This is a genomic window from Pantoea rwandensis (assembly GCF_000759475.1).
GTDB classification, from domain to species: Bacteria; Pseudomonadota; Gammaproteobacteria; order Enterobacterales; family Enterobacteriaceae; genus Pantoea; species Pantoea rwandensis_B.
In genome coordinates, this window is sequence record NZ_CP009454.1 from 2,640,776 (window position 1) to 2,871,461 (window position 230,686).

General features: G+C 53.9%; 209 protein-coding genes (2 of these 209 cut by a window edge). 98 read left to right on the forward strand and 111 right to left on the reverse strand.

Annotation, left to right across the window (positions count from 1 at the left end; translation table 11 throughout):
- A protein-coding gene (gene hglS, locus LH22_RS12085) for a 2-oxoadipate dioxygenase/decarboxylase HglS (protein WP_038646850.1) crosses the window boundary here: on the forward strand, positions 1–19 show its 3' end. 1,319 nt of this gene lie to the left of the window's left edge; only the last 19 of its 1,338 coding nucleotides appear in the window; the start codon falls outside the window, past its left edge; the stop codon is at positions 17–19.
- Between the two features lie 69 nt (positions 20–88).
- Here the strand turns inward: hglS and LH22_RS12090 are convergent, their stop codons facing one another.
- The gene (locus LH22_RS12090; protein ID WP_038646852.1) at positions 89–523 is read right to left on the reverse strand and encodes a DoxX family protein; all 435 of its coding nucleotides are present in this window, start codon (positions 521–523) and stop codon (positions 89–91) included.
- A gap of 192 nt (positions 524–715) precedes the next feature.
- Here LH22_RS12090 and LH22_RS12095 point away from each other — a divergent pair, with 192 nt between their 5' ends.
- Positions 716–2,233 (forward strand): carboxylesterase/lipase family protein, encoded by a 1,518-nt coding sequence (locus LH22_RS12095; protein WP_038650099.1) that lies wholly within the window; start codon positions 716–718, stop codon positions 2,231–2,233.
- 213 nt (positions 2,234–2,446) lie between these two features.
- On the forward strand, positions 2,447–4,123 hold the full coding sequence (locus LH22_RS12100) for a methyl-accepting chemotaxis protein (RefSeq protein WP_038646854.1): 1,677 nt from the start codon (positions 2,447–2,449) through the stop codon (positions 4,121–4,123).
- Here the strand turns inward: LH22_RS12100 and LH22_RS12105 are convergent.
- The gene (locus tag LH22_RS12105) at positions 4,081–4,962 is read right to left on the reverse strand and encodes a LysR substrate-binding domain-containing protein (protein WP_038646856.1); all 882 of its coding nucleotides are present in this window, start codon (positions 4,960–4,962) and stop codon (positions 4,081–4,083) included. The two genes, LH22_RS12100 and LH22_RS12105, sit on opposite strands and share 43 nt — an antisense overlap.
- Before the next feature lie 126 nt (positions 4,963–5,088).
- Between LH22_RS12105 and LH22_RS12110 the strand changes: the two genes are divergently transcribed.
- Positions 5,089–6,255, forward strand: a complete 1,167-nt coding sequence (locus LH22_RS12110) for a methionine aminotransferase (RefSeq protein ID WP_034830903.1) — start codon at positions 5,089–5,091, stop codon at positions 6,253–6,255.
- A gap of 14 nt (positions 6,256–6,269) precedes the next feature.
- Complete coding sequence (locus tag LH22_RS12115) at positions 6,270–7,049, forward strand: transporter substrate-binding domain-containing protein (protein WP_038646858.1); 780 nt, start codon at positions 6,270–6,272, stop codon at positions 7,047–7,049.
- Between the two features lie 165 nt (positions 7,050–7,214).
- Here LH22_RS12115 and pepT read toward each other — a convergent pair whose 3' ends face one another.
- Positions 7,215–8,441 (reverse strand): peptidase T, encoded by a 1,227-nt coding sequence (pepT, locus tag LH22_RS12120; RefSeq protein WP_038646861.1) that lies wholly within the window; start codon positions 8,439–8,441, stop codon positions 7,215–7,217.
- A gap of 113 nt (positions 8,442–8,554) precedes the next feature.
- On the opposite strand from pepT, the gene LH22_RS12125 reads away from it, so the two are divergent.
- Positions 8,555–10,150: an ABC transporter substrate-binding protein gene (locus tag LH22_RS12125; protein ID WP_038646863.1), complete on the forward strand. Its 1,596-nt coding sequence runs from the start codon at positions 8,555–8,557 to the stop codon at positions 10,148–10,150.
- A gap of 54 nt (positions 10,151–10,204) precedes the next feature.
- Here the strand turns inward: LH22_RS12125 and LH22_RS12130 are convergent, their stop codons facing one another.
- Complete coding sequence (locus LH22_RS12130) at positions 10,205–11,131, reverse strand: LysR family transcriptional regulator (protein WP_038646865.1); 927 nt, start codon at positions 11,129–11,131, stop codon at positions 10,205–10,207.
- Positions 11,132–11,142: 11 nt separating this feature from the next.
- Between LH22_RS12130 and LH22_RS20605 the strand changes: the two genes are divergently transcribed.
- The 3 genes from LH22_RS20605 to LH22_RS12140 are packed head-to-tail and all read left to right on the forward strand — an operon-like array spanning position 11,143 to position 13,972.
- Positions 11,143–11,283, forward strand: coding sequence for a hypothetical protein (locus LH22_RS20605; protein ID WP_156102796.1), 141 nt, complete (start codon positions 11,143–11,145; stop codon positions 11,281–11,283).
- Positions 11,280–12,701, forward strand: coding sequence for a M20 family metallopeptidase (locus LH22_RS12135; protein ID WP_038646867.1), 1,422 nt, complete (start codon positions 11,280–11,282; stop codon positions 12,699–12,701). The genes LH22_RS20605 and LH22_RS12135 overlap by 4 nt, the downstream gene beginning before the upstream one ends.
- Entirely contained in the window at positions 12,698–13,972 is a 1,275-nt protein-coding gene (locus LH22_RS12140) for an MFS transporter (protein WP_038646869.1), read from the forward strand. The genes LH22_RS12135 and LH22_RS12140 overlap by 4 nt, the downstream gene beginning before the upstream one ends.
- A 159-nt stretch (positions 13,973–14,131) precedes the next feature.
- Here the strand turns inward: LH22_RS12140 and aldA are convergent, their stop codons facing one another.
- The 3 genes from aldA to LH22_RS12150 all read right to left on the reverse strand — a co-directional run bounded on the left by aldA (position 14,132) and on the right by LH22_RS12150 (position 16,203).
- Positions 14,132–15,568: an aldehyde dehydrogenase gene (gene aldA / locus LH22_RS12145; RefSeq protein ID WP_038646871.1), complete on the reverse strand. Its 1,437-nt coding sequence runs from the start codon at positions 15,566–15,568 to the stop codon at positions 14,132–14,134.
- Between the two features lie 198 nt (positions 15,569–15,766).
- The gene (locus LH22_RS20610) at positions 15,767–15,865 is read right to left on the reverse strand and encodes a YoaK family small membrane protein (protein WP_141399000.1); all 99 of its coding nucleotides are present in this window, start codon (positions 15,863–15,865) and stop codon (positions 15,767–15,769) included.
- A gap of 14 nt (positions 15,866–15,879) precedes the next feature.
- Positions 15,880–16,203, reverse strand: coding sequence for a hypothetical protein (locus LH22_RS12150; RefSeq protein ID WP_038646873.1), 324 nt, complete (start codon positions 16,201–16,203; stop codon positions 15,880–15,882).
- Between the two features lie 366 nt (positions 16,204–16,569).
- On the opposite strand from LH22_RS12150, the gene rhaT reads away from it, so the two are divergent.
- Positions 16,570–17,607, forward strand: a complete 1,038-nt coding sequence (gene rhaT, locus LH22_RS12155; protein WP_038646875.1) for an L-rhamnose/proton symporter RhaT — start codon at positions 16,570–16,572, stop codon at positions 17,605–17,607.
- Positions 17,608–17,650: 43 nt separating this feature from the next.
- On the opposite strand, the gene rhaR is transcribed toward rhaT, so the two are convergent.
- Together rhaR and rhaS are read right to left on the reverse strand one after the other, a co-directional pair.
- Positions 17,651–18,517 carry an HTH-type transcriptional activator RhaR gene (rhaR, locus tag LH22_RS12160; protein WP_038646877.1) on the reverse strand — a complete coding sequence of 289 codons (867 nt, stop codon included), beginning with the start codon at positions 18,515–18,517 and terminating at the stop codon, positions 17,651–17,653.
- A 14-nt stretch (positions 18,518–18,531) separates the two neighbouring features.
- Positions 18,532–19,353 (reverse strand): HTH-type transcriptional activator RhaS, encoded by an 822-nt coding sequence (gene rhaS / locus LH22_RS12165; RefSeq protein WP_038646879.1) that lies wholly within the window; start codon positions 19,351–19,353, stop codon positions 18,532–18,534.
- A 289-nt stretch (positions 19,354–19,642) separates the two neighbouring features.
- Between rhaS and rhaB the strand changes: the two genes are divergently transcribed.
- From rhaB to rhaM, 4 genes are read left to right on the forward strand one after another with little or no spacing between them, the layout of a single operon-like run.
- On the forward strand, positions 19,643–21,124 hold the full coding sequence (gene rhaB / locus LH22_RS12170) for a rhamnulokinase (RefSeq protein ID WP_038646881.1): 1,482 nt from the start codon (positions 19,643–19,645) through the stop codon (positions 21,122–21,124).
- Positions 21,108–22,364, forward strand: a complete 1,257-nt coding sequence (locus LH22_RS12175; RefSeq protein ID WP_038646883.1) for an L-rhamnose isomerase — start codon at positions 21,108–21,110, stop codon at positions 22,362–22,364. Before rhaB ends, LH22_RS12175 begins: the two co-directional genes overlap by 17 nt.
- A gap of 10 nt (positions 22,365–22,374) precedes the next feature.
- Positions 22,375–23,217, forward strand: coding sequence for a rhamnulose-1-phosphate aldolase (gene rhaD, locus LH22_RS12180; RefSeq protein WP_038646885.1), 843 nt, complete (start codon positions 22,375–22,377; stop codon positions 23,215–23,217).
- Positions 23,207–23,521 carry an L-rhamnose mutarotase gene (gene rhaM / locus LH22_RS12185; RefSeq protein ID WP_038646887.1) on the forward strand — a complete coding sequence of 105 codons (315 nt, stop codon included), beginning with the start codon at positions 23,207–23,209 and terminating at the stop codon, positions 23,519–23,521. The genes rhaD and rhaM overlap by 11 nt, the downstream gene beginning before the upstream one ends.
- A gap of 90 nt (positions 23,522–23,611) precedes the next feature.
- On the opposite strand, the gene LH22_RS12190 is transcribed toward rhaM, so the two are convergent.
- Entirely contained in the window at positions 23,612–24,265 is a 654-nt protein-coding gene (locus tag LH22_RS12190; RefSeq protein ID WP_038646889.1) for a TetR/AcrR family transcriptional regulator, read from the reverse strand.
- A gap of 294 nt (positions 24,266–24,559) precedes the next feature.
- On the opposite strand from LH22_RS12190, the gene bhsA reads away from it, so the two are divergent.
- Positions 24,560–24,817 carry a multiple stress resistance protein BhsA gene (gene bhsA / locus LH22_RS12195; RefSeq protein ID WP_038646891.1) on the forward strand — a complete coding sequence of 86 codons (258 nt, stop codon included), beginning with the start codon at positions 24,560–24,562 and terminating at the stop codon, positions 24,815–24,817.
- 64 nt (positions 24,818–24,881) lie between these two features.
- Here the strand turns inward: bhsA and LH22_RS12200 are convergent, their stop codons facing one another.
- The 3 genes from LH22_RS12200 to LH22_RS12210 form a co-directional block, all read right to left on the reverse strand.
- On the reverse strand, positions 24,882–26,066 hold the full coding sequence (locus LH22_RS12200) for a sugar transporter (RefSeq protein WP_034831177.1): 1,185 nt from the start codon (positions 26,064–26,066) through the stop codon (positions 24,882–24,884).
- A 341-nt stretch (positions 26,067–26,407) separates the two neighbouring features.
- On the reverse strand, positions 26,408–26,665 hold the full coding sequence (locus LH22_RS12205) for a hypothetical protein (protein ID WP_038646892.1): 258 nt from the start codon (positions 26,663–26,665) through the stop codon (positions 26,408–26,410).
- A 167-nt stretch (positions 26,666–26,832) separates the two neighbouring features.
- Positions 26,833–28,089: an MFS transporter gene (locus LH22_RS12210; protein WP_038646894.1), complete on the reverse strand. Its 1,257-nt coding sequence runs from the start codon at positions 28,087–28,089 to the stop codon at positions 26,833–26,835.
- Between the two features lie 94 nt (positions 28,090–28,183).
- On the opposite strand from LH22_RS12210, the gene LH22_RS12215 reads away from it, so the two are divergent.
- The 4 genes from LH22_RS12215 (at position 28,184) to LH22_RS12230 (ending at position 32,790) form a co-directional block, all read left to right on the forward strand.
- Positions 28,184–29,080: a LysR family transcriptional regulator gene (locus tag LH22_RS12215; RefSeq protein WP_038646896.1), complete on the forward strand. Its 897-nt coding sequence runs from the start codon at positions 28,184–28,186 to the stop codon at positions 29,078–29,080.
- 135 nt (positions 29,081–29,215) lie between these two features.
- Positions 29,216–30,433, forward strand: coding sequence for a sugar metabolism global transcriptional regulator Mlc (mlc, locus tag LH22_RS12220; RefSeq protein ID WP_038646898.1), 1,218 nt, complete (start codon positions 29,216–29,218; stop codon positions 30,431–30,433).
- A gap of 105 nt (positions 30,434–30,538) precedes the next feature.
- Positions 30,539–31,243, forward strand: a complete 705-nt coding sequence (bioD, locus tag LH22_RS12225) for a dethiobiotin synthase (RefSeq protein ID WP_038646900.1) — start codon at positions 30,539–30,541, stop codon at positions 31,241–31,243.
- A 176-nt stretch (positions 31,244–31,419) separates the two neighbouring features.
- Positions 31,420–32,790, forward strand: a complete 1,371-nt coding sequence (locus LH22_RS12230) for a nucleobase:cation symporter-2 family protein (protein WP_038646901.1) — start codon at positions 31,420–31,422, stop codon at positions 32,788–32,790.
- 446 nt (positions 32,791–33,236) lie between these two features.
- Here LH22_RS12230 and osmV read toward each other — a convergent pair whose 3' ends face one another.
- The 4 genes from osmV to LH22_RS12250 are packed head-to-tail and all read right to left on the reverse strand — an operon-like array spanning position 33,237 to position 36,689.
- Positions 33,237–34,373: an osmoprotectant ABC transporter ATP-binding protein OsmV gene (gene osmV / locus LH22_RS12235; protein ID WP_038646903.1), complete on the reverse strand. Its 1,137-nt coding sequence runs from the start codon at positions 34,371–34,373 to the stop codon at positions 33,237–33,239.
- Positions 34,373–35,020 carry an osmoprotectant ABC transporter permease OsmW gene (gene osmW, locus LH22_RS12240; protein WP_034823432.1) on the reverse strand — a complete coding sequence of 216 codons (648 nt, stop codon included), beginning with the start codon at positions 35,018–35,020 and terminating at the stop codon, positions 34,373–34,375. Before osmW ends, osmV begins: the two co-directional genes overlap by 1 nt.
- 9 nt (positions 35,021–35,029) lie before the next feature.
- On the reverse strand, positions 35,030–35,956 hold the full coding sequence (locus tag LH22_RS12245) for a glycine betaine ABC transporter substrate-binding protein (protein ID WP_038646905.1): 927 nt from the start codon (positions 35,954–35,956) through the stop codon (positions 35,030–35,032).
- 16 nt (positions 35,957–35,972) lie between these two features.
- Positions 35,973–36,689: an ABC transporter permease gene (locus tag LH22_RS12250; RefSeq protein ID WP_038646907.1), complete on the reverse strand. Its 717-nt coding sequence runs from the start codon at positions 36,687–36,689 to the stop codon at positions 35,973–35,975.
- Between the two features lie 384 nt (positions 36,690–37,073).
- Here LH22_RS12250 and LH22_RS12255 point away from each other — a divergent pair, with 384 nt between their 5' ends.
- On the forward strand, positions 37,074–38,534 hold the full coding sequence (locus tag LH22_RS12255) for an MDR family MFS transporter (RefSeq protein WP_038646909.1): 1,461 nt from the start codon (positions 37,074–37,076) through the stop codon (positions 38,532–38,534).
- 33 nt (positions 38,535–38,567) lie between these two features.
- Here the strand turns inward: LH22_RS12255 and LH22_RS12260 are convergent, their stop codons facing one another.
- From LH22_RS12260 to LH22_RS12270, 3 genes are all read right to left on the reverse strand, one after another.
- Positions 38,568–39,884, reverse strand: a complete 1,317-nt coding sequence (locus tag LH22_RS12260) for an IS4 family transposase (RefSeq protein WP_038644473.1) — start codon at positions 39,882–39,884, stop codon at positions 38,568–38,570.
- A gap of 115 nt (positions 39,885–39,999) precedes the next feature.
- Positions 40,000–40,296 carry a DUF1161 domain-containing protein gene (locus LH22_RS12265; RefSeq protein WP_038646911.1) on the reverse strand — a complete coding sequence of 99 codons (297 nt, stop codon included), beginning with the start codon at positions 40,294–40,296 and terminating at the stop codon, positions 40,000–40,002.
- A 52-nt stretch (positions 40,297–40,348) separates the two neighbouring features.
- The gene (locus LH22_RS12270) at positions 40,349–40,684 is read right to left on the reverse strand and encodes a DUF1283 family protein (protein WP_038646913.1); all 336 of its coding nucleotides are present in this window, start codon (positions 40,682–40,684) and stop codon (positions 40,349–40,351) included.
- Between the two features lie 130 nt (positions 40,685–40,814).
- On the opposite strand from LH22_RS12270, the gene LH22_RS12275 reads away from it, so the two are divergent.
- On the forward strand, positions 40,815–41,144 hold the full coding sequence (locus LH22_RS12275; protein WP_081946728.1) for a YnfA family protein: 330 nt from the start codon (positions 40,815–40,817) through the stop codon (positions 41,142–41,144).
- Positions 41,145–41,178: 34 nt separating this feature from the next.
- On the opposite strand, the gene ydfG is transcribed toward LH22_RS12275, so the two are convergent.
- Positions 41,179–41,925: a bifunctional NADP-dependent 3-hydroxy acid dehydrogenase/3-hydroxypropionate dehydrogenase YdfG gene (gene ydfG / locus LH22_RS12280; protein ID WP_038646916.1), complete on the reverse strand. Its 747-nt coding sequence runs from the start codon at positions 41,923–41,925 to the stop codon at positions 41,179–41,181.
- 97 nt (positions 41,926–42,022) lie between these two features.
- Positions 42,023–43,261 carry a tyrosine-type recombinase/integrase gene (locus tag LH22_RS12285; protein WP_038650104.1) on the reverse strand — a complete coding sequence of 413 codons (1,239 nt, stop codon included), beginning with the start codon at positions 43,259–43,261 and terminating at the stop codon, positions 42,023–42,025.
- Between the two features lie 161 nt (positions 43,262–43,422).
- Between LH22_RS12285 and LH22_RS12290 the strand changes: the two genes are divergently transcribed.
- On the forward strand, positions 43,423–44,652 hold the full coding sequence (locus LH22_RS12290) for a GIY-YIG nuclease family protein (RefSeq protein WP_038646918.1): 1,230 nt from the start codon (positions 43,423–43,425) through the stop codon (positions 44,650–44,652).
- 57 nt (positions 44,653–44,709) lie between these two features.
- Positions 44,710–44,901 (forward strand): hypothetical protein, encoded by a 192-nt coding sequence (locus tag LH22_RS12295; protein ID WP_038646919.1) that lies wholly within the window; start codon positions 44,710–44,712, stop codon positions 44,899–44,901.
- A 282-nt stretch (positions 44,902–45,183) separates the two neighbouring features.
- Here LH22_RS12295 and LH22_RS12300 read toward each other — a convergent pair whose 3' ends face one another.
- Positions 45,184–47,109, reverse strand: coding sequence for a methyl-accepting chemotaxis protein (locus LH22_RS12300; protein WP_071845614.1), 1,926 nt, complete (start codon positions 47,107–47,109; stop codon positions 45,184–45,186).
- Positions 47,110–47,601: 492 nt separating this feature from the next.
- Here LH22_RS12300 and guaD point away from each other — a divergent pair, with 492 nt between their 5' ends.
- The 5 genes from guaD to dcp all read left to right on the forward strand — a co-directional run bounded on the left by guaD (position 47,602) and on the right by dcp (position 55,619).
- Entirely contained in the window at positions 47,602–48,930 is a 1,329-nt protein-coding gene (guaD, locus tag LH22_RS12305; RefSeq protein ID WP_038646921.1) for a guanine deaminase, read from the forward strand.
- Positions 48,927–50,369, forward strand: a complete 1,443-nt coding sequence (xdhA, locus tag LH22_RS12310; RefSeq protein ID WP_038646923.1) for a xanthine dehydrogenase small subunit — start codon at positions 48,927–48,929, stop codon at positions 50,367–50,369. The genes guaD and xdhA overlap by 4 nt, the downstream gene beginning before the upstream one ends.
- Complete coding sequence (xdhB, locus tag LH22_RS12315) at positions 50,359–52,725, forward strand: xanthine dehydrogenase molybdopterin binding subunit (protein ID WP_038646926.1); 2,367 nt, start codon at positions 50,359–50,361, stop codon at positions 52,723–52,725. Before xdhA ends, xdhB begins: the two co-directional genes overlap by 11 nt.
- Positions 52,712–53,494, forward strand: a complete 783-nt coding sequence (gene xdhC, locus LH22_RS12320) for a xanthine dehydrogenase accessory protein XdhC (protein ID WP_038646928.1) — start codon at positions 52,712–52,714, stop codon at positions 53,492–53,494. Before xdhB ends, xdhC begins: the two co-directional genes overlap by 14 nt.
- A 73-nt stretch (positions 53,495–53,567) precedes the next feature.
- A complete protein-coding gene (dcp, locus tag LH22_RS12325; RefSeq protein WP_038646930.1) occupies positions 53,568–55,619 on the forward strand; it encodes a peptidyl-dipeptidase Dcp in 2,052 nt (683 codons plus the stop codon).
- Positions 55,620–55,707: 88 nt separating this feature from the next.
- On the opposite strand, the gene hpxO is transcribed toward dcp, so the two are convergent.
- Entirely contained in the window at positions 55,708–56,865 is a 1,158-nt protein-coding gene (hpxO, locus tag LH22_RS12330) for an FAD-dependent urate hydroxylase HpxO (RefSeq protein ID WP_038646931.1), read from the reverse strand.
- 251 nt (positions 56,866–57,116) lie between these two features.
- On the opposite strand from hpxO, the gene LH22_RS12335 reads away from it, so the two are divergent.
- Together LH22_RS12335 and LH22_RS12340 are read left to right on the forward strand one after the other, a co-directional pair.
- Positions 57,117–57,356 (forward strand): hypothetical protein, encoded by a 240-nt coding sequence (locus LH22_RS12335; protein ID WP_038646933.1) that lies wholly within the window; start codon positions 57,117–57,119, stop codon positions 57,354–57,356.
- Between the two features lie 75 nt (positions 57,357–57,431).
- Positions 57,432–58,682, forward strand: coding sequence for an acid phosphatase (locus tag LH22_RS12340; RefSeq protein WP_038646935.1), 1,251 nt, complete (start codon positions 57,432–57,434; stop codon positions 58,680–58,682).
- 209 nt (positions 58,683–58,891) lie between these two features.
- Here the strand turns inward: LH22_RS12340 and LH22_RS12345 are convergent, their stop codons facing one another.
- The 4 genes from LH22_RS12345 to LH22_RS12360 form a co-directional block, all read right to left on the reverse strand.
- Positions 58,892–59,221, reverse strand: coding sequence for a DHCW motif cupin fold protein (locus tag LH22_RS12345; protein WP_038646937.1), 330 nt, complete (start codon positions 59,219–59,221; stop codon positions 58,892–58,894).
- Positions 59,222–59,288: 67 nt separating this feature from the next.
- Positions 59,289–60,776: an FGGY-family carbohydrate kinase gene (locus LH22_RS12350; RefSeq protein ID WP_038646938.1), complete on the reverse strand. Its 1,488-nt coding sequence runs from the start codon at positions 60,774–60,776 to the stop codon at positions 59,289–59,291.
- A 60-nt stretch (positions 60,777–60,836) separates the two neighbouring features.
- Positions 60,837–61,676, reverse strand: a complete 840-nt coding sequence (locus LH22_RS12355) for a class I fructose-bisphosphate aldolase (RefSeq protein ID WP_038646940.1) — start codon at positions 61,674–61,676, stop codon at positions 60,837–60,839.
- Entirely contained in the window at positions 61,660–63,414 is a 1,755-nt protein-coding gene (locus LH22_RS12360) for a glycerol-3-phosphate dehydrogenase/oxidase (protein WP_038646942.1), read from the reverse strand. Before LH22_RS12360 ends, LH22_RS12355 begins: the two co-directional genes overlap by 17 nt.
- A gap of 282 nt (positions 63,415–63,696) precedes the next feature.
- On the opposite strand from LH22_RS12360, the gene ampC reads away from it, so the two are divergent.
- On the forward strand, positions 63,697–64,824 hold the full coding sequence (ampC, locus tag LH22_RS12365; protein ID WP_369801861.1) for a class C beta-lactamase: 1,128 nt from the start codon (positions 63,697–63,699) through the stop codon (positions 64,822–64,824).
- Positions 64,825–64,867: 43 nt separating this feature from the next.
- Here ampC and LH22_RS12370 read toward each other — a convergent pair whose 3' ends face one another.
- Complete coding sequence (locus LH22_RS12370; RefSeq protein WP_038646946.1) at positions 64,868–65,500, reverse strand: LysE family translocator; 633 nt, start codon at positions 65,498–65,500, stop codon at positions 64,868–64,870.
- Between the two features lie 133 nt (positions 65,501–65,633).
- Between LH22_RS12370 and LH22_RS12375 the strand changes: the two genes are divergently transcribed.
- Together LH22_RS12375 and LH22_RS12380 are read left to right on the forward strand one after the other, a co-directional pair.
- A complete protein-coding gene (locus LH22_RS12375; protein ID WP_038646947.1) occupies positions 65,634–65,933 on the forward strand; it encodes a putative quinol monooxygenase in 300 nt (99 codons plus the stop codon).
- Positions 65,934–66,014: 81 nt separating this feature from the next.
- On the forward strand, positions 66,015–66,410 hold the full coding sequence (locus LH22_RS12380; protein ID WP_038646949.1) for a VOC family protein: 396 nt from the start codon (positions 66,015–66,017) through the stop codon (positions 66,408–66,410).
- A gap of 19 nt (positions 66,411–66,429) precedes the next feature.
- On the opposite strand, the gene LH22_RS12385 is transcribed toward LH22_RS12380, so the two are convergent.
- Positions 66,430–66,909: a hypothetical protein gene (locus LH22_RS12385; RefSeq protein ID WP_038646951.1), complete on the reverse strand. Its 480-nt coding sequence runs from the start codon at positions 66,907–66,909 to the stop codon at positions 66,430–66,432.
- Positions 66,906–67,673 (reverse strand): winged helix-turn-helix domain-containing protein, encoded by a 768-nt coding sequence (locus LH22_RS12390; RefSeq protein ID WP_167540448.1) that lies wholly within the window; start codon positions 67,671–67,673, stop codon positions 66,906–66,908. Before LH22_RS12390 ends, LH22_RS12385 begins: the two co-directional genes overlap by 4 nt.
- 314 nt (positions 67,674–67,987) lie before the next feature.
- On the opposite strand from LH22_RS12390, the gene LH22_RS19950 reads away from it, so the two are divergent.
- The 4 genes from LH22_RS19950 (at position 67,988) to LH22_RS12410 (ending at position 71,534) form a co-directional block, all read left to right on the forward strand.
- A complete protein-coding gene (locus LH22_RS19950; RefSeq protein ID WP_052059412.1) occupies positions 67,988–68,665 on the forward strand; it encodes a LuxR C-terminal-related transcriptional regulator in 678 nt (225 codons plus the stop codon).
- Between the two features lie 235 nt (positions 68,666–68,900).
- Positions 68,901–70,163 carry a DUF1479 domain-containing protein gene (locus LH22_RS12400; RefSeq protein ID WP_038646955.1) on the forward strand — a complete coding sequence of 421 codons (1,263 nt, stop codon included), beginning with the start codon at positions 68,901–68,903 and terminating at the stop codon, positions 70,161–70,163.
- Between the two features lie 42 nt (positions 70,164–70,205).
- A complete protein-coding gene (locus LH22_RS12405) occupies positions 70,206–70,946 on the forward strand; it encodes a DNA-binding transcriptional regulator YciT (protein WP_038646957.1) in 741 nt (246 codons plus the stop codon).
- Between the two features lie 48 nt (positions 70,947–70,994).
- Complete coding sequence (locus LH22_RS12410) at positions 70,995–71,534, forward strand: GNAT family N-acetyltransferase (protein ID WP_038646959.1); 540 nt, start codon at positions 70,995–70,997, stop codon at positions 71,532–71,534.
- Here LH22_RS12410 and LH22_RS12415 read toward each other — a convergent pair.
- From LH22_RS12415 to LH22_RS12430, 4 genes are read right to left on the reverse strand one after another with little or no spacing between them, the layout of a single operon-like run.
- The gene (locus tag LH22_RS12415) at positions 71,531–72,487 is read right to left on the reverse strand and encodes a sugar-binding transcriptional regulator (protein WP_038646961.1); all 957 of its coding nucleotides are present in this window, start codon (positions 72,485–72,487) and stop codon (positions 71,531–71,533) included. The genes LH22_RS12410 and LH22_RS12415 overlap by 4 nt on opposite strands.
- A 23-nt stretch (positions 72,488–72,510) precedes the next feature.
- Entirely contained in the window at positions 72,511–73,449 is a 939-nt protein-coding gene (locus LH22_RS12420) for a sugar phosphate isomerase/epimerase family protein (RefSeq protein ID WP_038646963.1), read from the reverse strand.
- A 2-nt stretch (positions 73,450–73,451) separates the two neighbouring features.
- On the reverse strand, positions 73,452–74,978 hold the full coding sequence (locus tag LH22_RS12425; RefSeq protein WP_038646965.1) for a glycerol-3-phosphate dehydrogenase: 1,527 nt from the start codon (positions 74,976–74,978) through the stop codon (positions 73,452–73,454).
- A 10-nt stretch (positions 74,979–74,988) separates the two neighbouring features.
- The gene (locus tag LH22_RS12430) at positions 74,989–76,572 is read right to left on the reverse strand and encodes an FGGY-family carbohydrate kinase (protein ID WP_240474705.1); all 1,584 of its coding nucleotides are present in this window, start codon (positions 76,570–76,572) and stop codon (positions 74,989–74,991) included.
- Between the two features lie 379 nt (positions 76,573–76,951).
- Here LH22_RS12430 and LH22_RS12435 point away from each other — a divergent pair, with 379 nt between their 5' ends.
- From LH22_RS12435 to LH22_RS12470, 8 genes are all read left to right on the forward strand, one after another.
- Positions 76,952–77,605: a DUF2291 domain-containing protein gene (locus LH22_RS12435; protein WP_038646967.1), complete on the forward strand. Its 654-nt coding sequence runs from the start codon at positions 76,952–76,954 to the stop codon at positions 77,603–77,605.
- Positions 77,602–79,140, forward strand: coding sequence for a sugar ABC transporter ATP-binding protein (locus tag LH22_RS12440; protein ID WP_052059414.1), 1,539 nt, complete (start codon positions 77,602–77,604; stop codon positions 79,138–79,140). The genes LH22_RS12435 and LH22_RS12440 overlap by 4 nt, the downstream gene beginning before the upstream one ends.
- 22 nt (positions 79,141–79,162) lie before the next feature.
- Positions 79,163–80,218 carry an ABC transporter permease gene (locus tag LH22_RS12445; protein WP_038650116.1) on the forward strand — a complete coding sequence of 352 codons (1,056 nt, stop codon included), beginning with the start codon at positions 79,163–79,165 and terminating at the stop codon, positions 80,216–80,218.
- Between the two features lie 69 nt (positions 80,219–80,287).
- A complete protein-coding gene (locus LH22_RS12450; protein WP_038646969.1) occupies positions 80,288–81,235 on the forward strand; it encodes a D-ribose ABC transporter substrate-binding protein in 948 nt (315 codons plus the stop codon).
- A gap of 165 nt (positions 81,236–81,400) precedes the next feature.
- Complete coding sequence (locus tag LH22_RS12455) at positions 81,401–82,267, forward strand: DeoR/GlpR family DNA-binding transcription regulator (RefSeq protein ID WP_038646971.1); 867 nt, start codon at positions 81,401–81,403, stop codon at positions 82,265–82,267.
- Between the two features lie 227 nt (positions 82,268–82,494).
- Positions 82,495–83,538 carry a catalase family peroxidase gene (locus tag LH22_RS12460; RefSeq protein WP_038646973.1) on the forward strand — a complete coding sequence of 348 codons (1,044 nt, stop codon included), beginning with the start codon at positions 82,495–82,497 and terminating at the stop codon, positions 83,536–83,538.
- Positions 83,538–84,089: a cytochrome b gene (locus LH22_RS12465; protein ID WP_038646975.1), complete on the forward strand. Its 552-nt coding sequence runs from the start codon at positions 83,538–83,540 to the stop codon at positions 84,087–84,089. The genes LH22_RS12460 and LH22_RS12465 overlap by 1 nt, the downstream gene beginning before the upstream one ends.
- Before the next feature lie 78 nt (positions 84,090–84,167).
- Positions 84,168–84,758 (forward strand): TetR/AcrR family transcriptional regulator, encoded by a 591-nt coding sequence (locus LH22_RS12470; protein WP_038646977.1) that lies wholly within the window; start codon positions 84,168–84,170, stop codon positions 84,756–84,758.
- Between the two features lie 15 nt (positions 84,759–84,773).
- Here LH22_RS12470 and LH22_RS12475 read toward each other — a convergent pair whose 3' ends face one another.
- Together LH22_RS12475 and LH22_RS20730 are read right to left on the reverse strand one after the other, a co-directional pair.
- Positions 84,774–84,974 carry a hypothetical protein gene (locus LH22_RS12475; RefSeq protein ID WP_038646979.1) on the reverse strand — a complete coding sequence of 67 codons (201 nt, stop codon included), beginning with the start codon at positions 84,972–84,974 and terminating at the stop codon, positions 84,774–84,776.
- Between the two features lie 114 nt (positions 84,975–85,088).
- Positions 85,089–85,364 (reverse strand): hypothetical protein, encoded by a 276-nt coding sequence (locus LH22_RS20730; protein WP_167540440.1) that lies wholly within the window; start codon positions 85,362–85,364, stop codon positions 85,089–85,091.
- Between LH22_RS20730 and LH22_RS12480 the strand changes: the two genes are divergently transcribed.
- The gene (locus LH22_RS12480; protein ID WP_038646981.1) at positions 85,294–85,503 is read left to right on the forward strand and encodes a glycine zipper 2TM domain-containing protein; all 210 of its coding nucleotides are present in this window, start codon (positions 85,294–85,296) and stop codon (positions 85,501–85,503) included. The two genes, LH22_RS20730 and LH22_RS12480, sit on opposite strands and share 71 nt — an antisense overlap.
- 80 nt (positions 85,504–85,583) lie before the next feature.
- On the opposite strand, the gene LH22_RS12485 is transcribed toward LH22_RS12480, so the two are convergent.
- The 4 genes from LH22_RS12485 to LH22_RS12500 form a co-directional block, all read right to left on the reverse strand.
- The gene (locus tag LH22_RS12485; protein WP_038646983.1) at positions 85,584–86,954 is read right to left on the reverse strand and encodes an amidohydrolase; all 1,371 of its coding nucleotides are present in this window, start codon (positions 86,952–86,954) and stop codon (positions 85,584–85,586) included.
- Positions 86,955–87,090: 136 nt separating this feature from the next.
- Entirely contained in the window at positions 87,091–88,071 is a 981-nt protein-coding gene (locus tag LH22_RS12490) for a VOC family protein (protein ID WP_038646985.1), read from the reverse strand.
- Between the two features lie 10 nt (positions 88,072–88,081).
- Positions 88,082–89,458 carry an MFS transporter gene (locus LH22_RS12495; protein ID WP_038646986.1) on the reverse strand — a complete coding sequence of 459 codons (1,377 nt, stop codon included), beginning with the start codon at positions 89,456–89,458 and terminating at the stop codon, positions 88,082–88,084.
- A 237-nt stretch (positions 89,459–89,695) separates the two neighbouring features.
- A complete protein-coding gene (locus LH22_RS12500; protein ID WP_038646988.1) occupies positions 89,696–90,925 on the reverse strand; it encodes a LysR substrate-binding domain-containing protein in 1,230 nt (409 codons plus the stop codon).
- A gap of 129 nt (positions 90,926–91,054) precedes the next feature.
- Between LH22_RS12500 and LH22_RS12505 the strand changes: the two genes are divergently transcribed.
- From LH22_RS12505 to LH22_RS20255, 8 genes are all read left to right on the forward strand, one after another.
- The gene (locus tag LH22_RS12505; RefSeq protein WP_038646990.1) at positions 91,055–91,792 is read left to right on the forward strand and encodes a PIG-L deacetylase family protein; all 738 of its coding nucleotides are present in this window, start codon (positions 91,055–91,057) and stop codon (positions 91,790–91,792) included.
- Positions 91,789–92,511: a 4-carboxy-4-hydroxy-2-oxoadipate aldolase/oxaloacetate decarboxylase gene (locus tag LH22_RS12510; RefSeq protein ID WP_038646992.1), complete on the forward strand. Its 723-nt coding sequence runs from the start codon at positions 91,789–91,791 to the stop codon at positions 92,509–92,511. The genes LH22_RS12505 and LH22_RS12510 overlap by 4 nt, the downstream gene beginning before the upstream one ends.
- Entirely contained in the window at positions 92,508–93,578 is a 1,071-nt protein-coding gene (locus LH22_RS12515) for a 4-oxalomesaconate tautomerase (RefSeq protein ID WP_038646994.1), read from the forward strand. The genes LH22_RS12510 and LH22_RS12515 overlap by 4 nt, the downstream gene beginning before the upstream one ends.
- 971 nt (positions 93,579–94,549) lie before the next feature.
- Positions 94,550–95,992 carry a cytochrome ubiquinol oxidase subunit I gene (locus tag LH22_RS12520; RefSeq protein ID WP_038646996.1) on the forward strand — a complete coding sequence of 481 codons (1,443 nt, stop codon included), beginning with the start codon at positions 94,550–94,552 and terminating at the stop codon, positions 95,990–95,992.
- Between the two features lie 15 nt (positions 95,993–96,007).
- On the forward strand, positions 96,008–97,057 hold the full coding sequence (locus tag LH22_RS12525; RefSeq protein WP_034823522.1) for a cytochrome d ubiquinol oxidase subunit II: 1,050 nt from the start codon (positions 96,008–96,010) through the stop codon (positions 97,055–97,057).
- A 6-nt stretch (positions 97,058–97,063) separates the two neighbouring features.
- The gene (cydD, locus tag LH22_RS12530) at positions 97,064–98,824 is read left to right on the forward strand and encodes a thiol reductant ABC exporter subunit CydD (protein WP_052059418.1); all 1,761 of its coding nucleotides are present in this window, start codon (positions 97,064–97,066) and stop codon (positions 98,822–98,824) included.
- The gene (gene cydC / locus LH22_RS12535; protein WP_038646999.1) at positions 98,821–100,467 is read left to right on the forward strand and encodes a thiol reductant ABC exporter subunit CydC; all 1,647 of its coding nucleotides are present in this window, start codon (positions 98,821–98,823) and stop codon (positions 100,465–100,467) included. The genes cydD and cydC overlap by 4 nt, the downstream gene beginning before the upstream one ends.
- A gap of 110 nt (positions 100,468–100,577) precedes the next feature.
- Positions 100,578–100,748 carry a YlcI/YnfO family protein gene (locus LH22_RS20255; RefSeq protein WP_071845615.1) on the forward strand — a complete coding sequence of 57 codons (171 nt, stop codon included), beginning with the start codon at positions 100,578–100,580 and terminating at the stop codon, positions 100,746–100,748.
- A gap of 430 nt (positions 100,749–101,178) precedes the next feature.
- Here LH22_RS20255 and LH22_RS12540 read toward each other — a convergent pair whose 3' ends face one another.
- Positions 101,179–101,628, reverse strand: a complete 450-nt coding sequence (locus tag LH22_RS12540; RefSeq protein ID WP_081946731.1) for a nucleotidyl transferase AbiEii/AbiGii toxin family protein — start codon at positions 101,626–101,628, stop codon at positions 101,179–101,181.
- A gap of 316 nt (positions 101,629–101,944) precedes the next feature.
- On the opposite strand from LH22_RS12540, the gene LH22_RS12545 reads away from it, so the two are divergent.
- Positions 101,945–102,604: a DUF1345 domain-containing protein gene (locus LH22_RS12545; RefSeq protein ID WP_038647001.1), complete on the forward strand. Its 660-nt coding sequence runs from the start codon at positions 101,945–101,947 to the stop codon at positions 102,602–102,604.
- 3 nt (positions 102,605–102,607) lie between these two features.
- Here the strand turns inward: LH22_RS12545 and LH22_RS12550 are convergent, their stop codons facing one another.
- Entirely contained in the window at positions 102,608–102,916 is a 309-nt protein-coding gene (locus tag LH22_RS12550; protein ID WP_038647003.1) for a hypothetical protein, read from the reverse strand.
- A 109-nt stretch (positions 102,917–103,025) separates the two neighbouring features.
- On the opposite strand from LH22_RS12550, the gene LH22_RS12555 reads away from it, so the two are divergent.
- Together LH22_RS12555 and LH22_RS12560 are read left to right on the forward strand one after the other, a co-directional pair.
- Positions 103,026–103,304: a VF530 family DNA-binding protein gene (locus LH22_RS12555; RefSeq protein ID WP_038647005.1), complete on the forward strand. Its 279-nt coding sequence runs from the start codon at positions 103,026–103,028 to the stop codon at positions 103,302–103,304.
- Positions 103,305–103,508: 204 nt separating this feature from the next.
- Positions 103,509–104,939, forward strand: coding sequence for a purine-cytosine permease family protein (locus LH22_RS12560; RefSeq protein WP_038647007.1), 1,431 nt, complete (start codon positions 103,509–103,511; stop codon positions 104,937–104,939).
- Positions 104,940–104,975: 36 nt separating this feature from the next.
- Here the strand turns inward: LH22_RS12560 and LH22_RS12565 are convergent, their stop codons facing one another.
- Positions 104,976–105,527, reverse strand: coding sequence for a YbhB/YbcL family Raf kinase inhibitor-like protein (locus tag LH22_RS12565; protein WP_038647008.1), 552 nt, complete (start codon positions 105,525–105,527; stop codon positions 104,976–104,978).
- A gap of 678 nt (positions 105,528–106,205) precedes the next feature.
- Between LH22_RS12565 and LH22_RS12570 the strand changes: the two genes are divergently transcribed.
- Entirely contained in the window at positions 106,206–107,081 is an 876-nt protein-coding gene (locus tag LH22_RS12570; RefSeq protein WP_038647010.1) for a hypothetical protein, read from the forward strand.
- Positions 107,082–107,369: 288 nt separating this feature from the next.
- On the opposite strand, the gene LH22_RS12575 is transcribed toward LH22_RS12570, so the two are convergent.
- The 4 genes from LH22_RS12575 to LH22_RS12590 all read right to left on the reverse strand — a co-directional run bounded on the left by LH22_RS12575 (position 107,370) and on the right by LH22_RS12590 (position 113,620).
- Positions 107,370–109,469: an FUSC family protein gene (locus LH22_RS12575; RefSeq protein ID WP_038650120.1), complete on the reverse strand. Its 2,100-nt coding sequence runs from the start codon at positions 109,467–109,469 to the stop codon at positions 107,370–107,372.
- 349 nt (positions 109,470–109,818) lie between these two features.
- Complete coding sequence (locus LH22_RS12580) at positions 109,819–110,934, reverse strand: lactonase family protein (protein ID WP_038647012.1); 1,116 nt, start codon at positions 110,932–110,934, stop codon at positions 109,819–109,821.
- 9 nt (positions 110,935–110,943) lie between these two features.
- Positions 110,944–112,287 carry an enolase C-terminal domain-like protein gene (locus tag LH22_RS12585; RefSeq protein ID WP_038647014.1) on the reverse strand — a complete coding sequence of 448 codons (1,344 nt, stop codon included), beginning with the start codon at positions 112,285–112,287 and terminating at the stop codon, positions 110,944–110,946.
- Positions 112,280–113,620, reverse strand: a complete 1,341-nt coding sequence (locus tag LH22_RS12590) for an MFS transporter (protein ID WP_038647016.1) — start codon at positions 113,618–113,620, stop codon at positions 112,280–112,282. Before LH22_RS12590 ends, LH22_RS12585 begins: the two co-directional genes overlap by 8 nt.
- Before the next feature lie 224 nt (positions 113,621–113,844).
- Here LH22_RS12590 and LH22_RS12595 point away from each other — a divergent pair, with 224 nt between their 5' ends.
- Complete coding sequence (locus LH22_RS12595) at positions 113,845–114,882, forward strand: NADP-dependent oxidoreductase (protein WP_038647018.1); 1,038 nt, start codon at positions 113,845–113,847, stop codon at positions 114,880–114,882.
- A 47-nt stretch (positions 114,883–114,929) separates the two neighbouring features.
- On the opposite strand, the gene LH22_RS20615 is transcribed toward LH22_RS12595, so the two are convergent.
- Together LH22_RS20615 and rluF are read right to left on the reverse strand one after the other, a co-directional pair.
- Positions 114,930–115,079, reverse strand: coding sequence for a hypothetical protein (locus LH22_RS20615; RefSeq protein ID WP_156102798.1), 150 nt, complete (start codon positions 115,077–115,079; stop codon positions 114,930–114,932).
- 108 nt (positions 115,080–115,187) lie between these two features.
- Positions 115,188–116,069, reverse strand: a complete 882-nt coding sequence (gene rluF, locus LH22_RS12600; protein ID WP_038647020.1) for a 23S rRNA pseudouridine(2604) synthase RluF — start codon at positions 116,067–116,069, stop codon at positions 115,188–115,190.
- A gap of 190 nt (positions 116,070–116,259) precedes the next feature.
- On the opposite strand from rluF, the gene LH22_RS12605 reads away from it, so the two are divergent.
- The gene (locus LH22_RS12605; RefSeq protein WP_038647022.1) at positions 116,260–117,006 is read left to right on the forward strand and encodes an HPP family protein; all 747 of its coding nucleotides are present in this window, start codon (positions 116,260–116,262) and stop codon (positions 117,004–117,006) included.
- A gap of 35 nt (positions 117,007–117,041) precedes the next feature.
- Here the strand turns inward: LH22_RS12605 and LH22_RS12610 are convergent, their stop codons facing one another.
- From LH22_RS12610 to LH22_RS12660, 11 genes are all read right to left on the reverse strand, one after another.
- Complete coding sequence (locus LH22_RS12610) at positions 117,042–117,953, reverse strand: metallophosphoesterase (RefSeq protein ID WP_156102799.1); 912 nt, start codon at positions 117,951–117,953, stop codon at positions 117,042–117,044.
- A 12-nt stretch (positions 117,954–117,965) separates the two neighbouring features.
- Positions 117,966–118,784, reverse strand: coding sequence for a carbohydrate ABC transporter permease (locus tag LH22_RS12615; RefSeq protein ID WP_038647026.1), 819 nt, complete (start codon positions 118,782–118,784; stop codon positions 117,966–117,968).
- Positions 118,781–119,692: a carbohydrate ABC transporter permease gene (locus LH22_RS12620; RefSeq protein ID WP_038647028.1), complete on the reverse strand. Its 912-nt coding sequence runs from the start codon at positions 119,690–119,692 to the stop codon at positions 118,781–118,783. Before LH22_RS12620 ends, LH22_RS12615 begins: the two co-directional genes overlap by 4 nt.
- Positions 119,693–119,702: 10 nt before the next feature.
- Entirely contained in the window at positions 119,703–120,980 is a 1,278-nt protein-coding gene (locus LH22_RS12625; RefSeq protein WP_038647030.1) for an ABC transporter substrate-binding protein, read from the reverse strand.
- A 27-nt stretch (positions 120,981–121,007) separates the two neighbouring features.
- The gene (locus tag LH22_RS12630; RefSeq protein WP_038647031.1) at positions 121,008–122,111 is read right to left on the reverse strand and encodes an ABC transporter ATP-binding protein; all 1,104 of its coding nucleotides are present in this window, start codon (positions 122,109–122,111) and stop codon (positions 121,008–121,010) included.
- A gap of 214 nt (positions 122,112–122,325) precedes the next feature.
- Positions 122,326–123,291 carry a sugar-binding transcriptional regulator gene (locus tag LH22_RS12635; RefSeq protein ID WP_038647033.1) on the reverse strand — a complete coding sequence of 322 codons (966 nt, stop codon included), beginning with the start codon at positions 123,289–123,291 and terminating at the stop codon, positions 122,326–122,328.
- A 107-nt stretch (positions 123,292–123,398) separates the two neighbouring features.
- Positions 123,399–124,256: a phosphogluconate dehydrogenase C-terminal domain-containing protein gene (locus LH22_RS12640; protein ID WP_034823572.1), complete on the reverse strand. Its 858-nt coding sequence runs from the start codon at positions 124,254–124,256 to the stop codon at positions 123,399–123,401.
- Complete coding sequence (locus LH22_RS12645) at positions 124,253–125,071, reverse strand: sugar phosphate isomerase/epimerase family protein (RefSeq protein WP_038647035.1); 819 nt, start codon at positions 125,069–125,071, stop codon at positions 124,253–124,255. Before LH22_RS12645 ends, LH22_RS12640 begins: the two co-directional genes overlap by 4 nt.
- Complete coding sequence (locus LH22_RS12650) at positions 125,071–125,844, reverse strand: triose-phosphate isomerase family protein (RefSeq protein ID WP_038647037.1); 774 nt, start codon at positions 125,842–125,844, stop codon at positions 125,071–125,073. The genes LH22_RS12645 and LH22_RS12650 overlap by 1 nt, the downstream gene beginning before the upstream one ends.
- Positions 125,845–125,846: 2 nt before the next feature.
- Complete coding sequence (locus LH22_RS12655) at positions 125,847–127,592, reverse strand: dihydroxyacetone kinase family protein (protein ID WP_038647039.1); 1,746 nt, start codon at positions 127,590–127,592, stop codon at positions 125,847–125,849.
- Position 127,593: 1 nt separating this feature from the next.
- Complete coding sequence (locus LH22_RS12660) at positions 127,594–128,928, reverse strand: MFS transporter (RefSeq protein WP_038647041.1); 1,335 nt, start codon at positions 128,926–128,928, stop codon at positions 127,594–127,596.
- A 443-nt stretch (positions 128,929–129,371) separates the two neighbouring features.
- On the opposite strand from LH22_RS12660, the gene LH22_RS12665 reads away from it, so the two are divergent.
- From LH22_RS12665 to LH22_RS12675, 3 genes are all read left to right on the forward strand, one after another.
- Positions 129,372–129,830 carry an RpiB/LacA/LacB family sugar-phosphate isomerase gene (locus tag LH22_RS12665; protein ID WP_038647043.1) on the forward strand — a complete coding sequence of 153 codons (459 nt, stop codon included), beginning with the start codon at positions 129,372–129,374 and terminating at the stop codon, positions 129,828–129,830.
- A gap of 29 nt (positions 129,831–129,859) precedes the next feature.
- Positions 129,860–131,851: a transketolase gene (tkt, locus tag LH22_RS12670; protein WP_038647044.1), complete on the forward strand. Its 1,992-nt coding sequence runs from the start codon at positions 129,860–129,862 to the stop codon at positions 131,849–131,851.
- Positions 131,852–132,098: 247 nt separating this feature from the next.
- Positions 132,099–133,115, forward strand: coding sequence for a lipoate--protein ligase A (locus tag LH22_RS12675; RefSeq protein ID WP_038647045.1), 1,017 nt, complete (start codon positions 132,099–132,101; stop codon positions 133,113–133,115).
- Here the strand turns inward: LH22_RS12675 and LH22_RS12680 are convergent.
- The 3 genes from LH22_RS12680 to LH22_RS12690 form a co-directional block, all read right to left on the reverse strand.
- Positions 133,108–133,686, reverse strand: coding sequence for a TetR/AcrR family transcriptional regulator (locus LH22_RS12680; RefSeq protein ID WP_038647046.1), 579 nt, complete (start codon positions 133,684–133,686; stop codon positions 133,108–133,110). The two genes, LH22_RS12675 and LH22_RS12680, sit on opposite strands and share 8 nt — an antisense overlap.
- Positions 133,683–134,279: an NAD(P)H-dependent oxidoreductase gene (locus LH22_RS12685; protein WP_038650123.1), complete on the reverse strand. Its 597-nt coding sequence runs from the start codon at positions 134,277–134,279 to the stop codon at positions 133,683–133,685. The genes LH22_RS12680 and LH22_RS12685 overlap by 4 nt, the downstream gene beginning before the upstream one ends.
- A gap of 458 nt (positions 134,280–134,737) precedes the next feature.
- On the reverse strand, positions 134,738–135,418 hold the full coding sequence (locus LH22_RS12690; protein WP_038647048.1) for a pirin family protein: 681 nt from the start codon (positions 135,416–135,418) through the stop codon (positions 134,738–134,740).
- A 222-nt stretch (positions 135,419–135,640) separates the two neighbouring features.
- Here LH22_RS12690 and LH22_RS12695 point away from each other — a divergent pair, with 222 nt between their 5' ends.
- A complete protein-coding gene (locus tag LH22_RS12695; RefSeq protein ID WP_038647050.1) occupies positions 135,641–136,204 on the forward strand; it encodes a TetR/AcrR family transcriptional regulator in 564 nt (187 codons plus the stop codon).
- Positions 136,205–136,206: 2 nt separating this feature from the next.
- On the opposite strand, the gene LH22_RS12700 is transcribed toward LH22_RS12695, so the two are convergent.
- The 5 genes from LH22_RS12700 to LH22_RS12725 all read right to left on the reverse strand — a co-directional run bounded on the left by LH22_RS12700 (position 136,207) and on the right by LH22_RS12725 (position 143,845).
- Positions 136,207–136,788: a TetR/AcrR family transcriptional regulator gene (locus LH22_RS12700; RefSeq protein ID WP_038647052.1), complete on the reverse strand. Its 582-nt coding sequence runs from the start codon at positions 136,786–136,788 to the stop codon at positions 136,207–136,209.
- A gap of 134 nt (positions 136,789–136,922) precedes the next feature.
- Positions 136,923–138,347 carry an efflux transporter outer membrane subunit gene (locus tag LH22_RS12705; protein ID WP_038647054.1) on the reverse strand — a complete coding sequence of 475 codons (1,425 nt, stop codon included), beginning with the start codon at positions 138,345–138,347 and terminating at the stop codon, positions 136,923–136,925.
- Between the two features lies 1 nt (position 138,348).
- Positions 138,349–141,510, reverse strand: coding sequence for an efflux RND transporter permease subunit (locus LH22_RS12710; protein ID WP_038647056.1), 3,162 nt, complete (start codon positions 141,508–141,510; stop codon positions 138,349–138,351).
- A 1-nt stretch (position 141,511) separates the two neighbouring features.
- Entirely contained in the window at positions 141,512–142,660 is a 1,149-nt protein-coding gene (locus LH22_RS12715) for an efflux RND transporter periplasmic adaptor subunit (RefSeq protein ID WP_038647058.1), read from the reverse strand.
- Between the two features lie 543 nt (positions 142,661–143,203).
- Entirely contained in the window at positions 143,204–143,845 is a 642-nt protein-coding gene (locus tag LH22_RS12725; protein ID WP_038647060.1) for a hypothetical protein, read from the reverse strand.
- A gap of 137 nt (positions 143,846–143,982) precedes the next feature.
- Between LH22_RS12725 and LH22_RS12730 the strand changes: the two genes are divergently transcribed.
- From LH22_RS12730 to katE, 3 genes are all read left to right on the forward strand, one after another.
- A complete protein-coding gene (locus tag LH22_RS12730; RefSeq protein ID WP_346420895.1) occupies positions 143,983–144,600 on the forward strand; it encodes a LysE family translocator in 618 nt (205 codons plus the stop codon).
- Between the two features lie 282 nt (positions 144,601–144,882).
- A complete protein-coding gene (locus LH22_RS12735) occupies positions 144,883–145,893 on the forward strand; it encodes a TIGR04086 family membrane protein (RefSeq protein WP_038647064.1) in 1,011 nt (336 codons plus the stop codon).
- A 266-nt stretch (positions 145,894–146,159) separates the two neighbouring features.
- Positions 146,160–148,424 (forward strand): catalase HPII, encoded by a 2,265-nt coding sequence (gene katE, locus LH22_RS12740; RefSeq protein WP_038647066.1) that lies wholly within the window; start codon positions 146,160–146,162, stop codon positions 148,422–148,424.
- Positions 148,425–148,507: 83 nt separating this feature from the next.
- Here the strand turns inward: katE and LH22_RS12745 are convergent, their stop codons facing one another.
- Positions 148,508–150,868, reverse strand: a complete 2,361-nt coding sequence (locus LH22_RS12745) for a membrane-bound PQQ-dependent dehydrogenase, glucose/quinate/shikimate family (RefSeq protein WP_038647068.1) — start codon at positions 150,866–150,868, stop codon at positions 148,508–148,510.
- A 369-nt stretch (positions 150,869–151,237) separates the two neighbouring features.
- On the opposite strand from LH22_RS12745, the gene LH22_RS12750 reads away from it, so the two are divergent.
- Together LH22_RS12750 and LH22_RS12755 are read left to right on the forward strand one after the other, a co-directional pair.
- Positions 151,238–152,167, forward strand: a complete 930-nt coding sequence (locus LH22_RS12750) for an aliphatic sulfonate ABC transporter substrate-binding protein (RefSeq protein WP_038647070.1) — start codon at positions 151,238–151,240, stop codon at positions 152,165–152,167.
- On the forward strand, positions 152,164–153,483 hold the full coding sequence (locus LH22_RS12755) for an NtaA/DmoA family FMN-dependent monooxygenase (RefSeq protein ID WP_081946732.1): 1,320 nt from the start codon (positions 152,164–152,166) through the stop codon (positions 153,481–153,483). Before LH22_RS12750 ends, LH22_RS12755 begins: the two co-directional genes overlap by 4 nt.
- Before the next feature lie 63 nt (positions 153,484–153,546).
- Here LH22_RS12755 and LH22_RS12760 read toward each other — a convergent pair whose 3' ends face one another.
- A complete protein-coding gene (locus tag LH22_RS12760) occupies positions 153,547–154,839 on the reverse strand; it encodes a Fic family protein (RefSeq protein ID WP_038647071.1) in 1,293 nt (430 codons plus the stop codon).
- A 283-nt stretch (positions 154,840–155,122) separates the two neighbouring features.
- On the opposite strand from LH22_RS12760, the gene LH22_RS12765 reads away from it, so the two are divergent.
- Positions 155,123–156,442, forward strand: a complete 1,320-nt coding sequence (locus LH22_RS12765; RefSeq protein ID WP_038647073.1) for an MFS transporter — start codon at positions 155,123–155,125, stop codon at positions 156,440–156,442.
- Positions 156,443–156,444: 2 nt separating this feature from the next.
- Here LH22_RS12765 and LH22_RS12770 read toward each other — a convergent pair whose 3' ends face one another.
- The gene (locus LH22_RS12770; RefSeq protein ID WP_038647075.1) at positions 156,445–157,077 is read right to left on the reverse strand and encodes a DapH/DapD/GlmU-related protein; all 633 of its coding nucleotides are present in this window, start codon (positions 157,075–157,077) and stop codon (positions 156,445–156,447) included.
- A gap of 132 nt (positions 157,078–157,209) precedes the next feature.
- Here LH22_RS12770 and LH22_RS12775 point away from each other — a divergent pair, with 132 nt between their 5' ends.
- Positions 157,210–158,112 carry a ParB/Srx family N-terminal domain-containing protein gene (locus LH22_RS12775; RefSeq protein ID WP_038647077.1) on the forward strand — a complete coding sequence of 301 codons (903 nt, stop codon included), beginning with the start codon at positions 157,210–157,212 and terminating at the stop codon, positions 158,110–158,112.
- A gap of 62 nt (positions 158,113–158,174) precedes the next feature.
- Here LH22_RS12775 and LH22_RS12780 read toward each other — a convergent pair whose 3' ends face one another.
- The gene (locus LH22_RS12780) at positions 158,175–159,269 is read right to left on the reverse strand and encodes a tRNA-dihydrouridine synthase (RefSeq protein WP_038647079.1); all 1,095 of its coding nucleotides are present in this window, start codon (positions 159,267–159,269) and stop codon (positions 158,175–158,177) included.
- Positions 159,270–159,372: 103 nt separating this feature from the next.
- Between LH22_RS12780 and LH22_RS12785 the strand changes: the two genes are divergently transcribed.
- Together LH22_RS12785 and LH22_RS12790 are read left to right on the forward strand one after the other, a co-directional pair.
- Positions 159,373–160,254, forward strand: coding sequence for a LysR family transcriptional regulator (locus tag LH22_RS12785; RefSeq protein WP_038647081.1), 882 nt, complete (start codon positions 159,373–159,375; stop codon positions 160,252–160,254).
- A gap of 71 nt (positions 160,255–160,325) precedes the next feature.
- Positions 160,326–160,871 (forward strand): NUDIX domain-containing protein, encoded by a 546-nt coding sequence (locus tag LH22_RS12790; RefSeq protein WP_038647083.1) that lies wholly within the window; start codon positions 160,326–160,328, stop codon positions 160,869–160,871.
- A 142-nt stretch (positions 160,872–161,013) separates the two neighbouring features.
- Here the strand turns inward: LH22_RS12790 and LH22_RS12795 are convergent, their stop codons facing one another.
- Positions 161,014–163,407, reverse strand: a complete 2,394-nt coding sequence (locus tag LH22_RS12795) for a glycoside hydrolase family 31 protein (protein ID WP_038647085.1) — start codon at positions 163,405–163,407, stop codon at positions 161,014–161,016.
- 15 nt (positions 163,408–163,422) lie between these two features.
- A complete protein-coding gene (locus LH22_RS12800) occupies positions 163,423–164,724 on the reverse strand; it encodes an MFS transporter (protein WP_038647087.1) in 1,302 nt (433 codons plus the stop codon).
- 373 nt (positions 164,725–165,097) lie between these two features.
- Between LH22_RS12800 and uxuA the strand changes: the two genes are divergently transcribed.
- From uxuA to uxuR, 4 genes are all read left to right on the forward strand, one after another.
- Positions 165,098–166,276 carry a mannonate dehydratase gene (uxuA, locus tag LH22_RS12805; RefSeq protein ID WP_038647089.1) on the forward strand — a complete coding sequence of 393 codons (1,179 nt, stop codon included), beginning with the start codon at positions 165,098–165,100 and terminating at the stop codon, positions 166,274–166,276.
- 169 nt (positions 166,277–166,445) lie between these two features.
- Positions 166,446–167,927 (forward strand): fructuronate reductase, encoded by a 1,482-nt coding sequence (locus LH22_RS12810; RefSeq protein WP_038647091.1) that lies wholly within the window; start codon positions 166,446–166,448, stop codon positions 167,925–167,927.
- A complete protein-coding gene (gene uxaC / locus LH22_RS12815; RefSeq protein ID WP_038647093.1) occupies positions 167,924–169,342 on the forward strand; it encodes a glucuronate isomerase in 1,419 nt (472 codons plus the stop codon). The genes LH22_RS12810 and uxaC overlap by 4 nt, the downstream gene beginning before the upstream one ends.
- Positions 169,343–169,426: 84 nt before the next feature.
- On the forward strand, positions 169,427–170,194 hold the full coding sequence (gene uxuR / locus LH22_RS12820; protein WP_038647095.1) for a Uxu operon transcriptional regulator: 768 nt from the start codon (positions 169,427–169,429) through the stop codon (positions 170,192–170,194).
- Positions 170,195–170,227: 33 nt separating this feature from the next.
- Here the strand turns inward: uxuR and LH22_RS12825 are convergent, their stop codons facing one another.
- From LH22_RS12825 to LH22_RS12840, 4 genes are all read right to left on the reverse strand, one after another.
- Complete coding sequence (locus tag LH22_RS12825) at positions 170,228–171,415, reverse strand: PLP-dependent aminotransferase family protein (protein WP_038647096.1); 1,188 nt, start codon at positions 171,413–171,415, stop codon at positions 170,228–170,230.
- 667 nt (positions 171,416–172,082) lie between these two features.
- Complete coding sequence (locus LH22_RS12830) at positions 172,083–173,375, reverse strand: PQQ-dependent sugar dehydrogenase (protein WP_038647098.1); 1,293 nt, start codon at positions 173,373–173,375, stop codon at positions 172,083–172,085.
- Positions 173,372–173,794: a DUF2231 domain-containing protein gene (locus tag LH22_RS12835; RefSeq protein WP_038647100.1), complete on the reverse strand. Its 423-nt coding sequence runs from the start codon at positions 173,792–173,794 to the stop codon at positions 173,372–173,374. The genes LH22_RS12830 and LH22_RS12835 overlap by 4 nt, the downstream gene beginning before the upstream one ends.
- Before the next feature lie 131 nt (positions 173,795–173,925).
- Positions 173,926–175,041: an ABC transporter substrate-binding protein gene (locus LH22_RS12840; protein ID WP_038647102.1), complete on the reverse strand. Its 1,116-nt coding sequence runs from the start codon at positions 175,039–175,041 to the stop codon at positions 173,926–173,928.
- A 325-nt stretch (positions 175,042–175,366) separates the two neighbouring features.
- On the opposite strand from LH22_RS12840, the gene LH22_RS12845 reads away from it, so the two are divergent.
- Genes LH22_RS12845 through LH22_RS12870 form a run of 6 tightly spaced genes read left to right on the forward strand, consistent with a single transcriptional unit; the run spans position 175,367 to position 181,731 of the window.
- On the forward strand, positions 175,367–176,521 hold the full coding sequence (locus LH22_RS12845; RefSeq protein WP_038647104.1) for a mandelate racemase family protein: 1,155 nt from the start codon (positions 175,367–175,369) through the stop codon (positions 176,519–176,521).
- A gap of 60 nt (positions 176,522–176,581) precedes the next feature.
- On the forward strand, positions 176,582–178,213 hold the full coding sequence (locus LH22_RS12850) for an ABC transporter substrate-binding protein (protein WP_038647106.1): 1,632 nt from the start codon (positions 176,582–176,584) through the stop codon (positions 178,211–178,213).
- Entirely contained in the window at positions 178,210–179,235 is a 1,026-nt protein-coding gene (locus tag LH22_RS12855; protein ID WP_038647108.1) for an ABC transporter permease, read from the forward strand. The genes LH22_RS12850 and LH22_RS12855 overlap by 4 nt, the downstream gene beginning before the upstream one ends.
- Positions 179,232–180,137: an ABC transporter permease gene (locus tag LH22_RS12860; RefSeq protein WP_038647110.1), complete on the forward strand. Its 906-nt coding sequence runs from the start codon at positions 179,232–179,234 to the stop codon at positions 180,135–180,137. Before LH22_RS12855 ends, LH22_RS12860 begins: the two co-directional genes overlap by 4 nt.
- Positions 180,109–180,975: an ABC transporter ATP-binding protein gene (locus LH22_RS12865; protein WP_038650130.1), complete on the forward strand. Its 867-nt coding sequence runs from the start codon at positions 180,109–180,111 to the stop codon at positions 180,973–180,975. The genes LH22_RS12860 and LH22_RS12865 overlap by 29 nt, the downstream gene beginning before the upstream one ends.
- 18 nt (positions 180,976–180,993) lie before the next feature.
- Entirely contained in the window at positions 180,994–181,731 is a 738-nt protein-coding gene (locus LH22_RS12870; protein ID WP_038650133.1) for an ABC transporter ATP-binding protein, read from the forward strand.
- Between the two features lie 264 nt (positions 181,732–181,995).
- On the opposite strand, the gene LH22_RS12875 is transcribed toward LH22_RS12870, so the two are convergent.
- The gene (locus tag LH22_RS12875; RefSeq protein WP_038647112.1) at positions 181,996–182,631 is read right to left on the reverse strand and encodes an RpiB/LacA/LacB family sugar-phosphate isomerase; all 636 of its coding nucleotides are present in this window, start codon (positions 182,629–182,631) and stop codon (positions 181,996–181,998) included.
- 128 nt (positions 182,632–182,759) lie between these two features.
- On the opposite strand from LH22_RS12875, the gene LH22_RS12880 reads away from it, so the two are divergent.
- Positions 182,760–183,089 carry a cupin domain-containing protein gene (locus LH22_RS12880; RefSeq protein WP_038647114.1) on the forward strand — a complete coding sequence of 110 codons (330 nt, stop codon included), beginning with the start codon at positions 182,760–182,762 and terminating at the stop codon, positions 183,087–183,089.
- A 285-nt stretch (positions 183,090–183,374) separates the two neighbouring features.
- Here the strand turns inward: LH22_RS12880 and LH22_RS12885 are convergent, their stop codons facing one another.
- From LH22_RS12885 to LH22_RS12905, 5 genes are all read right to left on the reverse strand, one after another.
- The gene (locus tag LH22_RS12885; protein ID WP_038647116.1) at positions 183,375–183,878 is read right to left on the reverse strand and encodes a protein disulfide oxidoreductase; all 504 of its coding nucleotides are present in this window, start codon (positions 183,876–183,878) and stop codon (positions 183,375–183,377) included.
- Positions 183,875–184,597 carry a DsbA family protein gene (locus LH22_RS12890; RefSeq protein ID WP_038650136.1) on the reverse strand — a complete coding sequence of 241 codons (723 nt, stop codon included), beginning with the start codon at positions 184,595–184,597 and terminating at the stop codon, positions 183,875–183,877. The genes LH22_RS12885 and LH22_RS12890 overlap by 4 nt, the downstream gene beginning before the upstream one ends.
- Entirely contained in the window at positions 184,597–186,597 is a 2,001-nt protein-coding gene (locus LH22_RS12895; RefSeq protein WP_038647118.1) for a protein-disulfide reductase DsbD family protein, read from the reverse strand. The genes LH22_RS12890 and LH22_RS12895 overlap by 1 nt, the downstream gene beginning before the upstream one ends.
- A gap of 49 nt (positions 186,598–186,646) precedes the next feature.
- A complete protein-coding gene (locus tag LH22_RS12900) occupies positions 186,647–186,997 on the reverse strand; it encodes a hypothetical protein (RefSeq protein WP_038647120.1) in 351 nt (116 codons plus the stop codon).
- A gap of 198 nt (positions 186,998–187,195) precedes the next feature.
- On the reverse strand, positions 187,196–187,990 hold the full coding sequence (locus LH22_RS12905) for an SDR family NAD(P)-dependent oxidoreductase (RefSeq protein ID WP_038647122.1): 795 nt from the start codon (positions 187,988–187,990) through the stop codon (positions 187,196–187,198).
- 292 nt (positions 187,991–188,282) lie between these two features.
- Here LH22_RS12905 and LH22_RS12910 point away from each other — a divergent pair, with 292 nt between their 5' ends.
- Positions 188,283–189,140: an NAD(P)-dependent oxidoreductase gene (locus LH22_RS12910; RefSeq protein WP_038647124.1), complete on the forward strand. Its 858-nt coding sequence runs from the start codon at positions 188,283–188,285 to the stop codon at positions 189,138–189,140.
- Here the strand turns inward: LH22_RS12910 and LH22_RS12915 are convergent.
- From LH22_RS12915 to LH22_RS12945, 7 genes are all read right to left on the reverse strand, one after another.
- Positions 189,113–189,697, reverse strand: a complete 585-nt coding sequence (locus tag LH22_RS12915; protein ID WP_038647126.1) for an AAA family ATPase — start codon at positions 189,695–189,697, stop codon at positions 189,113–189,115. The genes LH22_RS12910 and LH22_RS12915 overlap by 28 nt on opposite strands.
- Complete coding sequence (locus LH22_RS12920; RefSeq protein WP_038647128.1) at positions 189,694–190,131, reverse strand: PTS sugar transporter subunit IIA; 438 nt, start codon at positions 190,129–190,131, stop codon at positions 189,694–189,696. Before LH22_RS12920 ends, LH22_RS12915 begins: the two co-directional genes overlap by 4 nt.
- A gap of 9 nt (positions 190,132–190,140) precedes the next feature.
- Positions 190,141–190,410 (reverse strand): hypothetical protein, encoded by a 270-nt coding sequence (locus LH22_RS12925; protein WP_038647130.1) that lies wholly within the window; start codon positions 190,408–190,410, stop codon positions 190,141–190,143.
- Between the two features lie 64 nt (positions 190,411–190,474).
- On the reverse strand, positions 190,475–191,317 hold the full coding sequence (locus LH22_RS12930; protein ID WP_038647132.1) for a class II fructose-bisphosphate aldolase: 843 nt from the start codon (positions 191,315–191,317) through the stop codon (positions 190,475–190,477).
- Positions 191,304–192,671: a PTS sugar transporter subunit IIC gene (locus LH22_RS12935; protein WP_038647134.1), complete on the reverse strand. Its 1,368-nt coding sequence runs from the start codon at positions 192,669–192,671 to the stop codon at positions 191,304–191,306. The genes LH22_RS12930 and LH22_RS12935 overlap by 14 nt, the downstream gene beginning before the upstream one ends.
- Positions 192,664–192,978, reverse strand: a complete 315-nt coding sequence (locus LH22_RS12940; RefSeq protein ID WP_038647136.1) for a PTS sugar transporter subunit IIB — start codon at positions 192,976–192,978, stop codon at positions 192,664–192,666. The genes LH22_RS12935 and LH22_RS12940 overlap by 8 nt, the downstream gene beginning before the upstream one ends.
- Before the next feature lie 10 nt (positions 192,979–192,988).
- Positions 192,989–193,969, reverse strand: coding sequence for a 6-phosphofructokinase (locus LH22_RS12945; protein WP_038647138.1), 981 nt, complete (start codon positions 193,967–193,969; stop codon positions 192,989–192,991).
- A gap of 435 nt (positions 193,970–194,404) precedes the next feature.
- Here LH22_RS12945 and dld point away from each other — a divergent pair, with 435 nt between their 5' ends.
- Positions 194,405–196,099 carry a D-lactate dehydrogenase gene (dld, locus tag LH22_RS12950; protein WP_038647140.1) on the forward strand — a complete coding sequence of 565 codons (1,695 nt, stop codon included), beginning with the start codon at positions 194,405–194,407 and terminating at the stop codon, positions 196,097–196,099.
- A 507-nt stretch (positions 196,100–196,606) separates the two neighbouring features.
- Here the strand turns inward: dld and pqqF are convergent.
- The 8 genes from pqqF to LH22_RS12990 form a co-directional block, all read right to left on the reverse strand.
- Positions 196,607–198,925, reverse strand: a complete 2,319-nt coding sequence (pqqF, locus tag LH22_RS12960) for a pyrroloquinoline quinone biosynthesis protein PqqF (RefSeq protein ID WP_038647144.1) — start codon at positions 198,923–198,925, stop codon at positions 196,607–196,609.
- Positions 198,925–200,064 carry a pyrroloquinoline quinone biosynthesis protein PqqE gene (gene pqqE / locus LH22_RS12965; RefSeq protein WP_038647146.1) on the reverse strand — a complete coding sequence of 380 codons (1,140 nt, stop codon included), beginning with the start codon at positions 200,062–200,064 and terminating at the stop codon, positions 198,925–198,927. Before pqqE ends, pqqF begins: the two co-directional genes overlap by 1 nt.
- The gene (gene pqqD, locus LH22_RS12970) at positions 200,051–200,329 is read right to left on the reverse strand and encodes a pyrroloquinoline quinone biosynthesis peptide chaperone PqqD (protein WP_038650139.1); all 279 of its coding nucleotides are present in this window, start codon (positions 200,327–200,329) and stop codon (positions 200,051–200,053) included. Before pqqD ends, pqqE begins: the two co-directional genes overlap by 14 nt.
- A gap of 4 nt (positions 200,330–200,333) precedes the next feature.
- Positions 200,334–201,089 (reverse strand): pyrroloquinoline-quinone synthase PqqC, encoded by a 756-nt coding sequence (gene pqqC, locus LH22_RS12975; RefSeq protein ID WP_038647148.1) that lies wholly within the window; start codon positions 201,087–201,089, stop codon positions 200,334–200,336.
- Positions 201,086–202,012, reverse strand: coding sequence for a pyrroloquinoline quinone biosynthesis protein PqqB (gene pqqB, locus LH22_RS12980; protein ID WP_038647150.1), 927 nt, complete (start codon positions 202,010–202,012; stop codon positions 201,086–201,088). Before pqqB ends, pqqC begins: the two co-directional genes overlap by 4 nt.
- Positions 202,013–202,067: 55 nt before the next feature.
- Positions 202,068–202,139, reverse strand: a complete 72-nt coding sequence (pqqA, locus tag LH22_RS20265; RefSeq protein WP_010617686.1) for a pyrroloquinoline quinone precursor peptide PqqA — start codon at positions 202,137–202,139, stop codon at positions 202,068–202,070.
- A 150-nt stretch (positions 202,140–202,289) separates the two neighbouring features.
- Complete coding sequence (locus LH22_RS12985; RefSeq protein WP_038647152.1) at positions 202,290–203,315, reverse strand: dipeptidase; 1,026 nt, start codon at positions 203,313–203,315, stop codon at positions 202,290–202,292.
- Positions 203,316–203,394: 79 nt separating this feature from the next.
- Positions 203,395–204,327, reverse strand: coding sequence for an ABC transporter substrate-binding protein (locus LH22_RS12990; RefSeq protein ID WP_038647153.1), 933 nt, complete (start codon positions 204,325–204,327; stop codon positions 203,395–203,397).
- A gap of 302 nt (positions 204,328–204,629) precedes the next feature.
- On the opposite strand from LH22_RS12990, the gene leuA reads away from it, so the two are divergent.
- The gene (gene leuA / locus LH22_RS12995; protein ID WP_038647155.1) at positions 204,630–206,315 is read left to right on the forward strand and encodes a 2-isopropylmalate synthase; all 1,686 of its coding nucleotides are present in this window, start codon (positions 204,630–204,632) and stop codon (positions 206,313–206,315) included.
- On the opposite strand, the gene LH22_RS13000 is transcribed toward leuA, so the two are convergent.
- Together LH22_RS13000 and LH22_RS13005 are read right to left on the reverse strand one after the other, a co-directional pair.
- A complete protein-coding gene (locus LH22_RS13000) occupies positions 206,266–207,048 on the reverse strand; it encodes an AraC family transcriptional regulator (RefSeq protein WP_038647157.1) in 783 nt (260 codons plus the stop codon). The genes leuA and LH22_RS13000 overlap by 50 nt on opposite strands.
- Positions 207,049–207,912: an NAD(P)-dependent oxidoreductase gene (locus LH22_RS13005; protein ID WP_038647159.1), complete on the reverse strand. Its 864-nt coding sequence runs from the start codon at positions 207,910–207,912 to the stop codon at positions 207,049–207,051.
- A 300-nt stretch (positions 207,913–208,212) separates the two neighbouring features.
- Between LH22_RS13005 and LH22_RS13010 the strand changes: the two genes are divergently transcribed.
- The 4 genes from LH22_RS13010 to pqqU all read left to right on the forward strand — a co-directional run bounded on the left by LH22_RS13010 (position 208,213) and on the right by pqqU (position 212,118).
- Positions 208,213–208,830, forward strand: coding sequence for a TetR/AcrR family transcriptional regulator (locus LH22_RS13010; protein ID WP_038647161.1), 618 nt, complete (start codon positions 208,213–208,215; stop codon positions 208,828–208,830).
- Between the two features lie 90 nt (positions 208,831–208,920).
- Entirely contained in the window at positions 208,921–209,160 is a 240-nt protein-coding gene (locus LH22_RS13015) for a biofilm development regulator YmgB/AriR family protein (protein ID WP_038647163.1), read from the forward strand.
- A 291-nt stretch (positions 209,161–209,451) separates the two neighbouring features.
- Positions 209,452–209,658 (forward strand): DUF3606 domain-containing protein, encoded by a 207-nt coding sequence (locus LH22_RS20270; RefSeq protein WP_071845617.1) that lies wholly within the window; start codon positions 209,452–209,454, stop codon positions 209,656–209,658.
- A 336-nt stretch (positions 209,659–209,994) separates the two neighbouring features.
- Entirely contained in the window at positions 209,995–212,118 is a 2,124-nt protein-coding gene (pqqU, locus tag LH22_RS13020; RefSeq protein ID WP_205624977.1) for a TonB-dependent receptor PqqU, read from the forward strand.
- 112 nt (positions 212,119–212,230) lie between these two features.
- Here pqqU and LH22_RS13025 read toward each other — a convergent pair whose 3' ends face one another.
- The 3 genes from LH22_RS13025 to LH22_RS13035 all read right to left on the reverse strand — a co-directional run bounded on the left by LH22_RS13025 (position 212,231) and on the right by LH22_RS13035 (position 213,862).
- Positions 212,231–212,785 (reverse strand): isochorismatase family protein, encoded by a 555-nt coding sequence (locus tag LH22_RS13025; RefSeq protein ID WP_038647165.1) that lies wholly within the window; start codon positions 212,783–212,785, stop codon positions 212,231–212,233.
- A gap of 17 nt (positions 212,786–212,802) precedes the next feature.
- A complete protein-coding gene (locus LH22_RS13030; protein WP_038647167.1) occupies positions 212,803–213,228 on the reverse strand; it encodes a MarR family winged helix-turn-helix transcriptional regulator in 426 nt (141 codons plus the stop codon).
- An 88-nt stretch (positions 213,229–213,316) separates the two neighbouring features.
- A complete protein-coding gene (locus LH22_RS13035; RefSeq protein ID WP_038647169.1) occupies positions 213,317–213,862 on the reverse strand; it encodes a helix-turn-helix domain-containing protein in 546 nt (181 codons plus the stop codon).
- Between the two features lie 97 nt (positions 213,863–213,959).
- On the opposite strand from LH22_RS13035, the gene LH22_RS13040 reads away from it, so the two are divergent.
- From LH22_RS13040 to LH22_RS13055, 4 genes are all read left to right on the forward strand, one after another.
- On the forward strand, positions 213,960–215,138 hold the full coding sequence (locus LH22_RS13040) for a benzoate/H(+) symporter BenE family transporter (RefSeq protein WP_081946733.1): 1,179 nt from the start codon (positions 213,960–213,962) through the stop codon (positions 215,136–215,138).
- A 152-nt stretch (positions 215,139–215,290) separates the two neighbouring features.
- On the forward strand, positions 215,291–216,640 hold the full coding sequence (locus LH22_RS13045; protein WP_038647171.1) for an SrfA family protein: 1,350 nt from the start codon (positions 215,291–215,293) through the stop codon (positions 216,638–216,640).
- A 2-nt stretch (positions 216,641–216,642) separates the two neighbouring features.
- Positions 216,643–219,615 carry a virulence factor SrfB gene (locus LH22_RS13050; protein ID WP_038647174.1) on the forward strand — a complete coding sequence of 991 codons (2,973 nt, stop codon included), beginning with the start codon at positions 216,643–216,645 and terminating at the stop codon, positions 219,613–219,615.
- Positions 219,612–221,984: a virulence factor SrfC family protein gene (locus LH22_RS13055; RefSeq protein WP_038647175.1), complete on the forward strand. Its 2,373-nt coding sequence runs from the start codon at positions 219,612–219,614 to the stop codon at positions 221,982–221,984. Before LH22_RS13050 ends, LH22_RS13055 begins: the two co-directional genes overlap by 4 nt.
- Here LH22_RS13055 and LH22_RS13060 read toward each other — a convergent pair whose 3' ends face one another.
- From LH22_RS13060 to LH22_RS13070, 3 genes are all read right to left on the reverse strand, one after another.
- Positions 221,985–222,251, reverse strand: a complete 267-nt coding sequence (locus tag LH22_RS13060; RefSeq protein ID WP_038647177.1) for a barstar family protein — start codon at positions 222,249–222,251, stop codon at positions 221,985–221,987.
- A gap of 2 nt (positions 222,252–222,253) precedes the next feature.
- Positions 222,254–222,688 carry a ribonuclease domain-containing protein gene (locus LH22_RS13065; RefSeq protein ID WP_038647179.1) on the reverse strand — a complete coding sequence of 145 codons (435 nt, stop codon included), beginning with the start codon at positions 222,686–222,688 and terminating at the stop codon, positions 222,254–222,256.
- 88 nt (positions 222,689–222,776) lie between these two features.
- Positions 222,777–223,124: a helix-turn-helix domain-containing protein gene (locus LH22_RS13070; RefSeq protein ID WP_038647181.1), complete on the reverse strand. Its 348-nt coding sequence runs from the start codon at positions 223,122–223,124 to the stop codon at positions 222,777–222,779.
- Positions 223,125–223,419: 295 nt separating this feature from the next.
- Here LH22_RS13070 and LH22_RS13075 point away from each other — a divergent pair, with 295 nt between their 5' ends.
- Complete coding sequence (locus LH22_RS13075; protein WP_038647183.1) at positions 223,420–224,574, forward strand: efflux RND transporter periplasmic adaptor subunit; 1,155 nt, start codon at positions 223,420–223,422, stop codon at positions 224,572–224,574.
- 18 nt (positions 224,575–224,592) lie between these two features.
- Entirely contained in the window at positions 224,593–227,745 is a 3,153-nt protein-coding gene (gene oqxB / locus LH22_RS13080) for a multidrug efflux RND transporter permease subunit OqxB (RefSeq protein ID WP_038647184.1), read from the forward strand.
- 48 nt (positions 227,746–227,793) lie between these two features.
- On the opposite strand, the gene LH22_RS21015 is transcribed toward oqxB, so the two are convergent.
- The 3 genes from LH22_RS21015 to LH22_RS13090 all read right to left on the reverse strand — a co-directional run bounded on the left by LH22_RS21015 (position 227,794) and on the right by LH22_RS13090 (position 229,913).
- Positions 227,794–227,958, reverse strand: a complete 165-nt coding sequence (locus tag LH22_RS21015; protein WP_430904154.1) for an ATP-binding protein — start codon at positions 227,956–227,958, stop codon at positions 227,794–227,796.
- 110 nt (positions 227,959–228,068) lie between these two features.
- On the reverse strand, positions 228,069–228,554 hold the full coding sequence (locus LH22_RS13085) for an RrF2 family transcriptional regulator (protein WP_038647187.1): 486 nt from the start codon (positions 228,552–228,554) through the stop codon (positions 228,069–228,071).
- Between the two features lie 177 nt (positions 228,555–228,731).
- Complete coding sequence (locus LH22_RS13090) at positions 228,732–229,913, reverse strand: MFS transporter (RefSeq protein ID WP_038647189.1); 1,182 nt, start codon at positions 229,911–229,913, stop codon at positions 228,732–228,734.
- Between the two features lie 156 nt (positions 229,914–230,069).
- Between LH22_RS13090 and tus the strand changes: the two genes are divergently transcribed.
- Positions 230,070–230,686 carry the 5' portion of a DNA replication terminus site-binding protein gene (tus, locus tag LH22_RS13095; protein ID WP_038647191.1) on the forward strand. 310 nt of this gene lie beyond the right edge of the window, so 617 of the gene's 927 nt are visible here — the first part of the coding sequence; it begins with the start codon at positions 230,070–230,072; the stop codon falls past the right edge of the window.

A 230,686-nucleotide genomic window follows, 5' to 3' on the forward strand; every position in this document is an offset into this window, starting at 1 on the left:
ACGTTGCGGTATCCGTTAGCTGCATAAGAAAACCGGTCTGTGAAGTGGCATCACCACTTCAGCAGACCGGCTTCATTTCTTTTGATTTTTATTGCAAGCGCGAATCACGCACCAGCGTGTAATTCCCGGCACCCAAAAACATGATGGCGAGTGCGCCCAGCAGATAAAGAGCCTCTGTTTCCAGAGACCAGGCGCCAACATCTGTGCGATGCCAGACTGCGCCCATTTTTACCAGCAAGGTCGCAACAACCATGTTCACCGCGATAATGAAGGCCGCAGGGCGCGTCATTAAACCGATGATCACCATAACAGGTGCCACTATTTCCCCGATGTAAGCACCGTAAGCGATGAAACCTGGCATGCCTTTAACGGCCAGCAGATGGGCGATCCAGTCGACGCCATGCATCACTTTGAATTCGCCATGAAACAGCAGCAGGCCGCCAAACGTCAGACGTAACAGCAGTTTACCGAAGTCCGGGTGATCGCTCATCCGATTGAACATCTGGTTGATACCACCAAACATCGCGCTTCTCCGTCTCGCCAGGTTAACTTGTAACCTTAAAGCAATTCGCCATGCCAGGGTTAGCCAAAAAATTTGATGGAGATGTTCAATGGATCGAAAGCATATTCGGCTTAATCTGCAAATGCTTTCAGAACATGGACATTCGCTCAAGGCCTGCAAATAATGGAACCAAGCTTGATCTGGGAACCCGAGATGAAAAACGAACGACGTCTGAGGATCATGACCGCAGAGGGTGAGCTCAGAGGCCTGATTGACGATGATCTTTTTGTCTTCAAGGGAATACCTTACGCCGCACCGCCCGTGGGCGCACTGCGCTGGCGTCCGCCACAGCCGGTTGCGCCCTGGCAAGAAGTACGTGAAGCCACGCAATGGGGGGATGCCAGTTGGCAAAACCGGGATTATTGCATGGCAGTGGGTGGCGGCGATCCGGGTCGGTTCAATGAGGATTGTCTGTACCTGAATATCTGGACGCCAGACGTTGAGCCCTCCCGTCCCTTGCCGGTGATGGTGTGGCTGCACGGCGGGGGTTTTACCATCGGCGCAGGTAGTCTTGATCCCTATCGTGGCAAAGCCTTAGCCGCGCAGGGCGTCGTCGTGGTCACGCTCAATTATCGTCTTGGCCACTTTGGCTTTTTCGCCCATCCGGCGCTGGATGCTGAATACCCGCAAGAAGCGGTGGTGAATAACTTTGCCTTGCTGGATCAAATCGCTGCGCTGCAATGGGTTCAACGCAATATTCCTGCCTTTGGCGGCGATCGCCACAATATCACGCTGTTTGGTGAATCATCGGGTGCGCGCAGCGTGTTGTCTTTGTGCTGTTCTCCGCTGGCTGAAGGGCTGTTCCACAAAGGCATTGTCCAGAGTGCATACAGCTTGCCGGATGTGCCGCGCAGGAGGGCGCAACAAATCGGTAAACAGGTTGCCGCGCATTTTGGCCTGCCGGCTCACGCCTCTGCTGAACAGCTTCGTCAGTTACCTGCCGATCAATTCTGGCCGCTGCAACGTCCACTGGGATTAGGTCCGGTGGCAATCAGCGGTGATGCGGTGCTCCCCAGGCCGATGCTCGAAACCTTTATAGCCGGTAAACAGCATCGGGTGCCGTTGATGGTGGGAAGTAACAGCGATGAAGCCAGCGTACTGGATTATTTTGGTGTGGATCCTGCAACGGTGTTACAGCAAATTCGTCGCAAAAATCGCCTCAGCTATGGCCTGATGAAATGGCTATACGATATTCACGACGATACCTTACTGGGCCGGTCAGTGGCGCGAGACATGGCGTTTACCGTGATCCCGTTACTGGTGGTGCAGTCTCAACACAGTATTGGCATGCCTGCCTGGCGATACTGGTTCGACTATGTGTCAGAGAATGCCCGCGACCTCTATCCACATGGCACCTGGCACGGCAACGAAATCCCCTATATATTCAACACGCTGACCTCGCTTAAACCGCTGCCTGAGCGGGATTACACTGCCGCAGATAAGCGCTTTGCCGATATGGTCAGTACCTATTGGGTGACTTTCGCCCGGGATGCCAGTGAGTTTAGCTATCAGTTGCAGGGCCAAATCGACTGGCCGGTGTGGCGTCCCCGTGAAGATCTGACACTCGCCCTCGGTGATCAGGGTAAACCGCAAGCGGTGTTGAAGGCGCGTTTTATGCGTGGGCGTCTGCGTTTGTTCCGTCTCATGATGCGCAGCCACGTTAAGCTTTGATGAGCAGGCTAATAGTGAAATTGCGCAAATGAATCCTTAAGGCAAATGACGCGTTAACTGATTGATTAATCATAACAATGGCAGCCATTCCTCTTAAGCAGACAGCAATTAATTAGCTTATTAAACCGTTACATTTTCCCAATCCACTGCCGATAAACGCAATATGCCCGATTTTATCGGGCCTCCTACGCGTTTCACACCAAGGGATTATGTATGGGAATCTTAAAAAACTTCACTATTCGCGCCGTCATGCTGACTATTCTCGGGCTGTTTTGCCTGCTGTGGTGCGGTGTCGGATTATTTAGCGTGCATTCGCTCAATGCCCTCGGCGAAGGGAATGAGATAGACCGTGAGCTGGTTAATCAGATGACGGTACTCAGTAAAGGCAACGATCAATATTTTCGTGTGGTGACGCGTCTATCCCGCGTGATGGAAGGGCGTGCATCGGGCGCGGCAGTGAGCGCGGAGGCATTCGCACCGGTGCAACAGGCGCTGGAGAGTATGAAAGCGCAGCTGGTGCAATTCAAAGCGATGGCACCCGGCCCGATGGACAGTGAAACGGTTAACAGCGTTATCGCCAGCTGGCAGAAATTGCTGGATGAGGGGATTGCGCCGCAGGTGTCGCTGGCACAGCAGAGCACCGTTGAAGCTTACCGCACACAGGCCAATAACGTGACGCCCGCCCTGAGCCGCGCCTTTGGCACCAGCGCGGAAGCGTTCAACAAAGCCGCAGGCATTAAGCTGGATGAAACCCGTGTCACCGTCGATAAACTCACCAATATTACCAAGGTGATTATTCTGGTTGCCGTGGTGTTCGGCCTTGTCATTCTGTTGTTCACCGACCGTTATCTGGTGGCGATGCTGGTGAAACCGCTGGAGCGCGTGCGCAACCACTTCGCGGTGATTGCGCAGGGCGATCTCAGCCAGCCAGTAGAGGATTTTGGGCGCAACTGCGTCGGCAAACTGGTGCCGCTGTTGCGTGCGATGCAGGACAGCCTGCGTGAAGCAGTGAGCGCCATTCGCAGTGGAACAGAGAATATCTATCGCGGGGCGGCAGAAATTTCATCCGGTAATAACGATCTCTCCTCACGCACCGAAGAGCAAGCGGCCGCGCTGGAGCAAACGGCAGCCAGCATGGAGCAGCTCACGGCAACGGTGAAATTCAACGCCGACAACGCCCGTCAGGCCAGCTCGCTGGCAGAAACGGCCACCGGCACCGCACAGCAGGGCGGCCGTCTGGTGGGGGAAGTGGTCACCACCATGCAGGGCATTTCCGGCAGTTCGAAGAAAATCGCTGAGATCACCAACGTGATCAACAGCATTGCTTTCCAGACCAATATCCTGGCCCTTAACGCCGCCGTTGAAGCTGCGCGTGCGGGCGAACAAGGTCGTGGTTTTGCGGTAGTGGCCAGTGAAGTACGTAATCTGGCACAGCGCAGTGCGGGTGCGGCGAAAGAGATCGCCACGCTGATTGAAGATTCCGTTCAGCGTGTTGATAAAGGCTCAGCGTTGGTCAGCAGCGCGGGCAGCACCATGAACGATATTCTGAAGTCGGTACAGGATGTGAATGAGATCATGAAGCATATCGCGGCCGCTTCCGAAGAGCAGAGCAAGGGCATTTCGCAGGTCGGCACCGCCGTCACGGAAATGGACAGCGTGACCCAGCAAAACGCCTCGCTGGTGGAGCAGGTTTCTGCGGCGGCCAGTGCGCTGGAGCGTCAAACGGAAGAGTTGCAGGCTTCTGTCGCGAAATTCCGTCTGTCGGACAGTGCGCCGTTAGCCAAAGCTCAGGCCGCGCCAGCCAGCACCGTTCTGCGCCGTCCGCTGCTGACCAGTACGCCAGTCGCTCAATCGAAGTCGGCCAGCGCCGATGAGTGGGTTTCATTCTGAGGCTGACACAACCACGCCACCAGATCCGGCAGGAACGGTGGCGCATCCTGTTCTGCACACTGTAAAAGGCTGTACGCTGCCCCGGTGGCCACGCTGTTGGCAAACGGGGCAATCAAGCGACCATTCGCCAAATCATTTTGCACCAGTGTCACATCCGCCACCGTGGCACCAAAACCCTGAATCGCCGCGCTGATAGCAAGATCCATGGTGGCAAAGTGCTGATTGCGTGCCATCGGCACCTTCGCCGCTTGATCCGCCAGCCACATTTGCCAGTCGCGAGCATCATTGGTGGGATGCAAAAAAGTAAACTTCGCCAAATCGCTGATGCTCACGGGCGGCGTGACGTTACTGCCCAAAACCGGCGTCAATCGCTCATCAAATAAACGAATGGAACCAGCAGGGGGCGTGCCAAACACAATTGCCGCATCAAAATTTTCCAACTGTGAAGCGTGATCCAGCGTGGTGGTGAGCGCCACATGGATTTCCGGCCGCTGTTGCTCCAGTGCCACCAAACGCGGCACCAGCCAGCGCATGGCACAGGTCGGTGCTTTCAAACGAATCGAGGCATTGCTGCGGCTGGCTTTCTCTGTCGCGTTCACCAGCATGGCGTAACCTTGCTGCAGTTCGGGCAACAATGCCGCCCCTTGTTCGGTGAGATGCAGACCGCGCGCATGACGGGCAAACAACGGAAATCCCAGCCAGCTTTCCAGCGTAGCGATTTTACGGCTCACCGCCCCCTGCGTAATGCACAACTCACTGGCCGCGCGCGTCAGATTGAGATGACGTGCAGTGACCAGAAATGCATGGATGGCATTTAGCGGTAGTGCAGAGCGGGACATAATGACCTCAAGCTATGATTTTTAATCATGGCTATTATGACAACAATTCGCTTGTCGACTCAAGCGTCACGCCGTTGAATAGAAATCTACTTTCCTTACGTGGTTATGCAACCTTGTGGAGCAACGATGACCTTGAATAGCAGTGTTAACATCTCTTCCAAACAGCCCGATGTCGGCACGACGATTTTCAGCGTCATCGGCCAGCTATCGGCACAACATAAAGCCATCAACCTGTCGCAGGGCGCGCCGAATTTTCCATGCGATCCCCATCTGGTTGAGCTGGTCAGTAAAGCCATGCGCGAAGGCCATAACCAATATGCCTCTTTGACCGGTTTACCCGCGCTGCGTGAAGCGCTGGCCGAAAAAGTCGAGACGCTTTATGGCCAGCGCTACGATGCGGGTAGCGAAGTGTTGATCACCGGCAGCGCTAGCCAGGGAATTTACATGGCAATTTCTGCGCTGGTGCACCCTGGCGACGAAGTGATCTTCTTCGAGCCGGCGTTCGACAGCTATGCGCCAGTGGTGCGTTTGCAAGGCGCAACCCCGATTGGCCTGAAATTGCAGGTGCCGGATTTTGCGATTAACTGGGATGAGCTGCGTGCCACCATCACGCCGCGCACCCGCATGATCATTATCAACACCCCGCACAATCCGAGTGCACAGGTGCTGACGCCAGCCGACCTGGAACAGCTGGCAGCCTTGACCCGCAACACGGATATCGTGGTGCTGTCCGACGAAGTCTACGAACACATTCTGTTTGATGGTCGTGCCCACTGCGGCATGGCTACCCATCCGGAACTGGCGCAGCGCAGCGTGATCGTTTCCTCCTTTGGCAAAACGTTCCACGTCACCGGCTGGCGTGTGGGTTACGCGCTGGCACCGGCCGCGCTGATGGAAGAGATTGTAAAGGTGCATCAGTTCATGATGTACGCCGCCGATACACCGATGCAGGTGGGTTTTGCGCACTATCTGCAGAATCCGCAAAACTACCTGCAGCTGTCACCGTTCTATCAGGAAAAACGCGATCGCCTGCTGTCTTTGATGCAAGATTCGCCGTTTAAGCTGCTGCCGAGCGCGGGATCCTTCTTTATGTTGGCCAGTTACGGACATTTCAGTGACGAAAGCGACAGTGAAATGGTAAAACGTCTCATCGTCGATCACGGTGTGGCCACCATTCCGTTGTCGGCGTTTTATATGGACGGCACTGACAATAAATTAATTCGCCTGTCATTCGCGAAAGACGACGCAACACTGCAGGCTGGCGCGGAAGCGCTGTGCCGGGTTAAAGGGTAATTAGGGGAAGAATAATGAAAAAATTAAACGCACTGTTTGTGGCGCTGGGCATGCTGACCTCAGCACACGCACTGGCACAAGAAACCTTACGCTACGGTCTGGAGTCACAATATCCGCCGTTTGAAAGCCGCAACGCACAGGGCGAGCTGGAAGGTTTTGATATCGAACTGGGTAAAGCAATTTGCCAGGTCGGGAACTTTGACTGTAAGTGGGTGGAAAGCAGCTTTGATGCGCTGATCCCGGCACTGCAGGCGAAAAAATTTGATGCGATCAACTCGGCGATGAACATCACCGAAGCGCGTGCCAAAAACATCGACTTCACCAAACCTATCTACCGCATTCCCACCATGCTGATCGTCAAAGCGGGTGAGAAGTTGCTGCCAACCGCCGAGTCGCTGAAAGGCAAAAACATCGGTGTGTTGCAGGGTTCTATCCAGGAAACTTACGCTAAGAAGCACTGGGAGCCGCAGGGTGTGACCGTGACCTCTTATCAGGACCAGAACCAGGTTTATAACGACATGGTTGCGGGCCGCCTTGATGGCACGCTGGTGATGTCTGCCGCAGGTCAGTCTGGTTTCCTTGATAAGCCACAGGGCAAAGGTTTCGCCTTTGTCGGCAAGCCGGTTGAAGATGACACCATCCTCGGTTCAGGTATCGGTTTTGGTCTGCGTAAAGGTGATGCAAAGCTGAAGGGTGAACTGGATGCGGCTATCACGAAAGTGCAGGCTGACGGCACCATCACCAAGCTGGCGGCGAAATTCTTCCCTGGCATTGATGTGACCGCAGCGAAATAACATCAAGCGCCATACTGGCGCGCTGCTCCGTTAAAACCGGATTGAATTAAGGCTGCCATTGTTCACCCATGGCAGCCTTTTTCGTTTACGTCGGAGTCGGTGACATCGCCTCTCAGCGGTTGCCGAGCCGCGGACAGCGTTAAGATCTGCCGGTAAAGATCGGGCTTATTTCGCCGCCAGATAACACAGCGCTTCGGCTACCTGATACGATTTCACAAACGAGGGCACCGGTAAAAACTCGAAGCGTGAATGGAAATTGTGTGCGCCGGTAAAGAAGTTCGGTGTCAGCAATCCTTTTGCCGATAAAGCCGCACCGTCTGTGCCGCCGCGCATCGGGATGACTTTCGGCTCCACACCCACTTGTTCGAGCGCCGCAAATATCAAGTCAATTGCACGACGATCTTCCCCGATGGCATTACTAATGTTGCTGTAGGTGTCGTTAATGGTGAGTGAAACATGCCCGGTGGGATAAAGCGCGGCGATCTCATCTGCGACTTCCACCAACTGCTGTTTTTTCTGGTCGAAACCCTGTAAATCAAAGTCGCGAATCGATGCCTTCAGCACCGCACGGCTGGCATTGGCATTGATATCGTTAAACCAGATATAGCCTTCACGACCTTCGGTATGCTCTGGCGTGGCCAGGCGATCGAAACGTGAAATGAAGTCGTGCGCCATCAGCAGTGGGTTAACCAGCACGCCTTTGCCGGACATCGGATGCGCCGGCACGCCGGTAAACACCAGTTCCGCCGCCGCCGCATTAAAGTTCTCATACACCACTTCGCCCAGCTCACAGCAATCGATAGTCCAGGCAAAATCGACGTTAAAGCGAGTGTCCAAATCCAGCGCTTTGGCACCGCGCAGCCCAATTTCCTCATCCGGTACAAATGCCACCACGATGTCGCCATGATCGCCTTTCAGATTCTCCATCAACGTCATTACCACCGTCACCGCCGCTTTATTGTCGGCGCCGAGCACGCTAGTGCCATCGCTAAAGATGATCTCCTGACCGTGATAGGGCGCAATCTCCGGGTGTTCCGCTACGCGCAGCCAAATATCCTGCTGCGTGTTCAGACACAAATCATCTCCGTTAAACGTCAGGGTTTGCGGGTGTATATCCGCTGACAAACCCACGTCCACCGTGTCGATATGGGTAATAAAGCCGATGCGTGGTGCATCTGGTCGATTGCCCGGTTTCACCGCCGTCACCGTCGCATGCTGATCGATGACGATATTCTGCAGCCCAAACTCACGCAGTTCCTGCGCCAGCAGCTCCGCCATCGCATGTTGTGAAGGGGTGCTGGGCAGCGTGGTGGATTTGGCATCGCTCTGGCTGGAAACCGCCAGATAACGGTAAAAACGTTGGGTCAGTTGGCGAGCGAGTTGGTCTGTCATCACATTTCCTTATTAGCTTTGCGCGATGTGCATTACACACCTCGGATAAATCGTGTTATTTATCAATAAATACCGATGCGGGCTCATGGAAGTCAACAAAAACGAGGATCACAATGAAAAAGATGATGGCAAAGTTCACACTCAGTGCGTTGTGTTTAGCGGTGGCAGGCGGGGTATCGGCAAAAACGCTGGTTTACTGTTCTGAAGGTTCGCCTGAGAATTTCAATCCGCAACTTTACACTTCAGGTACCAGCGTTGATGCCAGCGCAGTGCCTATTTTCAACCGTTTGGTGGACTTCAAGCCCGGCACTACGGAACTGGTGCCAAGCCTGGCTGAAAGCTGGGATATCAGCCCGGACGGCACGGTTTACACGTTTCACTTACGCAAAGGGGTTAAATTCCAGAGCAACAAACTGTTTAAACCCTCGCGCAACCTGAATGCCGATGACGTGATCTTCTCGTTTATGCGTCAGATGGATGCCAAAAATCCCTACCACAACGTCTCCGGTGGCAACTACAGCAATTTCGATAGCCTGGAACTGGCGAAGCTGATCAAGAATATAGAGAAGGTGGATGACAATACGGTGCGCATCACGCTGGCGCATGCGGAAGCGCCGTTCCTCGCAGATTTGGCCTGGTACTTCGCCTCCATTCACTCTGCGGAATATGCCGATCAGATGCTAAAAGCGGGCACACCAGAGAAAGTCGACATGGAGCCGATCGGCACCGGTCCCTTTGAGCTGGTGCAATATCAAAAAGACTCACGCATCCTCTACAAAGCCTTCCCGGATTACTGGCAGGGCAAAGCGAAACTGGATCGCATTGTCTTCTCCATCACCCCGGACGCCTCGGTGCGCTATGCCAAGCTGGAGAAAAACGAGTGTCAGGTGATGCCGTTCCCGAATCCTGCCGATCTGGAAAAAATGCGCAGCAACCCGGATCTGACGCTGGAGCAGAAGTCGGGGCTCAACACCGGTTTCCTGTCGTTCAATACCACCAAAGCGCCGTTGGATAACGTGAAAGTCCGCCAGGCACTGGCGATGGCCATTAACAAGCAGGCGATTATTGACGCGATATTCAAAGGCACTGGCACGGTGGCGAAAAATATTCTGCCGCCGGGTGTCTGGAGTGCAGATAAGGATCTGAAGGATTATGATTATGATCCGCAGAAAGCCAAAGCACTGCTACAGGAAGCAGGTATCAAACCTGGCACTGAAATCGCGCTGTGGGCGATGCCGGTGCAGCGCCCTTATAATCCAAACGCGCGACGAATGGCAGAGATGATTCAGGCCGATTGGGCGCAGGTGGGCATTAAAGCCAATATCGTCAGTTATGAGTGGGGTGAATACCTGAAGCGCGTGAAGGGCGGCGAGCATCAGGCGGCACTGATGGGCTGGACCACGGCGACGGGCGATCCGGATAACTTCTTTGGCCCGCTCTACAGCTGCACCTCGGCCAATGGCGGCTCCAACTCCTCCAAATGGTGCTATCAGCCGTTCGAGAAGATCATCACTGAAGCGCGTGCGGAGCAAAATCACGACAAGCGCGTCACGCTGTATCGTGAAGCACAGCAGATCATGCACGATCAAATGCCTGCGGTGATGATCGCTCATTCAACGATTTTCGAGCCGGTGCGCAAAACGGTGAGCGGATATACCGTCGATCCGTTTGGTAAACACATTTTCTATCCGGTCGATATTAAGAATTGATGACGGGCAAGTGCCGCTCAAAGGCGGCACGTTGTGTTGAGCGCGCGTGGCGTGTCAAGGCTTCCAGCGTTGACGCAATGGTTCCTCCAGCGCGTTCATTTGCTGCAGTAAAAACGTCATAAACACATTCAGGGCGGCACTGCGAGGTCGCCCTGATTGCGCCTGTAACTGCAAGTTGCGCTGACTCAATTGATCGATCCCCACCGAGCGCAATATCAAGCCGTGCGTTTCCGCTTCTTGTAATACGGTAAAGGCACTGCAAATCGTCAGAGCCAGCGGAGTGCGCAGCAGAAAGTGGAACAACGTTGAGAAGGTATCGCAGGTGATCACCGGTTCAATCAAATTACCGCTCATGTGGCTCGCCAGCTCAAACAATTGGCGCACGGTGGTGTTCTGCTGCGGCAAAGCCAGCGGATAGTGGCTGACATCGTTCAGGGTCACGTGTGCGGCGCTGGCCAGCGGATGGCTCTGATGCATCACCAGCAGCACCGGGGCGGGCCAGGAACCGATGACTTCCACGCCGCGTTCAGCGTGCAGGCTGAATTGCAGTGCCAGATCGCACTCGCCGCTGCGCAGCAGTTCAGCGACACCTTGCGTACTTGCCACTTTGATATCAAACAGCACGCCGGGATTATCCTCACGGAAGGCGGCAATCATGCGCGGCAGCAGCGTAAAGGCTAATCCATCGGTACAGGCCACGCGAATCAGGGTGCGTCGCACGGCCTTCAGCCCCTTAATTTCTGCCAGCGCGTACTCCATCTCCAGCATCGTTTTGCGTACGTGATGTGCGTAAATTTCGCCGGCTTCATTCAGCACCATCCCGCGCGCATGCCGGTCAAACAGGGGCACGCCCACCTGGTTTTCCAGTCGCTGAATTTGTCTGCTGATGGCAGACACCGCCACAAACAGCTGTTCACTGGCCGCGCTGAGCGAACCGGTATTGGCAACGGCCAGGAAATAGCGGATTTCATTGCTTATCATGCGGATGCCTCATGCTGGTGCATGCCTCTAAATCGGGCAGCGGAGCTTTGCCAAAAAAGCAAATCATACTCGATAAATTGATAATTGTGGCAAAGCAAGGTTTCCGCAAAGATGACAAAACCAAAATACCAATAAAAGACATGCAAACATGACAGCACAACAAGCGGTACAACAAGCCACCGCCTGGTTCGACAGCGGGGAATTTCAGGAAACATTGGCCCGACGTGTGGCGCAACGCACCGAAAGCCAGCGCCAGGATCGCGACAACGAATTACAGCGTTACCTGCAGGATGAGATTGGCCCACAGCTCATCGCGCTGGGCTTCACCTTACATTTTATCGACAACCCTGAAGCCGCCCATCGCCCGTTCCTGGTGGCGGTACGCATCGAAGATCCGGCACTGCCGACCTTGTTGAGTTACGGACATGGCGATGTGGTGTTCGGTGACGACGAAAACTGGCGTGAGGGGTTATCGCCATGGCAGTTAGTGGAAGAGGGCGACCGTTGGTACGCCCGTGGCAGCGCGGATAATAAAGGCCAGCACTGCGTGAACCTCGCGGCACTCGAACAGGTGTTCAAGGCACGCGGTGGACGACTTGGTTTCAACTGCAAAATGCTGTTTGAGATGGGTGAGGAGATCAGCTCGCCGGGCCTGGCTCAACTGTGCCAGCATCATGCTGAACTGCTGAAAGCCGATCTGTTTATCGCGTCTGACGGCCCGCGTCTCAATGCGGTGCGCCCAACCCTGTTCCTTGGCTCCCGGGGTGCGGTGAACTTCCGTCTCACCGTTACCGCGCGTGACAACGCCTATCACTCCGGTAACTGGGGCGGCTTATTGACTAATCCAGGCACACAGTTAGCCAACGCTATTGCTTGCCTCGTGAACGAAAAGGGCGTGCTGCAGGTTGAGGCGCTGAAACCTGACTCTCTCACTCAACAAGTGCGCGACATCCTCAGCGACATCGAAGTGGGCGGGATGCCAGGGGATCCCGAGATTGATACCACCTGGGGCGAGCCGACGCTCTCTCCGACAGAAAGACTCTACGGCTGGAATACGCTGGAAGTCCTCGCATTCCTGACGGGCAATCCGGCACGTCCGATGAATGCGATTCCCGGTGAAGCCACGGCGGTGTGCCAACTGCGCTTTGTGGTCGGCACCGATTGGGAAAACCTGGCTCAGCATGTGAGCGAGCATCTGGCGCAGCACGGTTTTGACTACGTGAAAGTGGAGTTTATGCGCGGGTCACCGGCCACGCGACTCGATCCTACCGATCCGCTGGTGGATTGGGTGCTGGCGAGCATGGCAGAGACCAGCGGCAAAAAACCGGCGTTGCTGCCGAATCTCGGCGGCTCACTGCCGAACGAAGTATTCTCTGACATTCTCGGACTGCCGACATTGTGGGTGCCGCACTCTTACCCGGCCTGCGGTCAGCATGGCGTCAACGAACATATGCTGAAGTCGATTGCGCGTGAAGGTCTGCAAATTATGACACGCCTGCTGTGGGATCTTGGCGAGCAAGGTAGCGAGCTGGTGGCTAAACACCGTCAGCACGCAGGAGGTGCTGCATGAATACGCTTAACACAGCTGCCCCATTGAGCAGCACCAAACCGAATCTGCATAAAACGCTGTTTGCCACCTGTATCGGCAATGCGCTGGAGTGGTTTGATATTGCGGTGTATGGCTTCTTTGCCAGCTACATTGCCCATGCTTTCTTCCCTACCAGCGATCCCTCCGTCTCCTTGCTGCTGACCTTTGGCAGCTTCGGCGTCTCGTTCCTGATCCGTCCACTGGGCGCGATTGTGCTCGGCAACTATGCCGATCGCCACGGGCGTAAAAAGGCGCTGCTGCTGTCGATCAACCTGATGATGTTGGGCGGTGCGGTCATCACCTTTATGCCGAGCTATGGCAGTATTGGCCTGATAGCGCCGCTGCTGATTTTACTGGCGCGTCTGGTGCAGGGCTTCTCGGCGGGGGGTGAATTCGGTAGCTCGACAGCGTTTCTGGTCGAGCATTTCCCGGAGCGCAGGGCGTTTATCGCCAGCTGGCAGTTTGCCACCCAGGGCGCAAGTACCTTGCTGGCCTCGGCGTTTGGTCTGGGACTGACGCAGATCCTCACGGAAAGTCAGATTCAGGATTGGGGATGGCGTATCCCGTTTGCCTTCGGTCTGCTGATTGGCCCATTGGGCATCTATATCCGCCGTCATGTGCATGAGCCTGCCAGTTTTGAAGCGCAAGCGCCTGAGGCCGCTCCGCTCAAGCGCCTGTTTGGTCGTCAAAAAGAGCTGATGCTGCTGGCGATTGGCCTGATGGTGATCTCCACCGCCGTGAACTACATGCTCAACTACGTGCCAACTTACGCTACCAAAAACCTGCATCTGCCGGGTTCTGCCGCGTTCACCGCGACGTTGCTGGCAGGGGTGATCCTGACGGTGGTGACGCCGCTGATGGGGCTGTTGGCGGAGCGCGTGGGCCGCGTGCCGTTGATGTGGGGTTCGCTGATCATGCTAATCGTCACCATTTATCCGGCGTTTAAGCTGGTGGTGAATCACACCACGCCGACCACCTTGATCATTCTGGTGTGCTGGATGGCGTTGCTGAAATCGATCTATTTCTCGACGGTCCCGTCAGTGATGGCCGACCTGTTCCCCATTGGCACTCGCGCCAGCGGCATGGCGATCAGCTATAACGTCGCGGTGACGGTGTTTGGTGGTTTTGCACCGCTGATTTGTACGCTGTTGATCAGTGCCACCGGCACCAGCCTCGCGCCAGGCTATTACCTGATGGCGATGTCGGTACTGAGTGGCTTAGCCTTGCTGCGCAGCCAGAAGCGCATCGCGTAATGACGGTTGAGTGAAACAGCTTTGCGCCGTACCTGAAGGCGAACAGCTTAGAAGTGTGGCTGCGCGTGCCATTGCGCAGCCTTCAAAAGGCGCCATTCCTGGTGCAGTTTCACCTCATGGCAATGCCTGGCTGGCAGCTTATCCAGCCAGGTACTTTACTCAGGAAAACTGCAAATAGGCCACGTGGGTTTGCAGATACTCTTCCAATCCATGACGTCCATCTGCACCACCGATACCCGATTTGCGCCAACCCGCATGGAAACCTTGCATCGCCTCGAAGTTCTCGCGGTTGATGTAGGTCTCACCAAACTTCAGCTGACGCAGCGCAATCATCGCCGTGTTCAGATTTTGCGTGTAGACCGAAGAGGTCAGGCCATATTCACAATCGTTAGCCAGCGCGACGGCTTCATCCAGAGTTTTAAAGGTCATCACCGGTAATACCGGCCCAAAGATCTCTTCGCGCATGATCTCCATCTCCTGACGCACACCGGTAATGATCGTCGGTTCGAAGTAGAACCCTTTGTCGCCCACGCGCTTGCCACCCAGAACCACTTTTCCGCCCTCAGACACCGCTTTGGCCACTTTCTGCTCCACGCGTTCCAGTGCGGCGGCGGTGATCAGCGGACCCATGTCGATATCGGTTTGCTCGGCTGGGTTGCCAAACTTCACCTGTTTCATTGCTGCAGTCAGTGCGCTGATGAAGCGATCATAAATGCCTTCCTGGACGTACACGCGTTCCGCACAGTTGCACACTTGCCCGGTATTGATTACGCGAGAGCTGACAATGGCCTTCACAGCGAGATCCAGGTCCGCATCATCCATCACAATGGCTGGCGCTTTACCGCCGAGTTCCAGCGACACCTTGGTGACGTTTTTCGCGGCGGCTTGCATCGTAGCAATGCCCGCACCCACGCTGCCGGTCAGGCTCACTAAACCGACCTTCGGGTTGGCGGCCATCTCCTGACCGACTTCGGGGCCATAGCCAAACACGAAATTGATCACGCCTTTCGGCAGGCCGATCTCATGAATGATCTGCGCAAAAATCGCTGCATTGTTAGGGGTGAGTTCACTGGGTTTGATGGCGATAGTGTTGCCGGTAATCAGCGCCGGAGCGGCTTTACGCGCAATCAGGAAGAAGGGGAAATTCCAGGGCAGGATACCTGTGGTGACACCGATGGCTTTCTTGAACACGAAGATATTTTCATTTGGGCGATCGCTATTGACGATTTCACCTTCATAACGCCGCGCCCATTCGGCCATGTAGTCGAGGTAATCTGCGGTGAACAGCACTTCAGTCTGCGCCAGCCCCTGAGTTTTACCGCCTTCCGCCACGATGGTGGCCGTCAATTCGGGTTCACGCTGGCGGATACCAGCAGCAATTTTACGCAACCAGTTACCGCGCTCAATGGCGGGCAATGCTTCCCAGGCGGGTTGTGCTGTTTCTGCCGCTGCAATCGCCTGCGCTGCATCTTGCTGTGTGCCTTGTGGCACCCGCGACAGCAGCGCTTCAGTCGCTGGATTGATGACCTCAATCCACTTATCGTTCTGATCGTTTACAAACGCGCCATTAATGTAATGTTGATGGTGTGTTGTCATCTGTAGGGTCTCCGCGATCGGTTTCGTTAGCATGGTGTGAATCGAGAGTGAAACAGATCAAGGTGTAGCACCTTTTTGTCAGTGCCAGAGCGGATGACGGGATGGCAGAGAAGGGAAGAACGATACGACAGACGCAGCATTCCTGATGAAATGCCGCGTATTCAGCGTGTTAGTAAGAAAAAATTTTATGCAGAAAGATCAGGAACCCGGCACCGCCGCGCCGCTGGCGATAAACCAGGCGAGGAAACTGACGCCAGCAATGATGATGGCAATAGGGAAGAGCAATCCGATTTTCATAGATATCCTGATCGTTAAGCGAGTTGAACAATGGCGCGATGGGTTTTCATCATACTGAACAGCTGAAATTGGCTGGCGTCATCCACCTCGCGCAGATGTTCGCCTTTCTGATAACGAATGCGGTGAATATGACCGAGTTGACGCCACACCACGATGGCCGAAGCCAGCAGGGCGCAGTTCTCTTCGCTCTGGATGCAGTCAAGTGTGGCGTAACGCTCTTCATCCAATCCATTAATGAAAACGTTCAACGCCTGAGGCGGCACAATGGCGCGGATATCATCCAGCATCACGCGGCTCACCGGCTGCGACAACAGCAGCGTCAACCTTTTGCTATTCATCTCATTCCTTCGTTGCGATGATTTTTCCAACGTTATACGGAATTCGCCACGTCGGGGAAAGCTCATCGGGCGGCTTTGCGTGACTGCCATGTTAAACAGCAGGCTGGCAGTCAGTCAAAAACTGTGTCGATCAACACAACAAAAATAAAAAATATCCTCAATAATAAGTAACTTATAAAAACCAGCCCGATTGATGCCTGCAAATGCAATTTTGTGATCCTCATGTTGAAGACCCGCCGAATTTTGCCAGCACCGCGCGCTTTCCGGCAGCCATCCAAAGGCTGATGAAAAGCTGCGCACCGTAGACTGCTGCTAATCGGGAAACTGTCAGTTTCCTGTGGGCCTCAACCTTACGAAGGAATAACAATGAACAGTGCCATTCTTGCCGGTATTTTATGGCATCTGGTGGGTGCCGCCAGTGCCGCATGTTTTTATGCTCCGTTTAAGCAGGTAAAAAAGTGGTCATGGGAAACAATGTGGTCAGTCGGCGGCGTGATGTCATGGCTGATACTGCCCTGGGCGGTCAGCGCGGTGCTGCTGCCCAACTTCTGGGCGTATTACGGTAGTTTTAGCTTCTCGCAGCTGCTGCCGGTGTTTCTGTTTGGTGCCATGTGGGGCGTCGGGAATATTAACTATGGCCTGACCATGCGTTATCTCGGCATGTCGATGGGCATTGGTATCGCCATCGGTATCACGCTCGTGGTGGGCACCCTGATGACGCCGCTGTTGCAGGGACGCTTTGTTGAGCTGTTCAGCTCGCCGGGCGGACGAATGACGTTGCTAGGCGTACTGGTGGCGTTGGTGGGTGTGGCGATCGTTTCACGTGCCGGTTTGTTGAAAGAGCGAGCACTCGGCATCAATGCAGAAGAGTTTAATCTGAAGAAAGGGCTGGTGCTGGCGGTACTGTGCGGCATCTTCTCAGCCGGAATGTCTTTCGCGATGGATGCGGCGAAACCGATGCATGAAGCGGCAGCCAATCTGGGTATCAATCCATTGTACGTAGCCTTACCCAGCTATGTGGTGATCATGGGCGGCGGCGCGTTAGTGAATCTGGCCTACTGCTTTATCCGCCTGGCGATCAAACCGGAACTGTCGGTACGCCGCGATTTTTCAGTGGCAAAACCGATGCTAATGGCCAACGTGGCATTCGCCGTGCTCGGTGGCACCATGTGGTATCTGCAGTTCTTCTTCTACGCCTGGGGCCACGCGAAAATCCCTGCGCAATATGACTTTGTCAGCTGGATGCTGCACATGAGCCTGTATGTGCTGTGTGGCGGTTTAGTCGGCCTGGTGCTGAAAGAGTGGAAAGCAGTAGGGCAGCGCCCGGTTCGCGTGCTGTCGTTGGGTTGTGTGGTGATCATCATCGCGGCCAACATCGTTGGATTAGGCATGGCCAACGGTTAATTAACTCGCCTTGCTATAAAAGCCTGACGCACGGCAAGGTGCATCAGGCTTTTATTTTATCGTTAAGGGAGGCTTGCTGAGGAAGAAAGCGCTGGCGCCAGGCACTCGGCGTCAAACCGGTATCCCGCGTAAATACGACCGAGAAGTAATTGCTGTCATCAAAGCCGCAGCGTGCGGCCACTTCACTGATTAAACAATCCTGCGTGCGCAGCAAATATTTTGCCTGGCACAGCTGTAGCTGCCGCAAATAGTGTCCCACCGTCATGCCGGTTTGCTGGCGAAACAGCTGCTTCAGTGCACGCTCATTTAATTCATTTTGTTGGCAAAAATCGGCTAAGTCGAACGGACGATGCAGTGCACCCTGTAAGGCAGACATCAGCAAATCAAGCTGTTCACCTTCCGGCAGCGCCCATGGACGGTCGGCGGCATAACCATGGCGACGCAAGATCAACGCCAGCTGCAGGAACAGGGCTTCAGAGAGCTGAATCGACAACGAATCGCTTTTACGGCTTTCCCGTTCCAGCTGGCTGATTACCCCTCGTGCCAGCGCCATGCCGCGCGTGGTTAAGCGCCAGCAACCTGGTGCATCATCGTCCTGCGGGGGCAGCAACTGGCTCCAGTCCAGACTCAGGCGAAAGCGATCGCGGCAATAGAGGATGTTATCCAGCGCCAGATTGTTGACGCTGTCATAGCTGTGGCAATCATTGTCACGGATATAGAACACATCGCCGCAGGTGATCAACCACGGGCGGTCATTGAGCACGTGCAAGCCGTTACCGCGCCAGACGATCACAATTTCACTGAATTCATGACGATGCGGTGGGAAGGAGGGCTGAGGCATGCGTTCGGCCACCGCAATCGGCAGATTGGTGGCCGGGAAATAGTCTTCGCGCGTCAAAATCAGCGACATGGTAACCACTCCAATTACAACATCTGCTGGCGCTCCGCTCGGGGCGCGCAGCCAAATTCCCGCCGAAACAGCGTGGAGAAGTGGTTGCTGTCACCGAATCCACACTGATAGGCGATGTCCGTTATGCGCATATCGCTATGACGCAATAAATGCCGGGCCTGCAATAAACGCAGCCGATTCAGGTAGCGCTGCGGGGTATTGCCGGTTTGCTGCTTCATCTGGCGATGCAGGGTGCGCAGCGAAAGCGAGAAGCGGTCGGCCAGCGCATCCCATTCAATATCTTCACTGTAGTGCTCATTGAGCCAGTCAAGCAACCGATGCAGGCGTGCTTCCTGATCCTGCGCCTGATCGTTGTGACCGGCTTCGCGCAACAGCACCAGCAGTTGCAAGAACAACTGTTCCTGATGCGCCTGACGCTCCAGCGACCAGACATCCTGCTGTTTCATCTGCGTCACAATCTGCAGCGCCTGCGCCATCACCTTGTGATTGATACGCCAGTGCGACAGATAGCTGCCGTTTTCATCTCCGGGCAGCAATGATTGTAAACCGGAGAGAAAACGAAACGCTGCCGGGCTGCGATACAGCACATTGGTCAGGCACAGATTCTCTGTTTGTTCATACAGATGGCGATCGTGATCGCGTACAAAGCACACGCAACCGGCGCACAGGGTCTGCGGTTGGCCGTTAAACACGTGAATACCGGAACCTTGCTCAACCAGTACGATTTCATGGAAATCATGATGATGCTCAGGAAAGGCCTGCTGCGGTACGCGCGGCTCAATGGCAATCGCGTAGTTTCCTTCCGGAAAGAAATCAGCACTGTGCAGAACGGTCATGATGCGCCTCTCGATTAACAATTTTGTAACCGAGTCTACGCAGGCGCTGTGCACCTTACCTTGAAATTTAAACCGCACAGCGCAGGAAAATGGCGAATTATTCAAGATCGGCCAGGTGATTGATGGAATTGCGGTAAAGCTCACAACTCTGTTGTTCCACGGTTCTGTGAGCTTTCTCACGATCATCTTTGCCAGCCTGCCAGCGACTATCACGCGCTGGCAGTAAGGGGAAGGTGGCGAGGCGCCTGTATTTATACGCTATAGCCATCTCATCACAGGAAGAAACGCCATGAGTATGCGTAACATTGTTGCCATTGATTTAGGCGCATCCAGCGGGCGCGTGATGCTCGCACAATGGACCTCTGCTAACCAGCGCATCACCCTGCGTGAAGTGTGCCGTTTTGCCAATCAGCGTATTCGTCGCGCCGGTTATGACTGCTGGGATCTCGACAGCCTGGAGCAGGCGATTCGCGCAGGATTGGCGCAATTAGATGATGAGGGCATCGTGCCGGATAGCATCGGCATTGATACCTGGGGCGTGGATCTGGTGCTACTGGATGCCAACGGAGAACGCATTGGCGAAACGGTCAGTTATCGTGACTCGCGCACCGATGGATTGATGGCGCAAGCGATCAATGAGCTGGGCAAAGCCGCCATTTACCAGCGCACAGGTATCCAGTTTCTGCCCTTCAATACCCTGTATCAGATGCGTGCGCTGCACCAGCAACAGCCGGACTGGCAGGCACAGGTTAAACATGCACTGATGATCCCGGATTATCTGCATTATCGTCTGACCGGCAACATGAACTGGGAGTACACCAACGCCACCACTACGCAGATGCTGAACATTGAAACTGGCGAGTGGGATAGCGAGTTGCTGTCGTGGGCAGGGATCGAAGCCGACTGGTTTGGCAAACCGACTGCACCGGGCAATACCGTAGGCAACTGGAACAATGCCAGCGGTAAAAAAATTCCGGTCGTGGCCGTTGCCACGCACGATACCGCCAGCGCAGTGCTGGCCACGCCGCTCATGCAAGACGACGCCGCTTATCTCAGCTCTGGCACCTGGTCCTTAATGGGCATAGAAAGTCTGCAACCCTGCGTAAGCCGCACTGCGCTCGATGCCAACATCACCAATGAAGGAGGCGCGGAGGGCTATCGGGTGTTGAAGAACATCATGGGCCTGTGGTTGTTACAGCGCGTTTGCGGTGAATTGCACATTTCAGATCTCTGCACATTGATTGACGCAGCGGAAAATGAACCTGCCTGTCGTGCCCTGATCAATCCCAATCATCCGCGTTTTATCAATCCTGCCAGCATGGTGCAGGAGATTCAGGACGCCTGCGCCGAGCAGCACATGCCGATTCCACAAAGCCCTGCAGCGCTGGCGCGCACCATTTTCGACAGCCTGGCGCTGCTGTATCGCCAGGTGATAGGCGAACTGGGCAACCTGCGCGGAGCACCGATTCGCCAGTTACATGTGGTTGGCGGTGGCAGTCAGAACCCATTACTGAACCAGTTATGCGCCGATGCCTGCGAAATGCCGGTGCTGGCCGGTCCGATTGAAGCCTCAACGCTCGGTAATGTCGGCTGTCAGCTGATGGCGTTAGGTGAACTGCGCGATGTGGCCGAACTGCGCCGCTGCATCGACAAGAATTTCCCGTTAGAAACGTTTGTACCTCAGAACGCCAGCATCTTCGCTGCCCACCAGGCACGCTTTGCGGCACTGAGCCAACCTGCTAAGGAACTTGCATATGACAAAGCTGATTGAACAAGCCTTTGAACTGGCGAAACAACGCTACGCGGCGTTGGGTATTGATGTGGACCAGATCATGACGAAACTGGATGGCATCTCGGTGTCCATGCACTGCTGGCAGGGGGATGATGTTCGTGGCTTTGAAAACCCGAATGGCGAACTGACGGGCGGCATTCAGGCCACCGGTAACTATCCGGGGCGCGCTCGCAATGCAGATGAACTGCGCGCTGACATCGAGAAAGCAATGTCACTGATCCCCGGCGCCAAACGCCTTAATCTGCACGCCATTTATCTGGAAAGCGACACCCCAGTTGAGCGTGATGCCATTGAGCCGAAGCACTTCAGCGGCTGGGTAGAGTGGGCAAAAGCCAACAAATTAGGACTGGATTTTAACCCCAGCTGCTTTTCGCACCCGCTGAGCGCCGACGGCTTTACGCTGTCCCATGCGGATAAAAGGATTCGCCAGTTCTGGATCGACCACTGCAAAGCCAGCCGCCGTATTTCAGCGCACTTTGGTGAACAGCTCGGGACGCCATCGGTGATGAACATCTGGGTGCCGGATGGCATGAAAGATCTCACCATCGATCGTCTGGCACCGCGCGAGCGTCTGGCCAGCGCGCTGGATGAGGTGATCAGTGAGAAGCTCGACCCCCGTCATCATATTGATGCGGTGGAGAGCAAACTGTTCGGTATCGGCGCGGAGAGTTACACCGTGGGCTCCAACGAGTTTTGCCTCGGCTACGCCGCCAGCCGTCAAACGGCGCTGACGTTGGACGCCGGACATTTCCATCCAACCGAAGTGATTTCCGACAAGATATCCACTGCCATGCTGTATGTGCCGCGTTTGCTGCTGCACGTCAGCCGCCCGGTACGTTGGGATAGCGATCATGTGGTACTGCTTGATGATGAAACCCAGGCCATCGCCACGGAGATCGCCCGCCATCAACTGTTCGACAAAGTGCATATCGGCCTGGATTTCTTTGACGCCTCGATAAACCGCATCGCAGCCTGGGTGATTGGCACCCGCAACGCCAAAAAAGCGCTGCTGCGCGCACTGCTGGAACCCAGCGATCAGCTGCGGAAATGTGAGCAGGAAGGGGATTACACCGCGCGTCTGGCGCTGCTGGAAGAGCAGAAATCGTTACCCTGGCAGGCGGTCTGGGAAGCCTGGTGTCTGCGCCATGATGTGCCTGCCGATGCCAGCTGGCTGAGCGAAGTGCGTCACTATGAACAACAAACATTGCGTCTACGTTAAGGGATCGACCATGCAAAATATTCTCTCTTCTTCATTCGTTCAGGACATGGTGAAGGCGACCAGTGATATGTGGCTGAAAGGCTGGGATGAGCGCAATGGCGGCAATGTCAGCCTGCGTTTGCTGCCGGAGGAAGCGCAGGCCTGGTCAGCTGATTTTTATGCCGAACCGCGCTGTATTGAGTTAACCCAACCGGCGCCGGCCCTGGCCAACGATTGGTTCCTGGTCACCGGTTCTGGCAAGTTCTTCCGTAACGTCCAGCTTGATCCTGCCGACTGTCTGGCGCTGTTACAGGTGGACGACAAAGGGCTGTCATACAAAATCCACTGGGGGCTCAGCAACGGCGGGTTACCGACCTCGGAACTGGCGGCGCATTTCCAGTCGCACAGCGTGCGTAAGCAGGTATCCAACGGGGCTGACCGCGTGATTATGCACTGCCATGCCACCAATTTTATGGCGTTGAGTTACGTGGTGAATCTGGATTCCGCTCGTTTCACGCGTTTGCTATGGGAAGGCAGCACCGAATGTCTGGTGGTGTTCCCGGATGGCGTCGGTATCCTGCCGTGGATGGTGCCGGGAACCGATCAGATTGGTCAAGCCACCGCCGATGCCATGGCCTCACACAGCCTGGTGATGTGGCCATTCCACGGCATTTTCGGTGCCGGTCCGAATCTGGATGAAACTTTTGGCCTGATCGACACGGCCGAGAAGTCTTCTGAAGTGGTGGTCAAAGCCTTGTCGATGGGCGGGATTCGCCAGAGCATCACCACCGAACAGCTGGTGGCACTCGGTGAACGCTTCAGTGTTCAACCGTGGCAAGCTGCATTGGATGCGGAGCGCAGCGATGTTGCGTAAAGCCTTTGTGATGCAGGTGCATGCGCACTGTCATGATGAATATCTGCGTCGCCATTCACCGATCTGGCCTGAGCTGGAGCAGACGTTGAAAGCCCACGGCGCGCACAATTATGCGATCTGGCTCGATGCGGAGCGTAATTTGTTGTTTGCCAGCGTGGAGATTGAATCAGAAGCGCGTTGGGAGGCGGTCGCAAACACCGAAGTGTGCCAGCGTTGGTGGGCATCCATGAAAGATCTGATGCCATCGAATGTGAACAATAGCCCGATCAGCCAGGCGTTGAAACCGATGTTTTTTATGCCGTAAGGCTTTCAAACATGGCACTTTGGTGCAAGTCAGGGGCGGCCTGGAGGTCGCACCTGACTTCAGGATGAGAAAACATCACGGGTCAGTATGCTATGACGCATTTAACGCGCAGTAGCCTGCCAGAGCGGGCCAGATGGCCATCTGCGTATCGACTATTCCATCGAGATCGTCACGACTTGCGCCTTCACGGGCGCGCACCGACATGCCTTGCAACACGCAGGCCAGATAGCTGGCCAACGTACCGCTGTTGGCACACTGCGGCAATTCACCGCGCTGCTGCCGGCCATCCAGAAATTGCTGCAAAGCCCGTTCCTGCGCATGATGCTGCTTAGCCAGCATCTGTGCAATCTCGTCTGAGCCTGAAGAGAGCGCACTGGACGTGCAGATAAAGAAACAGCCAGCGGGCTTATCGCACTCGGTAAAACAGGCTGCAGTGGCACGGAAATAGGCTTCAATCGCGGCTTTGACATCGAGTGTTTCATCGTTAAGCACCTGTTGACGCTGCGCGCTGAAAGTGTCGATATAGCGCTGCATTGCTGCGCGGAACAAGCCTTCCTTATTCTCAAACTCCGCGTAAAGCGTCGGCGCTTTCGCCCCCGTCGCGTTCACCAAATCTGACAACGAGGTGCCTTCATAACCGTGCGCCCAAAACAACATTAATGCTTTATCCAGCGCATCGTTGCGATCAAATACTTTGGGGCGACCACGCGTTTTGCGATTAAGCGTGTCGGTCATTTGCGTCATAGGGACACCTCACTGTATGAAGAACATGTGATTAAATTACCGATCGCTAACTAAATATGCAAGCGCAGCCGACATTCTCCCTCATTCACTTTGCCCGTTTGTGCTTTACCTGCGGCACAACACTCGTATCGATAAGTGAAAAAGGGCGCTAAAGCCCATAATCACGCCACTTCCAAATAAAATAATGACCGTTAATAAAATGATTGACGAGATACCCGCTTCGGCGCTAGCATTTAATTAACGGTTGTTAACTTAATTCAGCCGACCCCTTTCATCTGCATAAGAGAGACGATCATGAAAAGCATCAAAATGGTATTAGCCGCAGTCGCACTGTCATCCATCGCGTTTGGTAGCATGGCTGCCGAATTAGTGAATCAGGCACCATTGAACCAGCAGCAAATTGGTGTGGTCAGTGCATCAGGTAGCACTAACCTGACTTCACTGGAGCATCAGCTATCGGAGAAAGCGAGTGCTGCCGGAGCAAAGTCGTTCCGCATCACTTCGACCTCTGGCAACAACAAGCTAAATGGCACAGCGGTAATTTATAATTAATCACCAAAGCGCAAAGAATGGCGCAGGGGCGCACCGATATGTGTGCCCCTGGTCGTAAAGCGAATTATCCGTTAGAGCGGAGTTGCGGATACCGACGGAAGATGGTGATACACCAGAACAACGCAACCAGTCCAATTAACCCACCTACGTTACCCACATCCGACATTTTCATATGCAGGCTGACCTGGTTACCCAACAGGGCACCCGCACCAATCCCGATGTTATAAATGCCTGAGAACAATGACATCGCCACATCAGTGGCATCCGGTGCCAGTGACAGCACACGAACCTGCATCGCCAGGCCTATCATCATCATTGCCATGCCCCAGAAAATGCACAGCAGCGAAATGGCTGCCGGGCGCACGGCGGCAAACAGCAAAAGCCCCATACTCAGCGTGATGATGCCAATTGCGGCGAGTAACATCGCTGAGGGGAATTTGTTGCCCAGCGTACTGAACAGCACGCTGCCGATAATCCCGGCGGAACCGAACAGCAACAATAGTAAGGTCGTGAAGTTCTCATCCGCATTCGCGACCACCTGCATAAAGGGTTCGATGTAGCTGTAAGCGGTGTAGTGCGCGGTAACCACCAGCGTCACCAGAATATACATTGCCACCAGCGCCGGACGGCGGAACAGCATCGGTACGCTACTCAGTGAGCCAGTGTGCTCGCTCGGCAGACGTGGCAGTATCCGCACCAGCAAAATCAACAGTACCAACGCTGACAAGCCGATCATGCCGAAAGTGGTGCGCCAGCCGAGATATTGCCCAACGATACGGCCAATGGGCACGCCCAACACCATCGCCAATGCGGTACCGGTTGCCAGCATACTCAACGCCTGGGTTTTCTTGCCAGCCGGTGCAACTCGAATCGCGAGTGACGCGGTAATCGACCAGAACACCGCGTGCGCCAGTGCGATGCCGATGCGCGAAATCACCAGCGAGGTGAAATCCCATGCTACGGACGAAAGCACATGGCTGGCGATAAACAGAATGAACAACACCGACAGCAGCAGGCGGCGTTCAATATTACGCGTCAGCAGCATTAACGGCAGGGATAACAGCGCAACGACCCATGCATAAATGGTCAGCATAATACCGACATCGGCGGTCTTCATGGCGTAGCTCGCCGCGATATCCGACAACAGGCCAACAGGGACAAATTCAGTGGTATTAAAAACAAAGGCGGCAATCGCCAGCAGCACAACGCGTAGCCAGGCTGTTTTACGTGAGACGGTAGTTGGTTGCATGGGGTTCAAATCGATCTGACAGCGAGTGAGGGGGCGAAACGAGCCCGGTTAAGTGACCTGCATCACAAATTGGGGCTATTGTGGAGCATTAATGAGCGGATGAAAACCATATAGACCGTTTTTATTCCTGAATATTTTTTATCGCTGGAGGCCAGGTTAATAGCCTGAGGTTATTATCAATTCTTGCTTTTTGGCTAAAGGGTGAAAGCAGGCAAGAACCATCAAGGCGTAGCGCTTTACGATCCCGTGATGAGGAAGTCGGCTGTTTCTTTATGAGAACGATGTGACAGCCGTACTTAACATCACGCCTTAAGCGCTACGCGATTGTCAGACCAGCATTATCAGAGTTGCACCATGTGTTTTAGCGCCACGCTATGCTGAGTGGTCAGGCTTTTTTTTACCGCCACCGGACAACAATGCTCGCATCCCATCGCACTGGAATAAAATTTACGGGCTTGTTGAATGGCGGCAGTGGCCGTGTAGAAAGTCCCGAGAAAGCGCCGTGCACCATCAGAAGGGAGGAACGGGCAGCCTGTTGCATGTACCACATGGTTGTCGTTATAGCCTGCATGCTTATCGACGTAATAATAGAGTTGCATCTAACGTCCTCATTGCTGTGAAAAAAGAAAATCTAACTATTGTTGGAATAAAATGGATTATAGCGACGAATTGTCGTTTTGTTTTAAGTGGGACTATTTGAAAGCGCGATTCTGACGGCTTAAACGAGAAGCGGGGCGCAGCGGCCCCGTTGTTTAGATGAAAGGTATTACAGTTTTCGGCACTGCAAACGCCAGCCGACGAACAAGGCCAGCAACAGCAACACAGTGATGAACAGTGTCACGCCCGTCCAGCCATAGCTGTGCCAGAACACACCGCCTAGCGTGCCCGCCACGCTGGAACCCACGTAATAGCTGAACAAATAGAGTGACGAGGCCTGGCCCTTGGCGCGGCGCGCGCGCGGACCAATCCAGCCGCTGGCAACAGAGTGCGCGGCAAAAAAGCCCGCCGTAAACAGCATCATACCGGGCAGTATCAGCCAGAGAGAATGAAAGGCGGTGAGCAACAGTCCGGCCAGCATAATAGCCGTGGCGCTAATCATCACCGGACCACGACCAAAGCGACTGGTCATCGCGCCCGCTTTGGGAGAACTCCAAGAACCGGTCAGATAAACTACCGACAGCAGGCCCACCACCGCCTGGCTCAACGACCAGGGGGCGCTCAACAAACGGTAGCCGATGTAATTAAACAGCGTCACAAACGCGCCCATCAGCAGGAAACCTTCTGCGAACAGGAAGGGTAACCCTTTGTCGCGCCAGTGCAGCCGGAAGTTAATCAACAAGCTGCGCGGACGTAACGAGGCGGGACGGAAATGACGTGACGCCGGCAAAATCTTCCAGAACATCAGTGCGCCCGCCAGCGAAAAGCAACCGATCACCCCAATCGCCACACGCCATGAGAAGAAATCGGTTAGCACGCCGGTCAGCAAGCGACCGCTCATGCCGCCAATGGAGTTACCGCTGATATACAGACCCATGGAGAAGGCAATGACGCGGGGATGTATCTCTTCACTCAAATAGGTCATACCGACCGCTGCAACGCCACTAAGAGACAAACCAATCAGCGCACGCATCATCAGAATGCCTTGCCAGCTGGTCATGGTGGCCGAAATCAGGGTGCAAATGGCAGCGAGCATCAAGGCAGTGACCATCACCGATTTACGCCCGATGGCATCGGATAGCGGGCCGGTCACCAGCAAGCCCAGCGCCATCAATCCCGTGGAGAGTGACAGTGAAATACTGCTCTCAGCGGGAGAGACGCCAAACTGCTGCGACAGCACGGGCAGAATCGGCTGAACACAATACAGCAGTGCGAAGGTGGCCAACCCTGCGGAGAATAATGCGAGAGTGACACGCATAAACTGCGGTGAACCACGCTCAATCCATTCTGAGGGGGCGACGGTTGAAGCAGGCTGAACGGACAACTCGTCTTCATGAATTGTCACTGCCTGGGAAGAGCGACTCACGGAATATCCTTAGATGAGAAACGGTCTGATTACTGTAGGAAAATGGGAATAGGTTGTACAATATATTAATAATCTCAAATGAGACGTTTAAAGTATGAATGTTGAGTTGCGCCATCTGCGTTATTTCATCGCCGTTGCGGAGGAGCTGCACTTTGGCCGCGCGGCACAGCGGCTAAATATCTCCCAACCGCCGCTCAGCCAACAGATCCAGCAGCTGGAGCAGGAGATTGGCGCACAGCTGTTTACCCGAACCAATCGCAGCGTGCAGATCACACCTGCCGGTCAGTTGTTTTTACAGGATGCGCGCGTCATTCTGCTGCAGGTTGAACAAGCCGCCAGTCGGGCTGCGCGTGTGCACAGTGGACAGGAAGGCGAGCTGCGCATTGGTTTCACCTCTTCCGCACCCTTCACCGGTCTGGTTTCCGATGCGCTTTATCAATTTCGTCAGCGTTGGCCGGAAGTGCACATTTCGATGCAGGAAAATAACACGCGTCAGCAGTTAGCACCGCTGCACGAAGGTCGGCTGGATTTAGGTGTGATGCGCAACACACCGCTGCCAGGCGATTTACAGCATAGGGTACTGCTACGCGAGCCGTTGTGCGCGCTGGTGCACTGGGCACATCCGCTGGCGGATGCCGAATCGATCTCCATTCAGGCACTGGCCAACGAGCCCTTCGTGTTTTTTGATCCACAGGGGGGGACCGCGCTGTACGGGGAAACACTGGCGCTGCTGCACCGTTATCAAATCAAACCCTTTATTACTCAGGAGGTGGGCGAGGCGATGACGATTCTCGGTCTGGTCGCAACCGGATTGGGTGTTTCCATATTGCCGGCCTCATTTCGGCGTGCGCGACTGGCTGATGTGGTGTGGATTCCCCTGCAAGAGCACGATGCCATTTCTGAAGTCTGGCTGGTCTGGTCAGCCACGCGGCAACCCACTGCGCAAATGCAGAATATGATGCAATTGATGATGCAGAATGCCGAAATTTAAATCGTCTGATGATCAATGGCCCGATCTTTATGTGCGATAAATCACATTTCTAATCAAATATTTGACGCTGCCTGCCAATCTGCATCACCATAGCTGCTGTTTATTTAGAAGCGCGAAAATATCCGGGAGCAGGGCGTGAATCTGGACAGTCAGCCTGGCCACATTGACCAAATAAAACAGACCAACGCAGGCGTGGTTTACCGACTGATTGACCATTACGGCCCGATATCGCGTATTGAGCTTTCTAAACGTGCCCAGCTGGCGCCCGCCAGCATCACCAAAATCGTGCGGGAAATGCTCGATGCGCATCTGGTGCAGGAAACTGAATTCCAGGAGCCGGGCAGCCGAGGGCGCCCGGCCATTGGTTTGATTCTGGATACGCTCGCCTGGCACTATCTTGCCATACGAATTCAACCGGGACAGATCACGCTGACGCTGCGCGATCTTAGCAGCCGTGCGTTGCAGGAAGATCGTTTACCCCTGCCTGCCAGCGCTGACCAGCCGCTGCTGCAAACACTGCAGAATAGGGTCAATGAGTTCTTCGTCCGCCATCAAAACAAACTTGAGCGTCTTACCGCGATTGCCATCACCTTACCCGGTTTAATTAACGCGGCATCGGGTGTGGTGCATCGCATGCCGGGCTATGATGTGCAGGAAATGCCGTTAGGTGAAACACTTTCCTCGCTCACGGGTTTACCCGTATTTGTGCAACATGACATCTCCGCCTGGACGCTGGCCGAAGCGCTGTTCGGTGCTTCGCGCGGTGCGCAGGATGTGATTCAGATAGTGATTGATGAAACGGTAGGCGCGGGCGTGATCAGCGGAGGCCAACTTTTGCACAAACGTGGTCGTGCGCTGGTAGAAATTGGACATACGCAGATCGATCCTTACGGCCAGCAGTGTTACTGCGGCAATCATGGCTGTCTGGAAACCGTAGCCAGCACCGGCAGTTTATTGCAATTGGCTGCACAGCGTTTGTCTTCGCAACCCGACAGTTTGCTGCATTGTGAACCCCTGACCATCGCCAGTTTATGTGCCGCTGCACAGCAAGGCGATCGGCTGGCGCGTGACGTCATTGCCGGGGTGGGCCACCACATTGGTCGCATGCTGGCAATGATGGTGAATATCTTCAACCCACAACAAATCCTGATTGGTTCTCCGCTTAATCAAGCCGCTGATGTGCTGTTTCCTGCAGTCAGCAGCACTATTCGTCAGCAGGCGTTACCCGCGTACAGTCATGAGATCCAACTTGCCCCTACCAGCTTTAGCGATCCGGGTACTTTTGGTGCCGCCGCGCTGATCAAAGACTCACTTTATAGCGGTCATTTGCTGGTAAAACTGTTGCAGGGCTAATCACTGCTCGCCTTAAGTTTGCGCTAACGCAATCTGCCATCCGAGACATTTCCTTAAACTGCCTTCTTCGCAGGTTACACATCGCTTCAACGAAGGAGGAGTAAGGTGAAAACAATCTTTGTCACCGGTACCGACACTGCGGTGGGTAAAACCGTCGTGTCACGCGCACTGCTGCAGTGTTTTGCCAAAGCGGGTCTCTGTGCCGCAGGCTACAAACCTGTTGCCAGGAGTGCACAGCACACGCCTGACGGGTTGCGTAATAAGGATGCTTTGCTGTTGCAGCAGGCGTCGGGTCTTGAACTGCCGTACCCTGCGGTGAATCCCATTACGCTGGAAGAAGATGAAATCAGTACCAGCGCATCGGTGCGAATGGATTATCCGTTGCTGAGCCGCTGCCTTGAGCAGTTAAAAAGTCAGGCTGCGCGGGTAGTGGTGGAAGGCACCGGTGGATGGCGCAGTTTGATGAATGATCTGCAACCGTTGTCCAGTTGGGTTCAACAGGAACAACTGCCGGTCGTCCTGGTGGTGGGCATTAAGGAAGGTTGCATTAGCCATGCTTTACTGACCGCCGATGCCATTGCACGCGATGGTCTGCCTTTAGCGGGTTGGGTCGCCAATCGTATTAATCCGGGGTTAGCGCATTACGCTGAAATTATTGATGTTCTGCGTGAAAAGCTAGGTGCACCACTGCTGGGGGAGTTGCCTTATTTGCCCCGTGCTGAGCAGCGCGAGCTGAGCGGTTATCTGGATATTTCTCTGCTGGACGATGCCTTAATGCACGATGACAGTGCGCAGCTTGCGGCAGGATGAAACGAAGTGATGCAAATGATCGGTGGCTGAATCTAAGGTTTCGGATTCAGCATCCGAGAACATCCTACTTAAATCCTATTATTTTCATTCTGTTATAAAATTTTTCCTCATTATGAGTGCCACTGGCGTGAATTATGCATCAGCCCTGCTGATGAATATTCTGCCGGAGCACACTTATGTCACACTCCCCAAAAGGTTTATTGTATGGGCTTGATGCCCGTATTGGTCCTGTTCCCGCCTTTTTCGCTGCGTTGCAGCACGTCCTTGCCAGCGTGGTGGGGATCATTACGCCGCCACTGATTATTGGTTCAATCCTCGGATTGCAGACTTACATTCCGTATCTGATCAGCATGTCTTTGCTGGTTTCCGGTTTAGGGACGTTTCTGCAGGCGCGTCGCTTTATGGGGATTGGGGCGGGCATGATTTGCCTGCAAGGCACCAGCTTTGCCTTTCTGGGTGTCATTTTGTCCGGTGGTTTGATGGTGAAAGCGCAGGGCGGTTCACCGGAAGCTGTGATGGCGATGATCATGGGCTGCAACTTCGTGGCAGCGTTTATTCCGATGTTGATCAGCCGTTGCGTAGCGCCGTTGAAGAAAGTGCTGACGCCGGTGGTGACCGGCACGGTGATCACCTTGATCGGCATCAGCCTGATTAAAGTTAGCATCACAGATTGGGCAGGCGGGCATAACGCCGCTGACTTTGGCGCTCCGGGGAATCTGGCGCTGGGCGCGCTGACGCTGCTGGTGATCATTGTGCTCAACCGTTCCCAAAATCGCTGGATGCGTCTGGTTGCGGTGGTGGCAGGCATCACCGTGGGTTGTCTGGCGGCGGCACTGACCGGCCATCTGCCCATCAAACCGATGGCCTCCGGCTCCTGGTTGGTTTTGCCTTCATTTTTCCGCTTTGGCTTTGATTTTAGCTGGAGCATTTTCGTGCCGATTGCGCTGGTGTCGGTGATTTGCGTGATTGAGGCGGTAGGAGATTTGACAGCGAATTGCCTGATCTCACAACAACCGATTGAGGGTGAAGGTTTTCAACGTCGTTTGCAGGGCGGCATTCTGGCAGATGGTATGAGCTGCCTGTTTGCCGCGATGTTTTCGGCATTCCCTAACACCACTTTTGCGCAGAATAACGGCGTGATTCAGATGACCGGTGTGGCCAGCCGTTATGTTGGCATGGTGATTGGCCTGATGTTATTGCTGTTGGGCGTGTTTCCGGTGATCGGCAATGTGCTGCAGCAAATCCCTGCGCCGGTCCTTGGTGGCGCGACCCTGGTGATGTTTGGCAGTGTAGTGGCGGCAGGTATTCGTGTGATGACGCAATCACCGTTGGGCCGCCGTGAGATGTTAATCGTCGCGGTGTCATTTGGCATTGGTTTAGGTGTGGAAGCGGTACCCGAGGTGTTGAAACAGTTGCCATCATTGGTGAGTAATTTGTTTGGTCATGCGGTGACCACGGGGGGCATTCTGGCGATGCTGTTGAATATTGTGCTGCCATCGGAGCGGGGGGATGATCGGGTTATCGGGGCGGTAGAGGAAAATCACTGATTTTGAGTCTGTGCGTACGTCGGAAGAAGTGGGGATTTAAACCCCTGGCTGTGAGTCGGTGCGTAAGTCGGAATAGGTGGGGATTTAGACCGCTGACTGTGAGTTGGTACGTACGTCAGAAGAGGTGAGGATCTAATCTACTGGCTGTGGTCGGTGCGTAAGTCGGAAGAGGTGGAGATCTAAACCACTGACTGTGAGTCAGTGCGTACGTCGGAAGAGGCGGCAGATCGTAAAGACGCCGTAAACCATCCCTGGGGCTCGGCCCGCGCCATCCCTGGCGCAGGACGCTTTACTCCTCTGCCGCCTCTTCCAACGTTTCAGCTGTCGTGCGGTTTGTCTGCGTTCGGGCTTTCATGCGATTTGCTCCAGGATCAAGCCTTCGCGAAACATGTCTGCATCCGGGCTGTTGTAAAATTTGCCTCGAGATTCAGCCATCGCGCGATTGGTTATGGATTCAACCTACGGCGCGTACGTCCTGAGCTGAGGTAATCCGCGATATAGTCCTGCGAAATCTCACCGCTGTAGCGACCTTCCTCATCCACGATCGGCATCCAGACGGTGTTGTGCTCATACAGCTTGGATAGCACCACGCGCAGGTTCTCTTCCGCTTTGCCCGTCACCTTGAAGGTATGCAGCATCTCCTCGCAGCTTCCGGCGGCATTACGCGCTTCGCGACGCTTCACAAACCCCAGCGGCTTGCCATCATCGTCCACCACGGTGACCGATCGCATATCGTTGTCATCCATGGTAGCGAATGCCTCCTGCAACGGGGTGCTGCGCTGCACGGTGATGGTCGGCTGTTGATCCGTGACGTCGCCTGCCTGCACCAACAGCAGGCGTTTTAGCGTGCGGTCCTGGCCCACAAAGGAACCGACGAAATCATTGGCCGGTTTCGCCAGCAGTTCGTCGGGACTGGCGCATTGCACGATTTTGCCCTGACCAAACACCGCGATGCGGTCACCGAGTTTGAGTGCTTCATCGATATCATGGCTCACCAGCATCACGGTTTTTTTCAGCTGACGCTGCATCTCGAGAAATTCATTCTGAATCACTTCACGGTTGATCGGGTCGACGGCACCGAAAGGTTCATCCATCAGCAACACCGGTGGATCAGCCGCCAGCGCGCGGATCACGCCGATACGCTGCTGCTGACCGCCTGACATCTCTCGTGGATAGCGATGCAGGAATTTGCTGGGGTCGAGCGCCACCATGCTCATCAGTTCAGTCGCCCGTTCGCGACAGCGCTTTTTATCCCAGCCCAGCATACGCGGCACCACGGTAATGTTCTCTTCGATAGTCATATTGGGAAACAGACCAATCTGCTGAATCACATAGCCAATATTACGACGCAGCGTGACGGTATCCTGCCCACTGGTGTCTTCGCCGTTGATCAATATCTTACCGCTGCTGGCAGGAATCAGACGGTTGATCATCTTCAGCGTGGTGGTTTTGCCGCAACCGGAAGGGCCGAGCAGCACACACATCTCTCCGGCAGGCACTTCCAGGCTGACGTTATCCACGGCGTTAAACGCGGTGCCGTTCTTTTGCGTAAAGGTTTTCGTCAGGTTTTCCAGTTTTATCATTATCGAATCCCCTTAGGTGTCAGCGCCGACTGCAAACGGTGCAGTAGCCAATCAAGCACAATCGCTAATAAACAAATCATCAGTGCGCCCGCAATCAGCATGCGCACGTCACTGCCGCTGATGCCATCCAGCAGCTGTAAGCCCAATCCACCTGCGCCTATCACAGCAGCAATCGCCATGACGCCGACGTTCATTACCACGGCAGTACGAATACCGCCAAAGATCACCGGCAGCGCCATGGGAATCTCCACCCAGCGCAGGCGCTGCCAGAATGTCATGCCAATACCGCGGCCGGCTTCACGCAAGCCCGGTGACAAATTCTCCAGTGCGGTATGGGTGTTACGCACAATCGGCAGCAGGGAATAGAGAAACACCGCGCAGATAGCGGGCAAAGCACCAATACCCTGACCGATCATGGAAAACAGCGGAATCATCAGACCAAACAGCGCAATGGTCGGAATGGTCAGCACAATGGTGGCGATACCGAGCACTGGCGTTGCCAGCCATTTGAAACGCACAATCAAAATACCTAACGGCACGCCAACGATGATGGCGAATCCCACCGCCACCAGCACCAGCCAGGTATGCTGCCAGGTTAACGCCATCAGGGTGTGCCAGTTACTCATGATGTAATGCAAAGTCTCCATGACGCCTCCTTACAGCATGTTTTTCGATTGAAGGAAATCACGCGCCACCTGCTGCGGTGACTGGTGATCGATATCAACACGTTTATTCATCTCGGTGATCGCTTCGTCGGTGATCAGCGGTGAGAGTTGATTGAGGGCCGCATCCAATCCCGGATGGCTTTCCAGCACATCCTGGCGCACGACAGGCGTGACGTTGTAACTCGGGAAGAAGTGTTTATCATCGTCCAGTACCTTGAGATCAAAGCCTTTGACTCGTCCGTCAGTGGTGTAAATCAAGCCCGCATCGACAAAGCCATCGCGTACCGCGTTGTACACCAATCCCGGGTCCATCTGGCGAATCTGCGGGCGATCCAGCGGCATGTTATAGGCTTTCTGTAATGGCTTGAGACCATCGGAACGGCCAGAAAACTCTAAATCGAGACCGAGTTTCCAGTTGTGGTCTGGGTCAGTTTTGCGCACCTGCTCCAGCTTCGCCACGAGCTGTGACATGGTACTGATGCCTTCTTTATTTGCACGGTCACGCTGCATAGCAAATGCATAGGTATTATTCATTGGCGCGGGGTCAAGCCAGATCAGCCCCAGTTTGGCATCGAGCTGTTTGACGGTTTTATAGGCCTCTTCTGAGGACATCGGTTTGTTGATGTGATTGAAGATGATCAGCGAAGTACCGGTGTATTCCCAGGTCATGTCAATTTGCTTGTTGATCATCGCATTGCGGCCGATGGTCGTGGCGATATTGGTCTTGGGAACCACCTGGAAACCTTTCTTTTGCAGCCAGAGCACGGTCATGGCAGACAGGATGTGCTGTTCGGTAAAGCTCTTCGTTGCCATCACAATTGGTGTGGCCGCAGCGGCGGATTGGCTGATGGCCAGTGTGGCGGCCAGTGCCAGCGCGGAGTGCTTCATCCAGCGCGTTAAGTTGTACGTGATACCCATCACTTAGCTCCTTGTGTTAAGCCGCAGAGTGCGGGCTGAGGAAACGTCCGAGGGCTGCCAGCAGCAAATCGAGGATCAGTGCAAACAGGGCGGTGGCCACGGCACCAAGGATCAACGTTGGGAAGTCATTGAGGTAAATGCCGGGGAAAATCAGTTCACCATAGCTGCTGGCACCGATCAGGAAGGCCAGCGGCGCTGTTCCCACGTTAATGGCAGTCGCGATGCGCACGCCCGCCAGAATCACCGGCAGGGCATTGGGAATTTCCACCTGAAGTAGACGCTGGAATTTGGTCATGCCGATACCGTTGGCGGCTTCAATCAGTGACGGCGGCACCGCGCTCAAACCGGCAAAGGTATTACGCACAATCGGCAGCAATGAGGCGAGAAACAGGGCGATTAACGCAGGTCGATCACCAATCCCGACGATGACCATGGCTAATGCCAATACCGCCAGCGGCGGCAACGTATTTCCGACGTTAAAGATCTGCATCACATACTCAGCCCAGCGGCGGGCGAACGGGCGGCTCAGTAATACCCCGCTCGGAATACCAATCAGCAGAGCAAAAAACATTGACCAAAACACTAAAAACAGATGCTGTTGGCCGAGATAGATTAAGTCTTCTTGCCGGTCGCGCAGCGTATTCAGCCCGATTCCCCAAACCAGCAGGGCAATCACCGCGACGATGGCCAGCAGTGCTAGCCCGGCTCTACTAATGAGCGATGCATTGTGCATGCGAGAGTCTCCCTGATTCGACAAATTGTTCGATCTCGTTATGTCATTTCACGGTTTAGGGTGTAGTGAAGAAAGGGTCACATACGAAAATCCCGCACCGCATTAAATTGCAGATAAAATGACTATTAGATGCTGCTTTTACAGTGAATAACTGGAAAGTGTCGTTAAAAGCTATAGCAATGCTTAGCGTAATGCGCCAGTTTTTACGGCAAAATCAGACAGATAGAAGGGGGGATAAAACCTGCTTAACCCGCATGAAATAAGGCATCATCTGACAATAAAAAAAATTCATCGAATTGAGTGACATTGTCACTTCGCAGGCGCACACAGAGGAAACTCATCTGATGGAAAATCAGCTAGCCTTGAGAGAAAAAAGGGAGACGTATGACTGAAACTGCAGAATTGAACACGGAACATCGCCACTGGATCCTTATCGCCTGCATGCTAGCCATGTTTATGGCTGCGATTGAAGTCACCATTGTGGCGACCGCGATGCCAACCATCATTGCTGAACTCGGTGGGTTTTCGCAGTTTGGCTGGGTTTTCTCGATCTATTTGCTGACGCAGGCGGTGAGCGTACCACTGTATGGACGGCTCGCTGATATGTGGGGCCGCAAACGGCTCTTCTTCATTGGCGTCTCGCTGTTCCTGATGGGTTCGATATTGTGCGGGTTTGCGCACACCATGACGTGGTTAATACTGTTCCGCGCCTTTCAGGGGCTGGGGGCAGGCGCGATTATGCCGCTCACCAGCACCATTGTGGCTGACATCTATTCTCCGCGTGAACGAGCCAATGTGCAGGGCTGGCTCTCCAGCGTTTGGGGTGTCGCGGCTATCATTGGGCCACTGAGCGGAGCCTGGCTGGTACAGCACTTTAACTGGTCGGTGATTTTCTGGGTGAACGTGCCGATTGGCCTGTTTTCCATGCTGCTGTTAGCGCGTTTTTTACCGGCGCGTGAACATCACAAAGGGGCAACCCTGAATCTTACCGGCAGCTGCTGGCTGATGATCTGCGTCACCGCGTTATTGGTTGCGCTATTGCAGGCGGATGCCCTTGGCTATTGGCTGCTGGCTTTCTTATTATTAGCGCTTCTGGCGGGCTGGCAATTAAAGCAGCACGAGCAACGTGCTGAGGCGCCGCTGTTTCCTCTCGCCATCTGGCGTAGCCGTCTCATTCTGGCAGGCAATGCCGGTAATTTGATCATTGGCGCCACCATGATGGGCATCAGCGCTTTTCTGCCAACGTGGATTCAGGGTATTACTGGCGGTACACCGCTGCAGGCGGGGAGTGCGCTGGCGATGATGTCGATTGGCTGGCCGTTAGCCAGTACTCTAAGTGGTCGATTGATGTTAGTCACGTCCTATCGCTTTACCGCGCAGCTGGGAGCCTTGTTATTGATTGCGGGCAGCGCGCTGCTACTGCTGTTGCGTGCCGACAGTTCGATTATGCAAGCCGGGCTGACTGCCTTTGTCATTGGCACGGGTATGGGCATGACCAGCACCACCTTCCTGGTGTCGGTGCAAAACCATGCCCATTACGACATTCGTGGCATTTGCACTGCGTCAATTATGTTTAGTCGAATGCTGGGTTCGGCGATTGGTACTGCGTTAATGGGAGCGGTGCTGAACTTCAATCTTGCTCAGCGTCTGCCGCAGGCTCACGATCCGATGCAGCAAATCATGTCACATGAAAGCCGTCAGTCACTGCCCGAAGCGACGTTGCATCAGTGGACAGATCAGATCGCCGCTTCGCTGCACTGGGTATTTGTGGTGGCGTTAGCCATTGCGATGTTGACGTTGTGGATTGCGTGGTTAATGCCGCGCCAGCGGCCTGAAGCGGAATGAAAAAGGGCGGCCATCAGCCGTAATGCTTGTCAGTTAAGATCTTAATGGAGGCCGCAACGGATAACGTTGCGGCTTCTTTTTTACCGCCCTTGGGTAATGCCGCACTCTTCTTTCCGGCAGCACCAGCCCTGGCGCCATCGCCATTATCTCTTCCATTATCCGCGGTATTTTTCCCGGTGAGATGCCCGGTAGCAGGCTCAGATGACTTCTCAGATACAGTGCGGACTGCTTAAAACTCATCTGATAAGGTTCCACGCCTTTCAGGCTGTACGCCATCTGCGCCATCATGAACCTCAGAAGGTTATAGGCCAGGACCACGCCCCACAGCTCCTGACGCACAAGTTCTGGCTTTTTGCTTCTCAGCGTCAGCTCATTATTCAGCAGGTGTTGTTTCATCTCGCGGAACCCATGCTCTATTTCCCAGCGATGGCCGTATAAATCCACGACATCTGCTTTGGGATACCTCAGGGGGTCGCACATGGATGTCAGGATTTGAACCGTTTTTCCGTTGAGTTCTTTGCTGATAAGCCTTGCCGTCAGCGTGTCCGCAGCACCCTGCCATTTTTTCTTCGCCTGCGGCGACAGCTGTAATTCCACCAACGCCTGCCCGGCCCCTAAGCTACGGATTACACGGTACTGTGCTCCTTTGCGCAGCGGCAGCATCCAGTGTCTTTCCGTTCCCGCTGACTGCCAGGCGTGCAGCAGACCCAGCGCATAAAAACCTTTATCAAAGAGGGTCAGAGAGTGGTCGGGGGTCTGTGGGATAAGCTGAGCGGCAAGATCGGCTTCGCCGACAGCTGAGACGCTGTCGAACGCTGCTGCTGACAGCAGGTGACTGGTGACTTCCATCTGACAGACCATTCGCACCTGCGGCCACTCAGAGCACTTATTAATATTGGCCGTTCGCCCGAAGGCGGCATCATTCTCTGGTGTGTCAGGGGTACGCCATACGGTGCCATCCACCGCCATCAGAGTCAGTCCGTTCCAGTGCGACAACGGTGTCTTTTCAAACCACAGGCGCTGCGTTTTCTCAAACATTAACCGGATAACATCTTCTCCAAATCGCTGCCGGGCCTGCACAACCGCGCTGGGCGCAACAAAGGGCCTTTTTCCCGGCAGAAGAATATCCAGGTGAGAGACGAGCTGAGTCATCGAATGGGAGCGAAAAAGTGCCATGCCGGTCACTGCCCAGACCATCATTTCCATCGATAACCGGCGCTTTCGTAACGTTACTGTCCCGGTATCCGCGAGACACTCGTCAATAAGTTCAGGAGAAAGGAGATCAGAAAGCGTCGAGAACTCCTGAGGAGTAAAGTTATGAACAATATCGAGAGCCTGACTGAGAAGCATAAAAAAATCCGTAATCCCTGAGAGATTACGGATTCTTGCAGAACTGTTGGATCGTTCAACCGATCATTTTTGTCTTAACTGATCGGCATTACGGCCATCAGCCGCCCATTCAGTGTTACTGCGCAGGGGCATCCTGTGAACTGCCTGCGCTGGCCGGGACATCACTTTCGCTGTCGCGGCCGTTTTTCTTATACACAATTTTCTGGCTGTCATTTTCGCAGTGACCCACCACCTGACCGCCCGCTTGATCGGCCTGATCGTTAGGCACAATATCCAGCGTGAAGTCCGATTCGGCCACGCCATTACTGACGATTTTCTTGCTGATATCTGCTTTAACGCTTTCACAGGAAGCCTGTGCCAGCACCGGCAACACCAGCATTGCCATCAACATCACTGCATTACGCTTTTTCATCACACTCTCCTTGGTTCTGAATTCCCTTGAAAACTATAGCAGCAACAGCGAATTAAGGTGCGACCGTACGGCCGGTACGACGATCAAGGCAGCGCAAGGTGTTCGGTTCCCAATACGCATTCACGTTATAGCTCTTCTCGCAACTATCACGGTTGTCAAAAGCCTTATCGGTTTTATCGAACTCTTTCTCCACGCGCGTGTTCACTTTATTGCGCAGATTTTTGGTGTCGTTCCACTGCTCTTTGCTTTGACGCGCGGCTTCGTTGCTGGAAGCACTGTTGCCATTCTCAATGATCAGGCGGTCAGTTTGGGCCGATGCCAGCGGTGCAGTCAGCAGCGCGCCGCAGGTTAACGTCACAGTCAGCAGGAGAGAAAACAGGTTTTTCATTGTGATTTCCTTTAGTTAACACCAGCACAGCCAGAAACCCGGCTGTTACAACCATGAGGGCTAGTATATCATCGCTGCAACTTTGCTCACCAGCGGTGAGCCTTTTGTTTAGGCGAGAGAGAGATTTTCTATGCTGGTGAAAACCACTTTGCTGTTTTTTTTGACTGCAATTGCCGAAATTGTCGGCTGTTTCCTGCCGTGGCTGTGGCTGAAGAAGGGAATGAGCGCGTGGCTATTACTTCCTGCAGCGATAAGTCTGGCGCTGTTTGTCTGGCTACTGACCCTCCATCCGGCGGCAAGTGGCCGGGTATACGCGGCTTACGGTGGTGTTTATGTTGTGACGGCGCTGATTTGGCTGCGCGTGGTGGATGGCGTCAAACTGAGTACGTGGGATTGGGTTGGCGCGTTGGTGGCGTTTAGCGGTATGTTGATTATTGTTGCCGGTTGGGGCCGGGCGTAAGTGAAGGGCGCAACCTGTGCGCCCATGGCAACAATCAGCCTTTATGCACTTTCAGACCTGCAAGCGTCTGGGAGACCGGCATGATTTCCAGCGTATTGATATTGACGTGTTTAGGCAGTGTCGTGACCCAATATACCGCCTCAGTGACATCTTCCGCTGTCAGCGCGGTGGTGCCTTCGTAAACGGCATCTGCACGCCCATCGTCGCCTTTGAAGCGCACATTAGAAAACTCGGTGCCGCCCACTAAGCCCGGCTCGATATCGGTGACGCGCAGCGCGGTGCCGTGTAAATCGGTACGCAGATTAAGGCTGAACTGGCGCACAAACGCTTTGGTCGCGCCATAAACATTGCCGCCCTGATAAGGCCAGCTGCCAGCGATGGAGCCGATGTTAACGATGTGACCGACATTGCGCTCCACCATGGCGGGCAGCACGGCACGCGTCATGTACACCAAACCTTTGTTGTTGGTGTCGATCATGTTTTCCCAATCTTCAATATTGGCTTTATGCGCGGGCTCGATCCCTAATGCCAGACCGGCGTTATTCACCAGCACGTCGATATCACGCCACTCTGCGGGCAGCGCAGCGATAGCTTCATCGATAGCGGCGCGATTACGCACATCCAACTGAACGGTGTAAAGGTTGGCACCCAACTCATCTTTCAGCTCTTTCAGACGCTCAGCGCGGCGTCCGCTGGCAATCACTTTATGACCATTAGCGATGAAGCGACGGGTGATGCTTTCACCAAAACCGGCGGTGGCGCCAGTGACAAAAATAATCATCTCACTGTTCCTTAAACAATTGTACGTCAATGTTAACCAATTGATTTTAAATCTAAAAACCAACTCCAAAATACGAAAGAGGCATATAGGGGGCAAACTAAATTGCCAGCACAGTGTTGAGCATGTCAACCTGGCTACCGCTTAACTCTCCAATCCAGGAGCCATAAACATCATAAACCATCTGTGCATTCTCATGGCCCATTTGCGTTGCAATGAACGTTGGATTGGCTCCCGCGGATGACATCCAGCAAGCGTAAGTATGCCTTGTCTGGTAAGGATTTCTCCTTTTTATTCCCGCCCGCTTAGTTGCTGCGTTCCAGCGGGCGCTAATGCCGGCAGTGGAAAACCATGGTTTATCTTGCGGATCTAAACGCCTTGGCACAAACACAAACCTGAGCTCCTGCTCTTCAGTTTTACCGTATTCTCTTGGGTGAAACGTTATGGTTACGGCTGGCTTATGGCCGGTCAGCTCTCGCTGTGCGATCAATGCGTCAACTACGGGCTTCAGCAGATGGATTGTGCGAATACCAGCATGCGTCTTCGGCGGTCCGAATTGCTTAACACTGGTAAGGTTGCGGCGAACATGTATTACGCCATTCTCAAGATCCACATCTTCCCAGGCCAGCGCAGCAAGTTCACCATGGCGTAATCCGGAGTAAACCGCGAAGGGCCAAAGATTTTTAGCCTGTCCGCGAGAGGCTATGATTAGTTGCTTTAATTCGTGTTTCAGCAGCGGATCAGGCTTACCTTTGACTCTTCTCAGGGGCTTAATTCCTTCGTGGGGCTTTTCATTTATGAAGCCGCAAAGGCATGCAAAATCCATTAACCGGCTCATCATCTGCATATAGGACTGCACAGTGCGAACCGCGCGCCCTTTGCGGTTCTGGTTCGAACCGTCGGCATACAATGTCATGTCATTTAAGAATTCGCTGCGATAAAAAAGAATATCGTTATGCCTGATATTTTTAATGAGGGTACTGTCACCGACAATATGGCGAACAACTCTGGTGGTTGAAACGTACCCCTTATGCGTGTTTGCCGATACTTCCGGTTTCTTGCTGGCAATCCACATATCCGCCAAATCGCCAAAAGTTTCTATTTTTTGAGTAGTGTCAAACTGAGAAACGCGGGAAGAGTTAGGGAAGCGACTCCGGTATTCAAACTCCCCCAGATTGATTTCGCTGAGAATAACTGCGCGGAGGTTCCCAGCCTTTTTGAGATTGGCTGGGGTGTTAGTCCAGCCTTTCAGGATCTCCCGGCACCTTTTACCACGGTACATAAACCAGATGCAGATGTTTTTCCCTCTGATTTCTACGCCTGTAGGTAACGCTGCCATCATTACGAATCCTAAATAAATATTTTAATCTGTGGGTAGTTGCCGCGCTTGGTGCCAAGTTTGCCCTTAGGCGATACATGCTTCGTTAACATTCCGTAGCGACCTCAGAGAAGACCATGTTATATTCTTGAGCGAATAAACAACAATTTCTGGGGCATTAAATGGACGGAATCTACCTGATACTTATCATATTTGGCGCTGGAGCCTTGTGCGCTACCTTTGCCACATACAAAGTATTAAGCAATAAGAACGCTGAGAAATTAAGAAAACTTGAGCTTGAAGCTAAAAAGTTAATTAACGAAACCATTGATGAGAAAGATGAAGCTATTGAGCGGTACAAAAATCGCGATGTGCTAAGAGAGGCTGAGCACGAAAAGCTTTTGGCCGAACTCAATAAAACGATTGAGTTTCACAGGGGCCGAAGTAAATCAATCCTCAACAAGGCTGTAGATTTTGCTTTTGATTTCGAACAGATATTTAAAGATCAACACCAAAATGCTCAAGTCGAAATTCAGCGAGTTCTTGATGATAGCTATCGTTTCAAAAAGAAAGTTTTGCTTAGCTCAATATCATTAAAGAATTTTGAAAGGAAGCTTGAAGACATTAAAAAAGAGAGTTTCATATATCAATCATTAATTGCTAGGTATGATTATTTTGAGCTCGTCGATAATTCAGACTGGGATACGGTAGAAAAAGAATTTCGCGATAAGGTTTTAGAGTTACAGGCGGCTCAGGATGAACGCGAAGCTCAAAATGAGATAAAGCGTCAGATGCGAGAAGAGCGTCAAAGGGCTGAAGAGCTTGAGCGACAGCAGCAGGAGGCTGAAGAAAAAGAAATGGAGTTAGAAGCGCGACGCAAGGCAGTTGAAGAAGCGCTGTTGGCCGCTGATGAAGATCATCGGCTTGAATTAGAGGAAACTCGCCTCAAGCTTGAGCAGGAAATCGAAGAAGTTCATAAACAGTATGAGCGAGCTAAATCTATGGCCCAAATGACCAAGCAAGGTCACGTTTATGTTATTTCTAACATTGGCTCTTTTGGAGAGAACGTATTTAAAATTGGAATGACTCGCCGCTTAGAACCTCACGACCGTGTCAGTGAGTTAAGTGGTGCAAGTGTCCCATTTGAGTTTGATGTGCATGCAATGATTAGTTGTGATGACGCCCCGGCATTGGAGGCGAAATTGCATAATTTACTTAGCAGTGACCGCATTAATAAAGTCAATCTGCGTAAGGAATTCTTCAGAACTGATATTAATAAAATCATTAAGTGCGTTGAGGAAAATCATGGAACAGTCGAGTATGTGGCTGATCCAGCGGCGCTCCAATATTACCGTTCGTTGGAAATAAACGACGATGTGTATTCTGAAGGCGAACGGTCATTCGCTTCTTGAAGTCCTAATTTAAGAAAAAAACCCTCTACTGAGGGTTTTTTTATGACTGGAGAAAACATGTCAGTACACCCACAATCGCTCGCCGGTGGCGAACAGCAGTCTATCAAAGTGCTGGCCGACTCCATCTTCTCAATGCTGCGCGTTTCTCTGCCTGGCATTATCGAGTCCTACGACCCGATCGCTAATACATGCACCGTTCAGCAAGCGTTAAAAGGCCACACCGCCGACGAAGGACGGAAGACCGTATGATTGAGGGGGAGTTACTGCAATAAGTTATTAAGGTGAAACGGTGAAGGTGGAAGTCATCATAAACCCTCCATGCATGCACATTTATCACTGTTGCGATAAATGTGGGATTAGCCTGTGCAGAAAATAGTTAGCATACGTAAGAATGCGGTTTTATGCGGGGAAGAGAAGATACAACGCAATGCGGATCGGCGGCTGCCTGCTGTTATCTTGGGTTAGGTCTTTCAGCAAGCCTGGCATCGAAGTTTATCACCCCGACACCAGGTGCCTGTTTAGCTCAGTGAATCAGAAGGAACGCCAGTTATCCTCCGAGGAGGTGCCCGCTGTTGCCAGCGCTGCGCGCGATTTTAGCGGGGAGAGAACCGGCTTTTTGACGAAACTTTCAGATCTCGGTGTCATGGCATCAGTGCTATCCATCAATTTAAACGTGCTGACCAGTTCTGCCATCACTGCAGCCTGCTCTGACATGGACAAGGCGGCACTGGCTGACTCTTCAACCAACGCTGCATTCTGTTGCGTGGTGGTGTCAATTTGTCCCATTGCGATGTTGATTTGACCGATACCCTCACTCTGTTCGCGGCTGGCATGGGCGATTTCTTCAATCAACTGCGTCATGTTGTGGATATCAGACACAATGCTGGTCATACCCTGATCGGCTTTGACGACCAGTTCTCTGCCTGAAGTCACGCGTGAAACCGTGTCATCAATCAGTGTCTTGATCTCGCGCGCAGCACCTGCGCTTCGCTGAGCCAGACTGCGGACTTCGCTGGCGACCACCGCGAAGCCTCGGCCTGATTCTCCGGCGCGCGCAGCCTCAACAGCGGCATTCAGTGCCAGAATGTTGGTCTGGAATGCAATGCCATCAATCACCTTGATGATTTCGGACATCTTCTGCGAATCGTTCGAAATCTCCTGTATCCGTGAGGATACAGCGTTCATCACGGTGCCGTTATCTCTGACCGCCGTGGCTACGCCGCTGACAAACTGGCGTGCCTGCTCGGTATTATTGGCGGTATTGCTCAGCGTTGAAGTCAGCTCTTCTAACGTAGCTGCCGTTTCTTCCAGGCTCGATGCTTGCTCCTCGGTGCGTGAGGCCAGGTCATTATTACCGCCACTGATTTCACTGGAGGCAAGCGCGATGTTGTTTGCACCTTCACGCACGCGAAGCAGCACGCCCGAGAGTTTTTCAACAAAACGGTTGAACGCCGCTGATATCTGCGCCAGCTCATCTCCGCCACGCACATCCAGGCGACGCGTCAGGTCACCTTCCCCTGAAGCCACGTCTTCCAGGGCGTCACGTAAAATGGCGAGGCGACGCAACTGCTGGTTGAATACCAGCCCGGCAATCAGCGCGGTAATAATCAGACTCACCAGAGTAATGAGGATGCTTTCACGCTGTAATGTCGTCAGTGATGCCGTCACTTCATTACGATCAACGGCGATCACCAGTGACCATGGCGTCCCTTTAACGGGAGACGCGTAAACAAACTGCTGTTCGCCACCGATGGTCAATTCGGCATGACCGCCATTGCTGGCCAGATTATGGATAGTGTTGATATCGAGTGAAGGTGATAACTCGGTCACTGGCTTGAGAATCAGATCTGCTTGCGGCGCGGCAATCAGTTTACCGCTGCTGTCGACCAGGAAGGCAAAACTCTTCTCAAGTGGATGGATGGCACTCACCGTATTGGAGACGGTATCGAGGTGCAAATCACTGCCTATTACACCCAATGTTTTACCGTTATCCACAATCGGCTGAGCAAAGGTAATGGTCAGCTTGCCCGTTGAGGCATCGACATACGGATCCAGTAACACCGGATGGCCGGCTTTGACGGTTTCCAGATACCACGGACGTTGGCTGCCATCATAGGTTGCTGGCATAGGGTGCACGAACACATGGGAATGCGGCTCAGGATAGACGATGTAGGCATCATCAAACTCGCCTGCTTCGATCGCAGCACGGAGAAAAGGAACAGCATCGTCGTGACGGCCAAACGCTGTTTTGATCGATCCGGTGATACGTTGTTTTTCTGCTGCCCAGCCAGCCAGTTCGGCGGCATGAATCCGCGAAAGCTGGCCAATCCGCTCATCAATGCTCTCAAGTGTCTTGCCACGCACCGTGGTGTAAGTAAAAGTGGCAAGTGCGATAAGGGATACTGCCGTAATAACCACGCTGATAGCGATTAAACGCGAGCGTAATGTTTTTAACATGATTGACCTTCCACCCAACTGGATCACATTTGAGGTTTATTTTTCCAGAATGCGTCCTGCGTCACTGAAAATTCCGAATACGTATCTGTTAACGGTAACCCAGCATAAAACTGTAGTGAGAAGGATGAGATGACACGGAATGGCAGCAGCCAATTTCAGGGTAATTTTAAAGCTATTCAATATTTGCCCCGCGAGGAAATCTTCTGCACGGAAAGCGTGCAACACCGCACCGCAATGGCGCATAAAAACCAATGCTATGGCTGTATCTCATCAAATATTTCTGTTCGATAGGGAACAAAATCACTCCGCAATCGGTTGCTAATGTGAGCAAACGGTTGCGCATTCGATTGCGATTAAGAAACGGTTTCGGCGCTACAAAAAAATGAACAACACATTGAAAATTAACAATATTATTTAATTTTCGCGTTGGCATAGCGTTTGCACTACACCTTTAAGGCAACTCATTGCAATTTTACTTATCAAGGAACCGTTATGCCTTACGCCTCTGAAACGCTACTGCGCGCCAGCTTCTTTGATTTCACCGCACTGGCTTCTCAGCCCGATGATATCGCTGCGCATGCGCGCTACCTCGAAGACGGCTTGCTGACATTGCGCGAGGGTAAGGTGGTGTCGCTTGAAAGTTGGGAGATCGCAGAAGGGCGCGTTGATGCCGCCACGGTCATCGATCTGCGTGGCAAGCTGATCGTGCCGGGCTTTGTTGATACCCATATTCACTATCCGCAAACCGAGATGATTGGCGCATTCGGCGAACAGCTGCTGGAGTGGCTGAACCAATATACTTTTCCGGTCGAGAGTCAGTATCACTGTCCGGATCACGCAGCACAAATGTCGGCTTTCTTCCTGCAACAATTGCTGTCTAACGGCACCACCACGGCGTTGGTGTTTGGCACGGTGCACAAACAATCGGTCGATGCGCTGTTTCATGCCGCGCAACTGCTGGATATGCGTCTGATTGCCGGAAAGGTGATGATGGACCGCAACGCACCAGAGTATCTGACAGAAACGCCGGAAGAGAGCTATCAGGATTCACGTGAACTGATTGAACGCTGGCACCAGCGTGGTCGTCTGAGCTATGCCTTGACGCCACGTTTCGCGCCGACCTCCTCGCCAGAACTGCTGGAAAAAGTCCGTCAGCTGCGCGAAGAGTTCCCGGATACCTGGTTGCATACGCATCTGAGTGAAAATCAGCAGGAAATCGCCTGGGTCAAATCGCTGTTCCCGGCGCGGGATGGTTACCTCGACGTTTATCATCATCATCAGCTCACCGGCAAACGCAGCGTTTTTGCTCACTGTCTGCATCTGGAAGAGAACGAGTGGCAATGCCTGCACGACACGGATTCCTCTATCGCCTTCTGTCCGACGTCGAACATGTTCCTCGGCAGTGGCCTGTTTAATATTAAACGCTGCTGGCAGCAGGGCGTGCGCATGGGCATCGGAACGGATGTGGGCGCCGGCACCACCTTCAATATGCTGCAAACGCTAGGGGAAGCCTACAAAGTTGGGCAGCTACAGCAGTACAAGCTCAGCGCTTGCGAAGCCTTTTACCACGCAACGCTGGGTGGCGCGCATGCGCTGGATATCGACGACAAAATTGGCAATTTCAATCCCGGTAAAGAAGCGGATTTCGTGGTGATCGATCCCGCGGTTTCACCGCTGCAAAAACTGCGTAGCGCCAACAGCAAAGATATCTGGGAACGCTTGTTTGTGATGATGACGCTGGGAGACGATCGCAACATTGCGCAAACCTGGGTCAGCGGTAAACCGGTGTGGCAGCGCGATCGTGAGGAGGTCACTGCATGATCCAGTTCCTGCTGAATAATCGGCTGGTCACCGAAACGGCCTTAGACCCGAATCTGACCGTGCTTAACTACCTGCGCAGCCATCAACAGCGGCGGGGAACCAAAGAGGGCTGCGCATCAGGTGACTGCGGCGCCTGTACAGTAACGCTGGGAAAAGTGGTGGCGGGGCGAATGCAGTATCAAGCCATCAACAGTTGCCTGACGTTGGTGAGTAGCTTACAAGGCAAACAGCTGATCACCGTTGAAGATCTGAAGCAGGGCCGTGAACTGCATAGCGTGCAGCAGGCAATGGTGGATTGTCACGGCTCACAGTGTGGCTACTGTACGCCTGGCTTTGTCATGTCGCTGTTCACTTTGCAGAAAAATACTCAGGGCTGGAACCAGCCACAGGCCGAACAAGCGCTGGCTGGCAATTTATGCCGCTGTACGGGGTATCGGCCGATTATGGCCGCCGCACAGCAAGCCTGCGAGCAACACGCTGCAGACAACTTTACGGCCGATGAAACCGCACTGGTGAAGCGCTTACAGGCGCTGAATCATCGGGAAGTACAAATTCTCGAAGCCAACGGCAGCCGTTGTTTCGTCCCTAAAACCCTGGCGCAGCTTGCAGCACTGTATCAGCAGTATCCTGAAGCGCGACTGTTGGCAGGCGGTACTGATCTCACCTTGCAAATTACCCAGCAGTATCGACGTCTACCGCTGTTAATTGCGCTGGAGCAGGTTGAGGAATTAAGCGTCTGTTCTGAAGATGATCGAGAGATTCATCTGGGTGCCGCTACGCCGCTTCATCATTGTTATCACTTCCTGGCGGCGAAAATTCCTGCCTTCAGTGACATGCTGGAACGCTTTGCGTCATTGCAGATCCGTAATCAGGGTACGCTCGGCGGCAATATCGGCAATGCCTCACCCATCGGAGATTGTGCGCCCATGCTGCTGGCACTCAATGCGCGCCTGGTGTTGCAGCAGGGGGAGAGTCTACGTGAAGTGCCGCTGGACCAGTTCTTCATTGGCTACAGGCAAACCGTGATGCAGCCGGGAGAGTTTATTCGTTCGATAGTGATACCAAAAGTGACGGCGTCACCTGATTTCGTGGCGTGGAAAGTGGCTAAGCGTCTGGATGATGACATTTCGGCGGTGTTTATCGCCATCAACATTCAGCTCAAGGATGGCGTGGTAGAGCAGGCGCGGCTGGCGTTTGGCGGGATGGCAGCAACGCCGAAACGGGCAATCGCAGCCGAGGCCGCCCTGATCGGTCAGCCACTGACCCCCGCTACCATCGAGCAAGCCTGCGCGGCGCTCAGCCAGGATTTCCAGCCGCTCAGCGATTTCCGCGCCAGCGCCGACTACCGCTTACAGGTTGCACGCAATTTGCTACGTCGTTATTACGCACATACCTGTGGCGAACTGACCATTACCGAGGTGGCGCGCTATGTCTCATAACCGACCTGCATTAAGCGAAACGTTGTTAAAAAGCCAGTTTGCCAGCGACATGAAAACCGGCGTGGGCCGCAGTCAGAAGCATGAAAGCGCCGATAAACACGTTACGGGCGAGGCAATCTACATTGATGACAGGCCGGATCTGCCTGGCCTGCTGCATCTCTGCCCACGTCTTAGTGATCATGCACATGCGCGTATCACGCATATCGATGTGCAGCCTTGCTATGCCGTCCCCGGCGTGGTGAGCGTACTGACCTGGCGCGATGTACCGGGCCTGAATGATGTCGGCCCGCTGGAGCCGGGCGATCCCTTACTGGCTCAGGATAGCGTGGAGTATCTCGGGCAAATTGTGATTGCGGTGGCCGCGGATTCACCCGAAGCCGCGCGCGCCGGTGCCGCCGCCGCCATCATTGAATACCAACCTTTACCGGCGATTCTGGATGTGCGCGAGGCGCTGGAACAGCGTCACTTTGTGCAGCAACCGCACGTTCATCAACGGGGTGATGCTGATGCAGCGCTGGCGCGTGCGCCACATCGCATTCAGGGGGAATTCCATATTGGCGGCCAGGAGCATTTCTATCTGGAAACCCAGACCGCGTTAGTGATCCCAGGCGAAGACGACAGCCTGCAGGTTTTCTCTTCGACGCAAAACCCGACGGAAGTGCAGAAGCTGGTGGCCGAGGTGATGGACATCACCATGAACAAAGTCACCATTGATATGCGCCGGATGGGCGGCGGGTTTGGCGGTAAAGAAACGCAGGCTGCGGGTGTGGCCTGCCTGTGTGCGATAGCCGCACGCCAGACTCGGCGTCCGGTAAAAATGCGTCTGGCGCGACGCGATGATATGCGTATCACCGGTAAGCGCCATCCCTTCTTTGTGCGTTACGATGTGGGCGTTGATGATGAAGGTCGATTCTGTGGTGTCAAAATCGATTTGGCGGGAAACTGCGGCTACTCCCTTGATCTGAGCGGATCGATCGTCGATCGTGCGATGTTTCACGCAGACAATGCCTACTATCTGGGTGATGCACTGATCACCGGCTATCGCTGCCGTACGCACACGGCGTCTAATACTGCCTATCGCGGTTTCGGCGGGCCTCAGGGCATGGTGGCGATTGAGCAGATCATGGACCATATCGCCCGCGAGCGCGGATTGGACCCGCTCGAACTGCGTAAGCGCAACTATTACGGCAAGCAGGATCGCAACATCACCCATTACCATCAGCAGGTGGAAGATAATCTGCTGATGGAGATAACGGAACAGCTTGAAGCCAGCAGCGATTACGCGACACGCCGCGCGGACATCACAGCGTTTAACGCCAGTCATCGTTTTATGAAACGCGGGTTGGCCTTAACGCCGGTGAAATTTGGTATCTCATTCACCTCCAGCTTCCTTAATCAGGCCGGTGCCTTAATTTTGATCTACACCGATGGCACGGTGCAGCTCAATCACGGCGGCACCGAAATGGGCCAGGGATTGAATACCAAGGTGGCGCAGATTGTGGCGGAAGTGCTGCAAATCGACATCAGCCAGATTCAGGTCACGGCAACCGATACCGGTAAAGTCCCTAATACTTCACCGACGGCGGCCTCCAGCGGCGCCGATCTCAACGGCAAAGCCGCGCAAAACGCCGCGCAGATATTGCGCGATCGCATGACAGAGATGCTCTGTCAGCAGCACCAATGCCTGGCCGACGCCGTCTCCTTCAGCAATGGGATTGTGCGCGTGGGCGAGCAGCACTTTACCTTTGCCCAGGTGGCGCAACAGGCGTGGCTGAATCAGGTGCCCTTATCCGCCACCGGATTTTACAAAGTGCCCGGCATCCATTACGACCGCAACGCCGGGCGTGGCAAACCCTTCTATTACTTCGCTTATGGCGCAGCGTGCTGTGAAGTGCTGATGGATACCTTAACCGGCGAATACCGTTTGCTACGTGCGGATATCCTGCATGACGTCGGTGCTTCGCTCAATCCGGCGCTGGATATTGGGCAAGTGGAGGGCGGTTTCGTGCAGGGCATGGGCTGGTTAACCTGCGAAGAGCTGGTGTGGAACGATCAGGGCAAGTTGCTTACCGACGGCCCGGCGAGTTACAAAATTCCCGCCATCAGCGATGTCCCCCACGATTTGCGCGTCACACTGGTTGAAAATCGCAAAAATCCTCAGGACACGGTGTTCCACTCGAAAGCCGTGGGTGAACCGCCATTTATGTTGGGCATTGCGGTCTGGTGTGCATTACAGGACGCGGTTGCCAGCGTGGATAACTATCGCCGCCATCCGCAGCTGGATGCCCCCGCCACGCCCGAGCGCGTTTTCTGGGGCGTGCAGCGCCTCTCAGGAGCGGATGATGATTTATCATGACTGGATCGCTGTATTGCACAGTTTGCGAGAGAAACGTGAGAGCTGCGTTTTAGTCACCGTGCTGACCCAACGCGGCTCTGTACCGCGCGATCGCGGCAGTAAAATGGTGGTCAGCGCCAGCGAAACTTATCTCACCATCGGCGGCGGCCATCTGGAATATCAGTGCATTGCGCTGGCGCGCGACATGCTGGAGCAGCGTTGTCAGCAGCCGCGCAGTGAAGAGTTTGCCCTGGCCGCGCGGCTCGGCCAGTGCTGCGGCGGGCATGCCACGCTGCTGTTTGAACCGCTGATGCAGCAGCAGCCTGAAATCCAGCTGTATGGCGCGGGCCATGTCGGGCAGGCGCTGGTTAACTTGCTGGCAACGTTACCCTGTCACATAACCTGGATTGATAGCCGCGCCGCCCAGTTTCGCCATGTGCCACCGGGCGTCACCGTGCGTCAGGTGGAAGACCCGATCGATTGCGTCAAAGAGGCCGCACCGGACAGCTATTTCATTGTGATGACCCACGACCATCCGCTCGATTTGGCGCTCAGTGAAGCCATTTTGCGACGCGGTGATTTTCGCTATGCCGGCGTTATTGGTTCTGCGACCAAAGCGCAGCGCTTTCGCTATCGGCTGGAAGGCAAAGGGATCGCGGCGGATGCACTGGCGCGGCTGCGCTGCCCGCTCGGCTTGCCGGATGTCAAAGGCAAACTGCCAGCCGAAATTGCCGTGGCAGTGGCGGGCGAAATCATCTCTGTGTATCAGCACCAGCAGAGCGGTTGTTGAGTGACGTTGAAACTGCCAGGATAGAAGCATCCCGCCGCACTGGTTGCGGCGTTGCTGATTATCAGGAGCGATAATGACTTCACGAGCCAATCCGTTTTTCACCGTCAGTGCATTGCCCTACCAAACTCCGCCTTTTGACCTGATTGAGGATGCCGATTTTCTCCCGGCTCTCGAAGCGGGTATCGAAGAAAAACGTCAGGAAATTGCCGCCATCGCCAATAATCCTGAACCGGCCACTTTTGCCAACACCTATGAAGCCCTGGAGCGCAGCGGGCAATTGCTAAACCGCGTTAATCTGGTGTTTGGGGCCATGACGTCGGCGAATACCAGTGATTTGTTGCAGGAAGTGGATGAACTGATCACCCCTAAACTCACCGCGCTGAGTGATGAAATCCATCTGAACAGCCAGCTGTTTGCCCGTCTCGACAGCGTGTACCAGCATCGCGGTTCTGCCTGCCCGGATGCAGAGTCGATGCGTCTGGTGGAAGTCACCTGGCAGCACTTCCAGCTGGCCGGTGCCAGTCTGAGCGATGCGGATAAAGCTCAGCTGCGTGCCTGTAATCAGGAACTCGCCACGCTGAGTACCCGTTTTGGCAACAAGCTACTGGCGGCGACCAAAGCGGGCGCGTATACGGTGAGCAGTGTGGCGGCGCTGGCAGGATTGAGTGAAGAAGAGTTAGCCCATGCTAAAGCCGCAGCGGAAGCGCGTGGATTACACGGCGAATGGCTGCTGCCGTTACAAAACACCACGCAACAGCCCGCCTTGCAATCGCTGGAAGTGCGTGCCACGCGTGAAGCCTTATTCAATCAGGCACTGACGCGCAGCGAACAGGGCGATGAAAACGATACGCGTGCGATTGTGTTACGCATGGCGCAGCTGCGCGCAGAACAGGCGAAACTGCTGGGTTTCAATACTTACGCGGAGTGGAGTATGCAGGATCAGATGGCGAAAACGCCGGATGCTGCTTTTGCGTTTATGCGTAATATCGTCCCGGCGGCGCGGGCCCGCGCCGAGCGAGAAGCCGCGGACATCCAGCAGATCATTGAGCAGCAGCACCACAATTTCCCGCTGCGCGCCTGGGACTGGAATTTCTATGCTGAACAAGTGAGAAAAGCCAAATACGCCCTGGATGAGAGCCAAATCCGTCCGTACTTTGAACTGAATAACGTACTGGAAAAGGGCGTTTTCTGGTCCGCCAGCCAGCTGTTTGGTATTCGCTTCGCGCAGCGTCACGATCTGCCGGTGTATCATCCGGACGTCAACGTTTATGAAATCTTCGATGCTGACGATACGCCACTGGCGTTGTTCTATACCGACTTCTACAAGCGTGATAACAAAAGCGGCGGCGCCTGGATGAGCAACTTCGTTGATCAGACAACGCTGCTTGGCACCAAACCGGTGATTTACAACGTCTGCAATTACACCAAACCGCAGGCTGGGCAACCGGCGTTGCTCAGCTGGGATGAGGTGATCACACTGTTCCACGAATTCGGCCATGCGCTGCACGGACTGTTTGCGACTCAACGTTATCCAAGCCTGTCTGGCACCGCTACGCCACGCGATTTCGTCGAGTTCCCTTCGCAGATTAACGAGCACTGGGCCAGCGATGAAAAAGTGTTCGCCAACTATGCCCGTCATTATCAGAGTGGCGATGCGATGCCCGTAGAACTGCGCGAGAAGATGGTGCGCGCAGCTAAGTTCAACAAGGGCTACGACATGACCGAACTGCTGGCGGCGGCGTTACTGGATCTGCAATGGCATTCGCTGACCACGCAGGACAATCCGCAGGATGTCAGTCACTTTGAACTACAGGCGCTGGCAGCAGAGCAGATCGCGTTAGCGACCGTACCACCGCGTTATCGCTCCACTTATTTCCGCCATATCTGGGGCGGAGGGTATGCGGCCGGTTATTACGCGTATATCTGGACGCAGATGTTAGCCGATGATGGCTATCAGGCCTTTGTTGAACGTGGCGGGTTGAGTCGCGAGAATGGCCAGCAGTTCCGCGATCATATTCTTTCACGCGGTAACAGCAGCGATCTGCAACATCTGTGGCTGGCATGGCGTGGAAAAGCACCGGAGATTGGTCCGATGCTGAAGAATCGCGGTCTAGAAGAGGCGTGATAAGCAGGGCGCACGGCGTGAAGTGAACCCCGAAAGTTGGACACCGTTCCAACGAGTATGGGGTTATTCCAGGCGGTGCGCCCAAGCTTTAACCCAACGGGCCACCTTCAATGGTGTCACACATCCCGGCCAGCACCCGCTCGCCGGTTTCGTTTTTCAAATCGGCATACCACGCAGCGGTCACTTCCGCATCTTTCGCATGTGTTACATCGCAGCGTTTGCGTGCTTTCAGCACCAAATCTTTGGTGCGTTCCACGCGGCGCGCCTCGTAGCGCTGCAATCCATCTTCGATACCCAGTGAATGCGAGGCCAGCGTCTGCGCCAGCACCACCGCATCTTCCATCGCGGCACAGCCGCCCTGGCCGATATCTGGCGTGGTGCTGTGGGCGGCATCGCCGAGCAAGGCCACACGACCTTTGACGAAACGGCTAAAGGGTTCAATGTCGTGAATTTCAACCCGATTGGTGGTGTCGGGATTGATAGTGTCGATCAGGCGCTGCACCGGATCGGCCCAGCCGCTGAAATAATTCTTCAGATCCTGCCGCAGAGTGGAACGATCTTCGGCTAAGCCCTTGGGCAAAGGCACGTCGAAGAAGAAGTAAAAGCGATTGCCGCTCACCGGCATCAAGGAGACGCGTTTACCCTCGCCAACAAAGGTTGTCCACTGATCGGCTGGGGCGATACTTTCATCGACGGTGACCAAACCGTTCCAGTTAACGTAGCCGGCGTAGCGTCGTTCGACATGTTCTCCCAACACATAGTGGCGTATCACGGAATGCGTACCGTCAGCAGCGACAAGGAAATCGCCTTCAGCCAGGCTGCCATCATCAAACCATGCAGTCACGCCCGTGGCGCTTTGCTCGACCTGTGTCACGCGTTTACCAAACTGAATACGCGAGCGACCATAGGTATCAATCAACATCGCCTGCAACTCGGCGCGCGCCACTGGATAAGGGTATTCTCCCACCTGCTGCACCAGGGGTGACAGGCTAAAGCGGGTCAGGGTGCTGCCAGTGTGCGCGTCGTTATAGGCCATAAACGCCATATTGCCGCCCAGAGCCTGCAGTTGCTGTTTCATGCCGAGCGCGTTCAGGCATTTTACGCCGTTGGGCCAGATAGAGATGGCCGCGCCGACCGGCTTCATCTCTTTAACCGCTTCGAATACGGCGGTCTCGAATCCCGCTTTCTCCAGCGCAATCGCCGCGCTCATGCCACCAATACCCGCTCCAATCACAATCGCTTTCATCACTGTCTCCTTTGTCTACCTGATGTCTCCTGCAACTTTCGTGCCATTAAGTCTTCTTCGTATACTTATTGTTTATTTCATTGATTTAAATGAGTTATATTTGATTCCGCAAAGTGTGTGCTGCACCGTTATCGCGCAACAATTTGCACGACAATAGGGCGCCTAAAGCCGAAGGTGAATCGAATGTTGCAATATGGCGTTTGGCAGAGGAGACGCCATACTATGTAGAACCTTTTCGCGAGGAGCGTCATATGAAGTGGATAATGGTGTTGGTCATGCTGTTCAGTGCCGGTGCGATAGCGCAAACCCAATGGCAACCGGATAAGAAAGTGCCGGTGGCGCAGTTGACGCCGGTTGCCGCCAAATGCGACCTCTCGTCTTGTCAGCAGAATTGCTACATCCAGCAGTCGCAATGCAAAAATGACAACGGCGGTGGCTGTGGATCGCTCGCACAAATTTGCGTACAAAACTGTTCGAACGAGTGCCGATAAATGAAATAAATCTGTCATAACAGGGTGCTAGCGTGTTTCCCCGGCAAGGTAATATTCTGATAACAGGGGAAAATAATGAAAACCCGCTATACACTGATTGCAACGGTTTTACTGCTCGCTCAACAAGCTCATGCGGCAACGCTGCCGCAGGCAGCGGCACTGGCCGCGCAAACGTCAACCGGTTCAACCCCAGGCTATACGCAGCTGGAACAGCAGTCGCTACAGGCTCAGCGCGCCTGGCTGCAAGGTGACAGTGCGACACTGAAACATGAGCAACTGGAAAAAGCCAAACAGACCAGCACGCAGGCAGACAAAGCGTGGCTCAAAAGCAGCGGTTACGATTTTAACGTCAAGCAAAATCAGCAGGCTGGCATCGCGCTGTTATCAGGTTTCAGCACATTGCCGGACAGCGTATTGACGGCTAACCGCGCCACCGTGACCGATATCAACCTGAATGCCGCGCAGAACGTGCGCCATCAGGCGTTACAGGATGCGGAGGCGATCAGCTCGCTCTATTTCCTGTCTGATGCGATGGGGCCGCGTCTCGGCAAAGCTTTCATCGCGGCTTATGACAAAGGTGAAATCAATAAAGCTGCTGCGCTGATTAAAGCCAGCGAGGTCAGCACCAGCGCCGCTAAAAAACATTTCAACTACCCGCGCCCGTTCCTGCATGAAGGCAACACCATACATCTGGTACCGGATGATGTGGTAGTGAAAGACAATGTGCGATATACCGCGGACGGTGGATCGTTCCCCAGCGGGCACACCAATACCGGTTATACCGATGCGCTGCTGATGGCCGAAATGGTGCCAGAACGCTTTGAAGCGCTGGTGACACGCGGCGCGCGTTATGGTTATTCGCGTCTGGTGCTGGGCGTGCACTATCCGCTGGACGTGATGGGTTCACGCATGGTGGCAGAGCGCAACGTGGCGACCTACCTTAACGATGCTCGCTATCAGGTGTTGTTCAAAGAGGCGCGCGATCAATTGCGTACCGCGTTAGAGAAAGAGTGCGGCACCTCACTGGCTGAATGCGCACGTTCGACCGGCAAGGACGATCCTTACCGCGCGCCGGATATGAAGCAGTTCTATCGTTTCACGATGAGCTACAATCTGCCGAAAGCCAATGTGAAAAATACGCCGGTTCAGATACCGCAGGGCGCAGAGATACTGCTGAAAACGGCGCTGCCGCACCTGTCTGACGCGCAGATTCGTCGCCTGATGGTGAAAACAGCCTTGCCAAACGGTTATCCGCTGTCGGGTAATGCTGAGCAATCCTTCTGGCAGCGCGTCGATCTCACCGCCGCGTACGCCATGGCGAAGTGATCCAGACGCGGGCACTGACGTCGTCAATACGTCGGTGCCCGCAACTGACGGATTTGGGTTCTTGTTACGGTGATCAAACGCGAAGAGCGTAGAAAGGGTTAACGCGATGTCTGCAGCAACAGCGGAATAGTCAGAACAAACCGCGCATTATCTTCTTAGACTACCGTATTCGGTATGAAGATCCGCAGTGCATAGCCGCGGCCCGGGAGCTAATCGACGATAAATAGCTTCGCACCGTGTGTCGTGGAGGAACGATGTGCTTCGGCATTATCGGCAACCTGATAACTCACGCCCGGCGTCAAAGTAAAAGTGCGGCCATCTTCCAGTTCGGTGATCATTTCGCCTTCCAGACACAGCAATATATGACCTTTGCTGCACCAGTGATCGGCGAGATAACCCGGCGAATACTCCACCATACGCACACGAATATCGCCAAAACGCTGAGTGCGCCACAGCGCAAACCCGCTGTCGCCCGGATGTTTTTCGGTTTCGAGGGTGCTCCAGTTGGTAATGCCAAACGGTAGTTGATTGATCTGCACGACGCTATCCTTATTGAATTCGACGAGAACACAACATTACCGCCTGGCATAAAAATAACCAGCTAATTCAACCAACTTCATGCCACATTTCGCTCATCGCCAGCTCCAGCCTTTTGAACACCCGATAACGTGCATCATGAAACGCAAAGCGTTCCGGGCGTGGCTGTAACTCGCCGGGATTAAGGAGTACTGCGTGCTGCGCCGCCGTGGCCAGATCGGGCCAGACACCCACGCCGACGCCCGCACAAAGCGCAGCACCCAGCGCGCCAGTCTCTTTGCACTCCGCCACGCGAATCGGAATCCCTAACACATCAGCAAACATTTGCGGCCAGATACAGCTGCGCGCCGCGCCACCAGAGAGGATGGCGTGGGTGAACGGGATCCCTGCTGCGCGCAAGCGATCGATGTGCGCGCGATGGGCAAATATCACGCCTTCAAACAGCGCAAACAGCATATCCGCGCGCGTATGCCAGCCGCTCAATCCGTAAAACCCCGCTTTTGCGGGTTTAGATTTACGACCGGAATAGAGGTAAGGATGATAGAGCGGCAACTGCGGGTTGGGCTCAACATGGGCCACAGTATCACTGCTGTGCGCCGCGCCGCTGCCGGCGCGGCCATCATCGAACTCACGCAGGAACCAGTCGAGATTGGCGGCCGAGGTGGCGCTGGCTTCAATCGCCATAAAACGATCATTTTCAATAATTGAATTCATAAACACGGGCCGCTGGTAATCCGGTTTATCGACCACCACCTGATTGATGCTCCAGGTGCCTGCGACGATAGAAGCCTCACCGGTTTTCACCACGCCAGAACCAATGGCGCTGGCCACCACATCGAAAATGCCGGCCACCACCGGTATGCCTGACGGTAATCCGGTGAGTTGCGCGGCGCGTGCGGTCACGTGTCCGACCACCGCACAAGACTCGCGCAGAGGCGGCAGCAGGTTGAGCGCCTCTTCAATGCCATACAGCGCCATCAACTCGCGGCTGTAATTGCGCTGTCGATAATCGATTAATCCGGCCCCGGCGGCATCGGAAACCTCAGCGCTGATGGCCCCGCAGAGGAAATGGGCGATGACATCTTTAGCACACAACAAATGGCCGATCTGCGCCCAGCGATCGGGCTGATGTTGTTTGATCCAGCTTATCAGCACGGGCGTGGCGGCGGGCCAGGGCTTCTGCAGCGAAAGTTGATAGATGGCTTTATCGGCGCCGCTGGCTTCCAGGTCCTGCACGGTTTCCATGGCGCGATGGTCGATAGATTGAATGCCGAACAAGGGCTGTTGCTGCTTATCAAGTGCATACAGACCGTTACCGTGACCCGCCGCGCCCACGGCAATCACCTCATTCGCCGCGCTGCCCGCCTGTTGCAGGCAGCGCGTGACAGCCACGCTGACCCCGTGCCAGATATCTTCTACCGGACGCTCCGCATAACCTTCCTGCGGCTGGTGGGTTTCTCCCGCACATTCGGCAACCGACAGCACGCGGCCACTGAGATCAAACAGTACCGCTTTGATCATGGTGTTTCCGGCATCTATGCCGAGAAGTTGACTCATATCCGACTCCGATTCACAGACGAAGACGGCGCACCGCTTAAGCGCCGGTGCAGGTAAAACTCAACCCTGCTGATAAATGTCCAGGGCTTCCGCGCCGCTGGCGCCCTGGTGGATGATCGCCATCAGCGCTTTCACCACGCGAGACGGATTATCGTGTTGATACACGTTCCGGCCGTACACCATACCGCTGGCACCTTGTGCCATTAACGCAGCGCTTTTCGCCAGTACCGGTGCCAGTTCACCTTTACCGCCTCCTCGCACCAGCGTAGGGCAGCGCGCTGCTTCCACGACGCGGTGAAAATCTTCAACATTTTCCGTTGGATCGGCTTTAATGATGTCAGCGCCAAGCTCTCGCGCCAACCGCACCAGCGGCACGATTTTCTCGACATCACCGAGTGAACCATAAGCCGCACCTTGTCCGGCGGGGGCCATCACCAGAGGCTCAATCATCAACGGCATGGCGTAACGATCGCACGCCTGACGCAGACGGCCGATATTCTCCACGCACATGCGGAAAATGCCGGGTTCATCAGGAATCAGATAGAGATTCACCACCACTGCAGCCGCATCCATCTGCAATGCAGCGAGGATGGGCTCATCAGGGTTGTGCAACACCGCCCACATCTCACGATGGCGTGCCACGTTGTAAGCGTTACCGACATCCGTGCGCATCACCAATGCTGGCTTACGGCCTGCGACCTGTTGCAACAGATCCGCCTGGCCGTAATTCACCTGAATCGCGTCCGGCTGTGCGGCAATCAGGTTTTTCATGACCCCCTCAATATTTTCCAGTCCAATCAGAAAATCAGGCTCGTTAGCAATGCCGTGGTCGATGGCCACATCAAGGCATTTGCCGTGTTGAAACAGACGATTCATGCGGACTTTATTGCTGACTAACATGGCGTGTTTCCTCCTGGAAAAGAGTGGGGTTAAGACCGGTCAGACCGTGCTGACGCGCCAGGCTGGCGCAGCTGCTTTGTAAATGGTGTTGTCGTTGAGTGGCGTTCCAGCCGCGCAAGTCGGCCATCAGTTCAGCAATTTCTGCTACCAGTGCGGGGGTTAATTCGCCGCAAATTGCCAGCGAGGTGCGGCGCACCAGCAGGTCCTCAAGCTGTTGAACCTGCTCCTGCTCAATGAGGTAACGGAGTTCCAGCGCGCTATAACCTGCATGATGCCGCAGCGGTTGTTCACCCTGTTGCTGGATCTCGTGCAGGATCGGCAGAGCACGACTGCCATAACGGCGGACTAACTGCGACACGCGGGGCAGTGGCAGGGAATACTGCTGTGCGAGCTGGGTAAGCCACGCGGTTTGCCCGGAAGGTGCTGGAAAATCGCGGCCGCCGCCAATCGGCAGATCGCCGCTCGATACCCGGCGTTTTTCTCCGATCAGACGCAAGACCCGGTCCGCTGCCTCTTCACCAAACTGACGGAAGGTAGTCCATTTACCACCGACCAGACAAAGCAGGCTGTAAGTATGTGCGGCAGCGGGAGGCAGCAGCACCAGCGAGTGATTGCGGGAGATTTGCCCGTTAACTTTGGCGTCGCTGGCCGGAAGTGGACGCACACCGCAGAAGGTGTACAGAATGGACGATTCCGGCACCACGACGTCAGGGAAAACAAAGCGCAGCGACTCAAGAATGTAGGCTTTTTCCTCTTCCTCACACACCACGCTATCCGGGTCGTCAACGCGAATATCCGTTGAACCCAGCAGCACCTTGCCAAACCAGGGAAACATGATGCAGACGCGACCTTCCTGGTTTTCGAAATAGACCATTTCCCCATCGAGCATCTGTAACAGTTCGGGGTGATCGATGATCAGATGCGAACCCTTGGTCCCGCCAATCAGTTTGGTGAAATGCCCAGAGGGCGCCAGGCGATGATTAAGCTGATCTATCCACGCGCCGCCGGCATTAACCAGTACATGCGGCTGCAGAGTAAAGTGCTCACCGCTGAGTGCATCCTGTAAGGTAACGGATTCGCCATCGGCACTCACCAGTTGCAGATAATTCAGTGCCAGTGCGTCCGGACAAGCACGCTCAGCATCCTCTATCAATTCATAACCCAGTCGTTCCGGTGCACTGATCCAGGCATCGTAGTAGCTGGCGCTGTATTTCACCCAGGGGGCGAACCCAGGCCAGCGGTCGCGCGTAGCCGCCTCGGCGCGTACCTGATGTTTCGGCATGGAGCCGTACTGTTTGGTGTAAACATCGTAAAGACTGAGGCCGGTTTTGATCAGCAGTGCACCACGCCGCGTGGGTTTATCGCTCAGACGCAGAAAGCGCCGCGTGGCATTGATGAGTCCACCTCCCAGATTATCGATCGGGACGGTGGTGCGCAGCGGAAAAACATAGTGCGCGGCATTTTTCAGCAGCCGGTCGCGCTCAATCACCGACTCTTTGACCAGCGCAAACTCGCCGGTTTCCAGATAGCGCAGTCCGCCGTGGATCATGCGCGATAAGGCACCGCTGGCCGCCTGACACCAGTCGCCTTTTTCCACCAGAATCGCTGGAATACCTTGTAATGCCAGCTCGCGAAAGGTACTGATGCCGTTAATGCCGCCACCAATAATGAGCACCGGTGTCGACGTGCGTTGTCGTAAAGCGCTGAGTCGCTGCTCGCGTGTTGCATTATTCTCCATGGATTGCTCCCCGGCTCGCGGCCATTTCGAGTACACCTGCTGTGGTAGATGTGGCTGATCACGCTTGAATAAGAAAGAGTGTCACCTTTCCCATACCCGTAGCGGTAAAGCGTATTGTGAGATTTAAATCGTTGACGTAAAAAGGAGTTATCGTTAATGGGATTTTCAAGAGTTGTGATTGCTCTCACAAAGACGGTGTAAGTGTGAGGACGCAGTCGTACCTGAATTAGAGCTGAAATTAGTTTCGTGTCAAAATAATGACTTAACTAAAATTAAGGGATTATCATGAATTTCTCGAAGATCGTCGGTGCGATTGGCTTGCTGACCAGCAGTAGCGTTTTCGCACAAACCCCTTCACCTGACGCCATTATTAAACCGTTGATGGAGCAGTATCAGATTCCGGGCATGGCGGTGGCTATTTTGCACGATGGCAAAACCGAGTTTTACAATTACGGCGTGGCATCCAAAGAGACACGTCAGCCGATTACCGCGCAGACCTTGTTTGAAATCGGGTCACTCAGCAAAACCTTTACCGCCACCCTGGCGAGCTATGCTGCTCAGCAGAAAAAACTGCAATTTAGTGATAAAGCCAGCACCTGGTTGCCGGAACTGAAGGGCAGTGCGTTTGATCAGGTGTCACTGCTTAACCTCGCGACCCACACATCGGGTACGCCGCTGTTTGTTCCCGACGATGTCACCAATCAGCAGCAGTTGATGAACTGGTACAAAAACTGGCAGCCACCGGCTCAGCCGGGCACCCAGCGTGTCTACTCCAATCTTGGAATTGGTATGCTCGGCATGATCGCCGCCAAAAGTTTACATCAGCCATTTATCCGCGCGATGGAACAGCAACTGTTGCCTGCAATGGGCATGCATCACACTTATATTCAGGTGCCCGCATCGGCGATGGGCCAATATGCGCAAGGTTATAACAAGCAGGACAAGCCAGTGCGTGTGACGCCAGGCCCATTGGATGCTGAATCCTATGGACTGAAATCGACATCAGCGGATTTGATTCGCTGGCTGGCGATCCAACTCGATGAACAGAAGGTGGCGACGGAGTGGCAGCAGGCGATTGACGCCACGCATCAGGGCTACTACAAAACCGCCGCGTTTACCCAGGCGATGATGTGGGAATACTATCCGCTGCCCGTTTCAGCCCAGCAGTTGGTGGACGGCAACAGCGGCCAGCGCATCATGAAAGGGATGTCGGCCACGTTGATCACGCCACCGCAGGCTGCGCCACAACAGGCGTGGTATAACAAAACCGGTTCGACTAATGGCTTCTCGACCTACGCGGTGTTTATTCCATCACAGAAAATTGCGGTGATTATGCTGGCGAATAAATGGTTCCCAAATGACGATCGCGTTATGGCAGCGGACAACATCATTCAGGCGTTGAGTCATTAACGAACGAATGGGCGCGCCCCGGCGCGCCACGTTAAACGGCACGCTACTTTCGTGCATCCAGAGCGAGTTTGACGGCCATTCCCGCCAACACCGTCCCCATCAACCAACGCTGCAAACGCTGCCAGCTGGGGCGTGCCAGTAAAAATGTCGACACCTGGCCAGCAGTAGTAATGAAAATCGCATTGACCGTCAGGCTAATCACAATTTGGGTGACGCCCAATACCAGCGACTGCGTTAGCACGCTACCGTGATGCGGGCTAATAAACTGCGGTAACAGTGACAGAAACATCATGGCGATTTTTGGGTTGGCGAGGTTAGTGAGGAAACCCATGGTGAACAATTTACGCGGATTGTCGGCAGGGAGATCGCGCACGGCGAATGGCGAGCGGCCGCCGGGCTTGAGTGCCTGCCACGCCAGATACAGTAAATAGAGTGCGCCACCGAAACGCAACGCGTCATAGGCCCAGGGTACCGCCAATAGCCAGGCGGTGATGCCAAACGCCGCGCACAGCATGTAAAACACAAAACCTAACGCCACGCCGCCGAGGGAAATATAACCCGCCCGTTTGCCCTGACACAGCGAACGTGAAACCAGGTAGATCATATTGGGGCCCGGTGTTAGCACCAATCCCAATGCCACCAATGAAAACGCTAACCAACTTGACAGTTCTGGCATGCAACACTCCTTGCGTTATTTTCGCAATTATGGCGTGAACCTGGCATATCAGGCAACGCACGTTTTCAGACTGACAACAGGAATAAGCTGCGTTAGTTTGGCTTGGCTTATTTTATTTAAAAGGGAGATGAAAATGACCGTTCCTGTAGTGGCACTGCTAACGGCAAAACCGGGTTGCGAAGATAAAGCTGAGCAATTATTTCGTGGGGTTATTGAAGAGACGCTGCGCGAAGAAGGGTGTATTACCTATCAGCTCAACATCGATAGCAAAAATCCGCGCCGCTTTGTCTGGACTGAAGAGTGGGCGAGCCAGGAATTACTGGATAAGCACCTGAATGCCCCACACATCGTTAAACTGTTCGCGGATCTTGAACCGCTGTTAGAACACGCCGAAGTGGTGGCATTACGCAAAGTCGCGGGTGGCAATGCGTGAAGGGAATAAGCAGACTTCGGTCTGCTTTTTATTTGTAGATTTTGATATGAAATTCCGCCTCAGAATATAAAGGAGACCAGAATGAGAACACAAAAGCGTTGCATGGGTTACGTCGCTATTGTGGTCGATGATTATGACCGCGCGATTGAATACTATACGCAAAAACTGGGGTTCCATTTAATCGAAGATACCCCGCAGCCAGGCAAGCGCTGGGTGGTGGTCAATCCTAATCCGCAGAGCGATTGTAACTTGCTGCTGGCGCAGGCATCGAATGAGCGCCAGCAAGGGTTTATTGGTAATCAATGCGGCGGCCGCGTGTTCCTGTTTTTACAAACGGACGACTTCTGGCGTGATTACCAGCAAATGAAAGCCAATGGTGTCACTTTCTGTGAAGAACCCCGCGAAGAGGAGTATGGCACGGTTGTGGTTTTCGAGGATTTGTACGGCAACCGTTGGGACCTTTACCAGAACAAATGATCGACCGGTCTTACTCGCCTCAAAACCCAGGTTTCAAACACCGGTTAAGCGGCCGATAATGGAAGCCAGAAATGACCTGGTTCCCCACTTTAAACAGGTAGATGCGGGCGGTGAAATTCTCGTCCGCCAGCGGATCAATATATTTCCCGACAGCGGGATCTTGCGTATCGGGACCCGCAATGCGAAAAGATTTGCGGGTGGATACCGTAACGGAATCGGAGTGGTAGTCATAATCCAGGTTCACAGTGCGATCTACACTCATTCTGCTTTCCAACCCCTGCGGTGACATAAACGCCAGATAAGCATTAAGATGGCCTTCACGACTGCCGCTTAATATATCCCAATAGCCATGGCTTACCACGGTCCGGTCTGGTTCATCATAGATAATAAACGTCTCGGTCCGGCAATCGCCAGAAAATGGCCGTACAAAATAGGGCAGCGAAAACCAACCCAGCAACAATGCCAACAGGCAACATGCCGCAGAAAAAGCCATTCTCATGGATGGTTTCTCCCGATAACCGCAAATGTCTGGCAAAAGGTTGTCGCCAGTTCAATTTCGCCATTGCACACAAAGAAATTAATCGCGTTGCCACGATCGGCATTAATGTAGATTTTGCTTTGCGGCGTAATGGAAACCTGCATTTTGTTAAGCCAGTAATTCACGCGCGTTGCCGACTCATGTTTGTCATTTTCCACGTATTGAGAAAACAGAATGGTGTGCCCATTTAGCTGGAGTGATTCGCCATATCGCAATGGGTGGATAAGTTGTTGGCCACGAATCAGAAGGCCCGCGATAAAAAACAGGCAGCAGAGCAGCAGCGTAAGTACTCTTAATTTTATGTTCGCCGGTTTTTTCTTAACAGCTGATTTCGATGTATCAGAAACAGAGATCGCTGATGTCTCTTGATTTTGATTCACACTATCGTGGCGTTCCGGTAACGAATAATTTTGTGAGTCTGATACCAGGGTGATACAACCGGGTTTTAAGCGATATCCCATGTATCCCAGTGTCTCAAGAATTTCACCTTCCACATCGAGTGAAGCGAGTGATTTCCGGATGCGAAAAAGGGTTTGTCGCACAGTATTATCGGAGACCACAGCACCATGTTTTTTCCAACAGGCATCATGTAAGGATTCTTTGGAAACGATATTACCTTCATGCTCACACATGTACGTCAGGCATAGTTTACTTTGCCTGCTAAGAATAATCTCTTTATCTTCCAGCCTGATCAGACCGGTATCGGTAAAAAAAAGAATGGTCACTTCTGCCAGGTCCCCATGGTGCATCTTCAACGCACACTTTTCATTCGGCTGATTATAACACGGTCTGACAAAAGGGCATGCTGATGATACCATTCAGGTAGGTAACAGCCTTGTCACAGATTTATATCTATGATTAATATAGAAATAATATTCATACTGGTGACTTTTAAGTGACATTTACGCCAGCGTGTTGAAAGCCATCAATCTAGCGAATAATATCCGCATCGGATTAATCGCATGGCATCGACTAATATCGATCAGATGAATCTGTAATGATTGCATATTGGCGTGATTACAATTGAGGAATATCAAAAATGCATAGCGTCATTAAAATAACAACAAGCAAACTCAAAAATAAAAATATCGCTATTATGACACCCAGCGCAATCACCTACTATGGTATTCGCGCCATGTTGACAACATTGAATGCTGTGACGGTGACTCACCATCCCATCCAAACCCATGATGAACAGATCAACATCATTGATAGAGATTTGGATCTGATTATTATCGACACTGAGGTTGGTAATGCAGATGTTATTTCTATGCTGATAAAATCTTACTTGCCCACTGCATCTGTCATCATTTTAACCCGCGCATCGGATATCAGACTATTACAAAAATATAAAAAATCAGGTGTGCAAGCGATATTAAACAGGAAAAGTAATCAACGCGAGGTTGAAGATGCGGTGACGGCAGTACTTGAACATCGAGTTTGGGGATTTGAAGTCAAACCCACTGCACCGCAGAAGGGTTCATCTCTTCGACAGGTATTCTCATCGAGAATGTATGAAGAAGCGATGCTTTCACTCAGTACCACGGAAAGAACGATCATCCGCTCCATCTATCGCGGCCGTACCGTAACGGATATTGCTGTTGCCAAAGACAAAAGTATTAAAACCATTAGCAGCCAAAAACAGTCTGCAATGCGCAAACTCAATGTAAAAAATCTGGCTGAACTCCATCAGCGTTATCACGCCTGGCTGAAATAGCACCTGGCCGGCCATTTCGTTCGCACACACCACCGTCTTCTTCCTCTTTATTTCCCGTCATTTCTCTTCATTTCCCGGCACCGGAGAGCCACTCCGGTGTACTTTCGGTTGGACGTTTTTCTCAGTTTTTTGTGATGTATTTCATGAAATCGTGCGCTGAGGTTAGGTGAAATTTCGGTAGGTTGTTATGAATGAAGCTTATGTAAGTTTCATTCGAAACAATTGGAGCGACAAAATGAATACATCTTTTACCTCTTTACAACAACCTGAAGATGCAAAGCACCATATCCGCTTGATGAAACAAGTGCTCAGAGCACAAATCGGCGATGTTGAGGGCCTGTTTGAGCAGGTCAGAAGCAAAATCCTCAGCGAAATTGCTGCAGCACGCGTGGAGGAAGCGCGAAACGGCACGGCATGGCCACAGGTACGTTGGGATGACATCGCCGCTGGGCGCATTTCCGATGAAGTAAAGGATCACATTCGTCGTCGCGGGTGTGTGGTGGTCAGGCAAACCTTTACGCGCGAGCAGGCGCTGGGCTGGGATGCGTCAATGCTGGAATACCTTGATAAAAATGATTTCGATGAAGTCTATAAGGGGCCGGGTGATAACTTCTTTGGCAGCCTCGATGCATCACGTCCTGAAATTTACCCGATCTACTGGAGCGAAGCACAGATGTCTGCGCGCCAGAGCGACGCCATGGCACAAACCCAATCCTTCCTGAATCGCCTGTGGATCTTCGAATCCAACGGAACGCGCTGGTTTGACCCTGATGTCAGCATTATCTACCCCGATCGCATTCGCCGTCGTTTACCTGGCACGACATCAAAAGGGCTGGGCGCGCATACTGATTCCGGTGCGCTGGAACGCTGGTTACTGCCGGCTTACCAACAGGTGTTCAGCAAAATCTTCAATAATCAATTCGATCAATACGATCCCTGGGATGCGGCACATCGCACCGAAGTGAACGAATATCAGGCCGGTACGACCACCAAATGTTCAGTTTTCCGCACTTTCCAGGGATGGACAGCCCTGTCAGATATGCAATTGCATCAGGGATTACTCCATGTGGTGCCCGTACCGGAAGCGATGGCTTATCTGTTGCTGCGTCCACTGCTAAAAGATGTGCCGGAGGATGAGCTTTGCGGTGTTGCACCGGGCAAAGTGCTGCCCATCTCACAGCAGTGGCATCCGGAACTGATTGAGGGATTGTGCTCGATTCCGGCCATGGAGGCGGGTGATTCTGTGTGGTGGCATTGTGATGTGATTCACTCGGTTGCTCCGGTTGAGGATCAACAGGGTTGGGGCAATGTGATGTACATCCCTGCTGCGCCCCTGTGCGAGAAGAATGCTGCCTATGCCACTCAGGTTGCTCAGGCATTGGCCACCGGTGCTTCACCGGGTGATTTCCCGAAAGAGGACTATGAAACCCACTGGCGTGACCGGTTTACCCTGGACGCGTTAAATAGCAACGGTCGTCGCAGTCTCGGCTTAGAGTAAGTTTCTGGTAAGCTGAGTAAAATTTAAAATGAAGCAGGCATTATGAACGCACGTCATCAGCACATTATCCAACTGGTCAGCGAACGCGGCAGCGTCAGCGTTAATGAACTGGCGCAAACCACCGGCGTTTCTGAAGTGACGGTGCGTCAGGATCTGAATGTTCTGGAGAAAGGCGGCTTTCTGCGCCGCGTGCACGGTTCTGCCGTGGCGCCAGAAAGCGATGATGTTGGTGCACGTATGCAGACCCGCTTTGCCGTCAAAAAACGCCTCGCGGAGTACGCCGCTTCGCTGGTTAACGCGGGTGAAACGGTGTTTATCGAGGGCGGCAGTACTAACGCTTTGCTGGCGCGCGAACTGAGTGAACGCGGTGATATCACGATTATTACCGTCAGCCATTACATCGCTGGATTGTTGAGAGAAAAGGGCGGTGATGTGATCATTCTCGGCGGGCTGTTCCAAAAAAGCAGTGAGTCCGTGGTTGGGCCGCTGACGCGCTTGTGCATTCAGCACCTCAATTTTCATAAAGCGTTTATCGGTATCGACGGCTGGGATGCCGTTACCGGATTTACCGGCCGCGATATGCTGCGCTGCGATGTGGTCAACGCGATCATGGAAAAGCAGACGCACACTGTCGCGCTCACCGACTCCTCTAAATTTGGTCAGATCCATCCTTTCGCCCTGGCGCCGACATTGCCCTTTAAGCAGGTGATCACCGATAACCAACTGTCCCCGGCGTTTCAGGAGATATTGCGCCAGCAGCCAATGGAATTAACGCTGATTTAGCGGCACCGCCAGTGAGGATCCATCATCATTGTCATAAAGAAGGATTCCATGTTCCCTAACATCACCTCTAAAAAACTGCACTATCGCCAGTTAGTTGCCGATGACTGGCGATTCTTTCTCTCGCTGCAGCAGGATGAGCGCGTGATGCGTTATGTGGCCGATCCGCAGCCTGAAGACGAGATTCGACGTGACAGGTTCGAGATAAGATTGCCACGCTGGCAAAAAGGCAGTGCACATTGGCTCTGTCTGGTCATCATAGAAAAGGGGCACTCTGCGCCGTTAGGCCTCACCGGATTGATTGATCGCGGTGCAGGTATAGCGGAAGTCGGTTTTTTACTGGCAGCAGAGGCTCAAGGCAAAGGATTGGGTTCGGAATCACTTCACGATATCGCGCGTTATGCGCTGAATGAACTGGGCTTTCGCAAGCTGATTGCCACTGTGACGGCAGGAAATGAAGCCTCACGCAGGACACTATTAAAAGTGGGATTCCAGCAGGAGGGCACCTTGCGGAAAAGCTATCATCTCGCCGGTAAATGGCGGGACGATTGGGTCTTTGGATTATTCGCGGACGAATGGAAGCCACTCTAGCCTGCGATTAACGCCTGTGCCGTTAACTCATCGGTAATTAATCCCGTCACCAAACCGCTGGCCAATACCGCGCGGATCGCGTCGACTTTGCTCAATCCCCCCACCAGCGCCACAATCTCAGCGCGGTGGGCAAGCTCTAAATCCACCGACAGCGTGCGCGCCGTCAGGCTGTTGTGAATCATCTGCCCGCTGGCGTCAAAGAAATGACCGAGCAGCTCACCAACAGCGCCAGAAGCTGAGATATCGTTGATCTCGGCTTCATCAATCATGCCGGCTTCAACCAATTGCGCGGCCGGTTCCACGGTCCCGATCCCCACCAGTTTCACCTCGCTCTGTGCGGCCATGGCAAACACTTCGCTGACGCCGCGCTGTTTAAGCAGCACGTCGCGGTCTTCCTGAGTATTGGCAAAGAACGGCACCGGCATCATATACGCCTGCGCACCGGTCTTTTCGGCAATGCGATGCATGACATCGTGCGGATTGAGCGCATAGTTGCGCGTCAAACAGCCCAGCAGCGAAACGAAGCGCATATGCGGGGCGTCAATGCGCGGGAGCTGATGAATGGCGGCGGAAAGGGTGCGGCCGTGTCCCAGCCCCAGGGTGATCGCAGGCTGCGACGTGAGGAGATTGCGCAGGTAATCCGCGCCCGCCATACCCAGCGTTCGCACCGGCAAGCCTTCTTCACCAAGGTCAGGCGCAACGTGGCAAAAACGCAGTCCGTGCTTTTCGCGCAGCTGATCTTCCAGCGCCACGCACGCCATGATATCGCCATCAATCGACACCTTCACCGCACCCTCCGCGACCATTTTGGCAATCATGCGATGGGTTTTGACAGACGGTAATCCCAGACGTTTGGCGACTTCAGCCTGGGTCAGGCCGCCCACGTAGTGCAGCCAGGCGGCACGCAGGGCTAAAGAGTCATCGCGTTCAGCGGGTGTTGGAGCCGGTTTCATGTTTCTTTTCCTGATGATTAGGCCTAGGAAGCCAGATGCAAATCCTGCACGCCCGTATCAATGTGCGATGCCCAAAACGCGACGCTTTCCGCGATATCCGCCACCACCTGGCGGTCAGTGGGTTCACGCTCTTTAAAACTCAGTTCGAGGCAGATTTCGTTATCGTGCGCGCCGCCGCGCGCCAGCGCGTCCAGCAGCGGCTGGGGCTGAATACGGCCGCCCGCATTGTACTGCAATGTGAAGGGTCTGTGGCCGCCTTTGTCCATCATGCTTTGTTTTATATGAATAATCGGCGAGTAGCGCGGCACTGCTTCTGCCCACGCGTAAGGGTCGTAATCACGCGGGTCGGCTGAAGTCACATCGCCGTGATCGATATCCGCCATCATCCACATCGGCAGGGCAAAGGACTCACTGCTCAAACGCTGCTGCAGTGCGAGGCAAGCCGGAATGGTCTCACCAAACTCGCGTCCGATGCTCATCGGTTCCCAAAACAGGTACTTCAAGCCGGCGGATTGGGCATGTTCCGCCACCTCGGCCCAGCAGTCTATCGCGATCTCGATCAACGCCTCCCGCCGCGTCCTGTCGTTGAAATCCTGCTGGGTGAAAATGGCGAACTGCGATCCGACCGCCTCGCCGCCCAGTTCCGCAGTGATATCCGCGAAGGTTTTGAACCAGTCAACGTAGTAGCGCCGCACTTCAACGTCCGGATGACCAAAATGATTGAGGCGGCCATAGGGGCCGGTCATACCCGATGTCACGCGCACCCCGGTTTCTCGCAGCGCCTTCTGCATCTGGCGCGACATGCGGTTGATGGTGGCGGCTGGCCAGCCGGGATTAATAAATTCATGAGTTAACTGCAGATCGCGAATACGGATCTGTTGTGCCACGGTGTGAATCAGATCCTGCGGATCGGCAAAACGATTCACCAGTGGGTTGGTATTGAGCGAAAGCGTTAAGGGCATGATTACGCCTCCTTACGCAGCGGCACGGCCGCAGCATAGGTCGCGTCAAACCATTGGCTAAAGGCCTGCTGCTGCACTGCCGTCAGATGCAGCTGATGTTTGGTGCGACGCCACAGCACATCCTCCGCCTGCTGCGCCCACTCATTTTCCACCAGGTAGCGCACTTCGGCTTCATATAACTGCGCGCCGAAATGGCGGCCCAGATCGTTGAGCTCACGAGCGTGACCCAGCACTTTCTCAATGCGCGTGCCATACAGGCGCGCATAGTGTTTGCGTAGCGACGCCGGTAACCATGGCCAGCGCGTTTTCACTTGCTCAAGGAAACTCTCGAAATCGCCATTTGCCATATCACCGCCCGGCAAAGTGGCCTCGCGTGTCCAGTCTTCTCCCATATTGGGGAAGAAGGGCGCGAGCTTCTGGATAGCGTGTTCTGCCAGCTTACGGAAAGTGGTAATTTTGCCACCAAACACATGCAGCAGCGGGGCGTCTTGCTGATCGTCGAGATCGAACACGTAGTCACGCGTGACGGCAGAAGGGTTACCTTTGCCATCGTCAAACAGTGGACGCACGCCCGAGAATCGGGTAATCACATCGCTGGCGCGCAGTTTCACTTTGAAGTAGCGATTGACCACATCGATAAGGTACTGCTGCTCGCTGTCATCGGCGGTCACCGCTTCCGCTTTGCCCTGCCACGGAATATCGGTGGTGCCGATCAGGGCTTTATCGCCTTCATAAGGGTTGATGAAAATGACGCGTTTATCGGTGTTTTGCACCAGATACGCCTGCTGACCTTCCCAGAATTTCGGCACGATGATGTGTGAACCTTTGACCAGCCGCACGCTGCGATTGCTTTTGGTCTGCGTGACCTGATTGACGATATCCAGTACCCACGGCCCGGCTGCATTCACCAGCACTTTGGCGAACACCGTGCGCTGCGCGCCGCTGGCCGCATCCTGAAGGGTCACTTCCCACTTGCCGCTGATGCGTTTGGCGGAGATACAGCGGGTGCGCGGCAAAATCGTTGCGCCGCGCTCCGCGGCATCCACCGCATTGAGTGCGACCAGGCGGGCATCATCGACCCAGCAATCGGAGTACTCGAAGCCTTTGCTGTAGCTATCGAGAATGGGCGCGCCTTCAGGATCGCGCATCAGATCGAGCGAACGCGTGCCGGGCAGCTTTTTGCGCCCACCTAAGTTGTCATAAAGGAACAGCCCCAGACGCACCAGCCACGCCGGACGATCGGACGGGCTGTGCGGTAACACAAAGCGCATCGGCCAGATAATGTGCGGCGCGGCATTCAGCAACACTTCACGCTCGATCAGCGCCTCACGCACCAGGCGGAACTCATAATATTCAAGATAGCGAAGCCCGCCGTGTACCAGTTTGCCCGAGCGCGAGGAGGTACCCTGTGCAAGGTCGTCTTTTTCACACATCATCACGGACAAGCCGCGCCCGGCTGCGTCACGTGCGATGCCCGCGCCATTAATGCCACCGCCAATGACAAACAGATCCAGCGTATTTTCACTCATGGTGTACTCCTTAAAACTTATTCAGTGCATGCCAGGCGGCAGGGAGATCGCTGCGGATCTGCTGATAATGGGGAAACAGTTGGTTATAACGCTGCGACAGTTCAGCGGAAGGCGGTTCAGGCGCATCCAGCAGCGGGCGCACCCAGGTTTCCACGCACTGCGCCATGGAGGGATAGGCGCCAATCGCCACCGCTGCCATCATCGCGGCGCCCGCTGCACCGGCTTCATCACGCTGGTTGATACGCACCGGCGCGCCAATGCAGGAAGAGAGGATCTGGCGTAGCGGCTGGGAACGCACCGCACCGCCCGTGAGACGAATCTCACCCGGCAGGGTGCTGCCCATCGCCTGATAACAATCACGTGCAGCCATACCGATGCCTTCAATCACACCACGCACCAGGTCGGCAAAATTGTGCTGATAGTTAAGTCCGGTGAAGCTGGCGCGCGCGTCGGCGTTGACGAACGGCCCGCGTTCACCGGCAATCGAGATGTAGGGATGGAACAGCAGGGTGCCGGGTTCGGCTTTGTTGAGCCACTGGTCGATATGTGCCACCAGCCGCGCATGATCGATTTCACAGCCGAATCCGCTCAGCAATTCACTGGCCACATTCAACAGCCAGTCGAGATTAAGGGTTGACGCCATATTAGTTTGCACCTGCGTCACATAGCCCGGCCAGGGCAGCGGAATCACATAGCCAGTTTGCGCTGGATTCAGCCACACCTCATCAATGGTCACGCTGCGCAGATGCACGCCGGTAGAGCCGACAATTGAGCAGGCGGTATGGGCTTCGCCGGTGTGCACGCCTGCGCCCAGCGCGGTCATCGCCATATCCACATAACCCAGCGATATCGGTGTGCCCGCGCGCAGGCCGGTTAGGGCAGCGGCCTCAGCGGTCAATGGATGGGTGATTTGCGTGCCATCAATGATTTCGGGCAGCAGATGGCGGCGATGTTCCAGTCCCAGCGCCGCGATAACGGTGTCGTCATAACGCTGGGTGCGAAAGTTACCAAAGGTGAAGCTGGCCTCAGAAGGATCGGTGGCACGTACGCCCGTCAGATTGAGGTAAAGCCAGTCTTTGCAATGCAGCGCGACTTCGCTGTTCGCCAGCAGATCCGGAAAGTGTTGGTCCATATACGCCATCTGCGAACCCTGCTGGCAGGTATTCAGCCCGGTACCGGTGGCCTTAAACCGCTCGGCTGCAAGGGCATGCTGGTTTAGGGCATCGACGGTGTGTGCCGCACGCGCATCCAGCCAAATCCAGGCATCCTCCACCGGCTGGTTGTTGGCACCGACCAGCCAGGTGCCATCCCCTTGTGCGGTGACAGCCACGGCCACCACGCGGGAAGAGAGGTTTTCCACACGCTCGCCCAGTTTCCTTATCGCGTCCACGGCATCTTGCCAGGTCTGCGTCATGGATTGCTGCGCGGCACCGCCTTCGCTGCGGTAATAGCGGTTACGCACGGAGGCGCACGCCAGCTGTGTGCCTTCCAGATCAAACGCCACCGCTTTCACCACGGAGGTGCCGGAATCCAGACCCAGAATGATATCGCTGTTACCCACGTACACCTCCGAAGGGAAGAAAAGTTGACCCATCACGTCGTGTTAATTCCCTGTGATGAATTTGCTAAATAATGTCTTACACCACTTCCCATGGAGATAACATATCTCGTGTATTATTTTTCGATAAAACGAATAAATTTCACTTCAGTTAGCGAGTTTGATCACGAAAATGGCGGTGGTACAGGACAGGGTGAAATGAGATATTCCAAGAAGAAGGCTTGTATGGCGGGCCTTTATTAGCTGGAAAGGCGCTAAGGTGTGAATTTAGCGATCCAGATCGCGCTCCTGAAATATTCGTGAACCCTCTGTTGACAATTTAGTCACATCAGCACAATCCTCATCACAAGAGTTATCACATTTATAACATTTAATGCGGCGATTATCGCAGCAGATAACAGTGAGAGGTCACGTTATGTCCGATGTCTCAATGCTGGCACAGCAGCTCTCCCGAAAGCGCATTCGCCGCTACAGCATCATCGGTGTTGTGGTAGTTGCGGTGATTGCCGCCATGGCCATTGACACAAAAGTGGTGAAAATCGGTTCCGGGCAAGATGTGCAAGAGCAAGGTTTCTCGCCGGATAGCTACGGGGAGAAAACCTTCCCCGGTATCCAGCAGGATGTGGAAGCGCGGGCGGTGGATGCCAAAACCCTCGCCGATGCGCTGAAAGCCAATCAACAAGCCGCGGTACAGCAATACGGTGTGGGTTCGCCGCTTCCGGTCATCCCCGTCAAGCTGGAGGGTGTGGTTCAGTCAGGGCAGATGGGCATCTTCCCGCTGAAAGTGGCCGGCTTACCGGAAGGAAATGTGATTCGCCTGCAAACGGGCCCGGCTATCACCGGCACCGACTTGCGTGATGCCAGCGGAAAAATCCAGTTCGGTGATTTTACCAACCAGATTGAGTATCAAAACGCCGGTTCGGCGATCAATCGCGCCATGAAAGCCAAAGTGCTGGATAAGTTGGATCGCGATGCGCTGCCCGGTAAAACCGTGCAGGTGGTGGGGGTGTTCCGTTTGCTCGCGCCGAATAACTGGATGGTGACGCCAGTCATTCTGGAGGTGAAATGAAACCGTTCAACGTTAACCCGGCGCTACTGAAAGGCGAAGTGATCCTTGAAGCGCGCAACATCAGCAAGATCTATGGATCGACCCATGCACTCAAGGGCGTGAATTTTGAGATCCGTCGCGGTGAAGTCACCACGTTGTTTGGTGAAAACGGCGCAGGCAAATCCACGTTAATGAAAATTTTGTCAGGCGTGATTACGCCAACATCCGGGGAAATTCTCTACAACGGCGAAGAGAAAGTGTTTCGCTCCGCCACTGAAGCACGCGATTGCGGCATCTCGATTATCCATCAGGAGCTGAATCTGGCGCCCAACATGAACGTGCGCGACAACATCTTTATGGGGCGCGAAATCATGAAGTCGGGTGGGGTGGATTATGCGGAAGAAGCGCGCATTACCGCCCATCTGATAGCGGCGCTGGAGGAGGAGATTGATCCGCTGACGCCGGTGGAAAATCTGCGTCTGGGCCAACAACAGATCGTCGAAATCGCCCGCGCGTTGTCGGTGAATTCACAGATTCTGATCATGGATGAACCGACATCGGCGCTCAGTGCCGCGGAAGTGGCGGTGCTGTTCCAGGTGATCCGCGATCTCACCAGTCAGGGCGTGGCCATTGTTTACATCTCACATCATCTCGAAGAGGCACTGGAGATCACCGATCGCGCCGTGGTACTGCGTGATGGCGTGATGACCGCGTACGCGAAACGCGATGAGATCGATCTCGAATGGATCGTGCGCAATATGGTGGGCGATCACTTTGACCTGGGTTCGCCCCCGCAAGGGTATGACTTTGGCGACCAGGCGTTGACTGTGCAAGACCTGACGGTGAAAAGCAAAACCGGGATTCGGCTGGTGGATAACCTCTCGCTGGCTGTGAAAGCCGGTGAAATTGTCTGCATCTATGGCCTGATGGGCGCGGGGCGCACCGAACTGCTGGAGTGTATCGCCGGGCGTATTCATCAAAGCCAGGGACACATTTTGCTGCAAGACACCGATGTCAGCGGCTTAACCATTCAACAGCGCATTCAAATCGGCCTTGCGTTGGTGCCGGAAGATCGGCAACGCGACGGTCTGGTGCAAACCATGTCAGTGGGCGAAAACCTGTCGCTCGCCAGTATCAGCGAATTTGTGCGCGGTCTGGTGCTGTCACCGCGGCGTGAAAAGCAGCTGGTGGCAGACAGTATTCGCAACGTCACGGTGAAAACCGCTGGCGGTGAGGCGGCCATCGGTTCGCTTTCCGGCGGTAATCAGCAAAAAGTGGTGATCGGCAAAATGCTGGCCACCCGTCCAAAAGTGATCCTGCTGGATGAACCCAGCCGCGGCATTGATATCGGTGCCAAAGCGGAAGTGTTTCGTCTGCTGGCGGAAAACGCCAAAAAGGGGCTGGCGGTGGTGTACACCACCTCGGAAGTGGGGGAATGCCTGAGTATTGCGCATCGCATTGTGGTGATGAGCAAAGGGCGCATTAACGCCATCTTCGATTCCAGCGTGAGCAAAGAACGCATTATGGCCGCTTCAGGCGAGTCTCTGGTGGCATGACATGAAAAACGGAGCAAACGGTATGACAGACAGAACACACACGCTGGATTCGCCGCCCGTCGCGAGTAAAAAGAAGGCCGATAAAAGTCTCAATCTGGCGCGATTACTGCTGGAAGGGCGTGCGTTTATTGCGCTGCTGGTGATTATTGCCACCTTTTCCCTGCTCTCGCCTAACTACTTTACCGGCGCCAACTTCCTGACCATGGCTTCGCACGTGGCGATTTTTGGCTTACCGGCGATTGGCATGCTGCTGGTGATCCTCAATGGCGGTATTGACTTATCCGTCGGTTCAACGCTGGGTCTGGCTGGCGTGATGGCCGGCTTTATGATGCAGGGGATTAACCTCGACGCGCTGGGTGTTGTGCTGTATCTGCCCGTGTGGGCGGTGGCGATATTAACGCTGGTGATCGGGGCGCTGGTGGGATTGGTGAATGGCGTGCTGATTGCCTGGTTCCGCGTTCCGGCGTTTGTTGCCACGCTCGGCACCATGTATGTGGCACGCGGTATCGCATTGCTGATCACCAATGGTCTGACCTACAACAAACTCTCTGGAAGTGATGCGCTGGGCAACACCGGCTTTGACTGGCTCGGCTTCAATCGCATCTTCAATATCCCCGTCGGTGTGTTGGTGCTGGGTGTGGTAGCACTGGCCTGTGGTTTCCTGCTGAGTCGTTCGGCGTTTGGCCGCTGGCTCTATGCCTCGGGGGGTAATGAGCGCGCCGCCGATCTTTCCGGCGTGCCGGTGAAACGCATCAAGATCAGCGTTTACGTATTGTCGGGTATCTGTGCCGCTATGGCAGGACTGGTGCTCTCTTCACAGCTCACCTCTGCCGGCCCAACGGCGGGTACCACCTATGAACTGACCGCGATTGCTGCGGTAGTGATTGGCGGAGCGGCCCTGACCGGTGGTCGCGGTAATGTGCGCGGCACGCTGCTGGGCGCTTTTGTAATCGGTTTTCTCTCTGATGGCTTAGTGATTATCGGCGTTTCTGCCTACTGGCAGACGGTGTTCACTGGCGCCGTGATTGTGCTGGCGGTATTGCTCAACACCCTGCAATACGGCAAACGCAGTCGCTAACTCACGCGCGCTGTCTGGCAGCGCGCGGTTATCCGTAAAACCTGTACCCTAAATAATAACGGAGCACCTATGTTCACAAAACGTCTGTTTATTGCTGCCGCAGCGATGGCTATCACCACCTTCGCTGCAACGACCTGGGCGGATAACGGGTTGATGACCATCATCGTCAACGATCCTTCCAACCCTTACTGGCTGACAGAAGGCCAGGTCGCGCAAAAAGCGGCTGAAAAACTTGGCTACAGCGCAAAAGTCAGCGCGCACAAAGGTGATACCAACACTGAAAGCCAGCTGATTGATACGGCGATCACCAACAAATCCAAGGCCATCATTCTTGATCCGGCTAACGCCGACGGTTCTGTCGGTTCAGTGAAAAAAGCCATCGCGGCGAACATCCCGGTGTTTATCATTAACGCCGAGCTGAATCAGAGCGGATTGGCCAAAGCGCAGTTGGTTTCTAACAATGCGCAGGGCGCGGCGGTGGGCGCGATGGAGTGGGTGAAGGAGGTGGGCGATACCGCCAACTATGTTGAATTAGTGGGCCCGCCATCCGATAACAACGCGGCAACGCGTGCCAATGGTTTTGATACTGTGCTGTCACAGTACCCGACGCTGAAGAAAGTGGGTCAGGAAGTCGCCAACTGGGACCGTACCCAGGGCTTTAACAAGATGCAGTCACTGCTGCAGGCTAACCCGAATATCAAAGGCGTGATCAGCGGCAACGATGAAATGGCGCTGGGGGCGATTGCCGCGTTGAAAGAAGCCGGTAAGCTGAACCAGATCAAAGTGGGTGGTTTTGATGGCTCGCCAGATGCCGTTGATGCCGTAAAAGCCGGTACGCTGGCGTATACCGTGATGCAGCCCGTGGCGCAGTTCGCGCAGAAAGCGGTAGAGCAGGCTGACAGCTTCCTGAAAACCGGTAAAACCGGCGCAGCATCGGAAAAACAGCTGTTTGACTGCATTTTGATCACCAAAGAGAACGCGGGCAATTTCGTATCACCGTTTGTATTGAAGCAGTAATGCATAACGTGCGGCTTTCGGGCCGCACACTGCTCAGCGGACGCACTCCGGTGCGTCGCTGCAACCCTTCTTGTGAGTCCAAACACCACATCATTTGCAAAAGGCGCGTTTCCGCGTTGTAATCACCTGGAACCCGCATTTCTGCATCACTTTCCTGGACGAAATATGGCGCACAACCCGCAGGACTCTTCTCTCAACGTCTTCATGGCTGAACCCTTACCCAGCGACAGTCGTCAGGCGCGGCAGTTGGCGCGACGCCAGTTGATCGCGGAAGCCGTGATGGCAGAAGGCGCAATTCGCATTGAAGATATCACCGACCGTTTCGGCATCAGTCTGATGACCGCGCACCGTGATATTGATGAGATGGTCGAACGCGGATTGCTGCATAAGTCGCGTGGGGTGGTCTCTGCTACGCCAACCAGCCTGGTCGAGTCCAGCGATATCTACCGTGCGACGCGTCAACTGGAGGAGAAGCAAGCCATCGCTGAAGTGGCTGCCACTTATCTGGAGCCAGGACAGGCGATTTTCCTTGATGATTCCACCACGGTATTGCAGATGGCTCGCCTGTTACACGCGCGCGCCCCGTTAACGGTGATCACAAACTCACTGACACTGATGAATGAGTTGCGCAACGGGCGCGATATCACGCTGATGGGATTAGGCGGTCAGTTTTATCACTGGTGCAATGCGTTTATGGGCCGCATGACGCGAGAAGAGATTGCCAGTCTGCGCGCCGATGTGTTCTTCGTCAGTATGTCTGCGATCATTGATGACACGGTCTTTCATCAGTCAGCTGAAACCGTCGAAACCAAACGAGCGATGTTTGATGCTGCACAGAAACGTATTTTGATGATGGATAACACCAAATTTGAACGCCGGGCGCTGCATCGTTTTGCCCATCTCAGCGAGTTCGATGTGGTGATTGTTAACCAGGGTACGCCGGTGCCCGTGCTGCGACGGATGCAGGATCTGGGCGTGAACGTCGTGGTTGCGCCCATGAAGATCCACACGACCCCACGCGAAGAAGTCTGATTACCCCTGCGAACTTATTCCCTCAGATAACCGGAGGTGCTCACTGTCGGCCGCGACAGTGGGGCTTCTGCCTGTGCAAATGCGTTTGACAATATAATCTACCTACTAGTAGATTGAATGCTCTGCACCTGCCACCGTCAACCAGGACGGCGCAGTTGATTACCACGCGCTATTGATTCGGCTCGGGTAAGTGCCTTGTCTTAATTTATGCAATGTTGAGCGAACCTATGAACAAGCCTTCTCTTTCGACCGGCCAGACACTCATCCGTCTGGCCGCTATTGCAGTGGTACCATTGATAGTCATCGCATTATTTCTCTGGGCTGGCGGCTGGTTAACACCGGATAAGTTGACCTCCGATAAGCTCATTACCGTGCTACAAAAATCAGGCGGGGAGCATCCCGGCTACCGACGCAATCATGCCAAAGGCGTCTGCATAAACGGCAGCTTTGCCGCTAACGGCAAAGCCAGCGTGCTGTCGCGTGCCGGGCTGTTTGCACCGGGCGAAACCCCGGTGATCGGGCGCTTTGCTATTGCCGGTGGCAATCCGAACGCCCCGGATTATGCCGTGCCGGTGCGCAGCATGGCGTTAGCGTTTTACCAAAAAGATGGTCAGCAGTGGCGTACTGGAATGAATGCCATGCCGATGTTTCCGGTGAAGAGCGTGGAAGGGTTTTACGATCTGCAAATCGCCACGCTGCCCGATGCTAAAACAGGTAAGCCCGATCCCGCCAAAATTCAGGCCTTCGTTCAAAAACATCCCGAAATCAAACCATTCTTCGGCTGGGCGCAACAGTATGTGCCTTCATCGAGTTGGGCGAGCGATCGCTTTAACAGCCTCAATGCCTTTAACTTTGTTGATCAGGCAGGTACCCGCCATGTGGTTCGCTGGAGCATGGTGCCGCACAGCGAGTATCAGCCAATCAATGCTGCGGATAAGAATGACAGCAACTTCCTGCAGAGCGATCTGCAACAACGTCTTGCTAAAGGGGCGCTGCAATGGGATCTGATTATCACTGTCGCTGATGCGCAGGACAGCAGTAGCGATGCTTCGATTGCCTGGCCAGCGGACCGGCAGACCATCAATGCGGGAACCCTGACCATCAACCAAACCACGCCACAGCAGCAGGGCGCCTGTAACGACATCAATTACGATCCGCTGATTCTGCCAGAGGGTATCACCGCTTCAGACGATCCGATCCTCAATGCACGTTCATCGGCTTATGCCAAATCCTACAACGCCCGTACCCGTGAACAGGCAGGAGCACACTGATGAAACACACAGAGACTTTCCATCCGGCGTTGCGCGCGATTCACTGGCTGATGGCTGCCGCTATTATGACCATGCTGTTTATCGGTGTGGCCATGGTCGCCACCGTATCGTCACTGCACAGCTTGCTCGTGGCGATCCACAAGCCGTTGGGCTTAATGATATTGCTGTTGGTGGTGGTGCGATTGTGGCTGCGTTTTACCACCGCTAAACCGGCCTTGCCGGAGACGTTATCAAACGGGCAAAAAGCGCTGGCACACCTTTCGCATTGGGCATTGTACGCAATGATGCTGGCGCAGCCTCTTATCGGCTGGGCGATGCTGTCGGCGGCAGGCTATCCGATCAGTCTGGGAGGCAGTCTGGTGCTGCCACCCATCACGCCGATCAGTAATGATCTCTATGCCTGGTTGCGTCCGCTGCATACCTGGGTGGCCTTAGCCTTGTTCATAACGGTCATGCTGCATCTTGCTGCCGCGTTGTTCCATGCGCTGATTCTGCGTGATGGCGTATTCAGGAGTATGACCGGCCGCCGTAAGCGTTCTGAAGCGCCTTGACATCCCGGCTGCAGGTCAGTAGGTTCAGTGCCAATTTACTGATTTGCAGCCATTTCATCTTTGCTGCCGGAGTCCTGCATGACCGTTGAACGTTCGCCTAAAGCCACTGAAATCATTAACCACACCCGAGAGTTGCTCACTACGGGTGGTTATAAAAGTTTCAGCTATGCCGATTTGGCAGAACGCGTGCAAATCCGTAAAGCCAGTATTCATCATCATTTTCCTGGCAAAGCTGATCTGGTGCTGGCCGTGGTCAATGATTATCGTGAGGAGGCGCGAGCCGGAATGGCCGCGACCAGTGAGCATTTCAGTGATGATCCGCTGGCTGAGCTGAACGGTTATGTGAACTTTTGGGCTACCTGCATTAAGGAAAACAGCTCCCCGTTCTGTATTTGCGTGATGCTGGCAGTGGAACTGCCGACCTTACCGGAAGAAGTGGCGGCCGAAGTGACCGGACATTTCGCCGATCTGTCCGCGTGGCTGGCCGGTGTGTTGCAGAAGGGGGAAAAGCGCGGGGTGTTTATTCTGCGTGAAGGAGCGGAAATGGAAGCCAAATCGCTGATGGCCACGGTGCATGGTGCCATGATAGCCGCGCGCGCGTTTAATAACCCCGAACTGTTTTTACCCATGATTAAACCGGTGTTGAACAATCTGGTTATTACCGCCTAATTGCCTCGCGGAGATTTAGCCTCGCGACTCTTTCATCAGCAACAAAATCACTTTATCCACCAGATAAGGCGCCTGTTTATTTAATTCAGGGTCATCGCGTAACTGCGCGGCAATATTTAACGCAAAGTCGCGAAGGGTTTGTTTATCCGATTCCGTTGATTCAGCAGCCGAAGAACGGCAAACGGGATGTTGGTTAGGAAAATGAATCACACTCACATTGCCCCCTGAAATATGTCGCTAAAGTCAGCTGAATAAACATTAATCTACTAGTTGGTAGGCTGGCAGTCAAGGGATGGATTCTCTGTAAAGCACCGCAGGTTTAAACGCCTCTCAATGCCCTGAAAGTGCTGCATCGGCTGGTTTCTCACCGCTTCGCCAGTACCGCCCGAAAATAGGAATTTTTACCTTTCGCCGTTTCACAAATCCTCTTAAATTAGCGCCGACGAGCAGTGCAAGTCGCCAACGATTTGGTGTCTTAACAACAATCAAATTAAAAACAATTGCATTCCATTTTTTAATGGTAATGGGGATTTCGATGCTTTTAAAACGCAGCTGCAGTTTTGCCATTGTCGCTTTAGTCTGTTTATCTGTTACCGCTTGTGGCATGTCGCATCGTGGTCGTAATACGGCGATTGGTGCGGGTGTCGGTGCAGTGGGTGGTGCGGTATTAACCGGCGGCAGTACCTTTGGTACGCTGGGTGGTGCGGCCATCGGTGGTTTGATTGGTCATGAAGTGAGCCGTTGATTCATTCTGCTGATCTATTTCGTCGCGCACTGAATGCGCGACGAAATAAAATCTTTTTTAACGTCGTCTTTATTCTTCCATTAGATTTTCTTTAACTGGCCAAACACCTGTTTGCCGTTATGGAATGTCGCCATCACCGGTGCAATATGCGCCACGGCTTCTGCAGAACAACTCGCCGCGACCAACATCATCGTTGCGCTGTCTTGTGCCTTCGGCCACTGCTGTTCTCCCTGGCTATTCAGCGGCAGCACCTCATTGGTGGCAATACCCAAAGCACGACTCAATGAGAATTCATCCGGGCCACGATACAACTGCGCATAGACATTGGCTTTTTCCAGCATGCTGCCGCTGCCAAAGGGTTGCCAGTGGTCGGCAATGGTATCCGTGCCGGACCATACCGGCACGCCCGCTGCACGCAGTTGCGGCAATGGCATGATCACGCGACCAATCGGCACGGTTGTCGCGATGCTAAACTGCTGCGCTTTGAGTTCCTCGATCATCGCATCCAGTTCACTGCCCGATAACGTGCCCAGCGCAAACGCATGGCTGAGGGTGACTTTTCCTTTTAACTGCGGATTCTCGCGCACCGTTTTCAGCATATAGCGTATCGCGGCTACGCCGTGCGGCTCGGTTTCATGCAGGTGGATATCCACCGGCGCAGCAAAATCCAGTGCGATGCTGAACATCGTATCCAGTGACTTCTCCATCGCACCATCGACATTGGTCGGATCCAGGCCACCGACAAAATTGGCCCCCATTTTCATCGCTTCACGCATCATGCCTTCAACGTTTGAACGCAACAGCCCATGCTGCGGGAAGGCGACAATCTTCGCGGTAAAGTCCTGAGGGTGCTTTTCAATCGCCTGTTGTAAGTGCGCCAACCCATCCAGCTTGCTGATCGGGTCGATATTACAATGGCTGCGCGCTTCGGTGTTGCCTTTGGACTGCAGTAAGCCAATTAGCTTTTCGGCACGCATTTCGGAGGTTGGCACAATCTCAGGAAGAATCTGCTCCTCCTGATGAATCATATCGATAACGCTTTTGCGCGGTAGCGGGGCGCGCCATCCATCGCCATAAAAGGTTTTATCGAGGTGAATATGCATATCGCGCGTTGCGGGCAGCAGGACGTGTCCCGCCGCATCCCAGGCGGGGAGGGTGCTGCTGAATCCCGCGGCGTGGATGCCCGTGATTTGCGCGCCGTTGATTTCGATATCGTACAAACCGGTGCGCGTGGCGGTGATGACGCCCTTATGGCGCACAAAGCCTTCTTCCAGGCGTACATTGCGCAACAGATAGTGGCTAACATCGATGTGCGTCAGGTTTTCAGGCGCACAGGCTGCCGCTACAGCTGTGCGGCCACTTAATCCGGCGCCGAGCAGCGTGCCTGCCGCCGTCAGTTTGATGCCAGCGGAAAGAAAGTCACGGCGGTTGCCGGAAGTCATGAGGCTCATACGTTATTTTCTCCCTGTAGGGGAGATTTACCCTAGAGGAGCGATAAGCGCTGTGCTGTGATTTTTTCCACTGATAACTATGGAGAAAAGTAATGACGCATCGGACAGCATCGCTATCCGATGTTCTGTTGAAGGGTTAATGATTTTGCGGTTTGGGCATCGGCGGTGTGCCATGAGTATGGAAGGTCTCAATGGTTTTCAGGCCCCACGCCTGGCCTTTCTTACGCTCGCTCTCCGTCCAGACCACGGTCTGCCAGTCTGGGGCCAGAATCAGACGTGCGCCGGAATTGGCCAGCTCAACCCGATTTCCTGCCGGTTCCCAGACATAGAGGAAAAATGTGCCCTGAATGGCATGTTTGTGTGGGCCGGTTTCAATGTGCACGCCATTTTCCAGGAAGATGTCGGCCGCGCGCAGAATGTCTTCCCGCGTGTCGGTGGCGTAGGTCACATGATGCAGTCGCCCGTTGCCGCCACCGTGCTCTTCGGTACAGGCCAAATCATAGGTTTTATTATTGATGGTGAACCAGCAGCCACCAATGCGGCCATTATCGAGCTGAATCATCTCTGTTACGCGGGAGCCTAAACAAATTTCCATAAAGCGCTTGAATTCACTGACATCGGCTGCCAGCAGATTGAGGTGATCGAGACGGCGCGGACAGGCGCCACGCGCGTGGTAACGCTGGGACAGGTTTTTCAGCGACGGACGTTGATCGTCAGGTGCCTGATATCGGACCGTGTCGTAATAGATCTCAAAAATGTGGCCAAACGGATCGGTAAAGCGAAATGCCTGGCCATGGCCCTGATCGTCGTTGACCCAACCGAGCACTTCATAGGGGCTCGCTTCAATCGCCGCAACACGCCGTTCCAGCGCAGCCTGCGAAGCGGCGCGATAAGCAATGTGCCCCACGCCGGTAGTGTGATGACGCGTGAGTTTCAGGCTGTGAAACTCATAATCATCCCAGGCGCGCAGCCAGGCGTGATCGTCGTCCTGCGCGGTGATCGTTAAGCCATAGACATTCACAAAGAAGTTGAGGCTCTCTTCAAACTTGTCGGTGTAAAGCTCCACGTGAGCAAGATGCGCAATATCGAAGCAGGGTTCAGAAGGTTGAGATGTCATGATGCCAATCCTATTTATTGAGGGTTTGTGACAGCGCCGGAAGGTCATCCAGCGCTGCGCCCTTTATTTTCAGAGACAGAGAAACGTTACGATGAAGCACAATACTGATCGCGGCCAGTAAAGCGGGTAGAGCGAGAACATAGAAAATCGCCGACTGCGCCGGGAACGCGCCCATCAGCAATCCGCCAATCGAAGAGCTGAGGATGGCACCGGTGCGGCCAATGCCGTGCATCCAGCTCACGCCGGTGGCGCGTATTTCAGTAGGGTAATAAGCAGGAGAATAAACCTGCAGACCATTCTGTGCGCCATTAATACACATGCCGATAACGAAAATGAATACGCCCAGAGCCACCCCGGAAAACGCGAAGATACCCTGTGCTAACAAGCAGAGACAACCCAGCAGATAGACCACGCCAATCACCACTCTGGCGTTGCACTTATCCATCAATGCACCGACCAGAATACCGCCAAGTGGACCGCCTAACTGGAACAATCCCGCCAGAATGGCCGCCTGTTCGAGGGAAATGCCGCCCGAGCGCATAATGGTCGGCAACCAGCCGTTCAGCAGATAAATCACAAACAACCCCATAAAGTAGGTCACCCACAAAATGATCGTGCCGCGGGCAAAACCGTGGTGGAAGAGCTGTGAAATGGTGCTGTTACGATGGATCCGGGGAGAGTTGAGCACGAACGCCGCATCCTGCTGAAACTGGCCGCCCATGCGATTAAGCAGCGCGGCAATCTTCGCGCGTGGCGCCCGGCGCACCACCAAATTCAACGCAGATTCAGGCAGCAGATAACTTAACAAGGGAAGCAGCAGCAGCGGCAGTGCACCGCCGAAAATGAGCACAGCATTCCAGTGATAATGCGCCAGCAACGCGGCCGCAATAAATCCACCCAGCCCGGAGCCGATATTAAAGCCGCTGAACATCAGGGTAATCATCACGCCCTTACGGCGCTCAGGCATATATTCTGCCAGCAGCGTGACGCAGTTGGGCATGACTGCGCCCAGCCCGAGCCCGGCAATGAATCGCATCATCGCCATTTGCAGCGGCGTGGTGGCGAAGGCGCAGATCAGACTGAATGCGGAGAACATCAGTACCGCAAGCAGGATGATTTTTTTACGGCCAAAGCGATCGGACAAAGGACCGGCGATCAATGCGCCAATCGCCACGCCAAACATCGCTGCCCCCAGAATCGGCCCCATTGCGGCGCGTGAGATATGCCACTGCTCTATCAGCGCCGGCGCAATAAATCCCATCACCGCGGCATCGTAACCGTCGAACATAATGATGATCAGGCAGAGAAATAACACGCGCCATTGAAAGGCGGAAATGGGTCGTGAATCAATCCAGGCTTTGATGTCGACCAGCTTATTTGTATTCATACGTTCGCTCTCTCTACGGGCACGCAAAGTCTATTGAATGACGAGTCATGATTAACTCATCCAACTCAACGGTAAGCACCGTGCCGCAGACTGTCTGTCAAAAAAGGCTTTTAGCGGTATGAGTTACGTTTATATTGTGAGCGAGTTGTCATAATCCACGGTCTAAATTCGGGTTTGTGCTGACCGCTGGAAAGGGGGGTATGAGTGAACGGCTTACCAACATTGTATGAATTTCGTTTAGGTCGCTGTTGTATGAGCTTCGGCGTTGATGCACTTAATCAGTGCCAGCGTGGCCGGGGAATGCAGCGCACCCGCGCGCAATGTGATACCAATATCACGACGCGTATCGGGCAGAGTAAAGGATAAAGGTTTGAGCGTGCCCGACTTCAATTCGTACTCCAGTTGGTGCCATGACACGGCTGCCACCATATCGGAGTCCATTAATAAACCGCGCACGATCGCCAGGTCACCGCTCTCCACCACCGGTTTGGGTGCCGGAATGTCCAATGTGGCAAAGGCGTGTTCTAACAGATGGCGGGCCGGGCTGTTTTCACGCGGCAAAATCCACTGTGTGTCGGCGAGATCGGCAGCGCTTAATGCTCGACCCACTAATGGATGTTGTGGCCTGGCGAGCAGCACCAGCTCTTCGCTAAACAGCCGGCGATTATCGATATCATTAACGTGGCTGTCATGACGTAAGGCACCGACAATCAGATCAACGTCACCTGCACGGAGTTCGGTAATCAGCGTGCTAAAGGCACTTTCATTGGTCACGACTTTGATTGCCGGATGTGCCGTCACTAAGCGGGTGATCGCGCGGGGCAATAACACACTGCGACACAATGGCAGGGCACCAATATGAACGGTGCCCTGCAAAACCCCTTGCTGAGCGGCAAGATCTTCCGGGATATGGCGAATTTCATTCAGGGCGCGGCTGATATGTGGCGCCATTTCACGTGCGGCGGACGTCGGCTGCATGCCTCGCGGGGATCGCTGGAACAGCACGATATTGGCCCCTTTCTCCAGCACCTTTAACGCGGCACTGACGGCGGGCTGGCTGATAGCCAGCGAACTGGCCACGCTTTGCGTGTGCTGCAGATGAAACAGCCGTAAAAATATCTGCAGGCGTCTGACGTTGAACAACCAAATCGGTTCGGCTTCATCACGCATAGATTCGCGCTGTTTAAACCGGGCGAGAAGTGCGGGTATCTGTTTGAGTTCCTGAAGGGCGCGCTGGGCGCGAGGTAGCACGCATTTTCCCTTCTCGTTGAGCAGCATCCCGCTGGCATGACGTTCAAACAAAGGCGTCGCCAGAGTGTGCTCCAGATCACGTATCGATCGCGTCACTGCCGATTGCGTGCGAAATAAATCTCCTGCAGCCTCCGAGACAGTTCCCCGTTCGGCAATCATACAAAGTGATCTTAGCTGCATGATTTTAATGTGGTTAGCGTCTTCACTTGCCAGCATGCCTTCTGCTCCTGAGCCTCTGATAATGATCACAACATAAATAAAAATCATAGCTCGCACAACGAAAGGCATTATTCGGTCTGGATGCTGCGTGTCAGGATGAAAAAAACGCAACAGAAGGGGAACACAATGGAAAACACAGTGAAAAAGAGTGCCCTGGTGGTCAGTGCCCATTCCGCTGACTTTGTCTGGCGCGCAGGCGGTGCTATCGCTTTGCACAGTGCGAGCGGCTATGACGTGCACGTTGTCTGCCTCTCTTACGGGGAGCGCGGTGAGTCGGCAAAACTGTGGCGCAAAGGCAACATGACCGAGCAGACCGTTAAGCAGCACCGGCAGGCCGAGGCCGAACGGGCCGCGGATGTGTTAGGAGCGAGCATTGAGTTCTTCGATCTTGGCGATTATCCCCTACGCGCAGATAAGGAAACGCTGTTCCGCCTGGCCGATGTGTTTCGCCGCGTGCAGCCACACTTTGTATTGACGCACTCGATTGCCGATCCTTATAACTACGATCATCCGCTGGCGGCGAATCTTACGCAGGAAGCACGCATCATTGCGCAGGCAGAAGGGTATCGTCCGGGAGAACCGATTATCGGCGCGCCGCCGGTTTACTGTTTTGAACCGCATCAACCTGAACAATGCCTGTGGAAACCGGATGTGCTGCTGGATATCACCTTAGTTTGGGAAAAGAAATACCAGGCGATTCAGTGCATGGCCGGGCAGGAACATTTGTGGGAATACTACACGCGCGTGGCGCTACAGCGGGGCGTGCAGGCCAAACGTAATACGGGGATTGCTTCGACGCGCGTCATCACTCACGGCGAAGGCTATCAGAGCCTGTTCCCACGGGTAACGGAGGATCTCTCATGATCGCGGTGAACCAGAAAGGCATTGTTGTTACGAAGATTGAGCGGGCCGATTCCGCTCTGATCGCGCAGTTCGCCCGTGCCGGAGTGGCAACCGTCCACGAAGCGCAACAGCGACAAGGTCTGCTTGATGTGCGGATACGACCGATCCAGCAGGGCGTATCGATAGCCGGCAGTGCGGTCACGGTGCTGGTTTCTCCCGGGGATAACTGGATGTTTCATGTTGCAGTCGAACAGTGTCAGCCTGGCGATGTACTGCTGGTGGCACCGACCTCGGATTGCCATGATGGCTTCTTTGGTGATCTGCTGGCCACTTCATTAAAGGCACGTGGCGTGGTGGCACTGGTGGGCGACATCGGTATCCGTGACAGCCAGACCCTGCGTGAGATGGGCTTTCCGGTTTGGTCGCGTGCGGTGTTTGCTCAGGGAACGGTTAAAGCCACGCTGGGTTCGGTAAATGTGCCGATTATCTGTGCCGGTCAGCTGGTTTATCCTGGCGATATGGTGGTCGCCGATGACGACGGCGTAGTGATTGTGCCGCGAGCGGATGCGAAAACTGTTGCCGGGACAACCCAACAGCGGGTCGCCAATGAGGAGAGTAAGCGAGTACGCCTGGCAGCCGGGGAACTCGGGCTAGATATTTATCAGATGCGTGGCACGTTAGCGGAGAAGGGATTGCGCTACGTGGAGTCTCTGGATGCTATGCAAAAGAGTTCACTATGAAACAGACGCTGATACCCTGTGTTTTAATGCGAGGCGGCACCTCCAAAGCCGCCTGTTTCCTTGCCAGCGATCTGCCAGAGGCAGGAACGGAGCGAGACCGCGTGTTGCTGGCCGTCATGGGTTCACCGGATCCACGTCAAATTGATGGCATCGGTGGGGCCGATCCGCTGACCAGTAAGGTGGCAATTATTTCTCCGTCCACGCGTCGTGATGCCGATGTCGATTACCTGTTTGCACAGGTTAACGTGGATCAAGCGGTGGTCGATTATGGACAGAACTGCGGCAACATCCTTGCCGCCGTGGCGCCGTTTGCCATCGAGAAAGGCCTGGTAAACGCGCAGGATGACATCACGCGCGTGCGCATCTTTATGGTTAACACCGGGCAAATCGCGGTGGCGCAACTTGCCACGCCCGATGGCACGGTGGAATATCAGGGCGATACGCAGATAGACGGCGTACCAGGTTTTGGTGCAGAGCAAATTCTGCAATTCGAGGATATTGCAGGGTCCAGCTGCGGATCGCTGTTACCGACCGGTGAGGCGCGTAATCGGTTTGACGGGATTGAGGTGACCTGCATTGATAACGGTATGCCGGTGGTGATCCTGCGTGCTGAGGATGTGGGATGCACTGGCCAGGAGACCTGCGAGCAGCTTGAAAGCAACGTTGAGTTAAAAGCCCGTCTGGAATCCATCCGCTTACAAGCGGGTCCGCTGATGAGCCTCGGAGACGTGACCAAACGAACTGTGCCGAAAATGACCCTTATTGCTCCGCCCGTTAATGGCGGTGCGCTATCGACGCGGACATTTATTCCCCATCGCTGTCATGCTTCTATTGGTGTATTGGGTGCGGTGAGTGTGGCCACGGCCTGCCTGATCCCCGGTTCCGTGACGCAGGGAATCGCGCAGATTACCGATGACAGGCAGCAGCGTCTGGCGGTGGAACATCCAAGCGGCGAGTTTAGCGTGATGCTGACCTGTGATGAGACAGGGAAGGTGACGCAAAGCGGCTTGATACGTACGGCACGACTGTTATTTGACGGACGGGTCGCCATTCCAGCCTCACGCTAAAACACGAAATACCCTGCACGCTGACGTTCTCCTATGCTGACAACCTTATGGGTTGCCGGCATTTTCCATTCGCTCGCAAAACTCTTCGTTTCTACGCGTGACTTCATGCTTCCACTCACACTGCCTCGCCAGCCCTTTATTTGCCTTAAATAAATGTCGCTGATTCATTATTAATGTGACAAGTGTGCGCACGGTGTGTCTTTAATGTTACGATTCGGTATATTCAATAGAGAGGTTTTTAAAGATTTAATGGCGCAGGAATTAAGTATTCTGAACGTGACAATTGTTTTTGATTTGTTAAATTAAATCATTATGGCTGTTATTAAAATACAATAACTCAATGCTTGTTAAAATTCCGTATTATTGATGTTGACCGTATGTCTACGGTAATTGTAACCCTGCTAAATAATAAGATAATCGCATCATTACGGGATGAGCGCTGATGATTCCTCACTTGAATGCAACATAATTAACGCTCAAAACCACGCTAACACCCTGAATTAAGTTGATAAAAATCAAAGATTATTCATAAATTAACTGCCTGATTACATTTAATTCACATGAATATCATTCATTTATACAGCGAATTTTTTCTTTTTGTTACAAGTTACCCCTTTAATTAGGATGCCTTTGTGTAAACGAAAATATAGAATAATTTACAGAAAAATTCTTATTACGAGCGGTGTCGATACCTACGCCTGCAAGTGTTATCGACAGACATTTCGTTAACAATCATGATTTATTTTCCCCGTTCTTTCTCCGGAACGAACGCCGAAGTGAATAACCTATTTTCCAGTCGTCTCCTGTCTGGAAAATAAACTGTGGTTGTTGCTCGTGGTTAAGAGAAAGACGACAGTGCGGTACCGATTTCAACTTGTTATGCACGAGCTTGCTTCATCTCACTCCATAACATGTGAAACGGCGCTGGATTGCCGTTAACTAACTCGGTCACTCAAAAAAAGAAGATAGTCATGTTAAGTAACGATCTTACATCGCTGATCACGCGTATTGACTTCGCGCTAATTTCATCTATTCACATCATTTTTCCCCCGCTAACCATTGGACTGGCTGCACTGTTGTTCATCTCTGAACTGATGTGGGTCAGGAAGCAAGATGAGAAGTGGTATCGCCTGTGTCGCTTCTTTGAAAAGCTGTTTATCGTTAACTTCGGTGCTGGTGTGGCAACCGGCGTCACCATGGAAATGGCCTTTGGTATTCTTTATGGCCGCTTCTCGCAGGCTGCCGGCCCGTTCTTTGGTCAGGTGCTCGGCTATGAGACCATCACTGCCTTTATGTATGAAGCCGGCTTTATCGGACTGATGATCTTTGGCTGGGGCAAGATCAGTAAAGGGATGCATCTGTTTGCGACCTTTAACGTGGCGCTCTCTTCTACACTTTCTGCGATGTGGATCCTGGTGGCTAACTCCTGGATGCAGACACCGACTGGCGTTGAGTTGCATAACGGCATCTTTATTGTGACCGACTGGCTGGCCGCACTGTTTAACCCGAATGCGCGCAGTGCCTTCCCGCACATGCTGTTGGCAAGCTTCGAGCTCTCGCTCTGCTTCGTGGTGGCAACCTGTGCCTGGTATGTCCTGAAACAGCGTCATGTTGATCTGTTCCTGAAGCCGCTGAAATATTCGCTAATGGCTCTGGCCGTGGTCGCTGCCGTTCAGATCTATATGGGTGACGTGCTGGGTGAAGCCACGCTGGAACATAAACCGGCGGCGCTGGCGGCAATGGAAGGGCACTACGATACTTATGATTCAGCGGGTAACGTCAACAGTGCCTGGCATATTCTGGGTTGGCCAAACAAAGAAGGCACTGGCCTCGCATGGTCTATCGATATCCCGCACGGTTTAAGCCTGATTGAAACCAAAACCTGGAACGGTACGGTAACGGGCCTGAACAGCTTCCCGAAAGATCAGCAACCGCCTGTGGTGTTGCCGTTCTACGCTTTCCGCGCCATGTCAGGCGCTGCGGGTGCCATGTTGCTGGTGAGCCTCTGGGGCGTCTGGCTGATTGCACGTCGTCGCATGACCGCTGAGCTGGCTCCGCGCAATAAGCTGTTCCTGGCGCTGGCCGTTATTATGGTGGTCCTACCTTATATCGCAGTGATTGCGGGCTGGTGGACGCGCGAAATTGGCCGTCAGCCGTGGATCGTTTATGGCCTGATGCGCACCGAAGACGGCATGAGTCCAATGACTATGGGTCTGGCGATCTTCTGGCTGGTGGGCTTTGCCATCTTTGAAACTGCGGTGGTCGCGGGCACCATTTGGTTCCTGGCGAAAGTGGTGCGTATTGGTCCTGATTTGACCAGCAAAATACCGGGCGAGGGGCATGAGCATTTGGGTCACCTAGATATGCCTGCCAGTGGTCATGCTGACCATCCTGAATATATCCGTCCGGTTTGATGGGAGAATAAATCCATGGACATGCTTAATTCGACTCAGCACTTCCTGATCATCGCCTGGTGGTTAGCCTTTGGTATCAGTGTTCTTTTATATATCGCGCTGGATGGCGCCGACCTGGGGGCAGGGATCTTCTCGCTCTTCGTCCGCGACCATGATGAACGTGGCGCGATCATGTCGGCAATGGCCGGCACCTGGGATGCCAACGAAACCTGGCTGATCGTCGCCGGCGGGATTATGTTCGGCACCTTCCCGTTTGTGTACGGTTCGGCGTTTAGCTATCTGATGGTGCCGATGGCGCTGGTACTGTGGGGCATTATGTCTCGTGCGGTTGCCCTGGAATTCCGTCACCTGGCCTCGCCATTCTGGCAGAAGTTTTCTGACGGCATCTTCGGTGTCGCCAGCCTCGCGGTCACCTTCTTTGGTGGGATGAGCGTTGGCGCGTTGCTGCAAGGTTTCCAGATGGATTCACCAGCTCAGGGGGTTCCCACCTATGTGGGCGGTGCATTTAACTTTATTTCAGCGTTTTCCATCTGGACCGGTGTGGCTTCCTGCGTGGCAATGACGCTGGCAGGCGTACTGTTCGTGCGTGCTCGCTTCGAGAAAAATGAACCGATTCGTCAGGATGCAGCACGTTGGACCGCGGTGATCTTCTGGTTAGCGATTGCTGCCGTGGTGATTACCTGGGTGTGGAGTGCGGTGATCTTCGACTGGGCACGTGCGAAATGGTTTGGTCCGCATTTCTGGATCTGGGGCCTGTTTGGCTTAATCGCACTGGTCTGTATTGATCAGGTGCGTCGTGACACTCTGAAGGACAAAGATTTTGCAGCGGTGATGTGGTTCAATGGCGCGGCATTCATTCTGGGCTTCGGTATGTTACTAACCATGTTCCCATGGATCGTGCCAGGCACCTGGACCATCTGGGCGGGCGCCAGCCCACAGGTTTCGCTGATTACCTTCACCATGACCATGGGCGGTTTTGTGCCGGTGATGCTGATGTATAACTGGTATCAGATCTGGGTATTCCGCGGCCGCATCTCCAAGCTGGTTGGTCACGGGGGACACTAAGACATCATGTCTGCGAGTTCCCCTCCAAGTGGAATGGCAGCCCGCCTGGCGGAACGTTGGCTTTCGAGCCTGCGTCGCCAGGCGGGCGGTTTATTTTCACTGTCCATCAGTATGGCGGCGCTCAATGCCATACTGATGATTGCACAGTGCTGGCTGTTAGCCTGGCTGATCAGCAACGCTGTGCTTGGCGGTAAAAACTTTACTGCACTCCTGCCTTATCTCTTGTGGCTCCCGGTGGTGATGTTGTTGCGCGCAGGGATCGATATCCTGCGTCAGGGCTTTGCATTTGAAGCTTCTGCACGTATCCGTCAGGGACTGCGCGGCATGTTGTTAGATCGCATCGCTGCGTTGGGTCCAGCCTGGAGCCAGCATCAACGTACGGGCAGTATCGCCAGCTCCCTTGGCGAAGGCGTCGAAGCTATCGAAGCCTATTTTTCCGGTTTTCTTCCGCAAAAAATCATCATCGGCATTGTGCCGCTAGCCATTCTGGTAGCGCTTTTTCCTTTTGACTGGGTCTCCGGCTTGATCATGCTGATCACCGCGCCGCTGGTGCCGTTGTTCATGATCGTCGTAGGAAAGGGCGCAGAGAAAATGAGCCTGAAGCAGTGGCACAAACTCAGTCTGATGAGTGCCCACTTCTTTGATGTGATTGCAGGCCTGACAACGCTTCGTCAGACCAATGCGGCGCGTCGGCAAGCGAACATTATCGCGGCGATCTCGGACAGCTATCGTCAGACCACCATGAAGGTGTTGCGACTGGCATTCCTTTCATCATTAGTGCTGGAATTTTTTGCCACCATCAGCACCGCGATGGTGGCGGTGTATGTTGGATTCCGTCTGTTCTATGGCGAGATGGGCTTCCTGCCTGGGCTGTTTGCCTTGTTGCTGGCGCCAGAATTTTTCCGTCCCCTGCGTGATTTGGGCACGCACTATCATGCCCGAATGGATGCCATTGGTGCGACGGAAGGTCTATTGGCGATCCTGAATGCTGAAGAGCCTGCATCGTCGCAAGGCCACGCCGAACTCCCGGCAAAACCGCGTGAAATCACCGTGGAAGGCGTGAGCTATCAGTATGAAGAGGGCGGCGGAGTCGCGGATGTCTCGTTGACTTTGCGAAGCGGGGAAACACTGGCGATTGTCGGCACCAGCGGTGCCGGTAAAACGACGTTATCACGCCTGTTATTGGGCTTTATTACCCCAAACTCAGGACGCATCGTCATTGATGGCAGCGATCTTTCATCATTAAATCTTCCCGCATGGCAGCAACAGATTGGCTGGCTCCCGCAGCGGCCGACCCTCTTTGCCGGTTCGATTGCGGAAAATATCCTGTTGTCGCGTTCAGGTATCAGCCAGGCAGAGGTTAAAGCAGCAGCAAAGCTGGCTCAGGCTGACACGTTTATCCAGTTACTGCCGGCGCAGTATGAATACCGGCTGGGCGACGGTGGGAAAGGGCTGTCCGGTGGGCAGATCCAGCGTATTGCGATGGCGCGCGCCGTATTGAGTGCGCCAGCGGTGGTGATTCTTGATGAACCCACGGTGGCGCTGGATCGTCAGACAGCACAGCAAATGATTGCCGCGTTGAGTGACACATTACCGGATAGCGCACGCTTGATCATCACCCACGATACGGAGATCGCTGCCACGGCTGACCGGGTTATCGTGCTGGCGAAAGGGCGTGTAGTCGAGTCGGGAACGCCGCAGGCACTGCGCGATCAGGCTGGGGTATTCGCTGAACTCGAGCGTCTGCAAACAGGAGATCTCGCATGAAGGATCTTTGCCATCTCTTGCGCCTGGCGCGCCCATGGCGTTTCCGCATGGCGGTGGGGATATTGCTCTCTGTGATTGTGATTCTCTCCAACGTTGCACTGCTTGCCTTGTCAGGCTGGTTTATCACCTCCATGGCGCTGGCTGGCGTAGGCTCTCTGGCACTGGAGTTTTTCACTCCGGCTGCGGCGATTCGTGGCCTTGCGGTATTACGTACTTTCGCGCGTTATCTGGAAAGATTAGTGACGCACGATGCAACGTTGCGCTTATTGTCGGTTTTACGTGTCTGGTTCTATCAACAATTAGCGCATCTTGCGCCTGCACGACTGCAGGATTTCCGCGATGGGGATGTGCTGGCACGTTTTCGCGCTGATATTGATAGCCTCGACAATTTCTATCTGCGTATTCTGACGCCGGCCATTGCAGGGCTGATTTCGTCGCTCATCATTTTGGCAGGAATTTGCTGGTTCTCACCTTCAGTGGCATTGATTGATGCCGTGGTGCTGATGCTTGCGGGCGTGATCGTGCCCTGGATTGTGGCATCGCTGACGCAAGCCAGTGGCAACCAGATTACTACCGTGCGCTCATCCGTTCAGGCAGCATCCACCGATTTGGTACGAGGATTAGCAGAGTTACAGCTGGTTGGCGCCGTTAGCCATCAAACCGATCATCTGCGCCAGCTTTCTCAACAACTGATTAGCGCACAGCGTCGGCAGGCCTGGATTAGCGCCAGCGGCGGGGCGCTCTGCGCCTTAATGGGGCAGCTCGGGTTATTTTTTGCCTTTATCCTGTTGTTTAACACTGGCCATGCAACCGGCATTTCTGCCAGTGAAATCGTGATGTTGCTGTTCACCATACTGGCGAGTACTGAAGCGGTGGCTGGGTTGCCCGCTGCCTTTGCCGTCCTTGGCACTACGCGCGCAGCGGCACGTCGATTGTTCTCGATGACCGAACTGACACCGGCGATCGTCTTGCCTGAAACCAGCTCAGCACCGGAAAACAGTGAGCTGTCATTTGATTCAGTCACTATGCGTTATTCACCTGATGCTCCCAACGTACTGGATAAGCTGAGTTTTACCGTGCCCGTCGGCCATTGCCTGGCGATTTTGGGCCCCAGCGGAGCGGGTAAAACCACCGTATTGAATCTGGTACAGGGATTCTGGGAAACGACAGCGGGAGATGTCACTATTGGCGGTCGTCCGGTCAGGACGCTTTCTGAAGATACACTGCGTCAGATGATCTCGGTGGTTGGCCAGAAAACCTATCTCTTCAACGCATCGATTCGAGACAACCTGCGCCTGGTTGCACCGGATGCGGATGACGAGGCTTTATGGGATGCACTGGCGCGCGCCGCTTTAGACGACGAAGTTCGCGCATTTCCGCTGGGGCTCGACACCCTGGTGGGAGAGTTAGGAGGGCGTCTGTCTGGTGGTCAGGCCCGCAGGATTGGGATTGCCCGCGCGTATCTTTCCCATGCGCCGATCGTGTTGCTGGACGAGCCCACCGAAGGGCTAGACGCAGTAAATACCGAATTAGTGCTTAACTGCTTGAAAGAACTCATTAAGGGTAAAACCACGTTGCTGGTGACCCATCAGATCCAGCCACTTTCCCTCGCGGACAGTCGGTTACTGCTCGATAAACAATAACAAGAGCAGGGATCTGTTTTTTGGTTTATTTACATCTGCTTAGGGTCAACCTGAGCAGATGCTTAATCAATACAAAAATAAACTTGTGAGACAACTGACCAGGGATCACCATGGATAAAATGACAAACTCCAAAACCCGAAGAAAACATATTCGTTTCCCACATCTGCTGATTGATCAAATCGAAGAGAGTATGAAGAGCGAAAACATTCAAAACTTCTCAGCCTGGGTTGTCGAAGCCTGTCGTCTGAAAGCGCGGGAAGCTGGCAACGCAAAGAAGTAATTCATCATTTCCCGTCGGTGGCATGTTGTCATCGCTGACGTGTAGCGGACGGGAAACCTCATCTGACTGACTCTTCACATTTTCATTTCACGTCTTTGTCCGATGCCAGAAACCGTCGCATCAGTGGAACACCATAGAGCATATTCAACTCAACAAAACACTCGCATTTCCCAGGGGGGCATCTTAACTTAGCCAGATAACCAAAGGGCGCATAATGTATATTATGTTAAATTACGTATCAGAATGCGCACCAGAAGCTGTACACCATGCTCACCCGCTCTCCACTGTCTTGTCCTGTCAGACTGTCTCGACTGCTAATCGACATCCTGCTGATCGTTTATGGCAATACAGGAAATGGTTATTTCCCCGCACTGACCTAACCGGCTTCAATTGCGTATAAGCCATCAAACCTCCCATGCTGTTCGATGGCTCACAGAGTAAATGACTCATCATGGGCTTTACCTCTCAACTCGTTTTGTAGAGACACGAGTAGCGACGATAACCGACCGCTGGCATAAGTGATGAATTCTGGGCGCCCCAATGTACGGTCAAAAACCTGCTGTGGCAGGAATCTTTTCATCTCATTGTAAAAGCGGCCATCACCTACAATTGCACCAATGCTTTGAATACGTTGTGCCAGCAATTCATCATAATGCGGGATTTTATAGTCATTGATTTTTTTCTTAACTAAATCAATTTCATAAACAGCATTCTGTTGCATTAGCCAGGGCAAATCCCAGAGATCTCGGTAACGAATATACCTTGTGGTTGCGGCGAGAGAGATAAGTTTGTCACTCATAATTTCGTTGAGAGATTCACACATAACCAGCGTATCGCTGTAACCATCAGGCAAAACGCTGTAATTGCGTGTCAGTGACATGGGTTTTCTGGTGTGTAGCCTTCACGTAGACTTAGTTTATTCTCGCTGATACTGTCCAGCCTAAGCGAGATATCAATCCGCCTTCAAAAATCGTATAAATCACCATCAGATTAAGGCGTCGCTACGCCAATCTTTAGCAATAATCCCTCACATGAAATCTCAGAATTCACGTAGCGACGTCTGAGAATGCAGCGTTCGGCCAGCGTCTTAAACCGACAATCATTCAAATCCCGATAGGATTCGTAACAGCTATCTCAGGCGTTTTTCCTGCCATCAACTACAGTTAACTGATTCAAACCCCAGCAAAAAAGACATCATGCCCTTTTCTCTCACCACACATCTGTTCGCGCGACTACGTCTGTTAATCTCGATTGTTGCCGGTGTTGCCTGCTATTTCTTGCTCCCTGCAAAACTGGGCGAGTTGCAACGCGTATTGATTGGATGGAATGTGCTGGCGTGGCTTTATCTGTGGTTTATCTGGTTTCGCATGCTGCGTACCGATGCTGGCGAGATCAAGCGTATCGCCCAGATGCAAGATCAGAGCGCCGCGTTGGTCTTGGGCATGGTCATTGTGGCCTGCATGATCAGCATCGTAGCGATCATGAGCGAACTCCCGGCACTAAAAACTCTCAATGGCACGCCGCGCGTATTACATCTGTTATTAACCGCGATGACGTTGATTGTCTCCTGGGCATTACTGCCGAGTTCATTTGCCATGCATTACGCACACCAACACTATTTGCGTCGCACTCAGGACGTCACACCCATGATTTTCCCGGAAAAACCGGACGAACCGGCTTACTGGGATTTCCTCTATTTCTCATTCACCATCGCAGTTGCATCGCAGACCGCTGATGTGGCAACCGGTACCACCGAAATGCGCAAGCTGGCGCTGCTGCAATCGGTGATCTCGTTTATTTTCAATCTGGCCATTCTGGGATTGTCGGTGAATGTCGGCGCCGGATTGCTGAGTTAACCCTTAACGACGCCCTTTATTAATTGAGGCAGACCAGTTGAAGTCACTGACTTCGCTGGCAGATTGCGCTTCAGGTTTCTTGCGGCGCGTCGGTGTTTTTTTGGCTTTGTCCGCTTTGGCTTTTTCTTTGGCTAGCTTGATGGTCATCACTTGCTGACGCGCGTCTGCGGTATATTCTTTCTCTTTCTTCGCATCAGGCTCTTTACCGCTGCGCTGGCGATGTTTTTCCATTAACCCTTTGAAGATCTCATCCACTTCAATTCGTTCGGCTTCATTAAACTGATCGATTGAAATCATTTTCTTATCGCTCATCGCGTTATTTCCTCAGTAAATGGCTAAGCTCAAGTCTACACCATTGCTGCCGGCGCGGCTTTCTTGTAATCTTGCCCGCCAATCATCCGCCTGCCAATTAGGACGTAATATGACCGCTCACTCTTCTAAAGATCCCATGCACGGCGTGACGCTCGAGATGATTGTTAATGCGTTAGTGGCACATTATGGCTGGGTCGAACTCAGTAAACTCGTCAATATCAACTGCTTTAAAAACGATCCCAGCGTAAAATCCAGCCTCAAATTCCTGCGCCGCACACCCTGGGCGCGTGCTGAAGTGGAAGCGCTCTACCTCGATTCTCTTGAGGAACCCGCCAAACAAGATTCGGTGGAAAGTGGCTTTAATCCCTGGACCCAGGGCCACAAATAACCACAGCGGCTGACGCTCTGCTCGCCCTTTCCTTTTGGACAACCTTGCCAGCGTCATCACATTTTCCAATGACAGGCTGCCTTGTAACTTCGTTTCTCGCGTGACAATATCGATACATGTATATACATGTATCACCCATTGCAAACACAACTGATAAACAAAAATAACATAACGCACTGCGTTCATTGTTTCAGCGAGGAAACTATGTCAGCCGAATCACCTGCAGCCGATTATTCAGGCAGTGAAAACCAGCGCCTGTCTGAAACCCGCTCCATCGATTACATTCCGCTCCGCGAACGCCATGGCCACCCTTTTAGCCAGTTCACACTCTGGTTTGGCGGTAACCTGCAAATCACCGCCATTGTCACCGGAGCCCTCGCCGTGGTGCTGGGCGGCGATGTGGTGTGGTCGCTTGTGGGTCTGTTAGTAGGCCAGATTATTGGTGCCGCCATCATGTCGTTGCATGCTATTCAAGGCCCGCGCTTGGGCTTGCCACAGATGATCACCAGCCGCATGCAGTTTGGCGTGTATGGTGCGGTGATCCCGCTGGTACTGGTATGTATTATGTATATCGGATTTTCGGCCAGCGGCACCGTGTTGGCCGGTCAGGCACTGGCAAAGTTGATTAATGTTAGCAACGCGACCGGGATGATCCTGTTCAGCGCCATCATTGTCGTGATTGCGGTGCTTGGATATCGGGTGATTCACAAGCTGGGTAAAGTGGCGAGCGTCATCGGGGTGCTGGCTTTTGCTTACCTGTTTATCACCCTGCTTTCCACGCATGATTTGTCCGCCGTATGGCAAAATCAGCACTTCACGATTGCCAATTTCCTGCTGGTCGTTTCGCTATCTTCTTCCTGGCAGATAGCATTTTGCCCTTATGTCTCTGATTACTCACGCTACCTGCCGGCTAACGTATCGGCGAACAAGCTGTTCAGCTCGGTGTTTTTCGGCACCGTATTAGGCACACAGGCCTCAATGACGTTGGGCGTGATTGTGGCGGCTATTGCAGGAAAAGCGTTTTCCGGCAATGAAGTGGGATATATCGTTGGTCTGGGCAGTAGCGCGACCATGGCAATGGTGATCTACTTCGCTATCTGTTTTGGCAAGATTACCTTCACTACCCTGAATGCTTACGGCAGCTTTATGTCACTCACCACTATTGTGTCAGGGTTCCGGCAGCAAACGTCTCTCAGTCGTGGTGGTCGTATTTTGTTTGTGGTGCTGATGGTCACGATAGCCTGCATCATCGCACTGATCAGCGAACCGGCCTTCCTCAAGTCGTTTACCCATTTCCTGTTGTTCCTGCTGGCCTTCTTTGTTCCGTGGAGCGCAATCAGCCTTACCGATTTTTATCTGATCACCAAAGGACGCGTCGATATTCCGGCACTTTCACAACCTGATGGCCGTTACGGTCGCTGGAACTGGGGTGGGATTGTGGTGTATTGCCTTGGCGTCTTGGTGCAGCTGCCGTTTATTGATAATCCGCTGCACCATGGCTCATTAACCTGGATATTTGCGGGTAATGATGTGTCGTGGGTTATTGGTTGGTTTGTCACCGCATTGCTGTGGTTAGCTGCACGTCGGTGGGATCGCCGTGGCACGCTGGAAAGATCGATCCACCCTGCGGAGTGACGTTGTCACGGCCGCCTCAACTGGCGGCCGTATCACTTACTTATCGTTAGTAAATCGCCCCACAATGGTGGCAGCCCCCAAGGTATGGCCTTTCAATTTGGCGATCAACTCATCATGTGTCAGTCCGCCAGGCAATTGATTTACCGGCAAATCTGTAGCCACCATCACGAAGTTATAATGATGTATGCCACTTCCCACCGGCGGGCAAGGACCGTAGTAACTTGTGGTGCCCGGTGAATTCTTACCTCCGGTGTAACCTTCGCCTTTACTCAACTCGCCCTGCGCAAACTGCGTGCGATCCGCCGTGATGTTATAGGCCACCATATGTGTCACGCCTAACCCTTTTCCCCCTACAGGATCGGTCAGCATTAGTGCAAAACTGCGGGTGCCGGCGGGTGCATTCGACCAGCTCAAAGCCGGCGACACATTGTCGCCGGTGCATGACGGGTTACTTTTGTTGTTGCCTGCAAAGGTTTTATTCAGCATGGCACTGTCGTTAAAATCCGAAGATTGCAGCGTAAATACCGGGGCAGCCAACACGCTTCCCGGAAGCAGCGCCAATAATAGTGCGCGTTTGAACATCACCATTTCTCACTCCTGTTGATGAAAAAATCAGCCAAAACATCAAGTATATAACCTGATCACATTCATGCCGCAGGCTACACTGCTGAAAGTCCTCTTTGAAACCCAGGAGCATTGGATGCCAGCCTCTTCACTCGCGTTGTTTACCGCTGCCACGCAGCAACCCTGCTAAAGTGCTAAAGTGCTAAAGTGCTAAAGTGCTAAAGTGCTAAAGTGCTAAAGTAATAGCTTATTGTTTGTTCGAAAAAAGACTTAACCTAAAGTATTTCCGGTCTCAAAATTCCCTCCTCATGACCAAGTGCCGCAGCGCGGTACGACGTGATCTCAGGCTGAACAATAGCGCCGCGGGGGCTGAGCATTTTTGACCCGCCAACTTCGTACATCTTTGATGCTCGCGAGAAGTCGAACTTTATGAGGCTTTAAATCAAAACCCGAAATTTAACTACTAAACCATGAAAATTAGAAGATAACCCTACGTTACTATGTGATATAGTACACACACAAAAACAAAGGATTATAGGGCATGACAATAGTTTTCTCGTTTTTTTGTTCCTTTGCATTCAGCATGCGTACTAAAATTTTTTCACTTAACGTCAAAATAAGTTATAAAAATCACTAATTAAATTTCTAAAACCAACTTAATCAATTTTTTAACTTCTATACGAACCCCAAAGTAGATTATAAATGAATAAAAAATTTATTTTTACCATTCTTGCATTACTGGTTGCAATTTCATTATTAATAATATTCAGCAAGGCATTTTTAAATGCTAACGTCTTGCCGAGTACAAAGTCCAAAACAATTAACAGCAATATTATTTACAACCTGAACAGCCAGAAAGGGTTGAATTCTTTTTACTCTAAGGATGATCAGCAAAACTTCAGAAAACAAGCTTACAATATTACATTGTACAGAGGGAAGTCTTATAGAATAGAGGGGGTGACTGATTTCGGGCGTTATATGAATATCGATATATTTGAAAACAGTAAAAAAATAGAAAGTTTAGCCTGTTCCTATAACGCAAAGTGCAAAATCGATATCACGCCAGAAAATACTTTCACTGCAGTTATACTTGTAACCGCTAACACAAGATCTGATTCGAAAATGACACTTGAAGTGCGAGAGATTAATAATAGTCTCTTCTACAATCCTCCATCAAAAAATCATTCTGATTTGAATCAGTCTGATTTCTCTTTTATAGATTCAGATGGTGATTACAGAGGACATTTTAACCAGTTAGATACTCCAACATCTGGAATGCGCGCCGGTTATCAGGCCACATTCCGAATCATGCTAACAGCCGGAGAATCTATCTTCATAAAACTAATCGCACCTGATATTTATAAGAGGGTTTCTATATTAGATCCTGAAATGAATGATGAAATAGCATCGTCATATGGTAAAGATACGGCTGCCTGTTTAAAGCTAAAGATTGGGGAAAGTGGAGTGCATCTAATTTCGTTAAATCTGTTTCATAGTGATACTATTAGAGCTATTAACTACAATTTAGAAATATACCGTGGGGAAATTTCAGATAAAAAATGCGATGAAAACGGTTAAATGTGACTCACACCGGACTCTAAGATTAAAAAATGGGAAAAGGATTAATTTAGGAACCCAGGTTGGCCATAGGACTTTTCCCTTGTTGATGGTTATTTATGTGTATTTCACATTCATCTTAAATAGCTAGGTCTATCATATCCATGAAAATGTAGATGGCTTGGGCTAGAAATATCTATCAATCACGGCAACTAATATCCAAACTGACCTCGTCGGACAATCCAACCTGCTCGCAGCGTTAAAAGAGGCGGGTTTTTCCCGTGTACCCAAAGGTTACAGTTGGTACGGTTAATAAGCGCGCTGACGATAATCCTGCAGTTGCATTCTTTCCAGCTGGCGCGGCGTGGCAACGGGCCACGCTTGCTGCGGAAACAGGTAAAGACGAATGCTAAACAGATGAAACAGCGGTGTGAGCAACCCATCATCCTGCTTTGCCAGCCTTTCCAGCAGCAGCAACAGCCAGTCGAGTTCATCCAGCAAATCCTGGTGTGGTCGGGTTTGCAACGATTTCAGACGCCGTTTCAGGAACAAGGCGAGCTCGTGAAACATCTGTCCACTGTCCAGCTGATGTTTTGCCAGCAGATCTTTGTGTCGGGCGTAGTAGTCAAAGCTGTTCACGCCCAGCCACACCTCCGTTAATAACATCCCGGCGGTCGACATATCGGGCTGTGGATCGAGCCGTAAACGGGGTAACACCACGTTGACCTTATCCAGCATCAAACTGATAAAACGTTGTCTGCCAAGCAGTGACGACCCCGTACGTTCAAGCTCTTTAATAAAACGCAACAGCTCACGTAAGCCCTGACGAACCGCGCGCCGCGCCGTCCATGAAGGACGTTTGTTACGCATCAGCACGGTGGCTATCACGGCAAAAAGTACGCCCGTCAGTGATGCAATGGCGTTGTTAATGAGCAGGACCAAATCGGGTTTCAGATGATGGCCCAAACCGATAAAGCCAGGAATCTGGATAGCCACGCTGATGCCAATCATATTGGTTGAGGGACGTGCAATCATCAGGCCGAGTATCAGCAAGCCCGGCACCAGACAAATAATCAACGCTTCAAATGAGGTCGCCTGCGGCAACAGCAACGCCACATAAATTACGCTGATAACAATGGCGACAATCACACCACGCACGAACAATTTCATCGAAGTCAGTGGCGTATCCATACTGGCAAAAAGCGAACTCAGGATGGCTGCCATCACCGGTGCTGAGGCACCATCGTGCCACCCCGTGCCCATCCACAGCAAACAGGAGCCAAAAATCGCGCAAAAGGCGGTTAAAGCAGAAAGCCTGATCAGCCCTTTGTCATAGAAACGATGAGTGCGTTTACCGCGTGCGGGTGTGGTGTCGCCCGAGAGATCGCTGACCAATCCGCCGACGCTTTGATACGCGCCCGCAATGCGCACGAAGTCGGCCATACGCTCCAGCAAACCGGTAAACAGCAGGCAGTGTTCAATCGGCAGTTCCCCGCTACGCCAGGCCTGGTTGATATCATTCTGACAACGGCTTAATTCCAGCTGGATACCGCTGGTTTCGCCAACGGCTTCACCATCGTTAAGCCAGTGCAAAAACAGACGAAACGCCACCGCGACGTTGTCCGGGAACGTAATCTGCAGTGCCGATAAACGCTGCAGACGCAGCTCAATGGCGGTGAGCGTAGGGATTAAATAAGAGAGATGTTGATACTGCACGCTGACCAGACGAATCAAACGACGCGCGGCATCACCCTCGTAAACACAGTGCGTAATCAGAATTTCCACTTGCTGCGGATTGGTCGCCATACGCGTCAGAATGTCATCGCGCTCGGGAGACTTATCGCCCGGAATACCTGACAGCAAATCGTGGCACAGCTTGCGCGCATTCAAATACCACTGGCTGACACTCTGTTCCAGCAAACTACGCATCGAGACCGGAAACAATAACGCATGCACCAGGCTGCTACACACTGTGCCAACCGCGATCTCTTCAATACGGGATAACACGGTATTGGTGATCGACAGCGGCGTCATCACCTCAGGAAATCCCATGATGGCAGCGCTGTAACCTGCCAGCATGAACACATAGCTTTTCGGCGTGCGATCGTGCAGGGAGAGATACAGGCACACACTGACCCACAGCGAGATAACAAAGCTAAAAAGTAAGGGGTGTTCAACAGTGACGGGAAAAACAAAGAAGATAAACACGCCGCCTAACAAGGTGCCGAGCATACGAAACAGTGATTTCGAAATGGTGGACGCAGAGTAAAGCTGAGAGGCAATGAAAACCGTGGTAATGGCCCAGGCGGGTTTATCCAGGTTGAGTTCCAGTGAGAAGTACAATGCCAAAAAGGCAGCCAGACAGGTTTTTACAGCAAAAAAAACGGCGTTTTTTGAAAACCACTGCATGACAGTATTGAGACCAGACGGCACTAAGTGCGGCGTATCCTGCCAGAATATTCAATCTACTCACGGCGATAAATATGTCAGGTTGTTACAGCATCAAAATTGGTGATATTGGCAGGTAATCAATAACAGGGTAATTATTAAGGGTTACTAATGGACTAAGTGCGAATTCAGCCCTTTTTTACAGAATCTCTCTGATTTATAAGCCTATTGCTTCACAGCCTGTCATCAGTCAGATAAATGTGTTCTGGATCACACTTTTCTAAATAACCTCAATGATTACAACGGCTCCATAAAAACATTTCGCGCAATCTGGCGCACAGTGTTGCGCCAGATCATCGCAGGGTGAAACTCAGTTACTCACCACTGTTACCCAGTTCGCATCTTTGCCGGCAGGCGCTTCACTAACACGTTTCAGCGACCCACTTTTGGCATCAATGGCATAGCTTCCAGTCACCGCGCTTTTTTCACCGCTGGCAATCAACCATTTTCCGTCTGCGGTAATAGCAATGCTGCGCGGCTGCTTCTCAACTGGCCAGCTGCCAATCAGCGTCAGTTTGCCACTGTGTGGATCAACGCGGTAGCCACTCACCGTACTGCTGGTCCGTTCGGTCACATACAGGAAGTGACCGTTTGGCGTCAGATGAATATCGGCTGACCAGATCCGTGGCGTGGTATCGCTATAGCCCGCTGGACGCTCACGCCCATGTTGCAATTTATATTCCTCGGCTACTGCATTGGCTGTTTCACTGACTTTGACCAGTTCGCCGCTCGGTTCACGGCGGAACTGAGTGATGATGCCGCCCATCTCGCCGACGTTATACAGATAGCGCTGATCCGGCGATAAGACCGAATGACGCGGGCCGTTTTCATCGGCGGTTTTCACATAACCGTTACCCAGCGCGCTGAGTTCCCCCTCCTCATTCAATTTCAGCTGTAACACGCGGTCAGTGCCGAGATTACCGACGTAGGCGGTTTTACCGGCATCATCAACAATGACCGAATGTGCCGCATGACCCGTCTTGTAACTGCCAACCGGCGGCGCTATCACCTTGCCATCTTTGGCTAGCCGATAGACATGCACCACATCGCCATCGTAGGAGGCGCCCAACAGGAATCGCCCTTGCTTGTCGGTGCTGATGTACGGATAACTGGCGGTAGCAGGGACTTCAGCTCTCTGATGAAGATCGCCGGTGGCGCGATCGATCTGCCAGCTCACCAGTTGCAGTGGCTTGCTGCGAATGGCCGCATATAAATGCTGGTGGTCCGCACTCAGCGCCAGTGGCATCACTTTGCCGCCGGCCTGGGTACGACCTAGCAGTTGCAATGCACCGGATTGTTCATCCAGTACGTAGCGCGCGATGGTGCCGTCATCGGCTTCTGAGACGTAAACAAAGGTTTTTGCCAGCAATGGTGCGCTGAGCGCCATCGCCGTGAGTAATGTGGCTATCTGAAAGGTTTTCTTCATTTAATTTCCTCAGCGAACCAGAGCCGGACGTTTTGCGTCAAAACGCCAGTTATCAATCAAAAACTGCATGCCAAGTGCATCGTTGCGGTTCTTATCAGGCAGTGCGTTGTAGAGTGCATGCGCCTGTTCGACGCGCGCCATATTCAGTTCGATGCCCAATCCTGGGCCTGGCGGCAGCTCCAGGTAGCCATCACGGATTTGCGGTGGCTGGTGGCTGAGTTGCTGGCCATCTTGCCATATCCAGTGTGTATCGAAGGCGGTCTGACGATCGCCAGGCGCTGCGGCACCAAGATGGGCCACCATCGCCAGGGAAACATCAAAGTGATTATTGGAATGGCAACCGGTAGTGAGGCCCCATTCGTTACACAGTTGCGCGACGACGTTAGCGTTGCGCATCGTCCAGAAATGGGGATCGGCAAGCGGGATGTCGATGGCGTTGAGCTGCAGAGCATGCTGCAACTGCCGCCAGTCATTGGCGATCATGTTGGTCGCCACCGGCACGCCAGTGGCGCGACGGAACTCGGCCAGCGTTTCACGCCCGGAATACCCCTGCTCTGCGCCACAAGGATCTTCCAGATACGGCACTTTGCCTGCCAACTGCTTACCAAAGCGAATCGCTTCATCCAGCGACCAACTGGCATTTGGGTCCACGGTGACGCGAGATTGTGGATACCGCGCCAGCAAGGCCTCCACGGTTTCGACTTCCTGCTCGCCATGCAGGACGCCGCCTTTTAGCTTGAAGTCACGAAAGCCGTATTGTTCTACTGCGGCCTCTGCGAGCCGCACCACTGCGGCACTGTCCATTGCCGCTTGATGACGTAACCGGAACCAGCCATCTGCTTCGTCATCACCCGAACGGTAGTGCATATTCGTGCGTTGACGATCGGCGATGTAAAACAGATAGCCCAACACCGGAATACGCTCTCGCTGTTTACCGCTGGCGAGCAGTTCTGCCACGGGCAGGTCGAGGAATTTACCCTGCAGATCGAGCAACGCTGCCTCAATGGCCGCTGCCGCGTTGTAAAACTTCTCTGGGTTCATCTGCGGAATATGAATGTCGTTGGTGTGCGAAGTCTGCTGCTGCCGCGTGTCGCTGGCAAAGAGTTGACTGAGCGTGGCGTTAGCGCGCATCAGCGAGCTGCCAATGATCAGAGGGCGAAACTGTTCCAGCAGTTGCAACGTTGAAGCGTGGCACGGTGTTTCCCCCACGCCGCTGTTGCCCGCTGAATCAGTCAATAGCACCAGAATACGGGTGAAGTAGCAGTTATGCGCCCCGCCGATGTTCAGCAGCATGCTGTCGTATCCGGCAACCGGAACGATGCGCATTGATTTAATGACTGGTGTGTCAGACATGGTTTCTCTCCGTGTGACCGAATGCAGGGGGAACAGGTTTGCGACGCAGCAGCAGCCAGACACCGGTGATAACCGACACGCTGGTCAGCGCATACAGCCCACCGGTGGTGCTGCCGGTATGAAGTTCAAGATAGCCAAACACGGTGGGTGCAAAGAAGCCCCCGAGGTTGCCGATGGAGTTGATCAGGGCAATGCCGGGCGCGGCGATCGAAGCAGGCAATTCGCTTTGCGGCATCGGCCAGAAAAAGGCCGCGCTGACTTTCGAGCCAATACAGGCGACGATCATCGCGACAAACCCAAACCAGGGTGTGCCGGTGGTCGCCATAAAGGTGCCGCACGCGGCAATCAGCATGGCAATGCCCAGCCCTTTGTCCAGCTTATCGCGATAGCGATCGGTGGTTTTACCCAGCAGGAACAAGGCCACAATGGCACATAACCAGGGAACGGCGGTCAGCAAACCAATCTCAAAACTGTTGTAACCCTGAATGCGCTGGATAATTTGCGGTAGCCAGAACACCAGGGTGTAACCGGTCATGGTCATGGTGAAAAAAATCAGGCAATAGAACAGCAAGCTGCGATCGCGCAATAAACCCCAGCGGCCATACTCTTTAGCATGTACGTCACGTGCTGCGTCTTCTAACGCTAACTGTGCTTGCAGCGCACGTTGCTCTGCTGGGTTAAGCCATTTGGCATCCTGAGGTTTTGAGACCAGTACCAGCGCGGCCAGCAAACCAATCACAATGGATCCCCCTCCTTCCAGGAACATCACCCATTTCCAACCAGCAAGCCCATTCACTTCATGCAGCAGCAGAATCGCGCCGGTTAGCGGACCGAAAAACAAGAAGGCGCTGGCGGTGGCACTCAACACCATCGCGGTGGCACGACCTCGCCATGCGTTAGGCACCCACTGGCGGAAATAGAACAGCACGCCAGGAAAGAACCCGGCTTCTGCCACGCCTAATAAAAATCGCAGTACGTAGAAGTGTAGCGGTGTGCTCACAAAACCGGTTAACACCACCACGATGCCCCAGGTGATCATGATGCGCGTCAGCCACACGCGTGCCCCGAGCTTTTTTAACATCATATTGCTGGGGACCTCGAACAGCGCGTAGCCAATAAAGAACAGGCCGGCACCCAGACCAAATGCAGCAGCACTGATACCCGCATCAGTTTGTAATTCAGCTTTGACGAATCCGATGTTGGCTCGGTCGATCTGGTTAACAATCAGCATCAGCGCCAGCATTGGAATGATACGGCGGAAAAACTTAGCGATTGCGGAAGCGATATGCGCGTCGTGATCTGCTGCTAAATCATAAGATTGTTGAACCGTCATGCGTCACCTATTGGGTTAATAGCATCGCTATAGGTATACGCAGTTGATTAAAGAGCGGTTATGTGAGAATGCCCGAGACCGTTTGTGCAAATGTTGAAGGGGGTTTTATGTTCAATGCGTTAGCGGTTTTCCCAGCGTAAAGTTTTGTCTGGGTTTGTGCGCTGGCTCACTGGGGAAAGGGTTTCAACTACACTTGCCTGATTCAATTGAGTAAAGAGGTTTACATGACACAATCACCTGACAGCAATCAAGCGTGGCTACTGGCATCGCGCCCGGATGGCGAACCGGTTAAAGAGAATTTTCAGCTTGTTGAACAACCTATTCCCTCCATTAAAACGGGTGAAATACTGCTCCGCACGGTTTACCTCTCACTGGATCCTTATATGCGAGGACGTATGGATGACAGTAAATCCTATGCGCCTCCGGCACAACTCAATCAGCCGATGGTCGGTGGTACCGTCTCCCTGGTGGTTGAATCGCAGCATCCCGATTTTAAAACCGGGGATTGGGTGCTGGCTGGCAGCGGCTGGCAACGTTATGCCGTCTCGGATGGCAGCGGCGTGGCGAAAATCGGCGATCTGCCCCACCCATCCTGGGCGCTGGGCATTCTGGGGATGCCCGGCTTCACCGCTTACATGGGCCTGATGGACATTGGGCAGCCAAAAGCGGGAGAAACCCTGGTGGTCGCCGCCGCGACGGGCCCGGTGGGTGCCACGGTCGGACAACTGGGTAAGCTAAGAGGCTGTCATGTGGTTGGCGTTGCCGGTGGTGAAGAGAAATGCCGCTACGCGATTGAAAAACTCGGGTTCTCTGCCTGTATCGATCACCATCGCGAGGATTTTGCTGAACAGTTAGCGAATGCCTGCCCGGACGGGATTGACATCTATTTCGAGAACGTTGGCGGCAAAGTGTTTGATGCCGTATTCCCGCTGTTGAACACCGCCGCACGCGTACCGATTTGTGGGCTGGTCTCAACCTATAACAGTGGCAAAACCCTTCCCGCTGGCCCTGACCGTACGCCACAAATCCTGAGTGGGATATTGAAGCGCAGAATCCGTATGCATGGATTTATTATCTTCCAGGATTACGGTGATCGATATCCGGAATTCCTGCAGGCGATGACGCCGTTGGTGGAACAGCAGAAAATACATTATCGCGAGCACATGATTGATGGATTGGAAAACGCACCGCAGGCGTTCTTCGATATGCTGAAGGGCAAAAACTTTGGTAAGACCGTGGTCAAAGTGGCTGAAGAAGAGTGATGGGGGCCGGTTATTCTGAACATTCAATAATCGGCTTAATAGCGGCGCTATCGCTGTTTAACCTGCGGCAGCAAGAGTTCCGTCAAAATTTTATGACGCTGCGTTTTGGTCAGCCAAAACATGCGTGGAACCCATGCCGGACGCGGCTGAGCTACATAGAGATGCTGCATTTCATATAACCAGTTTGCGTTGTTCATTGTTCCCTCCTTTGTTAAGAAAAGTATGGAGGGATAAACACGGAACAAATAGTGAGAAGATTATAAAATTTGTTCCGGGTTTAATCAGTGATGGCGAAGCAATGGCGATTAGCGCCCTTTCTTCTTCCTGCCAGGCTGTGTGAAACGCTGACGACCTGCGGGTTTAGCTGCGGATTTATCTGGAATCTTTGCACCGTTCGATGCGACTTTTTTCGCCGCTGTTGCCGGTTTCTTTTTCGCCTGGCTTTGCTGCGTTTTTTGGTCTTCGGATGAAGAATCCTCGATCAAGTTAAACAACTCAATCAATTCGTCATCGGTTAAATCACGCCATTCGCCCAGCGGGATGCCTTTCAGGCTGACATTCATGATGCGGGTACGTTCAAGCTTTGTGACTTCGAAGCCAAAATGCTTGGTCATTCGGCGAATCTGGCGGTTTAGTCCTTGAACCAGGATGATACGAAACACAAAGGTCGACTCTTTCTTCACTTTGCATTTTTTGGTCACGGTACCCAGCATCGGCACACCCGCCGCCATTCCGGCGATAAACTCGTCGGTGATCGGCTTATCCACGGTCACCACATACTCTTTCTCGTGGTTGTTACCGGCGCGCAGGATCTTATTGACCAGATCACCGTGGTTGGTAAGGAAAATCAGACCTTGTGAGTCTTTATCCAGACGACCGATCGGGAACACGCGTTTACTGTGGTTAACAAAATCACCGATGTTATCGCGCTCACCCTCTTCCATCGTGGTAATAATGCCCACAGGCTTGTTGAGCGCAATCAGCACTAAATCTTCTTCGTTACGCGGCTCGATCAACTGCCCATTCACTTTCACTTCATCCCCGGCAAAGACCTGTGCGCCAACGGTCGCGCGCTTGCCGTTAATAAAAACGTTGCCTTGTTCGATGTAACGATCGGCATCACGTCGTGAGCAGATTCCGCTCTCGCTAATGTATTTGTTCAGGCGCGTGGATGAGTTGGGCAGCATGGTTCCTCCGAAAAAAAACGGACTATACAACAACCTTAGACGTTGTGTAAGACACGGTTAAACATCATTGTTCCAGCTTGCAACCTCATCACCGTTTGGTAACAGCACACTAACATTGTGGTTGTTCCTCAGGAATCGATCAGCGACAATCGCCATCCATCGCGTTTTCTTATGACAGAGTATGACCTTCATGACACACCTGCGTCGCGCCAGCTGGATAACATCGCTGCGGACTTTTCTTGCCCGTCTTTGGCCGCATCCGTTGCCGGTCGCCAAAAAGCAGAGAGTGATGGCCAGCATCGGTGCGGGCCTCGGCCTGATGATCACCAGCCTGACCAGCCATTGGCTGCTGGGTGAAGTCAACTTATGGTTTGTGGCACCGATGGGTGCGTCTGCAGTGTTGCTTTTCGGCTTACCCAATAGCCCGTTGGCGCAGCCCTGGTCAATTGTTGGCGGGAATCTGGTCGCAGGCGTGATAGGCGTGACAACCGCGATGTATGTGCCTTATCCCGCCGTCGCGTGCGGCATTGCGGCTTGTCTGGCGATTGCCGTGATGTTTCAGCTGCGCTGCTTGCATCCTCCTGGCGGTGCGGTGGCGCTGACAGCGATTCTGGGTGGCGGTGGCGTTCAGCAACTGGGATATCAGTTTATTCTCTCTCCCGTGCTGCTGAATTCCGTGTGTCTTGCTGTATTGGCAATCATTTTTAATAATCTTGCGGGTCGCCGCTATCCGCATCCGCTGGCTGCAAACGAACCTAAAACGAATTCAGTGGCGCTTGAAGTGCCAATCACTCGCAATGATCTGCATCAGGCACTGGAGAACGGCCAGCTTCTCGACGTTGACGAGGATGATTTGCAGCAGTTGTTACAGCGCGCTGAAGAAATTGCACGTCGTCGGCAACAGTTACCGCCACAGCCCCTGAAGCGCGTCAGTTAAATCGCAGGCGATATGAGTCTCGCCTGCTGACCGCATTAACACAGACCTCGGCTTATCTCGCCGCCGAAGCCGTGAATCCTTACACCATTATCATCCACTTCGACCACCGCAAAGGGCACTTCGCTTGGACCATCGAGCATGCCCTTCATGGTATAAAACCCTGTCTGACCAATGTATGCAGCGTTGCCGCGGTGGTCATGTCCTGAAAAGCAAAATTGTATGTTGTAACTAGATAGAAGGTCCACCAGCACACTGGCGTTCATCAGTATATGCGTGGTGTGAGGCGCCAGCGGGTAATGACCAAACACCCCCACTTTCTCACCCCGTTGCTGAGCTTCAATCAATTGCTGTTCAATCCAGTTCAGCTGCTGCTGCCCTACGGCACCGTTCCATGGCTGAGCCTGCGGCTGTCGCTGCGCCTTTAATTCCGCCAGCAGGTTCTCCGCCTGGTAGTAGTCGTCACCATTCTGCGCATTGCAGTACAAACTGACATCGTTACCGTCATAAACGATGAACCGCCACCCCGCTAAACGAAACGCGCAATAACTTTTGGGGAGTGCCGCACGATTATTCAGATGCTGAGCGAGGGTTTGCGCATCATGGTTCCCCAAAACCACCGCATGCGGATGCACTAACTGGTCATACAGTGGCAGAATGGCGGCATAGCTGGCCCAATTGCGGTCAACCAAATCCCCCAGCGTGACAACAAAATCCAGCGGCTGCTGATTCAGGGCTTCAATTGCCTGCGGTAACTTATCAAGAGCATGACGGTAGTAGAGGTTATTTTCGATATCAGCTTCGACATCGGCATACTGCGGGTCAGCAATCACACCGAAACGCAGCACGTTATCTCTCATCGCAGGACGTAAATCAGGCAAAGCATAAAGCTCGGCCACATCGCCGAGGAGTTCTCGCTGCAAGGATGTCAATGGATGCGGATGAGTCACGGAAAACACTCCTTAGCGAATACCAGCACGCATGAACGACTGAATAAACTGGCGCTGGAAAATCAGGAACAGCACCAGTAACGGCAAGGTGGTCATCAAGGTAGCGGCACCAATGAGCGCCCACTGTACGCCCTGCTCTGGCGCCGAGAACAATTGCAATCCGACGGTGAGCGGTCTCACGTTGACGGAATCGGTAATCACCAGCGGCCACAGGAAATCATTCCAGTGGAAGCTAATCGACACCAGGGCAAAAGCGATGTAGATCGGCCGGGCTAGCGGGATGTATATCTTACGTAAGATATAAAAACGGCTGGCGCCCTCGACAATAGCGGCCTCTTCCAGCACCAGCGGGATGCTTTTAAACGTCTGACGCAGCAGAAAAATGGCAAAAGCAGAGGCGAAATACGGCAATGCTATCCCCGTTAAGGTATCGCGCAGCCCAAACGCACCGATGGTTTTGTAATTGTTCAAAATCAAAACATCCGGGCTAATCATCAATTGCAGCAGGATCAGCGCGAAGATAACCCCTGAGAATTTCATTTTGAAACGCACCAGCGCATAGGCCGCCATGGTCGCTAAAATCAACTGCACCACCACAATCATCAGCACCAGCAACGTGGTATTGAGGAAGTAGCGGGCAAAAGGCGCGGCATGCCAGGCCTTGATAAAATTATCGAAGGTCAGCGGCGAGAAAAGCGAAAAACTGGCCTGATCGGATGCGGGATGGATCGCCACCCACAGTGCCACCAGAATCGGCAGCAGCCAGAGCAGCGCCGCCAGCCAGATGATGAGATTGAGGCACCAGCCACCCAACGAGTTCGTCTTATTCATTGATAATGGGCTCGCTTGTCCAGCAACGTAAATTTGATCAGCGCAATCGCCGCGAGGATCACCAACAACACCACGGTCATGGCCGCAGCAGCAGGCATATCCCAGAAACTGAATGCGGTGCGATAGATATAGAACAACAGCAGACTACTACTGTTGTTGGGGCCTCCGTTGGTCATGGCAATCACCTGATCGACAATGCGGAAGGCGTTCATCGAAGCATTGATCAACACAAATAGCGTCGTTGGCATCAACAGCGGCCATTGCACACGACGGAAAAAGTAGCCGCGTGAAGCCCCTTCAATCGCTGCCGCTTCATTGAGGCGGGGATCGATCTGCTGCAAGGCCGCCAGATAGAAGATCATAAAGAAGCCCGCTTCACGCCAGACAGAAACCGCCATCAGGCAATAGAGGGACGTGCCCGGCTCACCGAGCCAGTTCACAGCAGGCAGCGAGAACAGCGCCAGCAACTTATTCAACAGCCCCAGTTGCGGAGTGTAGAAAAACAGCCACAGATTGGCGATGGCAATCATGGGGAGCAATGATGGGATAAAAAACGCCGCGCGGACCAGCGAATTCGCTGCCAATCGTCGGTTCACGGCCAGCGCCATCATCAAAGCCAGCGTGACGGCCAGTGGAATGGTGATCAGTGCATATAACACGTTGTTCCAGAGCGATTGGATGAAAATATCGTCATCCAACAACGCCATGTAATTATCCAGCCCAACAAAGTGGACTGGATGATTATTACGGGAAGCGCTGAACAGACTCTCCCAGATCGTCGCCACCGCGGGATAATGCGTAAACAGCAGTAAAAAACTGAGTGCTGGCAAAATCAGCAGGTAACCATAAAGCTGCGTCGACCAGAATGCGGGACGACGCTGCGGCGTACTGGCAATTATCGTGCTCATCGCGCTTCCGTTACTGGTAGGACTTTAACAGGCGATCCGCTTGCTTCTGCGCACCCTCAAGCGCTTCTGCCGGGGTTTTTGCCTGGGTCACCGCCGCTTCGACAGCATGGTTCAACGCATCCTGAATCTGTACGCTGTTGTAGGTCGAGAGTTCTGGCTGGGCATACTTCAACTGCTCACGGGCGACCAGCGCCTGAGGGACCTCTTTCACGTAGTCTTTCATCACCGTGGTATCCCATGCCGCTGGAGACGTAGCCACATAGCCGGTCGCGATACTCCAGCGCGCGGCCTGCTCCGGTGACGTCACCCAACGGATAAATTCCATCGCGGCTTTTTGCTGCTCCGGTGAAGCATTTTTGAAGACATAGAGGTTACCGCCGCCCGTTGGGCTGCCACGCTGAGTCTTCTCTGGCAGCATTGCCACACCAAACGGGAATTTGGCGTTATCGCGCACGTTGGTCAGGTTACCGGTGGTGGTCACCATCATGGCGGTTTTACCGCTGATAAAGTCCTGTGGTGTGGTACCCCATGCGATAGCGCCTTTCGGTGACACTGCTTCTTTCTGTCCAAGGTCGGTCAGCCATTGCAGTGTCTCAACGTTACCTGGCGTGTTGAAATGCACAGCCGTGCCTTTACCGTTATCCAGACGGCCGCCATTGGTGGCAGACAATCCCTGGAAGTTCCAGTAGCCGTTAGGCGTTGACGGAATCTCAATCCCCCACTGGCTGACACCATTGGCATCTTTGATGGTCAGTTTTTTACTGAACTCGACCACTTGCTGCCAGTTAGCCGGCGGCGTGTCGCCATTCAGCCCCGCTTTTTCGAATGCTTGTTTATTCCAGTACATCACCACCGTAGAGCGCTGGAACGGTACGCCCCACACTTTGCCGTCAATATGACGCAGGAAGGCAGGATAAAAGCCGTCGATCCATTTTTTGCCTTCATCACCTGTTGCCAGATCGCTGGCGGCGACAATCGCGCCCGCATCAATCAGGGAATAAGCCTCAATGTCACCAATGACCGCCAGCTGCGGTGCATTGCCACCACGGAACGCCGTCAGGGCTTTGGTGACTGTTGTCGCATAATCACCGGTGTACACCGGCTGAATGCTCACTTCCGGATGCACTTTTTCGAAATCAGCCACCAGCGTGTCAACAGTGTGGCTGACTTTGCCACCGACCGCGATCGGATAGTACATCTGCAATTTAACCGGATCGGCGGCAAAAGCGGAAACCGTAGTACAGAGCAGTAAAGCAGAGGCCAGGCGTGAGTAACGAATCGCAGACATGATTATCCCTTGGGCGAAAAACAACGGTTAAACAGCGTATTTTTTCTGTGAAACAAACATCTGTTGCTCGGCAGACAAACAGCGCTTGCCGGTCGTGGTGGAGAACAGATATTGACGGGTTGCGGACCACTGCAAGCCGACCTGGCTGTCCTCGGCAAAATGCTGCATGCCGGGCACTTTCACGGTGATGGCATCGGCCAGGCCCGCGAGTTGGCACACCAGCAAGGTATCAGCACCCATGTATTCGTAGCTGATCGCCCGGGCTTTAAGCGCCGCGTGTTCAGGTGAAATCAGCTGAATATCTTCCGCTCGTAAACCGAGACTCAATGCCACCTCATCGCAATGCTCAACCACCGGCGCCTGTAAGTGGCTCAGGTAATGACGGTTCTCTTTGTTGTGCAACGGCAGGATATTCATGGGTGGCGCGCCGATAAACTGCGCGGCAAAAACCGTGGCGGGGTTGTTATAGAGATCGTTCGGTGTGCCTTGCTGCTCGATGTGCCCGTCATTCAGCAGAATAATACTGTCCGCCATGCTCATCGCTTCGGTCTGATCGTGCGTGACATACAGCATGGTGAGCCCCAGTTTCTTCTGTAAGGCACGAATCTCACGGCGCATGCTTTGACGCAGTTTGGCATCAAGGTTGGACAGGGGTTCATCCATCAAACACAGGTTGTTATTCGCGATAACCGCCCTTCCCAACGCCACACGCTGCTGTTGGCCCCCCGAGAGCTGAGATGGCAGGCGATCAAGCAACTTATCCAGTTCCATCAGCTTGCTGACGTCATCCAGTCGGCTCGCAAATGTCTGCTTGTCTTCCCCACGCGCTTTTAAGCCAAACAGCAGATTCTCTCGGACATTCAGATGTGGAAAAAGCGCATAGGATTGAAAAACCATCGAGAGTTTGCGCTGCGAGGGTGGCAAATGGGTGATATCGGCGTGTTTGAAGTGGATCTCGCCGCGATCGGCGGTTTCCAGCCCGGCAATGGTGCGCAGTAGTGTGGATTTTCCACAGCCCGATGGCCCAAGCAGCGCAACAAAGCTCCCTTCTTCGGCATCAAAGGTAATGTCATTGAGGGCAATTTTTTCCCCCCAGGCTTTAGTGATGTGATATAGCGAAAGGTGGCTCATGCATCCGCAGTCCTGAAAACAGAATGGCGGTAAGCTAGCTCAGGGAAATGAAGGATTTATGTTGCTGGGGTGACGGTTGGGTGACTGAAATAAATCTCAGATAACATGACAGTAAAGGAGTGCTAGCTGAGAATGGGCGTAATAGTATGCGCAGTAAGAAAATTGGAGGGTGATAAAAGAGCGACACCGCGTGGTGCCGCCCTGAAATAATACCCTACTGCGACATACTCAAAATCGTCCGAATATTTTGCGCTGTCGTCGCCACAATATCGATGGCACCCGTGCGCAATGCACCGAGAATGGCCATGGCTTTGGTATTTTCTGAAGCAATAGCGATCACGCAGGGGATCTTACGTAATTCTTCGATGCTGAGGCCAATCACACGGTCATTCATCACCGTATCCACGTGTTGCCCCTGGGCATTGAAGAAGTCGTAACCCGCAACATCCCCGGTGACGCCCTGATTCACGTGCGCATCAATGATCTCATGCGGCGTAAACCAGCCGAGTTTCACCATATAGCTGTTTTCATTCATATCACCGATGCCCACTATCGCCACATCGGCCTTACGTGCCCGGTCCAGCGTCTCTTTGATGGTGCCGTTTTGCATAAAGGCGTCACGGAGTGCGCGGTTCTCAACATAGGCCGGGGCATACAGGGTTTCGCTGATACCGCCAAACTTCTTAGCCAGACGACGGCTAATATGATCGGCGTTAATCGCATCACCGGGACGATGTGTTCCACCGATACCGCTGATAAACAGACAATTACGCGTCGGCACCTGACCGGGATAATCGGCAACAGCGGCGACGTTGCGCCCTTGACCCACAGCGACAATCGCGTTGTCTTTTAATGATTGCGCAAGATGGGCTGAAACTAACGCCGCCACCTGACGACGCTGCTCTTCATCGTCCGGCGAATCCAGGGCAATGAGCGCACGTTGTAGTTGGGGGAAACGGCTTTGCAGTTGTTGTTCAAGGCGCGTACTGAACACCGGATGGTAGCGCACATTAATTTCGACGATGCCCTCTTCACGCGCACGTTTGAGCAGTCGGCCAACTTTAATGCGGGATATCCCAAACTTACGCGCAATCTCCTCCTGGGTGATTTCGTCCTGATAATAGGCCACCGCAATTTCTGTCAGCAGCTCGGAGTCCTGAGAAAGCGTGTTTTTTTCCATCCGTTACCTGTCTTGTATCGTGACACCTGATTTAAGGAAGGAGTTATATCATTGATACGACTCGCTTCGCCAGACAGCAGCAAGGCGAGTCGCAGGTTGCATCACGCTTAACGCTTAATGGCGTCGATTTTCAGCATGCGGGCAATGACGATATCCAGCTCTTTCTGATCGAAGATCTGTTTCCAGTCTGGCTTAACAATCTTCTCGCGACCGTATTCCATGGCGATCATGCAGGCATCAGAGAACGGGTTGGTGGCGCGGAAGGCCACGGCCAGTGCGATCTGAATATGGCCATACAGCATCGCTTTGGCGGCTTCTTCCGGCACGCCGCTGTGCTTGACGGTCTCATCCAGCGCTTCTTTCATAAAAGCACCCACCATGCAGGCTACGGTTTCCACCAGCGTTGGCTCCAGATAGGCCAGCTGCGTCACCGTGACCCAATGCACTTCCTCTACCGGACCGTACATCACGCTGATGACTTTGCTCAGTTCGGCTTTCTGCGCATCTGAGCCGGTTTCATACGAAGCCGCGACGTGCTGTACAGCCGCGATGCCACCGAAGGCATCCGCGTGCTCTTCTTTGGTGTAGCGCTCCAGGAACACTGACGGATGGCAAGGGTGCGCCACCGCATATTCGATGCCGTCACGATGCGCGATCAGGTTTGCGTAAGCCGCAGCCGGGTCCAGCGTCAGCAGGATCGCACCGGCCTTCATCTGCGGCACCACACCCTCAGACACTTTGCCCAGAACGATATCCGGTACGGCCAGAATCACTACGTCACTGACCGGCACAACGGAAGCAGCATCAGACAACTCACGGCCTTGCGCCGTCACTTGTTCCTGCGCCTTCGGTGAGTTCTCAACGTAAAACACCTGGTAATCGCTTTTCTGGAAGTTGGCAGAAATGCGCATACCCATTTTGCCGCCTGCGCCAATTACGGTGATGGTTTTCAATGCATTGCTCATTTGTATAACTCCTGATCTTGTTTACTACGTAAGAATTCAACGGTGCGGCGCGTCCATTCGGCTTCGCGCTCGCAGGTCAGCACGGCATCGTCCTGCCACGGCAACCAGTGTTCAACGATTTGATTAATCTCTCTTTCTGCCGGGCGCACACTGGCGATCATCCGGTCATAGTCCAGCAGGCCCTCGCCCATCAGGCAGCCGGCAAAGGTAAAGCCGACCCAGCCATCACGACGCGTAAAGGCAAAATCTTTGATGTGCAGGTTACCGACGCGCGCAGCCGTATTGGCGATCACCTGTTCAGGCAATTCCAGCCCTGCTACGCAGTTAGCGGGATCGAGACACACACATAACCACGGCGAGAGGAACTTATTGATCACCGACATCATCGCGCCGCTGTTGACCTGCTCATACGTCTCCAGACACAGACGTACCTGCTGGCGAGCGAAATCAGGCAGCACCGCAGCAATCAATTCTGCGGCTTCATCCAGGGAAGGACGGTGATCGGCGGTGTAGAACATTGAACGCACGACATGGGCATCGAGAATATTCGCCATATGCAGATAGCGGCGCAGGTGCGCAGTGCCTAAGCCACGTGTGCCTAGCTCCAGCGTAATTCCCAGCTTGTCGGCCAGTTGGCGAAGGTCCTGCAACTGCTCATCTGACCAACTTTCAATCGCCGGATAATCACAAATCTGTAACACCGAGATATCCAGTTCGGCGGTCTGCTGCAGCATCTGCTCCAGCGACAGCGGGTTGGGCACTTTGCTGGACATGCGCCAGAAAAAGGCATAAGTACTGAGTCCGATACGGCTCATTAACGGATCTCCTTCGCCAGCACGCTGGCCTCTTCAATGATTTGCGCCAGTGCATTCGGGTCGTGGGCAAAACGGCCCAGGAACAGACCATGAACGTCAGTCCCCAGACGCTGAATCAGCCCCGGCCCGGCGCTGCCACCATAAATAATTTTCAAGGTGATACCCTCCGGCGTTTTCAGCTGTTGCAGGCCTGAACAGACCGCGCGGATATAGCTATCCGGTGCAGGTTGTGGCGCACCAATCGCCCACTGCGGCTCATAGGCAAAAAACACCTCGCCCTTTAGACCTTGTTGCACTGCATCAGCCAATGCCTCCGCCAGTTGCTGTTCGCACAGTGCGATAGCCTGATCCGGCCCGGCCTGCTGCTCTTCGCCGATACACAGCACCGGTGTTAATCCGTGTCGCAGCGACATCGCCACTTTGGCAGCAATCTGCGCTTTGTCTTCATGGAAGTGGCGACGACGCTCAGCGTGACCGATTTCGGCCAGTGAGCAACCAAGTTCCTGCAACATGCTGGCGCTGACCTCACCGGTCCAGGCGCCGTTCTCAGCCTGACACACATCCTGGCCGCCAAAGCGCACCGGTGTTTTTGCGAAAATGTCAGCCACAGCGGGAATAGCCGGATAAGCGGGCAGTACAAACAACCCGACATCACCGTTTTTCACCGCCGGCAACTGTGCCATTCCGGCGACTTTGCGGCACCAGTCCAGTGTCTGCTGGTAACCGAAATACATTTTCAGGCTGACGCCGAGCCAGATTTTGGGCTGAGACATCATTACGCTCCTTGATGAGAGGCTTTGTGTTCTTTTAGCAGATCGCCAACGGTATTGACGATCATCGCCAGTGAAATCGCACCCGCATCTGGCGTACCGACACTTTTCTCGGCTAGCGGACGCGCACGACCCATTTTCGGCACCAGCTGAGCGGTGTCTTGTGCGGCCTTATCGGCCACCTGCGCCGCCGCCAACCAGGCATCGGTCAGTGAAGCACCCTCTGCGACTGCAGCGTTAAGGCTGTCGCTAAACGGCACCAACACATCGACCATGGTTTTGTCGCCTACCTTCGCTTTGCCAAAGTGCATAATGCCCTCTTTGGCTTCACGTACACCGGTTGCGACGCGTTGCGCATTCGGTGACTGCTGATCGCCAATGGCCGTCCCCAGCGCCGTGAGTGCGACGCCCCACAATGCACCCGATGTGCCCCCGGCTTTATCTGCCCAGGCATCCGCAGCACGGCACAACAGGCTGCCTGCACCTGCGCCGCGCGTCGCCACTTCACGCGCTTTCTCTACCGCGCCCAGCACGCCACGTTCCATACCGATACCATGGTCACCGTCACCGGCCACGGCATCAATATCGCCTAATTTTTCCGCGTTACGCTGTAACAAATCGGCCACTGATTCCAGAATATGTAACACGCGCTGTGCGCTCTGCTGTGACTCAGCAGAAGCCTGCGGCAGTGCTTCTTCCGTGCTCTCTTCACGCTCTTCGGCACTCAACGGTTCCGCGATCAACACGCTACCTTTGCGATAGGCGGGTGCGTTTGCTGGGGCACACCACAGCGTCTCCAGCTCATCATCCAACCACATCAGCGTCAGCGATGCGCCCGCCATATTAAAGCTGGTGACAAATTCGCCGACATCCGGCTGAACCACCTGCAATCCTGCGGCGGCCAGCAGTTGTGCCACGCGGCGATACACCACAAACAACTCTTCATACTTTACGGAACCCAAACCATTGAGGATCACCGCAACGCGCTGCCCCTCAATCTGCCTGACGTCGGCAGGCACTTCGCTCAGCAGACGTTCAACAAACAGCTCGGCCAGTTCGTCGGCACTGGGCACATCGGTTTCACTGATGCCCGGCTCACCGTGGATGCCGAGTCCCAGGGCCATGCGCCCTTTTTCAACTTCAAACAGTGGATGGGTGGCCCCCGGCAAGGTACATCCGCCAAATGCCACACCGAAAGTTCGCGTACGATCGTTAGCATGCTGTGACTTCTTAAGCACGGTGGCTAAATCATCGCCCGCTTCCGCCGCTGCACACGCCGCTTTAAACACACATAAATCACCCGCCACACCACGGCGCTTTGCCCGTTCGTCTTTACTGGCGCTGGAGATATCATCCGTCACCGCCAGAATTTCACAGGCAATGCCCTCGGCGCGCAGGCGTTCGCAAGCCTGGCCAAAGTGCAGTACATCGCCCGCATAGTTTCCGAACATCAGCAACACGCCCGCGCCGTTATGCGCCGCTCTGGCCACGTTGTAGATCTGCTGAGCAGACGGCGAAGCAAACAGGTTCCCCATAGCTGCGCCGTGTGCCAGACCTTGTCCAACCAACCCGGCGAAGGCCGGATAATGACCGGAACCGCCGCCCACAATCACCGCAACCGTATTAGGCTGGCTGCGCGTGCTGCGCACCACACCACCGGTGACCTGACGAACTTTATCGGCGTTGGCGGCGACAAAGCCTTCAATGAGTTCAGCAGCAAAGGCTGAAGGTTGGTTAAACAGGTACGTCATTTTAGTGCTCCTGTGCGATAGAGGTCGGCTGAGACTGCGGGCGCTGGCGATTCAATAACAGCATAAGGACGGCTGACAGCAGCATGAAGCCACCGACCACGAACATCGGTAACACATAGCTGTTGGTGGCGTCATGCAGTGCGCCAGTGATGTAGCCCGCGGAGAAGCCCGCCACGTTTCCTAAGGTGTTGATAAGTGCGATAGCCGCTGCGGCTGACGCGCCAGTCAGGAACTGCGTTGGCAGCGTCCAGAAGTTAGGCAAGGCAGCAAAGATGGAGCTGGCCGTAATCGCGATCACCATGATGGTGGTGAACGGTGAATCCATATACAGCGCCAGTGGCACGCTGATACCACCGGCCAGCGCTGGAATCGCGATGTGCCAGGTTTTGCAACCACGACGGGTGGCATCTTTTGACCAGAAGTACATCACCACGGCAGCAATCAGGTATGGCACGCCGGTAATCAAGCCCTTCTGCATCACGTTAAAGGTGGTTCCGAACTGCTGCTGGAAGCCGCCGATAATGGTTGGCAGGAAGAAGGCCAGCGCATACAAACCATAGATAAAGCCGAAGTAGATCAGGCACAGCGTCCACACACGACCGTTGCCCATCACTGAACGCAGGCTGTGTTTCTTATGGCCCTGCTTCTGCTGATGCTCCGCTTCCAGCTCGTTGGTCAGCCAGGTCTTCTCATCTGCGGTTAACCACTTCGCCTGACGCGGTGAATCCACCAGCCAGAACAGCGCCACGATACCGATCAGAATCGCCGGGATGGAAACACCCAGGAACATCACGCGCCAGCCATCCAGACCAAACAGACCGTGTTGCTCAATCAAGCCTGCCGCCAGGGGCGCACCGAATACCACGGTCAGCGGCTGTGCCAGATAGAACAAGGACAGGATTTTGCTGCGATGACGTCCCGGTACCCACATGCTCAGATAAAGAATCGCGCCCGGGAAGAAGCCCGCTTCAGCAATACCCAGCAGCAGGCGCAGCGTATACAGGCCTTCGACACTGCTCACCCAGGTGAACAGCAGCGAGACAATACCCCAGCTGATCATGATGCGTGCCAGCCAGCGACGTGCGCCGAACTTATGCAACGCCAGGTTGCTCGGCACTTCCAGCAGGATATAACCGATAAAGAAGATGCCGGATGCCAGACCAAACTGCACACCTGTCAGACCGAGGTCCTGAGTCATGCCATTGGGGCCAGCAAAAGAAATTGCGGTGCGGTCAAGGAAGTTAATAAAGAACATCAGTGCTACGAAAGGCACCAGACGCCAGGAGATTTTGCTGATAGCGGATTTCTCAATCGCCGTCATGTTTTGCTGACTCATAACGCACCTCCGTGACGTGCGTGGTTAAAACGGTTGTTTGGTGTTGACCAGACGCCAAAAGAGCGCTGGCTGCAGGTGTACTGAGAGGTACGGTGTAAATGACACATGTTCGAGTCCTCAAGGGGTCTTCTTGTACATTGGTATCGTTATGCGAACAAATGAACACTACACGTATAAATGCTCATCTCTCAACTGCAATGATTGAAAATGTGAGCCTGCTCATGAGATTTGATTTTGGCCCTGAATCGGAAAAATACGCAGAAATGCGGCGCAATCCGCGTGGCATCAGCCCCTGCTACGGGGTTCATCACCCAAACAGCACGCAAAACATATGAACAACCATTGAACATATGATTGTATTTGTGGCAGGCTGTCAGTGAACATCTTCTCGCCTGCATAACAAACGTTCAGGCGTCAGAACAAAACCCCGCTGGAGAATGACGATGAAAACAATCGCAATCGGCGCCGATGATGCGGCTATCGAATTGAAAAACATCATTAAAAAACTGCTTGAAGAGAAAGATTATCAGGTGACGGATTACACCAATGACGCGCAAAACGACCGTCCAATGTATCCGGATGTGGCTTTTGCACTGGCGACGGCTATCCAGAAGAATGAATTTGAACGCGGAATTCTGCTATGTGGTACCGGTATCGGCGTAGCAATCGTGGCAAATAAAGTGGAAGGCGTACGTGCGGCACAGTGTCATGACACTTTCTCCGCTGAACGCGCGCGTAAAAGCAACAATGCCCAGATTATGACCATGGGTGCACGCGTTATCGGACCTGAACTGGCGAAAAATATCGTCAATGCCTGGCTGGCCTCCGAGTTTGAAGGTGGCGGCTCCACCGCCAAAGTCGAGAAGATCGGTTACTACGAACAAGTTTCACATACTAAATAATCACCGACTTCTTACCTCTGGAGAACCTTATGTCAACACGCCGGGAAAGAGCCAACGCCATCCGTGCTTTAAGCATGGATGGCGTACAACAAGCCAAGTCAGGTCATCCGGGTGCCCCGATGGGCATGGCGGACATCGCCGAAGTTTTGTGGCTCGATTTTTTACAGCACAATCCAAACAATCCTAAGTGGGCTAACCGTGACCGCTTCGTCCTGTCGAATGGCCACGGCTCGATGCTGATCTACAGCCTGCTGCATTTGAGCGGCTACGACCTGCCACTCAGCGAACTGAAGAATTTCCGCCAGCTGCATTCAAAAACCCCGGGTCATCCGGAATACGGTTATACGCCGGGCGTGGAAACCACCACCGGGCCGCTGGGTCAGGGGATTGCAAATGCGGTGGGCTTCGCGATTGCCGAGCGCACGCTGGCCGCGCAGTTTAACCGACCTGGTCACGACATCGTCGATCACCACACTTATGTGTTTATGGGCGACGGCTGCATGATGGAAGGGATCTCGCACGAAGTCTGCTCGATCGCCGGGACTCTGAAGCTGGGGAAACTGGTTGCCTTCTATGACGACAACGGCATTTCCATCGATGGGCATGTGGATGGCTGGTTCACGGATGACACCGCAGCACGCTTCGAAGCCTACGGCTGGCACGTGGTGCGCGGCGTAGATGGTCATGACGGCGAAGCCATCAAGAAAGCGGTTGAAGAAGCCAAAGCGGTTACAGACAAACCTTCCCTGCTGATGTGCAAAACCGTGATTGGTTTTGGCTCACCGAATAAAGCCGGTACCCATGATGTCCATGGCGCACCGTTAGGCGATGACGAAATTGCCCAGACCCGCCAACATCTGGGCTGGCACCACGCGCCGTTCGAAGTCCCTACAGAAATCTATGCCCAGTGGGATGCGAAAGAAGCCGGTCAGGCGAAAGAGTCGGCGTGGGAGGCTAAAGTCGCGGCCTATGCCGAGGCTCACCCGGAGCTGGCGGCGGAATTTAACCGTCGTATTAATGATGCATTACCCGATAACTGGGAAGCCGAGTCGCAACAATTTATCCAGCATTTACAGGCTAATCCAGCGAAAATCGCCAGCCGTAAAGCGTCTCAGAATGCGATTGAAGCCTGCGGCAAGATTCTGCCGGAGTATCTGGGGGGATCGGCGGATCTCGCGCCCAGCAACCTGACCATGTGGTCGGGTTCTAAACCCATCAATGAAGATCCTGCAGGTAACTACATTCATTACGGCGTACGCGAATTCGGTATGACCGCCATCGCCAACGGTATCGCGCTGCACGGTGGTTTCCTGCCCTACACCGCAACTTTCCTGATGTTCGTGGAGTATGCACGTAACGCGGCACGTATGGCGGCGTTGATGAAGGTGCGTCAGATCATGGTCTACACCCATGACTCAATCGGCCTGGGCGAAGATGGACCAACGCACCAGCCAGTAGAACAGATGGCCAGCCTGCGCGTGACGCCCAATATGAGTCTGTGGCGTCCGTGTGACCAGGTTGAGTCTGCCGTGGCCTGGAAATACGCTATCGAGCGAGTCAACGGCCCTACCGCGCTGATCTTCTCGCGTCAGAATCTGGCACAGCAGGATCGCTGCGCGGAGCAACTGGCCAACGTAGTGCGCGGTGGTTATGTACTGAAAGACAGTGAAGGTACGCCAGAGCTGATCCTGATCGCCACCGGTTCAGAAGTGGAACTGGCCGTTGCCGCCTACGAACAGCTGACCCAGGAAGGCCGCAAAGTACGTGTGGTGTCGATGCCCTCTACCGATGCTTTCGACAAGCAGGATGCAGCCTACCGTGAATCAGTATTGCCAAAAGCGGTGGCGGCGCGTGTGGCCATCGAAGCGGGTATCGCAGATTACTGGTTCAAATACACTGGCCTGCACGGCGCGATTGTCGGCATGACCACTTTCGGCGAGTCTGCTCCAGCAGAGCTGCTGTTTAAAGAGTTTGGTTTCACTGTTGAGAACGTGGTTAAAACGGCAAAATCGATTCTGTAACCCGTAGTGTAGTCGCCAACCCTGGCGTTATGTTGGGTTGAATGTACCTCCAGGCGGCAGCAATGCCGCCTTTACATTGAGATACCAGCACAGCATCAATAACTGACCGGCGTAACGCGATATATTGCGTCCCAACACGAACAGGATGCGCAGCTGACACTCTACGACACGCCCCCCGCTTATCATTGCATCCGATTACGCGTATTCTGTCCTCCGCTTGCCACTTTCTCAAGGAACTGGAGGAAACATGTCCACCCTACGTTTGCTGATCTCTGACTCACACGATCCCTGGTTTAATCTCGCGGTGGAAGAGTGCATCTTCCGCCAGATGCCCACGACCCAGCGCGTGTTGTTTTTATGGCAAAACGCCGAAACGGTGGTCATTGGCCGCGCACAAAATCCGTGGAAAGAGTGCAATACGCGCAGGATGGCAGAAGATGGCATCAAACTGGCGCGACGTAGCAGCGGCGGCGGTGCGGTGTTCCATGATCTGGGCAACGCTTGTTTTACCTTTATGGCCGGTAAACCTGAATACGATAAAACCGTCTCGACGGCGATTATTTTGCAGGCGCTTGCGAAGCTCGGTATGCGCGCCGAAGCCTCCGGTCGCAATGACATCGTGGTCAATGTGAATGGCGATATGCGCAAGATCTCCGGTTCCGCCTATCGTGAAACGCCCGATCGCGGTTTTCACCACGGCACTTTCCTAATGAGCGCCGATCTTTCACGTCTTGCTGATTATCTTAACCCGGACATCAAAAAGCTTCAGGCTAAAGGGATCTCGTCGGTGCGTTCACGCGTCGCTAATATTGCGGATTTTATCCCGGAGATCAGTTTTGCTGATATTCGTCGTGAAGTGATTGCCGCCTACTTCGCGCATTACCACGAAACCTGCGAGCCCGAGTATATTTCACCTGAAGCGCTGCCAGACCTTCCCGGCTTTAAGGAGCAGTTTGCCCGACAGAGCAGCTGGGAGTGGAATTTTGGTCAGGCACCGGATTTTTCGCATCTGCTGCAGGAACGCTTTGTCTGGGGTGGCGTTGAGATTCACTTTGATGTTGAGCGCGGCACGATTAGCCGCAGCCAGATTTTCACCGATAGCCTTAATCCCGCACCGTTAGAAGCGCTGGCGATGAGGCTACAAGGTGTGGCGTATCGCCCGGAATCCCTGCAGGCTGCCATGCAAGAACTGATTGCGGCGTTTCCGGAGCAACAGAAGGAACTCAACGAATTAGCCAGCTGGCTGGTGAACAGCATCAGATAAGATGGCGTTGCACCAGCGCCTCAATCAGTCCCTGCAGTTCCTTTACGCCATCCAGTTGCCGAATATCGCTACACACCACGGCATTTGAGATGGCGTCTGCCGCGCCCAGTAAGCCCCACAAGCTGGACTGCGGCAGCTTCGCCTCAGCAAACCACAGACGAAACTTCGCCATGAAATCGAGTTGGTATTTGCGCTTCACTTCGGCCAATTCGGGCGTGCTGTTAAGCGCTGACAGCACATCGGGGATCTCGCGCCCCTGAGTGAGTACACAGTTCACATAACAAGCCGCCACCGTGCTGGCACGTTCCGTCAGTTCGCTCCCCGCCTTGGCCATCGCCGCATCAATCACAGCGTTTTGCCGCACATCAAAGTCCTCATACAGCGCAGCGAGCAAACCGTGGCGGGTACCAAAATGCTCATACACCACGGGCTTACTGACACCCGCTTCGACCGCCACCCGTCCTAAGGTCAGCGCATCACTGCCGTGCGAACGCACCAGGTTCCACGCCGTGCTGATGAGCTGCTCGCGGCGTTCGTCAAAGGTCATACGCTGGCGCGTTGGTGAGTTCATGCAGGTTCCTTCAAAGTGAAAAGTCGCTGTCCCAACTGCCGGGCGAGCGCGTAATGCGCATCAGGATAACCCTCATCGGACGGCAACAACAGTTCGCTGGTGATCACGGGCGCGCCGCAATAGCCGAAGATCCCTTCATCGATCTGATTGCGCATACTGCTGAAATAACCGCGTCGCAAATACGTGCGCGTATTCGCCGCCCCCAGCGCCAGCAGATGCACCTGAAGATGCCCCAACTTCTTTATCACCTTTTCACCGGTATCGTCATACGCCCAGCCCTGGGTAAATACGCGGTCAATCCATCCTTTCAATTGTGCCGGAAACGACCACCAGTAAATCGGATACACCAATACCAGCGCATCTGCACGGTTCAGACGTTGCTGTTCAGCCAACACATCCGCAGGTGAAACAGTGCCTGATTTGAACTGATCGAAATCCGCCTGGTTGAAGCGCGGGTCGAATTGCTCAGCGGCTAAATCGGCGATTTCAACACTGTGCAAACCACTCGCCGTGATGCCTGCTGCAAGGTGTGTGACCACAGCGTGCGTATGTGAATGGCTGTCAGGATGGGCCGTAACGATAAGCGTATGCATGGGAATAATCTCCGACATTGATTGACCTACCATTGGTAACTTACCAAAAGTAGGTTGTCAATGCCTTGTTTGTCATGCGACTTGAAGGTGGGATGCCCAATGGTTGAGCCAAGGGGTGATGACAAAGTTTGGGGTTGGCTGGAAGACCTGGTTGCGCAGGAGATGATGATTCCTGGGTGGGTTTGGCGATGTGGCTGATTTGGGGAGTTTGGTGAGTTTGGCGAGTTTGGAAGGCACCGCGTCAGCGGCGCGAGGACGGCCCGGCAGCAGCAGAGGTGCTACGGCCCGCACCCCCGCGCACAAAAAAGGCTGCCATTGATCAATAAATGGCAGCCCTTACACCAGGCAAAAATTTTAAGATGCGCCTTAACAGACCCTTTGCTACGACAAACCCTACCAAAGAGCCCTCATGGCCCTCGCCATAACACGCTTTCTCATGAACCCTTTTCCAGCCAGGTTCACCCAAACGTGACGCCGTCACTCACCAGAAAAGCGATCACTATCGCGTCACGCTCGCCACGCACATCAGGTAAAGCGCCCTGCTCACTGATCGAATCCCCTGGCATCAACCGCTCATCGCCAACACGCACAATGCCATCCAGCAACGTCAGCCAGGTTGAGTAACCGGCAAGATGTGGCACCTCAACCTGTGCGCCCCGCTCCACTTTGAGATCAAAAATAAAAACGTCCTGACCCAACGGCAACGGTGCATCGCTACTTTCTGGCCCCGCCAGCAATGTCCAGGCGTTTAGCGGCAACCCATCCGCGCGAGTGAAATCCACGGTACGTGGCGCACCGCCGCTTTTAGCCGGACGGATATAGGCCTGCAGCATCTCGGTTTCAATAAAAGGTGCAGACTCTTCATAACGCACTCCACTCCCCGCACTCACCACCATGGCGCGTTTGGCGTTCAGCGCAATTTTGTCCCCATTTTCAGCAAGGTGTTGTGCGGAACCGCGCCAGACGTAGCTAAAAATCTCTTCATCTTGCCGTGTATGCATCGGAATACGCGCATCCATTTTCAACGACATCTGATCAATAATCGGCAACGCGCCAAAAGCCTCACCGGGTCTTTGCCGGCGGATGGTAAAGGGACCGTATTCAAACAACTGGTCGCGCTGGGCTCGCATCACGTTCATGGTTTGCTCCTCAAAATGTGGCTATGCACATCATGATAGCGGCGAGAAAATTCCAGAACAGGTGTTCGATTTGCTTGCTTATGTCAAAATTTTTGAATATTAATAACCCGTAGCAATAATAAGAGACAGCAACAACACTCAGACCACCAATTTTCAGCATTCAGGGTTAGTCAGCCTGCATATTTTTGCGTAAAATACACTTTTCCGTGATGAGTAAATAACATGAGTCGCAGCGAACAGATTCTTGAAGCAGCCGAACAATGTATGCGCCTAAAAGGTTTTCATCAAACCTCCATTCAGAATATTGCCAGCCAGGCAGACGTTAGCATTGGTTTAATCTATAAATATTACAAAAATAAAGAAGCCATTATTGAAGCGTTGGTGACGAATGTAGTTCAACGCATGATTGCATTATTAAATGCTGATTTTGAGCGAATTGCCCATGCAGGAGGCGTGACGCATTCGGTGCAGGACATTGTGCCGCCTGAAGTCGAGCACAGTATTGTCTTGCTAATGGAAGTCTCATCTGAAGCCACACGTAATGAGCGCATTCGTCAGATAATGAATGATGCGTGGCAGGTATTAAAAAATAATTTTATTACTCAGGAGCAGACGCTCAATCCGTCACTGGATGCCAGCGTTATCAATACCCGATTGCACATCATTTCACTGGTGATTGATGGCATGATCATCCGCCGTTGCATGAAACAGCGTGAGGTACCTGTCGGATTTATGCCTTTCTTCGATGCCATCACACGTGATATCAATCAACATGATAAGGTTTGATATCAGCCAAACAGATGATGCGAAAGAATGCCATTGATCCTGCCTTTTTCCCGATGATCGAGGGTATTATCGCCAAAGGCGCGGCAGGCAACACCATCCACCAGCATCAATAAGAATTGAATACGCTCATTGCACTGCTGATCACTCACGCCTGGGCTCTGTTGACATAATGATGTCTCCAACTCCGCAATTAATAATTGTTCTTCCTGCGCCAGAACTGCGCGCACAGCTTGATTACGCGATGCTTCCGAATACATCTCCAGCAATAAACAGCGATCCTGATAAGGCCAATCCTGCCAAAATCCGGATTCCGTATTGATAATATCAGCGGTACTGCTTTGACGCGGAAGATTATTTTGCAGAAACAGACGCCAATTCGCAGCAATACTTTTAATGGTTTCACTGACGATTAATTCTTTGCTCTCAAAATAACGATATATCTGCCCTGCTCCCAAGCCAGATTCACGGCTAATATCCGCCATACTGGCACCATGAAAACCCGACTGGCTAAAGCAGACTTTAGCCGCTGAAATAATCAGCTGCTGTCGTTGCTGAAAGAATTCTTCATTCTCTGATTTGCTCAATCATGACTCCTAAAATGTCCACAGCGTAATTATTGTTTTTCATAGGATACGCGAAGGCGTTTCTCACTGAAATAGTGATAAAAAACCCGGTTACATTTTTCACCGGGCCGATACATTACCGGCCCGGGAAAGCGTTACAGTTTCAATTCAGATTCTTTCAATGCCGTACCGCCACCCAATACTTTGTAGAAAGTATTCAGGTTTTGGTAGTAGGCCTGCTCAACACTGACCAAACTGGTCCGCGCCGTGTAGAGCGTACGCTGGGCAGTTAACGCATTCAGATAGGTATCAACACCGTTCTGATAACGCAGGTCGGCCAAATGATAGTAAGTCTGCGATGCAGCAACATTATTACGTTGGCTGGTCAACTGATCGTTGATGGTGCCACGCCGTGCCAGCGCATCCGCGACTTCAGAGAAAGCGGTTTGCACAGACTTCTCATACACCGCGACGTAATACTCTTTCTGCGCTTTGGTGTAGTTCAGGTAGGAAACGTTATAGCCACCTTTGAAAATCGGCAGCGAAATGCTCGGTGCAAACGACCAAATACCTGCGCCATTCTTAAACAGTGAAGACAAATCGGCACTGCCAACACCTCCGCTTGCGGTCAGCGTAATGCTCGGGAAGAAGTTGGCTCGCGCAGCGCCGATATTGGCATTGGCCGCTTTTAGGTTATGCTCGGCCTGCAACACGTCTGGGCGATTGTTCAGTGCGTCGGATGACACGCCAGCAGGTACGGTTTTCAAAGCATTGCCAATCGACTCAATATCCTGGGGTAACAGGCTATCCGGCACACGCTTCCCGACCACCAAATCCAGCGCATTCTTATCCTGCGCCACGCTGGTGGTATAGCTGGCCACATCTGCCTGTGCAGATTGATACGTCGTTTCTGCTGAAGCCACATCCACCATCGAATCCACGCCGTTTTGCAGACGTTTGCGCGTCACCTCCAGCGACTGACGCGCACTCTCTGCCGTCTCTTTCGCGATCGCCAGATTACTGCGATCCGCCGCCAGCTGTAACCAATAATCCACCGTGTTATACAGCACCGTCAGGCGCGTGCTGCGAGCGCCCTCCAGCGTGCCAAGATAGGTTTCATACTGTTGACGCGAAAGACTCTGATTCTTGCCAAACAGGTCCAGCTCGAAGGAGCTCACGCTGCCTTCCGCCGAATAAGTATTACTGAGCGCGGTTTGATTCCCCTCGCCCGTCAACGCACGCGAACGGGTGCCGCTCACGCCTGCGCTAATCGTTGGGAAGAGATCGGCGCGCTGCTCGCCGTACTGTGCGTGTGCCGATTTCACACTGGCGACTGCTTCACGCAGATCGCGGCTGCTGTCCAGCGCCATCGCCACCACCTGACGCAGCTTGCTATCCAGTACATAATCCTGCCAGCTGATATCACGATAATTCGCTGGCGTGCCCTGCAAGCCACGATAGGCATCGCCGGTTGGCGTGCTGCTGCTGACCGCATCATTGGGACGATCGTAGTGCGGATCGAGTGACACGCAGCCCGCGAGCAAGCACGGTAACAACACCATTAATAATTTTGCAGACATATTACTCCTCCGCCTTCACAGCTGATTCGGTTGACTGTGCATCGTCATGCGGAATCGCCGGAAACACGCGACGGACCAGAACAAAGAACAGCGGTACAAAGAAGATGGCCAGTAACGTTGCTGTCAGGGTGCCGCCGATAATACCTGTCCCGATAGCGATACGGCTGTTAGCACCCGCGCCGGTAGAAATCGCCAGCGGCAGCACCCCAGCAGTGAACGCCAGTGACGTCATGATGATCGGACGCAAACGCATCGTGGCGGCATGAATCGCAGCTTTCACCAGATTCTCGCCTTTGCGGTAATTTTCCTCCGCAAACTCCACAATCAGAATCGCGTTCTTCGCGGATAGGCCGATGATGGTGAGCAACGCCACCTGGAAGTACACATCGTTTTCCAGACCGCGCAACGTAATCGCCAGAAGTGATCCAATCACCCCTAACGGCACCACCATCATCACCGAGAACGGCACCGACCAGCTTTCATACAGCGCGGCAAGACACAGGAACACCACAATCAGGGAAATGCCATACAACGACATCGCCTGGTTGCCAGAAAGTTTTTCCTGATAAGAGAGTCCACTCCACGCAAAGGTTGTGCCAGCCGGTAGTTTGGCCGCCAGCTTTTCCATTGCGGTGATGGCATCGCCCGAACTCTTGCCCGATGCTGACGATCCTTCAATTTCATAAGAAGCCAGGCCGTTATAGCGTGACAACACATCTGGACCGTAAGCCCATTTTGAGGAAGCGAACGACGAGAACGGCACCATGGTGGTGTTACTGCTGCTATCCGTTCCGCGCACATACCATTGATCGATATCTTCAGGCTTACTGCGGAACTGTTGATCGCCCTGCATATACACTTTCTTCACGCGACCACGATCGGTGAAGTCGTTGATGTAACTCCCGCCAATCGCTGCACTCAGCGTGTCGTTAATGTCGCTGATGGTCAGCCCCAGCGATTGCGCTTTGGCATCATCAATACTGACATCCAACTGCGGCAGATCTGGCAGTGAGTTCGCGCGTACCGCACTCAACACCGGGTCCTGGTTGGCTTCGGCAATCAGCTGGTTACGCATTTTCAGCAGTTGGTCGCGATCGGTGGCCCCGCGCGCCTGTAATTCAAAGGTAAAGCCGTTCGATTGACCTAACCCCGATACTGAGGGCGGTGAAAGTACAAAGATCTGCGCGTCACGGATGCTGGAGAGCGCAGCCATCGCGCGGCCTGCAATGGCATCGGCGCTGTTCTCCGTGCCTTTACGCTCGCTCCAGTTTTTCAGCGAGATAAAACCAATACCGGCGTTTTGTCCGCTACCGGCAAAGCTGAAACCGTTAACCAGCATGCTAACGTTAACGTTGTCTTTTTCTTTGGTGGCAAAGTACTGCTGTACCTGCTGACGGACTTCACTGGTACGGTTTTCCGTGGCACCCGGTGCCAGCTGATACTGCACCATGATATAGCCCTGGTCTTCCGTCGGCAGGAAGCCGGTTGGCAAACGCATATACAGCACAGCACAACCGATCAGCAACACGCCGTACAGCAGCAGGTAGCGCACTGAACTGTTCACCACATGACCCACACCGTTTTGATAGCGCCCCTGCACTTTTTCATAACTGCGGTTAAACCAGCCAAAGAAACCTTTGGTGCCGCTTTCGTGGTTATGAGGTTTCAGTAAGGTTGCACAAAGTGCCGGCGTTAGTGTCAGCGCCACAATCACCGACAGCACCATCGACGACACAATGGTGATCGAAAACTGGCGATAGATCACTCCGGTTGAACCACTAAAGAAGGTCATCGGCAGGAACACCGCCGACAGCACCAGCGCGATACCAATCAAAGCACCGGTAATCTCCTTCATTGATTTTTCTGTGGCCTGTCGCGGCGGTAACCCCTCCTCGCGCATCACGCGCTCAACGTTCTCCACCACCACAATCGCATCATCGACCAGCAAGCCGATGGCTAGCACCATGCCAAACATGGTTAAGGTGTTTATCGAGTAACCAAACAGCGACAGCACACCGAACGTACCCAGTAAAACCACCGGCACGGCAATCGCCGGGATCAACGTCGTACGAATGTTCTGCAGGAACACGAACATCACGATAACCACCAGGATCACCGCTTCGATCAGCGTTTTCACCACCTCTTCAATCGAGATTTTGACGAAGTCGGTGCTGTCGAGTGGATAAGCAATCTCGTAGCCCGCCGGCATACTGCTACGGAACTCATTGATGGTGCCTTTCACCTGCTCAGCGGTGGAAAGCGCATTCGCACCTGATGCCAGCTGCACAGCGATACCGGATGCGGGATGGCCATTCGCCAACACGTTGGCACTGTAGTCTTCATCGCCCATTTCGACGCGCGCGACATCACTCAGTCGCACTACCGAACCGTCAGACTGACTCTTAAGCACGATGTTGCGGAACTGCTCTGGTGTTTGCAGACGCGAACGCGAACGTACTGTCGCCACCAGCTGCTGCTCTTTGCTGGCTGGCTGTGCGCCCAATTGCCCAGAAGAAACCTGGGTATTTTGGCTCTCCAGCGCGGTAGTGACATCCGAGGGCATCAGTGAATAGGACGCCAGCTTACTCGGGTCCAGCCAGATGCGCATCGCGTACTCGGCACCAAACACTTGCACGCTACCCACGCCGGAAACACGCGCCAGCGTATCTTCCATATTACTGACCATATAGTCAGCGACATCGGAAGAGCTGCTTTTATTGGTTTTGTCGTACACCGCCAGAATCAGCAGGAAGTCGCTCTGCGCTTTCTCCACGGTGACACCTTGCGTGGTGACCGCGGTAGGCAAACGGCTCTCTGCCTGCTGAACCTTGTTCTGCACCTGAACCTGGGCGATATCGGGATCGGTGCCCTGCTGGAAGGTCACATTGATCTTCACCTGCCCGGTCGATGCCGTGCTGGTGGAGTCAAAATAGAGCAACCCATCCAGCCCGGTGAGTTGCTGCTCAATCACCTGCGTGACGCTGCTCTCCAGCGTTTCCGCCGACGCACCGGTGTACGTTGCCTGAATACTGATCTGCGGTGGCGCGACATCAGGATATTGCGCCACGGGCAGGCTGTTAATGCTGAGTAGACCGAACATCATAATGCAGATGGCGATAACCCAGGCAAATACCGGCCGACGAATAAAGAACTGAGCCAACATATCAGTTACCCTCGCTGGTCGCGGCTTTATCGTTTGGCGTCACTTCCACGGCTTTAACACTCATGCCCGCCTGCACTTTTCCCGTGCCTTCAACAATCAACTTGTCACCACTATTGAGGCCAGTGGTGATCAGCCACTTATTCCCGATCACGCGTTCGGCAACCACTTCACGGCTTTCGACTTTATTCTCTTTATCGACCACCAATGCCGTGGCGTTGCCTTTGGCATCACGGGTGATCCCCTGCTGCGGTGCCAGGATTGCGTCGGATTTTACGCCGTTCGTCACATTGGCGCGGACATACATGCCTGGAAGTAGCTCATGTTGCGGGTTAGGGAAGATAGTGCGCAGCGTCACGGTGCCGGTGGCTTCATCTACCGACACCTCCGTCAGTTCCAGTTTGCCCGGATGGTCATAAGCACTGCCATCTTCGAGTTTCACCGTCACAGGCACGGCATCAGTGCTCTGCTGTAAGGAAGCCTGCTGACGCTTCAGTTTGAGCAGTTGGACGCTGGATTGCGTCAAATCGACATAAATTGGGTCGAGAGCACGAATCGTCGCCAGCGCAGTGGTTTGACTGGCGGTCACCAGCGCACCTGGTGTTACCGATGAAATGCCAATACGACCGCTGATCGGCGCTTTGATTTGGGTGTAATTCAGATTGATGCGCGCACTTTCTACAGCGGCACGATATTGGTCCACCGATGCCACGTTTTGCTGATAGGTTGCCAAAGCATCATCAGCATCCTGACGCGACACGCCGTTCTCTTTTACCAAAGCAGCATAACGCTCCGCTTTTAATTTGCTGCTTTTTACCAACGCCTGCGCGTTCTTTAATTGCGCGAGCGCTTGATCGTAACTGGCCTGATAGCTGGCCGGGTCGATCTGATATAACACCTGCCCGGCTTTCACTTCATCGCCTTCGGTAAACAGGCGTTTCAGGATAATGCCTTCAACCTGCGGGCGAACTTCGGATGTCATACTGCCGGTCACACGTCCGGCAAGTTGGCTGTCCAGCGTAACCGATTCGTTTTGCAACGTTTTCACACCCACTTCCGTTGTGGTGGCGTGGGTTTGCTGATTGCTGCTTTGATCGCAAGCGGCGACTAACATCACCAGTCCGGCGATCACACTGCGCTGAAAATTCTTCATGAATAACCCTGTAGTGAACGTTCATTCTCACCTCACAGTCTACCAAAACATCCATAGATCAACTGTCAGGAAAATGAAAAGAAAGAGAACGGCGCTAAGCTAAACGTGCGGAGCCAAACAGGGAGCTTAAAAAGTTCCGTGAGTGCTTATAAGCAACTGGCGAATAGGCAATTGATATGGGAATCAGTAAAGAAGTTGCTCTTGCGGCGGCGGAACCCGACATGCCAATACACAGGCCGATAGCGATACTAATGGCTTTACAACGCGCATAATAGACGTGGCGTGTGGTAACAGACTGACAATATTTATGTTATTAGGCTTTGCCGCCAAATATACGCTTTCCGTTTCTGTGGCTTTGCACTCAGAATTAATCGCTTCCCTGTCATTTAATCTGATTCACGGTGCAATCAGCGGCATCAGTGCGGGGATATTCTGGGGGAGCATGCTGATTTATTTCATTCCCTGGTATCGACAGCGTAAGAGATTATCCATTTAGCGGGTAAAAAAGGGAGGGAGCCACGTGCAGGCGTCCCTTCCGCGACATTAACGCTTTGCGATCACCGCGGCTAATGCCAGCTGCGGTATCGTCAATGGACGCTCGCTCTCCGGCATGCTGTTTGCGGCGGCTGCCATTGAGACCTGCGCCAGTGCTACGTGTTGTGCGCCCTGCTCGCGCCCCTGTTTTACCGCGTCGGCGATGAGCGCGTGATAGCGTTGATGATCGCCCGCTTTAAATGCGGCCCAGGCGTCAGGAATCAGTGCGACCTGCAGCTGTTTATCCGCTGGCAGCGTCGGTGGACAGAACAACAGACGGGTAGCCGCTAAAGTTGATTCAGCCGCGCAGAGCACCAGTGCAGGTCCTGCCATTTGATGCAGATGATCTGCCAGCATCCGATCTGCGCGATATACCGGGCACCCCGTGTTCTGAGGATTAAAGGTGTCGGCCACGGGCCCCAGCGTTGAACAGGTGATCACTATCGCATCAAACCATGGAGTGAAACTGTGCAGCAACTGTGCCAAACGATGCTGCTGCTCCTGCGTCATACCGCCACTCTCCTCTGCTTCAGCCAGCAGGTGCGGCATCACGATATGACTCAATGAATGAGCAGGTAATTCAAGTGATCGGGCCGCGTGGTCAAACAGCGCGATATTGCTGGCGGCAGTGTGCAGGCAAGCGATGGTCATGGGCTTCCTTATTGTTGTGCGATTGAAATGTCCGCTTAGTCCCGGCGGCGTGATTGCAGTGGTAGATTATTGCTTCACCGTCTAATAATATTCAAAATTATTTAACATATTTAGCCGTTACCCTCATGAACCTGCACGTGCTCGCCTTTATCATTGCGATATTACCGGTGGCCTTGTCGCCAGGAGCGAGTTTCACCCTCGCGATCAACAACACGCTGGTGGCAGGCTCGCGCGGGCTGGCGGCGATCATTCTCGGCACTGCACTGGGTATTTATACCCATGCGCTGCTGATTGGCTTGGGGATCAGCGCCCTGTTAGTGCGATCTCCTATTATCTTTAATCTGTTAAGCGTGGCGGGTGCCGCTTATCTGCTGTGGCTTGGCATACTGCTGTTGCGTCGTGGTCGTCATATTTCCCAACCTGTCGCCTCTTACCGCAGCGCCCGCATGGGGATTAAAGATGCCTGGCTAGCCAATGTGCTCAACCCCAAAGCGGTGATGCTCTATCTCACTGTGGTATCGCAATTCGCCGGGCGCGACCATGCCTTGCTGCATTATCTGTTGCTTGCCTCCATACACGTTGCCATCATGGCGCTGTGGCTGGTCATCATCTGTTTTACGTTGCTGACCTCGGCGCGAGTAATCAATATTCGAAAGCTGTCTATTGCCATCAATATCGGGGGGGGATTGATTTTGGTGTTCTTTGCTATCAGCAATTTGGTTCAGCTTTTTATGACATTAAAAGGATTTCCGTGATGATTACAAAGAACAATTTTCGAGGTATTAATAAAAGATAAACGCGTAGTCATTAACCCCTCAAAATCAACCCCATAATTAAGAGCTGACTCACAAAACTACCAATAGTCACCCTTTCAAGGGGTGTCACTCTACTTGAATAAAATATCATTTACTTTTCAAACTTACAGATTGAAAATAATTTCCTCGTAAAAATGATGTGCAATCTTTTTTTAGTCTACCCTCATTTATATCAAGACTGATTCGACGTCATAAAACATTATTTCTTTGAGGAGAATGATGATGCCTGAAACATGGAATAACGATCCCGCGATCGTAACCGAAACGGTTACTGGATTGCCATTAAAACGAATTTCCTGGAGCGCCGTTCTTGCAGGCGTTATTGCTGCGCTTATTGTCCATATATTCCTTGGGTTACTCGGAACCGCAATTGGCGCGACGGTTATCGATCCTCAACAAGATCAAAACCCTCTGGCACACTTAGGTACAGGCGTATTAATTTGGACCGGTTTAAGTATGCTGATTGCCATTGCTGCGGGGAGTTATGTAGCAGGCCGTCTTGCGCAACGTGAAGGTGCGTTGCATGGACTGCTTATGTTTGGTGTGAGCACGCTTATCACGCTTTGGCTGGCTTTCTCGCTTGCCAGCGGAGTGGTAGGAGGTGCCTTCAATATTCTTGGTGCAGGAGCGAATGTTGTTGGAAATGGCCTCTCAGCTGTTGCACCTTCTGTTACGAATATGGCTAAAGAGAAGTTGCAAGTAAACAACATCAATCTTGATTCGCTACAAAACGAATTACAGACCACCCTGCGCCAAACGGGAAAACAAGAATTACAGCCAGAAAATCTACAACAGGATGTCAATAGTGAGGCTAACGGGGCAAGGCAACAGGCTGCCAATACCGCGCAAAATCCGCAAAATGCCGATACCGATATTATCAACTGGGTACGTGGCGTGATGAGTCGTCACTCTGATACCCTGCAAGCCGCAGATCGGGACGCACTGAAGAACATCATCAAAGCGCGCACCGGAAAAAGCGATCAGGAAGCCGACCAGATTGTGAACCAAACGGTCGAAAGCTATCAAAAAGCCGTTGCACAGTTTCAGCAGTTAAAACAGCAGGCCGAACAGAAGGCTCGTGAGGCCGCAGAGAAAGCCGCCGCAGCCACTGCCAAGGCAAGCTGGTTCACATTCTTTGTATTACTTATCGAAGCGGTTCTGGCAGCTGTTATTGGCCGTATAGCTCGACGTACACAACCACGTCAGGTTTTAACCCAAAATGTTCACCATTAAGGGAAATGGGTAAAAGCTTTTATCCACTGCCATGGTCTTGTGATGGGCTATGGCAGTCTAATTACTCACTTTGATACTAAAAACAAGCAACACCTGCGCCGCCTGGCTTATTTTTAAATCTCATCGCAAGCGAAACGGTAATTAACCAAAAAAATACACTTCTTAAGAAAAATCCTCATAAAACCGATCGGTTAAATAAAACCCAGCCCATTTCTCTAGTTGTCCTATATTTAACGAGGTCTTTAAAAATATACTGGAGTGGAACAATGTCGAATGAAGCAAATAAAAAAGAACTCAGCCATCGAGCCCCCACTAAAGGGCCAGAATCATCCCAACCCGGTTTAGGATCTTTAGCGCCTGAAGACGGTTCGCACCAACCTCCCGCAGAACCAACACCGCCTGGAAAGCAGCCTACCGCACCCGGCAGCCTCAAAACGCCTGAAACCCAAAGCGCCAAACTCCAACAATTGGAGACAAACCGTAAAAACGGTTCTCATCAGGCGCTCACGACGAACCAGGGCACGCGCATTGCCAACGATCAGAACTCATTGCGCGCGGGCACACGTGGCCCCACTTTGCTCGAAGATTTCATCATGCGTGAAAAAATCACGCACTTTGACCATGAACGCATCCCTGAGCGCATCGTTCACGCCCGAGGATCTGCTGCTCACGGCTACTTTCAGCCTTATCACGCGTTAACAGCACTGACAAAAGCGCACTTCCTTTCTGATCCGGAACAAATCACCCCGGTGTTTGTCCGTTTCTCCACCGTCCAGGGCGGCGCCGGATCGGCTGACACCGTGCGCGATATTCGTGGGTTCGCCACTAAGTTTTATACCGATGAAGGGGTTTTTGATTTAGTGGGTAACAATACCCCCGTATTTTTCATTCAGGATGCCCATAAATTCCCGGATTTTGTGCACGCCGTTAAACCTGAGCCGCACAATGAAATTCCTCAGGGTCAAAGTGCACATGACACCTTCTGGGATTACGTTTCCCTGCAGCCCGAGACCTTGCATAACGTCATCTGGGCGATGTCCGATCGCGGGATTCCACGCAGCTATCGCACCATGGAAGGTTTCGGTATTCACACTTTTCGATTGATCAACGCGGAAGGCAAAGCCACTTTTGTCCGCTTCCACTGGAAGCCTGTCGCAGGTAAGGCCTCTTTACTTTGGGACGAGTCGCAGAAATTAACCGGGCGTGATCCAGATTTCCACCGCCGTGACCTTTGGGAGGCGATCGAAGCGGGTGATTTCCCCGAATATGAATTAGGCCTGCAGCTTATCCCCGAAGAGGACGAGTTTAAGTTCGATTTCGATATCCTTGATGCCACTAAACTGATTCCGGAAGAGTTGGTGCCGGTAGAGATCGTTGGCAAGATGGTGCTAAACCGCAATCCCGATAATTTCTTTGCAGAAACAGAACAGGTCGCCTTCCATCCTGGACACATTGTTCCGGGGCTGGATTTTTCCAACGATCCGTTGCTGCAAGGCAGGTTATTCTCGTACACCGACACGCAGATTAGCCGCCTGGGCGGGCCTAATTTCCATGAAATCCCTATCAATCGTCCGGTTTGCCCTTACCATAATTTCCAACGGCAAGGCATGCACCGTCAGGACATTGATACCAATCCAGCAAATTATGAGCCCAACTCGATTAATGATAATTGGCCACGTGAAACACCGCCGGCAGCAGAAGGTGGCGGCTTTGACAGCTATCAGGAGCGAATGGAAGGACATAAAGTGCGGGAGCGCAGCCCCTCCTTTGGCGAATATTACTCTCAACCGAGATTGTTCTGGTTAAGCCAAACGCCTGTCGAGCAGCAGCACATCATCGATGCCTATTCGTTCGAGTTGAGCAAAGTTGCCCGCCCTTACATTCGAGAGCGAGTGGTCGATCATCTGTTGAATATTGATATCGCTTTAGCACAAGGGGTTGCCGATAACCTCGGGATTGCCCTCACGGCTGATCAATTGAAGACGCCGCCCGCACCAGACGTTAATGGCCTGAAGAAAGACAGTAGCCTGAGTTTGTATGCTGTGCCCGACGGTGATATCAAAGGCCGTCAGGTTGCTCTGCTGTTGAGCGATGGCGTGAAATCGGCAGATGTACTGGCCACATTGCAGACACTGAAAACCGCTGGCGTACACACAAAATTACTGGCACCTCATATGGGTCAGATTCGTGCTGATGATGGGTCAGTGTTACCGGTTGACGCGACTTTTGCTGGACTACCTTCACTGACATTTGATGCGGTATTTGTCCCAGATGGCAACATTGATGCACTGCTGTTGAGTGGAGACAGTCGCTACTTCTTATTGGAAGCGTATAAACATCTTAAGGTGATTGGCCTCAGTGGAGAGGCTCGTCGTTTTAAGGCGCAATTCGCGCTCAAAGATGATGAAGAAGAAGAAGGGATCGTGGAGGGTGATACTTCCGACGACAAGGTGCTAAATGCCTTTGTCGATGCAATGAAGGCTCATCGCGTATGGTCACGTAGTCAAAAAGCGCTTTCCGTCCCTGCGTGATGGAGTCCTTAAGACAACGGAGAAGCAGCCTTCTCTAAACAAAAAAGCGCACCTTTACAGGTGCGCTCCTTTAAACGACTTCATTACTTCAAACGGAACGCCACTACGCTGTCACCCGCCTGGGTGCCCAGCGAACCGTGACCACCCGCCGCGATGACCACGTACTGCTTACCGTCTTTACCCATAAAGGTTGACGGTGTGGCCTGCGCACCCGCGCTCAGCTCGGTCTGCCACAGCAGCTCACCGGTGGTGCTGTCGTAAGCACGGAAGAAGTTATCCGCGGTTGCGCCATGGAACACCAGATCACCCGCTGTCAGCAATGGACCACCGTGTGCCACCATGCCCATCGGGAAGCCGATTGGGAAGCGGCCCGGCAGGAAGCTGGTTTTCAGATTTTTGGTCACACCCACACGGCGCAACCACTCGGTTTTCCCGGTTTTCAGATCCACACCGACCATGCGACCCCAAGGTGGCGCGATACACGGAATGCCCAGCCCAGACGCCAGCTGCTGAATGTGAATCGCGTAGTCACCCTGGAAGTTTTCATTCCAGTATGGCTGGCCATCTTTGGTGAACAGACGCTGCGTTTCGGTCTGCGGCGTACGCTTGATCAGGTTGTATTTATAGGCGAGGCGCACCGGTGCGGCAATGAGCATCTGACGCTGCGGATCAACCGCCACAGAACCCCAGTTGAACACGCCAATGTTACCCGGGAAGATCAGCGAACCGGCTTCAGTGGCTGGCGTCCATGGGTTGCCATCATAACGCAGCGAACGGAAATCCATGCGGCATGACATCTGGTCAAACGGCGTGATGCCCCACATTGATTTCTCAGTCAGCGGGTCTGGAATGAAGTTCAGGCTCGACACCGGCTGCGTCGCGGCAAACTTCTCACCCGGCACACCACCTTCAGTGGATACCTTCACCTGATTAACCGGATACACCGGCTGACCAGTCAGACGATTCAGCACAAACAAGTTGCCGGTCTTGGTCGGCAGAATGACGACCGGCTGTTTCTGACCCTGATAATCGATATCCAGCAATGACGGCTGCGATGGGTTATCGCGGTCCCACAGATCGTGGTTCGAACTCTGATAACGCCATTTGAACGCACCGGTCTGCAGATCCAGCGCCACCAGTGCATCACGGAATTTCTCCGTGTTGCTGTTGGCATCACGTTCGATACCCACTTCATCCGGAGACGCGTTACCAAACGGCACATACACCAGACCATTTTTCAGGTCAGCGCTCAGCGTGCCCCAGGCGACGGGCGTATCCTGCGGATAATTTTGTCCCGCAGCGATTGGCGCAGTATTTTCTGGGTTCGACGGATCGAAATTCCATACCAGACGACCGGTTTCGGCGTCATAGGCACGAATCACGCCAGACGGGTTACCGCTGTTGAAGCCGTTGTCCATGACTGAACCACCGACAATCACCAGCTTGCCGGCCACCAGCGGTGCGGCAGTTTGCATCAACGCATGTGGGCGCACTTCGCCCATGTTGGCATGCAGATCCACCACGCCGTTAGTGCCGAAATCAGCACAAGGTTTGCCGGTATCGGCATCCAGAGCAATCAGCTGTGCATCGGTGGTGGCGTTGAAGATACGCTTACGGCAGATGGCTGGAGCCGCAGCTGAATCTTGCGCAGCAACCGGGCTTTGCTCGTAATAGCTCACACCACGACAGGTCTGGTGCTGCTGCAGGTAAGAACGATCTTTATTTGGTGTGTACTTCCACTTCACCGCACCGGTTTCCGGATCGAGTGCGTGCACTTCGTTATGAGGCGTACAGAAATACAGCATACCGTTGGCTTTCACCGGCGTAGCTTCGAAAGTGTACTCGCTGGCATCCGCATCCTGACGCAAATCGCCAGTGTGATAAGTCCAGGCCACTTCGAGGTTTTGTACGTTCTCATTGGTGATTTGATTCAGTGAAGAGAAGCGTTGACCGTCAGTGGTCCCGCCGTATGCGGTCCAGTCGTTAGCGGCACCCTGCTCGCTGGCTTGTTCACGCGCATTGCTGATCGTACCCGCCTGTGGCAGTGGATCGTAAAAGCACAGCCCGATCACCACCACAATCATCACGATGACGGTGCCACCCAGGAAGGTGTGGAAGCAGCGTTCGCCCTGATACAGCGGTTTGACCACCCACGGCATCGCCAGCCACAGGCCGATCACGCCAAACAGATCGCCACGAGGGATCCATTGCCATTTATCAAAGCCCACTTCCCAGATAATCCAGGCCAGGGTAATCCACATCAGAACCGCATACAGCGTCAACGCACTACGCTGGTTTCTGAACAGTAAAATAGCGGTAATCAGCAAGCCCACCGCCATCAGTGCATAGAACGCGCTGCCGCCCAGCATCAGCAATTTTCCGCCCATATAGAGCAGCGCTAATGCCAGAATCGCCAGCACGATACTGGTTAATTTGTTAACCATGCCAATCCCTCAACGTTTTTCATCAATTACCACCCAAAATAAACCTACATAAACTCAACAGAATTTTAACGTACGTTATCGAACAGTAAAAACCCGTTGCTGAGTGTGTCGTTAGCTCCGCTTATGAATGTAGCCGGGCTAATGACTGATGAATCCCGCCGAGTTCAATGTGTGACTGAAATCACGTTTTATTTTTCGTCGTGAGAATTAATCATTAGTGGGGATAAATCGCATTTTTTGATAACGCCCGATGCGTGATCTTTTACCCGTTGCGGCTTTTGCGCTCACTGCATAACGTTGCGCGGATTTGTTACTACGCCTGCTGTAGCGGAAAACTTACGCTGTTTTCTTTTTTCTCAGGGAAACACGATGAAAGTTACGCTTATCGCCAGCGCATTGCTGGCCATCACCTTCAACGCTTTTGCTGCCAAAACCGAACTCGTGGTGGGCGATCAAAAAGGCAACGCCCGAGCGGTGATGTCCGCCGCCGGTGAACTCAACAATCTGCCTTATGAGATCAAATGGTACGAGTTTCCTAACGCCGCTCCCTTGCTTGAATCACTCAATTCTCAGCATCTGGATGCGGGATTAGTCGGTGATGGTCCGCTGGCTTTTGCGGTAGCGGCAGGCGCTAAAATTCGCGCCATTCAGGCCTCGCAATATCTGGGCAACGGATTGCTGGTCAAAAAGGACAGCGCTGTTCGTAGCATTGCCGATCTCAGAGGTAAAAAAGTGGCCACGGTGAAAGGCTCATCAGGCCAAAACATGGTGCTCAACGCACTTCACCAAGCCGGATTACCTGATGACAGCGTTAACTTTGTTTTCACCACGCCTGCTGAAGCGACATTAGCACTGGATAACGGCGCAGTGGATGCCGTGGCGACATGGGAACCCTATGTCTCCTTTGCGGTAGCTCAGTCAGGTGATCGCATCGCTATCGACGGTAAGGAGGCCCCCGTCTCCAACTATCTGGTGGCCACCGATAGTGCGATCAGCAGTAAACGTACGGAGCTGAGTGATTTTCGGCAACGCCTGATACGCGCTCGCGCATGGGGCGTGGCTCACCCGCAGGAGTATGCCAATGGCATCGCATCGTTGTTGCGCCTGCCTGATAACGTCGCTCTGAGTAAAGTTCAGCGTGAAAACAATGCCCCGGTTGAAGACTATGCGCTGGTGGCACAGCGCCAGCAGGCCGCCATAGATACCTTCGCGCGCAGCGGATTAATCAAACCCGGCCTGCAAGCAAGCAGCCTGGTTGATGCATCATTTTTTGAAAAACAGGGAGCGTCTAAACCATGATGAATCTGGCGTTGTATCTCGACTCAGGCATCCATCAGGGGGGCTGGCGTCATCCGCAGGCCGCCACAACCGGCGGCCGTAACTGGCCGCTGTACCGTAAAATTGCCCAACGCGCTGAAGCGGCAAAGCTCGATATGATTTTTGTGGCGGACAAGTTAGCGATTGATGATGTGTATGGTGGACATCTGGCACATACCGTGCAGCATCGTCAGGTGGGTTGGTCTGAGCCGCTCACCTTACTGGCCGCACTGGCAGCGGTCACCGATCGTATTGGCTTAGGCGGTACGGTCTCCTCCTCCTATTCCGAACCCTATACCACCGCGCGGCAGTTGGCCAACATCGATCATATCAGCAATGGGCGCGCGGCATGGAACGTGGTGACCTCACTGACTCATGCCGAAGCACGTAATTTCGGCCGCAGCCAGCACTTCAGCCATGAGGATCGCTATCGCCGAGCGGCAGAGTTCATCGATGTGATGAAAACCCTCTGGGACAGCTTTGAAGAGGATGCGTTGGTGGTAGATAAAAGCCGCGCACGCTTTGCCGACCCGGCGCGTTTTCATCGCTTCGACCATCAGGGTGAATCGTTTGAGGTGCAGGGTCCCCTAAACCTGCCCCGTCCGCCGCAAGGGCATCCGGTGGTGATTCAGGCCGGTGTTTCTGATGCTTTTATCGATTTGGCCGCCCAACACGCAGAGATGCTGTTTGTGGTGCAACCTAACCGGGAACGCGCGCAGCAATTTTATCAAACCCTTAAAGAACGTGCGCAACACTACCATCGCCAACCCGATCAACTCCGTGTCATGCCGGGTTTAGTGCCCATTGTTGGCCACAGCGAACGGGATGCCAGCGATCGTGCTGAATATCTCAAATCACTGATCACCGTGGAATCCGGCCTTAGTTTTGTCTCTGCCAGCATGAATATCGACCTGTCACAGTATCCGGTGGATGGACCGGTGCCCGATTTGCGTGAACAGATCACCGGCAGTAAAGGCCGATTCCAATATGTCATTGCCAACGCGATCGAGCAAAATCTGACGCTTGGCGAGATGGCGAAACGTTATGCGGAGAGCCTGTCGTTCCCTTCACCCACTGGCACGGCGGATCATATCGCGCAGCAGATGATCGATTGGTACCAACATCAGGCTTGTGATGGGTTTGTCATTCTCCCCACCTATATTGATGAAAATGAAGATCTGTTCCTCAGCCAGGTGGTACCGCGCTTGCAAGATGCAGGGGTGTTTCATCAGGATTATGCTGCGGGCACACTGCGCGAACGTTTAGGCCTTGCTAAGCCGGCTAATCGCTTTCATTGATACGTTCGCTGATGATCGCAAGCAATCGCAAAAATTATGCTTTTTGCGATTACTTGCGATATCTCAACGTTTTTTTAGCCACTCTTTGAGTTTCCATAAGGAGACCGGCGCTTGATACACCGTGCCCTTACCCTCTTTGATCGGTCTCAATAAGCCTTGATCGGCCAGGTTTTTTAACCGACTGCGCGCGGTATTATCTGCGATACCGAGTCTTGCCTTCACCCCTGCGGCGCTCAACAGCGAACCCGGCGCATGCAGCGCAATCGCCATGATATCCAGCTCACCTTTCGCCAACGACATATTCTCTTCGACCCAATGCACCAGGCGCGCCCGTTCCTGATGCAGCGTGGTAATTTGCTCTGTGAAAGCGTGCACGGCGCGCATGACGACTTCACATTGGAATTGGACAAAATAGGTAAGATCAAGCTCGTCCGTTTCGCTGTAGAGGTAAGACATTCCGTATTTAACGGCGGCAGCCTTGAGGAGTTTACTGATCGAAATATAGCGAAAGGCGTGATAGCCACGACGGATCAAATGATGATAGAACAAGCCACGAGCCGTACGTCCATTGCCATCATTGAAGGGATGAATGTAACCAATGGCAAAATGCAGAATACACGCGACCAGCAACGGGTGTGTACCCTGCTGTTCAAGAAACTCAACTTCAGCGCATAACGCATCCAGCATGCCATTCAGTGCGGCATAATCAGGCGGTTGATGAATGATTTCGCCATCTCGCCCGGCGACAAATACGTCATTGTTGCTGCGCACTTCCCCGGGCCGATATTTTTCGTCATTGATGCCGGAACAGGCGATGTGATGCATATGCAGGATATCGGCGCGGGTCAGCGGCCCCTCGCCCATTGCGGCAATATGCTGCATCAGCCGCCAATTCCCCATGATCATGCTCTCATCTTCGTTGCGGGGCTCCCTTCCTACCGCCAGTAATTCCATGGCCACCCGCGAGGTGGTTGCGGCCCCTTCAAGCTGGCTGGAAGAAATCGCCTCTTCCATGATCAATTGGGACATCAGGTAGGAAGCCGCGTCTTCATCAGTCGGTTCACCGTTACGCGCAAAGGTCATGCGGTCCACCAGGGAGATGGCCGCGTTAATTTTGGCGGTAAAGTTGCAACTCACTTCCTGTGACGCAATCACGAAGTGCTGAGCACTACTCTGCCGTTTAAATTTTAACGCGCTCCACACGGCCAACCGTTCATCAGCATCCCGGATACGACGGCTAAGCTCGTCGAAATGCAGATAACGCATATCCCACTCAGCATAGCGGCTTAGCAGCTCCACTGTCTCAGCGTGGGTCTGGGTATCAAGCAGTTGTTTAGGGGGACGGCGTAATCTCATCTCAAGCAATCTCAAAAATAGTCACTTTTGAGTTTACTTGAGAGAGTGCGCGGTTACCAATATTGCATTCATTTTAAAAAATAAAAAATTGATGACTCCCCGCACTATAAAAGAACGCTTATGTGATCATGCTGGTGCAAAGAGTCTAACCATGAGCAACCTGTTGATCACCCTTATTACATTTGGGGCTTTCCTTGCAGACTCTCACTAGTTGTTAGCAGCCTTACCATTTTGGCATCAGCTTTGCTTAATGATTTCTGTGTTCTTTTTCAGGAGTCGCGCTATGCAAGCATCCTCTACTCGCTACACAATTTTTTCACTGCTGTTTTTGATCGCGCTGATTAACTACGTTGATCGCGGCGCGCTCTCTTTTGCTGCTAACGCCATCTCCCAAGAGTTTCATTTCAGCAAAGTCCAACTGGGCGCGGTGCTGAGTTATTTCGGTTTCGGTTATCTGTTTGGCTCGCTGTGTGGTGGTTTTCTTGCCGACCGACTTGGTACTAAAAAGGTGTGGCTGATGGCGGGCATCCTGTGGTCGTTGCTGGAAATGGCTACTGCATGGGCCGGAGAAGTCGGCATGGCCATATTTGGTGGTTCAGCCATTATGGGGTTTGCCGCGTTACGAATCCTGTTTGGTTTTTCCGAAGGTCCAGCCTATGCGCTGATGAACAAAACCATTGCTCACTGGGCGCCAGATAATGAACGCGGTTTTGCCTTGAGCATCGGTTTGCTGAGCACTCAGGTCGGTTCGCTGTTAACGGCCCCGATTGCCGTAGGACTGCTGCTGTTAACCAACGACTGGCGGATGATGTTTATTCTGCTGGGTGCTTTCTCTCTGCTGGCCATGCTGTTGTTTGCGCGTAACTTTACTGACACGCCGCTGTTGCACCCGCGCGCCAACGTGGCTGAACGGCAGCTGATTATCAATGGACAAAAGCGTGAAAACCGACATGACGGCGCGCTGCCATGGTGGCGCTTCTTCACCAGCCGTACCCTGGTGTGCAACGCGCTCGGTTATTTCAGCTTCCTCTATATCACCTTCACCCTGGTGACCTGGTTGCCTAAATATCTGCAGGATAACTTCCACTACGATCTGCATTCGTTATGGTACGTGGCAATGATTCCGTGGAGCGGTGCCTGCTTCACTGTCCTGCTCGGCGGGCGTATTGCCGATCGACTGCTGGCACGCTTTAACAATCTTCGCCTCGCAAGGAACGTCTTTGCGGCCATCACGCTCTGCGCGACCGCCTGTTGTTTTATGGCGATTCCATGGATGAGTTCAGCGACAGGTATCATCGCACTGATGACGCTGGGTAACGCGCTCAATGCGCTGGTGAATAACGTGTATTGGTCTGTAGTGATTGATGTGACGCCGAAGGCCTCAGTAGGTGCTTATAGCGGCATGACGCTGGCGATTGCCAATCTCGCCTCGATCATCTCTCCAATGTTGTGCGGTTGGTTAGCGGAATATTACGGTTACAACGCGATGTTCACCGTCACCGCCTGCATAGCTTTTGGCAGTATGCTGGCGATGACGCTGTTGCAACCCGAGAAACGCCTGCAGTCCGATGCACCGGCAGTAGCAGCACAGCAGGCGCTGTAATTTTACACCGCGTGCCGCTGGCAGAACGCAGCAATGTCTGGCGACTGGAAGTCCGCCAGATGTGCCATCAGCTTCTCCAGCGGCCAATTCCACCACGCAATCGCCTGCAACTGTGTCGCGATGTCTGGCGTGAACCGGCCACGAATGGGTTTCGCAGGCACGCCGCCAACAATGGTGTAAGGTGCCACATCTTTAGTGACGACCGCGCCAGCAGCCAATACCGCACCATCGCCGACGGTCACGCCCGGCAACACTATCACGCCATGACCGATCCACACATCGTTGCCGATGATGACGCGGTCCTCTCGACGGTTGGCAAAAAAACCCGCATCACGCTGTGCCTGAGGGTCATAATATTCCGGGCAGTAGGTAAAACGATGCTGGGAAGCGCGATCCATCGGATGATTCGGTGCCCCAATACGCACCTGATTGGCAATCGCGGTGAAACGTCCAATCTGCGCATCAGCGACACAACAGTGCTCGCCCAGGTAAGAAAAATCACCCAACTCGCTATATTCAAGATAACTTTCGGCGAGAATCTCACATTGCTGACCAATGTGGGTTTCGCGCATACGCACGCCAGGATCGATGACGGTGTGTTGCAGTTTAGCCGGTTGGACAGCGGCAAGGGCCATAGCAAGCTCCAATGTGGTCAGAGGTCTGGATAACGGGATGTATCAGGTCAACGGCGAAGCACAACACTAAAGCGGCAAGATGACAGAAATGCTATCGTAGCGGCTTCGTTATCGGCCATTTAAGGAAAGGGAATGAGAACACCGTGGTCACTGTTAGCACTATTGTGGTCTTCTGGTCAGGCGTCAGCGGCACTGCCCGCTGATATCAAAGCGGGTGATATCGTGCAGGTGCAGTTATCACAATTGCATCCCACGCAAGCCGCGATTGGGTACCGCCAGTTGGATTACAAACTGCACCGTTACCAGGCCGATCCCAAAAAGCTGTTCGATGATTTTTGTGAAAGCATGGGACAGAAAGGCGTAGACAAGTTCAACAGCAAATCACGCATCTCAGATCCAGACAGCTTCACCTGTAAAGCCCCGGTGGGTGCGCAGCCAGGACCGATGAAAACCGCCGTCATCGCCCCGGATAATGCACTCTACCTCACGGATGGTCACCACACTTTCAGTAACTTTGCTGACATTGGTGGCTTGAAAACACGCGTGCAGGTGCGCATCACCAATGATTTCCGCAATCTGAAAACCATGAGTGCTTTCTGGCAGCAAATGGAGGCCGCGCATCTGGTCTGGCTGGATACGCCCAAAGGCAAAATCACCCCGCATGACCTGCCGAAAGAACTCGGCCGTAAATACATGCAGGATGACGAATATCGTTCGCTGGTCTATTTCGTGCGCGATATCGGCTTCGAGAAAGAGGACAATCCCCCGCCGTTCCTTGAATTCTATTGGGGTAAATGGCTGGAGACTGAACTGCCGCTGAAATCATTCGATCTGCACGATCGCAAAGGCTATGGCAAAGCAGTGAGTGCTATTGCCGAAAAAATCACGGATATTCCCAAAGACACGGTAATTGCGCAAAGCGATAGCGGTGCGCTGACCGCTGAAAAGCTCGGCGCAATGAAAAAGGTGAACGAGAAGAAATTGGACAAGCTGATTTCTGAAGATGGCAAATTGGGTTGGGCGTTCAAACAGTAATGGCAAGCACGGGGTGTGCATTACACCCGTGCTTATCACCCTCTTTTAGCGCGGTTAAATAATTACACCAACTCGCAATCCTTCACATCTGCTGAAGGAGCTAATAGATTTTTATCGAACTCACGCAATGGCGCTGTATCACGGATACGCATCGGCCAGTCAGGATTGGCCAGCGCGCTTTTGCCCAGCGCCACAAAATCAGCCCCCTGTTCCAGTGCCTGTGAGGCACGATGGCAGTCTGACAGCGAGCCATTTGCCACAATGGTCAGACTGGGTGCCACCTCGCGAGCAAGCTGCACCAGCGAGCGTGCATTGTCAGTAAACGCGGGTTGTAGCGCGTCATATTCGGTGAGGTGCAGGTAATCAATGCCCGACTCCGCTAACAGGCGGAACACCTGCTTTGCGCCCGCTTCCCCTTCCCGCCACTTATGGTGGAAATCATTCACTTTACCCTGTGAAATACGCACACCTAAGGTGACATCCTGGCCAATGCGCTGGCGTACCGCTCGGATCACCGCCAGGGTCAGCGACAAGCGTGCTGTGATATCGCCACCCCAGCGATCGTGGCGCTGATTGGTGTAATCCGTGAAGAACTGGTCGAGCAGGTAGCCATTCGCACCATGAATTTCGATGCCATCAAATCCGGCTATACCAATCGCGCGCGCGGCAGTCTCGGCAAAACTGTCAATTGCCTGCTGAATCTGCTCCTCGCTCATTTCTGTCGGCAACGCATAGTCGCCATGACCATGGTAAAAGCCCAGCTGTTCTCCGCGCGGTTGCACGGCTGAGGGGGCAAGGGTATCGCGTCGGTAGATATTGCCCTGGGAAATCGCGCCTGCATGCATCAGTTGCGCGATGATTTTGCCGCCATGCTGATGCACAGCATCCGTAATGGCACGCCAGCCCGCGACCTGTCGGCTATTCACTAAACCGGCCTGGAACGCGTAAGTCTGCGACCAGGCTTCATCGATATACAATCCTTCCGTAATGATGGTGCCAAAACCGCCGCGCGCGAAACGGGTGTAATAGTGCTTCATACGGTCGCCTGGCACGCCATCCACCGTGGCAGAGATGCGTGTCATGGGCGCAACCATGATGCGATTCTTCAATGCGAGGCGATTTAACGTGCCGCTCTGAAATAAGTGTTTATCGGCCATTTTGCCTTGTGCTTCCTGATTATCATCAGTGCGCAGTATAGTGTGTCGCATTAAGCGCAAAAATGGCCAAAGATGATACGTCTGTATAACGGAAATCGTTAAAATGAACTCCAAAGATATTGAGGTTTTCCTGATGGTGTCGCAAACCCGTAGCCTGACGCAGGCGGCACGTCGGCTAAATACCACGCCGATGACAGTGTCGCGGCGGCTGGCCTCGCTGGAGGAAGATCTCGGCGTGCGGCTGCTGCACCGCACCACCCGCGCTATCGCGCTAACGGTAGAGGGGGAAGAGTTTCTGCCCTACGCTAAATCACTGGCGGAAACCGAGCAGAGCGCACGCAATCTGTTTTCCCCACACCAGCAAGGTGCGACCGGGCAACTGCGTATTACGGCACCTTCAGGATTTGGCCGTCGCACCATCATCCCTTTGTTACCTGCTTTAATGGAGGCGAACCCCGAACTGCGCATTGAATTTCAGCTCAGTGATGATGTGACCGATCTCGTGGGATTGGGCTACGATGTCGCCATTCGCATTGCACCGCTGCGTGACTCCCGTCTGGTTGCTCATCGTCTTGCTGACAACCCGCGTATGCTGTGCGCCTCCCCCGATTATCTGCAACGCTTTGGTACGCCTCAGACATTGAATGATCTTCACAGACATAACTGCCTGCGACTTTCCGGTGTGGTGCAGTGGAGCTTCATCATTGATGGACATATTTCAAGCTTAAGCGTGGAGGGGCGTTTTAGTGGCAGTAATGTAGAGGGTGTGCGTACACTCTGTGTGGCCGGCAGCGGCATTGCGCAGTTATCCGAGTGGGACATAAGGGAAGAACTGGCGGCAGGCACACTGGTTGCCATCGATCTACTCGATGCCCAACCACAGATGCTCGGTGTTTGGGCGCTGTTTCCCACCACGCGACAATTACCCGCACGCGTGACGGTATTTCTTAATGCGCTGAAACAAGCAATGGACAAAAACAGATAAATACCCTGTTCTCGCACCGCCGTTATAAGCTTAAATCATTGATTCAATGATTCACTTCATGGAGGCCCATCTTGAAACCTGAAATTCACACCCTCGCATCGACAGAAATCTATCGCAATCGCTGGATGACGCTTAAAGAAGATAAAATTCAACGGGCGGATGGCAGTGAAGGCATCTACTCAGTGATTGAAAAGAACGATTTTGTAGTGATTCTTCCAGTAGAGCAGGACAGTATTTTCGTGGTGGAGCAGTACCGTTATCCCATCAGTGAACGCACCATTGAGCTTCCCCAGGGCAGTTGGGAACTCGACCCTGGCGCCACACCCGAAGCGCTGGCCGCTGGCGAGTTGCAAGAAGAGACCGGGTTAATTGCCGATCGCTGGCAGTATATTGGCTATCAAAAACTGGCACAGGGATATTCAGCGCAGGGATACCACATCTACCTTGCCAGCGAGTTGCGCTATCAGGGACAAAGCCTGGATGCGGAAGAAGTTGGGCTGACCGCGCGAAAAATGAAGATCAGCGAGTTTCTGCAACTGGTGTTGGCAGGGAAAGTCACCGATGCCACCTCCGTGACCGCGTTTTTGCTGGCGCGGGCGAAAGGGTTGATAGATTAATTAAAAGTTAAGTTTGAGGCGTCGTTCATGAATAATGAACTGATGAAGTTATTGCGTGTTATTCCCAGGGCGCACTGCCAAGGCCGGACGCCGTGAGTTTGAGGAGTACGCATTGCTGCACACTCCTCCTTAAGGCTGACGATTAGTGACTCGCGATGTCCGCCAGCACCTTTTGCGCATCCGCTTTTTCAACCGCTACGCCATCAATATAAAGCTGGCGCCGTTCTCCGGCTGGCAAGGCGATCTGCAGCGTTTTCCAGGCAGGCTGGTAATCGCCTTTACGTTGGAAACTCAGGTGAATCGCTTCGGCATCGCTGCGCATTTCCCAGCTTAACCACAAGGCGTTGCCCTGCTGATAACCCCAGGACTCACCGTCATCTTCAAATACCAGGCCTTTGCTCTCGCCTTTACCCTGTAATGGATAAAGTTGCAGCGTGCGACGGTCATCCGCTTGCGCATCCACATGACGCAAACGCTGACTGAGCGGCAATGCAGCGCCGGCTCGCACCAACATCGGCTGGGTTTCCAGCGGTGCTGGCAGGGTGATCCACTGACCGCCGCTGTACCACTGTTGCGTCGCAAAGTCATACCAGCCTGTTTGGTTATCTGGCAGCCACAAACGGCGTTCACGCTGTCCTGCTTCCACCACGCTGGCCACCAACAGATCGCGACCCAGCATAAACTCATCGCACTCAGCGAAGGTCTGTTTATCCTGCTCATGATCGAGGAACGTTGGGCGCAGCATCGGCTCATCATCAGCATGTGCTTGCCACAGCAAAGTATAGAGGTAGGGCAGCAGGCGATAACGCAGTTCAATCGCAGCACGAATCGCAGGGGTGACTGTCGGATACATCCAGGGTTCATTCACCGTGTGATCGTCATTCCACGAGTGAATGGTGAAACGCGGATGCATCACGCCGTTTTGCACCCAACGCACGAACAATTCTGCATCCGGCTTATCACCCGAGAAACCACCCACGTCATGACCCACGTTGTACAGTCCCGACAAACTCATCCCCAAGCCCATGCGGATGTTGTAACGCAGTGACGTCCAGTTTGTACGGTTATCACCACTCCAGGTTTGCACATAGCGTTGCATGCCGGCGCAGCCAGAACGCGAGATCAGGAAAGGACGCTTCTCTGGGGCAAAACGCTGCTGCGCTTCCATTGACGCACGCATCATCAGTAATGGCATCACCGGGCGAATATGCTTGATGGCAATGGGTGTGCCGAAACCGTGGCAGCGCGCTTCACCATCCCACACTTCATATTCGTTGTTGTCGTTCCAGGTAGAGTCAATGCCCTTCTCCAGCAGTTGTTGGGTGACATTTTCCTGCCACCAGGCCACCGCCTGCGGATGGGTAAAATCGAGATGTGAACCTTCATCGTCCCAGAACACCGAGCGCTCTGGCGCATCCTGTTCCGAATCACGGATAAACAAACCTTGCGCCGCAACTTCTTCGTAGCGCGGATGGTCCTGCAATAAGCAAGGCTTGATGTTGGCTGCCAAGCGCAAACCGGCATCGTGAAACGCCTGGCTCATCACTTCCGGTTGCGGCACCTTGTCGTAGTTCCAGTTGAACACATAACGTTTGTTATTAATCGAGGTGTAACCCGATGACAGCTGGAAGGAGTCGCATGGAATGTCGTGCTGTTCGCACAACCGGATGAATTTCATCAGCTGATTCTGCGCGTCCGGTGCATCGGTGTAGTGCATGGTGGAGCCGCTGTAACCCAGGCTCCATTTCGGGCCAAACAGCGTTTTACCGGTCAGACGCACAAAGGCTTTGGTGACATCCAGCACTTTGCTGCCAACAAACAGATAGTAATCAATATCGCCACTTTCAGCCTGCCAGCGGCGATAAGGCTGATGGTAGTTATCTAACTCATTACCGAGATCGAACCAGCTGCTGCTGAGGTTATCGTAGTAAAGGCCAAAGCTCACTTCGCTGCGGCGCGTAATGGTAAAGGGTACATGTTTGTACAGCGGATCGGTTGAAGAGGCGTTATAACCCATCGCATCAAGGTTACGCATTTCATAACGCTTGCCATTGCGCTGCAGGTCACCGGCTTTCTCGCCCAGGCCGTAATAGGCATCGTCATTCATACGACGCTGGTAGTGCGCCACGCCATCGCCGTGCGCGTTAATCAGGTAGGCACTGGTTGGGCGGTCGCAGGTCAGCAGTTGCCAGGCGCCAGCGCTATCACGATGTTGCCACTCCAGCGCCAACGGCTGATGGACAATCACGCGCAGCACATCGGTGGAGACCACCAGCGTATCGCCCTCTTCTTCCAGCGTGAATCCTGGCAGGGTAAAGCCTGCCAGACTGTCACGCGGACGCCCTTCCCACGGCACATCGCTGTCTGGCGCAATGCTCCAGGTGCGGTCCAGCGCATAGCCGCTTTGGCGTTTAATCGAGACACGGAACATGCCAGATTCCAGCACATACAGGTTCAGCGTGTATTTTCCATCGACGGTTAACGCAACATGGTGTTGATCAGAATGTGTGAGTGACCAATTCTTTAAGGTTTTCATTGTTACCTACTTTATTCAGGCGCGCTGCGCGCGACGTTCAGCAATAAATGCAATCAGGAAGACCGCGCCAATCAGGTCGAAGAAGCCCATGGCGACAAACAGCGGGTTAAAGCCAATCTTGTCGGCGGTGACGCCGATCACCAGTGAGAACAGGAAGCTGGAGATCCACGCGAAGGAACCGCGCATACCGTTGACGGTGGCCATCTGGCCCTTATCGAATTTCTCCACTACCAGCGCGCTGAGCATGCAGGAGATGATCTGGTGACCGAAACCGCCAATCGAGATCAGCGCAATTGCGACGTAGGGATCTTTAGTCATCGCCACCAGCGCGAGGGAGAGCATCAGGAAAGCGCCGGTGACCGAGCTGGCGACCACGGAGTTGACCAGTCCAAAACCAAACAGACGGGTGTAGAGACGCGTCAGATAGCCACTGGCCACACTGCCGAGGTCCGCAGCGAGGAACGGCATCCAGGCAAACATGGCGATCTGCTTGAGATCCATCCCGAGATCTTTCGCCAGATAGAGCGGCACCCAAAAACTCAGTACGCCCCACGCCGGTTCAGCCATAAAAGCGGGAATGGCGATACCGTAAAAACGTTTATTCTTTGAAACGCTTTTCAGTGCCTTGAAGAAAGGGAGTTTGACGGCGGGAGGTTCATTATCCTGACGAATGAATTCGAGTTCCGATGTAGACAGATTGGGATGAATTTCCGGATCGCGATACAGCAACCACCAGAGCACCACCCACGCCAGCGCCAGGCAACCGGTGAACAGGAAAGCGCCCTGCCAGCCGAAAGAGGCGTGCGCGAAGTAGATGATGGGCGGTGCCAGCATCGCACCAATTGAGAAGCCCACACCCGCCCAACCCGCTGCAACCGGACGCTCTTTTTTCGGGAACCATTCGCCTAACACTTTGGCGTTGGCAGGTGTTGCCGCAGCTTCCGCGCCACCCATGACAAAGCGCAGAATAGCAAGATGCACCCAGCTCGCTGCCCCGGCATGGAACAGACAGGCAACCGCCCAGACCGAAGCACAAATCAGGAAGCCGACTTTGAGGCCGATGACATCAATCAGCCAGCCGCAAATCGGTTGAAAGAAGGTATACGCCAGCTGAAACGCACCGACGATCCATGAATATTGTTCAGTGGTGATGCCCAGGCTGGTTTTCAGCTCAGGTGCCAGAATGCCCAATGAGTTACGCGTGATGTAGTTGACGGTAACGCCCGCTAAGAACAACACCAATACCCACCAGCGCAAATTGCGGAAGGTGCGTTTGCTGCCAGCGGCAGCGATCCCTGGATTCAAACTGCGGTTCATCTGGTTCTCCAATCTTTATTAACATCATGAGCTTACAAATCCTGTGATCTTTGCGCGGGCATCGATAAACCGGAAATATCGCTGGCTGCCGCACAGGAATTGCTGCTTGTTGTTGAGGAGCGACTTCAGTGAGTCATCTCTAACCATCCGCCAGGAGTGAACCACAGATGCTGAATCTGGTCGCCAGTAAGATGCCGCATTTGTGATCTGGTTAACCAAAATGGCTAACCAGGTTGACATCCGCTGTCAAAGAGTCGAATTTTAGGGCCTGAAAGCGCAATTCATGTCATAAACAGTGCGCTAACTGATAAATAGGTCAACCAATATAAGAATCGTCTTGAGTTTCATCTCAGGGCCGAGAAGAGGTAACAACATGAAGCAGACCTGGCGCTGGTATGGCCCAAATGATCCCGTTTCTCTTGCCGATGCACGACAGGCTGGCGCGACCGGCATCGTCACCGCCCTGCACCACATCCCTAACGGCGAAGTGTGGTCGGTGGACGAAATTATGCAGCGTAAAGCCATCGTGGAAGCCGCTGGTCTGGTGTGGTCAGTGGTGGAAAGCGTGCCGATTCACGAAGAGATCAAAACCGGCAGCGGTGAGTGTCAGAAGTGGATCAGTCATTATCAGCAGTCTCTGCGAAATCTGGCGCAATGCGGTATCAAAACAGTCTGCTACAACTTCATGCCGATCCTCGACTGGACGCGCACGGACCTTGAATATCTGTTACCCGATGGCGCGAAAGCGCTGCGCTTTGATCAGATCGAATTTGCCGTGTTTGAACTGCACATTTTGCAACGTCCCGGTGCGGAGAAGGATTACAGCGCCACTGAAATAGCGCAGGCAGCTGAGCGTTTCGCCACCATGAGCGAAGCGCATAAAACCCGCCTGACGCGCAATATCATCGCGGGTTTACCGGGTGCAGAAGAAGGTTACACGCTGGACCAGTTCCGTGCGCAATTAGCCCGTTATGACGGTATCGGCAAAGCTGAGTTACGTGAAAACTTCGCTACCTTCCTGCGCGCCATTATTCCGGTAGCAGAAGAAGTCGGCATTCGTATGGCTGTTCACCCGGATGATCCACCTCGTCCGATTCTTGGTTTACCGCGTATTGTCTCCCATGCAGAAGACTTGCAGTGGATGATCGATACCGTACCCAGTCCGGCGAATGGGTTCACCATGTGCACCGGTTCTTATGGCGTCTTAGCTGAAAACGATCTCGCCGGCATGGTGAAGCGTTTTGGTCCGCGTATCTACTTCGCGCACTTGCGGTCAACCAAACGCGAAGAGAATCCAAACACCTTCCACGAGGCGGCGCATTTGGGCGGCGATGTCGACATGTTCGCCGTGATCAAAGCGATTGCTGAAGAAGAACATCGCCGTAAAGCGGCCGGTCAGGAGGATTTGATTCCGATGCGCCCTGATCATGGTCACCAGATGCTCGACGATTTAAGAAAGAAAACCAACCCCGGCTATTCCGCCATTGGTCGTCTGAAAGGGTTGGCGGAAATTCGCGGTGTGGAGCTGGCGATCCATCGCGCTTATTTCTGAAAGCTTAGCGCCGTTGTGGTCGCCATAAATGGCGACCCTATAATCCATCGGTAGGCTGTAGGGGACATCCCCCCAAAATCCACCGGTAGGCCATATGGGGCCTCTCCCTAACATGCATCGGTCCGATGTAGGGTGCGCATTTATGCGCATCGGGTCGAATGGAGTTTACATGGAACACAACCTTGCCAATGGCGAGCTAAACGTCACCCGCCCCGCCTGGAATCATCAGCGGCTGGTGCCGCGTATTGTGCATATCGGCTGTGGCGCCTTTCATCGCGCGCATCAGGCGTTGTATCTGCATCATCTGCTTGAAATCAGCGACACTGACTGGGGCATTTGTGAGGTCAACCTGATGTCGGCGAGCGGCAAACTGTTGGTCGAACAACTGCGCCAGCAAGACCTGCTCTACAGCGTGACGGAAAAAGGTGCCAAGCAAAACGACGTTCACCTCGTTGCGGCCATCAAAGAAGCCTTGCACCCTGCACTGGATGGACACGACGGCATTATCGACGCGCTGGCTCGTCCGGAAACCGCTATCGTTTCATTGACGGTGACGGAAAAAGGCTATTGCACTCAAGGTGCCAACGGTGAGTTGGATGCTGACAATACGTTGATAAAACATGATATTGCGCACCCCACGACGCCGAAATCTGCCATTGGTTTCATCGTCGAAGCATTACGTGTTCGTCGTGAACGCGGTGTTGGGCCGTTTACGGTGCTCTCCTGCGACAACCTGCGCGATAACGGCCATGTGGCGCGCGCCGCTGTGGTAGGCCTGGCGCAGTTGCGCGATGCGGCACTGGCGCATTGGATTGATAAGAACGTGACATTCCCCAGCAGCATGGTTGACCGCATCGTTCCCGCGGTGACAGATGAAACCCAACAGGAAATTCGTGCGCTACTGGGCGTAGACGATCCCTGCGGCGTGGCCTGTGAGCCGTTTCGCCAATGGGTGATCGAAGATAAGTTTGTCAACGGTCGCCCAGAATGGGATCGCGTTGGCGCGCAGTTTGTGACCGACGTTGCGCCATTTGAAATGATGAAACTGCGTATGCTCAACGGCAGTCACTCATTTCTTGCCTACCTCGGGTATTTGGGCGGCTGTGAAACCATCGCTGACACCATGCAACTCCCGACCTATCGCCAGGCGGCATTGGCACTGATGATGCAGGAGCAGGCACCTACGCTGTCGATGCCTGAGGGGATCGATCTGCAAGCCTATGCCAGCCAGTTGATTGAGCGTTTTAGCAACCCTTCCCTGCGCCATCGAACGCAACAGATTGCGATGGATGGAAGTCAGAAGCTGCCACAGCGCTGGCTCGATTCCGTGCGCTATCACTTGCTGCAGGGCAGTGACTATCGCCACTTGATACTGGGCATTGCTGGCTGGATGCATTACGTACTCGGACAAAATGAACGAGGTGAAGCGTTTGATGTGGTTGACCCATTAATTGCCACGCTAAAAGACATCAACCAGCACACGCCAGAAGGCGACGCGCGTATTCGCGCCCTGCTCGCCGTGAGAACCATTTTTGGAGACGATTTGCCCGCCAATCCGGGCTTCGTCAGCCATCTTCAACAGGTGTACGCGCAACTTTGCCAGCATGGTGCCCGCGCCGCCGTTGCATCCCTGAATCAGGAGCCGAAATGAAGCACTTTATGGATGACGATTTCCTGCTGCAAAGCGACGTTGCGCGTCGTTTGTACCATGACTTTGCCGCCGATATGCCGATCTACGATTATCACTGTCATCTCAACCCGCAGGAGATCGCCGAGGATCGTCAGTTCGCAAACCTCGGTCAGATTTGGCTGGAAGGTGACCATTACAAATGGCGCGCCTTGCGTGCTGCAGGCGTGGATGAATCGCTGATCACCGGTAAATCTACGAGCGATTACGATAAATATCTCGCGTGGGCCCACACCGTGCCCAAAACGCTGGGCAATCCGCTCTACCATTGGACGCATCTGGAGCTGCGTCGCCCATTCGGCATCACCAAGACGTTATTTGGGCCGGACACCGCACAACGCGTATGGGACGAATGCGCCGAGAAACTGGCAACCCCGGCATTTTCTGCACGCGGCATTATGCGTCAAATGAATGTACGTATGGTTGGCACCACCGATGATCCGGTTGATTCGCTGCAATATCATCGTCAGATTGCTGAAGACAGCAGCTTTGATATTGATGTCGCCCCAAGCTGGCGCCCGGATAAGGTGTTCAAGATTGAGCTTGAAGGCTTTGTTGAATACCTGGGACGGCTGGAGGCATCAGCGGATGTGGCGATCACCGACTTTGATGCGTTGCGCACCGCGCTGTTGCGCCGTTTAGATCACTTCTCTGCCCATGGCTGTCGTGCAGCGGATCACGGGATTGAAGTGCTGCGCTTTGCACCTGTTCCCGACGATAGCGTGTTGAACGCCATTCTGGCGAAACGTCGCAACGGCGACACGCTAAGCGATCTGGAAATCGCGCAGTTTAGCAGCGCGGTGCTGGTCTGGCTGGGTTCCGAGTATGCACGACGTGATTGGGTGATGCAGTTGCACATCGGTGCCATTCGCAATAACAGCACTCGCCTGTTCCGTTTGCTCGGTGCCGACAGCGGTTTTGACTCCATTGGCGATAACAATATTGCTTTGCCGCTCTCGCGCCTGCTGAATGCGATGGATGTTAATGATCAACTGCCAAAGACCATTCTGTACTGCCTCAATCCGCGTGACAACGAAGTGCTGGCGACAATGGCAGGTAACTTCCAGGGTGCGGGCATCGCCGGAAAAGTGCAGTTTGGTTCCGGCTGGTGGTTCAACGATCAGCGCGATGGCATGCTGCGCCAGTTGGAGCAACTGTCTCAAATCGGTTTGCTCAGCCAGTTTGTCGGGATGCTGACCGATTCACGCAGCTTCCTCTCTTACACACGTCACGAATACTTCCGCCGTATTCTGTGCAACCTGCTCGGTCAATGGGTGCAGGATGGCATTGTGCCGCACGATGAAGCCGTACTTGGCAGCATGCTGCAAGATATTTGCTTTAACAACGCACAGCGCTACTTTGCCCTCAATCCACGTTGAAAATTGCGCCCTGTGCTATAGTGCAGGGCGCAATTGATGGCAGCGTCAGTGGTCGTAAACTTCTTAATCAGCAGAAAAGAGCTCATGAAAACACAAGCATCAGCACAGCGCCCTTATCAGGAAGTGGGGGAAATGTTGCGTAACATGATTACGCAAAAGCAGTATGCCGTGGGCGAACGGTTGCCGCCTGAGCGTGAACTGGCTGCGCTGCTGGATGTCACGCGTACGCTGGTGCGTGAGGCTCTGATTATGCTGGAACTGGAAGGCTTGATTGAGGTGCGCCGGGGTGCAGGCATTTATGTTGTAAATGACAGTCCTACACCGCGAGCAGCAGCGCAGGCGGCCTGCAATGATGCCGGTCCGTTTGAGATGCTGCAGGCACGTCAGCTTCTGGAGAGCAATATTGCTGAGTTTGCCGCGCTGCAGGCAACCCGTGAAGACATCATTAAGATGCGACAGGCGCTGGAACTGGAAGAGAAAGAACTCGCTTCTGGCGCGGTCAACGAAAGCGAGAACGGCGATCGTAATTTCCACTTAGCGATTGCCGAAGCCACCCACAACAGCATGTTGGTCGAACTGTTTAAGCAGTCCTGGCAGTGGCGTGAAGACAATGTGATGTGGAGCCAGCTGCATCGTCATCTGGTCAACACTCATTACCGCAAACAGTGGCTGGACGACCACAAGAAGATCCTCGCCACGCTGATTAAGAAAGATGCACGCGCCGCCAAGCAGGCTATGTGGCAGCATCTGGAGAATGTAAAACAGCGCTTGCTGGAATTTTCAGACGTCGATGACATCTATTTTGATGGTTACCTGTTTGAATCCTGGCCGCTGGACAGCGCCAACGGCTAGCATGAGCCCTTGTCACCAAGGGCTTTCAGGTGATTACTGCGGTAACGAAGCTTTTAAACGCTGTGCTGCGAGAGCTAAATTGGTTTCCGATACTGAGGCATACGAAATACGCAGCGTAGAAGTATCCGGATTATCACAGTAGAAAAACTCACCGGGAACATACACTACACCATTGCTCAGCGTGGTTTTCAGCCATTCGGTGGTGTTGAAGGCTTCTTTGAACGTTGCCCACAGGAACATGCCACCCAGCGGGCGATAGAAGTGCAGCTTATCCCCCAATTCCGTCTCCAGTACTGCACACAGTGCATCGCACTTCTGCTTATAGGCCGCGCGAATTAAGCGAATCTGCTCCGGCAAGCGACCGGTTTCCAGATAATGACGCGTCAGGGATTGTGACAAGGCACTGGTGTGCAGATCCGTCGCCTGCTTCAGGTTCACCACCGATGATTTCAACCAACCCGGCATGGTAATCCAGCCAACACGTGCACCCGGTGCCAGAATTTTGGAGAAGGTCGAGGTATAAATGACATTCTCACTGGCACCCATGGCTTGCGCATGGGATTTCAATGGGCGGAATGTCTGGTCGGTGAAGTTAATCTCGCTGTAGGGATCGTCTTCAAAAATCAGGAAATCATACTGTTTCGCCAGTGCAACCAGCTGCTGACGGCGCGCTTCTGATAAGGTCACACCGCTTGGGTTGCCAAAGGTCGGAACGATATACACGGCTTTGATTGACGTCTGTTTGACCAGTTCTGCCAGCTCGTCAACGATCATGCCTTCGCCATCGGTGCCCACAGACTTAAATTGCGCATCAGCTAACTGGAAGACCTGTAACGCGGCGAGATAAGTCGGACGCTCCACCACCACCACGTCGCCTGGGTTAATCAGCGCGCGCGCAAGGATATCCAGTGATTGCTGTGACCCGGAAGTGACCACAACGTCGTCCGGTGTGCAATCAATACCACGATCGGCTGAAATGCGGCAGATCGCTTCACGTAACAGCGGATCCCCTTCACTCAAGCCATACTGAAACGCGTTGTGGCCATCCTGTGATAACGCACGATCCATCGCGATCTGCAGGCCTTCGGTATCAAACAGATCGGGATTCGGGATACCACCACCGAGTGAAATCACCCCTTCCATTTTGCTGTGTTTCAATAAATCGCGAATGGCTGATGAATGAATGCGTTTAACGTTATGGGATAACTTTTGCGACGACATAAAACCTTTACCTGATTATATTTTTCTAAGGCTAAATTCATAACATAAGTTAGCTATGCTGATAATCACATTTTCACGGTTTGGCAAATAGAATTTAGTACCGGAAGGAAACGACGGATATGGCGAAATTATCACTGTTGGCAAAGAACGAAAAAAGGCGGAGGGGTGAGCTCCGCCTTGCTTCAAGTTCCGGTCAATGTGCCTGACCGGTCAGTTGCAAAAGGGCAACGATGATTTGCAGGATCACCCGGACCAGGTCCAGGAGTAACCGAACAAGTTCCATCACTTTCCTTCTCCTCTGACAGGAGCGCGCCTTTCAGCCGTCAGGGCTTTGACTCCACCCGCCGATGGCCTGAGCACAATTGTGAGGAGTGCTGAGCGCCACTCATTGTGGAAGCCACAGGCCAGCACCACCTGAAACCTGCCGGGATTTGACTATCCGCGCCCCTGGGAGTCATCAGAAAACAATGAGACTGCGCTCGCCACTCAACACCTGTATAACCATACAGTATTTTAGCGAAACTTGAAATATTTCCCCGCACATTTTATGATTTGCTTTGTGAGGAGTGCTGAGCACCCCGTTCGCAGCGCGGTTACCAGCCAGTTCGCGAACATAAAAAAAAGGATTTGGCGTGATAGCCAAATCCTTTTTTATTGCCTGCGATAATCAGTTTGCCGAACTGACACGCCAGATAGCATTACCGGCATCATCCGCGATCAGCACACCGCCCCGCTGGTCTGAAGCCAGGCCGACCGGCAAACCTCGTACCTGTTTTTGGTCATCGGTCAGGAATCCCGTGACGACTGGCTGCGGCTGTCCAACCGGTTTTCCGTTTTCGAATTTCACCCACACCACCTGGTACCCATTCAACGGCGTACGATTCCAACTGCCGTGCTCACTGATAAATGCCCCTCCGCGATACTGCGGCATGTTATCTGCGCCATAGAACAGCAAGCCAAGCGGTGCCACATGCGAGCTGAGCGCGTAATCCGGCTTGATGGCCTTCTCGACTAAATCGGGACGCTGTGGCTGCGCTCGCACATCGATATGTTGGCCATAATAGCTGTAAGGCCAGCCGTAAAAGCCTTTCTCCTGCACTGATGTCATGTAATCTGGCACCAGGTCTGAGCCGATTTCGTCTCGCTCGTTGACAATCGCCCATAGCTTGCCGCTTTGCGGTTCCCATTGCAGACCTGTTGGATTGCGCAGACCGCTGGCATAAATGCGACTGGCTCCGCTGGCTGCATCGACCTCTAATACCGCAGCACGGCGGTACTCTGCACCAATGCCGTTTTCCGTAATGTTACTGTTGGAACCAACGCCGACATAAAGCTTAGTCCCGTCCGGACTGGCGACCAGTGATTTAGTCCAGTGGTGGTTAATCGGCCCACCGGGCAACTCGGTTACCACCACGGGCGGTGTGCGAATCTCGGTTTGGCCGCTCTCATACGGGAACTTCACCAGACTATCGGCATTGGCAACATACAGCGTGTTGCCCACCAGTTGCATGCCAAACGGCGCGGTGAGGTTGTCGATAAAACGATGTTGCTCCCATTTGCCGTTCACGTTACGTAGAAGCGTAATTCGGTTTCCGCCAGCCCCGCCTTTACCTGAGGCATTTTTCACCATACCGGTGATGAGATCTTTAGGTGCCGTGGTCGGCTTCGGCGTACCGTTGGATTCGGCGACCAGCACATCATTATTAGGAAGGACCAGCACCTGGCGGGGATGCTGCAAATTGTCGGCGATCTTTTCAATTTTCAGCCCCTGCGCGACCTTCGGCATTTCACCCGCTTTCCACGGTATGGCTTCTGGCACCTGCATCGGCGGCATAAAGAAGTTTTGTGCTTGCGGCAACTCAGGATTGGGACCAATTTGCTTTTGCGGATCGATCAACGCACCATCGTCACAAGCACTCAGAACCATTGTCAGGGTCACTGCACCAAGAATCTTCTTCATTCGCGACCTCCTGACGTGCTGCGTCCGCGCAGCGCGAGTTGCAGATTAGCGACCAGCAGTAAGGCCACCACCACCGTAGAGAGTGTGACGCCAAGTGGCACCACCGCGTAAGCATCGCGACTGTGAATAAAGGCATTCGCGATAGCCACGAGGATAGCCAGCAGTGACAGCCAGAAATGAAGCTTCTCACTGGGATAAGGGCCGCGAAATAAGTAAACAAGAGTGATTAATCTTGGCAGGATCGCCAGCACCAGACCCATCGCAATCAACCAACTGGCTGATTTGGTCCACATGATGACGAAGGTTTGCAGATAGATGATATCGAACAGCCAGGCGGCGACAAAAAAGCCCAGCGGCAGCGGCTCCAGCAGAGCGTAAAGCCCTACAGCAAACGCTGAACGTCCCGAGGTATACAACATTTCACTCTCCCTATTACGTTTATTATTCAGGCGATGGCGGCGATTTCGCTTCCCCGAAATCGCCGCCAGGCGCCTGTAAAATATTAGTAAAGATGAAGAGTAATGCGCGTTATTGCCGCAAATAGCCTAAATTATGATTTCTCAGCCGGCAGTGTCACCCAGTAACCTGGCTGATATGGCAGAGGCAAAAACTTCTCATGGAACTCACGGAATGTCGCGTCAGGATCGAGATCCTTGAACAAATCCGGATGCAGCCATTTCGCTAAGGCCTGAATCGCGACAAACTGATACGGGCTGTCGTAGAACTGATGCCAGATGGCGTGCGCATTACCGTTATGCGCTACTGGCAAAGTTTTAAACGCATCGCGCATCATCAGCAACTTCAGACGTGCCGTGGCTTCTTGTGTATCAGCGCCAGGACCCACGCCCACCCATTTACCCACGGTGTTGTAGTTCTTCCAGTTTGCGCCCGTCACCACCACTACATCCGGGCGGCTGGCAATGATTTGCTCTGGGTTGAGAGTACCGAACGTACCTGGAATCAGATCTTTAGCGATATTGCTGCCGCCAGAGAGTTCCACCATCTGACCAAAGTTCTCGTTTCCAAACGACATGCAGCATTCGTCGGTATACCCGCCCGCACGGTCGATCATCACTTTCGGACGCGGACCCGCGAAGTTTTTCAGGCGATCGGTCACCTTTTCGATCTGCGTACGGCGGAAAGCCACGATCTCTTCAGCACGCTGCGGGTTATTGACCAGTTCGCCCATGATGCGGATGCTCTTCTCGGCGTGCTCCATCGGTTTCTCACGGAAGTCGATAAACACCACCGGTACGCCAACCGCCTGCAACTTCTCAATCAACTTGCCTTCATCCGTCGCCGCTTTGGATTCCAGATTCATCAGCACCAGATCCGGTTTTAACGTCAGGGCTTGCTCAACGTTAAAGGTGCCGTCTTTTGCGCCACCGAAGGTCGGCAGCTTTTTAATTTCCGGATACTTTTTCTCATAGGCCATATAACCGTCATAGTCGGCCTTATGGAAGTCATCACGCCAGCCCACCACGCGATGGAACGGTGCAGCAGTATCGAAAGCCGCCAACAGATACATCTGGCGCCCTTCGCCCAAAATAATGCGTTTCGATTCCTCTTTAACTTCAACCTGACGTCCTGCAATGTCAGTGATGATTTTTGCCGAAGCGGAATCCGCCACAGCCAGTAACCCCAGCGCTAACAGCCATTTTTTCATTGAATCTACCCATACAAATGATAATGATTATTATTAAAATTTCGCGGCGTCACTATTACCTGGCAGACGCGAAATGAAAAGCCCCTGAGACACATTTTTTTACATCCGTTAACGCATCACATCACTGTGCCATCGCTCACAAAACGTCCCGCATCCGTGAATATGCTCACAGCAAGCCATGCAACTGCCCAATTAATCGGCTGCTCTTCCCGCATTTTGGCTAATGCGTAAACAAAATGTGAAGGCTAAATTACGAAATGAAACGCCGTTTTAATTTTTAGATAACGCTCAGCCTGAGCATGGAAATCGTTCTGGAGGCCATACCGTGAAGATCAGCGCCATTGATGTCACTCTTTTTACCTACCCAACGCGCCGTGTTTCCGACAGCGCCGGGCACTCCCATCCCGGTGCAGAAACCGATGCACAAATGGCGCTGCTCACCCTGACCAGCGAAGACGGCGATTGTGGTTACGCCTTTGCGCCAGCAGAAGTCATACGGCCGCATGTGGTCAACGCCTTCTTCCGTAAGGTGCTGATTGGGCAAAACGCCTTTGATCGTGAACGTCTTTGGCAGGATCTGGTGCACTGGCAGCGCGGCAGCGCACATCAGCTCACCGAACGAGCGCTCTCCGCCGTGGAACAAGCCCTGTGGGATTTGATTGGCCGCAAACTTAAACAGCCGGTGCATAAGCTGCTGGGCGGCTATCGCGAGAAAATTCCCGCTTACGGCAGCACCATGTGTGGCGATGAGCTTGAAGGTGGCCTCTCAACGCCGGACGAGTACGCCCAGTTTGCCGAGAAGTTGGTAGCTCGCGGTTATCAAGCCATCAAACTGCATACCTGGATGCCGCCGGTTTCGTTTGCCCCCAGCACCGCGATGGATATCAAAGCCTGTGCCGCGGTACGCGAAGCGGTAGGTCCGGATATCGCCCTGATGCTGGACGGCTACCACTGGTACAGTCGCAGCGAGGCCCTCACCATCGGTAAAGCACTGGAGAAGCTCAATTTCGCCTGGTTTGAAGAGCCGATGGAAGAGGAAAGCATGGCCTCCTATGCCTGGCTGGCGGAAAACCTCAGCATTGACGTCCTTGGGCCGGAGAGTCTCGGCGGCAAACACCACAGCCGTGCCGATTGGGTGCGTGCAGGAGCCTGTGACATCCTGCGGGCCGGGGCCAACGGTGTCGGTGGCATCTCTGCCACCCTGAAAGTGGCCAGCCTGGCCGAAGCCTTCGGTATGGATTGTGAAGTCCATGGCAACGGTGCGGCCAGCATCGCGGTGGTGGGTGCGATTCGTAACTGCCGCTGGTATGAGCGCGGACTGCTGCACCCTTTCCTCGATTACGAACAACCGCCCACCTATCTCAACAGCCTGGTCGATCCGATGGATGACCAGGGCTTTGTGCATCTACCCACGCGGCCTGGACTCGGGGAGGACATCAATTTCAGCTGGATTGAAACGCATACGGTGAATCGCTGGTAAGCGTCGAACACAAGCAGTACGGCAAACAACTATAAACCTCTGACCTGCTGGACTTTGCTTATGAATATTTCTCGTTATTGCAGAGCGTGGTGCGCCACGCTGCTGCTGCTCACGGGTAGCCCGTCGCTGCTGGCCGCCACGCCAGACGACCAGCTGATCGTGGGCATGAACATGAACAACCTATTGACGCTCGATCCCGCTGCCATGACCGGCAATGAAGTGATGGGCATTGTGGTCAATCTCTATGATGGGCTCGTCGAGTTGGACCCGCGCCAGCTCACCCACGTGCGCCCTGCTCTGGCGGAACGTTGGGAGATCAGCGCCGATCATCGCCAACTCACTTTCCATCTGCGAGATGGCGTGCATTTCCATTCCGGTCACCCGCTGACGAGCGAGGACGTGATTTGGTCAATGCGTCGGGTGCTGCATCTTAATCTGGCACAAGCTTCAGTGTGGAAATCGTACGGCTTTAGCAAAGACAATGTGGATCAGATGATCACTGCCCCCGATGCCCACACGGTGGTGATCCAGTTGCCTAAGCCTAACGATCCGCAGCTGGTGCTCTATTCCCTGGCCGCACTCGGCAGCATGGTGGTGCTGGACAGCAAAACGGTGCAGGCACATGCGGTCAATAATGACTGGGGCAACCGCTGGTTAACCACGCACGAAGCCGGTTCAGGCCCGTTTAGTCTTGATGTGTGGCAGGCCAAAGATGTATTACGCATGAGCAGGGATGCAAATTACTGGCGTGGCGCTGCCAGATTAACCCGCGTGGTGTTCCGCCATTTGCAGGAGTCACAAACCCTGCGTTTGATGATGCAAAAAGGGGATATCGACATTGCCAGCAATATGGCGATCCCGGATGTGCAGGCATTGCGTCACGATCCCGATCTGACCATTGATGCGGTGCAAAAAGGCACGCTCTATTACCTGGCAATGAGCATGAAGGATGACCACTTCGCCAACCCGCAAGTGCGCGAAGCCGTGCGCTACTTAGTCGATTATCAGGGCATCAATAAAACCCTGATGGCCGGTTATGGCACCTTGCATCAGCGTCCGATCCAGTCTGGTATGCCTGAAACACTGCCCGATCCCGGCTATCGACTCGATGTGCCACGCGCCAAAGCGTTGCTGGCGGCTGCGGGTTATCCCAACGGTTTCGACACCACCTTGCGCGTGTTAGCCGACCAACCCTTCCTGAACATCGCCATCGCCATTCAATCGACACTGATGCAGGCAGGCATTCGCGCCAAAATCATCACCGGCACCGGTAACCAGATTTATGGCGCAATGCGCGAACGCCAGTTCAATTTACTGGTCGGTCGTGGTGGCAGCGGTGTAGAACCGCACCCGCACTCTAGTCTGCGTTCGCTGGTGTACAACCCGAATAATGCTGACAGTGCCCGGCTGACGAATTTTCAAGGCTGGCGCACCGGTTTCTACGATGCCCAGCTCAACAAGATGATCGATCAGGCGCTACTGGAACGAGATACACAAAAGCAGCAGCAGGATTATTTTGCCATTCAACGACGTTATGACCAGTTGATTCCGGCTCTGATGCCGATTTCTCAAATGACCGATTCGGTGGTGGTGAACAATCGCGTGCAGGATTATGTGCCGCACCCTTCCGCCACCACCTTCCTGCGCGATGTGTGGAAAACGCCAGACAGCCTGGCTGGAGGTGCCCAATGACCTTAACCAAACGTCACTGGCGGCGAGCGCGTAGCCGTGTATTGCAGGTCGCAATCACGCTGTTCGGCCTGTTGCTACTCACTTTCTTTATTGGCCGCGTGATGCCGCTGGATCCGGTGCTGGCGATTGTCGGACCGGATGCCGATCACGCCACCTATCAGCAGGTTTACCACCAGCTGGGTTTTGATAAACCGTTGTGGGTGCAGTTCTGGATTTATCTGCAAGGCTTGCTGCACGGCAATCTTGGGCTGGCGCTGCTCACCGGACAGCCGGTGATCAACGATATTCTGCGAGTGTTCCCAGCCACCGTTGAACTGGCCACACTCGCCATTCTGCTCGGCACCGGTCTGGGCGTGCCGCTGGGCGTGTGGGCTGCTGCACGGCGCAACAGCGTGGTGGATTATCTGGTGCGCATCATCAGTCTGGCCGGCTACTCCACGCCAATTTTCTGGGTCGGTATGATCGGTTTACTGCTGTTCTACGCGCATCTGGGTTGGGTCGGCGGTGCCGGTCGGGTTGATTTCAGTCTCGATGGCATTGTGCCGCGTCGCACTGGATTATTGCTGATCGATGCGCTGCTGGCAGGCAATCTCACGGTGTTTAACAATGCGCTCAATCATCTGATCCTGCCCGCTTCTTTGTTGGGCTTCCATTCACTGGCCTACATTAGCCGCATGACGCGCAGCTTTATGCTGGCGCAGCTGTCGCAGGAATTCATTTTGACCGCGCGGGTGAAAGGCCTGACGGAGTGGCAGGTGATTTGGCAACACGCCTTCCGCAATATTCTGGTGCAGCTGCTGACGGTGGTGGCGCTGGCGTATGGATCGTTGCTCGAAGGCGCGGTGCTGATTGAAACCGTGTTTTCCTGGCCCGGTTTTGGCTCTTATCTCACGGGCAGCCTGATGCTCGGCGATATGAATGCGGTGATGGGCTGCGTATTGGTGGTCGGCCTGATTTTCGTGCTGCTTAACCTGCTCTCTGACCTGCTTTATCAGGTATTCGATCCGAGGACCAAAGTATGACTGCCTCTCTCGATCTGCTTCATGCCAGCACCACGCGTGAACGCGTGGCACGCTGTCGCCGTACTCTCTCGCGTATCGGCCATTTCCTGTGGCAAATGGCCTGCAATCCCCTCACGGCCATCGGCGGGGGCATCATTTTACTGCTGCTGATAGTGGCACTGTTTGCACCGTGGATCGCCCCCTACCACCCACTGATTCAGGATTTGAATAACGCACTCACGCCGCCAAACGCACAGCACTGGTTTGGCACCGATGAGTTTGGACGCGACATCTTCAGTCGTCTGGTGTGGGGGGCGCGCATTACTTTGTACATCGTCATGCTGGTGTCGATCACCGTCGGGCCATTAGGCCTGCTGTTGGGTGTGACTGCGGGCTACTTCGGCGGCAAAGTGGACAGCGTATTAATGCGCGTCACCGATATCTTCATCTCGTTCCCGAGTCTGGTGCTGGCGTTGGCGTTTGTCGCGGCGCTGGGTCCCGGCCTGGAACATGTGGTGATGGCCATCACCCTCACCGCCTGGCCGCCGATTGCTCGCCTGGCTCGCGCGGAAGCGCTGTCGCTGCGTCAGGCGGACTTTGTCTCTGCCGTGCGCCTGCAAGGTGCCTCTTCTCTGCGCATTTTGTGGAAACACATCGTGCCGCTGTGTCTGCCCTCGGTGATCATCCGCATCACCATGAACATGGCCGGCATTATTCTCACCGCCGCCGGACTCGGTTTTCTTGGCTTGGGTGCGCAGCCGCCCGATCCTGAATGGGGCGCGATGATCGCCAGTGGCCGCACTTACATGCTGGAGTGCTGGTGGGTAGTGACCGTGCCGGGATTAGCGATTTTGATCAACAGTCTGGCGTTTAATTTCTTAGGAGATGGCTTACGTGACATCCTCGATCCCCGTAGCGAATAGCGCTGTTCCCCTGCTCGATGTGCAGGACCTTCAGGTTAATTTCGTCAATGGCCGCCAGATGACGCCAGCGGTGCGTGGCATCTCCTTCCAGTTAGGCAAAGAGAAGCTGGCAATTGTCGGTGAGTCAGGCTCAGGCAAATCCACGGTCGGCCGGGCGCTGTTGCAACTGCACCCGCGCAGCGCGCAAGTGACCGCACAGCGCATGCAGTTTGCCGATGTCGATCTGCTACGCGCTTCGCCTGCACAAATGCGTGCCGTGCGCGGCAAACGTATTTCGATGATCATGCAAGACCCTAAATACTCACTGAATCCTGTGGTACGCGTGGGTGAGCAAATTGCCGAAGCCTGGCGCAGTCACCATCCGGGGCAGCGCGAGGTGGCACGCCAGCGGGCGCTGGAGATGCTGGAGGTGGTACAGATTCGCGATCCACTGCGTGTGTACCAATGTTATCCGCACGAGATCTCAGGCGGTCAAGGCCAGCGCGTGATGATCGCCATGATGCTGATCACCGACCCCGAGTTGCTGATCGCCGATGAGCCGACCTCGGCGCTGGATGTGTCGGTCCGGTTGCAGGTGTTGACGCTGCTGGATGAGTTGGTGCAGCAGCGCGGGCTGGGCCTGATCTTTATCAGTCACGACCTCAATCTGGTGCGACGTTTTTGCGATCGCGTGTTGGTGATGTATGCCGGCCGCGTGGTCGAATCGCTGGCCGCCGATCAGCTCGTTCATGCCCGGCATCCTTATACCCAGGGATTACTGGCCTCGCTGCCGGATATGGACGCACGCCGCTCGCGATTACCGGTGCTGCAGCGCCAGTCCAGCTGGTTACAACCTTAAGGAGAGAGCATGAACGAGATGATCCGTGTGAGTCACCTTAACCTTAGCTTTGGCGAGGACGAGCAGCGCAACCAGGTGCTGTATGACGTCAATTTGTCGGTGCGTGAAGGAGAAATTTTTGGCCTGGTCGGCGAGTCTGGATCGGGGAAAACCACGGTGCTGAAATGTCTTGCCGGGCTGTTTACCCATTGGGACGGCGAGCTCGCGATTGCAGGGCGAAAACGGGAGCATCGCATCGACCGTGCCCTCTGCCGCCAGGTGCAGATGGTGTTCCAGGATCCCTATGGCTCGTTGCATCCGCGCCACACCATTGGCGACATCCTGGAAGAGCCTTTGCACATTCACAGTATCGGACAACGTTCGCAACGCGTGATTGCCATGTTGGAAAAGGTAGGACTCAATCGTGCCTGGCAAACCCGCTATCCGCATCAGCTCTCTGGCGGTCAGCGCCAGCGTGTGGCCATAGCCCGTGCGTTGATTCTCGAACCACGTGTGCTATTGCTGGATGAGCCCACCTCCGCGCTCGATGTCTCCGTGCAGGCAGAGATTCTCAACTTGTTAAGCGACTTGCAGCAGCAGGAGAACTTGACCTACATGATGGTGACGCACGATCTGGGCGTCGTGGCGCATCTGTGCCATCGAGTGGCGGTGATGCAGCATGGCAAGCTGTTAGAAACATTAGATGTGGAAACCCTGGTGGGTAATGGTGCGCAGATGCCCTATACGCGAATGCTGGTGGAATCGAGCCGGGCTTAAATAATGGGGCCTGTTAAAGCATCAATTAAGCATGGGGTGATAACGCAGTCTGGTGCCGCAGCAGAGGCGCTGCGGCCCGTACCCTTGCAGATGAAAGAAAACGGCCTTTTTGAAAAAGTCAGTCTGGCCAGATCATAGGCTTAACTCATCGATCTTAAGAACCAAAACACATCCGTAAGATGGCTTGGTTCGATTCTGCAAGGCGCGCATTCAGGCGCACCTTCATACCGATACAAAATTTTCTCGGCTGAACGCAACCCATCGTTACAGCAGATCACGAACAAAGCGCACGATGTCCTGATTCTGTCCGTGTTCGAACAGACACGCCTGGAAGCGAGCACCGCCAACGGCGGCTTTCACCAGTTCAGGATCCAGTGCGCGCAGTGAATCAAGGTAATCTTCTTTCAGCAACGTGGCTTTCACCTGATTGAGAATGCCCGTATTACGCACCTGCGGTTCTTTACGCTCTGGCGGATAGCCTAAGCCTTTTTCGCCGGTGAAGGCTTTCTCGAAGATAAACCGTAGATTCAACTCGGCTCCCCAACCAAAACCCTTGGCGAAAGGCAGCGACAGCGCATTGCCGTTGTTAATTTGCGCGAACAGATAAGCATCGGCGGGATCGATACAGTAGCCGCACACGACACCGGGATGCAGGTTGAGCGACACCAATGCTCCTTGCCCGGTCCCACAACCTGCGACCACAAAGTCAGCCGCTTTACTGTTCAGCAACAGTCCAGCCATGATGCCGAGGTGAATATAAGTCAGATGATGATCCTGCTCGTCGCTCATGCCGACGTTAAACACCTGATGGCCGAGCGGTTGCGCGACAGTTTGCAGTTCTTTCCATACGGTTGCGTTCTTAGCGGCCTGGCTATTTTCCATCATCAAAGCGATTTTCATGATCCATCCTCAGATTAATTTGAAACACCGTTTCATTTTAATCGAGGTGCGCTAAAATGCAGCCCTGAAATGTCCCTTTCGATGTGAGATCTGTCACACATTGATGAAGTCACTGGTGAGGAAAAACGATGTTTATTTATAAAAGCGCGACGACTAAAGAAGACCTCGGCAACGGCGTGACGCGGCGCGTCATGGCCCACGGGGGGCGGATGATGGCGGTCGAAGTGACCTTTGAAAAGGATGCGGTGGGGCCATTGCATCATCACCCCCATGAGCAACTGACCTATGTGTTGGCCGGCCGTTTTGCTTTTACGATTGATGGGGTTACGCAGGAAGTCGGCGCGGGAGACACATTATATAAAGCGCCTAATGTGGTGCACGGTTGCGTCTGTCTGGAGGCGGGGACGCTGCTGGATACCTTCACGCCACAGCGCGAGGATTTTCTCGGATCGCGGTAGATAGCGGATACACATGCAGGTGCATCCCTGGAGAGTGCATGCGTTCCTGCTGGATTGCCGCTTGCCCGTTAAACGATCAGCGTTAGCGCCGTCTGGGGCCGCTCATTAACTTCTGTACGTGATGTCAAAAGGCTACAAATATGGCGGGTAGCTCAGGATGGACGTGATGGCAGCCGCCCCAGTGCGCAAAAAAAGCTGCCACTTCGAGAAGTGACAGCTTACTAAGCTAAAGCCTTATTTGTCCGTCAATACGCTTCTTAGCGCGATCTGACACTCACTGGCGCGTTAGTGAAATTTTTCCGCCCACCATAGCCGCAATTTCAGTCCCCAGGTGCTGCTCCAACCGGTGGTGGTGCTGACCACTTTGCCGCGCTGTAGCACGATAAATGTTGGCGTCACGTTGATATCCCAGCGTTGGCTCACTGCACCGTTTTCATCGTTCACCGCCGGGCCCTGCAGGCCTTTTTTGTCCAGCCAGGTGGCGACACGCTGGTCATCACCCGACCGTAGTGCCACGGTCACCACCGGCGTACCGTTCTGGCTGAGCGCAGCCACCGTTGGCGTGGTGAGTTTGCACACCCCGCACCAGGTGGCCCACACATACACCAGCACCGGCTTATCCTGACTTAACGTGGCCAGGTTAACTTCGCTATTGATCGTCGTCAGCGGCTGTTGTGCCAGATCGGCTGGCAGCTGCGGGGCGCGCAGCCAATCCATGCCCCAAATTATCGCCGCGGCAATCAGCACCAGCACTGCTGCTTCACGCAGCCAGCGCTTGAGACGCATCATGGTTTCGCCTGCAACGCGCCCTTCACTGCGGCTTCCAGTTGCGCATAAGGCACCGCGCCGCTGATCAGCTCATTGCCCACCAGCGTAGCAGGCGTGCCCTGTACACCTAACTGCTGCGCCAGCGTCAGATTCTCATTGATGGTGTCGAGGCTGGCTTTACTGGGTTCTTTCAGCTTGATACCGGTTTTATCCAGCGCCGCGGCAATGCTCGCTTCGTCGTGGTTGCCCTTTTTCGCCATTAAGCGCTCGTGGAGTTTCAGGAAGTTTTTAGGTTGCTGTTCCCAAACCGTCAATGCCAAACGCGCGGATGTCAAAGAGGTTTCGGCACGATACGGCAGCGGTTTTAATACTACCGCCACCTGTGGATAGGTTTTCAGCAGCTTCTCAATATCCGCATCGAATTTCTTGCAGAACACGCAGTTGTAGTCAGTGAAATACACCAGCGTCAGCGCCGGTTTTTCTGCCCCGATGCGCGGCGAGCCGGCATCATTGAACAGGGCATCGTGGTTTTTCTTTACCATCTGCGCGACAACGCTCTGCTGCTGTTTCGCCGCTTCTTTATCAAACGCATCAGCTGCTTCGGCCAGAATCGCCGGATTCTGCACCAGCGTTTCACGAATCAGCTGTTTGATGCGTGCCTCTTGTTCAGGTGTAAACGGTGCCGCCGCCAGTGCAGGCAGGCTCAGAAACATCAGGGACAGTAACAGGGATTTTTTCATCATTTTTTGGCCTCAGAGAGAGTAGAAATCACCGCTTCACGACTCAGCAGCGGTGACAAAATGTGGCCATGCGGCAGTGCCGGGCCATAAATTTGGTTAAAAGGGATGGCAACGCGGTCGCGCTTGCGCAGGAATTCACCAATCGCGGGGTCCGGCTGAGTCCAGTCACCGCGCAGCAGCACCACATCATCGGCTTTCAGCGCGGCGCGCACGTCAGGTTGATTCAGCACCCGGGATTTATTCACCTTGCAGGTAATGCACCAGTCGGCGGTGACATCGACAAACACGCGCTTATCTTGCTCCAGTGCCTGATTGATCGCCGCTTCGGTCAGCGGCTGCCAGTAGAGCGTTTCCTCCTCTGGCTCAATGCGCGTCATCAGGAATACCGCCCCAACCAACGTCAGGGTGATAAACACCACTCCGGCTTGCTGCAGCGCCCGACGCTGAATTAACCAGCCACACAGCACCAGCAGCAATACACCACCCAGCACCATGGCAAAAGATTCACCCCAGTGTGGGATCAGCAGTGTGACCAGCCAGAAAGTGGCGAGCAGCATCAACAGACCAAGCAGGGTACGCAGATGAACCATCCAACGCCCCGGACGAGGCAGGCAGCGCGCCAAACCTGGCAACGCCGCGACCAACAGCCATGGCAGGCTCATGCCGATACCTAATGCGGCAAACAGCAACCACAACTGCGGCAAGGGTGCGGTAAGCGCATAGGCCACTGCGGTTCCAAGAAACGGTGCGCTGCACGGCGTCGCCAGTAACGTGGCAAAAGCCCCCTGACCAAAATGCCCCAGCAGCCCGCTACCGCCCTGCGTTGCCAGTCGGGTGTTAAGACCTGAAGGTAAACGGAAATGCAGCAAATCAAACAGACTGGCAGTGAAGAAGAACATCACCAGCACCATAACCAACAGGAAACCACTGCTCTGGAACTGGATGCCCCAGCCCAACGCCTGGCCACTCAGCCGCAGGCCGGTCATCAACGCCGCGAGCAGCAGGAACGAGAACAGGATTCCGGCGCTGGAGGCAAGAAACTGCTGCCGGGTCTGACGCCGCGATTGGCCTTGTTGCTGCACCAGACCGCTGAGTTTTATTGCCAGCACCGGCAGCACACATGGCATCAGGTTGAGGATCAATCCCCCCAACAGCGCCACCCATATCACTGACCATAGGGTTTGTGATGTGCTATCGGAAACAAGGGGCTGAGCGCCGATGATCACCGAAGTTTGCTGGGCGATACCCGCGTCAACCACCACCAGCGACAACGTTTTACCGCGCAAGTCGGGTGCCGCTTCGCCCCACTCATCGGTGATCGCAACCCGCGCGCTGAGGATGTCGCCTTTCACCGTGATCTGCGGTGCAGCCAGCATGCTGCCTTGCGGATAGTCGAAGAACAGCTCAGGTTTAGTCCATCCACCCTGACGCTGAGCGCGGATTTGGAGTTCGCCATTGACGTTGCTGACGTCGAGTTGATCGGTCAAACCGCTTTCAGCGGGGATCTGCCCCATCGCCTGGGCGTAATCGCGGGCAAAATCGGGGGCAGCTTGCTGGTCGAGATCCAGAGTGAAGGGGAAATCGGTCAGAATGCAGACATCGCTACAGGTCGAGAGTGTGAGCGTGCCGGCCAGTTTTTTATCTGACACCTCTTCAAGCTCAATCGGCAGCGTGATATTGCCTTTGTAGCCTTGGGTGGTGAGCCCGCTCACGTCAAAGCGAGCAGGCGCAGGCCAATACCATGTAGCGTTGCTGGCGGGCGTTTGCCAGCGAATTTCCGGGGCCACGCCGCCCTCGCCCGGCGAACGCCAGTACGTTTTCCAACCGTTTTCCAGTCGGATATCCAGTAATATTTGCGCATCAGCGCCATGACTCGCGCTGCGTAAGCGTACTTCTGCATGGCTGTTTTGTGCATTACGCAGCCAGCCTGTGTCGGCAGCGTGCACAATACTCGTGCAACTGACCAACAGGAGCAGCAGGCTCCTGATAAAGAGATTCATTAATTTTTCTCCGGTGAATAACAAGGTTTACGCGATGGACAGCGTGGTGTTATTCCCGGAAGACACAGAAGGTCAGATGCCGCCGCTGTACGGGCGGAAAGAGAGGCTCACGACGATAACCTGATGTGGGTTTAGACGAGAAGAGCGTGGTCAGTAAGGCGATGACCATCAACAGAAACGGCATGACGCTGTCGATAATCGGGGCAGCAGCGTGGAGTGATTTTGCGCTGATGGAACAGATTTTTTCGCCACCGATTTGGCCGTGATCGCTGAACGACGAGGCGCTGATCTGCGCCTGAGAAGCATTGGGCAGATTAAAACTACGCTGGGCGAGACAAAATGCCAGCACCAGACAAAGCAGTGCCAGAATCCATTTTGCGCGTTGTGCTGATTTGGTCATGCCATTGCCCCAGAGTAAAGTGCGGGCATTTTAAGCACATGCAGCAGAAACACCAAGCGTTGCTGTGTAAACTTTTGTCTGGCTCAGGTTCTTCGTGGCGTTGTCGCAGCGAAGTCTATGCGCACCACTCGGCCATCATGGGGCTTAAGAAGCACGTAATACGTTACGCTGCGACACGGACTGGCAATTTACTGTGGATTAAACAATATCATCCACCACTCCGCCATCGACGCGCAGTGCCGCGCCAGAGGTGGCCGAAGCTTGTTGCGAGCACACGTATACCACCATATTTGCCACCTCTTCCACCGTGGCTGCACGCTGAATCACCGAACTCGGACGCTGCGCCATGACAAACTCTTTCGCCAGTACTTCTAGCGTTTTTCCGGTTCGTTTGACTTCGTCTTCCATCATTGCTGCAAAACCATCTGAGATGGTGGGGCCAGGCAGCACGCTGTTAACCGTCACGCCGCTCCCTGCTGCGACTTTCGCCAGCCCACGCGCCAGCGAGAGTTGTGCGGTTTTGGTCACACCGTAATGCACCATATCCGCGGGGATGTTGCGCGCCGATTCAGAAGAGATAAACACCACGCGCCCCCAACCGCGTTTCACCATCTCCGGCAGCAAAGCGCGGGATAGTCGCACACCCGACATCACGTTGGTCTGCCAGTAAGCTTCCCAGGTGTCGTCATCGGTGGCGTAGAAGTCTTGCGGGCCGTAAATTCCGGCGTTGTTGACCAGAATATCAATGGGCGGCAATCCGTTCAGCAATTGCTTTACGCCCTGTGCGCTGCCGAGATCGGCAATAAAAGTATGAATTTTGGCGCCAACCACCAATCCATTCAGCTTCTCACGTGCCCGGCTCACCGAGTCTTCACTGCGCCCATTAAGCACCACTTCGGCACCGCTCTCAGCCAATCCCTGCGCGATCGCAAAACCAATGCCGCCCGTTGATGCCGTCACTAACGCGGTTTTACCGTGCAAATCAATGTTCATAGAGTCTCCTTGATGGGTGGGCAATAACATGCAAAACATCCAACAAGCCTGGTTGAGCGTGTGAAATATGCCTTGTCAAATCATGCGGTTATTATCACGACTGTGAATTAGCACAAGCGTGTCTGGCCTGCTTTCTGCCCCGCCAAATCACCCGCTGCGCCACCGCCAGCAGCAATAACCGTGCCGGACAAAACCGCTGCAGGTGGACGGTTGTATTTGCTTGCACTTCCCTAAGCACAATCTCTTCAGCGCGATCCATACTGACAACTTGATGCCTAAAGGAGTGACCGTAATGAAGACGATTGCTATCGCCGCACCGGGCGCTATGGGCGCAGCCATCGGTGCTGTACTTGCCCGGCATGGGGCGCGGGTGATTGCTCCGCTGAGCGAACGCTCAGCCCAGTCACAACAGCGTGCCCAACAGGCCAATATCACCAACTGCAGCGCACAGGCGCTTTGTGAGGCCGATATGATTCTGTCGATTCTGCCGCCCGAATCGGCACTCAGCTGGGCACAACAGATGGCTCCGCTTTTACAAGCCGCCGCGCACAAACCGTTGTATGTGGATTGCAACGCCATCAGTCCGGAGACGCTCAAACGAGTGGCTCAGGTGATTGAAAGCACCGGTACCCCTTTTGCCGATGCGGCGATAATTGGCTTGCCGCCAGGCGAGCAGAATCCTTCCGGACCGCGTTTCTGGTTTGCAGGGCCACATGCCGGCAAACTGGCTCAGTTAAGTGATTATGGGTTGCGGGTGCGGGTGATGGGCGCTGAGAACGGCGCCGCCTCAGCATTGAAGATGGCTTATGCCGGGATTAATAAAGGCATCACTCTGCTGACCTCAGCGATGCTGATCAATGCCAGCCGAGTGGGTGCCGCCGATGCACTGCGTGAAGAGATGCAGGAGAGCCAGCAGGCGTTACTGAAGCGAATGGAAAAAGCCGCCCCGGATATGCTGCCAAAAGCCTGGCGCTGGGCGGCGGAGATGGATGAGATTGCTACACTCAATCAGGGCGAACTCGCCACCGACCAACTTTACCAGGCATTAGGGGAAATCTGCCGCCAGCTGGCTGACGATCGCCAACACGATCAACAGTTCAGCGCCTTACTGGCGGACTTCTTTCAACCTGATGCAGACAAAGCGGGCTGAGCACTCACCGGCAGCCGCAGCTGACGCTGCAACCAGGCACTCGCCGCCGCTTCATCCAGATCGGCGGCATTGAGTTGCAACACCGGCCCGAGCGCCATTGGCTGCGCCGTTTCCGCCAGCTTACGTAGCTCAGGCAGATATTCGGCACCTGGATGACCCGGCATGCGATCGGTCAGTCGTGACTGATAACGCGCTACCGCTTCGTCAGGGGTGATCGCCAGCCACAGCTCCAGCACCCGAGTGATACCCGCCTGCTCTAATCCTTGCTGCAAGACTTCTTTTGGCTGGAAGCCGAACCAGGCGTCAATCAGGTATACGCAGCAGGTGGGAGCTTGCCCGACCACCTTCCAGATTGCCTGATAAGCCGCACAACCCAACTGACGGTTACGCAGGCGATCCACCGGCGCGAAACTGGCCATAAAAGGTTCTTTGAGGCTGTCCAGCGTCAGTACCGGAAAACCAAACCGTTCCGCCATAGCCCGTGTCAGGGTGCTTTTCCCCGACGCGGGAATGCCGTTGACCAGCACCACCATCTTTTCTTCAGTGTGAGAAGTCATAGGATTTCTATCACCTCCGCCACACTGCTGGCCTGACGTAACCGCACCAGCGTCTCTTCATCTTCCAATAGTGAGACAATCGCGCGAATGCCCTCTTCGATGTGCGCATTGCTGTCGCGCGCGCCGAACATGATGACGATATCGGCTTTGTCACTCCCCTCAAAAGAGATCGGCTCATCCAGCACAATCATGCTGAAGCAATCTTTCAGCACGCCCGTTTCCGGACGCGCATGCGGAATGGCTATCCCTTCCTCAAACACGTAATAAGCGCCGTGCGTCAGGGTATTGGCTATCACCGCCTCCGGATAGGAATCCTTCACATATCCACCGCTAACCAACGGTTGTGCAGCCAGCGCGATCACTTCGCGCCAGTCCGTGGCGCTGATCCCCACCTGAATCGCATTCGCTTCTTGCAGCAGTCGCTTAATACTCATACTGCCTCCTTAAATTGATTTGCGGATGGTATTACGCAGTTCATCAATTTTAACGAACAGCGGATCAATTTCCTGACGAAAACGGCGGCTTTTCGCAAAGATATTTAATGCACGATTATATTCCAGCATTAATTGTTTCTGCGCATCGACCGCTTGCGGATTAATAGCGAGCTGTTGTTCCAGCTCGCTAATTTTTCCACTGATGGTTTCTGCCTGAAGATCTATTTCTTGTGAATCCTGACTCTTATTATCCGAGCCCTTTTTCAAGAATCCAAACATAGCGTCTCCTGCCCCGAATGGCGCCAGGGCACCTCAGGTTTATTACGTCATGAGTGAGTCGTACTTAACGGAACAGTGAAATCTTTTCTACCAGCACATTGGTGACGGCATCATTAGCGGGCACCAGGAAGTTGCGTACGCTGTCATTCACTTTACCTTTTTCAAACGTCTGCTTGCAGTTTGCCACCCACTGCACATTCATTTCCGTGCCGACGTTCACTTTTTCGATACCGCTGCGCACGGCCAGACGCATATCGTCATCGCTTACGCCGGTGCCGCCATGCAGTACCAGAGGCGTTTTGGTGGCATCCGTGATATCCGCCAGACGCTGATGCTGAATGTGTGCCTTACCGGTATACAATCCGTGTACGGTGCCGATGGAGATGGCCAGCATATCCACGCCGGTTTCTTCGACGAAGCGTTTGGCATCATCTACGGTGGTGAAGGAAGCATCGTTCATTTCGACTTCTTTACCGTCTTCTGAGCCGCCAATCGCACCCAGTTCCGCTTCTACTGAGACGTGCAACGGGCGCGCCATATCAATCACGCGACGCGTATTGGCAATATTCTCTTCAATCGATAAATGCGAGCCGTCATACATAATGGAACTGAATCCTGCATCCAGTGCCGTTTGAATCGCATCGAGATCTGAACAGTGATCGAGATGCAGGCACGTTGGCACATTACGGCTTTCAGATAACGAGCGAATCGCATCCACTAATAATTTATGTCCCAGATATTTCGCCGTGCCGGTTGAGATCTGAATCATTAATGGACTGTTGGTTTTCTCTGCTGCTTTAAAAAAGGCCGGTAACATTTCCAGGCAGTGCAAATTAAAGGAACCAAGCGCTTTAAATTCACGTTGTTTAGCCACCTGTAACAGATCGGTAAAGTTATAAAGTTTCATGAAGCTTTTCCTCGTGGGATTTAGGGGATTTTCCGTTAACAAACCAGGCGATCAGAGTGATAAAGACAATAAAGAGTGCGACGAACAACCAGTTGCCCTGGAACGCATGGCCCAATATCAATCCGGTACTGATGACGTCAGAGTCACTGAATGTCACACCGGTGAAGCCGTAGCTTTCGAGCATTGGCACCAATATGGCCGGCAGGAAAGTGATGAACAGGCCATGTACAAAACCGCCAATCATCGCTCCACGACGTCCACCCAGCGCATTACCGAATACACCTGCGGTGCCACCGGCAAAGAAGTTGGTGAGCAGGCCAGGCAGAATCATCGCCAGACCGAACATGGGGAACACCAGCATACCGACCACGGAACCCAGAGTTGTCGCCAGGAAGCCGACGATCACGGCATTCGGTGCGTAAGGGAACATCACCGGACAGTCGAGCGCGGGTTTTGCATCTGGCACCAGGCGCATCGCAATGCCACGGAACGCTGGCACCAACTCGTTGAGCAGTAAACGCACGCCGCTATACAGCACGAACACGCCGGCGACGAACTGAATCGACTGCATGAAGGCATACATCAGATAGTTCATGCCGTTGCTGTACTGGCCGATAAATTCTGGTCCTGCTGCCACTGCCGGGATCAGGTACATCGGTACCATCACCACTGCCATCGACAGATAGGTGTCCTGCAGGAACTTGAAGTTGTCTGGCAGCTTGAGATCTTCCGTTGAGCGCGAGCCTTTACCGACCACCTTCGCCACTGCCGCCGTCAGCAGATAGCCGATGGTGCAGAAGTGTCCCAGTGCCACGTCATCAGAGTCTGTGATTCGGCGCACCACCGGCTGAGCCAGCGCTGGCATCACGACCGCCATAATGCCGCCGAAGATGCCGCCTGTTAGGATCAGCGGTAAACCCGTCAGCCCGGCTTTATAGCCGATCACCGCTCCGATGGTTGCCATCCACAGCAGCGCCTGGCCGGTGAGGAAGATGTATTTGAACGGCGTCAGACGCGCGATGATGATGTTGACGATAAAGATCACCAACAATGTCAGCGCTACTTCTGATCCCAACTCGCGGCTTGCTAATCCGGCAATGGCGGCCACATCGGTGATATAGCCCTTCATACCAAAACCGTGGGTGAAGATGGTATTCAGGAAGGTCAGCGTACCGACTATGATATTGATACCCGCCATCATGATTAAAAAGCCCAGCAGGGTTTTAAAGGTGCCTTCCACCACCTTACCTGCGGATTTTTTCTGCAGTAGCAGACCAATCAGAGCAATAAAGGCGATCAGAATTGATGCCTGCCCTAATAAGTCTTTTACCAGGAAGTTGATCACACTATTCATGGTTAGCAGCCTTCAGATTACGCTCTTTCATAAACGCCACGATTTTTTCCTCAATTTCAGCTTTATCGGTCAGCTTGTTGAGAATAATCACCCGTTTAATTTGTTCCGGGCTGGCATCCGCGTTAAGGACATCCGCAAATGCTTTTTGAGTGAGAATCATGTCGGATTTAAAAGCATTGGCTTCTGAAATAGTGGTGTGATCAATATCCGCTTCAATTTCGAGTTTCTTTAATACGGATTTGGCACTCATTTCGATGGCGAAACTAGAACCCAGACCACATCCACAGACACATAATATTTTCAGCATGGCGTTTTCCTCACAGAATATGCAGTTGTTTAGCGAGTTTGTAATGATGCCCTTCGGTATCAACCAGGCGTTTTTTCATGCTTATAAGATCAATCGGTATCGGTCGATTACTGCCATTAATAATCACCGCTTTGTTGCGCATCCCCGACTGAATACAGCGCGCAACTTCACTGGCCATAATGGTGCCTTGATAAATCTCTTCACAGGTCGGGTCACCACTACGCAAGCCGTAACCGATAATAGTTTTACGAATTCGTACCCCTATCAGCGGCTCAATCTGTTTAATTAAGGTATCAATCGCGCCCTGAAAGCCCGGCGAGTATTCGCGGGTGTAACCTTCAGAGCAGAGAATCACCACGCTGTTCTGCGCGGCAAGCCGCTGCGTGATGCGTTCTGCCAGTTCTTGCGCCGGGATCTGGCACTCCGGAATCAGCGCGAAATCAGCATTGGATTTGATCGCCGATTGCAGCGTCAGTTCGCCACAATAGCCGCCGAGCAACTCAACCATAAATACACGACCGGTTAACGCGCGGCCGGTATTTCTTAATTTCGATACTTCTTTTAAGACTTGCTCACAAGCGGTAGAGAAACCAATGGTGTAGTCACTGCCAAACACATCATTATCAATGGTCATGCCTACACCAAAGCAATTCACGCCGAATTCGCTTAATGTATGTAAAAACTGTAATGAGCCATCACCCCCGGCCATAATTAATACATCGATGCGTAGCGATTTGAGTTGTTTGGCGATCACCTCATACTCAGGGCGAATTAATTTTCGCGTGGTTCGTCCCGATTGCATCACGGGAATTGAAGTGATGGCATAATCCACCAGATCGCGCTGCGACATTTCCTGATGGCGATTTTCTAATAAACCGGGAATGCCGCCATTAAATAACACCATATCCGCCTGCGTCATACGTGATATCTGAAACACAAAGTTATTTATTCCGGTAACATCGCCACCGCTTATCACTATGCCAATTCTCATTGTCATCACTCCGTATGCTGCGCGTCTGACATTCATTCTTCCGGTGAACGGCTTTTCTATTTGCAACGAAGATCACATTTTTGCCATGAATTTCATTCCTCGTAACGTTGACAAGCATGAATAAGCGCTGTTTTTTGTGATATTAATCACATTGCGAATTTTGGCTGTTATTTAATAAAACCAATAAAATCCTTGGTTTATATTTATTTAATCGTAGAATACGCACCGAACCTGCCATCGCCTTTTCATCTGAATTTCTTTCGATCTGAATTGTGATTTCCCACGCATTTTTATCAGTTCGCCGACTTTTCTCCATGAAGGATAAAGGGATAATGATTCAGTGCGTTATTTGTTGATCAGTACCGATGAATGATTGACGTCACGTTTATCTGGCTGTCCAATATCGCAGCAAATAAATGACGAAGAAGAGAAAACATGACCAACTCGCAGGAGATGTTGCGTCAGCTCGCTGGCATAGTGGGCGGCAAACAGGTATTGACCCATGCCGATGATAAAGCCTGGTACACCAAGGGATTTCGTGTCGGTCGCGGTGAGGCACTGGCAGTGATATTGCCGCAAAACTTGCTGCAACTGTGGCAAAGCCTAAAGGTATGCGTGGCACAGGACGTCATTATTTTGATGCAAGCCTCGAATACCGGCGTGACCGGCGGGTCAACCCCGGATGGCAATGATTATGACCGCGACGTGGTGATCATCAGCACCCGCCAGCTCAAGGGCGTACAGGTCATCGATCAAGCGCGACAGGTCATCGCCTTCCCCGGTACCACCCTGACCGAACTGGAGCACACGCTGCAACCGTTGGGACGCGAACCGCACTCGGTGATTGGTTCCAGCTGCATTGGCGCTTCTGTCGTGGGAGGCATCTGTAACAACTCGGGCGGTTCACTGATTCGCCGGGGCCCCGCCTTTACAGAAAAATCACTGTTTGCCCGTATCCATGATGATGGGCGCTTAGAAATGATCAATCACCTTGGTATCGATTTGGGTGATACGCCGGAGGCGATGCTGAAGAGTCTGACTGAGCAACAGTATCAGACCGGCGACCAGGCCGATTGGGACGGCAAAATCTGGGCTGATGATTACGCCGACCGTCTGCGGGATGTCCGCGCTGATTCCCCTGCTCGCTTCAATGGCGACCTACGTTATCTGCACGACAGTTCCGGCAGTGCAGGAAAAGTGGTGGTGTTTGCTGTGCGGCTGCCCACCTTTGAAGCGAGCGCGGGGAGCGACACCTTTTATGTCGGCACCCATGATGAGAGTGTTTTGGTGGCGTTACGCCGTTTTCTCCTCACCGAAATGAGCGAACTGCCCCTGCAGGCAGAGTACATTCATCGCAACGCGTTCGATTTAACCGTGCGATACGCCAAACATATGTATCTGGCGATCCGTAAATTCGGTCCCCAGGCCATTCCTAAGATGATGGGCAATAAAGCGAAATGGGATGTCCGTGTCAGTCATCTGCCTTTCCTGCCACGCAATTTTGTTGATCGGGCGCTGCAATGCTTTAACCAGCTCACGCCCAGCTTTATTGCCCCGCGCATCATGGCTTATCGCGACGAATATCAACATCATCTGATGATCAAAGTCGATGCGCAGCAGACCAACGAATTGCAGACGTTGTTGCAGCAATTTTTTGCCGAACATCCCGGCGGCTTTTTCCATTGTGATGCCCGCGAAGGCGCAGATGCATTTCTGGTACGTTTTGGCGTAGGCGGGTGCACCATCTCTTATTGTGATGCGCTGGGTTATAACCCGAACGAAAGGCTGGTGGCCTTCGACGTGGCGTTGCGCCGCAATGACGATGCCTGGCGCTTAACCTTGCCGGATCACTTAGCGGCACAGGTGCAGGTCGATTCCTGCTGCGGGCACTTTTTCTGTTATGTGAATCATCAGGATTATGTGCTGAAGGAAGGGGTGGATGCGAAGGCGTTTAAAGAAGCGGTCAAAGTCTATCTTGAACAGCGTGGTGCGAAGTACCCGGCTGAGCATAATGTGGGACATCTCTATCAGGCATCGTGCGAGCATGTGGCGCACTGGAAGCAACTGGATCCGACTAACAGCTGCAACCCTGGCGTGGGAAAAACCAGTAAGAAGAAGTATTGGGCGTAAAGGCAGATCCAAAGAGCGCCTCATTTTTAGCTGAAACGCATCCTGACGCTGGTGCAGGGTCAGGATGCGTCACCTTGCTTGGCTGGTACGCCGTGCGAATTACTTCGCGTATGCCTCTATAGTGGAACCGATTCTTGGTCATATTATTAAGGATTCAGTTTCCGACGAAAATACAGTAATTAAAAACATAAAACATTTACTAGCCATATCAGGAAACATGTAACCCTATGAAAACCCTAAAAAGCTTACTTATGGATTTCCTTTGGGTGCAAGTGTTTACTGTTATACCCATTATATTTCTGGTCATCATCACATCATTTACATATGACAGATGGCCTGAGAAAACCTGGGCAACCTTAGCAATAAGTACATTTATACTGTATGGAATATTGCTTTTTCTTGCTAAGAAATTTTGGAAGTAACTTTGGACTATAAGTCGTTATGTGGCTGCATTGGGTGGGGGAAATACGTATTGATGTGACTTTGCCGAATGGTAAACATCGCTTTTCAACTTTGATTAATCAGTATTCGCCAGCGGCGGCGTTCGCGTAATAAGCGGTGATAAAGCTGCTGGATAAGGGGCAGCGTCAGGGATGCAATCGCATCAGGCGTAAGATTCGGCAATGCCTGCTGTTGTCGTAACCCCTGCAGTGCGGCTTCCGCATTATCGCGGATATCGCACTGCTCGCGCAGTGTGGCTTGCCAGGCCGCGAAAGTTGCCGGCGCGATAGCGTCCAGATCAGCCACGGTCTCACGTAAAAAGCGTTTGCAGTGCCCAAGCAGCGTTTGCCATGGAATCTGTGGCGACTGGAGTGCCAGCATTAGCCCATCGACATCCGCCACGCGCTGGTAGCGCGCCGACACCACATAGCCAATTTGCTGATCGACCCGCAGTCGCTGGAAAAAGCGCGGTTCCAGAAACAATGAGAGCGCGCGCAGTGCCGCTAAATTCCGTTCATCAGCAATCGGCAGCGGAATAAACAGCAGCAGCGCCTGATCGCCTCCGGTACAAGGGATCGGCTTAATACCTCTTTGCAAACGCGGCGGCTGTGCACTGCTTACCAAATCGGGCGCGAAGTTGCTCAGCAGATGGGACACACGCTGATGTAATAGCCTGTGTTTGCCACACCACGCCGCCAGCCATGGGGTATCACTGGTGGGAGCAATCAATTGAACGGGCAAGGCTGAGAGCAACTGTCGAATCACGATCGTTTGCGCAGGCGCCAGCGGTTTTGCATCGGGAGCCAGATTCAATGCCTCAAGTGCATGATGCACGGCCAGCAAAGCTGGTGACTCAGAGACTGGCAAATTCAGCACCAACTGCCAGCCCCCCTGCTTCTGCTGCCAACTGCCACTTCCTCCGGCATGACGCAACGCCGCCAGCACCGGACGCAGTCGGGTTTGCCGTGCCTGCGCATCCTCGTCACTCAGCGTGTGATAAAAAGCCGGCCGCAACAGCAAGGTCTCAACCTGTTGTTGTGGCGCGATACGCGGCAGGGGCATCGCTATCGGCGACAACGTGGGCAATACGGCCTGGTGCGCAGCGGGATAGAAAGAAAATGCGGGCGTTGAGGATGTACTCAGGCTGCGCGGCAGCCCTTTTTTGCGCCGCAGCGTGAAACCTTGCGTCTGTGCGCTTTCTGGCGAGTCCAGTTGCTGCTGAGTGAGCAAGCGTGAACAAGGCTTCTGCGCCAGCGCAGCGATAAAAGCGCTGAAACCCTGCGGCACAGAATCGGCAGGCGCAAAACCTAACGCCCGACCACGCAACTGTTCCAGTGGCGTTAGACAGGCAAAATCGTGCTGCGCCAGCTGAGAATAATGCTGGAGATGCTCAGGGGTGCAAAGTTTGATGGCGGCTAAATGCTGCCAGAAGCAGTGCTCAATGCGTTGCGCCTGCTCCGCGCTGATTTTAGGCCCACTGAAGCGCAGCGCTAACCATCCGTGCTGCTTATCCTGCCACAGCCATTGTCCCTGCAGCGTATCGCACAATTCAGCCTCTCTGAGTGCGGCCAACAGGCTGCCCGGCGCTTCATCTTGCCAGAACACACTGAGCAAGGTGACATTGTCACGTAAAACAGGTTCCTCACCCGATAACATCAGCGTCAGCCAGAAACTCTCATTATCTGATAGCTGCAACATCACGTCACCCGAAGGCAATGTGGATGCGGCATATGAAGGGGTGTTTTTTGTTGAATTGACCGCCGAAAAGTGCTGCGCAAGATGCGCCAACTCATCCAGCGATTGCGGGCCCTGTAACCACAGTTCCAGCGTATTTGCGTGATAATAACGCTGATGGAAGTCGCGCAACGCGGTCTGCAACAAAGTGACATTGTCACCAAACGACTGTTGATTACCGATGCGAAAACGCTGAAAAGCCCCACCCAGCGTATCCACCAGCGCGGCTTCGCTGAGCGTTTCAGCATGATGTTGCAGAAGTTGACACTCTGCATCGATCACCGCGACTTCCTGCCGAATCGCCTGCTGGCCGAGCAACGGAGAGGCGATCATGTCGCTTAACCGCTGCACACCTTCAGCTAAATCCGCTGCTGGCAGCTGGAAGAAAAAGGCGCTGTGGCTGAGTTGCGTGGTGGCGTTGACCTGCCCACCCCGCTGTTGCACCCACGGCATCAGGCGCTCGCTATCTTTAAAACGCTCGCTGCCGCAGAACAACAGGTGCTCCAGCAAGTGCGCCAGACCCGGCCAGCGATCGGGTTCATCCAGACTGCCCGCTTGCACGCGGATCAGTGCGGCGGCATCACGCGCACCAGCCTGATGATGCAGGTGGCAACGCAAGCCATTGGCTAACACCAGCTGGCGCGAGGTCATCAGGTCACTCGCTGCTTGAAGATCAGCTCAGAGTTGGAGCGATTGCGGAACTGAAGCTGTGCGATTTTGATATCGCTGCAGGTGGCTTCGCGGCGCGCTTCCAGGATCTTACCGTGATGCGGTGACTTACTGCACACCGGATCGGTATTATCCGCATTGCCGGTCAGCATGTAAGCCTGGCAACGGCAACCACCGAAGTCTTTTTCTTTCTCATCACACGAACGGCACGGTTCCGGCATCCAGTCGTAACCACGATAGCGGTTAAAACCAAAGGAGTTATACCAGATGTCTTCCAGGCTATGCTCCAGTACCGACGGGAACTCCACCGGCAACTGACGCGCGCTGTGGCATGGCAGTGCCGTGCCTTCTGGCGTGACACTCAGGAAGATCGAGCCCCAGCCGCCCATACAGGGCTTGGGCCGTTCTTCGTAATAATCCGGCGTGACGAACAGCAAATTAGTGAGGTTACCGGACTCGCTCATACGTTCGCGGTATTCGGCCACCACCGCTTCTGCATGGGCAATCTGTTCCCGCGTGGGTAACAAACCCTGCCGGTTAAGATGCGCCCAGCCGTAAAACTGACAGGTTGCCAGTTCAACGTCGTCCGCTTCCAGTTCGATGCACAGGTCGATGATCTTATCGATTTGGTCGATATTGTGTCGATGCAGCACGAAGTTCAGCACCATCGGATAGCCGTGCGCTTTCACCGCTTTCGCCATCTCCAGCTTCTGCTGGAACGCTTTTTTCGAACCGGCCAGCGCGGCGTTGAGGGTTTCATCACTCGCCTGAAAGCTGATCTGAATATGATCCAGACCCGCATCGGCGAAGGCGTCGAGTTTCTTCGCCGTCAGACCGATACCGGAAGTAATTAGGTTGGTGTAGAAACCGAGATCGCGCGCCGCTTTGATCAACTCGGGCAGATCTTTCCGCGTCAGCGGTTCGCCGCCCGAAAAGCCCATCTGCACACTGCCCATGGCGCGCGCCTGACTGAACACGTCGATCCACTGCTCAGTCGTCAGCTCTTTCTCCTGTTGCGAGAAGTCGAGCGGATTCGAGCAGTATGGGCACTGCAGCGGGCAGCGATAAGTCAGCTCAGCCAGTAGCCACAGCGGCGGCGTGGCGCTTTTATTCAGGTTCACGACACTGGATCCATTTCTGTTCTACGGCGGATTGCAGGAATTCCTTTACATCATCATCCACGCCGCCCGCTTCCGGGAAACGGCTGTTGAGAATGGCGATGATGGCGGCCACATCCTGTTTGCCGGTGACCAGTTCAAGGATTGCCGTTGCGGTTTCATTCAGCTTGGCCATGCCTTCGGGATACAGCACCACATGGCTATCCTGCGCCGGTTCCCACTGCATGCGATAGCCACGACGGAAAGCCGGAATCAGATTATCTTTCATCATGTTATACCAGTCTTGTGCTGTGCCAGGACACCTGATCGGTGACCGTGTGATAAGGCGGGCGTTGCAAAGAATACGCCATGGTCATGGCATCCAGCAGCGTCCAGAGAATATCGAGTTTAAACTGCAAAATCTCCAGCATGCGGTTCTGCTGCTCAGCAGTGGTGAACACTTCCAGCGCCAGCGCCAGCCCGTGCTCCACATCGCGGTTTGCCTGGCTCAGGCGGCTGCGGAAATAGAAGTAACCCTCTTCTTTGATCCACGGATAGTGCTGCGGCCAACTGTCGAGGCGCGACTGGTGGATTTGCGGTGCAAACAGCTCGGTTAATGAGCTACAGGCCGCTTCCTGCCAGTTGGCGCGACGGGCGAAGTTAACGTAGGCATCCACAGCAAAACGCACACCCGGCAGCACCAGTTTTTCTGACAGCAGGACTTCACGATCCAATCCCACTGCTTCACCGAGTTGCAGCCAGGCTTCAATACCGCCTTCCTGACCGTTGCTGCCGTCATGGTCGAGGATGCGCTGTACCCACTTACGACGGGTTGCAGGATCCGGGCAGTTCGCCATAATCGCCGCGTCTTTCAGGGGAATATTGGTCTGGTAATAGAAGCGGTTCGCGACCCAGCCCTGAATCTGTTCACGGGTCGCTTCACCATTATGCATCGCGATATGGTAGGGATGATGAATGTGGTAAAACGCGCCTTTGGCACGCAGCGCCTGCTCAAACTCTTGCGGCGATAAGGCTTCGGTAATGATCACGATGCGTTCTCCTGCAGATGAATCGCCATCCCGTCCCAGCTCACTTCAATGCCCTGCTGCGTCAGATACTGACGCTGCGGCGACTGCTCGTTAAGGATCGGATTGGTGTTATTAATGTGAATCAGAATTTTGCGTTGTGCGGGCAGTGACGCCAGCAGCGCCATCAGGCCGTGCTCCTCTGCCAGCGCGAGATGGCCCATCGCTTTGCCGGTGTTTTTACCGACGCCGGTGGCAAGCAGCTCATCGTCCTGCCAGACGGTGCCGTCAATTAACAGGCAATCGGCTTTTTCCAGGCACGGCATGATCACCGCATCGGGCTCGCCCAGACCTGGCGCATACAGCAGTGTCTGGCCATTGGCGGTATTTTCGATAAACAGCGCGACGTTATGCCCCGGCAGCGGACGATCGCGATACGGCGAATACGGTGGCGCATTGCTGAGAATCGGGATAGCAGTGAACTGCAGGTTACGACACACATCAACACGAAACGGTTCAAGGGGCGTAAGACCATGGTGCTGCAAACCGCCGTTCCAGTGCTGCAACATGGTGAAAATCGGGAAACCGCTGGTGAGATCGGCATGCACCTCGGGCGTACACCACACCTGATGCGGGCAGCCTTCGCGCAGACTGAGTAAACCGGTGGTGTGATCGATCTGACTGTCGGTAAGAATGATGCTGCCAATCGCGGTGCCGCGCAGGACCCCTTTTTTATTCAGTTCGGGTGTGTGGGCGATCTGTTGGCTGATATCTGGCGATGCGTTACACAGCACCCAATCTTCGCCGTTGTCACTGACAATGATCGAGGATTGCGTCCGCGCCTGAGCCTGGATCGTACCGTTGCGCAGGCCGCTGCAATTGGCGCAGTTACAGTTCCACTGCGGAAAGCCGCCGCCTGCCGCTGAACCGAGCACTTTAATAAACATGAGAGATAACCAGAATGAAAAATAAAATGCCCGCACGAGTGGCGGGCAGAGAGTCTTAGCGGTTGGAGATGTACAGAGTCACTTCCAGGCCCAGACGCAGGTCAACAAATTCAGGTTTTTTCCACATAACTTTCTTCCTCAAAACAAATAACGCAGAGCAGGCTCTGCTGGAAATGCTTGCACCAGGAAACGAATTTTCTGGCAACAAGGCACGACGCGGGCTGATGTTGCGCCAATGTAACGGTCAGATCAACCCCGATTCGGTAAGGGAATGGTGCTAATCCTGCCAAATCTGTTGCAGGACTCGCTGCCAGTTACCCCAGGCAAACTGCTCAATCATGGTTTGATCATAGCTGAGCGAAGTGAGCAACGCATACAGACGCGGCAGCCCAGACACATCTTTCAATTCATCTGGCACACTGATGCCATCAAAATCCGAACCAAATGCTACGTTTTCTGGCCCCATTATTTCAACTAAATGATCCAGATGTTTAACAATTTCGATCAATGGCGTATCACTATCGCGTTTGCCATCCGGCCGTAAGAAAGCGTTACCAAAATTAATCCCTACCACTCCGCCGCTGTCGCGAATGGCACGCAGTTGCTCGTCGGTAAGATTGCGCGGCTGCGCGCAACGCGCGTGTGCATTAGAATGGCTGGCCACCAGCGGCGCGTTTGAGAGCCGTGCGGTATCCCAAAATGCTTTCTCATTCATATGCGACACGTCAATCATCATGCGATGGCGATTAGCGGCAGCGATCAACTGCTCACCTGCCGTGGTGAGGCCCGCTCCGGTATCTGGCGAATGCGGGAAAGCGCCGTTTACCCCTTCACCGAAACGGTTAGGTAAATTCCAGAAAGGCCCGATACTGCGCACCCCAGCCTGATAGAAAGCATGCAAATCTTCGCCATCAGCATCGAATCCATCTGCCCCTTCAATGTGCGCGACCATCGCCAGCACACCCTCGTGGCGACAGGCTGCAATATCCGCCGTCGTCAGGCATAAACGGGCGCGCCCGGCGGACTGTGCCGCCAGCGTTTTGAGGATATCGAGTTGTTGCCAGAGAATATCGAGCGGCTGCCACTGCTCGTTTGCACGTTGCGGCGCGACCTCATTGATGTAGCGCTGCGGCGGAACAAAGAGCGCAAAGAGTCCACCGGCAAAACCGCCTTGCTGCATACGCGGAAAATCCAGATGCCCTTTCTCAATACCGGCAAAAAAAGCATTAGCGGGATCATCAGGATGATGCAGCCACAGGTTAAGCAGCAGGTCGTTATGACCATCGAAGGTTTTAAATAACATAGGGGGTCACACAGCGAGACAACATGGGCGCTATGCTACTCGCCCCCTGCTGATTCGCCAAACACAGGGGCACAAAGCGTTAGTTCTGTGCAACCTTTAAGCCATTATAAAAGGTAGGTTTGACGTCGAGGCGCTGCTTGATCAGCCCATATTTTTGATAAAAGTCGGCGGTGTCCTGCTGCTGCGCAATCGTGGCTTCATCGATAGCTTGCCAATGCGAATTGCGCCGCGCAAAGGACTTGGCCGCGGCTTCTTTTGGGAAGCCGATAATTTTCGCCAGCGTGGTGGAGTACGCATCAACATGGCTGTTCGCCCAGCGATCCGCCGCCGCAAGGCGATTAACGTAATCCTGCAGCGCCACGCGTTTGGCCTCGTCATTAAGGGCTGCATCGGTTGCCGCCAGGAAACTGTTACCGCTGGAAAGGCCCACGCCGTTGATCAAAACGCGGCCCGTGTGTGTGACTTCCGCCAGTGCGGTGTAAGGATCCCAGGTTGACCAGGCATCGACCGATCCGTTTGCCAGTGCAATGCGCGCATCGGCGGGTGTCAGGAAACGAAAGTTGACGTCCTTATCCGTCAAACCGGCCTTTTCCAGTGCTTTCAGCGCTTCAAAATGGCCGATAGAGCCGCGCCCGGTGGCAATATTTTTTCCTTTCAGATCGGCCACGGTTTTAATTTTTGAATCCGGGCTCACCAATACCGCTAAGCCTTCAGGCACCGATTTACTTACCGCCACCGCTTTCACCTGCGAACCCGCCGCCAGCGAGAACAGCAGCGGCGCGTCACCGATAATACCCGCATCGACGGCGCCCGCATTCAGTGCCTCCGCCAGCGGTGCCGCTGCCGGGAACTCCGCCCATTCGATTTTATAATGGAGATTATTGAGCTGCTGCGCCGCTTCCATCTCGGCGTGCATATTGCCCTTCTGGTCGGCAATGCGCAGTGTGACGGTTTCCGCCGCAGCGGTTCCACTGGTAAGCATCACAAACAGGGCTAAAGCTGTTCTTTTCATTCTATTTTCTCTTCTGGCGCAAAACCCCAGACTACCCTGTTGTGCTAAAAGCCCAGATGCCGATTTCATCTGAGGAATATCATCCTGCGCATAAGCAGCACAACGCTTTTGGCCGTCGATTCTCATCACCCTCCACATTTGTTGTGAACGGTTTGGACAGAGAGGGTTCACAGAATGTGGGACCCGGCTGTTGCGACAACTTCACAACGATATGTCAGTTATGCAACGCGAGTTGTCAGTTATGCGTGAGCAGCGTGCGGCGATGTGGTCCAGACTGAGTACAGACCCATAAGGAGAACCTCATGCTCAACCACCCTGCAGAAAAATACCGCCCCTTCCCGGTGATCGATTTGCCCGACCGCCAGTGGCCATCGCGCCAGCTCACCCAGGCACCGCGCTGGCTTTCCACCGATCTGCGCGACGGTAACCAGGCGCTGGCGACGCCAATGGATAGCGCACGCAAGCTGGAATTCTGGCAGCTGCTACTGCGTTGCGGCTTCAAAGAGATTGAGGTGGCGTTTCCTGCTGCCTCGCAAACCGATTTCGACTTTGTACGGCTGCTGATTGAACAGCATCATATTCCGCAAGGCGTGGCGATTCAGGTGCTGACACAAGCACGCAGCGATTTAATCGATCGTACCTTTGAAGCGCTGCGCGGTGCGCCGCAGGCGATTATTCACCTGTACAACGCCACTGCGCCGTTGTTCCGCGAGCGCGTATTCCGCCAGAGCAAGGCGGAGATCATTGAGCTGGCCTGCGCCGGTGCCCGGCAAATCCGCGCCCAATGTGAAGTACAAAGTGATACGGCCTGGACCTTCCAGTATTCACCAGAAACGTTCTGCTTTACTGAACCGGAATTTGCACTGGAGATCTGTGAAGCGGTATCGGCGATCTGGCAACCGGGTCCGGACCGCCCGATGATTATCAACCTGCCCGCTACGGTGGAAGTGAATACCCCGAACGTCTATGCGGATCAGATCGAGTATTTCTGCCGTCACTTTAGCCAGCGTTCACAGGTAGCGATTTGCGTGCATCCGCATAACGATCGCGGCACGGGCGTGGCCTGTGCCGAGCTGGCGATGCTGGCCGGCGCCGATCGCGTAGAAGGTTGCTTGTTTGGTAATGGTGAGCGTACCGGCAATGTCGATATTGTGACGCTGGCGCTGAATTTATATACCCAGGGCGTGGCCCCGGAACTCGATTTCAGCGATATCCAGCAGGTGCTGGAAGTGGTGACCCGTTGTAACCAATTGCCGGTTCATCCACGCCATCCGTATGCCGGTGAGTTGGTGTTTACCGCATTTTCGGGTTCGCATCAGGACGCGATTCGTAAAGGCTTTGCCGAGCGTAATGCGCGTCAGGAAGCCATCTGGCAAATGCCGTATTTGCCGCTCGATCCGGTCGATATCGGTTGCAGTTATGAAGCGGTGATTCGCGTCAACAGTCAGTCGGGTAAAGGCGGAGCTGCCTGGCTGCTGGAGCAAAACCATGGGCTGCAGTTACCGCGTGGGCTGCAGCAAGACTTCAGCCGTATTGTGCAGCAGCAGACGGATGATCACGGCCAGGAAATGACGCATCACGCACTGTGGCAACTGTTCTGCCAGCATTACGGCTTAACGCAGCCTTCGCGTCGGTTACTGGACGCGGAAAGCCACAGCGATGAGAAAGGTGAAACGCGATTTAAAGCGCGGCTGCAGGATGGCGGACAAACGCTGACGCTGGAAGGCAAAGGCAACGGGCTGCTGTCGGCAGCGGTAGCGGCACTGCGTCAGCGCTATGATCTGGCCATCAGCATTGAGGATTACCACGAGCATACGCTGGGTAAACGCAGTGACAGCCGCTCTGTCACCTACATTAGCTGTACCAATGCACGCGGCGAACGTGCCTGGGGTGTGGGCATCGATAATGATGTGACACGCGCCTCATTGCAGGCGTTACTCAACGCAGCCCACGCTTTTCTGCCGCAGGAAAGTAGTTCGCCGGCGTAACGCCAAGCACGCGTCGGAACATCGCACTGAAGGCACTCGGGCTGTCATAGCCCAGTTCGAGCGCCACCGTTAACACCGTTTCACCCTGCGCCAGCCGCGCCAACGCCACGCTGAGGCGTGCGCGACGCACCCAGTCGCTGAACTGCAAGCCGGTTTCGCGGTTGAAATGGCGCGCCAGCGTGCGTTCAGCGACACAGAGTTCGCTGGCTGCTCTCGCAAGTGTCCAGCTTTCGCCCGGGCGCTGGTGAATTTGCTGGCACAGTGCGCGCAGCCTTTCACTCTCCGGCCACGGCAGGCCAAACGGCAGCACATCCATTACGCGAATTTCATCGAGGATCAATTCATAAATGCGTTCAGCACGGCTGCCAGAGGCGTAAGCGTCCGGCAATGCCAGTGCACTGACGATCAGCTCACGTAGCAGTGGGGAAATCTGCACCACCTGACAGCTGGCAGGCAGATCCGCTCGTGCGAGCGGATCGACAAACAGCGTGCGTGCCGCCACTGCTCCGACTATGTGCAGTGCATGCCCGGTGCCCGCCGGTAACCACACGCCACGACTCGGCGGCACAATCCAGCTGCCCTGCCGGGTTTCGACTTTCACTACGCCGCTTAAGGTATGGATTAACTGTGCACAATCGTGGTGATGCCACGACTCAGCATCACCGTGCGCATAATCGTGCGCATAAGGCACCAGCGGACGCTGGCTAAAATCGAAGTTGAGGCGCTGGCTCATTTAGCGCTTCAGGTATTGGTAAACCGCCGCCAGGTCTTGCTCGCCGTAACCGGCATCGACCGCCTGCTGCCAGACATCGACGATGTTCTCCAGCGCAGGCAGTTTGCTCTCACCCGCCGCATCCAGTGCCAGTTTGGCATCTTTCAATGCCCATACCAGGTGCATCTGCGGGGTGAAATCACCACTGGCGATCATACCCAGTTTCATTTTGGCATACGGTGCCGCCAGCGGGCCGCCATCCAGCACTTTCCACAGATCGTCGGTGCTGAATCCAAACTGCTCCGCCAGGCGTGTACTCTCCGCCAGACTTTGCATCAGGCCAATCAGCCAGCTGTTGACCACCAGTTTCATACGCGAGCTGGCACCCGCCTCACCCAGCCACTGTGTGCCTTTACCAATTGCAGCAAACACCTGCTCAGCGGCCTGCGCTTTGCTTTGATCGCCGCTGGCCATCACCAGAATCTGCGCATTTTCGGCAGGCGCTTTGGTACCGGAAACCGGGGCATCGATAAAGAGCACATCCGGACGTGCGTGTTGCAAATCGGCGATCAGCGCATCAGTGGCTTCCACGCCAATGGTGCCCATCTGGCAGACGGTCGCGCCCTGCTTCAATGCGCTGCTTGCTTCGGTCAGGGTCTGACGCGTGGTGTCGCCGTCAGACAGCATCGCGATCACCACATCGGCACCCTCTACGGCCTGCGCTGCGCTGTCGCTGAGTTGCAAACCGGCATCCAGCAAGTCTTCACCTTTGGCACGCGTGCGGTTCCAGCCGCGCACCACAAAATCTTTTTTCAGTAAGTTTGCGGCAAACGCATGCCCCATTGCACCCAAACCTAATACCGCCACGACGGGTTGCTGACTCATCTTGATTCCCTTTTATGCATTCAGACAAAACAGTGAGACTGACAGAAATTTCTGCGCGCAGCCAGGCGAGAGGTGCGCCGAAAGGCATTTTTAATCACACCCCCGACAAGATACAGGGTTAATCAGCATGCTTTTTAAACAGCGCTGGGCGCTTCCTGGCAAAGAGGATCGGATAACAATTTACCGGGTTAATTTTATCATTGCGGCAAAGGCACCAGCATTCGTATTCATCGCTATTCGATTATTGGAAAAAGTTCGCATATGATAAATGGGAAACTAACACTCTATAAATAATTACCGATGACATCAGAAAACCAAAGCTTAAAAGTCGCTCGAGAACGTGGAAGACCCCGCGTCTTCGATATGGACGACGTTTTAGATAAAGCAATGATAGTATTCAGAAAGAAAGGTTATCACGCGTCCTCAATAGTCGACCTGGGCGAAGCCATGAGTTTAACGGCTGGCAGTATATATAAGGCGTTTACTGATAAGCGCACCCTCTTTTTGCGGGTATTTGAACGCTACATTGCCCTGCGTAATGCCGATTTACGTCAGCGGTTGCAACATTTCCCGGATGGCAGATCGCGGATTGAGGAATTACTGCAATTTTATTTAGACTCAGCGGTTGAGATTGAAGGGCGTAGAGGTTGTTTGGTTGTTGGGAGTACGGTTGAACTGCAAACGCTGGATGAAGAACTGTCAGAGTTAGTCAGGCAGGCCGTGATGCGCAATCAAAACTTTCTCGTTTCGCTTATTATTGAAGGCCAGAAGGACGGATCTATTTCCTCTCAACTGGATGCTGAAACTGCGGCAGGCATACTGCTGTGCGTAGCATTCGGCATGCGTGTGGTGGGTAAAGTTCAGGATGTGACTAATGGGAAAAAAACCATTACTATGGTGATGAAGGTTCTGGACTAATTTATTTGCCATATTAGGAAATAATCATTTCCTAATTAAATTTAATCATAGCGCTCTCCTGAACGCCTGTGATCCCTAAGAGGAATTGATATGTGCATCAATGACGCAACGAAGAGTCACAGAAAAGTTAAGGCGGAGGATGTGGCAACTCCGAAAGATATTTCAGAAGAGGAAGCCCTGGGACGCGTTGTGGGCGAAATTTTAAGCGCGGGAAAAACGCTCAGTCGCAAAACACTGTGTTTTGAATTGCTCAAAAAACTGGATGAGACTAAAGAATCATCAGTTAAAAAGCACTATTCAAATATTTTTAAAAAATTATTGTCTTGTTAGCCTATAAATGAAAATCGCATCTGTTTGATTGCTTTAAATATCTCTATTTTGAGCAATCATCTGTTTTGTGTCGCCGACATCCTGCTTGTATTCGATAAAACCCTGCGCCAATGCTTGCCGTTACGCTTATTTTTCTCGTTTCTGTATAAGAAACATCCCAATAATGGCTAAAACCAGGTATTAGGGAATAATCTGCTTTCCCCGGCGCAGAAAAAAAACAAAATCACATCCTCATCAGATAAGAATTAATTATGTGTTTAATCCATGATTAAGGCATGAGGATAATAAAAAATGAAAGACCCTATACAGCGCCGCATCCCGTCAAATTTGTCGCGAATTGAATTATCTGAACAGTGGCAAATCACTTACTGGACGCTCACTCTGCATACGACCCAGGAAAGACTTACCCGGGCGGTGCGAGAAGCAGGATCAGAGACCGAAGCGGTTCGCCGATGGCTCAATGACCATCCTCCTGTCCGACAACCCAAGTCTCTATAAGAAGACCGACTATCGCCATGACACTGACGGGATAGACGCGTAAGGACAACGTGATCGCAGTTTCGCCAACGTTATGGCTAATGAATCTACCAGGCGGCCGCTCAGTCGTTTATGTTGACCTTGTTCAGCCCATTGCCAGGAAAACAGCCGTGAGCCAACCGCCTATACGCTCCCAACGTCACAGCAACCTCCCCGCCCGAAGGATGTCAGTCAAATAACAGCATTTATTTAATATAAAGCGTGAAAATGTAATACCATTTATCGACAAAACTATTAACATATGCGCGATTAATGTTCCACTTGGTTCATTCCACGTCTTTTATACGGTCTTTCATAATGAAAATTGCTTTACTGCGACAGGCACCGTTGCTGATGCTGCCTGCATTATTCCCTTTGCAGCTGATGGCGGCGGATAATGCCAGCAATACCATGGTCGTCAGTGCCGCGCCTGCGGGCACCGGTTTGTCAGAGCTGGATACGCCCGCAGCGGTGAGTGTGGTGTCCGGTGACGATATGCGTCATGCGGCACCACGCGTCAACCTCTCGGAAAATCTCGCCAGCGTGCCGGGCATGCAGATTCAGAACCGCCAGAACTATGCTCAGGATTTACAAATTTCCGTGCGCGGATTTGGCTCGCGATCGACCTTTGGCCTGCGCGGTATCCGCCTGTATGTAGACGGCATTCCCGCCACGATGCCGGATGGTCAGGGACAAACCTCAAATATCGACATTGGTTCGATTGATCACGTTGAAGTACTGCGCGGCCCCTTCTCAGCCCTGTACGGCAACTCGTCGGGTGGTGTGATTAATGTCGAAACCCAAACCGGTCAGCAACCCACCACGCTGGAAGCCAGCACCTGGTACGGTAGCTATGGCAGCTGGCGCAACAGCGTCAAAGCCAGCGGGGCCACCGGCGATGGTACCCAGGCAGGCGATGTGAATTACACCGTGTCGGCTTCGCGCTTTACCACCCATGGCTATCGCGATCACAGCTCGGCACAGAAAAACCTCGGTAACGCCAAACTCGGGGTGCGCATTGATGATGTCAGCACCCTGACACTGCTGTTTAACAGCGTTCACGTGGATGCACAGGATCCCGGCGGTTTGACCGAGGCGCAGTGGAAAGATAACCCGCGTCAGGTTGCCAGCAACGTGACGCTCTACAACGCGCGCAAAACCGTCGACCAAACGCAGGCTGGGCTGCACTATCAGCGCCAGATGAGCGAGAACGACGATCTCAGCGTGATGATGTACGCCGGTGAGCGTGAAACCACACAGTATCAATCGATCCCCATGGCTACCCAGCAGAAAGCGGGCTATCCTGGCGGCGTGATCTCGCTGGCACGCCACTACCAGGGCATTGATACGCGCTGGACGCATCGCGATACGGTGTTCACCCTTCCTGTGACGCTGACTGCCGGCCTCGACTATGAAACCATGACCGAAAAGCGTAAAGGCTATCAGAACTTTACCACCAGCAACGGCGTGACGGATTACGGCGTACAGGGTGATATGCGCCGCAATGAACGCAACCTGATGTGGAACCTCGATCCTTATCTGCAAACAGCGTGGCAGTTCACCGATAAGTGGTCACTGGATGCTGGGGTACGTTTGAGTACGGTGAATTTCGACTCCAACGACTATTACGTCACCTCAAGCGATCCCGATGACAGCGGTAATCGCAGTTATCATCGCTGGCTGCCAGCTGCCTCACTGAAATATGCGATTGATAATAGCTGGAATGCCTATGTGTCTGCGGGCCGTGGTTTTGAAACGCCTACGCTAAATGAGTTGTCCTATCGTTCTCTGAGCCAGTCTGGGCTTAATTTAGATCTCAAACCTGCAACGAGTGACACGGTTGAATTAGGCACTAAAAAAAGAATAGGCAACGGACTTATCACTGCTGCAATATTCCAGACTGATACGTCCAACGAGATTGTTTCAGCGGGAAGTTCTGAAGGGCGTTCAATTTACAAAAATGCCGGTGAAACCCGTCGTCGCGGATTGGAGTTGGGTCTGGATCAGGAGTTTGGCTATGACTGGCACCTGAAAGCGGCGTGGACTCTGCTGGATGCGCGCTATCGTTCCAACGCCTTCGGCACGGACAGCTGTGACGGCAACCGTATTCCAGGCATCGCACGTAATATGGCCTATGCCGGATTAGCCTATGCGCCGGATCAAGGCTGGTATGCCGGCGGTGATGTGCGCTACATGAGCGACATTGCAGCGGACGATGAAAATGATGTCAAAGCACCCTCTTATACCGTATTTGGCCTGAACTCGGGTTATAAGTGGCTGGTACAGAACTGGACACTGGACTTGTTTGGTCGCGTAGATAACCTGTTCGACCGTACTTATGTGGGTTCTGTGATCGTCAATGAGAGCAACGGTCGCTATTACGAACCGGCGCCAGGGCGCAACTACAGCGTTGGCCTGACGGTGAGTTATGCGTTTCAGTAACTGATACCGCGCGCCTGTGAAAAAGCCCTGCAAGCATCTTCGGATCGCAGGGCTTTTTTTATGCCATTGAGACAATACGGGCGCGGTCAATGCAGGCCCATGGCAATGAAGATTACTTCAGCAGAGCCAGCACATCGGCCGTTGAACCCGTTTCGCCCAGACGCGGGAAGATACGCTCAACGCTGTTTTGGTGGGTATCAGCGTTCAGACAGGTCATCGCATCTGTTGCCAGCGTGACGTTGTAACCCAGCTCGTAAGCCTGACGCGCAGTGGATTCCACGCCAATGCTGGTGGCGATACCGCACACCACCACCTGAGTGATACCACGCTGCTGCAACTGATCGTGCAGATCCGTGTTGTGGAAACCACCCCAGGTCTTTTTCGTCACGGCAATTTCATCGGCCTTCAGCGCCATTTCCGGCACCAGCACAGCCCAGTCGGCTGGCAGTTCGCCACTGTGGCGTGCCTGCTCGTTACGGCCTGGTGCGCCACCGGCGACATTCACTTTCACCACCGGCAGGTTTTTGCCATGAAACGCCTTAACCAGCTGTGCACAACGCTCAACCACAACATCGGCTGACAAAGGCGCAACAGGAAGACGGACAATGCCGTGCTGCAGATCAATCACAATCAGGGCGGTTTTTGCGTCTAAGGTTGTTAAAGCCATGGGAATTCCTCTCAGGATTATTGGTCGGCGATACGTTGCAGTAAGGGGATAGCGGCCAGTAAAATTTGCTGTTCCGCACTATTGAGCGTGGTTGCCATGCTCTGGAGTAGCCAGTCATCACGCTTTGCACGATTGGCGGCGATCAGCGTCAGGCAGCTTTCCGTCGGCAGATAGCGGGTTTTACGGCCGTCCAGCGGATCGGCTTCCCCTTTCACTAATCCCTGCGCCTGCAAGCTGGCCACGGTCGCGCCCATCGACTGACTGCGCACGCCTTCTAACCCGGCCAGTTCTGTTACCGTCATCGCGCCATCGCGCACCAGATAACCCAACACAGAAACCTGTGGCCAGGTGAGATCGCCCGGTGGGGCCGATTCGCGCAGACGTCGCGCCAGTTTGCCATTCACGCTGCGTAGAGTTGCAGCCGCGCTATTCAGGTCGCTCATGGCACCTTCTCCTTACTGATGAAGCGCGAGTATATAAATACGAAGGCAAACTGTGTAGTTTACCTTCGTATCAATTTGTAATTGGCACTCACGGCCGCTTGATATAATGAATCAAACTGTGAAAACGCAGCGGTGTGCTGAGGGGATTACGATAACTGTGTGCGACATCCGCCGCAAACTGGTGCGCTTCGCCGCTTTGCAGACGACGCCAGGTTCCCTCCACACAGAGCAGCAGTTCACCTTCCAGCACCACTACCTGCTCGATGACGCCATTTTCATGCGCTGATGAATCGCTTTGCGCGCCACCGGCAAGCGTGACCTCCAGCAGATCAAAACGCAATGCCGCATCATAAGGCAGCAGCGGCTTTACCTGCATTTGCGCATTGGGTTGGCTAAACGTCGCGGCGCTACCCGGCGGTTGATCGCTGCCCTGGACAAAAAACGAGAAAGGCACATTGAAACCGGTGGCGATTTTCCACAATGTCGCCACCGTCGGGCTGGATTCACCGCGTTCGATTTGGCCCAGCATCGCTTTGCTGACACCGGTGCGATCTGCTGCCAGTGTCAGGCTCCAGCCGTTCGCCTGGCGCAATTGTTTTAACGCCTGACTCAAATGTTGATGCAGATTTTCCATGATATCTCCTGGCAAATTCGCGCGCAGTGTAGCACTTGTGCGTTATAACACACTCGTGCAATAGTGTGCGTTATAACGCACAGCAGGATGCATTTCGATGATGACCGCCACTTCGCGCAACGCTTTCTCTTTCCCTATGCTGGTTTCCGGCTTTATTGCGGTGCTGGTGGGATACAGCAGCACTGCCGCATTGATTTTCCAGGCCGCTCAGGCCGCAGGCGCCTCGCCAGAACAGATCGGCGGCTGGCTGTCGATGCTCGGCATCGGCATGGGGCTCGCCTCTTTTGGTCTTTCGGTGTGGACACGCATGCCGATTCTGGCTGCCTGGTCGACACCGGGCGCGGCACTATTAGCCACCAGCGTGCAGGGCCTGACCCTGAATGAAGTGGTGGGCGTGTTTGTGGCGACCAATGCGCTGATCGTACTGAGTGGCGTGACCGGACTGTTTGCCCGCTTGATGAACCACATCCCGCAATCTTTGGCAGCGGCGATGCTGGCGGGGATTTTACTGCGCTTCGGGATCGGCACCTTCACCGGTTTACAAGGTAACTTTGCGCTGTGTGGCAGTATGTGTCTGGTGTGGCTGTTAAGCCGACGCTGGCTGCCGCGCTATGCCATCATTCTGGCCCTGATCGCCGGCGTGCTGGTGGCGGTGGGTCAGCAGGCGATTCACTTCCCACCGCATGCGCTGACGCTGAGCGTGCCCGAATTTATCATGCCACAGTTTACGCTGGCCTCGCTGATTGGCGTGGGTTTGCCCTATTTCCTCGTCACCATGGCTTCACAAAATGCGCCGGGCATTGCGACCCTTCAGGCACATGGTTACCAACCGCCGGTTTCCGCTCTTACTGGCTGGACCGGCTTCATTGCGCTGGTCTTGTCTCCGTTTGGCGGTTTTTCGGTGTGCATTGCGGCCATTACCGCTGCCATTTGCATGGGAGACGATGTGGATGCCGATCCGAAACGACGCTGGATGGCCTCCGCGATTGCCGGGATTTTCTATCTGCTGACTGGCTTTACCGGCGCGCTGATCGCCATTCTGTTAAGTGCCTTGCCGCAGGTGCTGATCGCCACGCTGGCCGGTCTGGCGCTACTGGCCACCCTCTCCGGCAGTCTGCAACGCGCCCTCGCCGAACCCGATCACCGTGACAGCGCCATCGTCGCCTTTTTGATCACCGCCAGTGGTATCTCACTGCTGGGTATTGGTTCTGCCTTCTGGGGATTAATCGGCGGCATGATCACCCATTTGGTCCTGAGCCAACGCGCACGCGCTTAAAATTTCAGCAACTCACGCCTACACGCGGGAAAAACACCCTGTTTTTCCCCCTTTATCAGCCGTTTGATTCCCTGCATTTGGCTTAAGATCACCAGCATCGCCAATTACACACACTGTTTTGCTTCAGGCAACCACCGATAAGGGCCCTACGAGTGGCAAAAACTTTTCTGCGCAGCGGCAATCTGGATTCGGTACTGGCACTGGGTGAAAACGGCCAGCCGGTCTGGGCCTCTGCCCTGCAAATCCGTGAAACACTACGTTTGCGCCGTCAGACGGCTCTGGCAAACTGCCTCGCCATTCCCCAGGCCAATGAGCGCGGGGATCGCCTCGACTGGTATGCCCCTTTTAACGGCAAAGTAAAATCGTGGCGCGGTGCCAGCGATCATGAGCGGCAAAAAGCGCTGGAACGCCTGACGCTTAATCAGCAGGATTTACTGGCTGCAAGTTTACGCGCGCGTGACGCGGAGAATCCGGCAATGCGCCTGTTTGGTGCCTTACTGAGCAAGACGCTGCAGTTCCCGGATCAGCAGTACGTTTATCTGGTCGATGGCAAACCCGTCATCACCTTCTGGGGCTTTGTCGATCCGCAGGCGCGCTCACGCGATGACGCACTGGCCTGCCTGCGCGACAGCCTGGAAGAGGATTTACCGCCGTTGCTGCCAGAACCACCGGCCGCTGTTATCGTGGCACCGGTTATCGCGCCGTTGATTGAAGTGCCTGCCGTTGCTGCTGCACCCGTGGTGGAAGAGCCCGTCGAGATCGCCCAGCCTGAACCTGAACCTGAAGCGCCACAGCCGGTGCCTGAACCTGAACCTAAAGTCGAGCAGCCGCCTGTCCGTCGCCCTTCCGCACTGCGTCCACTGATGCTGCTGCTCCCGGTCGCTGCCGCGGCAGCAGCAGGTGTGGCATTCTGGCTGCACAGCTCACCGCCTGAAGCCGCACCGCAAGCCCAGGTTACCGATGCACCCGTGCCCGTTTTCACGCCACCGCCGGTGGTCGCGAAAGCTGAAAAACTGGCCGCGACGCTGCCGCAAAAAACGGCCACCGTCAGCGCCGCGCCGGTGCCTGCCGCGCCACCTGCCCCCCCAGAAGTGATTGCTGAACATACGGAACCGGCTAAGGCTGATGACCTGGTGATGACCACCGAAGATGCGCGTATTGGTTCCGTGAAGTTTATCAACGGCACCTGGCGCGTCATATTACGACAAACTAACCTGCCAACCGGTAAGCCACCGAGCCTGCGTTACCAGCTGCGTAACGGTAAAGGCATCGCCACCATTACGCAGGGCGATAACATCCGCTGTAAAGCCGATGTCACTGCCGCGATGACGGTAGACGGCACCATGGTGGTTCGCAGCCGCTATACTGCGACCTGCAGCGACAAATCGCGCTACCGCATGCCGGAACTGGTGTGTAAAGCCGGTGATGGTATTGCCAGTTGCACTGCGCAGTACGGCGCAGATCAGGTCTTCCCGTTGACGATTAAGCGTGAGAGTAAGTAAACATGTTGGCTCCCCTCATCGATGACAAACAAAAAATCACGCTGATTGAAGATAGCGGTGTGCAGTTTCTCGATTTTGGCTTACGTCTGCCTGCCTTGCAGGCGCGCCGCCAGTTCGTTCGTCAAACCGCTAACGGACCGCTGCTGCGGCTGAACGTGGACGGCAACAGCGGCAAATTTTTGCTCTATCCCGAAGATGGCGGTGCAGCAGAAGTGGTGCGTCCCGAGTCGGACATTGCACTGGCAGATTCGTTAACGCTGCTGGCACACCAGTGGCTGCCGCTGCCGGTGTTGCGCTGCACCAGCGGTCGCCGTTTTATCGGCGGCCCGGATAATTGGGCGCGCCTGCACCTGGCACCGCTGGCACAGCCAGATGCCGCAGGTAACACCCATCGCATTACGCTGGCGTTTGATACCCGCATCGTGCCGGAACAGGACGGCGGCGAACAGCACGGTCTGAGCAAAGCCGATGCACAAAACGGCGTGAGTTTCGCCCTTGCCTGGCACAACTATGAACTGGGTGAGTTTCTGGACCACACCTGGGTGGATGGCTGGCTGCGTGAAACCTTTACGCAGCAGGTCAACGCGCTGGAGTCTCGCCGCGAGCAGGAGCTGAATCAGGCGCTGCGTGAGTTTGAGTATCAGGCTCACTATCTCAACCTGCTGGAACTGCTGGGTGAGCAGTTGGATCTGGCCGAGATCTACATTCAGGCCACTTCGCTGCAAACCCCGGCGGTGAACGTGGACATCATCCTTGACGTCGGTAACTCGCACACCTGCGGCATTTTGGTTGAAGACCACGCCGAAGAGAGCAACGGTCTGCGCCAGACTTACGAACTGCAACTGCGCGACCTCTCTGAACCGCATCAGGTCTACAACGAGCTGTTTGACAGCCGTCTCGAATTCGCAGAAACCCGCTTTGGTAAAGCGAATTTCTCGCTGGAAAGTGGCCGCGAAAACGCCTTTATGTGGCCATCGCTGACGCGCGTGGGTCGCGAAGCCAGCCGTCTTGCGCTGCTGCGCGCAGGCACAGAAGGCAGCACCGGTCTCTCCAGCCCGCGCCGTTATCTGTGGGATGAAGCACGTTATCAGCCAGGCTGGCGCTTCAACGCCCATGGCAGCAGTGACGAGCCACAGGCAACCGCGCTGCCTTTCACCCTGCTGCTGAACGATGAAGGCCAGCCGTTGCACGCGCTGGCTGAAGACGATCGCCTGCCGGTGTTCTCTGCCAGCTACAGCCGCAGTTCGCTGATGACCTTTATGCTGTGTGAGCTACTGGCTCAGGCGATGATGCAGATGAACAGCGTGGCACAGCGCCAGCGTATGCCGCAGAGCCAGGCCCCGCGCCAGTTGCGTCATGTGATCCTCACGCTACCGTCAGCGATGCCAAAACCAGAACGGGAAATTTTCCGTCGCCGCATGCAGGAAGCCATCGCGCTGGTGTGGAAAGCTGAAGGCTGGCATCCCGCAGAAGACGATTTCAGCACGCAAAGCCAGGCGAAAAGTCTGCGCCCGGTGCCGGATGTCCAGATGGAGTGGGATGAAGCCACCTGCGGACAGATGGTGTGGCTGTTCAACGAAACCCAGGTGAACTTTGCCGGGCGTGCAGAAGATTTCTTCAGCAGCATGGCACGTCCGGATCGTCCGCGTGAAGCCGACGAAGTGCCGGGCAAAAGCCTGCGCATTGCTTCCATCGACATCGGTGGCGGCACCACCGATCTGGCGATCACCCAATATCGTCTTGATGACGGCCAGGGCAACAACGTCAAGATCACCCCGCGCCTGCTGTTCCGTGAAGGCTTTAAAGTCGCGGGCGACGATATTCTGCTGGATGTGATTCAGCTGTGGATTCTGCCTGCGCTGCAACAAAGTCTGCAAAAAGCAGGCCTGACGCTGGCCGAACCGCTGATGAACAAACTGTTCGGTCACGACAGCCGCATGGATGGGCAAGCCACGCTGCGTCAGCAAGTCACCCTGCAGCTGTTTATCCCGCTGGCGCAGGCAGTACTGGAGCGTTATGAAAACTGGGACCCGCTCGACAGCCACAGCGAAATCAATGCGCTGTTCGGTGAGCTGGTACCGCAAAAGCCTGCCAGCAGCGTGCTGGCGTTTGTAAACGGTGAAATCCAGCGCACGCTGGGCGGCGACAACCGCTTCGATCTGCTTGATGTGCCTTTGGTGGTGAGCATGGCGCAGTTGCACGGTGAATTCCTGCAGCATCGTATGGCGATCATCCCGGCCTTGCGCGCCATGTGCGAAGTGGTGTCGCTTTATCAGTGCGATGTGCTGCTGTTGACCGGCCGTCCTTCGCGCTTCCCGGGCATTCAGGCGTTGGTGCGTCACCTGCAACCGCTGCCGGGCAGCCGTATTTTGTCACTGGAAGGCTATCACACCAGCGACTGGTATCCGTTCAACAAACAAGGCCGCATTGATAACCCGAAATCCACTGCTGCCGTGGGTGCGATGCTGTGCCTGCTGGCGCTCGATCTGCGTCTCAGCAGCTTCTGGTTCCGTGCGGGTGATTTCGAACCTTACTCCACAATCCGTTATCTGGGTGTGCTGGATGAGAACGCCACGCTGAGCGATGACAACCTGTGTTACAGCGAGATTGACCTCGATAAAGGTGATTTCGCGCTGGATCGGAAAAGCAGCTTCCGCATTCGCGGTAACGTCTGTCTCGGATTCCGTCAGCTGGATAATGACCGCTGGCCAGCTTCACCCCTTTACAGTCTGAGCATCACCGATCCGCATCTGGCACGTAAAGTGGCCGGCGAAAGCATTTTGCGCATTAAGCTGGCGGTCCAGCCGGGGCCTGACAACTTTGGCCCGGAGCGTCTGGTGCTGAGCGATGCCCGTATGGATGACGGCAGCCGCGTGCCACTGGAACAACTGAGCCTGAAACTGAATACGCTGTCTGCGACGGGCAATGCCAACGCGCAGTATTGGATTGACAGCGGGAGCGTCTGCAAACGATGAGAACTGCCAAGAGAGTCACCTCTGTTACGCCCGCCAAACGTCTGAGCCTGATGCAGGAGACGCTGGATGGCGCACTGAACTGGATTGAAAACCACCACGCGCAGGCACCGCGTCTGGCGCTGGAAGCGGATACGCTGCGGCTGCAACTGCGCCGCGCGCGCGTGGAGAGTCACGCCCTGGCGCGTCAACTGGCGCGTCCGGTGACGCTGGCGCTGTTTGGCCAGTCGCAGGCGGGCAAAGCCTGGCTGTTAAGTGAGATGGTGGGCGATGCGCAGGGCCAGCTGATGGCACGTCTGGGCGATCGCGTGGTGAACTATTTCCAGAACATCAATCCCGGCAATCTCGATTTTGCTATTGCCACCCGCTTCAGCCACCAGCGTGAAACCCAGTCCAGCGCCTGGCCGCTGGAAATGACGCTGCTCAATGACGTAGAGCTGATTCGTCTGGTGCTGGCCTGTGCCAAAACCGAAGCGCAGCCGGATAGTGCGGTGATCGATGCCGCGCTGCAACGTTTGCAGCGCCATCGTCAGGACGAGCTGCAGCCGGGCCTTGACAGCGATGCGTTGATCACACTGTGGGCGTGGAGCCGCCGCCAGCATCGTCACGCCGAGGTACTGGATCGCCACTTCTGGCCGCAGGCGGTGGAACTCGCCCCGTGGTTGAACGTCGATGATCGCATTCAGCTGTTTGCGCTACTGTGGCCAAACCAGGTGGCGCTCAACGAACAGCTGCGCAATCTGATGCATCTGCGTCACCAGTTGCGCCAGGCACCACGCCTGCTCGCCCCCCTCAGCCTGCTGACCGATGACGCCTCGCTGCCGGCGGAGAAACTGATTAGCCACGATGCAGACTGGCAGGAAATGATTGAAGTCTGCCCGATCGTCGCCAATCGTGTCGGCAAACCGCAACAAGTGCCGCTGGGCTTACTGGCGCTGCTGACGCTGGAAATCACCGTTCCATTGAGTTCGACACCGCGTCAGGCGCTGTATGATGAAGCCGATATGCTGGAACTGCCTGCGCCCGGCCAGCCTGCTGATTCGGGCCAGCAAGAGGATTTAGCGCAACTGCGCAAGCGCGATGCTTTGCGCGCTGCGCTGCTGGAGCAGAAACGCGCGCTGCTGCCGGGTCTGTATGCCGCACGTCAGGGCATCGACCTGATGTTAATTTGTACTGCCGCCAGCCAGCGTCAGGATACCGAGCTTGCCGCTAACGCCCTGCGTGAATGGCATATCCACCAAACTGTGGCCGCCAGCGGGGAAAAACCCCGCCTGATTTGGGCGATTACCCCGCACGATGCGCGTTACCAGCAGCATCAGATTAATGTGGATGAAGCCGTACAGCGTCAGATCGGGCAACCAGGACAGAGCTGGGGTTCCATGCTGGCACTCGATCGTGCAGGTGTCGATCGCATGGGCAGCTGGTTGCAGGACGAAATGCAGCCAGAAGCACGTCGTGATCGTCTGGCCCAGCAATTAAGCACTTTGCAGCAAAAGCTGGTGGAGCGTTTGCAACCGTGGACCGAATCCACTGCCACGCCAGAACAAGCAGCACGCAAGCAGGCGATTTCCGATACCTTGCTGAAGTGCCTGCAACATCGCACTGGCCTGCACGGCGAACTGCTGGAGCGCTTGCAGCCTTCGCGCGAAGCAGTGCGCCAGCTGTGGCTGAGCCAGAGCAGCGGCAATGTCGTGCAGCACAGCGCGAAAACCGCTGCGGCTGAGCAGAGCTATTTTGGTATTGGCTTTGAGTTTGACCTGTTTAAAGATGAACCGGTGGCCCCTGCGGAACCGCGTAACGGCAGCGGCCAGCGCGATCAGCAATTTCCGCAGCAGGTGTTTGCGCTGTGGCTTGAGCACCTACGTCAGTTGCCGGAGAGCCGGAGTTTACTCACGCTGCTGAACGTGGATAAACCGACCATGGAATTGCTGGTGGAAGAGCTGATTACCGCCAGCTTCCGCCTGAAGGTATTAAGCAAGCTGCAGAGCGCGCTTAACGAACCGGATGCTCAGGCCAGTGCGCATGAAGCGCGGACCGATCGCCAGGTTTCCCGTGCGATGACGGTGCTGGGGGATTTTGTGGCCTGGTTAGGCTTCCTGCAGCGCCCGGAGAGTGAACGGCCTGAGAGTCGTGTTAATCGCGGACAAACCATCTTCGCACGTCCACCTGCGCCAAGCGTGAGCTTCTCGCCTGGCCAGCGTTTAACGCGTTTGTCAGCCGCACCCGCTAATCATACCGCGTATTATATTTATGACTGGCTGGTGGGATTAAATTCGGTGATCGTGGAAAACAACGGCTATACCGGCGGCAGCGATCTGCCCGCCAATGCCCGTCAGATGCTGGCGATTCTGCTGCTGCCACTGCACGCGTAATCAGTCATGAATCAGGCGCAGCTCGCCTCGCAGCTGCTGCGCCGCTTCTTCCATCAGCGCCAGCACCGGTGCAAACTCCGCCTCGCTCGCCTGTGCAATATGATGCAAATGCAGTTCAGCCGGCAGCGCAATCCCGCCCGTCAGCCAATCCCACAGTGCATCCAGATTACAGCCAAACTCTCCGCTGCAGCCGCTTTGGGCCACAAACTCGCGGTAGAACGCCTGCCGGCTGGCCAATTGCTGGAAATCAAAAGAGAGCGTCAACATGGTTAGTTCACCTGTTTGAAGCTGCGATAGTGATCGGTGGTCAGAAAGATCAGTCCATCTGAAGAGTAAAGCAGACGATCGGCGTCGCGGTGGCCGCAATCGTAATTCACATCAGCCTCATACCATTGCCGCCCCGCTTGCATTGGCAGGCGTTGCTCACGATTGCTAAAACGATCGCCACCAATGGCTCGACCCGGCAACACCGTGCACAAGTCGCCTTTGCTGGGGTTCCAGCCCTGACGGCGTGCTTCACTTTTGGTGAGATAAAGATCCGGCAACTGATGATTTTGCTGTAACCACTGCGCCACGGTGTGGGCTTCGGTGAGTTTGGCAATATCTGTGCCGTGTGTGGCGGTTTTACCGGTTAAATGCGGCTTAAGCCCGGCCCAGGTGGCGGCCAGCGCGAGAATGAGTCCAATCCAGAGTTTCTTTGACATAGTGACATCCCGAAGTGCAGGACGCCGATAATAGCAGGATTATCGTGAAGAAGAACGCGGGCCAGCATAGCTGGCCCTGGCGGAGGTGTTACTGCATCGCACTCGCTGATGGCACGGCATGTCGACGCCATGCGCCTGGCGCCACGCCATACTGACGTTTGAAGCTGCGATTGAACGACTGCTGCGAATCAAACCCCAGTGAAATCGCCACATTAAGGATCGGTTCGTTGGTGGTCGTTAAACGGTCCGCCGATTTTTTCAGTTTCTTATTACGAATGTACTCACCCAGCGGGTAGCCGGTGTGCTCTTTGAACATACGTTGCAGGTGCCATTTCGAATAACCGGCGCGCCCTGCTACGGTGTCCAGATCCAGACGTGCTTCAATGTTGTTATCAATCCAGTCGATCAGATCGTGAATAAATGCGTCGCTCATCATCCCATTTTCTCCCGTCGCCTTAACGAACAGTATCAGTATCAGTTGCAATTACACTTTAAGGGTGACTGACTATGACATTTAATGCAAGTTTTATTATTGCATTAAATGCCGCACTCGCCGTAGGGGCTTTCCCCCTCTGAAACGAATTGATCAAAACAGCACATAAAGTGTATCAGATATTCTTGCAGATGCAGTTTGCAGCAGCCTACACTCATCGCGTTTTAATGCAATCTTAAAAGTTGCAGATTTTTCGTACATGTCCTTTCTTTTTTCACACCAACGCGGAATAACAACAATGCATCTGCAAACATATGGGGTTCGTCGGGCAGTAAGCCTGTCAGGAGTGATGTTGCTGGGAAGCCTGCTGGCCGCTTGCGATCGGGGTGTGGCGCAAAACGCCCCGCCACCGCCGCCCGAAGTGAGTGTCGCGCAGGTGGTCGAACAAAAAGTCAGTCAATGGGATAGCTTCAATGGTCGCTTTGAAGCGGTGCAAAGTGTGCAACTGCGCCCCCGCGTTTCCGGCTATATCGATCAGGTTAACTATCGCGAAGGCGATGACGTGAAAAAGGGTCAGGTGCTGTTTACCATTGATGACCGCACCTATCGCGCGACGTTAGAGCAGGCACAAGCTGAACTCGCCACCGCGCGCAGTCAGGCCTCGCTGGCACGCAGTGAGTCGGCGCGCACCGATAAACTGATTGGCACCAATGTGGTGTCACGCGAAGAGTGGGAGCAGCGTCGATCGGCGGCAAACCAGGCGCAAGCTAATGTGCTTTCCGCGCAGGCCGCCGTTGATATGGCGCAGCTGAATCTCGATTTTACCCGCGTCACTGCCCCGATTGATGGCCGTGCCAGCCGCGCGATGATCACCACCGGTAACCTGGTGACAGCCGGTGACAGTGCCAGCGTGCTGACCACGCTGGTGTCGCAGGATCGAATGTACGTCTATTTCGACGTCGATGAAGCCACCTATCTGCAGTATCAGGCGATGGCACGTCAGGGACAAAATCGCGGTTCGCTGCCGGTGGAAATCGCGCTGACCGGCGAGCAAGGTTATCCGCATCGTGGCACCGTTGACTTCCTCGACAACCAACTGACCGCCAGCACTGGCACCATTCGCATGCGCGCCACGCTGGATAATCATGAACGTCAGTTCACCCCAGGTCTGTTTGCCCGCGTGCGTTTACCCGGCAGCGCCGCGTTTAACGCGCTGTTGATCGACGATAAAGCAGTGTTGACCGATCAGGATCGTAAATACGTGTATGTGGTCGATGCGCAGGGTAAAGCCGAGCGTCGCGATATTCAGGCTGGCGAGTTGGCTGATGGCCTGCGCATTGTGCAATCCGGTTTGAAGCCGGGTGACAAAGTGATCGTCAATGGCCTGCAGAAAGTCTTCATGCCTGGCATGCCGGTGAAAGCTCAGCCGGTGGCAATGCGCTCCGCTCAATAATAATCGAGACTGCCTGTTATGGATTTCTCCCGCTTTTTTATCGACCGACCGATCTTTGCGGCGGTACTGTCGATTTTGATATTTACCACCGGACTGATCGCCATCCCGCTGCTGCCGATCAGTGAATATCCCAATGTGGTGCCACCCAGCGTGCAGGTGCGCGCGGAATATCCTGGTGCCAACCCCAAAGTGATTGCTGATTCCGTGGCGACGCCACTGGAAGAGGCGATCAACGGGGTCGAAAACATGATGTACATGAAGTCGGTGGCCGGTTCTGATGGCGTGCTGGTCACCACCGTGACCTTCCGTCCGGGTACCGATCCCGATCAGGCTCAGGTTCAGGTTCAGAACCGTGTGGCGCAGGCAGAAGCGCGCTTGCCGGAGGAAGTGCGTCAATTGGGTTTGACCACGCAGAAGATGTCACCGACGCTGACGCTGGTGGTGCACATGTTCTCGCCGAAGGGCAAGTATGACTCACTCTATCTGCGCAACTACGCCACGCTGAAGGTGAAAGATGAGCTGGCGCGCCTGCCGGGCGTTGGTCAGATTCAGATCTTCGGTGCCGGTGAGTACGCGATGCGTGTATGGCTTGATCCCAACAAGGTGGCGGCGCGTGGTATGACCGCTTCGGATGTGGTCAGCGCCATGCAGGAGCAGAACGTGCAAGTGTCTGCCGGTCAGTTAGGCGCTGAGCCAACCAAAAAGGCCAGTGACTTCCTGTTGTCGATCAACACCCAGGGCCGTCTGGAGAGCGAAGAACAGTTTGGCAATATTATCCTGAAAACTGCCGATGACGGCTCGCTGGTGCGCCTGCGTGACGTGGCGCGTATTGAGATGGGTTCAGGTAGTTACGCCCTGCGATCGCAGCTGAATAACAAGGATGCGGTCGGTATCGGTATCTTCCAGGCCCCGGGCGCCAATGCCATCGACCTGTCGAATGCTGTGCGTGACAAGATGGCCGAACTGGCCACTCGTTTCCCGGATGATGTGCAGTGGGCGGCACCGTACGATCCAACCGTGTTCGTGCGTGACTCGATTCGTGCCGTGGTGCAAACGCTGTTTGAAGCGATTGTACTGGTCGTGCTGGTGGTGATCCTGTTCCTGCAAACCTGGCGCGCATCGATCATTCCGTTGCTGGCCGTGCCGGTTTCGGTGGTGGGGACGTTCAGTGTGCTTTACCTGCTGGGCTTCTCGCTCAACACCCTCAGTTTGTTCGGGTTGGTGTTGGCGATAGGGATCGTGGTGGATGACGCCATTGTGGTAGTGGAGAACGTCGAACGTAATATCGCGATGGGACTCTCACCGACAGCGGCTGCGCATCAGGCGATGCGCGAAGTGTCGGGGCCGATTATCGCGATTGCGCTAGTGCTGTGTGCGGTATTCGTGCCGATGGCGTTCCTGTCCGGTGTGACCGGTCAGTTCTACAAACAGTTTGCGGTGACGATTGCCATCTCCACGGTGATCTCCGCCATTAACTCACTGACGCTCTCTCCGGCGCTGGCGGCCAAGCTACTGAAGTCGCATGATGCACCGAAAGATATGCCGACGCGTCTGATTGATCGCTTGCTCGGCTGGATTTTCCGTCCGTTCAACCGCTTCTTCCAGCGCAGTTCGGATGGCTACGAGTCGATGGTCGGCAAAACCCTGCGTCGTCGCGGTGCGGTATTTGGCGTTTACGTGATACTGCTGGCGGGCGCGGGCTTTATGTTCCATACCGTGCCGGGCGGCTTTATTCCGACGCAGGATAAGCTGTATCTGATTGGCGGCGTAAAAATGCCGGAAGGTTCGTCACTGGCACGTACCGATGAAGTGATTCGCAAGATGAGCGAAATCGGGATGAACACCGAAGGCGTGGCCTACTCTGTCGCCTTCCCCGGTTTGAATGCCTTGCAGTTCACCAATACGCCGAACACCGGGACCGTATTCTTCGGTCTGAAGCCGTTTAATGAACGTACCCGTACGGCTGCGGAGATTAACGCTGAAATCAACGCGAAAATCTCCAAAATCCAGCAAGGCTTTGGTTTCTCGATTATGCCACCGCCGATTCTGGGGCTGGGTCAGGGTTCGGGTTACTCGCTGTATGTGCAGGATCGTGCGGGCTTAGGTTACGGTGCGTTGCAAACCGCCATTAATACCCTTTCCGGTGCGGTGATGCAGACGCCAGGCATGATGTTCCCGATCTCCTCGTATCAAGCCAACGTGCCACAACTGGATGTGCAGGTTGATCGTGATAAAGCCAAAGCGCAAGGCGTGTCGTTGACTGACCTGTTCAGTACCTTGCAGGTGTATCTCGGCTCCTCTTACGTCAACGACTTCAACAAGTTTGGTCGTACCTGGCGTGTGATGGCGCAGGCGGACGGTGATTTCCGTAGCAGCGTGCAGGATATTGCCAATCTGCGTACCCGTAACAATCAGGGCGAGATGGTGCCAATCGGCAGTATGGTCAACATCACCACCACTTACGGCCCCGATCCGGTGATTCGCTACAACGGCTATCCGGCGGCGGACCTGATTGGTGATGCCGATCCACGCGTGCTCTCTTCGGCACAGGCGATGGAAAAGCTGGAGGCGATGTCGAGCCAGGTACTGCCAAACGGCATGAATATTGAGTGGACCGACCTGAGCTACCAGCAGGCGACGCAAGGCAATACCGCGTTTATCGTCTTCCCGGTTGCGGTACTGCTGGCGTTCCTGGTGCTGGCGGCGCTGTATGAGAGCTGGACGCTGCCGCTGGCGGTGATCCTGATTGTGCCGGTCACCATGCTGTCCGCGCTGGTCGGTGTGTGGCTCACCGGCGGCGATAACAACGTGTTTGTGCAGGTAGGTCTGGTGGTACTGATGGGACTGGCGTGTAAGAACGCGATTCTGATCGTCGAGTTTGCACGCGAGCTGGAGATGCAGGGCAAAGGGATTGTCGAATCGGCGCTGGAAGCCTGTCGCCTGCGTCTGCGCCCGATCGTGATGACTTCCATCGCCTTCATCGCCGGTACCATTCCGCTGATTTTGGGTGAAGGTGCCGGTGCGGAAGTGCGCGGTGTTACCGGGATTACGGTGTTCTCAGGCATGTTGGGCGTGACGCTGTTTGGTTTGTTCCTGACGCCAGTGTTCTATGTGACGTTGCGTAAGCTGGTCACGCGTAAACAGCCAGATGCGGAAGTGCAGACGGTGTAAATCGGTTTACAGTCAATTGAGTGAGGCGGCCGAGGATGGCCGCCTTTTTTATAAGGGAACGAAGAGCCTGAAACAGGCACCCGGCGCGGGTTTCAGGGCAATATCACCGCGATGCAATTGCACCATACGACGAACGATCACTAAACCCAGTCCACCATTGTTGCGGCGGTCAGGGTCAATGATGGAAGGCCGTTCAAACAAGGTCTGACTCACGATGGCATGGCAAAAGACGGTATGGAAAAAGATGAGATGTCAAAGGACGGGGTGTCTAAGTCGTAAAATCTCGGTTACCGGGCGGATGTCCGGTAACCGTTTTACTGATTTCAGCGGGTTCGTTTGCAGAGATCTTCGATTTCGAGATCGGGCAATTCATCGCAGCTGCTGGTATCGTGTTTCTTTAGCTCAGCCAGTGCGTCAGCCACCGTACGCGTCTCCAGCACCTTCAACGACGCTTCTTCTGCTTCTTCCGCAATCGATTTGAAGTACCAGCACAAATTCGCACTGACCAGGCAACGCGGCGCCACATCAGGGCGTGAAGCCCAGAGCTTTTTATCTTCAATTACAGAAGTATAAATGTCACGCAGCGTGATCTCCGCCGCCGGGCGGCCTAAGTGGATCGAACCGGTACGTCCAAGCGTAGAGACGATGATGCCATCGCGTGTTAACGGAACCATCAGTTTCCGAATGAAACTGGGGTTCGCTTCAAGACCATAAGCCAAAATAGCACTGGTCGAGCGTTTGCCCAGTTGCTCCGCCATCGCTACGCTCAAAACCATCTGCAAAGCTGTCGGGAAGCGGTAATCTAGCATTTCTGTATCCTGATTTGCGGTCTATCTTATTGTTTTCATACCGCGACAGTGAGTAATCAATGAGCAATAAATATAACAAACACTGTTGCTTTTTAGAAGCCAGCGACTGTGATCAAGGCACGTATTCATCATTTGATCAGGCAGAAGCGCACAGGCTGCTTAGTTTATCGCCCCCTTTTACGTTTTCGGCTTCAGTGCAGGCAATTTTTGCTTCAGCACCCCCACCAACAACACGTTGATTAACGCCAGCAGGCACAGCAGCCACAATGTGGCATTCGCCCCGAACTGCTGAAAAACATACCCCCCTACCAGCGGCGTTAATGCCTGGCCAATCAGTGCCGGGCGCGCCATGCGCCCAACCACAATGGCATAAGCCTCTGGTTTGACCATGACTAGCGGTAAAGTTCCGCGCACAATGGCACGCAGGCCATTTCCGGCACCATAGAGCACCATGCTGACCAGTGCGAATTTAGGATAAAGGGTCAGCAACAGCAGCCCTATCGCCACTAATCCTACCGAGAAAAATGTCGTCCAGATCGGATGTCCGCGTTTGAACGCGATATCCACAATACGTGACCCCACCTGACAAGGGCCCAGAATCGCACTGATGGCCAAGGCGGCGGTTAATGAGTGGCCGCTGGCCTGTAACAGACTGATCAACTGCACCGAGATAGCAGTCATGATCACCGAAGCGAGGGTAAAAATGCTGCATAACAACCAAAACAGCGCGGGTGCCAAATCACCACTGGCGTTACGCTGCTTTGTCGCCGTTTTCACAATGGGCTTAATTGGCGCAGGCAGGGCATACCAGTAGGCAGGCAACACGGTGAGGCATAACAGCGCGGCAATGGCGAAACAGGCGCCACGCCAGTCAAGCCAGTGAATCAGCAGCGCAGTGCCCGGCCACACCAGCGTGGTGCAAAAGCCGGAGATTAAGGTAATGCCGGTGATCGCACCGCGAGCCTGTCCACCGTACAGCGTTCCAAGAGTGGCAAACAGGGCGTCGTATAAACCCATCGCCATTCCAATGCCGATAATCAGCCAGGCAAAGAGAAACAGCAGTAAATGGTGGCTCAATCCCATGATGACCAGACCCAATGCCATCATCGCTCCACTCGACGCCAGTAACACGCGACCATAGCTGCCAGCAATCAAGCGGCCACTCCAGGGCGCTAACAGGCCAGAAACCAAAATGCCCAGCGACAACGCGCCATACACCCACTGCTGAGACCAGCCGGTTTCCGCGATAATCGGATTCGCCATCACGGCCATGAGATAAAAGGATCCGCCCCATGAGAGGATTTGGACCCCGCCCAATGTCACAATGGCAGGAACCGCAGGTTTAGGGTGATGCTCCACGACACGTTTCCATTAGCAGGCAAAGCATTGTTATAACATGTTCATCCTGCTGGAAAAATGCTTGTGTGCCCTGCTTCGCGAAATCACGTTTACAGAGTGGAAGATCGGCACCAAATACGATAAGTTAAATGGTATGTTGTAACTACGGAGCGTAACATGTCTCGCTATGATTTAGTGGCTGATTTGCACGAGTGCGTCAACGCATTGGAACAAGGTTTGACGACCCTGCGCCAGCAGGTTGAACAACAGCCGTTGCTGATTGCGCGCGCATTCAGCTTGCCCGAAATCGAGAAAGGCCACGAGAATGATGAGATTGAGCGTATCGCCGTCACTCAACATCTCGGGCAAAAAGCACGTGACATGGCGCTGGCTCACTACTGTCGTCTGTTTATGCAGCACCAGTCGGAAAAACTCAGCACCAAGGCTGCGGTGCGTTTGCCTGGCGCCATCTGTATAGAAGCGGATGAAGCCGTCAGCGAGCACATCAGTCAGCAGGTGGCCGATATCAACGCGCTTAAACTGCGCCTTGAGCACCTGATTACCGTGGAGTCAGGCCTGCCGAGCGAGGCGCGCTTTGAGTTTGTTCACCAGCATTTGCGCGGTTTAATCACTCTGAACGCCTACCGTAGCGTGACCTTACTGCACGCGCCGGATAGCCTGCGTTTTGGTTGGGCCAACAAGAACATCATTAAAAACCTGACGCGTGAAGCCGTGGTCGAGCAACTGGAACGCAGCCTGAAGGCAAACCGTGCGCAAGCGCCCTGGACGCGCGA

Excerpts from the sequence above, each read along its gene's own strand:
- LH22_RS12090 (WP_038646852.1), bottom strand. The coding sequence starts at position 523 with ATGTTTGGTGGTATCAACCAGATGTTCAATCGGATGAGCGATCACCCG.
- LH22_RS12095 (WP_038650099.1), top strand. The coding sequence starts at position 716 with ATGAAAAACGAACGACGTCTGAGGATCATGACCGCAGAGGGTGAGCTC.
- LH22_RS12100 (WP_038646854.1), top strand. The coding sequence starts at position 2,447 with ATGGGAATCTTAAAAAACTTCACTATTCGCGCCGTCATGCTGACTATT.
- LH22_RS12105 (WP_038646856.1), bottom strand. The coding sequence starts at position 4,962 with ATGTCCCGCTCTGCACTACCGCTAAATGCCATCCATGCATTTCTGGTC.
- LH22_RS12110 (WP_034830903.1), top strand. The coding sequence starts at position 5,089 with ATGACCTTGAATAGCAGTGTTAACATCTCTTCCAAACAGCCCGATGTC.
- LH22_RS12115 (WP_038646858.1), top strand. The coding sequence starts at position 6,270 with ATGAAAAAATTAAACGCACTGTTTGTGGCGCTGGGCATGCTGACCTCA.
- pepT (WP_038646861.1), bottom strand. The coding sequence starts at position 8,441 with ATGACAGACCAACTCGCTCGCCAACTGACCCAACGTTTTTACCGTTAT.
- LH22_RS12125 (WP_038646863.1), top strand. The coding sequence starts at position 8,555 with ATGAAAAAGATGATGGCAAAGTTCACACTCAGTGCGTTGTGTTTAGCG.
- LH22_RS12130 (WP_038646865.1), bottom strand. The coding sequence starts at position 11,131 with ATGATAAGCAATGAAATCCGCTATTTCCTGGCCGTTGCCAATACCGGT.
- LH22_RS20605 (WP_156102796.1), top strand. The coding sequence starts at position 11,143 with ATGCTGGTGCATGCCTCTAAATCGGGCAGCGGAGCTTTGCCAAAAAAG.
- LH22_RS12135 (WP_038646867.1), top strand. The coding sequence starts at position 11,280 with ATGACAGCACAACAAGCGGTACAACAAGCCACCGCCTGGTTCGACAGC.
- LH22_RS12140 (WP_038646869.1), top strand. The coding sequence starts at position 12,698 with ATGAATACGCTTAACACAGCTGCCCCATTGAGCAGCACCAAACCGAAT.
- aldA (WP_038646871.1), bottom strand. The coding sequence starts at position 15,568 with ATGACAACACACCATCAACATTACATTAATGGCGCGTTTGTAAACGAT.
- LH22_RS20610 (WP_141399000.1), bottom strand. The coding sequence starts at position 15,865 with ATGAAAATCGGATTGCTCTTCCCTATTGCCATCATCATTGCTGGCGTC.
- LH22_RS12150 (WP_038646873.1), bottom strand. The coding sequence starts at position 16,203 with ATGAATAGCAAAAGGTTGACGCTGCTGTTGTCGCAGCCGGTGAGCCGC.
- rhaT (WP_038646875.1), top strand. The coding sequence starts at position 16,570 with ATGAACAGTGCCATTCTTGCCGGTATTTTATGGCATCTGGTGGGTGCC.
- rhaR (WP_038646877.1), bottom strand. The coding sequence starts at position 18,517 with ATGTCGCTGATTTTGACGCGCGAAGACTATTTCCCGGCCACCAATCTG.
- rhaS (WP_038646879.1), bottom strand. The coding sequence starts at position 19,353 with ATGACCGTTCTGCACAGTGCTGATTTCTTTCCGGAAGGAAACTACGCG.
- rhaB (WP_038646881.1), top strand. The coding sequence starts at position 19,643 with ATGAGTATGCGTAACATTGTTGCCATTGATTTAGGCGCATCCAGCGGG.
- LH22_RS12175 (WP_038646883.1), top strand. The coding sequence starts at position 21,108 with ATGACAAAGCTGATTGAACAAGCCTTTGAACTGGCGAAACAACGCTAC.
- rhaD (WP_038646885.1), top strand. The coding sequence starts at position 22,375 with ATGCAAAATATTCTCTCTTCTTCATTCGTTCAGGACATGGTGAAGGCG.
- rhaM (WP_038646887.1), top strand. The coding sequence starts at position 23,207 with ATGTTGCGTAAAGCCTTTGTGATGCAGGTGCATGCGCACTGTCATGAT.
- LH22_RS12190 (WP_038646889.1), bottom strand. The coding sequence starts at position 24,265 with ATGACGCAAATGACCGACACGCTTAATCGCAAAACGCGTGGTCGCCCC.
- bhsA (WP_038646891.1), top strand. The coding sequence starts at position 24,560 with ATGAAAAGCATCAAAATGGTATTAGCCGCAGTCGCACTGTCATCCATC.
- LH22_RS12200 (WP_034831177.1), bottom strand. The coding sequence starts at position 26,066 with ATGCAACCAACTACCGTCTCACGTAAAACAGCCTGGCTACGCGTTGTG.
- LH22_RS12205 (WP_038646892.1), bottom strand. The coding sequence starts at position 26,665 with ATGCAACTCTATTATTACGTCGATAAGCATGCAGGCTATAACGACAAC.
- LH22_RS12215 (WP_038646896.1), top strand. The coding sequence starts at position 28,184 with ATGAATGTTGAGTTGCGCCATCTGCGTTATTTCATCGCCGTTGCGGAG.
- LH22_RS12230 (WP_038646901.1), top strand. The coding sequence starts at position 31,420 with ATGTCACACTCCCCAAAAGGTTTATTGTATGGGCTTGATGCCCGTATT.
- osmV (WP_038646903.1), bottom strand. The coding sequence starts at position 34,373 with ATGATAAAACTGGAAAACCTGACGAAAACCTTTACGCAAAAGAACGGC.
- osmW (WP_034823432.1), bottom strand. The coding sequence starts at position 35,020 with ATGGAGACTTTGCATTACATCATGAGTAACTGGCACACCCTGATGGCG.
- LH22_RS12245 (WP_038646905.1), bottom strand. The coding sequence starts at position 35,956 with ATGGGTATCACGTACAACTTAACGCGCTGGATGAAGCACTCCGCGCTG.
- LH22_RS12250 (WP_038646907.1), bottom strand. The coding sequence starts at position 36,689 with ATGCACAATGCATCGCTCATTAGTAGAGCCGGGCTAGCACTGCTGGCC.
- LH22_RS12255 (WP_038646909.1), top strand. The coding sequence starts at position 37,074 with ATGACTGAAACTGCAGAATTGAACACGGAACATCGCCACTGGATCCTT.
- LH22_RS12260 (WP_038644473.1), bottom strand. The coding sequence starts at position 39,884 with ATGCTTCTCAGTCAGGCTCTCGATATTGTTCATAACTTTACTCCTCAG.
- LH22_RS12265 (WP_038646911.1), bottom strand. The coding sequence starts at position 40,296 with ATGAAAAAGCGTAATGCAGTGATGTTGATGGCAATGCTGGTGTTGCCG.
- LH22_RS12270 (WP_038646913.1), bottom strand. The coding sequence starts at position 40,684 with ATGAAAAACCTGTTTTCTCTCCTGCTGACTGTGACGTTAACCTGCGGC.
- LH22_RS12275 (WP_081946728.1), top strand. The coding sequence starts at position 40,815 with ATGCTGGTGAAAACCACTTTGCTGTTTTTTTTGACTGCAATTGCCGAA.
- ydfG (WP_038646916.1), bottom strand. The coding sequence starts at position 41,925 with ATGATTATTTTTGTCACTGGCGCCACCGCCGGTTTTGGTGAAAGCATC.
- LH22_RS12285 (WP_038650104.1), bottom strand. The coding sequence starts at position 43,261 with ATGGCAGCGTTACCTACAGGCGTAGAAATCAGAGGGAAAAACATCTGC.
- LH22_RS12290 (WP_038646918.1), top strand. The coding sequence starts at position 43,423 with ATGGACGGAATCTACCTGATACTTATCATATTTGGCGCTGGAGCCTTG.
- LH22_RS12295 (WP_038646919.1), top strand. The coding sequence starts at position 44,710 with ATGTCAGTACACCCACAATCGCTCGCCGGTGGCGAACAGCAGTCTATC.
- LH22_RS12300 (WP_071845614.1), bottom strand. The coding sequence starts at position 47,109 with ATGTTAAAAACATTACGCTCGCGTTTAATCGCTATCAGCGTGGTTATT.
- guaD (WP_038646921.1), top strand. The coding sequence starts at position 47,602 with ATGCCTTACGCCTCTGAAACGCTACTGCGCGCCAGCTTCTTTGATTTC.
- xdhA (WP_038646923.1), top strand. The coding sequence starts at position 48,927 with ATGATCCAGTTCCTGCTGAATAATCGGCTGGTCACCGAAACGGCCTTA.
- xdhB (WP_038646926.1), top strand. The coding sequence starts at position 50,359 with ATGTCTCATAACCGACCTGCATTAAGCGAAACGTTGTTAAAAAGCCAG.
- xdhC (WP_038646928.1), top strand. The coding sequence starts at position 52,712 with ATGATTTATCATGACTGGATCGCTGTATTGCACAGTTTGCGAGAGAAA.
- dcp (WP_038646930.1), top strand. The coding sequence starts at position 53,568 with ATGACTTCACGAGCCAATCCGTTTTTCACCGTCAGTGCATTGCCCTAC.
- hpxO (WP_038646931.1), bottom strand. The coding sequence starts at position 56,865 with ATGAAAGCGATTGTGATTGGAGCGGGTATTGGTGGCATGAGCGCGGCG.
- LH22_RS12335 (WP_038646933.1), top strand. The coding sequence starts at position 57,117 with ATGAAGTGGATAATGGTGTTGGTCATGCTGTTCAGTGCCGGTGCGATA.
- LH22_RS12340 (WP_038646935.1), top strand. The coding sequence starts at position 57,432 with ATGAAAACCCGCTATACACTGATTGCAACGGTTTTACTGCTCGCTCAA.
- LH22_RS12350 (WP_038646938.1), bottom strand. The coding sequence starts at position 60,776 with ATGAGTCAACTTCTCGGCATAGATGCCGGAAACACCATGATCAAAGCG.
- LH22_RS12355 (WP_038646940.1), bottom strand. The coding sequence starts at position 61,676 with ATGTTAGTCAGCAATAAAGTCCGCATGAATCGTCTGTTTCAACACGGC.
- LH22_RS12360 (WP_038646942.1), bottom strand. The coding sequence starts at position 63,414 with ATGGAGAATAATGCAACACGCGAGCAGCGACTCAGCGCTTTACGACAA.
- LH22_RS12370 (WP_038646946.1), bottom strand. The coding sequence starts at position 65,500 with ATGCCAGAACTGTCAAGTTGGTTAGCGTTTTCATTGGTGGCATTGGGA.
- LH22_RS12375 (WP_038646947.1), top strand. The coding sequence starts at position 65,634 with ATGACCGTTCCTGTAGTGGCACTGCTAACGGCAAAACCGGGTTGCGAA.
- LH22_RS12380 (WP_038646949.1), top strand. The coding sequence starts at position 66,015 with ATGAGAACACAAAAGCGTTGCATGGGTTACGTCGCTATTGTGGTCGAT.
- LH22_RS12385 (WP_038646951.1), bottom strand. The coding sequence starts at position 66,909 with ATGAGAATGGCTTTTTCTGCGGCATGTTGCCTGTTGGCATTGTTGCTG.
- LH22_RS19950 (WP_052059412.1), top strand. The coding sequence starts at position 67,988 with ATGCATAGCGTCATTAAAATAACAACAAGCAAACTCAAAAATAAAAAT.
- LH22_RS12400 (WP_038646955.1), top strand. The coding sequence starts at position 68,901 with ATGAATACATCTTTTACCTCTTTACAACAACCTGAAGATGCAAAGCAC.
- LH22_RS12405 (WP_038646957.1), top strand. The coding sequence starts at position 70,206 with ATGAACGCACGTCATCAGCACATTATCCAACTGGTCAGCGAACGCGGC.
- LH22_RS12410 (WP_038646959.1), top strand. The coding sequence starts at position 70,995 with ATGTTCCCTAACATCACCTCTAAAAAACTGCACTATCGCCAGTTAGTT.
- LH22_RS12415 (WP_038646961.1), bottom strand. The coding sequence starts at position 72,487 with ATGAAACCGGCTCCAACACCCGCTGAACGCGATGACTCTTTAGCCCTG.
- LH22_RS12420 (WP_038646963.1), bottom strand. The coding sequence starts at position 73,449 with ATGCCCTTAACGCTTTCGCTCAATACCAACCCACTGGTGAATCGTTTT.
- LH22_RS12425 (WP_038646965.1), bottom strand. The coding sequence starts at position 74,978 with ATGAGTGAAAATACGCTGGATCTGTTTGTCATTGGCGGTGGCATTAAT.
- LH22_RS12430 (WP_240474705.1), bottom strand. The coding sequence starts at position 76,572 with ATGGGTCAACTTTTCTTCCCTTCGGAGGTGTACGTGGGTAACAGCGAT.
- LH22_RS12435 (WP_038646967.1), top strand. The coding sequence starts at position 76,952 with ATGTCCGATGTCTCAATGCTGGCACAGCAGCTCTCCCGAAAGCGCATT.
- LH22_RS12440 (WP_052059414.1), top strand. The coding sequence starts at position 77,602 with ATGAAACCGTTCAACGTTAACCCGGCGCTACTGAAAGGCGAAGTGATC.
- LH22_RS12445 (WP_038650116.1), top strand. The coding sequence starts at position 79,163 with ATGACAGACAGAACACACACGCTGGATTCGCCGCCCGTCGCGAGTAAA.
- LH22_RS12450 (WP_038646969.1), top strand. The coding sequence starts at position 80,288 with ATGTTCACAAAACGTCTGTTTATTGCTGCCGCAGCGATGGCTATCACC.
- LH22_RS12455 (WP_038646971.1), top strand. The coding sequence starts at position 81,401 with ATGGCGCACAACCCGCAGGACTCTTCTCTCAACGTCTTCATGGCTGAA.
- LH22_RS12460 (WP_038646973.1), top strand. The coding sequence starts at position 82,495 with ATGAACAAGCCTTCTCTTTCGACCGGCCAGACACTCATCCGTCTGGCC.
- LH22_RS12465 (WP_038646975.1), top strand. The coding sequence starts at position 83,538 with ATGAAACACACAGAGACTTTCCATCCGGCGTTGCGCGCGATTCACTGG.
- LH22_RS12470 (WP_038646977.1), top strand. The coding sequence starts at position 84,168 with ATGACCGTTGAACGTTCGCCTAAAGCCACTGAAATCATTAACCACACC.
- LH22_RS12480 (WP_038646981.1), top strand. The coding sequence starts at position 85,294 with ATGCTTTTAAAACGCAGCTGCAGTTTTGCCATTGTCGCTTTAGTCTGT.
- LH22_RS20730 (WP_167540440.1), bottom strand. The coding sequence starts at position 85,364 with ATGCCACAAGCGGTAACAGATAAACAGACTAAAGCGACAATGGCAAAA.
- LH22_RS12485 (WP_038646983.1), bottom strand. The coding sequence starts at position 86,954 with ATGAGCCTCATGACTTCCGGCAACCGCCGTGACTTTCTTTCCGCTGGC.
- LH22_RS12490 (WP_038646985.1), bottom strand. The coding sequence starts at position 88,071 with ATGACATCTCAACCTTCTGAACCCTGCTTCGATATTGCGCATCTTGCT.
- LH22_RS12495 (WP_038646986.1), bottom strand. The coding sequence starts at position 89,458 with ATGAATACAAATAAGCTGGTCGACATCAAAGCCTGGATTGATTCACGA.
- LH22_RS12500 (WP_038646988.1), bottom strand. The coding sequence starts at position 90,925 with ATGCTGGCAAGTGAAGACGCTAACCACATTAAAATCATGCAGCTAAGA.
- LH22_RS12505 (WP_038646990.1), top strand. The coding sequence starts at position 91,055 with ATGGAAAACACAGTGAAAAAGAGTGCCCTGGTGGTCAGTGCCCATTCC.
- LH22_RS12510 (WP_038646992.1), top strand. The coding sequence starts at position 91,789 with ATGATCGCGGTGAACCAGAAAGGCATTGTTGTTACGAAGATTGAGCGG.
- LH22_RS12515 (WP_038646994.1), top strand. The coding sequence starts at position 92,508 with ATGAAACAGACGCTGATACCCTGTGTTTTAATGCGAGGCGGCACCTCC.
- LH22_RS12520 (WP_038646996.1), top strand. The coding sequence starts at position 94,550 with ATGTTAAGTAACGATCTTACATCGCTGATCACGCGTATTGACTTCGCG.
- LH22_RS12525 (WP_034823522.1), top strand. The coding sequence starts at position 96,008 with ATGGACATGCTTAATTCGACTCAGCACTTCCTGATCATCGCCTGGTGG.
- cydD (WP_052059418.1), top strand. The coding sequence starts at position 97,064 with ATGTCTGCGAGTTCCCCTCCAAGTGGAATGGCAGCCCGCCTGGCGGAA.
- cydC (WP_038646999.1), top strand. The coding sequence starts at position 98,821 with ATGAAGGATCTTTGCCATCTCTTGCGCCTGGCGCGCCCATGGCGTTTC.
- LH22_RS20255 (WP_071845615.1), top strand. The coding sequence starts at position 100,578 with ATGGATAAAATGACAAACTCCAAAACCCGAAGAAAACATATTCGTTTC.
- LH22_RS12540 (WP_081946731.1), bottom strand. The coding sequence starts at position 101,628 with ATGTCACTGACACGCAATTACAGCGTTTTGCCTGATGGTTACAGCGAT.
- LH22_RS12545 (WP_038647001.1), top strand. The coding sequence starts at position 101,945 with ATGCCCTTTTCTCTCACCACACATCTGTTCGCGCGACTACGTCTGTTA.
- LH22_RS12550 (WP_038647003.1), bottom strand. The coding sequence starts at position 102,916 with ATGAGCGATAAGAAAATGATTTCAATCGATCAGTTTAATGAAGCCGAA.
- LH22_RS12555 (WP_038647005.1), top strand. The coding sequence starts at position 103,026 with ATGACCGCTCACTCTTCTAAAGATCCCATGCACGGCGTGACGCTCGAG.
- LH22_RS12560 (WP_038647007.1), top strand. The coding sequence starts at position 103,509 with ATGTCAGCCGAATCACCTGCAGCCGATTATTCAGGCAGTGAAAACCAG.
- LH22_RS12565 (WP_038647008.1), bottom strand. The coding sequence starts at position 105,527 with ATGGTGATGTTCAAACGCGCACTATTATTGGCGCTGCTTCCGGGAAGC.
- LH22_RS12570 (WP_038647010.1), top strand. The coding sequence starts at position 106,206 with ATGAATAAAAAATTTATTTTTACCATTCTTGCATTACTGGTTGCAATT.
- LH22_RS12575 (WP_038650120.1), bottom strand. The coding sequence starts at position 109,469 with ATGCAGTGGTTTTCAAAAAACGCCGTTTTTTTTGCTGTAAAAACCTGT.
- LH22_RS12580 (WP_038647012.1), bottom strand. The coding sequence starts at position 110,934 with ATGAAGAAAACCTTTCAGATAGCCACATTACTCACGGCGATGGCGCTC.
- LH22_RS12585 (WP_038647014.1), bottom strand. The coding sequence starts at position 112,287 with ATGTCTGACACACCAGTCATTAAATCAATGCGCATCGTTCCGGTTGCC.
- LH22_RS12590 (WP_038647016.1), bottom strand. The coding sequence starts at position 113,620 with ATGACGGTTCAACAATCTTATGATTTAGCAGCAGATCACGACGCGCAT.
- LH22_RS12595 (WP_038647018.1), top strand. The coding sequence starts at position 113,845 with ATGACACAATCACCTGACAGCAATCAAGCGTGGCTACTGGCATCGCGC.
- LH22_RS20615 (WP_156102798.1), bottom strand. The coding sequence starts at position 115,079 with ATGAACAACGCAAACTGGTTATATGAAATGCAGCATCTCTATGTAGCT.
- rluF (WP_038647020.1), bottom strand. The coding sequence starts at position 116,069 with ATGCTGCCCAACTCATCCACGCGCCTGAACAAATACATTAGCGAGAGC.
- LH22_RS12605 (WP_038647022.1), top strand. The coding sequence starts at position 116,260 with ATGACACACCTGCGTCGCGCCAGCTGGATAACATCGCTGCGGACTTTT.
- LH22_RS12615 (WP_038647026.1), bottom strand. The coding sequence starts at position 118,784 with ATGAATAAGACGAACTCGTTGGGTGGCTGGTGCCTCAATCTCATCATC.
- LH22_RS12620 (WP_038647028.1), bottom strand. The coding sequence starts at position 119,692 with ATGAGCACGATAATTGCCAGTACGCCGCAGCGTCGTCCCGCATTCTGG.
- LH22_RS12625 (WP_038647030.1), bottom strand. The coding sequence starts at position 120,980 with ATGTCTGCGATTCGTTACTCACGCCTGGCCTCTGCTTTACTGCTCTGT.
- LH22_RS12630 (WP_038647031.1), bottom strand. The coding sequence starts at position 122,111 with ATGAGCCACCTTTCGCTATATCACATCACTAAAGCCTGGGGGGAAAAA.
- LH22_RS12635 (WP_038647033.1), bottom strand. The coding sequence starts at position 123,291 with ATGGAAAAAAACACGCTTTCTCAGGACTCCGAGCTGCTGACAGAAATT.
- LH22_RS12640 (WP_034823572.1), bottom strand. The coding sequence starts at position 124,256 with ATGAGCAATGCATTGAAAACCATCACCGTAATTGGCGCAGGCGGCAAA.
- LH22_RS12645 (WP_038647035.1), bottom strand. The coding sequence starts at position 125,071 with ATGAGCCGTATCGGACTCAGTACTTATGCCTTTTTCTGGCGCATGTCC.
- LH22_RS12650 (WP_038647037.1), bottom strand. The coding sequence starts at position 125,844 with ATGTCTCAGCCCAAAATCTGGCTCGGCGTCAGCCTGAAAATGTATTTC.
- LH22_RS12655 (WP_038647039.1), bottom strand. The coding sequence starts at position 127,592 with ATGACGTACCTGTTTAACCAACCTTCAGCCTTTGCTGCTGAACTCATT.
- LH22_RS12660 (WP_038647041.1), bottom strand. The coding sequence starts at position 128,928 with ATGAGTCAGCAAAACATGACGGCGATTGAGAAATCCGCTATCAGCAAA.
- LH22_RS12665 (WP_038647043.1), top strand. The coding sequence starts at position 129,372 with ATGAAAACAATCGCAATCGGCGCCGATGATGCGGCTATCGAATTGAAA.
- tkt (WP_038647044.1), top strand. The coding sequence starts at position 129,860 with ATGTCAACACGCCGGGAAAGAGCCAACGCCATCCGTGCTTTAAGCATG.
- LH22_RS12675 (WP_038647045.1), top strand. The coding sequence starts at position 132,099 with ATGTCCACCCTACGTTTGCTGATCTCTGACTCACACGATCCCTGGTTT.
- LH22_RS12680 (WP_038647046.1), bottom strand. The coding sequence starts at position 133,686 with ATGAACTCACCAACGCGCCAGCGTATGACCTTTGACGAACGCCGCGAG.
- LH22_RS12685 (WP_038650123.1), bottom strand. The coding sequence starts at position 134,279 with ATGCATACGCTTATCGTTACGGCCCATCCTGACAGCCATTCACATACG.
- LH22_RS12690 (WP_038647048.1), bottom strand. The coding sequence starts at position 135,418 with ATGAACGTGATGCGAGCCCAGCGCGACCAGTTGTTTGAATACGGTCCC.
- LH22_RS12695 (WP_038647050.1), top strand. The coding sequence starts at position 135,641 with ATGAGTCGCAGCGAACAGATTCTTGAAGCAGCCGAACAATGTATGCGC.
- LH22_RS12705 (WP_038647054.1), bottom strand. The coding sequence starts at position 138,347 with ATGTCTGCAAAATTATTAATGGTGTTGTTACCGTGCTTGCTCGCGGGC.
- LH22_RS12710 (WP_038647056.1), bottom strand. The coding sequence starts at position 141,510 with ATGTTGGCTCAGTTCTTTATTCGTCGGCCGGTATTTGCCTGGGTTATC.
- LH22_RS12715 (WP_038647058.1), bottom strand. The coding sequence starts at position 142,660 with ATGAAGAATTTTCAGCGCAGTGTGATCGCCGGACTGGTGATGTTAGTC.
- LH22_RS12725 (WP_038647060.1), bottom strand. The coding sequence starts at position 143,845 with ATGACCATCGCTTGCCTGCACACTGCCGCCAGCAATATCGCGCTGTTT.
- LH22_RS12735 (WP_038647064.1), top strand. The coding sequence starts at position 144,883 with ATGCCTGAAACATGGAATAACGATCCCGCGATCGTAACCGAAACGGTT.
- katE (WP_038647066.1), top strand. The coding sequence starts at position 146,160 with ATGTCGAATGAAGCAAATAAAAAAGAACTCAGCCATCGAGCCCCCACT.
- LH22_RS12745 (WP_038647068.1), bottom strand. The coding sequence starts at position 150,868 with ATGGTTAACAAATTAACCAGTATCGTGCTGGCGATTCTGGCATTAGCG.
- LH22_RS12750 (WP_038647070.1), top strand. The coding sequence starts at position 151,238 with ATGAAAGTTACGCTTATCGCCAGCGCATTGCTGGCCATCACCTTCAAC.
- LH22_RS12755 (WP_081946732.1), top strand. The coding sequence starts at position 152,164 with ATGATGAATCTGGCGTTGTATCTCGACTCAGGCATCCATCAGGGGGGC.
- LH22_RS12760 (WP_038647071.1), bottom strand. The coding sequence starts at position 154,839 with ATGAGATTACGCCGTCCCCCTAAACAACTGCTTGATACCCAGACCCAC.
- LH22_RS12765 (WP_038647073.1), top strand. The coding sequence starts at position 155,123 with ATGCAAGCATCCTCTACTCGCTACACAATTTTTTCACTGCTGTTTTTG.
- LH22_RS12770 (WP_038647075.1), bottom strand. The coding sequence starts at position 157,077 with ATGGCCCTTGCCGCTGTCCAACCGGCTAAACTGCAACACACCGTCATC.
- LH22_RS12775 (WP_038647077.1), top strand. The coding sequence starts at position 157,210 with ATGAGAACACCGTGGTCACTGTTAGCACTATTGTGGTCTTCTGGTCAG.
- LH22_RS12780 (WP_038647079.1), bottom strand. The coding sequence starts at position 159,269 with ATGGCCGATAAACACTTATTTCAGAGCGGCACGTTAAATCGCCTCGCA.
- LH22_RS12785 (WP_038647081.1), top strand. The coding sequence starts at position 159,373 with ATGAACTCCAAAGATATTGAGGTTTTCCTGATGGTGTCGCAAACCCGT.
- LH22_RS12795 (WP_038647085.1), bottom strand. The coding sequence starts at position 163,407 with ATGAAAACCTTAAAGAATTGGTCACTCACACATTCTGATCAACACCAT.
- LH22_RS12800 (WP_038647087.1), bottom strand. The coding sequence starts at position 164,724 with ATGAACCGCAGTTTGAATCCAGGGATCGCTGCCGCTGGCAGCAAACGC.
- uxuA (WP_038647089.1), top strand. The coding sequence starts at position 165,098 with ATGAAGCAGACCTGGCGCTGGTATGGCCCAAATGATCCCGTTTCTCTT.
- LH22_RS12810 (WP_038647091.1), top strand. The coding sequence starts at position 166,446 with ATGGAACACAACCTTGCCAATGGCGAGCTAAACGTCACCCGCCCCGCC.
- uxaC (WP_038647093.1), top strand. The coding sequence starts at position 167,924 with ATGAAGCACTTTATGGATGACGATTTCCTGCTGCAAAGCGACGTTGCG.
- uxuR (WP_038647095.1), top strand. The coding sequence starts at position 169,427 with ATGAAAACACAAGCATCAGCACAGCGCCCTTATCAGGAAGTGGGGGAA.
- LH22_RS12825 (WP_038647096.1), bottom strand. The coding sequence starts at position 171,415 with ATGTCGTCGCAAAAGTTATCCCATAACGTTAAACGCATTCATTCATCA.
- LH22_RS12830 (WP_038647098.1), bottom strand. The coding sequence starts at position 173,375 with ATGAAGAAGATTCTTGGTGCAGTGACCCTGACAATGGTTCTGAGTGCT.
- LH22_RS12835 (WP_038647100.1), bottom strand. The coding sequence starts at position 173,794 with ATGTTGTATACCTCGGGACGTTCAGCGTTTGCTGTAGGGCTTTACGCT.
- LH22_RS12840 (WP_038647102.1), bottom strand. The coding sequence starts at position 175,041 with ATGAAAAAATGGCTGTTAGCGCTGGGGTTACTGGCTGTGGCGGATTCC.
- LH22_RS12850 (WP_038647106.1), top strand. The coding sequence starts at position 176,582 with ATGAATATTTCTCGTTATTGCAGAGCGTGGTGCGCCACGCTGCTGCTG.
- LH22_RS12855 (WP_038647108.1), top strand. The coding sequence starts at position 178,210 with ATGACCTTAACCAAACGTCACTGGCGGCGAGCGCGTAGCCGTGTATTG.
- LH22_RS12860 (WP_038647110.1), top strand. The coding sequence starts at position 179,232 with ATGACTGCCTCTCTCGATCTGCTTCATGCCAGCACCACGCGTGAACGC.
- LH22_RS12870 (WP_038650133.1), top strand. The coding sequence starts at position 180,994 with ATGATCCGTGTGAGTCACCTTAACCTTAGCTTTGGCGAGGACGAGCAG.
- LH22_RS12875 (WP_038647112.1), bottom strand. The coding sequence starts at position 182,631 with ATGAAAATCGCTTTGATGATGGAAAATAGCCAGGCCGCTAAGAACGCA.
- LH22_RS12880 (WP_038647114.1), top strand. The coding sequence starts at position 182,760 with ATGTTTATTTATAAAAGCGCGACGACTAAAGAAGACCTCGGCAACGGC.
- LH22_RS12885 (WP_038647116.1), bottom strand. The coding sequence starts at position 183,878 with ATGATGCGTCTCAAGCGCTGGCTGCGTGAAGCAGCAGTGCTGGTGCTG.
- LH22_RS12890 (WP_038650136.1), bottom strand. The coding sequence starts at position 184,597 with ATGAAAAAATCCCTGTTACTGTCCCTGATGTTTCTGAGCCTGCCTGCA.
- LH22_RS12895 (WP_038647118.1), bottom strand. The coding sequence starts at position 186,597 with ATGAATCTCTTTATCAGGAGCCTGCTGCTCCTGTTGGTCAGTTGCACG.
- LH22_RS12900 (WP_038647120.1), bottom strand. The coding sequence starts at position 186,997 with ATGACCAAATCAGCACAACGCGCAAAATGGATTCTGGCACTGCTTTGT.
- LH22_RS12905 (WP_038647122.1), bottom strand. The coding sequence starts at position 187,990 with ATGAACATTGATTTGCACGGTAAAACCGCGTTAGTGACGGCATCAACG.
- LH22_RS12910 (WP_038647124.1), top strand. The coding sequence starts at position 188,283 with ATGAAGACGATTGCTATCGCCGCACCGGGCGCTATGGGCGCAGCCATC.
- LH22_RS12915 (WP_038647126.1), bottom strand. The coding sequence starts at position 189,697 with ATGACTTCTCACACTGAAGAAAAGATGGTGGTGCTGGTCAACGGCATT.
- LH22_RS12920 (WP_038647128.1), bottom strand. The coding sequence starts at position 190,131 with ATGAGTATTAAGCGACTGCTGCAAGAAGCGAATGCGATTCAGGTGGGG.
- LH22_RS12925 (WP_038647130.1), bottom strand. The coding sequence starts at position 190,410 with ATGTTTGGATTCTTGAAAAAGGGCTCGGATAATAAGAGTCAGGATTCA.
- LH22_RS12930 (WP_038647132.1), bottom strand. The coding sequence starts at position 191,317 with ATGAAACTTTATAACTTTACCGATCTGTTACAGGTGGCTAAACAACGT.
- LH22_RS12935 (WP_038647134.1), bottom strand. The coding sequence starts at position 192,671 with ATGAATAGTGTGATCAACTTCCTGGTAAAAGACTTATTAGGGCAGGCA.
- LH22_RS12940 (WP_038647136.1), bottom strand. The coding sequence starts at position 192,978 with ATGCTGAAAATATTATGTGTCTGTGGATGTGGTCTGGGTTCTAGTTTC.
- LH22_RS12945 (WP_038647138.1), bottom strand. The coding sequence starts at position 193,969 with ATGAGAATTGGCATAGTGATAAGCGGTGGCGATGTTACCGGAATAAAT.
- dld (WP_038647140.1), top strand. The coding sequence starts at position 194,405 with ATGACCAACTCGCAGGAGATGTTGCGTCAGCTCGCTGGCATAGTGGGC.
- pqqF (WP_038647144.1), bottom strand. The coding sequence starts at position 198,925 with ATGACCTCGCGCCAGCTGGTGTTAGCCAATGGCTTGCGTTGCCACCTG.
- pqqD (WP_038650139.1), bottom strand. The coding sequence starts at position 200,329 with ATGAAAGATAATCTGATTCCGGCTTTCCGTCGTGGCTATCGCATGCAG.
- pqqB (WP_038647150.1), bottom strand. The coding sequence starts at position 202,012 with ATGTTTATTAAAGTGCTCGGTTCAGCGGCAGGCGGCGGCTTTCCGCAG.
- LH22_RS12985 (WP_038647152.1), bottom strand. The coding sequence starts at position 203,315 with ATGTTATTTAAAACCTTCGATGGTCATAACGACCTGCTGCTTAACCTG.
- LH22_RS12990 (WP_038647153.1), bottom strand. The coding sequence starts at position 204,327 with ATGAAAAGAACAGCTTTAGCCCTGTTTGTGATGCTTACCAGTGGAACC.
- leuA (WP_038647155.1), top strand. The coding sequence starts at position 204,630 with ATGCTCAACCACCCTGCAGAAAAATACCGCCCCTTCCCGGTGATCGAT.
- LH22_RS13000 (WP_038647157.1), bottom strand. The coding sequence starts at position 207,048 with ATGAGCCAGCGCCTCAACTTCGATTTTAGCCAGCGTCCGCTGGTGCCT.
- LH22_RS13005 (WP_038647159.1), bottom strand. The coding sequence starts at position 207,912 with ATGAGTCAGCAACCCGTCGTGGCGGTATTAGGTTTGGGTGCAATGGGG.
- LH22_RS13010 (WP_038647161.1), top strand. The coding sequence starts at position 208,213 with ATGACATCAGAAAACCAAAGCTTAAAAGTCGCTCGAGAACGTGGAAGA.
- LH22_RS13015 (WP_038647163.1), top strand. The coding sequence starts at position 208,921 with ATGTGCATCAATGACGCAACGAAGAGTCACAGAAAAGTTAAGGCGGAG.
- LH22_RS20270 (WP_071845617.1), top strand. The coding sequence starts at position 209,452 with ATGAAAGACCCTATACAGCGCCGCATCCCGTCAAATTTGTCGCGAATT.
- pqqU (WP_205624977.1), top strand. The coding sequence starts at position 209,995 with ATGAAAATTGCTTTACTGCGACAGGCACCGTTGCTGATGCTGCCTGCA.
- LH22_RS13025 (WP_038647165.1), bottom strand. The coding sequence starts at position 212,785 with ATGGCTTTAACAACCTTAGACGCAAAAACCGCCCTGATTGTGATTGAT.
- LH22_RS13030 (WP_038647167.1), bottom strand. The coding sequence starts at position 213,228 with ATGAGCGACCTGAATAGCGCGGCTGCAACTCTACGCAGCGTGAATGGC.
- LH22_RS13035 (WP_038647169.1), bottom strand. The coding sequence starts at position 213,862 with ATGGAAAATCTGCATCAACATTTGAGTCAGGCGTTAAAACAATTGCGC.
- LH22_RS13040 (WP_081946733.1), top strand. The coding sequence starts at position 213,960 with ATGATGACCGCCACTTCGCGCAACGCTTTCTCTTTCCCTATGCTGGTT.
- LH22_RS13050 (WP_038647174.1), top strand. The coding sequence starts at position 216,643 with ATGTTGGCTCCCCTCATCGATGACAAACAAAAAATCACGCTGATTGAA.
- LH22_RS13055 (WP_038647175.1), top strand. The coding sequence starts at position 219,612 with ATGAGAACTGCCAAGAGAGTCACCTCTGTTACGCCCGCCAAACGTCTG.
- LH22_RS13060 (WP_038647177.1), bottom strand. The coding sequence starts at position 222,251 with ATGTTGACGCTCTCTTTTGATTTCCAGCAATTGGCCAGCCGGCAGGCG.
- LH22_RS13065 (WP_038647179.1), bottom strand. The coding sequence starts at position 222,688 with ATGTCAAAGAAACTCTGGATTGGACTCATTCTCGCGCTGGCCGCCACC.
- LH22_RS13070 (WP_038647181.1), bottom strand. The coding sequence starts at position 223,124 with ATGATGAGCGACGCATTTATTCACGATCTGATCGACTGGATTGATAAC.
- LH22_RS13075 (WP_038647183.1), top strand. The coding sequence starts at position 223,420 with ATGCATCTGCAAACATATGGGGTTCGTCGGGCAGTAAGCCTGTCAGGA.
- oqxB (WP_038647184.1), top strand. The coding sequence starts at position 224,593 with ATGGATTTCTCCCGCTTTTTTATCGACCGACCGATCTTTGCGGCGGTA.
- LH22_RS13085 (WP_038647187.1), bottom strand. The coding sequence starts at position 228,554 with ATGCTAGATTACCGCTTCCCGACAGCTTTGCAGATGGTTTTGAGCGTA.